The organism is Aeromonas sp. R6-1 (genome assembly GCF_040908165.1).
Classification (GTDB): Bacteria; Pseudomonadota; Gammaproteobacteria; order Enterobacterales; family Aeromonadaceae; genus Aeromonas; species Aeromonas caviae.
In genome coordinates this window covers 243847-415496 of the sequence record NZ_JBFODF010000053.1, presented here as the reverse complement: position 1 = coordinate 415496, position 171650 = coordinate 243847, and the positions used below count along the sequence as shown (strand labels likewise).

Annotated in this window: 151 protein-coding genes, 2 tRNA genes, 5 pseudogenes and 1 other annotated feature; of the genes and pseudogenes, 74 read left to right on the top strand and 84 right to left on the bottom strand. The window is 61.6% G+C overall.

The genetic code is table 11. The annotated features are described in order from the left end of the window. Positions 1-6: 6 nt before the first annotated feature. Positions 7-1353 carry an IS110 family transposase gene (locus tag AB5Y68_RS18845; protein ID WP_039041085.1) on the bottom strand — a complete coding sequence of 449 codons (1347 nt, stop codon included), beginning with the start codon at positions 1351-1353 and terminating at the stop codon, positions 7-9. 224 nt (positions 1354-1577) lie between these two features. Then, positions 1578-1838, bottom strand: a pseudogene (locus AB5Y68_RS18840) (transposase); the annotation flags it as partial. Positions 1839-1889: 51 nt separating this feature from the next. Between AB5Y68_RS18840 and AB5Y68_RS18835 the strand changes: the two are divergent. Then, positions 1890-2816, top strand: coding sequence for a DMT family transporter (locus AB5Y68_RS18835; protein ID WP_052258794.1), 927 nt, complete (start codon positions 1890-1892; stop codon positions 2814-2816). A gap of 363 nt (positions 2817-3179) precedes the next feature. Here the strand turns inward: AB5Y68_RS18835 and AB5Y68_RS18830 are convergent, their stop codons facing one another. The 9 genes from AB5Y68_RS18830 to AB5Y68_RS18790 all read right to left on the bottom strand — a co-directional run bounded on the left by AB5Y68_RS18830 (position 3180) and on the right by AB5Y68_RS18790 (position 7371). Next, on the bottom strand, positions 3180-3536 hold the full coding sequence (locus tag AB5Y68_RS18830; RefSeq protein WP_039039176.1) for a hypothetical protein: 357 nt from the start codon (positions 3534-3536) through the stop codon (positions 3180-3182). A 1-nt stretch (position 3537) separates the two neighbouring features. Beyond that, entirely contained in the window at positions 3538-4080 is a 543-nt protein-coding gene (locus tag AB5Y68_RS18825; protein WP_039039177.1) for a hypothetical protein, read from the bottom strand. A gap of 78 nt (positions 4081-4158) precedes the next feature. Then, the gene (locus AB5Y68_RS18820) at positions 4159-4521 is read right to left on the bottom strand and encodes a hypothetical protein (RefSeq protein ID WP_039039178.1); all 363 of its coding nucleotides are present in this window, start codon (positions 4519-4521) and stop codon (positions 4159-4161) included. 58 nt (positions 4522-4579) lie between these two features. Further along, the gene (gene radC, locus AB5Y68_RS18815) at positions 4580-5077 is read right to left on the bottom strand and encodes a DNA repair protein RadC (protein WP_010673722.1); all 498 of its coding nucleotides are present in this window, start codon (positions 5075-5077) and stop codon (positions 4580-4582) included. A 311-nt stretch (positions 5078-5388) separates the two neighbouring features. Next, positions 5389-5799: a hypothetical protein gene (locus tag AB5Y68_RS18810; RefSeq protein ID WP_039039180.1), complete on the bottom strand. Its 411-nt coding sequence runs from the start codon at positions 5797-5799 to the stop codon at positions 5389-5391. Positions 5800-5809: 10 nt separating this feature from the next. Further along, positions 5810-6235: a DUF2787 family protein gene (locus AB5Y68_RS18805; RefSeq protein WP_039039257.1), complete on the bottom strand. Its 426-nt coding sequence runs from the start codon at positions 6233-6235 to the stop codon at positions 5810-5812. A gap of 35 nt (positions 6236-6270) precedes the next feature. After that, positions 6271-6834, bottom strand: coding sequence for a lecithin retinol acyltransferase family protein (locus AB5Y68_RS18800; protein WP_039039181.1), 564 nt, complete (start codon positions 6832-6834; stop codon positions 6271-6273). 130 nt (positions 6835-6964) lie between these two features. Beyond that, complete coding sequence (locus AB5Y68_RS18795) at positions 6965-7156, bottom strand: hypothetical protein (protein ID WP_010673717.1); 192 nt, start codon at positions 7154-7156, stop codon at positions 6965-6967. Between the two features lie 59 nt (positions 7157-7215). Then, on the bottom strand, positions 7216-7371 hold the full coding sequence (locus AB5Y68_RS18790; protein WP_010673716.1) for a hypothetical protein: 156 nt from the start codon (positions 7369-7371) through the stop codon (positions 7216-7218). Between the two features lie 271 nt (positions 7372-7642). On the opposite strand from AB5Y68_RS18790, the gene AB5Y68_RS18785 reads away from it, so the two are divergent. Next, entirely contained in the window at positions 7643-7987 is a 345-nt protein-coding gene (locus tag AB5Y68_RS18785) for a helix-turn-helix domain-containing protein (protein ID WP_010673715.1), read from the top strand. Between the two features lie 126 nt (positions 7988-8113). Here the strand turns inward: AB5Y68_RS18785 and AB5Y68_RS18780 are convergent, their stop codons facing one another. After that, positions 8114-9091, bottom strand: a complete 978-nt coding sequence (locus AB5Y68_RS18780; protein WP_234704010.1) for an inovirus-type Gp2 protein — start codon at positions 9089-9091, stop codon at positions 8114-8116. 723 nt (positions 9092-9814) lie between these two features. Between AB5Y68_RS18780 and AB5Y68_RS18775 the strand changes: the two genes are divergently transcribed. Continuing rightward, on the top strand, positions 9815-11041 hold the full coding sequence (locus AB5Y68_RS18775; protein ID WP_160290072.1) for a hypothetical protein: 1227 nt from the start codon (positions 9815-9817) through the stop codon (positions 11039-11041). Positions 11042-11181: 140 nt separating this feature from the next. On the opposite strand, the pseudogene AB5Y68_RS18770 reads toward AB5Y68_RS18775, so the two are convergent. The 4 genes and pseudogenes from AB5Y68_RS18770 to AB5Y68_RS18755 all read right to left on the bottom strand — a co-directional run bounded on the left by AB5Y68_RS18770 (position 11182) and on the right by AB5Y68_RS18755 (position 18139). After that, positions 11182-12178: pseudogene (locus tag AB5Y68_RS18770) on the bottom strand (IS481 family transposase). A gap of 204 nt (positions 12179-12382) precedes the next feature. Continuing rightward, on the bottom strand, positions 12383-13798 hold the full coding sequence (locus AB5Y68_RS18765) for an efflux transporter outer membrane subunit (RefSeq protein ID WP_039039185.1): 1416 nt from the start codon (positions 13796-13798) through the stop codon (positions 12383-12385). Continuing rightward, positions 13791-16940, bottom strand: a complete 3150-nt coding sequence (locus AB5Y68_RS18760) for an efflux RND transporter permease subunit (protein ID WP_010673711.1) — start codon at positions 16938-16940, stop codon at positions 13791-13793. Before AB5Y68_RS18760 ends, AB5Y68_RS18765 begins: the two co-directional genes overlap by 8 nt. A 17-nt stretch (positions 16941-16957) precedes the next feature. Further along, complete coding sequence (locus AB5Y68_RS18755; protein WP_010673710.1) at positions 16958-18139, bottom strand: efflux RND transporter periplasmic adaptor subunit; 1182 nt, start codon at positions 18137-18139, stop codon at positions 16958-16960. A gap of 154 nt (positions 18140-18293) precedes the next feature. Between AB5Y68_RS18755 and AB5Y68_RS18750 the strand changes: the two genes are divergently transcribed. The 3 genes from AB5Y68_RS18750 to AB5Y68_RS18740 all read left to right on the top strand — a co-directional run bounded on the left by AB5Y68_RS18750 (position 18294) and on the right by AB5Y68_RS18740 (position 20928). Further along, positions 18294-18929, top strand: a complete 636-nt coding sequence (locus tag AB5Y68_RS18750) for a TetR family transcriptional regulator (protein WP_039039186.1) — start codon at positions 18294-18296, stop codon at positions 18927-18929. Positions 18930-19020: 91 nt separating this feature from the next. Beyond that, positions 19021-19584, top strand: coding sequence for a bifunctional 2-polyprenyl-6-hydroxyphenol methylase/3-demethylubiquinol 3-O-methyltransferase UbiG (locus AB5Y68_RS18745; protein ID WP_234704011.1), 564 nt, complete (start codon positions 19021-19023; stop codon positions 19582-19584). A 168-nt stretch (positions 19585-19752) separates the two neighbouring features. Next, positions 19753-20928 carry a dicarboxylate/amino acid:cation symporter gene (locus AB5Y68_RS18740; protein WP_039039187.1) on the top strand — a complete coding sequence of 392 codons (1176 nt, stop codon included), beginning with the start codon at positions 19753-19755 and terminating at the stop codon, positions 20926-20928. A 65-nt stretch (positions 20929-20993) separates the two neighbouring features. On the opposite strand, the gene tesB is transcribed toward AB5Y68_RS18740, so the two are convergent. The 7 genes from tesB to AB5Y68_RS18705 all read right to left on the bottom strand — a co-directional run bounded on the left by tesB (position 20994) and on the right by AB5Y68_RS18705 (position 26775). Further along, positions 20994-21857 carry an acyl-CoA thioesterase II gene (tesB, locus tag AB5Y68_RS18735; RefSeq protein ID WP_039039188.1) on the bottom strand — a complete coding sequence of 288 codons (864 nt, stop codon included), beginning with the start codon at positions 21855-21857 and terminating at the stop codon, positions 20994-20996. Between the two features lie 181 nt (positions 21858-22038). Further along, positions 22039-22410, bottom strand: a complete 372-nt coding sequence (locus AB5Y68_RS18730) for an endonuclease domain-containing protein (RefSeq protein WP_039039189.1) — start codon at positions 22408-22410, stop codon at positions 22039-22041. 213 nt (positions 22411-22623) lie between these two features. Continuing rightward, entirely contained in the window at positions 22624-23547 is a 924-nt protein-coding gene (rluB, locus tag AB5Y68_RS18725; protein ID WP_039039190.1) for a 23S rRNA pseudouridine(2605) synthase RluB, read from the bottom strand. Further along, positions 23540-24232, bottom strand: coding sequence for an SMC-Scp complex subunit ScpB (gene scpB, locus AB5Y68_RS18720; protein WP_039039191.1), 693 nt, complete (start codon positions 24230-24232; stop codon positions 23540-23542). The genes rluB and scpB overlap by 8 nt, the downstream gene beginning before the upstream one ends. Positions 24233-24273: 41 nt before the next feature. Next, a complete protein-coding gene (locus AB5Y68_RS18715) occupies positions 24274-25155 on the bottom strand; it encodes a ScpA family protein (RefSeq protein ID WP_010673703.1) in 882 nt (293 codons plus the stop codon). Further along, on the bottom strand, positions 25148-25768 hold the full coding sequence (locus AB5Y68_RS18710; RefSeq protein WP_010673702.1) for an L-threonylcarbamoyladenylate synthase: 621 nt from the start codon (positions 25766-25768) through the stop codon (positions 25148-25150). Before AB5Y68_RS18710 ends, AB5Y68_RS18715 begins: the two co-directional genes overlap by 8 nt. Before the next feature lie 125 nt (positions 25769-25893). Continuing rightward, positions 25894-26775 carry a PHP domain-containing protein gene (locus tag AB5Y68_RS18705; RefSeq protein WP_039039192.1) on the bottom strand — a complete coding sequence of 294 codons (882 nt, stop codon included), beginning with the start codon at positions 26773-26775 and terminating at the stop codon, positions 25894-25896. Positions 26776-27199: 424 nt separating this feature from the next. Between AB5Y68_RS18705 and AB5Y68_RS18700 the strand changes: the two genes are divergently transcribed. The 8 genes and pseudogenes from AB5Y68_RS18700 to AB5Y68_RS18665 all read left to right on the top strand — a co-directional run bounded on the left by AB5Y68_RS18700 (position 27200) and on the right by AB5Y68_RS18665 (position 38123). Beyond that, positions 27200-28834: an anthranilate synthase component 1 gene (locus tag AB5Y68_RS18700; protein ID WP_039039193.1), complete on the top strand. Its 1635-nt coding sequence runs from the start codon at positions 27200-27202 to the stop codon at positions 28832-28834. Further along, positions 28827-28898 (top strand): annotated as a pseudogene (locus AB5Y68_RS18695) (anthranilate synthase component II); the annotation flags it as partial. The gene AB5Y68_RS18700 and the pseudogene AB5Y68_RS18695, both read left to right, overlap by 8 nt. 16 nt (positions 28899-28914) lie before the next feature. Beyond that, positions 28915-29514, top strand: coding sequence for an aminodeoxychorismate/anthranilate synthase component II (locus AB5Y68_RS18690; protein WP_039039194.1), 600 nt, complete (start codon positions 28915-28917; stop codon positions 29512-29514). Between the two features lie 10 nt (positions 29515-29524). Then, positions 29525-30538 carry an anthranilate phosphoribosyltransferase gene (gene trpD / locus AB5Y68_RS18685; protein ID WP_010673697.1) on the top strand — a complete coding sequence of 338 codons (1014 nt, stop codon included), beginning with the start codon at positions 29525-29527 and terminating at the stop codon, positions 30536-30538. Continuing rightward, on the top strand, positions 30538-32043 hold the full coding sequence (gene trpCF / locus AB5Y68_RS18680; protein ID WP_039039195.1) for a bifunctional indole-3-glycerol-phosphate synthase TrpC/phosphoribosylanthranilate isomerase TrpF: 1506 nt from the start codon (positions 30538-30540) through the stop codon (positions 32041-32043). The genes trpD and trpCF overlap by 1 nt, the downstream gene beginning before the upstream one ends. 188 nt (positions 32044-32231) lie before the next feature. Next, positions 32232-33425 carry a tryptophan synthase subunit beta gene (gene trpB, locus AB5Y68_RS18675; RefSeq protein WP_039039196.1) on the top strand — a complete coding sequence of 398 codons (1194 nt, stop codon included), beginning with the start codon at positions 32232-32234 and terminating at the stop codon, positions 33423-33425. Beyond that, the gene (trpA, locus tag AB5Y68_RS18670) at positions 33422-34228 is read left to right on the top strand and encodes a tryptophan synthase subunit alpha (protein WP_039039197.1); all 807 of its coding nucleotides are present in this window, start codon (positions 33422-33424) and stop codon (positions 34226-34228) included. Before trpB ends, trpA begins: the two co-directional genes overlap by 4 nt. Positions 34229-35318: 1090 nt before the next feature. Further along, positions 35319-38123, top strand: coding sequence for an SIR2 family protein (locus AB5Y68_RS18665; RefSeq protein ID WP_080769909.1), 2805 nt, complete (start codon positions 35319-35321; stop codon positions 38121-38123). Between the two features lie 262 nt (positions 38124-38385). On the opposite strand, the gene AB5Y68_RS18660 is transcribed toward AB5Y68_RS18665, so the two are convergent. Next, positions 38386-38913, bottom strand: a complete 528-nt coding sequence (locus tag AB5Y68_RS18660) for a metal-dependent hydrolase (RefSeq protein ID WP_039039198.1) — start codon at positions 38911-38913, stop codon at positions 38386-38388. 280 nt (positions 38914-39193) lie between these two features. On the opposite strand from AB5Y68_RS18660, the gene AB5Y68_RS18655 reads away from it, so the two are divergent. The 3 genes from AB5Y68_RS18655 to AB5Y68_RS18645 all read left to right on the top strand — a co-directional run bounded on the left by AB5Y68_RS18655 (position 39194) and on the right by AB5Y68_RS18645 (position 41128). Beyond that, positions 39194-39487 (top strand): helix-turn-helix domain-containing protein, encoded by a 294-nt coding sequence (locus AB5Y68_RS18655; RefSeq protein WP_234704012.1) that lies wholly within the window; start codon positions 39194-39196, stop codon positions 39485-39487. Further along, positions 39471-40787, top strand: coding sequence for a HipA domain-containing protein (locus tag AB5Y68_RS18650; protein WP_080769910.1), 1317 nt, complete (start codon positions 39471-39473; stop codon positions 40785-40787). The genes AB5Y68_RS18655 and AB5Y68_RS18650 overlap by 17 nt, the downstream gene beginning before the upstream one ends. A gap of 98 nt (positions 40788-40885) precedes the next feature. Then, positions 40886-41128, top strand: coding sequence for a DUF3297 family protein (locus tag AB5Y68_RS18645; protein WP_010673692.1), 243 nt, complete (start codon positions 40886-40888; stop codon positions 41126-41128). Between the two features lie 271 nt (positions 41129-41399). Here AB5Y68_RS18645 and AB5Y68_RS18640 read toward each other — a convergent pair whose 3' ends face one another. Then, positions 41400-41834, bottom strand: coding sequence for a DMT family transporter (locus tag AB5Y68_RS18640; RefSeq protein WP_039039200.1), 435 nt, complete (start codon positions 41832-41834; stop codon positions 41400-41402). Between the two features lie 10 nt (positions 41835-41844). Further along, positions 41845-42333: a DMT family transporter gene (locus AB5Y68_RS18635; RefSeq protein ID WP_080769911.1), complete on the bottom strand. Its 489-nt coding sequence runs from the start codon at positions 42331-42333 to the stop codon at positions 41845-41847. 100 nt (positions 42334-42433) lie between these two features. Here AB5Y68_RS18635 and AB5Y68_RS18630 point away from each other — a divergent pair, with 100 nt between their 5' ends. Together AB5Y68_RS18630 and AB5Y68_RS18625 are read left to right on the top strand one after the other, a co-directional pair. Further along, entirely contained in the window at positions 42434-43327 is an 894-nt protein-coding gene (locus AB5Y68_RS18630) for a LysR family transcriptional regulator (RefSeq protein ID WP_039039201.1), read from the top strand. A 150-nt stretch (positions 43328-43477) separates the two neighbouring features. Beyond that, a complete protein-coding gene (locus tag AB5Y68_RS18625; RefSeq protein WP_039039202.1) occupies positions 43478-44581 on the top strand; it encodes an ElyC/SanA/YdcF family protein in 1104 nt (367 codons plus the stop codon). Positions 44582-44705: 124 nt separating this feature from the next. On the opposite strand, the gene AB5Y68_RS18620 is transcribed toward AB5Y68_RS18625, so the two are convergent. The 9 genes and pseudogenes from AB5Y68_RS18620 to AB5Y68_RS18580 form a co-directional block, all read right to left on the bottom strand. Next, a complete protein-coding gene (locus AB5Y68_RS18620) occupies positions 44706-45074 on the bottom strand; it encodes a DUF1428 domain-containing protein (protein WP_010673687.1) in 369 nt (122 codons plus the stop codon). Between the two features lie 82 nt (positions 45075-45156). Further along, positions 45157-46518 carry an MFS transporter gene (locus tag AB5Y68_RS18615; RefSeq protein ID WP_039039203.1) on the bottom strand — a complete coding sequence of 454 codons (1362 nt, stop codon included), beginning with the start codon at positions 46516-46518 and terminating at the stop codon, positions 45157-45159. Positions 46519-46682: 164 nt separating this feature from the next. Further along, a pseudogene (locus AB5Y68_RS18610) lies at positions 46683-46784 on the bottom strand (protoheme IX farnesyltransferase); the annotation flags it as partial. Positions 46785-46797: 13 nt separating this feature from the next. Further along, on the bottom strand, positions 46798-47691 hold the full coding sequence (gene cyoE / locus AB5Y68_RS18605; RefSeq protein ID WP_010673685.1) for a heme o synthase: 894 nt from the start codon (positions 47689-47691) through the stop codon (positions 46798-46800). Positions 47692-47699: 8 nt separating this feature from the next. Continuing rightward, positions 47700-48029: a cytochrome o ubiquinol oxidase subunit IV gene (locus AB5Y68_RS18600; protein WP_010673684.1), complete on the bottom strand. Its 330-nt coding sequence runs from the start codon at positions 48027-48029 to the stop codon at positions 47700-47702. After that, positions 48030-48725 (bottom strand): cytochrome o ubiquinol oxidase subunit III, encoded by a 696-nt coding sequence (locus AB5Y68_RS18595; protein ID WP_080560441.1) that lies wholly within the window; start codon positions 48723-48725, stop codon positions 48030-48032. Further along, complete coding sequence (cyoB, locus tag AB5Y68_RS18590) at positions 48646-50622, bottom strand: cytochrome o ubiquinol oxidase subunit I (RefSeq protein WP_039039204.1); 1977 nt, start codon at positions 50620-50622, stop codon at positions 48646-48648. Before cyoB ends, AB5Y68_RS18595 begins: the two co-directional genes overlap by 80 nt. Before the next feature lie 3 nt (positions 50623-50625). Further along, a complete protein-coding gene (cyoA, locus tag AB5Y68_RS18585) occupies positions 50626-51714 on the bottom strand; it encodes a cytochrome o ubiquinol oxidase subunit II (protein WP_080767819.1) in 1089 nt (362 codons plus the stop codon). A 506-nt stretch (positions 51715-52220) separates the two neighbouring features. Next, positions 52221-52664 carry a carboxymuconolactone decarboxylase family protein gene (locus AB5Y68_RS18580; protein ID WP_039039205.1) on the bottom strand — a complete coding sequence of 148 codons (444 nt, stop codon included), beginning with the start codon at positions 52662-52664 and terminating at the stop codon, positions 52221-52223. 119 nt (positions 52665-52783) lie between these two features. Between AB5Y68_RS18580 and AB5Y68_RS18575 the strand changes: the two genes are divergently transcribed. Continuing rightward, on the top strand, positions 52784-53692 hold the full coding sequence (locus AB5Y68_RS18575) for a LysR family transcriptional regulator (RefSeq protein ID WP_039039206.1): 909 nt from the start codon (positions 52784-52786) through the stop codon (positions 53690-53692). A 90-nt stretch (positions 53693-53782) separates the two neighbouring features. Here AB5Y68_RS18575 and AB5Y68_RS18570 read toward each other — a convergent pair whose 3' ends face one another. The 3 genes from AB5Y68_RS18570 to AB5Y68_RS18560 all read right to left on the bottom strand — a co-directional run bounded on the left by AB5Y68_RS18570 (position 53783) and on the right by AB5Y68_RS18560 (position 55611). Continuing rightward, the gene (locus tag AB5Y68_RS18570) at positions 53783-54112 is read right to left on the bottom strand and encodes a DUF3634 family protein (RefSeq protein ID WP_039039207.1); all 330 of its coding nucleotides are present in this window, start codon (positions 54110-54112) and stop codon (positions 53783-53785) included. 95 nt (positions 54113-54207) lie between these two features. Further along, positions 54208-55179 (bottom strand): nucleoside hydrolase, encoded by a 972-nt coding sequence (locus tag AB5Y68_RS18565; RefSeq protein WP_039039208.1) that lies wholly within the window; start codon positions 55177-55179, stop codon positions 54208-54210. An 87-nt stretch (positions 55180-55266) separates the two neighbouring features. Continuing rightward, on the bottom strand, positions 55267-55611 hold the full coding sequence (locus tag AB5Y68_RS18560) for a DUF3861 domain-containing protein (RefSeq protein ID WP_052258797.1): 345 nt from the start codon (positions 55609-55611) through the stop codon (positions 55267-55269). An 81-nt stretch (positions 55612-55692) separates the two neighbouring features. On the opposite strand from AB5Y68_RS18560, the gene AB5Y68_RS18555 reads away from it, so the two are divergent. Both AB5Y68_RS18555 and AB5Y68_RS18550 read left to right on the top strand, forming a co-directional pair. Continuing rightward, positions 55693-56115, top strand: coding sequence for a MarR family winged helix-turn-helix transcriptional regulator (locus AB5Y68_RS18555; protein WP_052258799.1), 423 nt, complete (start codon positions 55693-55695; stop codon positions 56113-56115). Positions 56116-56244: 129 nt separating this feature from the next. Then, positions 56245-56814 carry a HutD family protein gene (locus AB5Y68_RS18550; RefSeq protein WP_039039265.1) on the top strand — a complete coding sequence of 190 codons (570 nt, stop codon included), beginning with the start codon at positions 56245-56247 and terminating at the stop codon, positions 56812-56814. On the opposite strand, the gene AB5Y68_RS18545 is transcribed toward AB5Y68_RS18550, so the two are convergent. After that, positions 56811-57014: a hypothetical protein gene (locus AB5Y68_RS18545; protein WP_039039209.1), complete on the bottom strand. Its 204-nt coding sequence runs from the start codon at positions 57012-57014 to the stop codon at positions 56811-56813. The genes AB5Y68_RS18550 and AB5Y68_RS18545 overlap by 4 nt on opposite strands. Before the next feature lie 181 nt (positions 57015-57195). Then, on the bottom strand, positions 57196-57636 hold the full coding sequence (gene azu, locus AB5Y68_RS18540) for an azurin (protein WP_039039210.1): 441 nt from the start codon (positions 57634-57636) through the stop codon (positions 57196-57198). A gap of 301 nt (positions 57637-57937) precedes the next feature. Here azu and AB5Y68_RS18535 point away from each other — a divergent pair, with 301 nt between their 5' ends. Continuing rightward, positions 57938-58981, top strand: coding sequence for an FAD:protein FMN transferase (locus AB5Y68_RS18535; RefSeq protein ID WP_039039211.1), 1044 nt, complete (start codon positions 57938-57940; stop codon positions 58979-58981). Between the two features lie 41 nt (positions 58982-59022). On the opposite strand, the gene AB5Y68_RS18530 is transcribed toward AB5Y68_RS18535, so the two are convergent. Continuing rightward, the gene (locus AB5Y68_RS18530) at positions 59023-59448 is read right to left on the bottom strand and encodes an Hsp20/alpha crystallin family protein (protein WP_039039212.1); all 426 of its coding nucleotides are present in this window, start codon (positions 59446-59448) and stop codon (positions 59023-59025) included. A gap of 270 nt (positions 59449-59718) precedes the next feature. On the opposite strand from AB5Y68_RS18530, the gene AB5Y68_RS18525 reads away from it, so the two are divergent. The 7 genes from AB5Y68_RS18525 (at position 59719) to AB5Y68_RS18495 (ending at position 69461) form a co-directional block, all read left to right on the top strand. Then, positions 59719-61365: a response regulator gene (locus tag AB5Y68_RS18525; RefSeq protein ID WP_039039213.1), complete on the top strand. Its 1647-nt coding sequence runs from the start codon at positions 59719-59721 to the stop codon at positions 61363-61365. A 60-nt stretch (positions 61366-61425) separates the two neighbouring features. Then, complete coding sequence (locus AB5Y68_RS18520) at positions 61426-62388, top strand: ion channel (RefSeq protein ID WP_029314056.1); 963 nt, start codon at positions 61426-61428, stop codon at positions 62386-62388. A gap of 252 nt (positions 62389-62640) precedes the next feature. Continuing rightward, the gene (gene xthA, locus AB5Y68_RS18515) at positions 62641-63447 is read left to right on the top strand and encodes an exodeoxyribonuclease III (RefSeq protein WP_010673667.1); all 807 of its coding nucleotides are present in this window, start codon (positions 62641-62643) and stop codon (positions 63445-63447) included. A 183-nt stretch (positions 63448-63630) separates the two neighbouring features. Then, entirely contained in the window at positions 63631-64119 is a 489-nt protein-coding gene (locus AB5Y68_RS18510) for a hypothetical protein (protein ID WP_039039214.1), read from the top strand. A 296-nt stretch (positions 64120-64415) separates the two neighbouring features. Continuing rightward, entirely contained in the window at positions 64416-65933 is a 1518-nt protein-coding gene (locus tag AB5Y68_RS18505; RefSeq protein ID WP_039039215.1) for an efflux RND transporter periplasmic adaptor subunit, read from the top strand. Next, a complete protein-coding gene (locus AB5Y68_RS18500; RefSeq protein ID WP_039039216.1) occupies positions 65930-69052 on the top strand; it encodes an efflux RND transporter permease subunit in 3123 nt (1040 codons plus the stop codon). Before AB5Y68_RS18505 ends, AB5Y68_RS18500 begins: the two co-directional genes overlap by 4 nt. 46 nt (positions 69053-69098) lie before the next feature. Beyond that, positions 69099-69461, top strand: coding sequence for a copper-binding protein (locus AB5Y68_RS18495; RefSeq protein WP_039039217.1), 363 nt, complete (start codon positions 69099-69101; stop codon positions 69459-69461). Between the two features lie 74 nt (positions 69462-69535). Here AB5Y68_RS18495 and AB5Y68_RS18490 read toward each other — a convergent pair whose 3' ends face one another. Together AB5Y68_RS18490 and AB5Y68_RS18485 are read right to left on the bottom strand one after the other, a co-directional pair. Further along, entirely contained in the window at positions 69536-71230 is a 1695-nt protein-coding gene (locus AB5Y68_RS18490) for a pyridoxal-dependent decarboxylase (RefSeq protein ID WP_039039218.1), read from the bottom strand. A 176-nt stretch (positions 71231-71406) separates the two neighbouring features. Beyond that, positions 71407-72420, bottom strand: coding sequence for a lipoate--protein ligase (locus AB5Y68_RS18485; RefSeq protein WP_039039219.1), 1014 nt, complete (start codon positions 72418-72420; stop codon positions 71407-71409). Between the two features lie 468 nt (positions 72421-72888). On the opposite strand from AB5Y68_RS18485, the gene AB5Y68_RS18480 reads away from it, so the two are divergent. Further along, on the top strand, positions 72889-75276 hold the full coding sequence (locus AB5Y68_RS18480; protein ID WP_368207457.1) for a diguanylate cyclase: 2388 nt from the start codon (positions 72889-72891) through the stop codon (positions 75274-75276). Between the two features lie 33 nt (positions 75277-75309). On the opposite strand, the gene AB5Y68_RS18475 is transcribed toward AB5Y68_RS18480, so the two are convergent. The 5 genes from AB5Y68_RS18475 to AB5Y68_RS18455 are packed head-to-tail and all read right to left on the bottom strand — an operon-like array spanning position 75310 to position 80704. Next, positions 75310-78468 (bottom strand): efflux RND transporter permease subunit, encoded by a 3159-nt coding sequence (locus tag AB5Y68_RS18475; protein WP_039039221.1) that lies wholly within the window; start codon positions 78466-78468, stop codon positions 75310-75312. Then, on the bottom strand, positions 78461-79480 hold the full coding sequence (locus AB5Y68_RS18470) for an efflux RND transporter periplasmic adaptor subunit (protein WP_039039222.1): 1020 nt from the start codon (positions 79478-79480) through the stop codon (positions 78461-78463). Before AB5Y68_RS18470 ends, AB5Y68_RS18475 begins: the two co-directional genes overlap by 8 nt. 39 nt (positions 79481-79519) lie before the next feature. Continuing rightward, positions 79520-79966 carry a YeeE/YedE family protein gene (locus AB5Y68_RS18465; RefSeq protein ID WP_039039223.1) on the bottom strand — a complete coding sequence of 149 codons (447 nt, stop codon included), beginning with the start codon at positions 79964-79966 and terminating at the stop codon, positions 79520-79522. Positions 79967-79979: 13 nt separating this feature from the next. Continuing rightward, the gene (locus AB5Y68_RS18460) at positions 79980-80393 is read right to left on the bottom strand and encodes a YeeE/YedE family protein (RefSeq protein WP_039039224.1); all 414 of its coding nucleotides are present in this window, start codon (positions 80391-80393) and stop codon (positions 79980-79982) included. Beyond that, on the bottom strand, positions 80390-80704 hold the full coding sequence (locus AB5Y68_RS18455) for a helix-turn-helix transcriptional regulator (RefSeq protein WP_039039225.1): 315 nt from the start codon (positions 80702-80704) through the stop codon (positions 80390-80392). Before AB5Y68_RS18455 ends, AB5Y68_RS18460 begins: the two co-directional genes overlap by 4 nt. A gap of 87 nt (positions 80705-80791) precedes the next feature. Between AB5Y68_RS18455 and AB5Y68_RS18450 the strand changes: the two genes are divergently transcribed. From AB5Y68_RS18450 to AB5Y68_RS18435, 4 genes are all read left to right on the top strand, one after another. Continuing rightward, positions 80792-80977, top strand: coding sequence for a DUF2892 domain-containing protein (locus tag AB5Y68_RS18450; protein ID WP_039039226.1), 186 nt, complete (start codon positions 80792-80794; stop codon positions 80975-80977). A 52-nt stretch (positions 80978-81029) separates the two neighbouring features. Beyond that, complete coding sequence (locus tag AB5Y68_RS18445) at positions 81030-82301, top strand: NAD(P)/FAD-dependent oxidoreductase (protein WP_039039227.1); 1272 nt, start codon at positions 81030-81032, stop codon at positions 82299-82301. Between the two features lie 371 nt (positions 82302-82672). Further along, a complete protein-coding gene (locus AB5Y68_RS18440) occupies positions 82673-83050 on the top strand; it encodes a hypothetical protein (RefSeq protein WP_368207455.1) in 378 nt (125 codons plus the stop codon). Positions 83051-83232: 182 nt separating this feature from the next. Next, positions 83233-83961 carry an MgtC/SapB family protein gene (locus AB5Y68_RS18435; RefSeq protein WP_039039229.1) on the top strand — a complete coding sequence of 243 codons (729 nt, stop codon included), beginning with the start codon at positions 83233-83235 and terminating at the stop codon, positions 83959-83961. Positions 83962-84039: 78 nt separating this feature from the next. Here the strand turns inward: AB5Y68_RS18435 and AB5Y68_RS18430 are convergent, their stop codons facing one another. The 8 genes from AB5Y68_RS18430 to grpE form a co-directional block, all read right to left on the bottom strand. Further along, entirely contained in the window at positions 84040-85050 is a 1011-nt protein-coding gene (locus tag AB5Y68_RS18430) for a LacI family DNA-binding transcriptional regulator (RefSeq protein ID WP_039039230.1), read from the bottom strand. 27 nt (positions 85051-85077) lie between these two features. Beyond that, positions 85078-86493 (bottom strand): sucrose-6-phosphate hydrolase, encoded by a 1416-nt coding sequence (locus AB5Y68_RS18425; RefSeq protein ID WP_039039231.1) that lies wholly within the window; start codon positions 86491-86493, stop codon positions 85078-85080. Next, positions 86493-87857 (bottom strand): sucrose-specific PTS transporter subunit IIBC, encoded by a 1365-nt coding sequence (locus tag AB5Y68_RS18420; RefSeq protein WP_039039232.1) that lies wholly within the window; start codon positions 87855-87857, stop codon positions 86493-86495. Before AB5Y68_RS18420 ends, AB5Y68_RS18425 begins: the two co-directional genes overlap by 1 nt. Before the next feature lie 81 nt (positions 87858-87938). After that, complete coding sequence (locus AB5Y68_RS18415; RefSeq protein ID WP_080769918.1) at positions 87939-88898, bottom strand: aminoimidazole riboside kinase; 960 nt, start codon at positions 88896-88898, stop codon at positions 87939-87941. A 111-nt stretch (positions 88899-89009) separates the two neighbouring features. Continuing rightward, a complete protein-coding gene (locus tag AB5Y68_RS18410) occupies positions 89010-90500 on the bottom strand; it encodes a carbohydrate porin (RefSeq protein WP_080767822.1) in 1491 nt (496 codons plus the stop codon). 264 nt (positions 90501-90764) lie between these two features. Further along, positions 90765-91901, bottom strand: coding sequence for a molecular chaperone DnaJ (gene dnaJ, locus AB5Y68_RS18405; protein ID WP_039039235.1), 1137 nt, complete (start codon positions 91899-91901; stop codon positions 90765-90767). 269 nt (positions 91902-92170) lie between these two features. Beyond that, positions 92171-94099, bottom strand: coding sequence for a molecular chaperone DnaK (dnaK, locus tag AB5Y68_RS18400; RefSeq protein WP_039039236.1), 1929 nt, complete (start codon positions 94097-94099; stop codon positions 92171-92173). 284 nt (positions 94100-94383) lie between these two features. Continuing rightward, positions 94384-94959 (bottom strand): nucleotide exchange factor GrpE, encoded by a 576-nt coding sequence (grpE, locus tag AB5Y68_RS18395; protein WP_029314044.1) that lies wholly within the window; start codon positions 94957-94959, stop codon positions 94384-94386. Positions 94960-95222: 263 nt separating this feature from the next. Between grpE and nadK the strand changes: the two genes are divergently transcribed. Further along, entirely contained in the window at positions 95223-96107 is an 885-nt protein-coding gene (gene nadK, locus AB5Y68_RS18390) for an NAD(+) kinase (RefSeq protein WP_039039237.1), read from the top strand. A 24-nt stretch (positions 96108-96131) separates the two neighbouring features. Here nadK and AB5Y68_RS18385 read toward each other — a convergent pair whose 3' ends face one another. Next, on the bottom strand, positions 96132-97289 hold the full coding sequence (locus tag AB5Y68_RS18385; RefSeq protein WP_039039238.1) for a GGDEF domain-containing protein: 1158 nt from the start codon (positions 97287-97289) through the stop codon (positions 96132-96134). Between the two features lie 306 nt (positions 97290-97595). Here AB5Y68_RS18385 and recN point away from each other — a divergent pair, with 306 nt between their 5' ends. From recN to AB5Y68_RS18350, 7 genes are all read left to right on the top strand, one after another. After that, entirely contained in the window at positions 97596-99260 is a 1665-nt protein-coding gene (recN, locus tag AB5Y68_RS18380; RefSeq protein WP_270825481.1) for a DNA repair protein RecN, read from the top strand. A gap of 471 nt (positions 99261-99731) precedes the next feature. Further along, positions 99732-100172 carry a universal stress protein gene (locus AB5Y68_RS18375; RefSeq protein ID WP_039039240.1) on the top strand — a complete coding sequence of 147 codons (441 nt, stop codon included), beginning with the start codon at positions 99732-99734 and terminating at the stop codon, positions 100170-100172. A gap of 194 nt (positions 100173-100366) precedes the next feature. After that, positions 100367-101530, top strand: coding sequence for an efflux RND transporter periplasmic adaptor subunit (locus AB5Y68_RS18370; RefSeq protein WP_039039241.1), 1164 nt, complete (start codon positions 100367-100369; stop codon positions 101528-101530). Further along, positions 101527-103545: a MacB family efflux pump subunit gene (locus tag AB5Y68_RS18365; protein WP_039039242.1), complete on the top strand. Its 2019-nt coding sequence runs from the start codon at positions 101527-101529 to the stop codon at positions 103543-103545. The genes AB5Y68_RS18370 and AB5Y68_RS18365 overlap by 4 nt, the downstream gene beginning before the upstream one ends. After that, complete coding sequence (locus AB5Y68_RS18360; RefSeq protein ID WP_039039243.1) at positions 103542-104915, top strand: efflux transporter outer membrane subunit; 1374 nt, start codon at positions 103542-103544, stop codon at positions 104913-104915. The genes AB5Y68_RS18365 and AB5Y68_RS18360 overlap by 4 nt, the downstream gene beginning before the upstream one ends. A gap of 132 nt (positions 104916-105047) precedes the next feature. Continuing rightward, complete coding sequence (locus AB5Y68_RS18355; protein WP_039039244.1) at positions 105048-105854, top strand: siderophore-interacting protein; 807 nt, start codon at positions 105048-105050, stop codon at positions 105852-105854. Between the two features lie 251 nt (positions 105855-106105). Beyond that, positions 106106-107212, top strand: coding sequence for a 3-deoxy-7-phosphoheptulonate synthase (locus AB5Y68_RS18350; RefSeq protein WP_039039245.1), 1107 nt, complete (start codon positions 106106-106108; stop codon positions 107210-107212). 470 nt (positions 107213-107682) lie between these two features. Here AB5Y68_RS18350 and AB5Y68_RS18345 read toward each other — a convergent pair whose 3' ends face one another. Beyond that, complete coding sequence (locus AB5Y68_RS18345; RefSeq protein WP_010673634.1) at positions 107683-108090, bottom strand: H-NS family nucleoid-associated regulatory protein; 408 nt, start codon at positions 108088-108090, stop codon at positions 107683-107685. Between the two features lie 349 nt (positions 108091-108439). Continuing rightward, the gene (gene dsdC / locus AB5Y68_RS18340) at positions 108440-109384 is read right to left on the bottom strand and encodes a DNA-binding transcriptional regulator DsdC (RefSeq protein ID WP_039039246.1); all 945 of its coding nucleotides are present in this window, start codon (positions 109382-109384) and stop codon (positions 108440-108442) included. A 215-nt stretch (positions 109385-109599) separates the two neighbouring features. On the opposite strand from dsdC, the gene dsdA reads away from it, so the two are divergent. Further along, positions 109600-110931, top strand: coding sequence for a D-serine ammonia-lyase (gene dsdA / locus AB5Y68_RS18335; protein WP_039039247.1), 1332 nt, complete (start codon positions 109600-109602; stop codon positions 110929-110931). Between the two features lie 339 nt (positions 110932-111270). Continuing rightward, the gene (locus tag AB5Y68_RS18330; RefSeq protein WP_010673631.1) at positions 111271-111447 is read left to right on the top strand and encodes a hypothetical protein; all 177 of its coding nucleotides are present in this window, start codon (positions 111271-111273) and stop codon (positions 111445-111447) included. Positions 111448-111513: 66 nt separating this feature from the next. Here AB5Y68_RS18330 and icd read toward each other — a convergent pair whose 3' ends face one another. Next, positions 111514-112767 carry an NADP-dependent isocitrate dehydrogenase gene (gene icd / locus AB5Y68_RS18325; RefSeq protein WP_010673630.1) on the bottom strand — a complete coding sequence of 418 codons (1254 nt, stop codon included), beginning with the start codon at positions 112765-112767 and terminating at the stop codon, positions 111514-111516. A gap of 410 nt (positions 112768-113177) precedes the next feature. On the opposite strand from icd, the gene AB5Y68_RS18320 reads away from it, so the two are divergent. Beyond that, entirely contained in the window at positions 113178-114269 is a 1092-nt protein-coding gene (locus AB5Y68_RS18320; RefSeq protein WP_039039248.1) for an alpha/beta hydrolase, read from the top strand. Between the two features lie 84 nt (positions 114270-114353). Here AB5Y68_RS18320 and AB5Y68_RS18315 read toward each other — a convergent pair whose 3' ends face one another. Next, complete coding sequence (locus tag AB5Y68_RS18315; protein WP_010673628.1) at positions 114354-114503, bottom strand: hypothetical protein; 150 nt, start codon at positions 114501-114503, stop codon at positions 114354-114356. A gap of 558 nt (positions 114504-115061) precedes the next feature. Here AB5Y68_RS18315 and AB5Y68_RS18310 point away from each other — a divergent pair. The 15 genes from AB5Y68_RS18310 to AB5Y68_RS18240 all read left to right on the top strand — a co-directional run bounded on the left by AB5Y68_RS18310 (position 115062) and on the right by AB5Y68_RS18240 (position 133301). Beyond that, on the top strand, positions 115062-115355 hold the full coding sequence (locus AB5Y68_RS18310; protein WP_039039249.1) for a hypothetical protein: 294 nt from the start codon (positions 115062-115064) through the stop codon (positions 115353-115355). 103 nt (positions 115356-115458) lie between these two features. Continuing rightward, positions 115459-116241 (top strand): hypothetical protein, encoded by a 783-nt coding sequence (locus AB5Y68_RS18305; RefSeq protein ID WP_039039250.1) that lies wholly within the window; start codon positions 115459-115461, stop codon positions 116239-116241. A gap of 157 nt (positions 116242-116398) precedes the next feature. Next, positions 116399-118519, top strand: a complete 2121-nt coding sequence (locus tag AB5Y68_RS18300) for a hypothetical protein (protein ID WP_039039251.1) — start codon at positions 116399-116401, stop codon at positions 118517-118519. 3 nt (positions 118520-118522) lie between these two features. Next, positions 118523-119284, top strand: coding sequence for a DUF3142 domain-containing protein (locus AB5Y68_RS18295; RefSeq protein ID WP_039039252.1), 762 nt, complete (start codon positions 118523-118525; stop codon positions 119282-119284). Between the two features lie 49 nt (positions 119285-119333). Beyond that, complete coding sequence (locus AB5Y68_RS18290; protein WP_039039253.1) at positions 119334-119801, top strand: GNAT family N-acetyltransferase; 468 nt, start codon at positions 119334-119336, stop codon at positions 119799-119801. Positions 119802-119883: 82 nt separating this feature from the next. Then, positions 119884-120792 (top strand): pseudouridine synthase, encoded by a 909-nt coding sequence (locus AB5Y68_RS18285; protein ID WP_039039254.1) that lies wholly within the window; start codon positions 119884-119886, stop codon positions 120790-120792. Between the two features lie 64 nt (positions 120793-120856). After that, entirely contained in the window at positions 120857-121324 is a 468-nt protein-coding gene (locus tag AB5Y68_RS18280) for an NUDIX hydrolase (RefSeq protein ID WP_039039255.1), read from the top strand. A 158-nt stretch (positions 121325-121482) separates the two neighbouring features. Beyond that, positions 121483-122589: a tRNA 2-thiouridine(34) synthase MnmA gene (gene mnmA / locus AB5Y68_RS18275; protein ID WP_010673619.1), complete on the top strand. Its 1107-nt coding sequence runs from the start codon at positions 121483-121485 to the stop codon at positions 122587-122589. 347 nt (positions 122590-122936) lie between these two features. Then, on the top strand, positions 122937-123548 hold the full coding sequence (hflD, locus tag AB5Y68_RS18270; RefSeq protein WP_010673618.1) for a high frequency lysogenization protein HflD: 612 nt from the start codon (positions 122937-122939) through the stop codon (positions 123546-123548). A gap of 30 nt (positions 123549-123578) precedes the next feature. Beyond that, positions 123579-124949 carry an adenylosuccinate lyase gene (purB, locus tag AB5Y68_RS18265; RefSeq protein WP_010673617.1) on the top strand — a complete coding sequence of 457 codons (1371 nt, stop codon included), beginning with the start codon at positions 123579-123581 and terminating at the stop codon, positions 124947-124949. A gap of 152 nt (positions 124950-125101) precedes the next feature. Beyond that, entirely contained in the window at positions 125102-126232 is a 1131-nt protein-coding gene (locus AB5Y68_RS18260) for a cupin domain-containing protein (RefSeq protein ID WP_039039379.1), read from the top strand. Positions 126233-126636: 404 nt separating this feature from the next. Continuing rightward, positions 126637-128049, top strand: coding sequence for a pyruvate kinase PykF (pykF, locus tag AB5Y68_RS18255; protein ID WP_010673615.1), 1413 nt, complete (start codon positions 126637-126639; stop codon positions 128047-128049). Between the two features lie 149 nt (positions 128050-128198). Continuing rightward, positions 128199-131516, top strand: a complete 3318-nt coding sequence (mscK, locus tag AB5Y68_RS18250) for a mechanosensitive channel MscK (RefSeq protein WP_039039378.1) — start codon at positions 128199-128201, stop codon at positions 131514-131516. Positions 131517-131636: 120 nt separating this feature from the next. Further along, positions 131637-132245: a LysE family translocator gene (locus tag AB5Y68_RS18245; RefSeq protein WP_039039377.1), complete on the top strand. Its 609-nt coding sequence runs from the start codon at positions 131637-131639 to the stop codon at positions 132243-132245. A 57-nt stretch (positions 132246-132302) separates the two neighbouring features. Beyond that, entirely contained in the window at positions 132303-133301 is a 999-nt protein-coding gene (locus AB5Y68_RS18240) for a beta-propeller fold lactonase family protein (RefSeq protein ID WP_039039376.1), read from the top strand. 63 nt (positions 133302-133364) lie between these two features. Here AB5Y68_RS18240 and AB5Y68_RS18235 read toward each other — a convergent pair whose 3' ends face one another. Beyond that, positions 133365-134105, bottom strand: a complete 741-nt coding sequence (locus tag AB5Y68_RS18235; RefSeq protein ID WP_039039375.1) for a dienelactone hydrolase family protein — start codon at positions 134103-134105, stop codon at positions 133365-133367. A 145-nt stretch (positions 134106-134250) separates the two neighbouring features. Then, positions 134251-135489, bottom strand: coding sequence for a uracil-xanthine permease family protein (locus tag AB5Y68_RS18230; protein ID WP_010673610.1), 1239 nt, complete (start codon positions 135487-135489; stop codon positions 134251-134253). A gap of 317 nt (positions 135490-135806) precedes the next feature. Here AB5Y68_RS18230 and AB5Y68_RS18225 point away from each other — a divergent pair, with 317 nt between their 5' ends. Further along, entirely contained in the window at positions 135807-136829 is a 1023-nt protein-coding gene (locus AB5Y68_RS18225) for a Hint domain-containing protein (RefSeq protein WP_052258804.1), read from the top strand. 117 nt (positions 136830-136946) lie between these two features. On the opposite strand, the gene AB5Y68_RS18220 is transcribed toward AB5Y68_RS18225, so the two are convergent. Further along, positions 136947-138656 (bottom strand): NAD-dependent malic enzyme, encoded by a 1710-nt coding sequence (locus tag AB5Y68_RS18220; RefSeq protein ID WP_039039374.1) that lies wholly within the window; start codon positions 138654-138656, stop codon positions 136947-136949. A 221-nt stretch (positions 138657-138877) separates the two neighbouring features. Here AB5Y68_RS18220 and mobA point away from each other — a divergent pair, with 221 nt between their 5' ends. From mobA to AB5Y68_RS18205, 3 genes and pseudogenes are all read left to right on the top strand, one after another. Beyond that, positions 138878-139492 (top strand): molybdenum cofactor guanylyltransferase MobA, encoded by a 615-nt coding sequence (gene mobA / locus AB5Y68_RS18215; RefSeq protein ID WP_039039373.1) that lies wholly within the window; start codon positions 138878-138880, stop codon positions 139490-139492. Continuing rightward, a pseudogene (gene mobB / locus AB5Y68_RS18210) lies at positions 139489-139974 on the top strand (molybdopterin-guanine dinucleotide biosynthesis protein B); the annotation flags it as partial. The gene mobA and the pseudogene mobB, both read left to right, overlap by 4 nt. A gap of 345 nt (positions 139975-140319) precedes the next feature. Beyond that, positions 140320-141399, top strand: coding sequence for an FUSC family protein (locus AB5Y68_RS18205; RefSeq protein ID WP_039039371.1), 1080 nt, complete (start codon positions 140320-140322; stop codon positions 141397-141399). A gap of 69 nt (positions 141400-141468) precedes the next feature. Here AB5Y68_RS18205 and AB5Y68_RS18200 read toward each other — a convergent pair whose 3' ends face one another. The 8 genes from AB5Y68_RS18200 to AB5Y68_RS18165 all read right to left on the bottom strand — a co-directional run bounded on the left by AB5Y68_RS18200 (position 141469) and on the right by AB5Y68_RS18165 (position 148141). Continuing rightward, the gene (locus AB5Y68_RS18200) at positions 141469-142842 is read right to left on the bottom strand and encodes an HD-GYP domain-containing protein (protein ID WP_039039370.1); all 1374 of its coding nucleotides are present in this window, start codon (positions 142840-142842) and stop codon (positions 141469-141471) included. 84 nt (positions 142843-142926) lie between these two features. Then, positions 142927-143484, bottom strand: coding sequence for a DUF3332 domain-containing protein (locus tag AB5Y68_RS18195; RefSeq protein ID WP_039039369.1), 558 nt, complete (start codon positions 143482-143484; stop codon positions 142927-142929). A gap of 144 nt (positions 143485-143628) precedes the next feature. Further along, a complete protein-coding gene (locus AB5Y68_RS18190; protein ID WP_039039368.1) occupies positions 143629-144924 on the bottom strand; it encodes a methyl-accepting chemotaxis protein in 1296 nt (431 codons plus the stop codon). A gap of 202 nt (positions 144925-145126) precedes the next feature. Then, positions 145127-145591 carry a GNAT family N-acetyltransferase gene (locus AB5Y68_RS18185; RefSeq protein ID WP_039039367.1) on the bottom strand — a complete coding sequence of 155 codons (465 nt, stop codon included), beginning with the start codon at positions 145589-145591 and terminating at the stop codon, positions 145127-145129. 65 nt (positions 145592-145656) lie between these two features. Further along, positions 145657-146112: a DoxX family protein gene (locus AB5Y68_RS18180; protein ID WP_039039366.1), complete on the bottom strand. Its 456-nt coding sequence runs from the start codon at positions 146110-146112 to the stop codon at positions 145657-145659. After that, positions 146109-146861, bottom strand: a complete 753-nt coding sequence (locus tag AB5Y68_RS18175) for a DNA-binding domain-containing protein (RefSeq protein WP_039039365.1) — start codon at positions 146859-146861, stop codon at positions 146109-146111. The genes AB5Y68_RS18180 and AB5Y68_RS18175 overlap by 4 nt, the downstream gene beginning before the upstream one ends. A 114-nt stretch (positions 146862-146975) precedes the next feature. Further along, entirely contained in the window at positions 146976-147818 is an 843-nt protein-coding gene (locus AB5Y68_RS18170; protein ID WP_039039364.1) for a DUF692 domain-containing protein, read from the bottom strand. A gap of 59 nt (positions 147819-147877) precedes the next feature. After that, positions 147878-148141, bottom strand: a complete 264-nt coding sequence (locus tag AB5Y68_RS18165; RefSeq protein WP_010673595.1) for a DUF2282 domain-containing protein — start codon at positions 148139-148141, stop codon at positions 147878-147880. Positions 148142-148439: 298 nt separating this feature from the next. Here AB5Y68_RS18165 and AB5Y68_RS18160 point away from each other — a divergent pair, with 298 nt between their 5' ends. Further along, positions 148440-150464, top strand: a complete 2025-nt coding sequence (locus tag AB5Y68_RS18160) for a BCCT family transporter (protein WP_039039363.1) — start codon at positions 148440-148442, stop codon at positions 150462-150464. A 159-nt stretch (positions 150465-150623) separates the two neighbouring features. On the opposite strand, the gene AB5Y68_RS18155 is transcribed toward AB5Y68_RS18160, so the two are convergent. Next, positions 150624-151010, bottom strand: a complete 387-nt coding sequence (locus tag AB5Y68_RS18155; RefSeq protein ID WP_039039362.1) for a hypothetical protein — start codon at positions 151008-151010, stop codon at positions 150624-150626. Positions 151011-151553: 543 nt separating this feature from the next. On the opposite strand from AB5Y68_RS18155, the gene AB5Y68_RS18150 reads away from it, so the two are divergent. Continuing rightward, positions 151554-154097, top strand: coding sequence for an RNA-binding domain-containing protein (locus AB5Y68_RS18150; protein ID WP_080769926.1), 2544 nt, complete (start codon positions 151554-151556; stop codon positions 154095-154097). Positions 154098-154504: 407 nt separating this feature from the next. Here AB5Y68_RS18150 and AB5Y68_RS18145 read toward each other — a convergent pair whose 3' ends face one another. From AB5Y68_RS18145 to AB5Y68_RS18120, 6 genes are all read right to left on the bottom strand, one after another. Further along, entirely contained in the window at positions 154505-154771 is a 267-nt protein-coding gene (locus AB5Y68_RS18145) for a hypothetical protein (RefSeq protein WP_039039361.1), read from the bottom strand. A 483-nt stretch (positions 154772-155254) separates the two neighbouring features. Next, on the bottom strand, positions 155255-155677 hold the full coding sequence (locus AB5Y68_RS18140) for a DUF4440 domain-containing protein (protein ID WP_039039360.1): 423 nt from the start codon (positions 155675-155677) through the stop codon (positions 155255-155257). Positions 155678-155780: 103 nt separating this feature from the next. Beyond that, positions 155781-157055, bottom strand: coding sequence for a threonine synthase (gene thrC / locus AB5Y68_RS18135; protein WP_039039359.1), 1275 nt, complete (start codon positions 157053-157055; stop codon positions 155781-155783). Further along, positions 157052-158044: a homoserine kinase gene (thrB, locus tag AB5Y68_RS18130; protein WP_029314022.1), complete on the bottom strand. Its 993-nt coding sequence runs from the start codon at positions 158042-158044 to the stop codon at positions 157052-157054. The genes thrC and thrB overlap by 4 nt, the downstream gene beginning before the upstream one ends. Before the next feature lies 1 nt (position 158045). Beyond that, positions 158046-160505, bottom strand: a complete 2460-nt coding sequence (gene thrA, locus AB5Y68_RS18125) for a bifunctional aspartate kinase/homoserine dehydrogenase I (RefSeq protein ID WP_039039358.1) — start codon at positions 160503-160505, stop codon at positions 158046-158048. 57 nt (positions 160506-160562) lie between these two features. Then, positions 160563-160693, bottom strand: a sequence feature (Thr leader region). A 72-nt stretch (positions 160694-160765) separates the two neighbouring features. Further along, positions 160766-161473, bottom strand: a complete 708-nt coding sequence (locus AB5Y68_RS18120; protein ID WP_039039357.1) for a tRNA/rRNA methyltransferase — start codon at positions 161471-161473, stop codon at positions 160766-160768. A 195-nt stretch (positions 161474-161668) separates the two neighbouring features. On the opposite strand from AB5Y68_RS18120, the gene aceK reads away from it, so the two are divergent. Beyond that, entirely contained in the window at positions 161669-163396 is a 1728-nt protein-coding gene (gene aceK / locus AB5Y68_RS18115; protein ID WP_010673586.1) for a bifunctional isocitrate dehydrogenase kinase/phosphatase, read from the top strand. Positions 163397-163498: 102 nt separating this feature from the next. Here the strand turns inward: aceK and AB5Y68_RS18110 are convergent, their stop codons facing one another. Beyond that, on the bottom strand, positions 163499-163888 hold the full coding sequence (locus AB5Y68_RS18110; RefSeq protein ID WP_039039356.1) for an META domain-containing protein: 390 nt from the start codon (positions 163886-163888) through the stop codon (positions 163499-163501). A 166-nt stretch (positions 163889-164054) separates the two neighbouring features. Here AB5Y68_RS18110 and AB5Y68_RS18105 point away from each other — a divergent pair, with 166 nt between their 5' ends. Next, on the top strand, positions 164055-164531 hold the full coding sequence (locus tag AB5Y68_RS18105) for a hypothetical protein (protein ID WP_039039355.1): 477 nt from the start codon (positions 164055-164057) through the stop codon (positions 164529-164531). Positions 164532-164534: 3 nt separating this feature from the next. Here the strand turns inward: AB5Y68_RS18105 and AB5Y68_RS18100 are convergent, their stop codons facing one another. Both AB5Y68_RS18100 and AB5Y68_RS18095 read right to left on the bottom strand, forming a co-directional pair. Further along, a complete protein-coding gene (locus AB5Y68_RS18100; RefSeq protein ID WP_039039382.1) occupies positions 164535-165014 on the bottom strand; it encodes a putative 4-hydroxy-4-methyl-2-oxoglutarate aldolase in 480 nt (159 codons plus the stop codon). Between the two features lie 112 nt (positions 165015-165126). Further along, positions 165127-165519, bottom strand: a complete 393-nt coding sequence (locus AB5Y68_RS18095; protein WP_080769925.1) for a DUF3293 domain-containing protein — start codon at positions 165517-165519, stop codon at positions 165127-165129. A gap of 385 nt (positions 165520-165904) precedes the next feature. Here AB5Y68_RS18095 and arcA point away from each other — a divergent pair, with 385 nt between their 5' ends. After that, complete coding sequence (gene arcA / locus AB5Y68_RS18090; RefSeq protein ID WP_010673581.1) at positions 165905-166624, top strand: two-component system response regulator ArcA; 720 nt, start codon at positions 165905-165907, stop codon at positions 166622-166624. Positions 166625-166770: 146 nt separating this feature from the next. On the opposite strand, the gene AB5Y68_RS18085 is transcribed toward arcA, so the two are convergent. Both AB5Y68_RS18085 and AB5Y68_RS18080 read right to left on the bottom strand, forming a co-directional pair. After that, positions 166771-166845: transfer RNA gene (locus AB5Y68_RS18085), tRNA-Gly, on the bottom strand. 94 nt (positions 166846-166939) lie between these two features. Continuing rightward, positions 166940-167013: transfer RNA gene (locus tag AB5Y68_RS18080), tRNA-Gly, on the bottom strand. Between the two features lie 201 nt (positions 167014-167214). Between AB5Y68_RS18080 and cydD the strand changes: the two genes are divergently transcribed. The 4 genes from cydD to AB5Y68_RS18060 all read left to right on the top strand — a co-directional run bounded on the left by cydD (position 167215) and on the right by AB5Y68_RS18060 (position 171602). Then, on the top strand, positions 167215-168990 hold the full coding sequence (gene cydD / locus AB5Y68_RS18075; protein WP_039039353.1) for a cysteine/glutathione ABC transporter permease/ATP-binding protein CydD: 1776 nt from the start codon (positions 167215-167217) through the stop codon (positions 168988-168990). Then, positions 168983-170728, top strand: coding sequence for a cysteine/glutathione ABC transporter ATP-binding protein/permease CydC (gene cydC / locus AB5Y68_RS18070; protein WP_039039352.1), 1746 nt, complete (start codon positions 168983-168985; stop codon positions 170726-170728). The genes cydD and cydC overlap by 8 nt, the downstream gene beginning before the upstream one ends. A 107-nt stretch (positions 170729-170835) precedes the next feature. Next, entirely contained in the window at positions 170836-171207 is a 372-nt protein-coding gene (rcsF, locus tag AB5Y68_RS18065; protein ID WP_010673578.1) for an Rcs stress response system protein RcsF, read from the top strand. 8 nt (positions 171208-171215) lie between these two features. Then, the gene (locus AB5Y68_RS18060) at positions 171216-171602 is read left to right on the top strand and encodes a DUF488 domain-containing protein (RefSeq protein ID WP_039039351.1); all 387 of its coding nucleotides are present in this window, start codon (positions 171216-171218) and stop codon (positions 171600-171602) included. Positions 171603-171650 lie beyond the last annotated feature (48 nt).

The following is a 171650-nucleotide window of genomic DNA, read 5'->3' as shown; positions in this document are numbered from 1 at the left end:
GCCTTCCTAAGAAACATCCTCGATTGCCTGTAGGGTGAAACCAAACTCGGCGGCCCGCCGGTGCAATCCCTTGACCACCCGCTCGCGGTACTGCTGCTCATAGTGGTCGGCGCCGGGATCCTGATATTCCATACCAAAACGCATTGCGTTGTAGAACAAGACCGCAATCTTGCGCGCGGTGGCGGTGACAGCCTTCGCTTTGCCGATACGCGCCGACAACCGTCGATAGAATGCCCCCAGCGCCGTATTTGTTCTGCCAATGGTCACCGCTGCCAGTCGTAAGTGGGCGGTCACTCGATTCTTGGTCTTGCGAGTATGAGCTGACAACACCTTGCCGCCACTGATCCGGCAGCCCGGAGCCAGTGTCAGCCAGGAGGTGAAGTGTTGGGCCGTTCGCCAGCGACTCAGGTCCGTTCCACACTCGGCCACCAGACGCAGTGCCAGGTAAGGGCCAATGCCATGGATTTGAGTCAGATCGATACCGACCAGCTGATAGAGCAAGGTGCGCACATCGAAGTTGAGTGCGTTCGGTTGCCGGGTACGGTGGCGAGGCTTGGGTAGCGCTTCGCTGGGGCGGGGCTTTCCACGAGAGAGTTGTTGCAAGCTTTGGGCAATCTGTTCATCACAGAGAGAAATCTGGGCCTGGTAGGCGTCGTACATGGCCAGTGCCTGACTCAAGGCAAACACATGCTCGGGCTGGTAATTGCCAACCAGCGCACGTTGGATAGTTTCGACGCTCGACTGACAGCGCAGGTCGCGCATGGCGGCGAGCATCGTGGCATTGCGCTCTCCTGCGACAATGGCACGGATGATCCGCATACCGGTGGCGCCGGTGATGTCACTCACCACATGCTGCAATTGCAGATTCATGTGGGTGAGCACCTTTTGCATGTGCTGGATATGAGCCGCAGCGTAATCGAGGTGACGTTCACGTAGCCGCAGATAACTGCGCAGCGCGGCGATCTCCCGCTCAGGATGGAAGCTGGCGCGCAGTAGACCGCAAGCATGCAGGCGCTGGATCCATTGCGCATCGTTGACGTCGGTTTTTCGCCCTGGTACGGCCCGGGCATCCCTGGCGTTAGCTAAGATGACCTGTAAGCCATGGGTCTCCAGGATCTCATACACGGGTATCCAATACACGCCCGTTGACTCCATTGCCACGGTGGTGATCCCAAGCTCGACCAACCAAGCAGCCATACGCTCCAGGTCTGCCGTGAAAGCCTGAAAGGTTTGCACTGGTTCTTCGGCGAGCGCGGTGGGCACCGCAACCACATGGAACCGCGAACCGATATCGATGCCCGCGGCGAAGGCATGGATGATCGGTAAACCGTGTTCAGTGTTGTGCTTTTTCATGAATACCCCTCCATCACAAAATAGTGCCGGACGGGGACTCGGATTCGATCACATTCCTAAACGGGGTCACCAAGGTGCCACCACTCACGGGTCCGCAGCTTCCCCTGGGTCAGGTTTTTTGACGGGGACTCAGCCTCCAAAAAGCAGACGACCACTGTCCGGTGAGGTCAGTGTAGTGGACGTGTTTCTAATTCCATGGGCCACGGAGTGCCGGGGAGGCGGTTTTTTAGAATGGCCTTTTCGCGTTCAAGCCGGTTGATGCGGGCTTCCAACTCCTGAATTTTTTGCTGCTCAGGGGTCAGCGCCCGGTTAGCAGGTGTAGCGCCACTTCGTTCTGATTGAAGTTGCTGAACCCATCGACGCAGCACAGTTTCGCCGACATCCAGTGAACGGCTGGCTTCGGGGACTGAATAGCCTTGGTCGAGCACCAGGGATGCGGCTTCCAGCTTGAACTCGGCAGTAAATGAGCGACGTAATCTTGTCATTGAACACCTCAAATAATGGTGGCGACTGTACCACCTAAAACGGTGTCCGGGATGATTAGACCACTACAGACTAAATTGACCGCTGTTTCAAACACACCACCCAACACCGCCGAATCGCGCGAGGCGTTTGGCATCGCGCTGCGTATCGCTTCGACTTTGGCATTCGCGTTGATGGCTGTCTGCATCAAGGCCTTGGGAGATGACATTCCACTGGGCCAGGTCGTGTTTTTCCGCTCGGCGCTGGCGCTGATCCCGCTGGTCGGCTTCTTGTGGTGGTGCGGTGATCTCCGACATGGCCTCTCCACGCATCGCCCGCTGGGCCATATCATACGATGCCTGGCAGGGGCGACGGCGATGTTCACCTCCTTCGCGACCTTGCGGCTGTTGCCGCTGGCCGAAGCGAATATGCTTTCCTATCTCTCGCCCGTCCTGCTGGCTCTGATGGGGTGGGTATTTCTCCATGAGGGATTCGGCCTGCGCCGCGCGGTGGCGGTGCTGCTCGGCCTGGCAGGCGGTGTCGCACTGGTGGTACCGGCCTTTGGCGGCGACCTGCCCGAGGGATCTGAACTCGGCGTTATGACGGGGCTTGTCACCGCCCTGCTGACCGCCATTGCACTTTTGCAGGTACGCAGGCTGACGCAAGCGGGCGAAAAGGCGGGAGCGATAGCATTCTGGTTTACAGTCGTATCGGCATTGTCGGGCCTCTGCACCGCGATTTTCGGTTGGAGCTGTCCGACAGCTGGGCAATGGGGACTCCTGATCGGGGCAGGGATGTCAGGCGGAATCGCTCATATTCTCATGACGCTTTCGTTCCGCCATGCTGAAGCCTCAGCCCTTGCACCTTTCGAGTATCTGTCGGTGCTCTGGTCGGTGCTTCTGGGAGGGGTGCTGTTCTCTGAGATCCCGAGCTGGAGTTTTCTGTTCGCCTGCCCGCTCATTGTTGCCAGTGCCGTCATCGCCAGCGTGTCGAAGCGATAATTGTATCGGGCACGTTGTGGCGCCGGCGCAGCTTGGTTAGTGGTACCGGGAGCTAGGTCAGGTTTGCCAGTCACCCCCGATAGAATCGGGAGAGATTGATGTAGTCAGGGTAACTCACGGTAATGATCACCGGATGCCCCGGCTGCCAAACAGGCGTGCTTTGTTTTATCTGATGATAGAGATACCGGAGGCTGATAAGGTCTGGTGGTTGCACATATGCCGTTTGTTAAGCTCGGGGGCATAGCGATGCACCTCGAGTCCGGTGATAAGACGGGTCATGTTCGGTGACTCTAATGATGCAAAGGGCCAGCCTGTGAGGGCTGGCCCTTTATGTTGTTTGTTGATGAGCGAGACAGTCGGGCGTCAACGAGCGCAGTTAGCCGTCTCATTGATAACCGGCTTGCAATTGAGTCGGTCCAGCAGGTGCAGCGAGCCGTACTGGGCCACCAGCCGGTCTATGGCCATCTGGGCGCAGGCTGTTCTGCTGGGCTTATTCTCAGGAATTGCGTAACGAGCGGTCAGCCAGCCGCCGAGCAGGGCAATGCGGTAGCCGCTCGGAATATGGGTGAGCGAGGTGCCGATGCCCCTCCCGTGAATGAGAAAGGGCACTGCTTGGCCGCCGATGTCGATATCCATGCGTTGGCCCTTCAGCTCAAAGGTGGTGAGCTCGCCGGTTTGCGGATGTTTGCCAGGCACCTTGATGGTGTTATTTTTGGCCATTTCACACCTCCGGCTTGCGTTCAAAGTGGCGGGTTACAACGCCCGCCTCCGGGTCAATGCTGATAAACGCCAGGGCTTGCGGGTGGTACTGGTAGAGCCGCGCCAGCTCGGCACGAAACGCCTCAACGTTCGGCGCAATCACATGGCTGGTATCTCCCTCGGCATAGGTAAAAGTCTCCAGCTTCTCGGTATTAATCCAGATACCGAAGTACCAGGCGTCTTCCTCGGTATCGTATTGCTGCCAACCTTGAGCCAGTAGCGTCCGGTCGTAGTAGTAGCGGTCAGCCTGATGGCTACCCCGGTCGATGCGGCAACCTGTCACAGTGAGCTCGAACGGGATACGCCTTGCTTTGTGAGCCTTCTTGACTCTGCGCAGCAGCTTGAGGGCTTTGGCTCTACTACGGCCATTACCGAGTGGTTGCGGCTGCCTGGCCCGCAATCCCAGGTGGGTCATTATCTTCGGCGCGGAGTTGTGGTTCAGCTGACCGATGGCAGTGGTGATCTGCCGAGCGGTCAGGGTCTTGTAATCACGCAGGTCGTGCATGGTTGGGTTCCTTAAAATGCAAACAGCCCATCGGGGTGAGGAGCTGTTAGAGGTCTTGTTTGTACTGGTGGCCGTGACTCAGGTATGACTACTCCAATCCGGCGTGTCGTTACTGCCGTGGTTGACGTAGGCCCCGACAATCACCCGTTGCCACTCGCCGACCGGTTGGCCCGCTGCATTACAGGGGCAACGAAAGCGGGCAAAGCTAATCTCTCGTGGCAGGTGCTCACACATGTCACGTGGACTGACAAAGAGCATGGTCTTGTACAGCACCGGGTTGGGCGCGACCAACAGATTACCGATACGCCGCCCTTCGATATCGTGGGCATAGGCGAAACCTGGCAGCATCAACTGCTGGGCGATGAGCTTGGCCAGCCCAGGATGTACACACATAGCTTCCGCCACGGCGGCCTGACTAAAGCTGTCGATGAACTCAATCATACTGAGCTCCTTTGATGTTTGATGTAAACCCAGAAGGGATGAATCGGGGGAACATGGATTACAGCATTCCACGCTCAGCCATGGAGACGACCCCTTCGGCGCCAATCACCAGGTGGTCAAGTAGGCGGACATCCACTAGCGCAAGGGCATTGCGCAGGACGTCCGTGATTTGCTTATCCGAAAGGCTGGGCTCCGGGTAACCAGAGGGATGATTGTGGGAGCAGAGGATAGCTGCACTGTTAAGCGCCAAGGCTCTCTTGACCACTTCTCTTGGATGCACACTGGCAGCAGTCAAGGTCCCGTGAAACAACTCCTCCAGGGCAATAACGCGATGTTGATTATCAAGAAACAGCACGGCAAAGGTCTCCCGCTCTCGTCCTTGAAGCAGGGTTTGCAATCGTTGAGCTGCCATCTGGTGAGAGGTGATTGCAGAACCTTTGGCAAGTCGCTTGCGGGCAACCTGGTTGGCCATATGCAGCAGGTCTTGCTCGGTCACAGGTTCGGTAACGACATAGGTGCCAGGGAATTCCCCAGCCTTGAGTTTGTGGTAACGCATTATGGGTTTCTCCAAATAAACAAAAACCCCGACACGCAGATAGCATGTCGGGGTTAAAGAGAGGTAATTGGGGCACACCTAGGGGAGATCAGGTCGCTTTGGGAATAGCTCCGGCTCTCGACGCTGGCGTACTCTTCGCCGGCATCAGCGACTCTGGGGCCAACACGTTCAGCAGGCTAGCCAGAGCAAGGCAGCAGGCTTCCACGACCCACAGATATACGCTGTAGCACTGAATGGTTAGGCCACTATCACTTACAACCTGCGTCTCTCCCTCCCGATTGATGACCTCAGGATCAATGGCTATCGGTTTTTTAGGCATCATCGACCTCCTCTTGAGGTAAGGGGTCACTCTCCACGCAATAGCCGTGATGGATACAGGTGCGCTGCAGGTTGCTCAGAAAGTCTCCCAGTACACGGGGCTGATCAGAGAACGGGACGGGCCCTGCCTGGCTACGCCAGAAACAGCGGCGCGTGGGATCCACACATATTTCATCTATCGGCTGGCTCATGGTGCGCCAGTCCTCAGCATTGGTGAGGGAGAGAAGTTGCCACTGCATGCCAGACCAACGTAGATGCAGGGTGACGGTGCGGGCGTTCGGGCTACCAGGAGTCAGATGCAGCAACCAGCGCTCGCCCCGGCGAGTCGGCTGCAGTTTGGCTTTGGCGGCGACCAGTCCCAACCACTGGCACGAGTAGTGGGACAACGGCAGTTCGTTAGTCATCACACACCTCCTAATCCCCACTCACGATGACGGTGAAATACCCTAGCTGGCCATAGGCGATGAAACTGCTCTGCCACAGGGCAAACAGTTCCCGCGCTTCCACGCCGGGCAGTGGTCCCCAGCCCTGCAGATAGTGCTCATCACAGGAGAGGTTGAAGTCGAGCTCTTTGCCGAGCTCTGCATCCTGGCCGAGCCCCTGATAACTGAAGTCGGTGATGTAATCGAAGACCCAGCCGTGCAATCCCCGAATAAGCCGCAGCTCTACCGGATGGACGCCACCCGTCTCGGCACTGTAGCCGGGGCTGCGAAAGTTGAAGGTCAGGGTCGAGAGGTCGGTGAGGTCGAGCTGTTGTTCCCGCACGACACGGCGCAGCAAGTCAGGTAGCTCAGGCGAGATCGGCAGAGCCATCCCTGCCTGGTGAAATGGCATGGTCATCATGGTGTGTCCTTTCGTATCGAATGTGAGAGCCGTTAATCCCTGAACCAGCGCCAGGCGCGATAGAGGCCGTAGGTGGCAGCCAAGGGGGCCGCCAGCGAGGTGGCCGAGGTCCCCAGCAACGCACCGACTACAGCGGTCACAGCGGTAGTCGCTGACGGGTTCAGTGCCGTGCTGCTGGCCATGCCAGACAGGGCGGCCTGAGGGGACTTCTGGGCCACTGTGCGATGTGCCTGATGTGCGATACACCCCGTGGAAATGAGCTGGTTAATCTGCTTGCTGTAGTGAAAGCCCTCGATACACCAGAGAACGAAGTGCTCACAGTTGTTAAAGAGCGCGCTGTAGTGAGCCTCTCCAAGGCGGGAGTAAGCACGGTCGATGCTCTCCTCCCGGTTGAAGGCACGCGAACGATGGTGCTGGATGCGATAGCCCCGCCCTTGCTCAAACTCGGCAAGCGTGGTGATGGCTATCTGACCGGAATGTATACCAGCACTGACCCCCTGGTAGTGGATGACCTGATGGTCCCCCAGATAGAGGCCGTGGTGCTGGTAACCGGCACGGGGTGAAACGAGGTGGTCCCCCGGTTGTGGTAATGGCATGGTTAATCCTTGTCTTTGTAAGAAAAGCGGCATAAACAAAAAGGACACCATCATGGTGTCCTTTAGGGGAGATGTTCTGTTGATCAGGAAAGAGGGACTCTTACTAATCCATCGGTGAAAACCAGAGATGTTACAGTTTGAGCGAGCGCTTCATCCCCTCTTTGGTTGCTAACTGTTTAATGAATTCAGGGGCCCACTTTTTGCCTGTCACCACATCAGCAATCATCTTGTCGCTCATATGCGGCACGTTATAAATGAGCTTGATGATAAGGCCTCCTAGGCTGCTGCCATTAATCGTTGTTAGTGTTTTCCAAATTCCCATATCGCAAACCTTTATGATGTAAATTTGACCACCTATGAGTGCACCTCAATGGAGCGCTGTCAGCGATCTCTACAGACCAACCAGTAGAGTAATCCCGCCAAAATCGGGTCGATGATCAGCCCGAGAATGAACCACCCCCAAAATGAGCGACCGTTGCTCGAGGCAACAATGCCTAGCAGCAAGGCAAGTCCGAACCATAGCAGTGGAATGATCATGTTTATTTCTCCTGTTACAAGATGTTGGCAATAGGGGGCCATCCGACGAGATACCAAGTCGGTTGGTAGAGTGTGGCTAGCATGCTGCCAGTGGATGCACTGGTAGATGACAAAGGCCACCGTGGGAGATTAGGTATTAGATTGTGATGTGAGCTCCATTCATTTTAGGTCTAGAAATTTCAAAAATAGATCTAATTAGTTGATATTCAACCTTTTGAGTCATTAATGTCAATGAGTCCATGGTCAACCATAAGGGTTGACTGGAGGACTTATGACTGACATCAACTTTGAAGAGCTTGCCAAGAGCGTTGGTAAAGCGATTGGACGCCAACGCCACCAGGCAGGGCTGACTCAAGATCAAGTGGCTGAGCACCTAAAAATAGGTATGGAAGCCGTCTCCCGAATGGAGAGAGGTCTCGTGGTGCCGACAGTCGTGCGGCTCGCTGAGCTGGCTCAGCTGTTTGGCTGTGATCTCGCAGACTTCCTGTGTGAGACCAGCAATCGTCCCACCGAACAAGGCATGGTGATTAGCCAACAGTTAGCCAAACTCGACACAACAGACAGGGAGCTTGTCCTGGAGGTGGTTGGTAAGCTGGCGGCAAGACTGGCACGTTAATGGCTTGCTGTTCGCATAGATGACTGACGGATGCTGATAAACTCAGGAGGATACAATGGCCCTTCCATGCGGATTTACAGCAATCTGTGCTTGGTGTCCCCTGATGATATCTATCTGAGTTTCTTTTCAATCGAACCGACAAAGTACTAACCGAGGTCTGCCAAGACGAGGTTGGCGCGATGGTGTCTCCATACGCCCGAAGGTCCGACGACCGGCTGGCAATACCGCCAGTATTTGCGTATCCAGCTTGGTCAGATAACTCAGTGCATTAATCAGGTTTATACGCTTGGCTGTATCGCTGTAGTGGACCATCCCAATCCCATCAGTACCCCATTCCAGATATTCCCCCCGCCTGATCTGACAATTGAAATAGCTCCCGTTATTGTCGGTTATATCCTCCCACAGCTCCCCCAGTGTTCTACTCAGCGAGATATCTCGTTGGTGAACAGCCCCATTAAAAATAAACGTAATGTGGGTATGAAAATGTCTATCAACACCAAACTCTAGTTTCCAGATATAGCCTACCAATGCAGGATATTTGTTCTGTACTCGACGAAGGTAACATCGCAGGTAATTCGTCACGAGGTCTAACGTTAACTGATCGTAGTAGGCTTTGCGATAGCCGATATCCAATCGGATGATTAATAGCTTGGCATGCTGGTCGAATAGGCTAGTAACATACGTCTCTATACTGAGCTGATTGCGGCATTCAACGCGTTTGAGGTTCTTTAGGCGCTTACGGTGGACCTTACTCTTGAACTCTCTTAGAAAAGCATACAGCGCGTTATTGATATCCCTGGCTAATTCGTCACCCACATCACTATCGAGATATCTCTCATGGATGAGGTGCAATCCATAGACCTCTCGCATGTGCGTTAGGAATAACTCTATCGTTGGATGCGATGACGATATTTCCTCATGACAATAAAAATAATCACACACTGTATCCAACGCATTAAAGAGTTTGGTTGATAGTCTACGGTCAATGCAAGTGATGCGTGACTTATCTGGTGCTGAATAAACAGCCCTGACAATAGGAAGCGTTGTATTTTGGAGCTGGTCTGTTATAGATAGGATATCTAAAAGTCTGACTGGGTTAAACATGATAACCTCGTTTAGGCAGGAGTAACCCTACACTGTGTGATAAACACACGCGTACATAGGGCGATTAGTGGAATGGTATTGGTTATATATGAGAGGCTGTATAGATAACTAGTGTTGAACTAAATAATAAATAAACCTAATGTTCGATACATTCATTTTTCCATCTAAATATCCGAACGAAAACATAAGAGGGAAACCCCATTTTATTTAATTGACAACTATTCAACACATGCGAGTTGAGGCTGTAAGTTATGGAGCTCACTAAGTGTGATAAGTGCACTCCAGACTGACTTCGACGCTATAGCTATAGACAATGTACTCACGACAACCAATTGAGTACTGAATTGTCTCGGATGGTTTGGGGTATAAGTAGTCATAGCAAGCTAACATTTCCATACCGAACTGATTGATAAGGTCGGTGATGAGCAGATTTTTGTCTTGGCTGATCATGGTTATGTCGTGATTTTTGTCATCAGAAGGGTGTGTCAGTAAAAAAAAACATTAAGAAAATATGTTTAGAATACAGATGGATATCTTAGATAAACAGTTTATCGGTCTACCTGTCGCCTTCACGATCGCGGATAGATAGTATAGGATAGCCAGAACACAAAATCGTAAGCCATTGTTTTTTATGCACTAAAAAAGAATATTAACTTTAATGGGGGGGGGGTCGTGGAATCAATTAGGTGTAAATATTCCTACCTTTCGGCTATAAATGAAGAGATGAGGCTTGCTTTCTTAAATTTTAATGAGTGTAGCCACTCTATTTACTATCGCATAGATAAGAGTGGCTCAATTTTGATTAATGCATCATCAAAACAACCTTCTGTGATTTTTTTAGGTTCATTTTATAGCGCACTCACTAGTTTTACTTCATGCATTATTAAATTAAACTCAGTTAAAGAATCGCTCCCTCCCCCAAAGAAAACAAAAAAAATAATAAGACCTGAAGCTAAAAGCGTTAACGTTTTGGATGTTGCCTATGAGCTACGAGATGAAATTGAAAAATTAAAAACTCATAAAATAAATCCATTACTATATTTTTTTATAGAATTCTGTAAGTGCCATCGCATCAATATTTATGATATGCATCCACTTGATATACGTAAAAACTTCATGACGTTTATTTATCATAAACCGTATTACACAAGTGTAGCTAACCCTATAAAGGACATGAGTAAAGAGAGCGTTAATGACAATGAAACTCGCAAAACAAAAGTTATTAACAAGAAACAGATTAAAGAGTTCTATTTTTCTGCAGAGAAAAATATTGCTTCTTGTATAAATTACATTGATGATCTAGTTAAGATTCATGGTGGGTTACGTGTAGTTACGATGCGACTTGGGATAATACCAAATAAAGACATATTTGATGACCCTTTTAAACGTGCAACATCCTTTTTAGATTGCGAGAGTGATTTAATCAGCATGCTGCATCTGAAAGACCGTCTATTAAGGAACTTAGTTAGAGACGCAACATTAAAAAACATGGTTGGTTATATAATGAAAGTGGATCACTCACCATATATAGGGTTTCATATCCACTTCATCTCTATATTTACCTCTGACATTGAAAGTGATTTACCACTATTAATATATGAATTCTGGAACAATAGGATAACCGAGAAAACTGGGTACACATGGGGTTATCGTTTTGAGTCCCCTGCCTCAAGAAATGCATATGGTGATGAGTACACTCTTAGCATTGATGATTCCAAGGATAAGCTTGATTTAAAATCATTTATTAGGCAAATGCTGCTGCGAGACAAATTAATCAAGATCGATATTCCTAAGAGGCGTACTTTAGAACGAGGCATAATCCGCGACACCATTGAAAACAGAATACTATTAAGTAGTGAAAAAAGGGATATTTTACGTGATATATTTAGAAAAGCAAAAGATGACCATGTATCTATTAAGTCTCTAGTGGAGTTTTTCTCACAGGTTTAGCTAACACTTGTTTTTGTAAAATCACTACTATTGAAAATATCTCAAAAATCAATTTGTGATTATTTAATGCAGTGTTGTTGATTATAATAACTGTACCGCTATGGTTATCACCTGACACCGGCCTCAAACCGGTGTTTTGGTTACGCTGATTTAGAGCGCAGTTCCTTCGGTGTCAACTTTTGCCCCTTCTTGAACATACGATAGGAGGTATGTACCTCCAACATCCTACCCAGATGTGACAGCTGGGTGTTGCAGCGCTCCAGGTAGCGATGTAAATCTGTCTGAATCTGCCCCACTGACTCATTCCGGAACCTTACGGCTTGGTCGTCCGCCTCTTGATAAGGAAGTGTTCATCCAGCATGGTACGATGCAGTCGTTCGATAAAGTCATTGCTCTGTGGCCTGCGTACCGTGTTAGTCCAGAGTTCAATCCCCCAGTTGCAAGAACAGCTCGTTGGGATGATGGTCAGGGCGTCCGCAGAACGCGCGCCAGTTATCTGACAGGAGATGGGATAGACACACGGTTCATGTGCTTCAAAGAACGGCAGGACCGTTTCATTGAGCACATGAACCGAAGTCACCGGCAACTTGCCGGTATAGTGCCGTCCCCAGGCATGACGGTTTTAGCCGTCCAGCACGATTTCCAGATACACCTTGTCCTCCTTGAGTACACCGACGATGAAGGTATCGCACGCCACCAGTTCCCCAATGTAGTTAACTTCGATCTGGCGTTCGCGAAACTCAGGACTGAAGCGCTAGAGCAGGCGAACTTATTCATCATTGAGCTCCATCGTCTACTCCCGATGGGTTTTCTCGAGGCACAACAAGCGGCCGAGCTTGGAAAGCAGGTCGTGACGTTGTCATACGCCACTCAGATCGCCCGCACTGACGTTGATGCTTTGCAGACACGTCTTTGTGCAGACCACAGCGGGTACTGGGTTGGATTGGTGAGAGAGTTATCGAGGATGGCCTGTTCAATCTCGGGAGCGACCCGGTTGGGATGTGCCCTTTACAGCCGGGCAGTTTGTCGAGCAAGCCCTCGGCCGATAAGCTTGCAGGCTTTGCTTACGTTATTGAGATCTTTGGCGAGCTTTAACAAGCGGAGTTTACAGCGTGCTATTTTCTCGTTGCAGGTCAACGGTGACTCCAGATAACACGGTAGGGATACCGTTTTGTTATCCGGTTTGAAGCCATATGACCACTCCCTTGTGGACAACAGTCAGGTGAATAGCACTTTCATACCTTTGTCACCTACCTCGATTTGGCTTCTCGACATGACAGATAAAAAACGGGGCGAACCTAGTGGTGCGCCCCTGATGCTTTTTACGTCAACCCCGAGGGGTCAACCCTGTTTGTCTGATGCCGGCTCTGCGTCCTTCGGCGCCTGCCAGCCGCCACCGACGGCCTTGTAGAGGGCGACCTGGTTATTCAGCTGGGCGAGCCGGGTGCTGATGAGCCCCTGCTTGGCGCTGAACAGGGAGCGCTGGGCATCGAGGCGGGTCAGGTAGCTGTCCACCCCTTGCTCGTAACGCACCTCCGCCAGCCTGAAGTAGGTCAGGTTGGCATCCACCAGCGCCTGCTGCGCCTGCAACTGCTGCGCGTAGTCCGCCTGGGCACCGAGGGTGTCCGCAACCTCCTTGAAGGCGGTCTGGATGCTCTTCTCGTAGCTCGCCACCGCCTGCCTGGTCCCCACCTCGGCCACGTCCAGATCCGCAACGCGCTTGCCGCCATCGAAGATGGGCAGATTGATCTGGGGCATGAAGGTCCAAGTGCCAGTGCCGCCGTCAAACAGACCGCTCAGCTGGTTGCTGGCGGTGCCAGCCGTCGCGGTGAGCGAGATGGTCGGGAAGAACGCGGCGCGGGCCGCCCCTATGTTGGCGTTGGCCGCCTTCAGGTTGTGCTCCGCCGCCAGGATGTCCGGGCGTTGCTGCAACAGGCTGGAGGGAGCCCCCACCGGGATCGGCGCCAGTTTCACCTCGGCCAGGGTAGCCGGTTGTGCCGCCAGCACCGGGATATCGGTGCCAAGCAGCAGGGCCAGACCGTTTCTGTCCTGCTTCACCAGACGCTGGTATTGCGCCTGGCTGACCTTGGCGTTTTCCAGTGCCGTGCGCCCCTGGGCCAGCTCCATCTCGGAGGCGGCGCCCAGGCGGTATTTGTGCTCGGTCAGGGCATAGCTCTCCTGCTCGGTGGCGAGGGTCGCCTGGCTCAGGGCCAGCAACTCCTGATCCGCCAGCAGGGTGAAGTAGGCATTGGCCACCGAGGCCACCAGCGCAATCTGGGTGCTGCGCTGGGTCTCGATTTGCGCCAGATAGGTCTCAAGGGCCTGATCTTTCAGGCTCTGGATCCGGCCAAACAGATCCAGCTCATAGGCGGTGATGCCGATGTTGGCGCCGTACTGGCTGCTGATGGTGCCCTGCCCCGTACTACTGAGATCGTCGGATCCCTGCTGGCGGGTGCCGCTGCCACTGGCGGCCAGGGTCGGCAACTGGGCCGCCCGCTGGATACGGTATTTCGCCTCGTAGGCCTCGACGTTGAGGGCTGCCAGGCGCAGATCCCGGTTGCTCTCAAGGGCGGTGCCGATCAGCGTCTGCAGGGCCGGGTCCTGGAACTGCTGGCGCCAGGGGGCAAGTTCCCCCTTGGCGGCCAGGTCAGCTTGCCAAGAGGCGCCTTGGGGCAGCTCGGGGCGCTGGTAGTCGGGGGCCATGGAGCAGCCCCCCATCATCAGGGTCACGCCCAGGGCGATCAGGGTCTTAGTCATGGTTGATCTCCTTGGTGTGGACACTCTCTTCCCCGGCATGCTTGCGTTCGGTGAAATAGCGCATCACCAGCACGAAGAACAACGGCACGAAGAAGATGGCGAGCACGGTGGCACTGATCATCCCCCCCATCACGCCGGTCCCGATGGCGTTTCGGCTGCTGGCGCCTGCCCCGGTGCTGATCACCAGGGGCAGTACCCCCAGGATGAAGGCGAGCGAGGTCATCAGGATGGGGCGCAGGCGCTGACGCGAGGCCTCCACCACCGCATCCCCGAGCCTCATCCCCTTGTCGTGCAGCTCCTTGGCGAACTCGACGATGAGGATGGCGTTCTTGGCCGACAGCCCGATCGTGGTGAGCAGGCCCACCTGGAAGTAGACGTCATTCTCAAGCCCGCGCAGGGTCGCGGCCAAAATGGCCCCCAGCACCCCGAGCGGCACCACCAGCATGACCGAGAACGGAATGCTCCAGCTCTCGTAGAGGGCCGCCAGACAGAGGAAGACCACCAGGAGCGAGATGGCGTACAGGGCCGGCGCCTGGGAGCCTGCCTGACGCTCCTGGAAGGAGAGTCCGGTCCACTCGATGCCGATCCCTTCCGGCAACTGTTTCACCATCTCCTCGATGGCCGCCATGGCATCACCCGTACTCTTGCCCGGGGCCGCCTCACCGACGATCTCCATGGCGGAGACACCGTTGTAGCGCTCAAGACGGGGCGAGCCGAAGCTCCACTCCGTGCTGGCAAAGGCGGAGAAGGGCACCATCTGGCCCGCGCTGTTGCGCACGTACCACAGCTTCAGATCTTCCGGGTTCATCCGGAAAGGGGCATCCGCCTGCAGATAGACCTTCTTGACCCGGCCTCTGTCGACGAAGTCGTTCACATAGGAGGAGCCCCAGGCCGCCGACAGGGTGTTGTTGATGTCGGTGATGGAGAGCCCCTGGGCCAGCGCCTTCTCGTAATCGATCTTGATGTCGAGCTGGGGCGTGTCTTCCATCCCGTTCGGGCGTACCCGCACCAGGTTGGGATCCTGCGACGCCATGCCGAGCAACTGGTTGCGCGCCTGCATCAGCTTCTCGTGACCCAGACCGCCGCGGTCCTGCAGGAAGAAGTCGAAGCCGGTGGCCGTGCCGAGTTCCGGAATGGGGGGCAGGTTGAAGGCGAAGACCTGGGCTTCCTTGATGCTGAACAGGAACCCCATGGCGCGGCCGATGATGGCATTGGCGCTGCGCTCTTCTCCCTTGCGCTCGCTCCAGTCCTTGAGCTTGATGAAGGCCATGCCGCTGTTCTGACCGCTACCGGCGAAGCTGAAGCCCGCCACCGTCAGCACGGAGTCCACGTTCTCCTTCTCGTTCTCGAGGAAGTAGTCGCGCATCTCCCCGAGCACCACCTCGGTCCGCTCCTTGGTAGCCCCCACCGGGAGCTGCACCATGGACATGATGACCCCCTGATCCTCTTCCGGCAGGAAGGAGGTGGGCATGCGCATGAAGAGCACCGCCAGCACCGCCAGCATGGCCAGATAGATGATGCCGTAGCGGGTGCCCTGCTTGATCACCTTGCGCACGCCGTTCTGGTAACGGTTGGCGTTGGTGTCGAAGAAGCGGTTGAACCAGCCGAAGAAGCCGCGCTGGGCGCCGAATTCACCGTGCTTCATGGGTTTGAGCAGGGTGGCGCACAGGGCCGGGGTCAGGATCAGGGCCACCAGCACCGAGAGCACCATGGCCGAGACGATGGTGAGGGAGAACTGGCGATAGATGGCACCGGTAGAGCCACCGAAGAAGGCCATGGGCACGAACACCGCCGACAGCACCAGGGCGATGCCCACCAGGGCGCCGGTGATCTGGGTCATGGACTTGCGGGTCGCCTCGAGGGGGGAGAGATCCTCCTCGCTCATCAGACGTTCCACGTTCTCCACCACCACGATGGCGTCATCCACCAAGAGGCCGATGGCGAGCACCAGACCGAACATGGTCAGGGTGTTGATGGAGAAGCCGAAGGCCGCCATCACCCCGAAGGTGCCGAGCAGGACCACGGGCACCGCGATGGTCGGAATCAGGGTTGCCCGGAAGTTCTGCAAGAACAGATACATGACGCAGAACACCAGGAAGATCGCCTCGATCAGGGTCTGCACCACCTCCTCGATGGAGATCTTCACGAACGGCGTGGTGTCGTAGGGATAAACGATCTCCATGTTGGCCGGGAAGTACTCGGAGAGTTCACCCAGCTTGGTCCGCACGTGCTCGGCGGTGTCCAGGGCGTTGGCACCGGTCGCCAGTTTGATGGCGACGGCGGCGGTGGCCTGGCCGTTGTAGAGCGCGGTCGCGTCGTAGTTTTCACCGGCAAGTTCGACCCGGGCCACGTCCTTGAGCTGGACCTTGGAGCCGTCCTGGTTCACCCGCAGCAGGATGTTGTTGAACTCCTCCACGGTGGAGAGTCGGGTCTGGCCCATGATGGTGGCGGTAAATTGCTGATCGCTCACCGCAGGGGTCCCCCCCAGCTTGCCGAAGGCAACCTGGGCGTTCTGGGCCTTGATGGCGGCCTGAATGTCGGCCGGGGTCATCTGCACCCGGTTGAGCTTGTGGGGATCGAGCCAGACGCGCATGGAGTACTGGCTGCCGAACAAGGTGATGTCACCGACCCCGTCCAGACGGCTCAGGGGCTCCTTGATGTTGGCTACCACATAGTCCGCCAGGTCATCGTTGGTCATGGCGCCATCGGTGGAGATGAAGGCGGCCACCATCAGGAAGCTGCTGGAGGTCTTCTGGACCCGCACGCCCTGTTGCTGCACCTCTTGGGGCAGGAGCGACATGGCCTGTTGCAGCTTGTTTTGCACCTGCACCTGGGCGATGTCGGGATCCGTGCCCGGCTTGAAGGTGAGGGTCACGCTGACGTTCCCTGACGAGTCGGATTGCGCCGACATGTAGAGCAGGTGATCCAGCCCGGTCATGTTCTGCTCGATGATCTGGGTCACCGAGTCTTCCACCGTCTTGGCGGAGGCCCCCGGGTAGCTGGCGGAGATGCCAACCGCCGGCGGGGCGATGGTCGGGTACTGGGCCACCGGCAGGCCGATGATGGCCATGGCCCCGGCCAGCATGATCACCAGGGCGATCACCCAGGCGAAAATGGGTCTATCTATGAAAAAACGTGCCATGAGGCGACTACTCCATCCTACTGCTTGGTTGCCGGGGTCTGTTGTGCGCTGTTGCCGGCACGTTCAGTGGGCGCCACCACGACCCCGGGTTTGACTTTCTGCAGACCGGCGACGATCACCTTCTCGCCAGCCTTGAGACCGGACTCCACCACCCAGCTGTCGCCGGACATGCGGCCGACCTGCACTTCACGCAGTTCCACCTTGTTGTCCGCCGTCACCACCATGACGGTGGCACCGCCCTTGGGGGTGCGGGTCACGGCAGTCTGGGGCACCAGCAGGCCTTGCGGGCGCTCGCCCTCCTGCAGGGTGGCGCGCATGAACATGCCGGGCAACAGCAGTTGATCCGGGTTGGGCACGATCACCCGCAGGGTCACCATGCCGGTCGCCTCGTCCACGGTCACATCGGAGAACTGGAGGGCTCCTTTCTCGCCATACTGGCTGCCATCTTCCAGCTGGAAGCTGACACCGGCCCCGTCCTTCTCCCCCTGGGTCAGCTTGCCCTCGGCCACCAGGCGCTTGAGCCGCAGCAGGTCGGCGGTGGACTGGCGCACGTCCACGTACATGGGATCGAGCTGGGAGATGGAGGTGAGGCTGTCCGCCTGCTGGGCGGTCACCAGGGCACCCTCGGTCACCGCCGACTTGCCGATGCGGCCGCTGATGGGGGCCGTGATGCGGGTGTAGGCCAGGTTGATGTTGGCGGTCTGCAATGCGGCCTTGGCGGCCCCGATCTCGGCCAGCTGCTGTTTCCAGGCCGCGTCGGCGTCGTCATACTCCTGGCTGCTGATGGCTTTCACCTTCACCAGCTCGGCGTAGCGCTGGGCCTTGAGGCGGGCGCTGCGCTCGTTGGCCTCGGCCTTGGCGAGGTTGGCCTTGGCGGAAGCCACTTCGGCCTGATAGACGGCGGGATCAATCTGATAGAGCAGTTGACCGGCCTTGACGTCGCTCCCCTCGGTGAACAGGCGCTTGAGGATGATGCCGTTCACCTGGGGACGCACCTCGGCCACCCGCAGGGGGGCGGTGCGGCCGGTGAGCTCGGACAACAGTTGCAGGGGGGCCGTATGGAGGGTGACCACGTCCACGGCGGCGGGAGGCATCTCCCCCATGGCCTGCTGGGCCCCGTCCTTGTCACCACAGCCAGCCAGCAGGCCGCTTGCCAGCAAGGCAAGGCCGACCGAACGTGCGAGAATATGTTTATGCATCAAGTCTCTGAACCTCAGTTTCAATCAAAAAGAAGTGACAAAACCACAGGGTTTATAAGGCCCCTGTTGGTAAAACGGCGAAGATGAGGCAATATACATACATTCATGAATGTATGTAAGAAACTTTTTTCACTTTTAAACAGGACCGGAGTCAATGGCCAGACGCACCAAAGAAGAGGCGCAGCAAACCCGCTGCAACATCATGAGCACGGCCCTGGATCTCTTCTGCCAACAGGGGCTGGCGCGCACCAGCCTGACCGATATCGCCAAGGCGACGGACCTCACCCGGGGCGCCATCTACTGGCACTTCAAGAATAAAGAAGAGCTGTTCGTCACCCTGTGGGAGGAGCTGTGTGCCCCCCTCTCCCACCAGCTCGATGCCTGCGTCGACGAGGCGGAGGCCGATCCCCTGGGCAAGCTGCGCAGCTTTCTCAAGGAGGTGATGCTCAAGATCAGCACCGAGCCCGCCCACCAGCAGATGTTCACCATCATGTTCAATCTGGAATCCATGGAGGGAGAGGCCGCCGTCATGCGCGAGCACATGCACCTGCAATCCATGAATTTCTTCCGGGATCTGGAGATCACCCTGGCCAATGCCGTGCACCGCGGCCAACTGCCCGAGGGGCTGGATCTGCGCCGCGCCGCCACCCTGCTCCACTGCACTCTGGACGGCTACATCATCAATTGGCTGCACTTCCCGGATCGCATCGATCTGATTGAGGAGTCGGACTTCCTCCTCGATACCCTATTCACCCTCATCGCGAGCCCCACCCTTCGCCGCCACCCCTGAGTCAGCAAGACGCGCCGCCCCCGCCAATGCTCAACAGCCGGGGGCAAACCTGCTAGAGTAACGCCCCCCCACCACGATGAGCCCGACACCCTTGCCACACGCCCCCGCGCCGGCGCACGACGCCGCCCCTCGCCCCGCCCTCGTGGCAGGCGCCCATGCCCTCTTCCTGGCCCTGCTGGGCAGCGGCCGTCATCTGCTGGAGGCCGGTTGCGGGGCAGGAGAGGATCTGCGTCTCTTTCGCCAGCAAGGCCTCATCGTGACCGCCTTCGATGCGAGCCGGGCGCAGGCCGCTGCCGCCTCGCGCCTGTGCGGCCAGCCGGTGCGAGTCTGCCGCTTCGAGCAGATGCGAAGCGTCGTTCCCTATGACGGCATCTGGGCCAGCGGCTCCCTCCCCTGTCTGCCCGAGCAAGAGATAGCCCCGGCGCTCGGTCATCTGGCCACCCTGCTCAAGGCCGGGGGCCCCCTCTACGCCTCCTTCCCCCACGGGAAGGGCGAACCGCTGCCACGGTCGGGGGAATATCCCCTGCACACCCGGCTCGACGAGGCGGGGCTGCGACGCCTGATCGCTCCCCTCCCCTTCACCCTGCACCATGGCTGGGTGGGGGAAGATGAGGTGAACGGCCCCTGGCTGCACGCCTTGCTGGTGCGGTGCTGATCCGCGACCCCCCCCGAGGTCAGTGACACCTCACGGCATTCATCCCATTAACAATATTTAACCCTGAGTTAACCACCATAAAGCAGACAAGATGCGGTGTTTGTGTTAAAAAGCGGCATTAAAATCAAAATTAAATAACAAATCAGACACCAACACCTGGATTCCCCCATGAAACTCGTTCTCAATCTGGTTGCCGGTATCCTCGCCGGCCTGCTGCTCGGTCTCTATGCCCCCGAATGGGTCGCCCGCGTGCTGTTCACCGCCAAGACGGTGATAGGCCAGCTCATCACCTTCACCATCCCTCTCATCATCCTCTTCTTCATCATGAGCGGCATCGCCAGCCTGCCGAAGAACTCCGGCAAGCTGCTGGGCAAGACGGTGGGGCTCTCCTACTGCTCCACCATACTGGCGGGCCTGTTCGCCTTCACCGTGGCGAGCCACCTGATCCCGCACCTGACCACGGCCGCCGAGCCCACCGCCGCGGCAGCCACCAAGCTCGCTTCCTACATCAACCTCGAGATCCCGCCCCTGTTCGGGGTGATGTCGGCCCTGGCCGCCGCCTTCGTGTTCGGCATCGGCATCAGCGCCACCCAGGCCACCGACCTGCGCCGGGTCGCCGATCAGGGCCGTGACATCATCGACCGCCTGCTGGCACGCGTGATCATTCCCCTGCTCCCCTTCTACATCGCCGGCGTCTTCGTCGAGATGACGGTGGAAGGCACCGTCTTCGCCACCCTCAAGACCTTCGGGGTAGTGCTGGTGATGGCCATCGTCATGCACTGGATCTGGCTCTGCGTCCTGTTCGTCGGCACCGGCCTCGCCCAGGGGCGCTCCCCCGTCATGCTCATCAAGAACATGCTGCCCGCCTACTTCACCGCCCTTGGCACCATGTCCAGCGCCGCCACCATTCCGGTGGCCCTGCAAGCCAGCAAGCGCAACGGCGTGAGCGACGGCATCGCCAACTTCACCGTGCCCCTGTGCGCCACCATCCACCTGTGCGGCTCCACCATCACCCTGGTAACCTGCGCCACGGCGGTGATGTTCCTCTCCGAACACCTGGCCATTCCGGGCTACGGCACCATGGTGCCCTTCATCATGATGCTGGGCGTCATCATGATTGCCGCGCCGGGCGCACCGGGTGGCGGTGTCATGTCCGCGCTCGGCCTGCTCACTTCCATGCTCGGCTTCGGTGAGGCCTCCATCGCCCTGATGATCGCCCTCTACCTGGCCCAGGACAGCTTCGGCACCGCCTGCAACGTCACCGGTGATGGCGTCATCGCCCTGTGGGCCGACCGCTTCGCCCGGGGCGAGCCAGCACTCAGCACCGAGCAGGACGCAGCCTGATAGCGCAGGCACATAAAAAAACGGGAGCCATCGGCTCCCGTTTTTCGTTGGTGCAAGGGGGCGTCTCAGCCCCGGCGACGGATCACCCCTTCCTGCATGGTGCTCGCCACCAATACCCCATCCCGGGTGAAGAACTGGCCGCGCACCAGACCCCGACCGCCGCTGGCGCTCGGGCTGTCCACCACGTAGAGCAGCCAGTCGTCCAGCCGGAACTCCCGGTGGAACCACATGGAGTGATCGATGGTGGCCACCTGCATGTCCGGCTCCCAGTAGGAGACCCCGTGGGGCTGCAGGGCGGCGAACAGGAAGTGGAAGTCGGAGGCATAGGCCAGCAGGTAGTTGTGGACCCGCTGATCGTCCGGCACCGGGCCATTGGCCTTGAACCAGGTGTAGCGAAGGGGCTCGTGAACATCCGGGCGGATGGGGTCCACCAGGGTCACGGGGCGAATTTCGATGGGCTTCTCGCACAGGATCTTGTCCCGCAGGGCCGCCGGGATCATCTGCTCGTAGGGACGCACCAGCTCCAGCTCGCTCTTGAGCTGCTCGGGAGGCGTGATGCCGGCCGGCATCTTCGCCTGGTGCTCGAAGCCCTCCGCCTCCACCTGGAAGGAGGCGTTGAGGTAGAAGATGGGCTTGCCATTCTGGATGGCCTTGACCCGGCGGGTAGAGACGGTCTGGCCGTCGCGGATGTTCTCCACGTCGTAGACGATGGGCTTGTTGGCATCCCCGGGGCGCAGGAAGTAGGAGTGGAAACTGTGGACCTGGCGATCGCTTGCCACCGTCTGCTTGGCGGCTGACAAGGCCTGCCCCATCACCTGTCCGCCAAACACGGATCGCAACCCGAGATCCTGGCTCTGGCCCCGAAACAGGCCCTCCTCGATCTTTTCGAGCGCCAGCAACGCCAGCAGCTCATCCAGTACCTTGCTCATTGGTTTCTCCTGTCTTTGTGCGCGAAAGGCTAACAAGCCCGTCCCGGCAGGGCAACCATCCTGATGCACATCCCCGTCTGCAACCACCTCCCCTTCAAAAAAGGGAAGTGTATGGCGCTTTCCAGCCCGTACAGAGGGCACTCTGGCCCCCTCCCCTGGCAAGGGGAGGGCTGGGGTGGGGTCAGACGCGATCAAGCCATGCCCGAATAGAGACAACCACCCCGGGTAGATTTTCCATCACCTCCCTGTTGCTAAATCTCAGTACCGTCAGCGACAGGGCCGCCATGTAGGCATCCCGTCGCTTGTCATGACGCAGACCCCGCATGTCAAAATGGCTGTCGCCATCAACCTCAATGACCAACAACCGCCCGGGGCAGTAAAAATCCGCAATGTATGGGCCTATACCTTGCTGACGGCGAAACTTGACTCCGAGTTGCCCAGCCCGAAGCGCCTGCCACAATCGCCGTTCAGGCTCTGTTGGATTGTTTCGCTGTTCACGCCGTTTATCCAGCGTGGCCTCGCGGTTGAAAACACGAACTGGCTTCTCGTTCATGACAGTATTCCTCCGACTATGACCCCTGTCAGCATAACAACTAATCACCCCCTCCCAGCCTCCCCCTTCAAAAGGGGGAGGAGCTTGTCTGGCCCTTTCTCTCCCCTGTGCGATTCAGTCTCAAGGAGCCCGGCAGGAGCAGAAAACAAAAAAGCCCGCACCTTGGGGTGCGGGCTTGTGGCGTGTCGGGGGCGAGCGGCCCGTGGCGGCGCCTTACTTGCTGCCGGTGCCGGAATTGCGGGTGGAGGAGGTCGGCTTGCGACGGGCGGTGGTGGCACGGGCGCGCGGCTCCTTGCCCTGCATCTCCTTGTGGCGCTTCACGGCGCGACGGATCTGGGCGGCCTGCTTGTGGCGGGTGCTCTTGCCATCCTGCTGCAGATCGACCTTGGATTCGGTCTCGTTGGGCAGGTTGACCAGGCCGCGCAGGTAGTTCACCTCGGGGAGTTTCAGCTCCTGCCAGCCGCCGCGGGGGATGCCGCGATCCAGCTTGACGTCGCCGTAGCGGATACGCATCAGGCGGCTCACCTGCACTTCCTGGGACTCCCACAGGCGGCGCACTTCCCGGTTGCGGCCCTCGGTCAGGGTGACGTTGAACCACTGGTTCAGACCCTCGCCACCGGCGGGCTTGATCTTGTTGAACTTGGCCATGCCATCTTCCAGCTGCACGCCCTTGCGCAGGCGCTGCAGCATGGCTTCGGTGATCTCGCCAAAGACGCGCACCGCGTATTCCCGCTCCACTTCGTGGCTCGGGTGCATCAGGCGGTTCGCCAGCTCGCCGTCGGTGGTGAACAGCAAGAGACCGGAGGTGTTGACGTCGAGGCGGCCCACCGCAATCCAGCGGGCGCCATCCATCTTGGGCAGACGATCAAACACGGTGGGACGTCCTTCCGGATCGTGGCGGGTGCACATCTCCCCTTCGGGCTTGTGGTAGGCCAGCACGCGGCAGATCACTTCCTCTGCGGCGCGGGTCTTGACCTGGTGGCCATCCACCCGGATCACGGCGTTCACTTCGACGCGATCCCCCAGCGTGGCGACCTTGCCATCCACGCTGACCCGACCTGCGGTGATCAGGGCCTCCATCTCACGACGGGAGCCTTGACCCGCGCGGGCCAATACTTTTTGCAGTTTTTCACTCATCGGGTTTACCTGATTGTTGATCGCTGCCCGCCGACATCGCGGACAACCTTGGCTCTTGTGGGACGGCCCCGTTGGCCTCCCCACCATGTTCATGCTCAGCACGGCCTGCCAGAGGCTGACCGTCACCGCCCTCGCCCGGCATGAGCGACAAGGGGGCCTGCAGATCGGGATCCAGCTCGGGGAGCTGCTCCAGACTCTGCAGGTTGAAATAGTCCAGAAATTCACGGGTGGTGGCGAGCAGCTCGGGGCGACCCGCCACCTCCTTGTGGCCGATGCTGCGCACCCAGCCACGCTCCTTGAGGGTGTTGACGATCTGGCTCGACACCGCCACCCCGCGGATGGCTTCTATCTCCGCCCGGGTGATGGGCTGACGATAGGCAATCAGCGTCAGCGTCTCCATCACGGCGCGGGAATAACGGGGAGCCCGCTCGCTCCACAGGCGCGACAGCTCCTCGGCATACTCCTGGCGGGCCTGGAAACGCCAGCCGGAGGCCACTTCTTTGAGCTCGACCCCCCGCTCGCTGTAATCCTGTCTGAGCTCTGCCAGCAGCAGCTGGACATAGCGGCCGGTGACCGGGTAGTCCGAGAGCACGCTGCCCTTAATTTCGCTCACCGTGAGGGGACGCCCCGCCACGAAGATCGCCGCCTCGATCAGGGTCTTCAATCGTTCAGCAGGCAGCGCCACGGTGGACCTCCCGGGTCCGCGCCCCTGGCGCCGCCCCTCGCTCAGTGTAGATGCTCATGCTCCTCCCCTTTCCCCTGACTGGCCAGGGCAAAATGGATGGGGCCCAGAGGCTCCGCCTGCAAGATCCAGATCAATTGCTCCTTGCACAGCTCCAGCAGGGCCAGGAAGGTCACCAGCACCCCCATGCGCCCCTCCTCGGCCCGCAGCACCTGCTCCAGGCGCAGGGTCTGGCCCAGGGAGAGCATGGCGAGGATCTCCGCCATCCGTACCCGGGTCGGGATCTGCTCGCGGCGGATCTGGTGATGTTCAAAATGAGTCGCGCGTTTTACCACACTTTGCATGTAAAGGGCGAGTTCAACCAGAGAAACATCGGGCGCCAATGGCTTCAAGGCACCAAAATCCGGCGCCATGGCGGCGGCGACGAAGATCTCCCGCTCCACCCTCGGCAGGGCATTGACCCGCTCCGCCCCCAGCTTGTAGCGCTCGTACTCCTGCAGGCGACGAATGAGGGTGACGCGGGGATCTTCTCCCTCCTCCTCGTCTTCCAGCTCCGGGGCCTTGGGCAGCAGCAGGCGGGACTTTATCTCCGCGAGCCAGGCCGCCATCAGCAGGTATTCCGCCGCCAGCTCGAGGTTGAGGCCCTGCATCAGATCCACGTACTCCATGTACTGGGCGGTGATCTGCAGGATGGGCAGGTTGAGGATGTCGAGCTGCTGGCGCCGGATGAGGTAGAGCAAGAGATCCAGCGGCCCCTCGAAGGTGTCGAGAAACACCTCCAGCGCATCGGGGGGGATGAACAAGTCCTGAGGCAGCTCATGGTAGGGCTGCCCCAGCACGGTGGCGATGGGCGGGGGAAGGGAAGCCTCCCCCGTCGTGCCCGCGGGGGTTGTCAGCGCGGGCACGGGGTCGGCAAGATCACTCAAACGGCGTCGGATCCCCGGCACCGCGCCGACGCAACACGGGCTCGTCGTCGGAGAAGTCCACCACAGTGGTGGGCTGCTCGCCCAGATACCCGCCGTTGACCACCAGATCCAGCTGCTTGCCGAGCTTGTCGGCAATCTCCTCGGGGTCGAACTCCGCCATCTCGGAGCCCGGCAGGATCAGGGTGGTGGAGAGCAGCGGCTCACCGAGGGCCTCGAGCAAGGCCAGCGCGATGTTGTTGGCCGGGACCCGGATGCCGATGGTCTTCTTCTTCTCGTTCATGAGGCGACGCGGCACCTCCTTGGTGGCCTTGAAGATGAAGGTGTAGGGTCCGGGGGTGTTGTTCTTGACCAGCCGGAAGGCGGTGTTGTCCACCTTGGCATAGGTGGAGATCTCCGAGAGATCCCGGCACACCAGGGTGAAGTCGTGGTTCGGCTCGATGCGACGGATGCGGCAGATGCGCTCCAGGGCATCCTTGTTGCCCATCTGGCAGCCCAGGGCGTAGCCGGAGTCGGTGGGATAGACGATGACGCCGCCGTTTTGCAGGATCTGCACCGCCTGGCTGATGAGGCGAACCTGGGGATTGTCGGGATGTACGTAAAAATGCTGACTCATATGCTCTTCTCGCGATAGGGGGCACGCTCGTTGCCCGCTTCATGGTCAAGGGCCCCTTGGCCCATGACACTACCTTAACCTGTTTGACGCAGACTCGCCTGCATCAAAGATGCCGGCCCGGGGGGTCAGCGGCTGGCCAGCAGGCCCGCATGCTCCTCGGGGGTGAGCCCGAAATGACCGGGGTGACCCAGCCACAGCGGCATCCCCTCCTTGGGGAGCCAGAGGTGGCGGCCAAGCTCGGTCCAGTTGGAGGGGAAGTGAAAATCGGACCCCACCGAAATATAGAGATCGTGCTCCCTGGCCCACTGGCCGAGATTCGCCCGCTCCTGGGGGCTCTGCTGGGGCAGGGAGACCTCCATGGCATCCCCCCCGACGGCCTTGAAGGCCACCAGCAGCCGCTTGATCCACTTGGCGGTGAGATTGTAGCGGCTCGGGTGGGCCAGCACCGCCAGCCCGCCTGCGGCGTGGATGGCCTCGATGGCCTCCCCCATCCCGGGCCACTCGGCGGGCACATAGCCCTTGTTGCCCCGGCTCAGGTACTTCTTGAACACCTTCTGCATATTGTCGGCCACCCCGCGCGCCACCAGCACCCGGGCAAAGTGGGCCCGGGTCACGGCGGCGTCACCGGCGAGCTGCTTGGCCTCTTCATAGGTGCCCGGGATGAGGCACTTCTCCAGACGACGCCCGATCTCCTCGGCGCGCGCCTCCCGGCGAGCCCGCTGCCCTGCCAGAAAGGCGAGCAACTGGGGATTTTTCTCGTCCACCCCGAGGGCCACGATGTGGATCTCGTGATGCTCCCACCCGGTGGAGATCTCCACCCCGCTCACCAGGCGCAGTGGCAACTGGTCGGCCGAGATGGTCTGGCGCACTTCTTCAAGCCCGTCGAGGGTATCGTGGTCAGTGACCGCTAACACCTCCACCCCTTTTTCGGCGGCGCGGCGCACCAGGTCGGCGGGGCTCAGCACCCCGTCCGAGGCGGTGGTGTGGCAATGAAGATCGAATCTCATCGGCGTGTTTCGCTCTTGTTTGGGACCTGCCTGGAAAAGGCCGGCAAAAAAGCGACTTGACTTGGCCGCGGCTTTATCGTTTTCTGTAGGCACTTCATTGCAAACATCTTTTTACAGGACTCAATCTCATGCAAGCGACTTCCATCCTGACCATCTGGTGGTGGCACACTCCCTGACATGCGGGCGTGTGGTCGTTGCTGTACCTGTAATCTGACAGCAAGTTAAGAACCCAAAGAAAAAGCCCGCTGACCCCAGCGGGCTTTTTTATTATCCGGCAAATGGACCTGTGATGAAACCGACAATTCAGAGAAGCACACTGACATGGCGATGGCGAACTCGCTGACGTGACCCGAACCCGACCCATTTTCAAGAGAGACAGCGCCATGACCATCGGTGACACACAACACATGCAAGGGAAGGCATTATGACAGGTAACAAGACCCGTTTGCCCCTGGGCGAATTCGATACCATCCGGCTCAATGCCCCCTATGTGACAGACCCCCTGGCACTCTATACCCGACTCTGCCAGGACAGACCCAACAACCTGCTGCTCGAATCGGTGGAGATCGACTCCAAGGCCGGCACCCAGAGCCTGCTGCTGGTGGACGCCTGCCTGCGCATCGAGTGCCGCGGCCGCGCCGTGCAGGTGCGCCCCCTCGGCGACAACGGCGCCGCCCTGCTGCGCCTGCTGGAGCAGCGCCTGCCCGCCGTCATCACCCAGACCCGGGTGGCGGACGAGCTGCACCTCGACTTCCCGGCGTCCGATCGGGAGCTTGACGAAGACAGCCGCCTCAAGGGCAGCAGCGTGCTGGACGTGCTGCGTACCCTGCAGCGGGAGCTGCAATGCCCGCAGGGCAAAGAGGCCCTCTTCATGGCGGGCAGCTTCGCCTACGACCTCATCGCCTCCTTTGAAGACTTGCCCGAGGTGCCAGAGGGGAGCAACGACTGCCCTGACTACTGCTTCTATGTGGCCGAAACCCTGATCACCATCGATCACATCAAGCAGAGCACCCAGTTGGTGGCCTGCCTGTTCGGCGGCGAAGAGGATGAGCAGCTGGACGCGCGCTACGCCCGCTTGACCGCTCGCCTCGAGTCCTTCAAACAGGCCTGTCAGCAGCCGCTGCCTGCGCCGCAGGGCACGGCGCCGCTGACCGGCGCCCTGGCCGTCGACAAGGGGGACAAGCAGTTCTGCGCCGAGGTCGAGAAGCTCAAGGGCTTCATCCGCCGTGGTGACATCTTCCAGGTGGTGCCGTCCCGCAGCTTCTCCCTCCCCTGCCCGGATCCCGTCGCCGCCTATCGCCGCCTCAAGCAGACCAACCCCAGCCCCTACATGTTCTACGTGCAGGACGAGGGCTTCACCCTGTTTGGCGCCTCCCCCGAGAGCGCGGTCAAGTTCTGCGCCAACAGCCGCCAGGTGGAGATGTACCCCATCGCCGGCACCCGCCGCCGTGGGCTCAACCCGGACGGCAGCATCAACCTGGATCTGGACGGCCGCATCGAGCTGGAGCTGCGCCAGGACGAGAAAGAGGTGGCCGAGCACCTGATGCTGGTGGATCTGGGCCGCAACGACATCGCCCGCATCTCCGCCCCCGGCACCCGCTACGTCAAGGATCTGCTCAAAGTGGATCGCTACAGCCACGTCATGCACCTGGTCTCCCGGGTGGTGGGCACCCTTCGCGCCGACCTTGACGCCCTGCACGCCTACCAGGCCTGCATGAACATGGGCACCCTGACCGGTGCCCCCAAGCTGCGCGCCAGCGAGCTTATCCGCATGGTGGAAGGCAAGCGTCGCGGCAGCTACGGCGGCGCCGTGGGTTATCTGAACGGCGCTGGTGAGATGGACACCTGCATCGTCATTCGCTCCGCCTTCGTGAAAGAGGGGGTCGCCCATGTCCAGGCCGGCGCCGGGGTGGTCTATGACTCCAAACCCCAGGCCGAGGCGGACGAGACCCGCGCCAAGGCGGCGGCCGTGCTGGCCGCCATCGCTGCCAGCCATGGCACCTCCCTGCAGGCCCTCAGCGCCCAGCAGGAACAACACAAGGACGTGAGCCATGACTAACATCTTCCTGCTCGACAACTTCGACTCGTTCACTTACAACGCTTTGGCCGACCAGTTCCGCACTTCGAAGGAGCAGTCCCATGACTAATATCTTCCTGCTCGACAACTTCGATTCATTTACCTACAACCTCGTCGACCAGTTCCGCACCCTGGGCTACCCGGTGCGCATCTACCGCAACAGCCTGCCGGCGAGCCGCATCATGCAGGAGATCGACGCCTGCGAAGGGGACGCAGTCCTGGTGCTCTCCCCGGGGCCGGGCGCCCCCCATGAGGCGGGCTGCCTCATCGATCTCATCAAGCTGGCCCGGGGCCGGGTGCCCATCCTCGGCATCTGCCTCGGTCATCAGGCCCTGTGCGAAGCCTACGGCGGCACCGTCGGGGCGGCGGGGGAAATCGTCCACGGCAAGCGCTCTCTCATCGAGCACAACGGCCATGGCGCCTTCGCGGGGCTGCCGAGCCCCTTGCCGGTGGCCCGCTACCACTCCCTGGTGGCCACCTATGTGCCACAAGAGTTGCAGGTGATTGCCCACTATCAGGGCATGCCCATGGCCATCGAGCAGCGTGACGAGCGGGTGCTGGGCTTCCAGTTCCACCCGGAATCCATCATGACCAGCGAAGGGGCCCGCCTGCTCACCCAGGCCCTCGCCCATGTCACCCGTCCAGAAAGCCACGTGCGGTAAGGAAGAGACCATGCATCAACATCTCAATACCCTCTATCAGGGTCAGTCTCTCACCCGCGACGCCGCCCGCGACGCCTTCGGCCAGGTGGTTCGTGGTGAAGTGGATCCCATCGTGCTCGCGAGCCTTTTGACCGCCCTCAAGATCAAGGGGGAGACCCCGGAGGAGATCGCCGGCGCCGCCGAGGCGCTGCTGGCCGAAGCGCGCGACTTCCCGCGCCCGGACTATGCCTTCTGCGACATCGTCGGCACCGGAGGGGACGGCCTCAACACCATCAACGTCTCCACCACCTCGGCCCTGGTGGCCGCCGCCTGCGGCCTGAAAGTGGCCAAGCACGGCAACCGCTCGGTCTCGAGCAAGTCGGGGTCGAGCGATCTGCTCGATAAAATGGGCATCAAGCTCGACATGAGTCCGGCCCAGGCCCGCCGCTGCCTGGACGAGCTCGGGGTCTGCTTCCTGTTCGCCCCCCAGTACCACGCCGGGGTGCGCCATGCCATGCCGGTGCGCCAGGCCCTCAAGACCCGCACCCTGTTCAACGTGCTGGGGCCGCTCATCAATCCCGCTCGCCCCAGCTTCCAGCTGATGGGGGTCTATGCCCCCGAGCTGGTGCGCCCCATCGCCGAAACCCTGCTGGCACTCGGCCTGAAAACCGGTATGGTGGTGCACGGAGCCGGCCTCGACGAGATTGCCATCCACGGCCCGACCCAGGTGGCGGAGATCCGCGACGGCGAAATTCGCGAGTACTTGCTCACTCCGGCGGACTTTGGCCTCGATACCTATCCGGTCAGCGCCATCCAGGGCGGTGAGCCCGAGGAGAACCGCGCCATCACCGCCGCCATCCTGGAAGGGCGCGGCAGCCCGGCCCACAACGCCGCCATCGCCGCCAACGTGGCGCCGCTCCTGGTGATGGCGGGCGAGGCCCCGGACTTTCGGCAGGCCGCCGCCCGGGTGCTGGCGGTGCTGGCAAGCGGCCAGGCCGCCCTCCTCGCCCGGGATCTCGCCACCCTGAGCCATCAGGAGGCATGATGTCAGCCACCACCACAGCGTGCCCCAGGGGCACTCACCCAGAACGCCCGACGGGCAACAGCCAGCTTCGCAAGGATAACGAGATGTCAGATGTCATTGCTCCCCACGCCTTTCTGAACATGGCCTCCATCAGCCAGACCATCCTCGGCAAGATCGTGGCGGCCAAGCAGGAGTGGGTCGCCGCCCGCAAGGAGAGCCAGCCCCTGGCGAGCTTCCAGGACGCGCTGACCCCGAGCGATCGGGATTTCGAGGGGGATCTGCGCCAAGGCTCCACCCGCTTCATTCTGGAGTGCAAGAAGGCCTCCCCCTCCAAGGGCTTGATCCGCAACGACTTCAGCCCGGAGGCCATCGCCGACATCTATGGCCACTACGCCACCGCCATCTCGGTGCTGACGGACGAGAAGTTCTTCCAGGGGGATTTCGCCTTCCTGCCCCGGGTACGGGGCCGCGTCCAGCAGCCGGTGCTCTGCAAGGACTTCATGATTGACCCCTATCAGGTCTATCTGGCCCGCCACTATCAGGCGGACGCCATCCTCCTGATGCTCTCCGTGCTCACCGACGAGGGGTATCGCGCCCTGTTCAACGTGGCGAAAGAGTTGGGCCTCGGGGTGCTCACCGAGGTGAGCAACGAGGAGGAGCTGACCCGCGCCATCGACCTCGGCGCCCCGGTGATTGGCATCAACAACCGGGATCTGCGGGATTTGAGCGTCGATCTTGCCCGCACCCGGCAGCTGGCCGCCAGGATCCCGGGGGATCGGGTGGTGATCAGCGAATCCGGCATCAACCACCGCGCCCAGGTGGCGGCCCTGCGCCACCACGCCAAGGGCTTCTTGGTGGGCTCCTCCCTCATGGCGGAGCCGGATCTGGAGGCCGCGGTGCGCAAGCTCGTGCTCGGCCAGAACAAGGTGTGCGGCCTGACCCGTCCCGAGGACGCCGCCGCCGCCCATCAGGCGGGCGCCGTGTTCGGCGGCCTCATCTTTGTGGCGAAAAGCCCGCGCTACGTGGACATTCCCGCCGCCCGCGCCGTGATGGCGGGTGCGCCGCTCTCTTACGTCGGGGTGTTTCGCAATGCCCAGCCCGCCACCATCGCCAAGACGGTGGATGCACTGGGGCTCGCCGCCGTGCAACTGCACGGGGATGAAGACGCCGCCTATATCGAGACCCTGCGCCCCCTGCTGCCGGCGGGCTGCCAGATCTGGAAAGCCGTAGGAATAACGAGCGGCGAGCCCCTGCCCGCCCTCGACTACCCGGCGGATCGCCTGCTGCTGGATACGAAAGTCGGCAGCCAGAGCGGCGGCACCGGTCAGGCGTTCGACTGGACTCTGCTGGCCGGGCTCGACAAGAGCAAACTGATGCTGGCAGGGGGGCTCAACCCCGACAACGCCCTCGAGGCCGCGCAAGTGGGCTGTGTGGGCCTTGATTTCAACTCCGGGGTGGAGAGTGCCCCGGGCAGGAAGGATGCCCACAAGCTGGCGGCTGCCTTTGGCACCCTGCGCCAACTGTGAGCGCCCCCGTGACTCATTCAACGAATTAATGAACTGCGTTTGCCCATAAGCACAAGGAATAATGTATGACCCTGCTCAATCCGTTTTTTGGTGAAGTTCGTCGATGACATGTATGTGCCCCAGCCATACGCCTCAGCCCGCCAAGGCTCATACCTGATCTCAATTGCAGAATGTAAAGGAAGATAACCATGACCCTGCTCAACCCGTTTTTCGGTGAATTTGGTGGCATGTATGTGCCCCAAATCCTTATCCCGGCCCTGCTCCAGCTGGAGAAAGCCTTTGTCGATGCCAAGGATGACCCGGCCTTTATCGCCGAGTTTCAGTCCCTGCTGACCGAGTATGCCGGTCGCCCGACGCCGCTCACCCTGACCCGCAATCTGACCAAGGGCACCAAGACCCGCCTCTATCTGAAGCGTGAAGATCTGCTGCACGGCGGCGCCCACAAGACCAACCAGGTGCTGGGTCAGGCGCTGCTGGCCAAGCGCATGGGCAAGAGCGAGATCATCGCCGAGACCGGTGCTGGCCAGCATGGCGTCGCCACTGCGCTGGCCTGTGCCCTGCTCGGCCTCAAGTGCCGGGTCTATATGGGTGCCAAGGATTGCGAGCGCCAGAAGCCCAACGTCTTTCGCATGAAGCTGATGGGCGCCACCGTTATCCCGGTGCACTCCGGCTCCAGCACCCTGAAAGATGCCTGCAACGAGGCGCTGCGCGACTGGGCTGCCAACTACGAGTCGGCCCACTACCTGCTGGGTACCGCCGCCGGCCCCCACCCCTTCCCCACTATCGTGCGGGAGTTCCAGAAGATGATCGGGGAAGAGGCCAAGGCCCAGTGCTTCGAGAAAGAAGAGCGACTGCCCGACGCGGTGATCGCCTGCGTCGGCGGCGGGTCGAACGCCATCGGCATGTTTGCCGACTTTATCGATGAGCCGTCGGTGCGCCTGATCGGCGTCGAACCGGGCGGTCACGGTATCGAGAGTGGCGAGCACGGTGCACCGCTCGGTCACGGCAGCAAGGGGGTCTTCTTTGGCATGCACTCCTTCCTGATGCAGGACAACCAGGGCCAGATCCAGGAGTCCTACTCCGTCTCGGCGGGGCTGGACTTCCCCTCCGTCGGCCCCCAGCACGCCCACCTGGCCGCCATCGGCCGCGCCGAGTACCCCTCGGTGACCGACAAGGAGGCGCTGGACGCCTTCCAGGAGCTGGCCAAATCCGAAGGCATCATACCGGCGCTGGAGTCCTCCCACGCCCTGGCCCATGCCCTCAAGATGGCCCGCAGTGAACCGGAAAAAGAGCAGGTGCTCATCGTCAACCTCTCCGGCCGTGGCGACAAAGACATCTTCACCGTTGCCGACATCTTTGAAAAAGAAGGAACCTTGTCATGAACCGTTACGCACAACTCTTCTCCCGTCTGGACAAGGCCAATCAGGGCGCCTTCGTGCCCTTCGTGATGCTGGGTGACCCCACCCCCGAATTGTCCCTGGCCATCGTCGATGCCCTGGTCGAAGGAGGCGCCGACGCCCTCGAACTCGGCATTCCCTTCTCCGATCCGGTGGCGGACGGCCCCACCATTCAGGGTGCCGCCCTGCGTGCCTTTGCCAGCCACACCACCCCGGACGACTGCTTCGGCCTGCTCGCCCGCATCCGCGCCAAGTACCCACAGCTGCCCATCGGCCTCCTGGTCTACGCGAACCTGGTCTATGTGCGCCACATCGACGGCTTCTACGAGAAGTGCCAGCAGGCAGGGGTGGACTCCGTGCTGGTGGCGGACGTGCCGGTGCAGATGTGCGAACCCTACAAGGCGGCCGCCGACAAGTTCGGCATCGACAGCATCTTTATCGCCCCGCCCAACGGCGATGCCGAGACGCTCAAGGCCGTTGCCGAGCTCGGCTCCGGTTACACCTATCTGGTGAGCCGCGCCGGCGTGACCGGTGCCGAGACCAAGGCCGGCATGCCGGTGGAGGGCCTCATCAACACCCTGCGCGAGTTCAATGCCCCCCCCGCCTTGCTCGGCTTTGGCATCAGCGAACCGGCCCAGGTGCGTGACGCCATCAAGGCTGGCGCCGCCGGTGCCATCTCCGGCTCCGCCGTGGTGAAGATCATCGAGACCCACCACCAGAACCCGGAGCATATGCTCACTCGTCTGAAGGAGTTTGTGGAGGGGATGAAGGCGGCGACCAATCGATAAGGGGCGGCATTAGTCAAATGCCATTGGCCGTGAATACGGAAAGGGAGCCTGATAGGCTCCCTTTTGTTATCCGGCGTCAGCGGTTAGTTCCTCTCTAGGTCTGATTAGCGAAGCATAATCAGACGTTCGCGGAGTTGATGTGGTGGCGTGGCTTCGCCACGCAGGACGCGAGGGCTCTGCCCTCGACGGGGTTTCGCCCGCCCTTCGGGCTGGGGCGAGTGACTTTGGAAAGACCCAAAGTCACCAAAGGTCTTCTCCCCCGCCAAGCCGCCCGCCTGCGGCGTTTTCCCTCATCTCGCTCTCTGGGTCGGACGGAACGCCGCAGATGGTACATCCCTGTACCAACTGCGACTGCGCCGTCATCCCTGACGGCGCTCCTGACCCATTGAGCTCGACTCGGCAGCTTGGAGGGGGATCAAAACCGCGCCAGCCCTCAGCTCCCGTCTAACCGCAAACAAGCCCCCTCTCCCCCCGGGAGAGGGTTGGGGTGAGGGGAATTCCCTCTATTCTGCTCACCTAACAGCCAACTAGAACGACAGTTGTTCACTAATTGATTGAACCGGCTCAGATTTTTATCAACCTCTTCTTCCCATGCCCCGAACAGAGCCCTTAAGATAGCCAAACGACAATCCATCTCTCGGGAGAACGCCATGACAGCGATTGTTGCTATCTCGCAGGTTAAAAGCAGCGAACTGGGAGCTGTCACTCAGGGGCGGTAGCGTGGTTTTTGTAGGTGGATGCAACGCGTTGCGAAGCCCAACAGGCGAGCATTATTGTTCCACCCAAAGCAGGATATATATGGATATGGCAGCTCCGTAAAATCAATTTACAGATATATTCGCGGCAAACGGTGGACTTCACTTCGTTCAGCACTGACTTACGATTCTTAGCCCAACATACGAGATAGACTAAAATAGCCAGCATCATCATTTTAAATAACTTCCAGAAAAAGTGATACGGAAGATTAATTTATTAAATCAACACATCCTTTATAAAATACGCCACTAATTAATAGTCCCCACCCAATGCGTTTACTATATCTTGCTTATTCACAGCTCAATAAACAGTCCAAAATCACAGGTAATTAAGAATGTCGCTTCACAATGTTCATATTAAAAATATTAAACAAGCTAATGATGAAGACAGGTTAGCAATATTTATCGGTGCCGGTGTATCAAAAAGCTCCGACACAGATTATATAGCCCTACCTTCGTGGAGCGACCTAATAAGTGAATTGAAATCAGATTTAGCTATAACTGACGATTTGGATTATTTAAAATTAGCTCAGCTACATTATCTTGAATTTGGAGAGCAGAAATATAGCCAAACGTTGAAGAAGTATTTCCCAGAAGACATTGCCCCATCAAGCTTGCACAAAACAATTTTGAACATTAACCCACGCGTGATAATCACCACGAACTGGGACTACATCATCGAAAGTGCAATTGAACAGGAAGGTTATTTATATGACACAATATGTACAGATAAAGATCTGGTAAAATCCACCAGCCAAAATAAATTCATTAAAATCCATGGTGATTTCAAAAATCACAACATAGTCTTCAAAGAAGATGACTACTTGAATTATTCCAGAAACTTTCCATTAATAGAAAATTATATCAAGTCTGTATTCTCAACTCATACTGTTTTATTCTTGGGATATTCTTATAATGATATTAATCTTAAACACATAATGAAATGGATACAGAGCCATTCTAGTTCAGTTCCTCCGATGTATTTAGTAAATTTTAGAGCGGATAAACCTCAAGAGAGCTACTTGAGAAATCATGGGGTCACAACATTAGTATTGGACAGTAATAGCTATTCTGTTGATGATATTCCGCATTTAGATAAAAAGTCCGCATTAACTCAGTCTTTTTTAACTGCGATTATTCATAACAATAGACCTGTATACGCTAATGATGAGCAGGAAATCATCAGTTTCATATATGAACGCATAAAACACCTAAGACAACAAAGTGTTATAAACCACACCCAAATAAAACGAGCAATAACAAATTGTGGACTTCGTTACGACAGCGATGGATTAAGCATATTAGAGCTATTCAGAGTTAAAGGTGCATTGACTACGGATTACAGCGAAACGACGAGGTTAATTCATGAAAAATTTTTGGATATTCTAACTCATATAGAGTTGCTCGACGCAGAAGAAAAAGAGAGTTTTTATCGCAGAAATTCCAGATTCACAGATATTTTATCCATCTTAGCTCAAGCAAATATCAAAGGCATTATTTTATCCGATGTTGATGACATCGGGCAAACTAGATATCTAGTGAACGAAAAAATTTCTCCATGCCAAGAACTAGAGCGGCAAGATAGAGAGCATATGTCGTTTTCAGCATGTGAATACAAAAGCCATGACTTTATCAAGTCTTTGTCATCAGAATCTTATGAGCGCTATAAATGTGGGGATTATAAAGGAGCATTTAAGAAAAATGCTGACCTAATCCAAACCTGTAAAAAACATCGAATATATTCAATGTTATTAATAGCACTGTTTAACAAAAACGCAATTTTATGGGGTCTCAAATACTCATTTTCCACAGAACAGCGAAATGAATATGAAAAAGAAATAGAGGTAGAACTTCAAGATGAGTTTTTCAAATTCCCAAGAGCAGAGATAAAAAGAAACCAAGTCTTGTATGATTTTTTATCTCTGTACTCTGTATATCAGAAGGCTAATGAGTGTACAAAGAAAATTCTTGATCTAACAAAAACTGTTGAAATAATAAAATCTGGAGGATTTAGCTTTAACAATGATGCATATGAACCAACTTCCACACATATTAACATACTAACTTTTTCCTTGAAAAACCATATAATGATTGAGCAATACGCACCTTACAAAGCAATCATGAAAGACTTTGTAAAGATTGCCATACTCCGCCAATCAGTAAAAGATACTGTAATACTTAATCAATATGAAATTTACTCGGCCATTCAATTTTATTCATCAAAAGAGCTTAGATCAGATCTTCGCATATTCTTTAAGAAAGAGGATTCAACCCAACTTCGTTTGAGTGTTAGTGATGAATGTTCCGAGTGGATTGTATCTACAATTTTATCCAATCTAACAGAACGATTGATACAAGATAAAAATATATTTGATGGTAATGAAATAAAATTTGAAAACTGTGTCCAAATCCTTTCATTACTTGATTTAAGTGATGATTATATTTCAAAAATAATGAATAAATTCTCTCAGTTAATTGCTAGTAGTTCAACCACTATAGGAACTTATGAAGCAATTAACTACTTCTTAGCTCATCAACACAGCTTATTTAATAGAAACATCGAAACTGACATTCTAATAACCATATTAAACACACTGATAGATAAGTTTATTTCAAAGAAAGCTCACGGCTGGGATCAGCACGCGATACTCTATCGGTCTATAAACAACCTATATGGCTACATTCAAGTAGTCAAAGGAAAATACACTGACAAGCACAGAGTTAGACGGCTTCTATCTGAACTTCAGAAATTTAATCCTGAAGAACAGCGAAAATTCTCTAAGTCTCTACTGTATAGCATATTCAATATTTCAAATGCCGAGGTGAGAAGAATCATCAAGAAATTCATTCAGGATGTTATATCTAAACCCAAAACGAAAAATATTGATGATTGGGAGTTTGATCTTTGGTCTGTCGCTGTGGACTTTAAGGACTTTGACTTAGAAGCGGTTACAAAACTGAATGAATACTTGGAACAGTTTCGAGATGGAAAAACTTTTTCGTCACAATTTTACTCTCTTAAGGATATAATCCAATATCTGATAGACAATAAAAAAATAACATTACTAGAAGATATAAATAAAGAGTTAGGTGCTTTGATAAATGATTACAAATCACGCCCAAACTATTCATCAATCTGAATATTCTGAAAATATTGATATAGTTAAGTTGTACAGTTCTAGTTATCACCTGACACCGACCTCGTGGAGGTCGGTGGTTTTATCAACTATTAGCCGATGCATGGCTTTCGCTATCTCAACTTGCGAGCCTGTAAATCCAATGAGAACATTAGGACATCTATCTTTCCAAGCAAGCAGCTGTACAAACTGCTGACAAATTATGGGTGTCCAAGTTTTAATTTTTGCTCCGCCACGATATATCCCCACCTTTCCAATCCCACACCTACTGCTCCCTTCTCCACACCCGCCACCCCATCAACACCAGCACAACTCCCGGCAGCCAGACCCAGTAGAGCTCGGAGAGGATCACCGCCTCACCTCGGGCGGTGAGATAGGCCTCCAGCTTGAAGGGGGCAACCCGGATCACCTGCCAGGGGGCAAAGAAGCGCTCGTCACGCCACGGCCAGAGCCAGCCCACCCCCTTACCACCTGTGGTGAGGGAATCGAGCAGGCTGTGGGAGAGCAGAGAGACCAGCAGAAACGACCAGACGGTGGCGGCGCTGGCCCGAAATTGGCGGTGAAACAGCATGGCCAGAGTGGGCAGGGCAAAGGCGAACAGCAGAGAGTGGGTAAAGCCGCGGTGGCCAAAGACATGGCCGTAGGCGACCCCCAGCTTGAAGGCGAGCACACCGGCATCGGGCAGCATGGCGATGGCAACCCCTGCCAGCAGCAGGCGCGGCGGAATAATCCGGCTGCCAAGCCCGAGCCCAAGGCAGAGGGGCACGGCCGCGTGGGTGACTATGGTGGGCATCTCGTAAAGCTCCAACTGAAAACGTTGGCTTACCCTAATCCCGTTCGGTGAAGTGAACATGAAGTGCACTGCGGCTCTGCAAGCGAGCCCCTCCCGGCCCCTCGGCCATCCCCCAGACCATCCCTCACCAACTTTTCCGCTCTAAAAAGTGAATTCCTCTACACTTTTTTATCGAAACCAGCACCAGGACCATAAAAAGTGCACCATTGTACACTTTTGGTTGCTGTTTGCTCTTACCATGAGTTAACGTGTAACAACCTACACTTTTTCCGTGTTCATGATGACAGACGCACCATTGCCAACCGACCCGAAAGCACTGGATCCCGCCTCGCTGGGGCTGGCGATCCGCGAGAGACGCAAAGCCGCCAGGATGACCCAGGAGGTGACGGCCTCACTGTGCGGTATCTCCAAGAAGACCCTGATCAAGATTGAAAAGGGGGGGGATGTCTACCTCTCGACCCTGTTACAGGTGATGAAGGCGCTGGGGCTGAGGTTGCAACTGGTGCAGGAAGTGGGCTCACAGGTAACGAGCGGCAACAGCCAACCCGAGGTCGGTGATGATGAGTGGTTCTGAGCACCATCGGCTTGAACTTCGGCTGGGTAACCAGCTGATCGGCCATCTCGAGTATGACTCCAGCCAGGATGCGTTTCAGCTCGGCTATACACCTGAGTGGCAGGCGCGTGGCTTCCCGCTCTCCCCCCCACTGGCGCTGGATGGCTCGGCCAGCAGTGCCCAGATCCGGGCGTATCTCGGCAACTTGCTGCCTGAAAATCGCGGGCTGGAGCACCTGATTGAGGCGCTCTCCGTTTCGCGCAGCAATCTCTTTGCCCTGATCCACGGCATCGGCCGCGATGTCTCCGGGGCGGTCACCTTTACCCTGCCCGCAGAGCCCGACGTCCCCACCCATTTTCGCCCCATCACCCCGGAAGAGCTGTTGCTGCGCCTCGAACAGCCCGAGATCTGGCAGCTGGAAGTCTGGGATGGTCGCCCCCGCCTCTCGGTTGCGGGCGTGCAGGCCAAGCTCAACCTGCTGCGACTCGAGGGGACGCTGGGATTTGGCGAGGGCGAGCTCTGTTCCACCCACCTCCTCAAGTTCGAGCACCATCCTCATCTGGTGATCAATGAGTTTGTGACCATGCGACTTGCCGCACTGCTGGGCATGCCGGTGGCGCGGGTCGAACTGCACAGGGTCGGCCAAGGCGATAAGTCCCACCGAAGCTTGCTGGTGGAACGGTTCGATCGGCGCCTCGATGAAGATGGCGTTAGGGTGCGCCGTCGCCATATGATCGATGCCTGTCAGGGGCTGGGGTTTCCCGTCGCCCGAAAATATGAACGCAACTTCGGTGACGGGCGGGACGTGGCCCATATTCGGGAAGGGGTGAGCCTGCCACGGCTGTTCAGTCTCAGCGCCCTCTGTGTCAATCCGGCGCAGGCCAGACTGGACATGCTGCAATGGCTGATCTTCAACCTCTGCGTCAACAATCACGATGCCCACGGCAAGAACTACAGCTTCTTCGTATCAAAAGCAGGGCTGATGCCCACCCCCTGGTACGATCTGGTCAATGTGGGGCTTTACCCCGAGTTCAACCAGCATCTGGCCATGGCCATAGACGACGAGTTTGCTCCCGAGGCGGTCAACGCATGGCAGTTGCTGGAGATGGCAGAGGCGTGTGATCTGCCCAAACGCCTGTTGCAGCAGACCTTGCACAAGATGGCCAGCGACATACTGCATCAGCTTGATGCCGCCATCGCCCTGGTCGAGACAGACAATCCCGCCGAGCTGGCTTATCTGGCGCGTTACAGAGACGACGTTGAGCGCCGTTGCCACCATTTTCAGGCGCAGGCGGCGCTGTTGCCGGAACTGCAGCTGTAACCTGACCTTGTCCACCCCCATGGGACACAACCCAGCCTTGAGCCCATGGCGGGCATTGCCTACAATGACCCACTTTTTATCACTCTCAGGTCTATAAAATGAGCGACAACAAACCTGCACTGCCCGACCGTCTGGCGGCCAACCCGCGCAGCCCGCACCATGTGGCGGAGTGTTTCGAGCACGAGATCGGCATTCGCGTGAACGGCAAGGAGCGCACCAATGTCGAGGAGTACTGCATCAGCGAAGGTTGGGTGAAGATCCCCTCCCCCAAGGCCAAGGATCGCTACGGCAACCCCATGCTGATCACCGTCAAGGGCACCGTCGAGGCCTTCTACGCCTAAGCGGCCCTGACCGCGCGCCCCGCCGGGCCCGCCGCCATGCTGTTCAGAACACCGGCCTTGCGCCGGTGTTCTGCTGTTGAGGGCGGCCCAGAGCTACAGGCGCCTCTCTTTCTTTGCTCTCTGTTGCCTTCCTGTTTCTTCCTTTCCCTCCCTTTCTTTCGCCTTTTCCTTTTCATCTGGGCCCTGATCCGGCTGGCGGGTAGCCTTTTCCGTCTAGGCAAGGGCGGCGCGTTTGTCACCCGCCTCTCAGGTGTCGCCACGCCATCACTGCTCATCCTCGGGAGCGCGGCTTGCCGCCCTGCCAGCGTTGCAGCGCAGCCCCCGCCAGCACCAGCAGGATGCCGAGCAGATCGCTCGCAGCCAGCCGTCCGGCCAGGGCATCGAGCAGGGCCCCCCCCGCCAGCTGGCCCGTGACGATGAGCAGGGCGCAGGCCAGGGCGCCGATCCGGCCGATGGCCCAACTGCTGATGGCGACGAACAGCGCCCCCAGCACCCCGCCGAGCAGCAGCCAGGGATCGAGCCCGGCGAGCCGCTCCCAGGGCGCCCCCTTGAGGATGAGCAGGGCGCCGAGCAGCCCGAAGCCGAGCAGGTGGTTGGCCAGCGACGCCGTCATGGCGCCCCGGGCGCTGGCGAGGCGGCCATTGAGGGTGCGTGACAGGCTCACCGCCACGCCGTTCAGCAGTCCCAGCAGGATCAAGAGGGTCATGGTGTCTCTCCTAATGCAGCACGATAAGCAGGGCGCCGGCCATCACCAGCAAGGCGGCGAGCGCGTCTTTTCCCGAGGGGCGGCGGCGAGCCAGTCCGAGCCAGCCGAGACCATCGCACAGGGCCCCAAACAGCAGCTGGCCGAGCAGCAGCAGGGCCAGGGTGCCCGCCATGCCGAGGGGCGAGTTGAGGCAGAGGGCCGCCAGCACCACGGTGAGCGCCCCCGGCAGACCGCCGAGCCAGGCCCAGGGCGGGGCCGCCTCCGGCGTCGGGGGCCTTGGGGAGAGCCACCACAGGAGCCCGGCCACCAGGCTGCCGACCCCGTGGGCCAGCCAGCTCGCGAGCCAGGGGTCGGTGGCGCGGGACAGGGCGCCGTTCTGGGCGATCATCAGCGCCAGCAGCAGGCCGGCGGCGAAGGCGGCCAGGGCGCCCAGGGTCTGGCCAAGTGTCTGGCCGAGGGCGGGGCGGCCGGGGCCGCGGTCAACAAGCGGGGGGATCATGGGGTTGCTCCTTGGTTGAACTGACGAGCAGGGTAAATTGTTTTTGATTTGGGGATAATCTACTCTCCTGGAACAACATTGTTTCCATATCGAGAACAACATGAACCAGGAAGCCTTCGCCCTGCTCCCCGCCTTCGTCGCCGTGGTGGAGTCGGGCACCTTCTCCGGCGCCGCCCGTCAGCTCGGCCTCAGCAAGTCGGTGCTGAGCAAGAAGGTGAGCCAGCTCGAGCAGGCCCTCGGCTGCCAGCTCCTCTATCGCACCACCCGCTCCCTCACCCTCACCGAGGCGGGGGAGCGCTACTTCGAGACGGTGCGCCATGCAGTGCGCCTGGCCAGCGACGGGGAAGATGCCATCGGCGCCCTGCAATCGGCCCCCCGCGGCCTGCTGCGGGTGACGGTGCCCATGGTCTATGGCCGGCGCCACATCGCCCCCCTTGTCCCCGAGTTTCTCGCCCTTCATCCCGAGGTGCAGTTGCAGCTGGAGATGAGCGACGCCCGGCAGGATCTGGTGGCCGAGGGGTTCGACGTGGCGGTGCGCATCGGCGAGCTGGAGGATTCGAGCCTGGTCGCCCGCCGCCTCGCCCCCTGTCTCAGCACCCTGTGCGCCGCCCCCGCCTACCTGGCGCAGGCCGGCACGCCCCGCACCCCGGCGGATCTCGAGCGCCACAACTGCCTCTTCTACTCCCTGTTTCGCGGCGGCACCCAGTGGCGGCTGCACGGGCCCGAAGGAGAGGTGGCCATCACCCCCAGGGGCAATTTCGAGGTCAACAACAGCGATGCCATCCACACCGCGCTGCTGGCGGGGCTTGGCATCGGCAACATGCCGGACTTCATCGTGGCGCGGGATCTCGCCATCGGGCGCCTGGTGCCCGTCCTGCCAGACCATGCCCTGCCCGAGCACGGCATCTGGTGCGTCTATCCCAAGCGCCGCCACCTGCCCGCCAAGGTGGAGGCCTGGCTGGCCTTCCTGCAGGCGCGTCTGGGGCTGCGCTGAGGGGGGGCATCGGGATAACCGGAACGGTTCACGTTTTTTTCATCGGGAAGGGAGTAGAGTAGGCAGCAAACCAAGCATCTGTTTTTATTGGAAAAGCATTCAGGGGACGAGCCACGGCATCGCGCCCCGCACCCCAGAGGGAGCCCCATGATGAAGAAAACCGCGATTGCCCTGACCCTCACCAGCCTGCTGACGCTGCCGCTCGTTGTCTCATCCGATGCCTGGGCCGCCCCGGTGCGCTCCCTGCAAAAGGAGCAGAATTACGAGCAGTTCATCAGCAAGCGCCAGGTGGTGGATCAGCTGCTGGCAGACGCCGCCCGCATCTTCCACTCCCCCGCCCGGGTCTCCGATGCGGGCTTTACCGCCAAGATGCCGAGCAACATGGAGCAGGTGACCACCCTGCTGCTGGAGGCCCACCAGCTCGAGCCCTATCGCACCGATCTGCTCATCTCGGCGGCCAACGCCCAGATCTACAACGGCAACGTGGACAGGGCCATCGCCCTGTTCGAGCAGGCCCTCACCGCCGCCCCGGACGATCTGGACATCAACACCTATCTGGCCACCTGGCAGCGCTTCAAGGGCAACCAGGCCAAATCCGATGGCTACCTCAAGCGGGTCGGCGAGCTCAATGCCGGTCGCGCCGCCGACTTGCAGCGACTGTTCGCCACCGTGGACAGGGTGGTCGCCACCCCCCTCAAGGAGCGTCAGGGACGGGGCGAGAAGAAGGGGCGCCGCGCCATCGTCACCCTGGGCTATGCCCTCAATCCCGATGGCTCCATGCACGAGATCCTGCTGGGACGCCTCGAGACCACCCGCGCCCTGGCCCAGGCCGATCCGGCAGCCCTCGTCATCCTCACCGGCGGCGTGCCCCAGAACCGCCAGACCGAGGGCAAGCTGATGGCGGACTGGCTGGCGAAAAAGGGCATCGACCGCTCCCGTATCATCGAGGAGAACTACGCCACCAGCACGGTGGATAACGCCCTCTACAGCGGCTATGCCCTCGCCCGCCACGAGATTGAGTTCGCCACTCTGGTGAGCTCGGCGAGCCATGTGCGCCGGGGCCAGACCCTGCTGGAAATCGCCTGTTGGCAGAGCGGCCCGGCGAACATCCGCATCGACAGCGTCGCCTACCCGGACAAGCCCCTCTCGGCCCTGGCCAAGGCAAGCCCGGAGGAGCTGCTTGGCATCTACCGGGACGCCCTGCGCACCTACGGCCTGTGGAGCTACCGCTCGGCCCCGCTGGTGGAGCGCTGATCCCCCGGCATGGCGCCCAGCAAAAAGCCCGCCGGCTGGCGGGCTTTTTCATTATCTGACGGGCCTGGGTGTTGCTATCGGCCCTTGCGCTCCGGCCACCAGGGTGAAGCCCCGATGGCCGGTCTCAGCCCTTGAGCTCCAGCACGGTGGTGAAGCCCCCGAATATCATGCGGGCGCCATCAAACGGCATGGTCTGGTGCAGGGGATTGGCGGGATCCATCCTGGGGTCCTGCATCATCTTGCCCATGGCGTCGTCCCGCACCGCCTTGCTCGGCCACTCCACCCAGGAGAAGACCACGGTTTCATCCTCCCTGGCCGCCACCGCCCGATAAAAGTCAGTCTGCTTGCCGTGGGGCACGTCGTCCCCCCAGCACTCCAGCACCCGGGTGGCGCCGTATTCGAGGAAGATGGGGTCAAACTGCCCCGCATGATCGATCAGGGCCTGCTTGTTGGCCGTCGGCACGGCGAGCACGAATCCGTCCACGTATGACATCAGAGGTTCCTCCTGTGAGTGAGGATCTCAGCATAGCAGCCGCCCATCAGCCCGCGCCTGCGCCGCCCCGCGCAGCCAGCCATCACAACGAGACCAGCCGCTCCAGATCGCTGCGGGTCAAGCGCTTGCTGTCCACCTTCACGTAGAGGGAGTGCTCCTCGCGTACCAGCAGCACGTCGCTCACCCCCTCGCAGGCGCGGATCCGCTGCTCCAGGGCCGGGGTGGCCTCGACCCCTTCCGGCAGCACGATGCGCAGGCTGCTCACATAGGGGGGCTCGGCCATGGTGAGGCTCACCCCGAGCCAGGCAAGGGCCAGGGTGGCACAACCGCCAAACACCAGGGGGCCGCCCCCCAGGCTGTAGAGCAGGCCACCGAGACTGCCGCCGATGGCGACCCCGAGGAACTGACTGGTGGAGTAGACCCCCATGGCGGTGCCCTTGTAGCCCGGCGGGGACTCCTTGCTGATGAGAGACGGCAGCAGCGCCTCCATCACGTTGAAGCCGATGAAGAAGAGCTGCAACCCGGCGAGCAGACCCCACAACTGCTGGCCGCTCTGCCAGAGCACCAGCTCGGCGGCCAGCATCACCACCACGCACCCGATGAAGACCCGCTTCATCTGGCGGTGCTTCTCGGCATAGATGATGAAGGGCACCACACTCACGAAGGCGATCAGCATGGTGACCAGATAGGCCTGCCACTGGCTGTCACGGGGCAGCCCGGCACGTTCCAGCAGGGGCGGCAGGGCCACGAAGCTCGACATCAGCAGGGTGTGGACGCAGAGGATGCCGAGGTTGAGTTTGAGCAGGCGAGGGTTGGTGAGCACGGTACGAAAGCTGCCTCGCACCATGGCGGACTCGCGATTTTGCAGGTGGGCCGCCGGGGTCGGCACCACCCAGAGCACCATGGCGATGGCGGCCAGGGCCAGCAGGGCGATGAGCCAGAAGAGGCCGGACAAGCCCAGGGCATGGGTGATGAGGGGGCCGGTCACCATGGCGATGGCGAAGGTGATGCCAAAGCTCACCCCGATGAAGGCCATGGCCTTGGTGCGATTCTGCTCCCGGGTGAGATCCGACAGGAGCGCCATGACGGCGGCGGAGATGGCGCCGCTCCCTTGCAGGGCGCGCCCAACGATGACCCCCCAGATGGCGTCGCTCAGGGCGGCGATGACGCTGCCAAGGGCAAACATCAGCAAGCCGCCGACGATGAGGGGCTTGCGCCCCACTTTGTCGGAGAGCAGGCCGAAGGGGATCTGGAACAGGGCCTGGGTCATGCCGTAGATGCCGATGGCAAGCCCGATGAGCGCCTCGGAGGCGCCCGCCAGGGACATGCCGTAGGTGGTCAGCACCGGCAGCACCATAAACATGCCGAGCATGCGCAGCGAGAAGACGGAGCCGAGCGCCCAGGTCGCGCGTCGCTCGCCCCTCGTCATGGTGAAATCATTCATGAGGGCCTCGATGAGTCAAAAAGAAGAGGAAAAGAAAGGGGTGACAGGCGCCCGGCCGCCCCCGAAAATCGGCGATGCCCCTCGCAGGGCGGCGCCCATAATAGCAGAGCCGGGAAGATTCCCGGCTCTGGATTTCATGCATTTCAGGGGTGCAGTTCACACTATCAGGGCAGCATGCTCACCAGCATCGGCGTTGCGTCCGGCTGGAAGCCCACCGACATCATCACGCTCAGGCAGGTGAAGATGATGACGACGATGGAGAACATGTCAGCTCCAGCGTCAGGGCAGCATGCTCACCAGCACCGGCGCTGCGTCCGGCTGGAAGTCCACCGACATCATTACGCTGAGGCAAGTAATGGTGACGATGGAGAACATGAACAGCTTGCGCGCCCAGAGGGAGTCGTCCACCGCCGCCTTGTAGCCCGACAGCGCCATCCCCAGCCACCAGACGCTCACCGCGGTGGCCACCACCAGATACTTGTACCCGGCGTAGCCGCCGAGGAACAGCATCAGGGTCGGCACCATGAATGCCAGGATGTAGAGGGTGATGTGGAGCTTGGCCACCGGGATCCCCTTCACCACCGGCAGCACCGGGATGTTGGCGGCCTGGTAGTCCTTGAAGCGGAAGATGGCGATCGCATAGGAGTGCGGCATCTGCCACAGGCTGAAGATCGCCAGCAGGATCAGGGCCCCCGAGTCGAACTGCCCGCTCACCGCGCAGTAGCCGATGACCGGCGGCGCGGCGCCGGAGAGGCTGCCGACCAGGGTGCCATAGACCGAGTGGCGCTTCATGTAGAGGCTGTAGACCCCCACATAAACCAGGAAGCCCAGCACCGCCAGCAAGGCGGCCAACGGATTGGCCGCAAAGTAGAGCAGTGCAATGCCCGCAACGCCCAGCGCCGTCGCATACCAGAGGGAGACACCGGGGGCGATGAGCCCCCGCACCAGGGCGCGGTTCTTGGTGCGCTCCATGATGCAGTCGATGTCCCGGTCGATGTAGTTGTTGAACACGCAACCGGAGGCCACCACCAGTGACACCCCCACCATGGTCAGGATGAACAGGGGCACATCCAGGCTCCCCTTCGAGGCCAGCAGGAATCCCCCGATAACCGAGATGAGGTTGCCGAAGATGATGCCCGGCTTGGTCACTTGCAGGTATTGCTTCATCATCATCAACCCGCTCAGTGAACCATCATGTTGATGTTGAGGTTGTACATGATCCACAGGGAACCCACGACCACGATGGCGATGATGAGCACGGTAAAGACCAGTGCCACCAGGTTCCAGCGCTCCTCGGAGGAGGTGTTCATGTGCAGGAAGTAGACCAGGTGTACGAAGATCTGCACCACCGCCATGGCCACCACGGTGCCGAGCACCACAGCGTGGGAGGCGGAGCCGTCCATCACCATCCAGAACGGCACGGCGGTCAGGATGAGTGACAGCACGAAGCCGATCATGTAGGACTTGACGCTGCCGTGGCTGGCGCCGTGATTGTCAACGGAATGACTCATTTACATGACCCCCATCAGATAGACCACGGTGAAGACGCAGATCCATACCACGTCGAGGAAGTGCCAGAACAGGCTCAGGCACATCAGGCGAGTGCGGTTGCGCTCGGTCAGCCCCTTCTTGGTGATCGACACCATCATCACGATGATCCAGACCAGGCCGCTGGTCACGTGGATACCGTGGGTCCCCACCAGGGTGAAGAAGGCAGAGAGGAAGCCGCTGCGATCCGGACCCGCCTCGTGCACGATCAGGTGATGGAACTCGTAGATTTCCATCGCGATGAAGCCGGCACCCAGCAGGAAGGTGACGAACAGCCAGGTGTTGACCGCCGCGACCTTGTTCTTGTTCATGGCCAGCATGCCGAACCCGAAGGTGATGGAGCTCAGCAGCAGCAGCATGGTTTCGGCGAACACGAACGGCAGTTCGAAGATGTCCTTGCCGGTGGGGCCGCCGGCAGTGCCGTTGACCAGGACCGCATAGGTCGCGAACAGGGTCGCGAACAGGATGCAGTCACTCATCAGGTAGATCCAGAAACCGAATACCTTGGTGGCACCGGCATCGTGGTGCCCATCCTCATGGGCACCGTGAGAGTGATGTAGTACGTCAGTCGCCATGGAATTAAGCCACCTTGTTGATGTTGTCGAAATGCTGACCTTCGATGCGCTCGATCTCGTCAACCTGTACGTAGTAGTCCACATCGTCGTTGAAGCTGTGGATGATCCAGGTGGCGATCATGCCGATGAAGCCGGCGATGGCCATCCACCAGATGTGCCAGATCATGGCAAAGCCGAACACCACGCTGAAGGCGGCGATGATGACACCGGCACCGGAGTTCTTCGGCATGTGGATGGGGGCATACTGGGCAGGCTTCTTGTAAGCGCTGCCGTCAGCCTTGGCTTCCCAGAAGGCGTCCAGACCGGTGACCTTCGGCTCGATGGCGAAGTTGTAGAACGGCGGCGGAGAGGACGTCGCCCACTCCAGGGTACGGCCACCCCAGGGATCGCCGGTCAGGTCGCGGTTCTTCTCGCGGTCGCGGATGCTGACCACGATCTGGATGACCTGGCACAGCACGCCCAGGGCAATCAGACCGGCGCCGCAGGCGGCGACCACCAGCCAGCCGTGGAACTCGGGATCGATGTTCTGGCTGACACGACGGGTCATGCCCATGAAGCCCAGCACGTAGAGCGGCATGAAGGCCACGAAGAAGCCGCTGATCCAGCACCAGAAGGCACGCTTGCCCCAGACGTCATCCAGCTTGAAGCCGAATGCTTTCGGGAACCAGTAGGTGATACCGGCGAAGCAGCCGAACACCACGCCGCCGATGATGACGTTGTGGAAGTGGGCGATGAGGAACAGGCTGTTGTGCAGCACGAAGTTGGCGGCCGGCACGGAGAGCAGTACCCCGGTCATGCCACCCACGGTGAAGGTGATGATGAAGCCGACGGTCCACAGCATGGGCGAGGTGAACTCGATGCGACCGCGGTACATGGTGAACAGCCAGTTGAAGATCTTCACCCCGGTCGGGATGGAGATGATCATGGTGGTGATGCCGAAGAAGGCATTCACGTTGGCGCCGGACCCCATGGTGAAGAAGTGGTGCAGCCAGACGATGAACGACAGCACGGTGATCGCCACGGTTGCCCACACCAGGGAGGTGTAACCGAACAGCTTCTTCTTGCAGAAGGTCGCCACCACTTCGGAGAAGATCCCGAACACCGGCAGCACCAGGATGTACACCTCGGGGTGACCCCAGGCCCAGATCAGGTTGATGTACATCATCATGTTGCCACCCATGTCATTGGTAAAGAAATGGGTACCCAGGTAGCGGTCTGCGGTGAGCAGGGCGATGGTGACGGTCAGGATCGGGAAGGAGGCGATGATCAGGATGTTGGCACACAGGGCGGTCCAGGTGAAGACCGGCAGGCGCATCATGGTCATGCCAGGGGCACGCATGCGGATGATGGTGGCGAAGAAGTTCACGCCGGTCAGCAGGGTCCCCAGACCCGAAATCTGCAGACTCCATATCCAGTAATCGACCCCGACCCCGGGACTGAACTCCAGCCCCGACAAGGGCGGATAGGCCAGCCAGCCGGTCTGGGCAAATTCACCGACCCCGAGGGAGACGTTGATCAGCACCACTGCCGCGGCGGTGAACCAGAAGCTCAGGTTGTTCAGGAAGGGGAAGGCCACGTCACGGGCACCGATTTGCAGCGGCACCACGATGTTCATCAGACCGATCACCAGCGGCATGGCCACGAAGAAGATCATGATGACGCCGTGGGCGGTGAAAATCTGGTCGTAGTGGTGGGCGTTCAGGTAGCCTTCGCCACCCCCGGAGGCGATGACCTGCTGGCCACGCATCAGCACGGCGTCGGCAAAGCCACGCAGCAGCATGACCATGCCCAGAATGAGATACATGATACCGAGGCGTTTGTGGTCGACCGAGGTCAGCCACTCTTTCCACAGATATTGCCACTTGCCGTAGTAAGTGATGAGACCGGCGATGGCCAGGCCCCCCAGAATGATACCGGCTATCGTGACCATGATGATGGGTTCATGGTACGGAATAGCCTCGAGTGTCAATTTTCCAAACATCGATTATTCCTCGGATCCTGCTTTCACACTCTTGTCGGCCGACATGGCCATGTGTCCGGCATGGGCGTCATGGTTCATGGCCTGGTTCTCCATGGCGTCCTCTTGCGAGGCCTCATGGTTCATCCCTTCGTGGTCCATGGCACCCGCTTTCGGGGCGGCGTCATGGTTCATGGCCTCGTGGTTCATGCCCTCGTGATCCGCGGAGCCCGCAGCCGGGGTGGCGTGACCACCATGGGACATGCCGCCCATGAACTTGTTGATGATGTTGACGAACAGCTTGGGATCGGCGCTGGCGAAGTACTCCACCGGGTGGTTTTCGCTCTTCTTGGCCAGGGCATTGAACTCATCCATGGTGCTCAGGGCCTTGGAAGAGGCCTTCACCTTGGCTACCCAGGCGTCGAAACCGGCTTGGTCCTGGGTCGCGATGGCCTTGAACTTCATGCCGGAGAAACCGGCACCGCTGTAACCGCCGGAGATGCCCTTGTACTCGCCCGCCTCGTTGGCAATCAGGTGCAGCTTGGTCTGCATGCCGGCCATGGCGTAGATCTGGCCGCCCAGTTGCGGGATGAAGAAGGAGTTCATCACGGTGTCGGAGGTCACCCGGAAGTTGACCGGGGTGTTGACCGGGAAGGCCAGTTCGTTGACCGATGCAATGCCCAGCTCCGGATAGACGAACAACCACTTCCAGTCCAGGGAAATGACATCCACCTGAACCGGTTTGACGTCCGATTCCAGCGGCTTGTAGGGGTCGAGGGAGTGGGAAGTTTTCCAGGTGATCACCGCCAGGATGACGATGATGATGACGGGTACAGTCCAGACGACTGCCTCAATCTTGTTGGAGTGGGCCCAGTCCGGCGCATAGGTGGCACTGGTGTTGGACGCCCGGTATTTGTAGGCGAACGCCACCGCCATGACAATCACTGGCACCACCACGATCAGCATCAAGCCGAGTGCGGTGAGTATCAGTGACTTCTGCTCCATACCGACCTGCCCCTTGGGGCTCATCAGTGCCATGTCGCAGCCACTCAGCAAGCTGGCGGTCGCGAGCAGCAGCAAAGCGCCCAAGCCCCTCTTCACATCAAAGAGTCTCATGCAATGTCCTCATCTTTTGAAGGCTTATTGGTATAAAAAAATGCAGCATTTTATTGCATCAGACCGGCATGTGAACAACATGAAAAATTAATCCCAAAAATGTTCAAAAGGTGATGGAAAGCGGCATCAGATGTTAATCCCTTGACAATGACCAATTTATTCAAGTTACACCGCGGCAATTCATCTTCCGTTAATCTCTCGCGCCACCAAAAGTGACCACCAATTAACCAAAAAGATCCATATGGTCTGTTTTTAACCCGCCATTGCGATCAAAAAAGAGCCATACAGCCCCTTTTCGACCCACAGGTCATTTTTCCACACCTTGATCTGGATGGGTATTTTTCGGGGAAGATAAAAAAAATAATTAATCAAACGAATGTATGATTAACTTCCCGCCCCCCGACAACGGTCGCAACCCCTGGCACCAGAGGGCACACTTCGTAACAAAACGGGCCCTTGTGCGGGCCCGTTGACAATCGTTTTCTCTCCCTCCCTCGGAGTCGGAGTCAGGAGTGACAGTGTTCCATTTGGGTCGCCACGGCGATCCGGTTCCAGGCGTTGATGGTGACCACCTGCATCAGGCACTGGGCCAGCAGGGTTTCCCCCAGTTGGGCCAGCGCCGCCTCATAGGTCTGCGCCGTGAGCCCCTTGTCGGCGATCAGGGTCACCTCGTCGGTCAGGGCCAGCACCGCCCGCTCCCGGGCGTCGAACAGCGGCGACTCCTGCCAGGCGGCCAGCGCCAGCAGACGCTGGGCGCTCTCCCCGTGCTTCATCGCCACGTCGGCGTGCATCTCGATGCAGTAGGCGCAGCCGTTGATCATGGAGGCGCGCAACTTGATGAGCTCCTTGAGCGACAGAGGAATGTCGGTGCCCCCGAGGTAGGACTCGAGGCCCATCATGGCCGAGACGGCGGCGGGCACCTGGTTGGCGAGCTGGATACGGTGTGACATGGCAAGACTCCGGTGATGGACCCCGGATGGGGCGGTGAGCTGATTGTTCACTTTTTCATTGTTGATTAGAATATCGTCATAACCTGCAACAGTTTTGCGTTTATCGCAAAGGTGAATCCATGCTGGATCGCATCCGCATCCTGGCCCAGGTGGTGGAATCGGGCAGTTTCTCCCGTGCCGCCCGCGCCCTCAACCAGGCCCCCTCCTCCGTGACCCGTGCCATCGACGCCCTGGAGCAACAGCTCGGGATCCCGCTCTTCAAGCGCAGCACCCGCCAACTGGTGCTGACCGAGCAGGGCGCCTATTTTCTCGCCCGCTCCCTGCCCCTGCTGGAGGAGGCGGATCAGCTGGTGCAATCCCTGCAACCCCTCTCGGTGGCGCCAGAGGGGCCGCTGCGGGTCTCGGTGTTCGAGAGCTTCGGCGCGTCCTGGCTCTCTCCCCGCCTGCCCGACTTCCTCGCCCGCTACCCCGGGGTGCGCCTGGAGGTTGCGCTGGACAACCGCATGGTGGATCTCGATGCCGAGAACGTGGACGTGGCGGTGCGCATCGGCAAGCCCGCCGACAGCAGCCTGCACACTCGCCATCTGCTCACCAACCGCTCGCTGCTGGTCGCCTCCCCCGCCTATCTGGCCCGCCATGGCGAACCCGCCCATCCCGCCGAGCTGGCCCACCACAACTGCCTCATTCGCGGCCATGGGCGCCAACGCCAGCACTGGTACTTCCAGCAGGGCACGGAGCGCGAGAAGGTGGCGGTGCAGGGCAACCTTGCCTCGGTCGGGGGCACGCCCCTGCTCTGCGCCGCCCTCGCGGGATGCGGCGTGCTGCTGCTGTCGAGCTGGATGGTGCAGCAAAGCATCGACGAGGGCACCCTGCTGCCACTGCTGCCAGAGTGGCTCGCCTCCCCCTACGAGGATCGCCAGGACGAGATCCACGCGGTGTTTCGTGGCGGCCGCTTCCTCAAACCCCAGACCCGCGCCTTCATCGACTTTCTGGTCGAGGCGATCAGGCCCTTGCAGGGGCCGCGCTGACCGCAACAGGGCCTCCTGGCGATACGCTGAAAACGCAGACGCCGGGCACAGGGCCCGGCGTCTGGAAATGAGGGTCGCCACGGCGACCGCTCAGCGTGATTTTCGCCCGTCAGGGCTTGGGGAGAGCCCCCGATAATCCCCGTAGGGGAAGATGTTGCGCAGGCGCTGGGCCACGGGCTCGGGGATGGAGCGGGAGAAGACCAGCCTCACCCCGTTGCCGTCCCGCAGACCCAGGATGCGCCCGCGCACCGGCTCATGGTGCAGGATCTGGGTCGCCTGGGTCACAAAGCGCGGCGGCACCGAGCCCCGCTTCACCACCACCTTGCCCGGCGCGAGCCGGACCTCGAACAGGGCACCGCGCCCCAGCGTCATCAACCACCCGATCAGGGCTATCGCCACCAACAGAGACAACCAGGCCATTGCGTCTTCCTCCCGTCAACCCGATGTTCGCCAGTATAACCGGGAGCGCCTCACCATGACCCAGCCGCCATCACGCTTTCACTCACTGCCGGGCCTTATCGGCGCCCCTTGCCCCAGGCCACCAGGGTATCCCGATAGAGGGCGAGCAGGGCCTGATCCCGCACCGCGACCCCGACCTGCTGGGCCGGGCAGTGGGCCCACTCGTCATGGGGATGGCGGGTGTCGTCAAACTTTTGCAGGGTATGGCCGATGGCGGGCCCCTCGGTGATGACCCGCACCGGCCCCTTGCGCAGGGTGAACAGCGCAGGATCGATCACATAGGCGATGGCGGAGGGATCGTGCACATGGCACCCCGCCATGCCGATGCGCTCGGAATAGAAGCGCAGGTAGAAGCGGCTGACATCCCACAGGAAGCGGCCCGGCTCCCCCGCATCGTCCCGCAGGGCATCCAGATAGTCGGCGGTGAAGATGCTCTGCTGGGTGACGTCGAGCCCGATGATCACCAGGGGCCAGGGGGCGGTGAAGACCCGGTCCGCCGCATCGGGATCGTCGTGGATATTGGCCTCGGCATAGGGAGTCACGTTGCCGCGATGGCCGTTGACGCCAAAGGCGCCGCCCATCACGACCACTTCTTTCACCAGGGCGGCTACCTCGGGGGCCGCCTCGAGCGCCAGCGCCAGGTTGGTGAGGGGCCCGATGGTCACTAGCGTGATCTCGCCGGGGTGGGCTTTCACCGTTTCGACGATGTATTGCCAGGCCGGGCGGGGATCCGGGATGAGGGTCACCTCCCCCGCCTGGACGTCGCCAAAGCCGCTCGGGCCGTGCACCACCGTCGTCGGGCCCACGGGCTCGCGCAGCAGCGGCGCGGCGGCGCCCCGGGCCACGTCCGCCTTCATGCCATATTTTTGTTTGAGCCAGAGGGCGTTGCGGGTGCCGTTTTCGATGGTGGCATTGCCAAACACCGTGGTGATGGCGAGCAATTCGATGGCGGGGTGCGCCTCGGCAAACAGAATGGCCATGGCATCGTCGATGCCGGGATCGGTATCCAGAATGATCTTGTGGGTCATGGGGCCTCCATTGGACAGTGCAGCCAGTGTAGCGAGCCGGCGCCGCTTTAACAGCGCCGGGATCACAACCTCGGGGTTTCCTTTGCATCAGGCCTGCTGGCGGAAGCGCTCGCCCTTGGGGTCAGGGCAGGAGTCACTCGGAAGGGGCGCCACCGCCTCCTCTCCCCTGGCGGTGCGTTTCAGTTGCCCCATGAATTGCTTGAAATGGGGGAGAAACCCCTTGAACAGCTCCTCTTTGCGATGCTGCATCATGACTTCGCCAAACAGCTTCAACCCGACGATAAACGCCTGATGTTCCTGCTCCGACATGGGCAGCTTCCCCTTGCTGAGCGCCAGGATGGCAAAGATGTCGTCGTGATTCTGGCAGTCGAACTGCAACGGGGGCACATCGCGGTCCAGCGCCTGGACCTGTACACGATAGGTGTGTGGCATCTTTCATCTCCTCTCGGGCTGGGCTTTTGCCCATATGGTTGATAAAATCAATTAAACCCTTTTAAGTTGACTTTATCAACCATGAAGTTGTCAAACCGCCTCTTCCGGATCCTCGATCAGTACAAAATCGCCATGACGCAGCATTTCCGGGCACAGCAGATCGCCCTTAGCCCCCTCCATTACAAGGTGCTGCAACTGATCCATGCGCTGGATCCCGCCACGCCGCAGCTCATCGCGCAGCGGTCGGGCCGCGACAAGGCGCAGGTGACGCGCCTGCTGCAGGAGATGGAGAAACAGGGGCTCATCGAGAAGCGGCCCCATCCCACTGACAGACGCAGCATCTGTCTGGCCTTGACCCCGCTGGCCTGCGAGCGGGTCAACCAGGGGGAGCAGCAGGCCGCACGGCTCGACGAACGGCTGTGTTCCCTGCTGACGCCGGCGGAGATAGCGCAGTTGCAGCAACTGCTGGACAAGATAGAAAAAGGGCTTGAGTCGACCGATTAGGGTCAGCGTCAGGGGGGCCGCTGCCTGATTTGTGGCCAACCAGCGCGGCCTGCGCTGGCGGCGCCTTGTGAGCCACTCCCGGAGATGGTATCACTGGCCCCACTCTCCCCTTCCCGCCGAGGCGCCATCGTGATCACCCTGATTAAAGAGTCCGACCAGTTGAAAATGCCCTGGAAGAACAGGCAGGGCACCACGGCCCAGATCCTGATCTCCCCCCCTGGTTCGACCCTGGACAAGCTCGACTTTGACTATCGGCTGAGCTCGGCCCCCATCAAGGAAGCAGGGAGCTTCTCCCGCTTTCCCGGCTACCAGCGCATCCTGCTGCCCGTCAGCGGTGCCGGTTTCGTGCTCAACGGCCACCCCTACGCCACCTTCGAGGCGGCCCACTTCAGCGGGGATGACGAGACCCGCTGCGAGCTGCTGAAAAAAGAGGTGACGGATCTCGGACTCATCTACCACCCGGCGCGCATCAGCGCCAACGTGCGGGTGCTGAACCTGCCCTTCCCCCTCAGCCTCACCCTGGAGGCGGACAAGACTTACCTTTGTCATCTGCTGGAGGGCCAGCTCACCGTGCAGGGACAGCAGGTCGCACCGGGCGAGACCCTGGTGGTGCAAGGGGAGGAGAGCATCCGCTTCGAGTGCGGCAAGAAAACCACCCTCGCCTTCTTTACCCTGCAGCCCAAGCCGGCCGCCGTTTAACGCCGAGGGGCACGGCCCCCGCTGTCGAGGCAGGCCTGCATGGTGTCATAGGGGGTATAGTGCCTGGTGCGGCTGTAGTAGGTGCCGCCCTTGGGGTGACAGATGCCGCTCCGGCTCTTCTTCACCGGGGGCTCGGCGGCCAGCGCGATGGCACACAGCAGCATCAGGCAACAGCCAAGCATCCATTTCACTGCGTTCATGCTCTCTTTTCCGAAGGGGCGTAGGCAGGCCACTGGCCCATTTGCGGCCTATTGTACGCCGCTCATCCCCTTGCCACCCCAAACCAGATCATGAAAGTACCGCGACGCAGCGCAAGCGAAGACAAAAAAGCCGGGACCCTCCCGGCTTTTGTTTGTGCTGGCGGCGACACGCCCCTTGGCACTACCCCACCTTGAAGCTGCCCTTCATCAGGGCGAAGTGGCCCGGGAAGGAGCAGAAGAAGGTGAGATCCTTGCCTGCCAGCCCCTCGGTCTTGAAGGTGACGCTGGTGCTCTCGCCCCCTCCCACCAGCTTGGTGTGCGCCAGGATCCTGGGGTCATCCTTGGGAAGGTAGTCGTGATCGGCACCGGCACTCATGCCCGCGGTGGCGACGGCCTGGTAGTCGGCAGTATTGGCCAGCACCCAGTTGTGACCCATGTTGGCCACCGGCAGCTTGCCGGTGTGATTGAGGGTCACTGTCACCTCCTTGCAGGTGGCCGGCACGCTCATCTCTTTCTGGTTGAACTGCATGGCATCATTGCCTTCGATGACCAATGCGCACTCATCGGCCAGGGCGGGGGCGGCGAGGGAGCTCAGAAGCAGCAGGGCTAACACCTTTTTCATCATCTTCTCCTTTGATTGGCGATGGAAGACAGCAAACTCGCCTCGAAAGTCCGAGCGGCACCAGGCAAAGATACTGTCAGAATCGATCTTCATTGTACCCAGATGTCACCGGGGAACGACGGTTTTTGCTCAAAGATGCGGGCCGGGTCACTCCTCTCCCCCGCATCACGACAAGGGACCGGATTGGTCAACGGGCCGTCCGGCTTAATTATTTGCAGGGTTGGCGCCCTTGGCCAGCTCGCCAACCCGAACGCCCTTGGCTAAGCTGCTCACCCGTCGACGACTCCCGCGAGAATGACAGATGCACACCTCTTCCCTGCGCCAGGCACCGCGCGCCCTGCTGCTCTCCCTGATGCTGCTGTTGGCCGCCTGTCAGCCAGCCCCGACCCAGACCCGCATTCAGGGCAGCACCATGGGCACCTACTATGCGGTGACCCTGAGCGACCCCTTCCCCGGCGGACAGGGGGCACTGCATCAGGAGGTAGAGGCGCTGCTGGCACGCCTGAACAAAGAGATATCCACCTATGATCCGGGCTCCCTCATCTCCCGCTTCAATCAGGGAACGGGGCAGCCCCCCCAGATCATCCCGGCCACCATGGCGAAGATTGTGCAACAGGGGATTGACGCCGGGCACCTCACCCGGGGGGTTCTCGATGTCACCGTGGGCCCCCTGGTCAATCTGTGGGGATTCGGGCCGGACAAGCGCCCGGTCAGGCGGCCCAGCGCAGAGCAGATCGCCCAGGCCAGGGCGAGGGTCGGCATCGACAAGCTGAGCCTGACACCCCAAGGAGATCACTTCCTGCTCGGCAAGGCCATCCCAGATCTCTATCTGGATCTCTCCACTCTGGGCGAGGGGGCGGCCTCCGACGAGATAGCCGGGCTGCTGGAGCAAAAAGGGGTCCACAACTACCTCATCGAAGTGGCGGGGGCGGTGCGCAGCAAGGGGCACAACGACAAGGGCAATCCCTGGCGGGTGGCCATCGTCGAGCCCTCGGACAGACCAGGCGCCATCGAGGATGTGGTGACCCCGAACGGCATGGCGGTGAGCACCGCCGGCAGCTATCGCAACTATTACGAGCTCGACGGCAAGCGCTACTCCCACATCATCGATCCTGCCACCGGCGAGCCCGTGACCCACAAGCTGGTCTCCGCCACCGTCATCACCCCCACGGCCCTGGAGGCCGATGCCCTCGACACCGCCCTCATGGTGATGGGTCCCGAGCGGGCGATGGCCTTTGCCAGGGAGCACAAGCTGGCGGTCTATCTCATCGAGAAGACCGCCACGGGCTTTGCCGCCAGCCACACCCCCGAGTTTGCTCCCTATCTGGTGCGCAAGCAGCCCTGAATGACGAGGCCCCGCAGTGCGGGGCCTCGTTCACTGACCGCCTATTCGATGGGGATGCGGTGGGGCGCGGGGCTGGCCGCCTGCTTGGGCAGGCGCAGGGTGAGGATGCCGTTGTCAAAGCGGGCGCTTACCTGCTCTGGCGACACCTCCACCGGCAGCTCGACGCTGCGCGACACGCTGCCATAGTAGCGCTCGCTGCGCAGGGCCCGTTCATCCTTGTTCTGGCTGTCAAACTGGCGGATCTCCGCCTTCAGGGTCACCAGCTTGCCGTGCACGTCCACGTGGATGTCCTCCTTCGCCACCCCGGGCAATTCCGCCTGCAGCAGGTAGTCATCCCCGCTCTCCCGCAGATCCAGCTTGATCTGGCTGGGCAACGGGTCCCCGTGCAGGGGGCGGATGTAGAAGCCGGAGGCCATGTCGTGGAACAGGTCATCAAACAGGCTGGTACGACTCGGTAGCAAACTCATCTGATCCCTCCTTGTGAGCGGGCAAGGGAGCAGACGGGCACCCTGCCCCCTGCCGCCTCCCGCATGCTGACGCTCTTCAAGTCTAAAAACCGGGACAGCGCCTGCCAGTGCCAACTCGCCTTCCCTTGACCGGGATCAAAGGCAAGACACCCTTTTTTTCACCCAAGGTCTGCGGGAAAAACCGGGGCCCCTCCCCATGTGCAATTGCCTGCCTGCGGACTTTGGTGGCACACTTCTCCCACCAGCCCGTAGCGCCTTGATGCCAGACAGATGCAGACACCGGACTCCGTACCCGAGAAGAAACCCCAGCCCAAGCCCAAGCGCATCCTGCTGGTCAACGAACAGCGTTCCTTCCAGATGATGATGAAGGCGATGCTGATCAACATCGGCATCAACCGCATCACCTACACCAACTCCGCCGACGAGGCGCGCCGCCGCTGCCAGAAAGAGAGCTTCGACATCTATCTGCTCGACTATGAGCTGGGGGCGGGCGAGAACGGCCGCCAGTTGCTGGAAAGCCTGCGGGATCAGCAACTCATTCCGCCCCAGAGCGTGGTGATCATGGTCAGCAGCGACGGCTCCCGCGCCATGGTGCTGAGCGCGCTGGAAGCCGAGCCCGACGAATACCTGATGAAGCCCTTCTCCCAGGAGCAGTTCTCGTTTCGCCTCAAACGCGCCCTCGCCCGTCGCCAGGCACTGGAGAGCGTCTTCAGCGCCCTCACCCGGGACGATCTGCCCGCCCTGGTGGAGGCCTGTGCCAAACAGGCGGACGCGGTGCCCCGCTTTGCCAACTTCTGCCGCTGCCTGCAGGCCGACACCCAGCTCAAGCTGGGCCAGGCCAAGGAGGCCCGCAGCCTGATGCGCCAGCTGCTGGCGGGGCAGGAGAACAGCTGGGCTCGCCTCACCCTGGGCAAGGCGTGCCATACCCTGGGTCTGCACGAGGAGGCGGTAAGCCACCTGCAAGCCACCCTGAAACACACCCCCCTGATGGTGGAGGCTTACCTCTGGCTCGCGGAGTCCCTGCTGGCGCTGGGCAATGACGAGCAGGCCCAGCAGGAGCTGCGCCGGGCGGTGGACATCTCTCCCCAGTCGGTGCAGCTCTCCCGCCGTCTGGCGGAGGTGTGCCTGCAACGGCACGACTACGCCCAGGCCAAGGACGTGCTGCTCGCCCTCATCGACTTGTCGCGCAACTCGATCCACCGCACGCCGCATTATCTCGGGGCCTATATCCAGACCCTCACCTTGTACGCCCTCAACAGCAACGACGGCTACCACATCGCCAACCTGCAAAAGCAGGTGAACTCCGCCCTGTCGCGCATCCGCGACTCCCTGATGATGTCGGAGTTCAACTACCCGGTGTTCGAGCAGATCTGCCAGGCCCGGGTGCGCATCGCCCTGGGGGAGCTGCTCAAGGGCAAGAAGATGCTCTATCGCGCCAACCAGAACTGGCTGGACGAGCCCGCCACCATGCCTCCGGCTCTCCTTGGCGAGACCATACTCGCCCTCTATCAGCTCGGGGAGTTCGAGTACGCCGAAAGCCTGCAGGGACTGCTGGCGGAGGATGAGGATCGGCTGCTCACCACCTGCATCCAGGTGACCCGGGATGACAAGACGGTGCAGGAGCGGCGCCAGCGCTATCAGCAGCTCAACGATCTGGGCATCAAGGCCTATCAGGCCGGAGAGCTGGAGCAGGCCCTCGGCCACTTTCGCGAGGCCCTGCGCCGGGCGCCCGCCAATACCGGCGCCGCCCTCAACAAGATCCAGGTGCTGCTGCAACTCATGCAGAAGAACCGCAAGAGCCCGGAGTTTGGCGCCGAGTGCAAGGAGACCCTGGAGGTGCTGGAGGGCATCCCCCTCAACCCCGCCCAGCAGGAACGTTTTCGCAAGCTGCGCCAGGAATATCATCAGCACAGCTGATATCCCCCCTCCTCCCCTCACCTATGCTGATACTGACTCAGGGAAGGGAGGGGCAACACCATGGCAATGTGCCGATACCTGGTGGCCGATGGCCGCCACTGCACCGAAGAGGCAGGGGATCATGATCTCTGCCGCTGGCACGACCCCGCTGCGGCCCACAACACCCCTGATACCGCCGAGGCGCTGGAGCGCTATGTGCGCCAGGGAGGCCTGTGCCACGGCCTGCAACTGGCCCGCGCCGAGCTGGCGGATCTCAACCTGGTGAACAGGCAGGGTCCGGAGGGATTCTTGCTGGAGCAGTGCAACCTCTATCGCGCCAACCTGCGAGGTGCCCATCTCTACGGCATTCGCATCAAGGGCGGCAGCCTGATGAAGGCCGATCTGAGCGAAGCGAACCTCCACTGCGCCACCCTCGACGACGTCAACCTGCTCGGCATCCGCTGGAAGAACACCCGCCTCGACAACCTGGAGACGGGCAAGCGACTGATGCAGGACAGAAAGGGGCGCCGCGAGCGGGACCCGGCGCAGGCCCGCGTCTGGTTCAAGGAGGCGGAGGAGACCTACCGGGATCTGCGCAAGGCCTCGGAGGCCCAGGGCATCTTCACCATGTCCGGTCGCTACATCCAGCAGGAGCTCACCATGCGCCGCCTGCAGATGCCGTTCTGGTCCTACCGCCGCTTCGCCTCCTGGATAGTGGATCTCTTCTGCGGTTACGGCGAGGCCCCCATGCGGGTGGTGCTCTTCTCCCTGCTGCTCATCGTCATCTGCAGCATCTTTTACTTCTTCTGCGGCCTCAACTTCGCGGGCACCCACCTCATCTATCGCCCGGACGCTCCTCTGGAGCAGAACGCCATCTTCCTGATGGAGTGCCTCTACTACAGCGTGGTGACCTTCACCACGCTGGGGTATGGGGACTTCACCCCGGTGGGGTTGTCGCGGATCTTTGCCGCCTTCGAAGCCTTTACCGGCAGCTTCACGCTGGCACTGTTCGTGGTGGTGTTTGTCAAGAAGATGACCCGCTAGAAACCTGTCCACGATCTTGCTGGGAGGCCGCTTCCAAGGCTCATGTGCTGCTCGCTTATGTGTCGCCAGGCGCTCTCATGTATACATATGCACTCAGGTTCCTCTGCTGCGCTTTATCTTGCTGACAGCCTCTCGCGACAGATCGTGAACAGATTCCCGAGCCGCTGCGCCAGTCACAGCCCCCGAACTTGCATCCATCGCGGATTCCTAGTCCAATAAGCGACGAACAAAAACGACATGAGCACCCCGAACATGAAGATCATCTCTTTCAATATCAATGGCCTGCGCGCCCGTCTTCATCAGTTGCAAGCCCTTATCGACAAGCACCAGCCGGACGTGATCGGCCTGCAGGAGATCAAGGTGCACGACGAAGCCTTCCCGGTCGCGGATGTGGAGGCCATGGGCTACCACGTGGTCTTCCACGGCCAGAAGGGGCATTACGGGGTCGCCATCATGAGCAAGCAGGCTCCCATCGAGGTGCAAAAGGGTTTCCCCACCGATCCGGAAGATGCCCAGCGCCGCATGATCATGGCCAGCTTCAAGCGGGAAGACGGCTCCGTCATCAAGGTGATGAACGGCTACTTCCCCCAGGGGGAGAGCCAGGATCACGAGACCAAGTTCCCGGCCAAGCAGAAGTTCTATGAAGACCTGCAGCACTACCTCGAGACCCACCACACCCCGGACGACCAGATTGCGCTGATCGGGGATATGAACATCTCCCCCACGGATCTCGACATCGGCATCGGCGAGGCGAACCGCAAGCGCTGGCTGCGGGATGGCAAGTGCTCCTTCCTGCCCATCGAGCGGGAATGGATGGAGCGCCTGAAAGGCTTCGGGTTGACCGACACCTTCCGCGCCGCCAACCCCACCGAGTGCGAGCGCTTCTCCTGGTTCGACTACCGCTCCAGGGGCTTTGACGAGAACCGGGGCCTGCGCATCGACCTCATCATGGCCTCCGACGCCCTCAAGGACAAAGTGACCGAGACCGGCATCGACTACGAGCTGCGCGGCATCGACAAGCCCTCGGATCACGCCCCCATCTGGACCTGCTTCGCCTGATCCCCACGCCAGGCTCGCCCTCGCCAAAAGAACCTGCCCCCGCCCATGCGGGGGCTTTTTTTGTTCACCGCCCCGCCCTTTCTTAATCCATGTCAATTACCAGGCAGACGGCGCTTGCCAGGCCTTGACCTTCTCCTTTCGGCAAGGTTTAGATTCGGCCCATCCGTCACAGGGAAACCACCCATGCTCTCATCGAGATTGCCCACCACGTTCATCGCCCGGCTGTTGCTGGGGCTGATGCTCGTCTGCAATCTCACCCTGTGCATCGGCTGGCATGGGGCGGCCACCGCCCTGCCAAGTGACGCATCCGCATCCATCCTGACTCCGGCGCAGTCTCCCCTGTCTCATGGACTGCACCAGAGCGAGCCTGTGCAGCATTCCGCCATGCACCAGGCCGACACAGCTTCCCTCTCCTGCCACGGTGGCCCCCAGAGTGAGGCGGCCCCGCCCGGGGAGGAGTGCCAGATGCAGAGCGGCCTCTTCGGCGCCACCAGTGCGCCGCCCCTGCTCGGCCTGCTGCTGTCACTGCTGCTTCCCCTGCTGTTGCTCCCTTCGTGGCGCCTCGTCCCCCTACTGGACAACTGGTTGCGGGATCCCTTCCTGCGATCCCGCGGCACCCACCCTCCCTCCTGGCCGCGCCGACACCTGATGCTGTCGGTGCTGCGCCACTAGAAAGCGCTTCTCTCGCGGCAACAGCAAGCCTCGGCTTGCCCGTTTTCTGCCGCCTTGCCTGACCCTGTGCCCCGGCCAAGCCGGCCCGCTCGCAGGGAGCCGTGCGCACTGACACAGCTGCGCCCCGTTTGCCGCCAATCCCTTGGGTGATGCCTTGCACCTCACCCGACCGGCGGCCTGCACAAGAGAAGACGTATTATGTCACCAGCCTACTTTTCACCGTCCAAGGTTGCTGCCTTCGCGGGCACCTTATCCTCCTGCACTTTCTGCATGCAGACTCGCGCCGGAGGCTTGTCATGAACAAGACACTGTTGATGTCCGCCCTGCTGCTGGCCCTCGGCGCCGGTGGCGGCTACTGGGCCGCCAAACAGACCACTGCTGGCTCCGCTGCCAAGGAGAAGACGCCGCTCTACTGGGTCAACCCCATGGATCCCCGCGACAAGCGCGATGCCCCCGCCAAGGACAACATGGGGATGGACTTCATCCCCGTCTATGAGGAAAAACAGGGCGGCTCACCGGGCACTGTCACCATCAGCCCCGAGATCCAGCAGAACCTGGGGGTGCGGCTCGCCAAGGTGGAGAAGCTGCCCATCCACCAGCAGATCGAAACGGTGGGCTACGTCGGTTACGACGAGGACAGGCTGGAGGCGGTCAACGCCCGCATGGCGGGCTGGATCCGCACCCTCGCCATCAAGAGCGAGGGGCAGCAGGTGAGCAAGGGGAGCCTGATTTACGAGCTCTACGCCCCGGATCTGGTCAACGCCCAACACGAGTATCTGCTGGCTCTCAACACCGCCAACCCCCTGCTGCTGCGCGCCGCCGAGGGCAAGCTCAAATCTCTGCAGGTGCCGGCGGATCAGATTGCGGCCCTCAAGCGCAGCCGCCAGGTACAGGAGACGGTGCGCATCTATGCCCCCAGCAGCGGCTATGTCTCCGAGCTGAAGGTGCGCGAAGGCCAGTATGTGGAGCCTGCCGCAGCGCTCTTTAACATCAGCACCCTCCAGCAGGTGTGGGTAAGTGCCGAGGTGTTCGAACGTCAGGCCGCCCAGCTGAAAGTGGGGGATCCGGTCACCATGACCCTCGACTATGCCCCCGGTCGCAGTTGGCAAGGTAAGGTGGATTACCTCTACCCGACCCTGGATGCCACCACCCGCACCCTCAAGGTGCGGCTGCGCTTCGCCAACCCGGACGAGTTTTTGAAACCCAATATGTTCGCCAAGGTGACCATTCAGGCGGGTAAGGGAGAGCCGCAATTGGTGGTGCCGAGCGAAGCGGTGATCCGCACCGGCAGCCAGGACAGGCTGGTGCTGGCGCTGGGGGATGGCAGCTTCAAATCGGTGGCCGTCACTCTGGGCCCCCAGTTTGGCGACAAGGTTGCCATCCGGGAGGGAGTTGAAGCGGGGGACAGCATCGTCAGCTCGGCCCAGTTCCTGCTCGACTCCGAATCGGCCATCGATTCCGACTTCCAGCGCATGACGGCGGTGCGCCCCGCCCAGGTGTGGACTCAGGGCGAAGTTGAAAGCATCGATCTGGCCAACCGCACCCTGATGGTCACCCACCAGCCCATCCCCGAGTGGCAGTGGCCCGCCATGGAGATGGAGTTCACCGTGGCCGACGGGGTCGATATGAGCAAGCTCACCGAAGGGCAGACCCTGCATCTGCAAGTGATGCAGGAGGGGGATGAGTACCGCATCACCACCATCCATCAGGAGCAAGCGCCGGCCAACGGCGATGCCACCAAGCCCGCAACGGATGAGATGGGCAAGATGGAAGGCATGGACCATAGCCAGCACGATATGGGAGCCAAATCATGATCCCGTCGATTATTCGCTGGTCCATCGGCAACCGCTTTCTGGTGCTGCTATTGACCCTCATGCTCACCGCCTGGGGGCTCTGGTCGGTCAAACAGACCCCGGTAGACGCCCTGCCGGATCTCTCCGACGTGCAGGTGATCATCAAGACGGCCTATCCGGGCCAGGCACCCCAGGTGGTGGAGGATCAGGTGACCTACCCGCTCACCACCGCCATGCTGGCGGTGCCGGGGGCCACCACGGTGCGCGGCTACTCCTTCTTCGGCGACTCCTTCGTCTATGTGCTGTTTGACGACAACACCGACCTCTACTGGGCCCGCGCCCGGGTGCTGGAGTACCTGAGCCAGGTCGCGCCCAATCTGCCCGCCTCCGCCCGTCCCCAGCTCGGCCCCGATGCAACCGGGGTGGGCTGGGTCTATCAGTACGCCCTGGTGGACAGAACCGGCAAACATGATCTCAGCGAGCTCACCTCCCTGCAGAACTGGTTCCTCAAGTACGAGCTGCAGACGGTGGACGGGGTCTCCGAGGTCGCCACCGTGGGCGGCATGGTGCGCCAGTATCAGGTGCGGGTCGACCCGGACAAGCTGCGCGCCTACGGCATTCCGCTCTCCCTAATCGAGACCGCCATCAAGCAGGGCAATCAGGAAACCGGCGCCTCCGTCATCGAGATGGCGGAAGCGGAGTACATGGTGCGCTCCAATGGCTATCTGAAAAGCGTCGAGGATCTGAAGCAGATCCCGCTCGGTACCAATGTACGCGGCGCCCCACTGCTGCTGGGCGACGTGGCGGATGTGGTCACCGGCCCCCAGAGCCGGCGCGGCCTGGCCGAGCTCAACGGTGAAGGGGAAGTGGTGGGCGGCATCATCGTCATGCGTTACGGCGAGAATGCCCAGCACACCATCGACGGGGTCAAGGCGCGGCTGGCGGAGCTGAAAAGCAGCCTGCCAGAGGGGGTGGAGGTGGTCACCGTCTACGATCGATCCGACCTTATCCAGCGCGCCATCGACAACCTCTCCGGCAAGCTGGTGGAGGAGTTCGCGGTGGTGGTGCTGGTCTGTCTCGCCTTCCTGTTCCACTTGCGTTCATCCCTGGTGGTGGTCATCTCCTTGCCCATCGCCATCCTGACCGCCTTTATCGTGATGCACCTGCAGGGGATCAACGCCAACATCATGTCGCTGGGGGGCATCGCCATCGCCATCGGCGCCATGGTGGATGGCGCCATCGTGATGATCGAGAACGTCCACAAACATATGGAGCGGGAGGCGCTCACCGACAAGAACCGCTGGCGCATCATCACCGAGGCGAGCATAGAGGTGGGGCCCGCCATCTTCTTCTCCCTGCTGATCATCACCATCAGCTTCCTGCCGGTGTTCGCGCTGGAGGCGCAGGAGGGGCGGATGTTCCACCCCCTCGCCTACACCAAGACCTACGCCATGGCGGCGGCGGCCGGGCTCGCCATCACCCTGGTGCCGGTGATCATGGGTTACTTCATCCGTGGCAAGGTGCTGGCGGAGCAGGCCAACCCCCTCAACCGCTGGCTGAGCCAGGGCTATGTGCCGCTGCTGAAAGCCGTCTTGGCCCGTCCGAAAACCACTCTGGCCATCGCCGCCGTGGTGACGGTGGCGGGCTTCTGGCCTCTCAAGTACCTCGGCTCCGAGTTCATACCGCCGCTGGACGAGGGGGACATCATGTACATGCCCACCACAGCAGCAAATATCTCGGTGGGCAAGGCGCGGGAGATTTTGCAGCAGACCGACAAGCTCATTCGCACCGTGCCCGAGGTGCAGAACGTGTTCGGCAAGGCAGGCCGCGCCGAATCGGCCACCGACCCAGCCGATCTGGTGATGATGGAGACCAGCATCCAGCTCAAGCCCCGCGATCAGTGGCGCCCCGGCATGACCCCGGAGAAGCTCAAAGAAGAGCTCGACTCCCTCATCCACTTCCCCGGCCTCACCAACGCCTGGGTGCCCCCCATCAAGACCCGCATCGACATGCTGGCCACCGGCATCAAGACCCCGGTGGGCATCAAGATTGCGGGGCCCGATCTCAAGGTGATACAGCAGCTCGGCCAGCAGCTGGAACAGATCGTCGGCAAGGTGGAGGGCGCCTCATCGGTCTACGCCGAGCGGGTGGCCGGTGGCCGCTATGTGAAGGTGGACATCGACCGACTGAAAGCGGCCCGCTACGGCCTCAATATCGCCGACGTGCTGGCGGTGCTCGCCACCGCGGTGGGCGGCATGGAGGTGGGCCAGACCATCGAGGGGCGCGAGCGCTACCCCATCAACCTGCGCTATCCCCAGAGCTATCGCGACTCGGTAGCCAGCCTCGAGCTGCTGCCGGTGGTGACACCGAGCGGGGCGCGCATCGCGCTGGCGGACGTGGCACGGGTCTACATCAGCGACGAGGCCCCCATGCTGCGCAGTGAAAACGCGCGCCTCAACGGCTGGGTCTACATCGACATTCGCGGCCGCGACATCGGCTCTTTCGTGGCACAGGCCAAGGCCGAGGTGGGCAAGCAGCTGGTGCTGCCGGCGGGCTACGCCCTCACCTGGTCCGGGCAGTACGAGTACATGGAGCGGGCCAAGGCACGCCTCGCCTACGTGGTGCCATTGACCGTCGCCATCATCGTGCTGCTGCTCTATCTGGCGTTTCGCCGCTTCCAGGAGGTGCTGCTCATTCTCACCACCTTGCCGCTGGCGGTGGTGGGCGGGATCTGGACCCTCTGGCTGCTCGACTTCAACCTCTCGGTGGCGGTCGGGGTGGGCTTTATCGCCCTGGCGGGGGTGGCGGTGGAGACCGGCGTCCTGATGCTGGTCTACCTCAACCACGCCTGGGATGACCTCGTGGCCAGCGGCAAGCCGGACCAAGCGGGCCTGCACCGGGCGGTGATCCACGGCGCCGCCCTGCGCCTGCGCCCCAAGATGATGACGGTGGTGACCATCATCGCAGGCCTGTTGCCCATCATGTGGAGCCACGGCACCGGCTCCGAGGTGATGCAGCGCATCGCCGCCCCCATGATAGGCGGCATGGTGAGCGCCTTAGGTCTGACCCTCTTGGTGCTGCCCGCCGCCTATTACCTCTGGCGCAGCCGCAACCTGCCTGCTTATCAACAATCCGAATGACCCGATTTCCCAACCCTTTTCGACTGAACGATTGAAGGAAAACACCATGAACTACAAGACGCTGACCCTGACATTGCTGCTGGGCCTCGCTACCCACACCGGCCTGCAGGCCGAGGAGATGATGAACCATGCCGGCCACGACATGGGCCAGATGAGCCAGATGGAAGGCATGAACGAGATGGGCGAGATGGCAATGACCAAGGGGGTCATCACCCGCATCGACGCGGCCAACGGCAAGGTCGGCATCAAGCACGAGGTGATCGACAACCTCAAGATGCCGGCGATGACCATGGTCTTTCGGGTAGCCGATCCGGCCCTGCTCCAGGATCTGAAGGTGGGGGATGCGGTGCGCTTTCATGCCGAAAACCCGGCCGGCAAGCTCACCGTGACCGCCATCCAGAAACGGTAACCACTGCCTTGAGCCATAAAAACGGCGGGATTATCCCGCCGTTTTTATTTATGACATCACAAGATGTGGCTCTTTCAACCGCGAATATGCGCGATAAAGGCGTCGATCTGTTCGCGGCCGCAGGCCGGGTTCATAAAGACCGCCTTCTCCCCGGCGATATAGGAGTACTTGCCGCGAGAGTCATAGTCGGAGTGAGCGATGGCCTCCACCCAGTTGGTGTAGAGCCCCACCTTGCCGCGTCCCTTGAACAGGCTGCGGTGGTACTCGGTGTTGCGTGCCAGCCGCGCCTTGTAGGCCGCATCCGGGCTGCGGGCCAGCTCGAAGGCGAATTCGGCTTCCGGGTCCTGCACCCACTCGGGGTTGTAGATCTTGAAGCCGACACTGGGCCCCTGGTTCTCCTGGGCCACCAGCTTGACGTTGCCGAGCTGGCTTAACCGGAAGCGGAAGTAGTTGGCGTTTTGCAGGCAGTGGGCCAGCACGGTGCGATACCCCTCCACCCCCAGGTAGTTGAGGGCCGCATAGGCACCGAACAGGCCGCTCGCCCCACGGGAGCACTCGATGGTGGATTGCAGGTGGGTCTGACCCTGGATGTCCCGCTCGAAGTAGGAGAAGTTCTCCGGGTCATTCTCCATCGCCTTGAGATCGCTCTGCTCTTTTATCATCACCAGGCTGGAGGTGTAGGGCACATAACCCCACTTCTGGAAGTCGACGGTGAAGGAGTCGGCGTATCTGAGCTCGGCGAAGCGGCTCACGTTGCGCTCGATCCCTGCCAGGGTGGCGGCATTGATGGCCAGCGGGTTGGCGGCAAAGTCGTAGTCCAGGAAGAAGATCATCGACCAGCCGATGGCGGCGTCGACGTGGATGTGCGGCTTGACCGCCACCTCGAACCGCTCGCACAGCCTGTCCCGCAGCTCGACCACGGGTTTGACCCTATCCACCCCGAAGGTGTCCGTGGTGCCCATGGTGAGCATGATGGTGGGCACCACGTGATGAAGGGCAAAGCAGGCGGTCAGGGTACGCTCGAGGTGGTCGAGATCGATGTCGTTGTTCTCGCCGACCTGGATGCGGATGGTCTTGTTCTCGATGTCCACCCCGAGCAGGGAGAGGTTGGTGATGTTGGAGTAGTGACCGCCCTGGGAGTTGATGATGCGGTAGTCCTGATAATGGCCTAGCCCCTTGTGCTTGGCCTCGGGCAGGCTCTTGCGGATGCCGAGCAGGTAGCCGTAGAGGTTACAAAACGTCCCCCCCTGGGTGAAGATGCCGGTGGCGCGAGCTGGGTCATAACCCGCCAGCAGCGCTATCTGGCGCACCACCTTCTTCTCCAGCTCCTCCGCCACCCCGGCGTATTCGGAGTAGACCAGGTTGGGGTTGGCGAGAATGCCCATCTGGGCGCCGTAGATGGCGGGATCCGCCGACATGGTAATGACGTTCTCGACGCTGGAGGGGTTCTCCCAATCCTTTGACAAGGCGCCGGCAAACAGCAGCTCCGCCATGGGCTCCCCCGGCGTGCGCATCTGCGCGGGCACCGGCATGGTTTCGCAGAGATCCGCCAGACGGGCGCGACCATCGGGCCAGGCATTGAGCCGCGCATCCGGCGCCAGTCCACGGGCGCGAAACTCGTTGAGGGTGGCAAAGCCGGGCTCGCGAAAGACCGGCCAGAGATCGGGGTTGCGGGAGAAGAAGTGGGCTTTGACGGTGGCAAAACGGCGGGCGAATTCGGGGGAGACGGCGTTGACGCCCTCATCTTTCAGGTAGACCAAGTGATTCATTTTTATACCATTGATACTGCTGAGGTGCGGTTTTTATACTCCAGTGACACCTCTATCAACAGAGACAATAACTAATGGTCTGCCCTACTTTTTGTCATGTTGGCGCCCTGACGGGCGCCGCGCCCCCTCTCCCCTCTTTTCCCCTGTTCATCTTGTGATCCTGGTCATGGGCAAGGTCAGCGCAGGGCGGTCAGCAGCCATGCCGAGAATCCTTCCAGCTCGGGGTTGGCCGAAAACGTCGCCCGCCACTGACGCAGCAACTCGTCGATGGCGTCGGGACGATAGGCCACCCCAGGCAGGCGTGCGGCCAGGTCATCCAGGGGCGCAGGGTCCAGGGTGTCACTGAAGATCTGTGCCCTTCCTATCACCCCCTTCTCCACGTCGAAATGAAGCTCGACCCCGCCCCAGGGGAAGCGCTCCTCCAGCAGGTGGCTGAAGGCGGGAGCATGGCCGAAGTTCCACTCCCAGCTGCGTTGGCGGGCAAAGATCTCGGCAAAGCCGGGCAGGTCGGGCATCCGCTCGGGGGAGATATGCTCGGGCTGCACCACCTCACCGTGATGGGTAAAGAAGGCGTCGCACAGGGCCTGCACCACCTGCTCATGACCCAGGCCAGGCAGCAGCTCGCCAAGGTTCGCCACCCTGCTTCTCACCGAGCTGATACCCTTGGCCGCCAGCTTCTTGGGGTCGGGATTGAGGTAGTGGGCGAGGCGGCCGAGATCGGCATCCAGCAGCAGGGTACCGTGGTGAAAGCCGCGATCATGGGTCTCCCGGTAGGCCGAACCCGACACCTTGCGATCCCCGTCCGGGGTCGCCACCAGCAGGTCGTTGCGCCCGGAGGCAAAAGCACTCACGCCTAGTCTGGCGAGGGCATCGATGACGATGGTGGTGGAGACGCTCTTGTCATAACCGGGCTTGCCCGCCATGAAGGTGAAACAGCTGTTGCCAAGGTCGTGGAACACGGCGCCACCCCCGCTGCTGCGCCGGGCCAGGGTCACCCCGTCCTCTTCCATGCGGCGGGTGTTGCACTCCTTCCAGGGGTTCTGGGCCCGGCCTATCACCACCGTATTGTCGTTGCGCCACAGGAACAGCACCCGCTGGGCCGGGTCCATCTGGCGAAAGATGCACTCCTCCACCGCGAGGTTGAACAGGGGATCGTGGGAGTCGGAGAGCAGCAGGCGCAAGGAAGACATGACAGGACCTTCTCGGAAAACAGGAAACGGATGACTACCATACCACCCTGAACGGAGGAAGGCGTCCCCCGACCGCCACAGGTCGACACCCGATCGGGGCAAGAGCATCAACTTCTGATACGACAGGAGAAGACAAGAGGGAGTCGCCGAAAACACGCAGTTTGTCATTAACAGGCGAGAAGAGAGGCGGCAGCCACCCCTCTTGGAATAACACCTTATGCCCTTGTCACCGGGCCGGTGACGGGTTGACAAGGTTTCAAAATGAGCCGTGACGCCCATTGACGTGATGAATGACACAAAAATGACTTTTACTGCCTCCCGCGCCCCATCTTATTGGGGCCTGCTCCCCTTGCGAATGGCAGGAAATTGTTTGACTCTAGCCAGAAGAGCACCTCCCGAGAGAACAGCGGCATAACGGAGTCAGATGCATCTCACCAGCCTGTACGCTGGCTTCTGCCCTTCTGGGTGATGATTGCCACCCTCACCACGGCTCCCCTCAGGGCGGATGAGCGCGTCATCCTGCAACTTCCCTGGCAGCACCAGTTCCAGTTTGCCGGTTACTACGCCGCCATCGCCAAGGGGTTCTACCAGGAGGTCGGCCTGCAGGTCACCCTGCGGGAGGCGGGGCCGGGCACCGACGTCATCAATGAAGTCACCACGGGTCGCGCCCAGTTTGGCATCCGCGGCAGCGATCTGCTGCTGGCCCGGGCAGCTGGCCGCCCAGTGGTGGTGCTCGCCGCCATGTTGCAGCACTCCCCCCTGATGCTCATCACCCTGGAGCGGCCGGATATCCAGACCCCGGGCGATCTGGCCAACAAGCGGCTGATGCTCGAACCCGGCTCCAACGAGCTGCTCACCTACCTGCATCGCTACACCCGCAGCCGGCAGTGGGATACCCTGCCCTACGAGCGGGGGGTCCAGGCACTGCTGAGGGGCCAGGCGGACGCCATCAGCGCCTACAGCACAACCGAGCCCTTCACCCTGCAGCAACAGGGCATTCCCTACCGGGTGTTCAGTCCCCGCGACATCGGGTACGACTTCTACGGAGACAACCTCTTCACCTCGGAAAATGAGGTCATCAACCAGCAGGAGCGGGTCCAGCGCTTCTTGCAGGCCAGCCTCAAGGGGTGGCGCTATGCCATGGATCATCCCGAGGAGATGATCAACCTGATCCTGGAGCACTACCCCAGCGGGGCCGGGCGCGAGGCGCTCGCCTTCGAGGCCCGTGAAACCCGGGCCCTGATGCAGCCCGACATCATCGAGCCCGGTTACATGCAGCAGGATCGCTGGCAGCAGATCGCCCGCACCTACCAGGAGGCCGGGATGATCAAGGCGGTGCCCAACCTCACCCCCTTCCTCTACAACAGTACCCAGGCGAGCCTTCGCCAGCAGCGCCAACTGCTCGACAGGAGCGTGGCCATCGCCATGCTGATCTCCTTCTCCCTGCTGGCCCTGCTCGGCGTCTTCCTGCACCTCTATCTGCGTCTGCGGGAAGAGGCCAGTGACCGACAGCGGCTCACCCGGGAACTGGCCCAGCGCGAGCAGCACTACCGTTTCGTGGCGGAGAACAGCGGCGACGTGATCTGGACCATGGACACCGACAGCCTGCGTTTTCGTTACATCAGCCCCGCCATCGCGTCCCTGAGCGGCTATGAGCCCGCCGAACTCTTTGCCCTCTCCCTGCGCCAGCTGCTCCCCGATGAGTCCTGGAAACAGCTTCGCGATGGCATCACCGCCTCCCTCGAGGCCTGGCAACGGGGGGATCATGGGCAGACCCGGTGCGTCATCCACTCCCAGCTGCGCCACAAGCAGGGTCATCTGGTGGCCATCGAGACGGTCACTACCTTGCATGGCAGCGCCAGCACAAGACCGGACGCCATTTTGGGGGTGACCCGGGATGTCACCGAACGTTCGGCCCGGGAGGAGATGATGCGCCGCCTCGCCTTCTATGACCCCCTCACCGGCCTGGCCAACCGCCGCCTGCTGCAACAGCGGCTCAAGGAGACCCTGGAGCAGGCTCCCCAGCAGCCCCTGGCCCTGGTCTTCATCGATCTCGACCACTTCAAGCCCATCAATGACACCTTCGGCCACGAAACCGGCGACCTGCTGCTCAAGCTGGTGGCCGAGCGCATGGGGGAGTGCGTCAGGGAAGAAGATCTGGTGGCACGCCTTGGGGGGGACGAATTCGTCATCATGCTGCCCGATACGGATGCCTCGGCCCTCGCGGTCGCCGACAAGCTGCACCACTGCCTGCATCACCCCTTCCAGCTTGAGCAGCAGGCGCTGCGCATCTCCGGCAGCATAGGGGTCGCCCTCTATCCGGATCACGGCGCCGACCCCAAGACCCTGATGCACCACGCCGATCAGGCCATGTATCAAGCCAAGCACCATGGCCGGGGCAGGGTCTGCCTGTTTTCCACCGGGCAGGATCCCCTCCCCGGCACCCTGCAATGGCAGCCCGCCCACGCATGCGGCCACCCCCGCATCGATGCGGACCACCGCCAGCTCTACCTGCTGGCCAACCGCTTGCTCGAGCACATGCAGGATCCCGGCATCCATCCCGATGCCTTGCTGGCAGACATGGCGCAGATATTCGAGATGGCGCGCCAGCACTTCCTCCTCGAAGAGCAGGTCCTCGCGCAATATGGCTATGAGGAGCTGGCGGCCCATCGCCAGGAGCACCAGCATCTGCTGAAAAAAGCCGGTCAGCTGATGGCGGCCGCACAGGCGGGCACCCTTGGCAACGACGCCCTGCTCAACTTCATCATCCAGGAGCTGGTCGTGGGCCACATGAGCCAGGCGGATCGCCGTTATTTCCCTCTGATGAAAACCTGCGATGCCCGCGAGGCGGTGTGATGCCAGAAAACAGGGGGCACGTGCCCCCTGTGTTTACCTCTGACTTCGGCGAACGAGCAGGCTGTAGTAGAGCAGCGGGATCACCACCAGGGTGAGCAGGGTGGAGACCAGGATCCCGAAGATCAGGCTGATGGCGAGGCCATTGAAGATGGGGTCATCCAGGATGAAAAGCGCCCCTATCATGGCCGCCAGCGCCGTCAGCATGATGGGTTTGGCTCGCACCTGCGCCGCCTCGATCACCGCCTGCTCGAACGCCATGCCACTCGCCCGCTGCTGCTCGATGAAATCCACCAGCAGGATGCTGTTGCGCACGATGATCCCGGCCAGCGCAATCATCCCGATCATCGAGGTGGCGGTGAACTGGGCCCCCAGCAGGGCGTGACCCGGCATCACCCCGATGAGGGTGAGCGGAATGGGGGCCATGATGATGAGCGGCACCAGATAGGAGCGGAACTGGGCCACCACCAGCAGGTAGATGAGGATCATCCCCACCCCGTAGGCCAGCCCCATGTCGCGGAAGGTCTCGTAGGTTATCTTCCACTCCCCGTCCCACAACAGCGCCACCTCCCCCAGCTTGTCGGGCTGATGCACGTAATACTGTGGCAGCGAGATGTCGGCACCGGCGGCAAACATGCCGTAGAGCGGGCTGTCGGCATGGCCGCCCATGTCCGCCACCACCATCACCATGGGCTGCATGTTCTTGTGCATGAGGTAGCTGGGGGCGACCTCGTCACGACGGCTCACCAGCTCGGAGACCCGCACCAGCTGGCCGCTCTGGCTGCGCACCTTTAGAGCCAGGATGCCGGTCAGATCCCGCTTGTCACCGGGGGCGAGCTCGATGCGGATCGGCACCGGATACTTGGCGCCTTGCCCTTGCAGCCAGCTGGCATCCTGATAACCCACGCCCCCGTTGAGGGTCGCCACCAGATCCCCGAGATCGACCCCGAGCAGGGCCGCCTGGGCGCGATCCACCACCAGCCGCCACTTGGGCTGGGGGTCGGTCAGATAGATGTCCACGTCCACCAGATCCGCCGTGGCCACAAAGCGGGCCTGTACGGCGCGGGCAGCGGCTTCACGGGCGGCCTGCGTCGGGCCATACACTTCCGCGACAATGGGCGACCAGACAGGCGGTCCCGGGGGCACCTCCACCACCTTGAGGTTGCCCCCTGCCGCACTGGCGATGGCCTGCAAGGGCGCACGCACCGACCGGGCAATCTCGTGACTGCTGCGATCCCGTTCATGCTTGTCCACCAGATTGACCTGAATATCACCCACGTTGGCGCCGCTGCGGATGAAGTAGTGGCGCACCAGCCCGTTGAAGTTGATGGGGGCGGCGGTGCCGGCGTAGATCTGGTAATCCTTCACCTCGGGCACCCTGGCAAGCTCCCGACCCACCGCCAGCAGGGTGCGCTCGGTCTGCTCCAGGGTCGCCCCCTCCGGCATGTCGAGCACCAGCTGGAATTCCGACTTGTTGTCGAAGGGGAGCATCTTGAGCACTACCCACTGCACCATGGGCATGGCGGCCGCCCCCGCCACCAGCAGCAGGATGGCCAGCCAGAGCTTGTGTCTCGCTCTTTTGGCACCCGCCCCCATCAGAAAGGGGGTCATCAGCCGGTGAAAGAGCCCGGCCTTGGCCTCCCCGTGGGCGACATGCCCCTCGCGCTTGAGCAGGTGATTGGCCAGCCAGGGAGAGAAGATAAAAGCCACCAGCAGGGAGATGAGCATCCCCATGCTCGCATTGATGGGGATGGGGCTCATGTAGGGGCCCATCAGGCCGCTGACGAAGGCCATGGGCAGCAGGGCCGCGATGACGGTCAGGGTCGCCAGAATGGTCGGCCCCCCCACCTCGTCCACCGCGCCCGGAATGAGATCCTTGAGCGACCCCTTGCCCAGGCCGCGATGACGGTGGATGTTCTCCACCACGACGATGGCGTCATCCACCAGGATGCCGATGGAGAAGATAAGGGCAAAGAGGGACACCCGGTTGAGGGTAAAGCCCCACGCCCATGAGGCAAACAGGGTCAGTGCCAGGGTGATGACGATGGCGACTCCCACCACCAGCGCCTCGCGCCACCCCATGCTCACCAGCACCAGCAATACCACCGCCGTGGTGGCAAAAATGAGCTTGCCGATGAGGGTGTTGGATTTAGTCTCGGCGGTGACGCCGTAGTCACGGGTCACCGTCACCTCGACGCCAGCCGGGATGAGCCGATTCCTGAGGCTCTCGACCCGTGCCTCCACCCGCTTGGCCACCTCCACCGCGTTCTGCCCCGGCTGCTTGCCGATGGCCAGGGTCACCGCCGGATAACTGCGATCCCCCTGCCCCATCCAGCTGCGCTGGACCGGGGTCTCTTCCCCAAGCGCCACCCGGGCCACCTCACCGAGATAGACGGGCTTGCCGTCGTGCAACCCCACCACCAGCTCTCTAGCCTCCTGCTCGCTTTGCAGGAACTGCCCCACCTGCACCTTGATTTCCCGGTTATCCTGCACCACGGCCTGCTCGCTGCCCACCCGGTTGGCGGCAGAGAGACGCTGGCTCAGTTCGGCCCAGCTGATGCCATGGGCGCTGAGGGCCGCCGGGTCCGGCATCACCCGCAGCACGGCGCTCTGGCTGCCCAGCGTGTAGATATCGCGGGTACCGGGAATGCGCTTGAGTTCGGTCTCCAGCTCGTGGGCGACCCAGGTCAGATCGGAGGCCCCCAGCTGCTTGCTCCAGAGGGTCAGACTGACGATGGGAACATCATCGATCCCCCGGGGTTTTACCAGTGGCTGACCGACTCCGATCCCCTGTGGCAACCAGTCGCGGTTGGAGTCGAGCTGGTTGTTGAGATCCACGATGGCCTGCTCCCGGCTCACGCCTACCTTGAACACCACCACCAGCAGGGCGCCATCGGGTTGGGAGAAGGAGTAGAGGGTATCTATCCCCTTTATCTGGGAGACCACCTGCTCGGCAGGGGTGGTGACGAGGGACTCCACCTCTGCCGGGCTGGCTCCCGGGAAGGGAATGTAGACGTCGGCGAAGGTGACATCGATCTGGGGCTCCTCCTCCTTGGGGGTCACCAGCACGGCAAAAAAGCCGAGCAAGAGCCCCACCAGCGCCAGCAGCGGGGTGATGGCCGAGCCCTGAAACAGGGCCGCCAGCCGACCCGCCGGCCCCAGGTGGCCATGGTTGCCGTTCAGCTCGCTACTCATGGGACACCTCCTGTTGACGGGTCCAGGCATCGGGGGCCAGGGTGTCACCGCCCTTGAGACCCGCCAAGACCTCGCACAGCCCAGCCTCGCAGTGGCCGACCCGCACCGGGGTCAGGGCCCAGCCCTCCCCCTCTTTGAGGTAGACGCCGTTGAACTCCCCCTGCCGCAGCAGGGCGGGCTCCGGCACTTGCAACACCTGACGCTCACCCTGTTTGATCTGCACCTTGAGCCACATGCCGGGCAGCACCCCTGCCGTGTTCGGCGGCAGATCGAGGCGCAACCGGAAACTGTGGCTCTGGCTGTCGGCGTAGTTGAAGCGGGTCAGCTTGACGGGAGTCACGGCCTTGCCACCGGGCAGCAGCACCTGCACATCCGACGGCTGGCCGGCGAGAGCCAGCGCGGACTGGGGCAGCTCCAGCTCCACCCTCAGCTCGCCCAGGGAGAAACCGGATAGCAGCGGCGTACCGGGGGCCACCGTCTCCCCCAGCTCCACCAGCCGCCTGGTCACCACCCCGGCGTAGGGGGCGAGGATACGGGTATAGCCGTAGGCTTCCCGGGCCTGGATGAGGGCGGCCTCGGCGGCATTGACCTCGGCGCGGGCGGCCCGATCCGTTGCCTGGGCGTTGTCGAGCTGGGCCCGGGTGATCACCCCCTTGGCGATGAGGGCCTGATAACGGGTGAGCTGGCGCTCGGCCTCCACCTGCTGGGCCTGGGCCCTGGCCACCCGCGCCTCGGCGCCGGTCACGGCGGCAGACTGCTCCTTGCCGCTTATCTCGAGCAGGGGCTGCCCGGCCTGTACCTCGTCGTTCACATCCACCAGCATGCGGGAGACGCGGCCACTGGTCTGGGCCGCGACCGTCCCCTGATGAATGGCGCTCACGGTACCGCTCAGGGTGAGCCAGTCGGTGACGCGCTGCGGGGTCAGCGTCAGCGGCCCCTTGGCCTCCTCGGCCGCCACCAGGGTGGATGTCATGACCAGCAGGGTGGTCACCAGCAACCGGATTGTGTTCATCATGATTCTCCTTCCCTGGCTCATGGGCACCTTGAAAACTCAGGCAATACGGTGCTGGCGAGCCTTCTCCAGCACCCTGTTCCAGACCTTGTCCACCAGCAGGATCCCGGCCGCCATGGCCCCGATGAACAACAATATCATGGGCTGTCCGCTGGAAATGAGACTCAAGGCAGGCCCTGGACAGATGCCGACCAGGCCCCAACCGATCCCGAACAGTGCGGCCCCGCCAATCAGGCGGCGATCCAGCACGGGAGCGGGAACCCGGGCCATGGGTTCCCCCAGCAGGCTCAGACGACGGGGCTTCACCAGCAGGAAGTAGCCCGGCATGAAGACAGCCAGGGCCCCCCCCATCACGAAGGCCAGACTGGGATCCCAGGCACCGGCCAGATCGAGAAACCCGGTGACCCGCGCCGGATCCATCATCCCGGAGAGGGCCATTCCCAGCCCGAACAACAGACCCGCAAACACACTTGTCAGCAATTTCATGGCAATCAACCCGTCAAAACATGTGGTGAGTAAAGAACACGGTCGCCACACCCATCCCCATAAAGGTGAGCGTCGCCACCACGGAGCGCGTCGACAGCCGCCCCATGCCGCAGATGCCGTGACCGCTGGTGCAGCCATTGCCAAGACGGGTGCCGATGCCCACCAGCAGGCCGGCCAGCAGCACCACGGGCCAGCCGGGCAAGGCATCAAAGGCGGGCATGGTGGCCCAACCCAGGGTCAGCGCCAGCCAGGCCCCCAGTCCCAATCCCAGCAGAAACAGCAACCGCCAGGGGGTCTTGTACTGCATTGCACCGGCCAGAATGCCGCTGATCCCGGCCACCCGGCCGTTGAACAACATCAGGATCAGGGCCGAGAGCCCCGCCAGCATGCCGCCCCCCAACGAGAGCAGCCATTGGCTTTCCATCATCGAATTTCCTCATCTGAGTGACAAAAATGGGTTTGCAGCGCCGCCAGCACATCGGCTGCCGCCTCGCTCACCAGGGAGTAGTAGATCTGCTGGGAGACTTTGCGCGAACGGATAAGGCCCTGGCGCTTCAATACCGACAGTTGCTGGGAGAAGGCCGACTGCCCGAGCTGGCTGTGGGCCAGCAGCTCCCCGACCCCCTTCTCCCCTTCCACCAGCTGGCAGAGCACCATCAGGCGTTCGGGATGAGCCAGCGCCTTGAGCAGGCCGGCGGCGGCAGTCGCATGTCGGTTCATCTCGTCGAAGTGGCTCATAAGATTAAATTAGCAATTGCTGATATTTGTTCCATTGTATAAAACAACACTAAATTAGCAATCACTAAACAAAAGAGGAGACGAGAAATGACCGTCGATAACGGAGTCAGAGTGGTCGCGGGTGGCATGTTGCTGCTGTCGCTGCTGCTCACGGCCTGGGTCCACCCGGGCTTTGTCTGGTTGAGCGTCTTTGTCGGGGTCAACCTGATCCAGAGCGCGTTCACCGGGTTCTGTCCCGCCGCCGCCGTGCTCAGGCGAATGGGGCTCAAGTAGGCAGGCGGACATATTGGCTCACAGGAGCCGTGTAATAGAGCGGAGGCTCATTATGGCAACCATCATCATCATCGGGGCAGGGTTGGGGGGCATGTCGGCCGCCTACGAGCTCAAGGCCGAACTCGGCAAGCAGCACGACGTCATCCTGGTGAACGACAAACCCGACTTTGAATTCAACCCTTCGAACCCGTGGATTGCGGTCCGGTGGCGAGAGCGCAAGGATATCTCCCTCCCCATAGAGCCTCATGTGAAGAAGAAGGGGATCCGCTTCATCCACGCCGCCCTGACCGGGTTGCAACCCCTCGAACAGCAGATCCGCCTCTCCGATGGCCAGCACCTGCACTACGACTTTCTGGTGCTCTGCACCGGCCCCGCACTCGCCTTTGAAGAGGTGCAGGGAGCAGGCCCGACGGCGGGCGGCACCGCCAGCGTCTGCACCCTCTCCCACGCAGAGGAGTGCCTGCACAGTGTCAACGGGCTGCTCGACGAACCGGGTCCGGTGATCGTCGGTGCCATGCCCGGCGCCTCCTGCTTCGGCCCGGCCTACGAATACGCCTTCATCCTCGATCGCCACCTGCGCGACAAGAAGGTGAGAAAGGACGTGCCCATGACCTTCGTCACCAGCGAACCCTACATCGGTCACCTCGGCCTCAACGGCGTGGGGGATTCCAAGGGCATGCTGGAGAGCGAGCTGCGCATGCGCGACATGCAATGGATCTGCAATGCCCGCACCGTGGCGGCCAGGGATGGGGTGATGACGGTGGAGGAGCTGGATGAAGATGGCAACGTCAAGCGCACCCACAGCCTCCCCTATAAGCATGCCATGATGCTGCCCGCCTTCGCCGGCATCAGCCCCCTGCGGGGCCTCGAGGGGCTGGTCAATCCCCGCGGGTTCGTCATCGTCGACGAACACCAGCGCAACCCTGTCTTCCCGCAGATTTACGCCGCCGGGGTCTGCATCGCCATCCCGCCCCAGCACAAGACGCCGGTCCCGACCGGGGTGCCCAAGACCGGCTACATGATCGAGGCCATGGTGCGCACCTTAAGCCACAACATCAAGGCGGAGCTGGACGGCCAGCCCCCGGTCACCCGGGCGGTGTGGAATGCCATCTGTCTGGCGGACATGGGGGACACAGGGGCCGCCTTCGTGGCCATGCCGCAGATCCCGCCGCGCAACGTCGCCTGGTTCAAGAAAGGGAAGTGGGTCCACCTGGCCAAGATAGCGTTCGAGAAGTATTTCCTGCACAAGATGCAAGTGGGCGACACCGAACCCATCTATGAAAAACTGATGCTCAAATACCTGGGCATCGACAAGACCCGGTAACCCCCCAAGGGCCCGCCGGTGAAGGGAATAGCGCTCCCTTTACCGGCGCTTTCATCTCTTTTTTATTATGTTTCAATATGTTGCTATCAAGGGCTCGGGGTTTACCCAGGCCGCCGTATCGGCTACCATGTCGCCTCTTTATCACTAGCGGAGACCATCGGTGGGCAACTCATCAAGTGACAGACGCACGCCGACCCTCGTCGTCGGCACCCTGGTCGCGAGCTAGCCGCAGGTTTTTCTCTGCCGCGACTCGCCACCCTGCGAGAAGTGGATCCCTCTTTTCCCCGCTTTTCACACTTGACGTCAGGTGACGCGGACTCATCCCACGACACCTTGCCTGCATAGTTTCTGCTTCCCAAAAGGAGGCTGCTATGCGCTTGATTTCAAACAACCCTGTCGCTGACAAATCCCCTTCCCTGCTGAGCAGACTGGGACGGGGCCTGCGACCACTCTGGCAACGTGGCAGACGGCGTCAGCACCTCTATCGGCTGCACATCCGCTGCGAAGACAGAGCCGACATGGAGCAGGTGCTGGCGGCGGTGAGCCACACCCTGCAACCGGCCGGACTCAGTCCTCTGCAGTCCATGCAGCCCGGGCGCGGTGAAGGCCGCGTGCTGGTGCTGAGCCTCTACTGCACGCCGCCCCAGCGCTGCTACCTGGTGCAGTTCATCCACCAGGTCGGGGCTGTCCACCCGGTACGCTGGGAACTGCGCCCCCGCGCCGGGGACGACGCCACCACCAGCCATTGACCCTCGAACGAGGCGAGGTCCTTCCCGGGCAACCGTGAAGGCCCTCTTCCCTGTTCTGCGCCATCCCGCCCCGTCAGGAGGCGGGTCGCGCCCTTGCATTCACCACGATGTCGACCTTGCCCCCCGTCTCTCACGCAACCCGGGGGCGAAGGCTGGTCGGCATCCCCAGAAGGAGACCCTTCATGAGAATGTGGCAACAACTCGATTTTCTCGCCCTGCTCGACACCCTGTCCAGCCTGCTGCTCGCCTTCGTGCTGGGCAGCCTGGTCGGCCTGGAGCGCCAGTACCGCCAGCGCACCGCCGGCCTTCGCACCAACGTGCTGGTTGCCGTGGGGGCGGCCCTGTTCGTCAACCTGGCCCAACGCATCTATGACCTGCATGGTGGCAGTTACGGGGTCGTCCACGTGGTGGCCTACATCGTCTCCGGCATCGGTTTTCTCGGCGCCGGCGTCATCATGCGGGAATCCGGCAACATCCGGGGCATCAACACAGCGGCCACCCTGTGGGGCGTGGCCGCGGTCGGGGCCGCCTGCGGCGCCGGGTTCGCCCTGGAGGCCATCCTCGGCGCCCTCTTCGTGCTGGCCGCCAACACCCTGCTGCGCCCCCTGGTCAACCAGATAAACCGTGACCCGGTGGACAACATGGACACCGAAGTGACCTATCACGTGACCGCTCTCATCGGCCGCGCTCACCAGAAGGAGGTACTGCCCTGGCTCGAGCAGATGCTGGAACAGGCCCACTACCCCCTGAGCGAGCTCGACATCACCCCCTTCGGCGATCAGGATCTCGAGATCTCGGCGGCGCTGCTCGCCACCGCCATCGATGGCACCAAGCTCGATGCCCTGATGAACACGCTCGGGGAGCACCCTCACATCAAGCAGATCTTCTGGCGGGCCAGCATCACCGATTGACGCCCTCATACCAGACGCAGCAGAAAAAGCCCCGCCGGATCCGGCGGGGCTTTTTCACAGGAAAGGGAAGCCGTGTGCCTAGCGGCGGCTGCGCCAGCGCACCCTGGGGTTGATGACCTGGGCGGTCTGGGCAGGGGGATTGCCCGCGATGAGTTGCTGCATCATCTCGAAGGCGGCCCGGGCCAGGGCCGGGCAATCCTGGGCCACAGAATCGATGCGCATGGGGATGCAGTCGAGCAGATCGTGATCGTCGAACGTACACAGGCGCATGCCGGTCTCCATCAGTTCTGCCTCGTTGAGATAGCGCAGCACCCCCTCCAGCAGGGTGAAAGAGGCGGTAAAAAGCCCCTTGGGCGGCGCCCCGAGTTCGTCCACCAGCTCAGACATCAGCTGATAGCCCGAGCTCGGCTGGTAGTCACGGTGGCGGACCCGGTCTGAAGTGGCCTCCAGCCCGGCCCGGTGCAACCCGAGCTCGTAACCCGCCAGCCGGTGGCGGCTGGGGGAGAGATCCAGCAGACCGCCGAAGTAGTAGATCTCCTCCCCGCAATCCTCGGCCATATCCTGCACCAGCTCGGCGGTGGCCTTGCAGGCATCGGAGATCACCATGGGCAGGCGCGACTCACCGATGTGGCGGTCGAGCTGCACCACTGGCAAGCGGTCGTGGATGCGGGCATAGATGTCGTCACTGTGGCCGCTGGAGGCGACGATGAGGCCATCCACCTGGCGACTGATGAGGTTGTCCACCACCCGCTGCTCCAGGGTGGGGTCATCCTCGGAGCAGGCGATGAGCAGCTGGAGGCCCGCCTCCCGACAGCGGGCCTCCAGGGCACGGGCGATGCTGGCGAAGCCGAAGTTGGTGAGGTCGGGGATCACCAGCCCCCAGGTGTAGCTGCGCACCTCCCGCAGGGAGCGGGCATGGATGCTCGGCTGATAATGGCACTCGTCCGCCACCGCCTGGATCCGCTTGCGGGTATCGTCGGCGATGCGGTATTCCGCACTCTTGCCATTGAGCACCAGGCTGGCGGTGGCCTTGGAGACCCCCGCAAGCGTGGCTATCTGGGCAATCGTGATCCGTTTCTTCTTCTCCACCTGACCTCCCGGCACACTGAGACCGGGCTATTGTACTAGGCAGGTCGCCAGCGGCCAGTGATCGAGGCAAATTTTGCTGCCATCACCACCGCAACGTGCGGAAAGTACTGGGTTTTCGCCGGGGAAGTAACGGGTCGACAAGCTCTGGCGACCGCCATCCACGAAGCACTCCAGGCTGGAGCGGTCACACAAGACGGTGATCTTGCCCCCAAGCCAGGGGGCGCTTCGCTCCTCCCACTCCCCGCTCTGCCAGTTCTGGCGCCGCAGGACAAGACGCCCCGGCTGCCACACCAGCTCGACCACGGCCCCGAACCCGAGGCGCCCTTCACCGCACAGCGCCAGATCGAGCCAGGCCGAGTCGATGGCCAGGGCAGGCAGCTCACCCGGCGCCCCCTCGAAGCGGGTCTGCTCCCCTTTCAGGGCGCCCAGCTCTGCCACCGGCCGCTGGCAGAGCCACTCATCCTGCCAGAACAGCTCCCGCGGGCAGCTCATCTGGTGGATCCAGCCGTGCTCGAGAGTGGGCTGGCTCATCTCGTTCTCCTCCGGCAAGCCCAGCCAGCCGAACAGCAGGCGCCGCCCCTGGCTATCCTGGGTAGTCTGGGGGGCATAGAACTCGAATCCCCGGTCCAGCTCGTGGAAGGACCCGTGGGCGAAATGCGTCCCATCGAAGTCACCCGCCAGCCAGCCGCACTGGTAGAGGTTGCGATAATCCTCTCCCTGCGGGGCAATCCCCTGGGGGCAGCTGATCAGCACATGGCGATCTCCCAGGGGGAAGAGATCCGGACACTCCCACATGTAGCCAAACTCCCCGAGACCGCCGCGCCCGCTGCCGGCGATGGGCCCCACCAGAGTCCAGGCATCCAGAGTGTCACCGCCATAGAGCAGCACCTCACCCCGATCGTCCAGGGTACGGGCCCCCAGCACCATCAGCCACTGCCGACCGTCGTGCCACACCTTGGGGTCGCGCACATGGCCGCTGTAGCCTGCGGGCAGGTCCAGCACAGGGCCCAGCTTGGCAAAGCCCCCCTCACCGTCGACGCGGGCCAGACACTGGTAGGCGGTGCGGCTGCCGTCCGGGTATTTGACGTTGCCGGTGTAGATAAGGGTCAGACGCCCCTGCTCGTCGCTCACCGCCGAGCCCGAATAGCAGCCGTGGCTCTCATAGGCCTCGGTGGGCAGCAGCGCCACCGGCTCGTGCTGCCAGTGCAGCAGATCGGTGGAGGTGACGTGCCCCCAGCCCTTGTTGCGGTGCTCGCAACCGAGCGGGTTCCACTGGTAGAAAAGATGGTAGCGCCCGTCGTGCTCGATGAAGCCGTTGGGATCGTTGAGCAGCCCCACCGGGGCTGCCAGATGCCAGCGGGGCCGATGGGGATCGGCCGCCGCCTTGAGCTGTCCGGCCAGCAGGGACCGGACAACCTGGTTCAGGAGATGGCTTTCCTTCATCACTCCACCTTGTACTTGAGCAGGTAGGAGGCGACGAAAGCGGCGCCAAAGGCGATCACCAGACCGATGACGTAGTGGATGAGACTCATGGGCTGGACGATGGCCATGCCCGGGATGCCGGTCAGGCCCACCGCCGTCATGCCGACCTTGGCCGCCACCACGTAGGCGCCGCCGCAGGCCCCGCCGAACAGACCGGCCAGGAAGGGCTTGATGTAGCGCAGGTTGACCCCGAAGATCGCCGCCTCGGTGATGCCGAGCAGGCAGGACATGGCCGCCGGCACCGTGATGGCCTTGATCTTCACGTCCCGGGTCTTGAAGTAGACCGCGAGGCAAGCCCCGCCCTGGGCCACGTTGGCCATGGCCCAGATGGGCAGCAGGAAGTTGACGCCGATGGCAGGGTTGGCCAGCAGGCCCGCCTCGATGGCGTGGAAGCTGTGGTGGATGCCGGTGATGACGATAAGGGAATAAGTCCCGCCAAACACCAGACCCGCCAGCCAGCCCGCCTGCTCATAGAGGGCGCTCAGACCGAACGAGATGCCATCCCCCAGCACCCGCCCGGCGGGGCCGATGAAGAGCAGCGCCACGAAGCCGGTGATGATGACGGTCAAAAACGGGGTGAGGATGAGATCCAGGGCGTCAGGGATGCGCTTGCGCAGCTGCTTCTCCAGGTGGGACATGAACCAGACCGCCAGGAGCACCGGGAAGACGGTGCCCTGGTAGCCGATCATGGCGACATCCAGGCCGAAGAAGTCCATGGTCTTGAAGCCCCCGGCCACGCCCCAGGCGTTGGTCAGGGCCGGGTGGGTGAGAATGCCGCCCAGCGTCGCCCCCAGATAGGGGTTGCCGCCGAATTCGCGCGCCGCCGTAAAACCGATGAGGATCGGCAGGATGATGAAGGCTGCCGAGCTGAACATGTCGAGCATGACGAACAGGGCGCTGTCGGCGTTGACCCAGCCGTAGGTGCGCACCATGCCGAGCAGCCCCATCAGCAGGCCGGAGGCGACGATGGCCGGAATGATGGGCACGAAGATGTTGGAGAGGGTCCGCGCCAGACGCTGGGCCACGTTGAGCTTGGCCGTCGCCATGTCGGTCAGCTCCGTCTTGCTGGCGGTGCCGGTCCCGGTCAGGGTGACGAACTCCGCATAGACCTTGTTGACCAGGCCGGTGCCGAAAATGACCTGGATCTGGCCGGCGTTGCTGAAGCACCCCTTGACCCCCTCCAGCTTGTCGATGGCGGCCTTGTTCACCTTGCTGTCGTCCGCCAGCACCAACCGCAGCCGGGTGGCGCAGTGGGCGGCGCTGACGATGTTCTCCTTGCCCCCGAGCAGGGGCACCAGATCCTGGGCTATCGCACTGATATTCATATTCTTCCTCTTATGGCCCGCCGTCGGCAGGCCCATGTCACATGAGAGTAGGGTCTGTCGACCCGCGGTTCTAGCCGCGGATCAACAGCCGTCTGCGCCTGATCGCAAAAATTCATCCAGCCGGGTGCGGGTGGGCAGTGCCGTCATCGCCCCCTTGGCGGTGGTGGCGAGCGCCCCGCAGCCGTGGGCCTGGGCCAGAATGGCGGGCAGCTCGGCCTGCGTCGGCAGCGAGGTCCGTTCGGCCAAGGCCGCCAGCAGCCCGGCGACGAAGGCGTCCCCCGCCCCCGTGGTATCGAGTGGCGTCACTTTGGGCCCCACCCACTCCAGCAACTCGCCACCCAGACGGGCCACCACGCCCCCCGCCCCCCGTGTCACCAGCACCAGTGCCGGGCCTGAAAGAGTGGCAAGCCCCGCCGCCATATCGTCCAGACCGCTCAGCAGTTGCAGCTCCTCCACCGAGAGCTTGACCACGTCTGCAAGGGCCATGGCCTCGCGCACCACGGGCAGCATCTCGGCAGGGTTGCCCCACACCTCTGGCCTCAGGTTGGGGTCGAAGCAGACCCGCCCCCCGACGGCCCGGATGGTCGCCATGGCTTGCAGGCAACTGCTGCGCACCGGCTCGTTGGCGAGCGCAATGGAGCAGGTCAGCAGCCACTGCCCGGCCTGGAAGACCGGCAGATCGGCGGGGCTCAGGAACTGATCGGCGCTCGGGCGCACCATGAAGGTGAAGCTACGCTCCCCCGCCTCATCGAGATCCACCAGCACCGTGCTGGTGCGATGGGCCGGATCCAGGATCAGGTGGCGAATGTCGACCCCCTCCCTGGCCAGGGTCTTCCCCATGAAGCGGCCGAAGGGATCCGCGCCAACCCGGCCAATGAAGGCCGACTCCCCGCCGAGCCGGGCAACGCCCACCGCCACGTTGGCCGGTGCGCCACCCGGACACTTGAGGTAGTGCTGCTCCCCTTCCGGGATCAAGTCCACTACCGCATCCCCCATTACCCACACACGATTCGTCACCTTGTTGCTACTCCACTGCTGCACAGGATTTGCCGGGGTCAGCCCCGGGTTCTGGGTCCGCATTATCAGCTAAACCGTTTTAGCTAACCAACAGATCCCGGGGTCGCCTGCCATTTTTGTGATCGGGATAACGAACTAGAACCAGGTTTCCATCTGCACGCCAAAGTTCCACTCGCCCCCGGCGGTGAAGTTGCTCTGGCCCATGGCATCGGAGCTGGCGTAGTTGTCGAGCTCGGAGGACCAGTCCATCCAGGTGGCGAACACCCGAAGCTCGGGCCGCTCGAAGAAGCCGGCGGTCTGCGCCTTGAAGGTCGGCGCGAAGGTGAGCTTGGTGAAATCGCCGCTCACCGCCTGACGACCCTTGTAGCCCTTGGGATCGAGGTCCATGTACTGCCAGGTCGCCTCGTAGACCAGCTCGACGTTCTGGCTCAGCACCTGGGCCAGGCGGCCATTGAGGGTCACCCAGCGGTACTCGTCCCCTTTCACGTAACGATCCTGGCTGTGCTCGGCCAGCAGGGCCGGGGCGACACGCCAGCGGGGCGCAAGATCGGTGGCGCCAAACACGGCGACCCGCACCGCATCGGCATCCGGCAGCAGCTCGCTGTCGGAGCCCAGCCCCTTGAGCTCGGCACCCAGACCGTGGCCATAGAGCACCGCCGCCTTGGAGAAACCGGGGTTGATGCCAAAGAAGCTGTCGGCGTGGTAGGCCACCAGGGTGTGGGCACCCTTGTTCGCCGCTTCGCTGCCCGCGCCGCCGTCGTTGATGCGCGCCTCGTTGTCCTTGGCGGAGAGGCCGTTGAGCATCCACTGCCAGTTGCCAACGCGGTTGTTCATGGTGAGGATGTAGCTCTCGATGTCGGAGAGACCGCTCGCGCTGATGTCGCCGTAGTCGCGCCCGTAGAGGGAGAAGTTCGCCTTCCAGCTGTCGGCCAGCTGCACGTCGTAGACGCCGCCGCCGGTGCCGGCCAGGAAGACCACGTCCGAGTCGAGCCAGTGGATGTCGAAGTTGTCCCGGTCAAAGCGCTTGCCCGCCCAGAGCACCGAGTGCTGGAAAGGACCGCTGAAGCTCGCCAGATCGCCGATTTCGGCAAACACCTGGCGGGTGTTGAGGCTGGAATCGCTGGCGGTCCAGTCGTTGCTGGTCTCCACCCCGTCCGCCAGCATCAGCTTGTAGCGGGCCCAGCTGCCATCATCGAAGGTCTGGGTCTTCAGCAGGTTGGCCTCCATGTAGGTGTCATCCTCGTTGCCAAGGCGACCCACGGCGCCGCCCACCGAGCCGGCCGGGGTGATGTAGGGGCCGCCGCGGCCACCGTTGCCGTTGCCGTTCACCAGCAGGCCCGAGCGGGCATAGCCGTGGAACTCGAAGCCCTGGGCACCGGCAGTCTGCTTGTCCACCTTCTCGCTCTGGGCCTTGGCCACGGCGGCGGTCTCGCGGGCTTCGCTCGCCTTGCTCTGGGCCTCATCGGCCCGCGCTTCGGCAGCGGTGGCGCGCGCCTCGGCTGCCTGCACCCGCGCCTCCAGCGCCGCCAGACGAGCCTCGATACCACCATCCGCCGCCCACAGCGGGCTGCTCATTCCCAATCCCAGCGCCACGGCCAGCGCCAACTTGCTCTTGAACATCGTCATCGTCCTCACCTGTCTTCTGTCGCCCGTCCGGGCTCTGTTGTTGTTGACGAGCCGAGGATAGCTAAACCGCTTTAGCTGACTCAATATGCTAGCTAAACCGTTTCAGCAGGAGTGTGAGCGGGATAACATTTGTACAGGGGGAATTGGTGGAAGTTGTGAGGAGGATCCCTCATCGGGATCCACTCAATAAGGGGGGATCCAGGCCAGATGGCGGGCAAAAAAAAGCCGGCACATCCGTGCCGGCTTGGGTAACGCGGGTCGCGTTTATTTGGTCAGGTCGTCGAAGAAGCGTTTCACCCCTTCGAAGAAGCCTTCGGATTTCGGCTTGTGGGTCTTGGCAGCGGCGCCGCTGAAGGAGTCGTCCAGCTGGCGCAGCAGATCTTTCTGGGTCTCGGTCAGCTTGACCGGAGTCTCGATCACCACCTTGCACATCAGATCCCCCACCTGGCCGGAGCGCACGGACTTGACGCCCTTGCCCCGCAGGCGGAACAGCTTGCCGGTCTGGGTCTCCGGGGTCACCTTGAGCTTGACCCGACCATCCAGGGTCGGCACTTCAATCTCCCCGCCGAGCGCCGCCGTGGTGAAGCTGATGGGCACTTCGCAGTAGAGGTCGTTGCCGTCACGGACGAAGATCTCGTGCTCGCGCACATGAACCTGTACGTAGAGATCCCCCGCCGATGCGCCGGTTTCCCCCGCTTCCCCTTCGCCGGAGAGACGGATGCGATCCCCGGTATCGACCCCGGCCGGGATCTTGACCGACAGGGTCTTGGTCTTCTGGTAACGCCCTTCCCCATGGCACTTGCGGCACGGATCCTTGATGATCTTGCCGCGACCGTGACAGTGGGGGCAGGGCTGCTGCACCGCGAAGAAGCCCTGGCGCATCTGCACCTGGCCGGAGCCGTGGCAGGTGGGGCAGGTCTGGGCCTGGCTTCCGGTATGGGCACCGGAGCCGTTGCACACTTCGCAGTGGACCTGGGTCGGGATCTTGATCTCCTTGGAGACCCCGCGCACCGCCTCTTCCAGCGTCAGCTCCATGTTGTAGCGCAGGTCGGAGCCACGGGCCGGGCCGCGACGACCGCCCCCGCGACCACCGAAGATGTCGCCAAACACATCGCCGAAGATATCGCCGAAATCGGCACCACCGCCAAAGCCGCCGTGGCCGCCACCCTGGCTCGGATCCACCCCGGCATGACCGTACTGGTCATAACGGGCACGCAGGTTCTCGTCGGTCAGGACCTCGTAGGCTTCCTTGACCTCTTTGAACTTCTCTTCAGCCCCGGCATCACCCTGGTTGCGATCCGGGTGATACTTCATGGCCAGACGCTTGTACGCCTTCTTGATCTCGCGCTCGTCGGCACCTTTCGACACCCCGAGCACTTCGTAGAAATCGCGCTTCGACATACTCATCCTGTTGCTATATCAGCAGTTACGCAGACGGGCGTTGGTTACCCAACGCCCGTAAATTCATTGACGAATCTGCTCACACTCTTACTACGAAGCCGTGATCAAGGCTCATGTGCAGCTCGCTTGTTTGTAACCAAGAGTGCTCATGTATTCACATACACTCCGGTTCCTGCGCTGCTCTTTACCTTGCTGACGGCCTCTCGCGACAGACCGTGAACAGATTCTGAGCCGATGGGCGAAGCGGACTTCGCCCATCCGGGTCGGGCTTACTTCTTGTCGTCTTTCACTTCTTCGAACTCGGCGTCGACCACGTCGTCGTCAGCCTTGGCAGAAGAGGAGGACTGACCGGCGTCAGCACCGGCGGCGTCTTGCGCCTGAGCCTGCTGCTGGGCAATTTCCATCAGCTTCTGGGACGCTTCCAGCAGAGCCTGCTGTTTGGCTTCGATGGCAGCCTTGTCGTCACCCTTGATGGCGGATTCCAGCTCGCTCAGGGCAGTCTCAATCTTGGTCTTCTCGTCGGCAGGCAGGGCTTCACCGGCTTCGGTGACCTGCTTGCGCACGGAGTGGACCAGACCGTCAGCCTGGTTGCGGGCCTGCACCAGCTCTTCGAACTTCTTGTCCTCGGCCGCGTTGGCTTCGGCTTCGCGTACCATGCGTTCGATCTCGTCATCAGACAGACCGGAAGAGGCCTGGATGGTGATCTTCTGCTCCTTGTTGGTCTCCTTGTCTTTCGCGGAGACGTGCAGGATGCCGTTGGCGTCGATGTCGAAGGTCACTTCGATCTGCGGCAGACCGCGCGGTGCCGGGCGGATGCCTTCCAGGTTGAACTGGCCCAGGGACTTGTTGTCGCTGGCGCGCTTGCGCTCACCCTGCAGCACGTGAATGGTCACGGCAGACTGGTTGTCTTCGGCGGTGGAGAACACCTGGGACTTCTTGGTCGGAATGGTGGTGTTCTTCTCGATGAGCGCGGTCATCACGCTGCCCATGGTCTCGATCCCCAGGGAGAGCGGAGTCACGTCCAGCAGCAGTACGTCGGTCTTGTCACCGGACAGTACGGCACCCTGGATGGCAGCACCCATGGCCACGGCTTCGTCCGGGTTGACGTCTTTGCGCGGCTCTTTGCCGAAGAAGTCGGCCACGGTCTTCTGAACCAGCGGCATACGGGTCTGACCGCCCACCAGGATGACGTCGTCGATCTCGCCAACGGCCAGACCGGAGTCTTTCAGGGCGACACGAACCGGCTCCAGGGAGTCTTTCACCATGTCTTCCACCAGGGATTCCAGCTTGGCGCGGGTCACCTTGATGTTCATGTGCTTCGGACCGGTGGCATCTGCTGTGATGTACGGCAGGTTGACGTCGGTCTGCTGGGCAGAAGAGAGCTCGATCTTGGCTTTTTCGGCGGCGTCTTTCAGACGCTGCAGAGCCAGCTGGTCGTTGCGCAGGTCAATGCCCTGCTCGCGCTTGAACTCGTCAACCAGGTAGTTGATGACGCGGTTGTCGAAGTCTTCACCACCCAGGTGGGTGTTACCATTGGTCGCCAGTACTTCGAAGGTGGTTTCCCCTTCGACTTCGTCGATCTCGATGATGGAGATATCGAAGGTACCGCCACCCAGGTCATATACAGCAACCTTGCGCTCGCCCTTGACCTTGTTGACGCCATAGGCAAACGCAGCCGCAGTCGGCTCGTTGATGATGCGCTTGACGTCCAGACCGGCGATGCGACCGGCATCCTTGGTGGCCTGACGCTGAGCGTCGTTGAAGTAGGCCGGTACGGTGATGACGGCTTCGGTCACCGGCTCGCCCAGGTAGTCCTCGGCGGTCTTCTTCATCTTTTTCAGCACTTCGGCAGAGATCTGCGGCGGTGCCATCTTCTTGCCTTTCACTTCAACCCAGGCGTCACCGTTGTCGGCCTTGGCGATGGCGTACGGCATGATTTTCAGGTCACGTTGTACTTCGTCATCTTCGAAACGACGGCCGATCAGACGCTTGATGGCGAACAGCGTGTTCTTCGGGTTGGTGATGGCTTGGCGCTTGGCCGGCTGACCAACCAGGATTTCGCCGTCATCGGCATAGGCAATGATGGACGGAGTAGTACGGTCGCCTTCCGCGTTCTCGATCACGCGAGCATGGTCGCCATCCAGAATAGCGACGCAGGAGTTGGTAGTACCCAGGTCAATACCGATGATTTTACCCATTTGACGAATCTCCAAATACTTTGAATAAACTGGCGAGGGGCTCGCCTTGATACGTTAACGGCTAGGTGGGGCCTGCCACTGTGGCTTTCAAGCTCCCGGCATCAAATTTTTTGTGCCGCCGTGGCCTTGCAACCTATATGGGGTCTCAAGTCGGCGCTTCAAGTCCGGCCCTGAAAAAACCTGCATACAGGCCACCTGACAGCCAAATGACGCCAGACACGTTTTTTTGGCGCCACATCCAACAAAAAGCCCGCCAAGCGGCGGGCTTGGTGAGAACAGCGTGATCAGTCAGCGGACTTGGAGACCATCACCATGGCCGGGCGGATGACGCGGCCGTTGAGCTCGTAGCCCTTCTGCATCACGGCGATCACGGTGTTCGGCGCCACGTCGGCACTGGGCACCATGCTCATGGCCTGGTGGGCATTGGGGTCGAACGGCTGGTTGGTCGGGTCCAGCGCCACCAGGCCAAACTTGGCCACGCCGCTCTGCATGGATTTCAGGGTCAGCTCGACCCCTTCAATCATCGGCTTGAGGGTGTCGTTCTCCTTGTCCGCCAGCTCGATGGCGCGCTCCAGGTTGTCCAGCACCGGCAAGAGCTCTGCGGCGAACTTCTCTAGTGCAAACTTGTGGGCTTTCTCCACGTCCTGAGCGGCACGGCGACGCAGGTTCTCCATCTCGGCGACGGCGCGAATGGCGCGCTCGCGCTCTTCCAGGGAGGCCTGCTGGGCCGCCTCCAGCTGGGCCTCCAGCTCGGCGATGCGGGCCTGCTCGGCTGTCACTTCACTGTCTACATCGGTCGGCTCGACTGGCTGGGCTTCCACTTGCTCCATCGCTTCAACCTTTTGTTCTTCGTGGCTCATGACATCTCCAATATTCAGGGGTTGCGTGTGAGGGTGGCTGGCGTTCAGACAAGCGACACGCGCCAGCAGACCCTGTGTTGGCGCTATTATGGGGACACAGCCCCGGCTTTCAAGGGGAAAAGGGCAGATCGGGCACAATGGCGCCCATCCGCGTGCCAGGCAGCCCCTTTTCGGGGCCGATTGCACCAACCGCCACGGAGGCAGACAAATCCCCGGCAAAGCGCGGTATACTCCCCCCAAGACTCTCCCAGACCCGATAACCTATGGATTCTCCGTTCAAAACCGTTGCCCTCATCGGCAAGCCCCATCACGAGGGGGCCAACCAGACCCTGACCGGCCTGTATCAGTACCTGACCAGCCGCGGCTTTCGTGTGCTGCTGGAGAGCCGGGTGGCCCATACCCTGGGGCTGCTCGGGGAGAACGTGATGGATCTGGTGCAACTCGGCGAGCAGGCGGATCTCGCCATCGTCGTCGGCGGTGACGGCAACATGCTGGGGGCCGCCCGGGTGCTGTCACGGTTCGATGTGGCGGTGATCGGGGTGAACCGGGGCAACCTCGGCTTCCTGACCGATCTCTCGCCCCAGGATTATCTGCTGCCCCTGGAGCAGGTGCTCTCGGGTCACTTCAAGAGCGAGCAGCGCTTCCTGCTGGAGGCCGCCGTCTATCGCCACGGGGAGCGCAAGTCGAGCAACCTCGCGGTCAACGAGGCGGTGCTTCACCCGGGCAAGATCGCCCATATGATCGAATTCGAGGTCTACATCGACGGCAGCTTCATGTACAGCCAGCGCTCGGACGGCATCATAGTGGCGACACCCACCGGCTCCACCGCCTACTCCCTGTCGGCAGGGGGCGCCATTCTCACCCCCAAACTCAACGCCATCACGCTGGTGCCCATGTTCCCGCACACCCTGAGCAGCCGCCCCATCGTGCTGGATGCGGACAGCGAAGTGCGGCTGCTGGTCTCGCCGGACAACCAGGACGACGCCATGCAAGTGAGCTGCGACGGCCAGGTCACCCTGGCGGTCCACCCGGGGGACGAGATCCTTATCAAGAAGAGCAGCCACAAGCTGCATCTGGTGCATCCGCTGGATTACAGCTACTTCCACGTGCTGCGCAACAAGCTCGGTTGGGGCAGCAAGCTCTTCTAGCCAGGCAACACCGGTGGCGAGGGTCTACCCCTCGCTGCTTTCGACCAGCCGAGGCGGTGCCGGCTCGAATGCCAGATGCACCCCGTTTCTCCCCGCTTCCTTCACCCGGTACATGGCAGCATCGGCTTTGGTCAGCATCAGTGCCAGGTCAGCCTCGGCACTGGCGCACACGACCCCCATGCTCACCGTAACCCCCTCGCACGGCAGGCAGGCCCCCTGCCGGGAGCCCGTCTCTATCTGGCGGCGGATCCGGTCACAGATGTCGCGGGCCATCTGGCCGCTCACGCCCCCCATGATGATGGCGAACTCCTCGCCACCGATGCGCCCCACCAGATCATCCTTGCGTACCTCGGCCACCAGCACCCCGGCCACATAGCGAATGACCTCATCCCCGCAGCCGTGACCAAACTGGTCGTTGACCCGCTTGAAGTGATCGATGTCCAGGACCACCACGCAGCGCGTCTGGCCAGGCGTAGCCCCCTCTCCCTGCCTGAAGAGGCCGCGCCGATTAAGCACCCCGGTGAGGGGATCCCGCTCCGAGAGCGCCAGCAATGCCTCCTCCGTCTCCACATAGGCCACCAGAGGCAGCAGCAACACCGAGCCGATGGTCAGCACCATGTGCATGAAGAAGATGAGATCGAGCCAGCCTCCGTCCCCCATCCGCTCTTCGACTCCCAGCAAGAGCAGCCCCCCCTGGCTCAGCAGGATGGTGAAATGCAGCAGGTAAATAAGCACCACCGCATGGAGCACCCGCTTCTGTTGCCGGCCGAGAGAGACGATGAGGCAGGCGCACCACAGGTACAACATCGACTCCATCAGTGCCAGCACAATGCGCACGGGGGCGAGGCTGGACAATCCCAGATAGAGCAGCAGCAACACCGCCACGCCTCCCCCCACGGCACGGGGATGCCATGCGCGCTCGTAAAGCGCACAAAAACCGGCGAGCAACAGCAGGATGCTCATGAGCGAGACCAGGCCGCCGACCCGGATGCCCAGCGCCGGATACCCTCCCAATACCCCCAGACTGAGCAGCAGGATGGAGAGGGAGAAGAGAAAAGCGGAGAGGGACCAGTACAGAAAGTTGCCTCGACCCGGCTTCAGGGAGTGGATGAACAGCATGATCAGCCCCGACATCAGGTTGATTGCCAGGGAGATCAGCAGCAGGGTCGGGGTATGGATCATCTTGACGCATCCTTGCGAAGAGGTCTGTACACAGCCCAGGCTCAACCAGGACTGTTTCGAGTGTGTCTCAGCCAGCCACTCACCACAAGAGAGCCCCTCGAGGTGGCTTCTCGCATCGCCTCAGCCCATGCCAGGTACGCAGGTTGATTTTGCAGGCCATCTGATCGGCGTCACACCCATGCCGCGGCCTTGACATCCTTGCCCTCCCCCTGTTTCGCAAAAATCCTCCCTGCCCACTTTACTGTATATAAGACCAGTATATACTGGATGCATACACAGTAATGTTGACCCATACAGGATGAGACCATGCTGACCCAGCTGACCGTCAACAACTTCGCCATCGTCAAGTTTCTCGAGCTCGATCTGCAACCGGGGATGACCTGCATCACCGGGGAGACCGGGGCGGGTAAATCCATCGCCATCGATGCTCTGGGGCTGTGCCTGGGGGAGCGCGCCGAAGCCAGCATGGTGCGCCCGGGCAGCGACAAGACCGAGGTGAGTGCCCGCTTCCTGCTGGAGGGTAATCCTGCCGCCCGGGCCTGGCTCGCCACCAACGAGCTTGAAAATGACGGTGAGTGCATCGTCCGGCGGGTATTGTCCGCCGAGGGGCGCTCTCGCAGCTATATCAACGGGGTTCCCGTCCCCCTCGCCCAGCTCAGGAACCTGGGTCAACTGCTGGTCAACGTCCACGGTCAGCACGCTCACCAGATGCTGCTCAAACCCGATTACCAGCTCGCCCTGCTGGACGGCTACGCCGGTCATCATCTGCTCCTCGACGATGTGCGCCGCCACTACCAGCAGTGGCGCCAGTTGCAAAACGAGCTCAACCGGCTCAAGGCCGAGCAGCAGCAGCGGGAAGCCCGCCGTCAACTCATCGAATACCAGGTGCAGGAGCTGGACGAATTTGCCCTTCAGCCGGGAGAGTTTGAAGAGATTGAAGAGGAGCATCAGCGGCTCGCCAATGGCACCGAGCTGATGCAGGAGTGCGGGTATTGCCTCGATCTGCTCTATGACAATGAAGAGACCACCATCGCCGGTCTGCTGCAGACGGCGGTGGACAGAGCCGAGACCCTGGTCGGCATGGACAGCCGGCTTGGCAACGTGCTCGGCATGCTCAACGAAGCCCTGATCGGCGTACAGGAGAGCCACAGCGAGCTGCGCAGCTATCTCGACCGGCTGGAACTGGATCCAGAGCGCTTCAACGAGCTGGAGAGCCGCCTCTCCAAGGCCATCAACCTGGCACGCAAGCACCATGTCAAACCGGCGGAGCTGGCCCACTACCATCAGGAGCTGGCCAGCGACCTCGCACGCCTGCACTCCGACGAAGAGCGACTCGAGGGGATGGAAGACGAGCTGGCCTCGGCCCGCCAGGCCTTCGTGCAGGCCGCCGAGGCCCTGAGCCAGAGCCGCCAGCGCTATGCCGAGGAGCTGGGCGCCAAGGTAAGCGCCAGCATGCACGAACTGGCGATGCCCGATGGCCGCTTCGCCATCGAGGTGCGACCCGATGCCCAGAGCAGCCTCTCGCCCCTTGGCATCGATCGGGTGGAGTTCATGGTCACCACCAACCCGGGTCAGCCCATCCAACCCCTTGGCAAGGTGGCTTCCGGCGGCGAGCTGTCGCGTATCAGCCTCGCCATCGTGGTGATCAGTGCACGCAAGATCTCAACCCCGACCCTTATCTTCGACGAAGTGGATGTGGGGATCAGCGGCCCGACCGCCGCCGTGGTGGGCCGCCTGTTGCGCCAGCTCGGCGAATCCACCCAGGTGATGGTGGTCACCCACCTGCCCCAGGTGGCAGGCAAGGGTCACCAGCACATGGTGGTGAGCAAACACACCGACGGCAAGACAACGGAAACCCAGATGCAGGCGCTCACCCAGGGCGCCCGGCTCAACGAACTGGCCCGCCTGTTGGGGGGCGATCAGATCACCGACAACACCCTGGCCAACGCCCGTGAGTTGCTCGCAAGCTGACCACGGGGCGGACGGGATGCCCTCCCGTCCATGTCGGCCCTTTCAGATTGACCGAGTCATCATCGCGGTGGCCAGTTGAAGCCTCTTGCCGACGGCGCGGGCTTGGTTGACCGATGCCGTGAACCGCAAGCAAGAACGAGGGGCGGCCCTGGCTAATCCGCGGCACGTGTCTTGATGCTCAGTCTGAGCCTGTCAGCCTGGTCATCACCCAGTCGGGTTTCCATCGCCATGGTCAGAACGCCACTCATCTTCGTTGCACTCATTCACATATCGAACGGACCCACTCCTTCATTTTCCATTCAACTCAGTCTGTTATGATGATGTAAACGGACTCGGTACCTTCAGTTGCCATCGACAGAAGGTGACGCTTGATGCAAACACACCGGGTTCGTTTGAGCTGACATTTCGCGGGAAAGGGGGATGGGAGCGCGCTTCCGCCGTCTGACCCGCACCTGCCAAGGAGAACTGCTTATGAGCCCGACCAATATTGTGCTGTTGCTGGAAGGCAAGGATTACGAGCAGGAGACACTGGCCAAGGCGAGCCGTCTGGCACAAGGGCTGGGCGCCAACCTGACCTTGTTGCACCTGACCCACAGCAGCAAGACCCGTCGCAATAGTCTGTCCCTGTCACAAGAGGAGCGCAGCCCCCAGGGCACCCTGGATGCCAAGGCGATCATCAGTGAACTCATCACCCAGCTGTCTCATCCGGTGGATTACCAGTGCCTGGTGGTGGATGACGTGGTACCGGATCTCCAGCGCTGGCTGGCCGCCCACCCCGCCGACCTCTTGCTGGTCGGCAGCCGTCATCACTGGATGGAGGGCTCGCTGGCCCGTCTGCTCCTCTACAAACTGCCCCTCGATATCCAGATCTGCCACGAGCCTCACGCCGCCTTGCTCAAAGCCGTCGGTTGACACCACAAGACCCGCTCCCTGAGCGGGTCTTCTTGTTTCTGACGCCCCGCCGTCACCCTCCCCCAGCTTGACCTCCTCCACTGCGTCACCGCCAGAACCACACGATTTCTTACACATTGCTCGCTTCTTTTTGAGGGCCATTTGCTGCACGATATGGCCCTTGCACGCCTTCGCTCGTTTCGTTCAGGTGATAAATGAAAGCTCTTAGAAAACCCGGCAAGCTCGCCCTGCTCGCCCTTGTGCTGATCCCTCTCGTCACCTGGCTGGCCTGGCCGGGCAACACACCGGACCCGGTACTGACCGCAACGGTTACCCGACAGGATGTGGAGCAGACGGTGCTCGCAAGTGGCGTACTGCAGGCCATCGAGCAGGTGGATGTGGGGGCCCAGGTCTCGGGTCAGGTCACCTATCTCGCGGTGGAAGCGGGTCAACAGGTCAAACAAGGAGAGCTGCTGGCGGAGATCGATCCCCTGATCGCCCAGAACAACCTCAAGACCGCCGAGGCTGAGCTGGCCAGCCGCCGCGCCCAGCTCAAGATCAAGCAGGCACAGCTCAAACAGAACGAGCTTGCCTGGCGCCGCCAGCAGCAGATGTTTCGGCAGGAAGCGAGCTCTCGTGCGGATCTGGAGAGCGCCGAAGCCCAGCTTGCCGTCACCCGGGCCGAGCTGCAAAGCGCCCAGGCCGACATCGACAACGCCATCATCAAGGTGGAACGCGCCAAGACGGAGCTCGGCTACAACCGCATTCAGGCCCCCATGGATGGCACCGTCGTCTCCATCGTCACCCGGCAGGGGCAGACCCTGGCCGCCAGCCAGACGGTACCGACCCTGCTCAAGCTCGCCAATCTCGACACCATGACGGTCAAGGCCCAGATCTCCGAAGCGGACGTCACCCGTGTCAAGGCGGGCATGCCGGTCTATTTCACCCTGATAGGGGATCCGGATACTCGCTACCACGGTACCCTTCGCACGGTCGAGCTGGCCCCCACCAACATCAATGAGCAGACGGCCAGCACCACGGCCACCAGCAATGCGGCCATCTACTACTATGCCCTGTTCGATGTGCCCAACCCCGGCCATCAGTTGAGGGTCGCCATGACGACCCAGGTCACCATCGTGCTCGGCGAGCGCAAGCAGGTACTGGCCATTCCCCAGACCGCCCTCGGCAAGAAGACTGGCGACAACGAGTACGAGGTCAGCCTGCTCAAGGAGGGGGACCAGAGAGAGACCCGCCGCATCAAGACCGGCATGAAGGATGACATCAAGATTGAGGTGGTGAGCGGCCTGACCGAGCAGGATAAGGTGATCCTGGAGCAGGGCAAACCGGCCCTGCACGATGAAGGGGAGATGGAGCCGTGAGCGAGCCCCTGATCCGTCTCAAGGGTATCGAGCGGCGCTACCAGAGCGGAGAGCACGAAGTGACCGTGCTGCACCCGCTGGATCTCGCCATCGATGCCGGGGAGATGGTGGCCATCGTCGGCGCCTCCGGCTCCGGCAAATCGACCCTGATGAACCTGCTGGGCTGCCTAGATCGCCCGAGCGGCGGCCAGTATCTGTTTCGCGGCCAGGACACCGCGACCCTGGATGCCCTCTCCCTGGCACGGCTGCGCTGCCACCACTTCGGCTTCATCTTCCAGCGCTATCACCTGCTGCCCCATCTGGATGCGGCCGCCAACGTGGAGATCCCCGCCATCTATGCCGGCACCGCCCGCCTTGATCGCCAGGCCCGTGCCCGCTCCTTGCTGACCCGCCTGGGACTGCAGGATCGCAGCCACCACAGACCCGGCCAGCTCTCCGGCGGTCAGCAGCAGCGGGTCAGTATTGCCCGGGCGCTCGCCAACGGCGGCGAGGTGATCCTGGCGGACGAACCCACCGGCGCTCTCGACAGCCAGAGCGGCAAGGAGGTGATGGCCATCCTCAAGGAGCTGCACGCCCAGGGCCACACCATCATTCTGGTGACCCACGACATGGCGGTGGCAAGCCATGCGGATCGCATCATCACCCTGTGTGACGGGCGGGTAGTGGAGGACAGCGGCCATCGGGCGACCGATGACAACGCAGCCTCCCTATCCGGGACGCCGGCCCACCCGCAGCCAGGTGACGGCAGCCAGCTGGCCCCTCCCTCTGTCGGGCAAGATGCACAGGGCACAGGCGCCGCCGTCCGCACCGCAAGCCGGGGCTGGGATCGCTACCGGGAGGCGGGGCGCATGGCCCTGCACGCCATGCTGGCCCATCGCATGCGCACCTTCCTCACCATGCTCGGCATCATCATCGGCATCGCCGCCGTGGTCAGCGTGGTGGCGCTGGGTCAGGGGGCGCGCGCCAAGGTGATCGACGACATCAACGCCATGGGCACCAACACCATCGACATCTTCCCCGGCAAGGACTGGGGAGACGAGAAGGCCGCCAGCATCCAGACCCTGAACGAGCGGGATCTCGACGCGCTGCTCGGCCAGCCCTATCTGGAGGGGGCCAGCCCCCAGATAGCGACGTCCGGCCAGCTTCGCTATCGCAACAAGACCAGCAGCGGCAGCGTGATCGGGGTCGGCAACGACTTTTTCCGGGTCAAGGGGATGACGCTCACCCAGGGGCGCCTGCTCGATGAGCGGGACATTCGAAACCGGACGGCAGTCGCCGTGGTGGATGGCAAGACCATAGAGAGCCTGCTCGGCAAGGTGGACCCGGTCGGCCAGGTGGTGCTGGTCGGCACCCTGCCGGTGCGCATCGTGGGGGTGGTCACCCAGGAGACCGGCTTTGGCCGCAGCAGCCAGTCGGTCAATGTCTGGCTCCCCTACAGCGCCGTCATGAGCCGTCTCCTCTCCCAGCAGCACTTCACCCAGATCACCATCCGGGTCAAAGACGGCGTCCAGCCCGCCCTGGCCGAGCAGGCGGCAGTCGCCCTGCTGACCCAGCGCCACGGCGTGAAGGACTTCTTCACCTTCAGCAGCGACAGCATCGTCAAATCGGTGGAGAAGACCACCGCTACCCTGACACTGCTGGTCTCCGCCATCGCGGTGATCTCCCTCATCGTCGGCGGCGTCGGAGTGATGAACATCATGCTGGTCTCGGTGGTGGAGCGCACCCGGGAGATAGGGATCCGCATCGCCGTCGGCGCCCGCCAGTCCGACATACTGCAACAGTTCCTCATCGAGGCGGTGATGGTCAGCCTGCTGGGGGGGCTGCTCGGTATCGGCCTCGCCCTGCTCATCGGCGCTCTCTTCTCCCTGCTCGTGGAAAGCTTCCAGATGCGCTTCTCGCTCTTCTCCATCCTGATGGCCTTCGGGTGCTCCTCCCTCATCGGGATCCTGTTTGGTTACCTGCCCGCCCGCAATGCGGCCAGGCTCGATCCGGTGGAGGCACTGGCGAGGGAATGACGATGCACAACCTATCAAGGCTCGGGCTAAGCCTGATGCTCACCGCCAGCCTCGGTGCCTGCAGCCAGCAGAGCACCTATCACAGACCCGATCTCGACGTGGCGCCAGCATGGCAGCAGGAGAGCCGGGGTCTCACCGCGCAGCAGGCTGGCCCCTGGTGGCAGGGATTCCAGGATCCCGCACTCGATCGCCTGGTCGAGGCGGTGCTGGCCGCCAACCCGGACATGCGGGTGGCCGGGCTCAAGCTCAAGAATGCCCTGCTCGGCGCCGATCTGGCTGGCACCAACCTCACCCCCTCGGTCAGCGCCAATCTCGGGGCCAGCGGCACCAAGAACATGAAAGATGGCAGCGCCAGCAGCAACCTGGGCCCCTCCCTCAACCTCAGCTACGAAGTGGATCTCTGGGGCAGACTGGCCGCGGCAAGGGATCAGGCGAGCTGGGAGGCACAAGCCAGCGAACAGGATCTGGCCGCCACCCGGTTGCTGCTCATCGGCAAGACCCTGGAGCAATACTGGCAACTGGCCTACCTCGGCTCGGCCATGACCCTGGGCACCCAGCAACTGGCCAATCTGGAGCGCATTGAACGCCTGACCCGCGCCAAATACGAGGCGGGCGCCGTGACCCGACTCGATCTGGTACAGGCCAGCCAGCAGAAGGCAGGCAAGCAGGCGGAGCTCGCCACCCTCACCCAGCAGCGGGCACAGGCGGGCAATGCTCTTCGCCTGCTGCTGGGCCGCAGCAGCGGGCCGCTCGCTGACGCTCCCGACGCCCTGTTAATGGGCCCGATCCCGTCCCTGGCGGCCGGCATTCCCGCCGATGTGCTGGCCCGGCGGCCCGATGTGCGCGCCGCCGAACTCAGGCTGCGCAAGACTCTCGCGAGGGGAGACGAGATCCGCACCGGCTTTTATCCCACCCTGAGCCTGACCGGCGGTGCCAGCACCACCTCGGATACCCTGACCCAGGTGCTGCAAAATCCGGTCGGCACCCTGGGCGCCACGCTGGCGCTCCCTTTCCTCGAGTACAACAAGACCCGGCTCTCCATCGCCAGCGCCGACATCGACTACCAGATTGCCGAAACCGAGTTTCGCAAGCAGCTCTATACCGCGCTGCTGGAAGTGGAGGATGGCCTGGCAGCCCGTCAGCAAGGGGATCAGCGGCTGCGCTATCTGGAGCAGCAGAGGGCCTATGCCCGGGAGGCCGAGAGGCTGGCAGGCGCCCGTTTCCTGGCCGGTGCCACCGGGGTGCAACCCTGGCTGGATGAGCAGAACCGCCTGTGGGATGCCGAGCTCGCCCTGCTGGCACAGCAGCAGACCCAGCTCAACAACATGGCAGGCATCTATCGGGCGCTGGGGGGAAGCGATCGAACCTGACCCAGGCAGAGAGTGTGGTATCGCGATGGACATCCAGAGGAGGTCAATCGCGACCCATTCTGCCCACAAACCAATTGATAATAATTTTCATTTCATCAAGAATGGGCGCCATCATCAGCCAGGAGTATGCCCATGTCTCAACCCGCCCCGGCCAATCGCCCCCGCCTGCTCACCGTCAAGCATGTTCAGGATGTGAGCCCGCACCTGCGCCGAATCTGCCTGACCAGCCCCGAGCTTGTGGACTACCCCTTCAGCTGTGGCGGTGCTCATGTCAAGATCATGCTGCCCCGACCGGATCAGCGCGAGATAGTGTTGCCCACCCCCACCGACAAGGGGCCTCGCTGGCTCGATCCCGCCCAGAAACCCGTCATTCGCACCTTCACCATACGCGCGTTTCGCCGGGAGGCGCTGGAGCTCGACATCGACTTCGCCCTGCACGGCGAGGCCGGCCCCGCCAGTCGTTTCGCCCTGCACGCCAAACCGGGTGACAGGCTCGCCATCTCGGGCCCGGGCGGTCCCGACCCCATGCTGCAAATGGCCGAGCACTATTACATGGCGGGGGATCTCACCGCCCTGCCCGCCATCAGCGCCATGGTGGAGGTGATGCCGTCCCATGCCCGCGGCCATATCGCCCTGCTGGTCCCCCATCAGGACGACGTGCAGGATCTGTCGCTGCCGGCCGGCGTCGACCTGCGCTGGTTCGTGGGCAATCCGGAACAGGCCGCGACCCTGGTGGCGCATTTCACCGCCCAGCCCATGGTCGCCGAGGGGAGCTATTTCTGGTTTGGCGGGGAAGAGAGCCTGGTCGTGCCGCTGCGCCGCCACGTCAGACGCACCCTGGATGCCGAGCGCCAGCGGGTCTACGCAGTCCCCTACTGGCGCAGCGGCAAGGATGAAGACGCCTACCACCAGGACAGGCACGCCGTGATGGACAGCTGACCCCCTCTTTATCTTGTGACTGGCGGGCTTCTTCCCTCGGGGAAGCGGCCTGCTTTTGCTGCGGTTCCCCCGCCATCGTTCCCTCTCCCCCCATCTTCGCCTGGCGATTTCATTGCGCTTGCATTTGAGACAAACACCAAGATAATGACAATCATTCTCAATAACTGCGATGAGCCGTGAACCTGTCTGCTCCCAACAGGATGCCGCATAAGGGTTCCCCATCGCACACATGCACAGCAAGGTAACTCCAGATGGCAGTTTTGAATTCGGTCATGCGCGCCTTCGCCATAGAGGCGCTCCCCACCCCTGCCGAGCTGCTGGCGCAGCACCCCTGTCCGGCCGACATGGCCCGGCACATCGACAGCCAGCGCCATCAGGCACGCCGGATCCTGGCAGGTGAAGACGATCGCCTGCTGGTCGTGATTGGCCCCTGCTCCATCCATGATCCCGTCGCGGCCCTGGACTATGCCGGACGGCTGGCAGGGCTTGCCACCGCCTATCAAGACAGCCTTCAGATAGTCATGCGCGCCTATTTTGAAAAGCCGCGCACCACGGTGGGCTGGAAGGGGCTGGTCTTCGATCCGCACCTGGACGGCAGCAACGACATCAATCGGGGATTGCATCTGGCACGCCAGGTGCTGCTCGACATCAATGGGCTGGGGCTCGCCACCGCCACCGAATTCCTCGACACCACCAGCTTTCTCTATCTCGCCGATCTCGTCAGCTGGGGCGCCATCGGGGCACGCACCACGGAGTCTCAGGTCCACCGGCAATTGGCCTCCGCACTGCCCTGCCCCGTGGGATTCAAGAACGGTACGGACGGCAATATCCGGGTCGCCATCGATGCCATCCAGGCCAGTACCGCCTCCCATCTCTTCACCGCCCCCGGCAGCCAGGGCGGCATGGTGGTGATCAAGAGCGAAGGCAATCCCGACGGCCATATCATTCTGCGTGGCGGCATCCTGCCCAACTACCACCAGAGCGATGTGGCGGAGGCAGCAGACCGCCTCACCCGCCAGGGACTCCCCCCTCGCCTGATGGTGGATTGCAGCCATGGCAACAGCCAGAAGCTGCACACGAACCAGCTGAAGGTCGCCAAAGAGCTCTGTCGCCAGCTGAGCGAAGGGAGCCAAGCCATCGCCGCCGTCATGGTCGAGAGCTTCTTGCTGGGAGGAAACCAGAAACCGGCTCCTCTGGGTGAGCTGCAATACGGTCTGTCAGTGACCGATGCCTGCCTCTGCTGGAAAGAGAGTGAACACCTGCTTGCCATGCTGGCAGAGGCGGTCCAGGCCCGTCGCCGCACCCGGAGAAAATACACACACGCCGTTCAGTCTGAACTCGGACAACCCGTCATCTAGCATTCGGTTTATTTGTTTGCCACCAATCCGTGTCTGCCTCATCCACACATTGTCCGGCATCGTGCGGATATATCGCAGAAGAGCGGTGTCAAACAGACCATAAATAGAGGGGATAAATTAATAGGCGGTGGGCGTCATGCATCAGCATGAAAAAGAGACGGGCCGCTCAGGCATACAGATGAGGATCCACCGCCGCTATTTCATTCTGTCACAGCAGGTATCCATGATCGTTTCTCACAAGGGACGAAGAAACACGGGCTGTATGAGTCCTCAGTGCGTATAAGTGGCAAGGTGGCGTGGAAGATGATGCGCCAACTTTATTGGGCACATGATGGTTATGGCTATTCCAGACGAGGCTCTCCAATTAACCGGAGTAACCTGCGCAATTGGGTTTTACTGCAACATCCTCTGAACCCTGAAAATAACAATGCCGCCCTGCAGGCGGCATTATCGAGATCCGGATCCGGCGATCAGATCAGGAAATCGTTCAGATCCTTGCCCAGCGCAACTTGCTCGGCGATGGCCTTGGGCATACGACCCTGACCGGTCCAGGTCTTCTCCTGACCGTCTTCCTGGTACTTGTATTTCGCAGGACGGGGAGCACGCTTGCTCTTGGTGGTGCCCGCCGCAGCCGGAGCCGCCACGCTGCCGATCAGCTCACGGGGATCGATACCAGCCTGTTGCAGCATTTCGGTGAATTCATTCAGTTTGCGCTGACGCTCTTCCTGTTCGGCACGTTCCTGTTCAACGGACTCGGCACGCTCGTTATATACCAGGTCAAACTTTTCTTTCGCTTCTTGCAGTTGCTCAAACGGCAGTTCACGAATGGCAGCGCGCAAGCTGCGAATGTTCAGCAGAACCTTCAGAAACTCGTTCATTACTTCCTCACAGAATTATTTTTGTATGTCACAGGGATAACACGATTTGAGAATAGCATGCCCATTGGATAACAACATAATGTTTTTATACCATCCGGCAGCGCGCTGACACCATATGGACATTATTCACCGTGGTTAATTCCCTGCCTGATACTTATTGGGAATACCCTCACGGACTTTATTTTCTATTTTCCCCGGTTAATCTCTGGTTCACCTCATCCGTTGCACACGCTGTTATCTCTTACCCGCGTCGCTCTGCGCCAGGTCATTTAGCAGCAGTGCCGACACTTATTGTACAAATAGTGCGCTCATGGCCATGACCTTCGCGGACAATAAACCAGGTCCCGTTTCAGGATGCCCCTTGCGCCTGATCCTGTATCCAGCGGATGAATGCCTGGATCTTGGGACACTGGCGATGAGGGAGGGTCGCCAGGTAATAACGCGGCTCGCAGCGCACCGCCATATCCGGGAAGGGCATCACCAGCGCTCCGCTCGCCAGCGCCTGGCTTGCCAGTTGCCTGCGCCCCATGGCGACACCGGCGTGGTGGGTGGCGGCAAGGATCGCCAGATCCGCTCGATCAAATCCCATGTGTGACGAGCAAGCCTCCAGGGAGAGATGCCAGTGACTCCCCCAGGTGCGCCACTCGTCGCTGTCGGTGTCCAGACCCCAGGCTTGCCTGTCATGGAGAAGGCGGCACTGCTGCAGATTCTCCACCTCCCCCATCAGACCGTGGTCGCTGGCGTATTGCGGGCTGCACACCGGCACCATGAATTCATCCATCAGGGGGTGAATGGCCAGGCCCGTCGGGGTTCTGGCATCGAAGTTGAGGGTCAGATCGATGCCGTAGCCGTGCAGGTTGATGTGCTCGTTGCCCGTCAGCAGGTTGAGCTCGATGTGAGGATGCAGACGGGAAAAATCGGCGAGCCTTGGCACCAGCCAGCACTGGGCGATGGAGGGGCGCGAGTGCAGCGTCAGGGATCCCGACAGCGCCTGCTCCCTGATCTCCAGCACCTCCTGATTGATGAACTCCAGGGAAGAGGTGAGCGCCCAGAAAATGCGCTGCCCCTCCGTGGTCAAGGCCACCTTGCGGTGAAAGCGCTGGAACAGCAAAAACCCGAGCGCCTCTTCCAGGGCCGAGATGCGGTGGCTCACCGCGCTTGGGCTCAAGGAGAGCTCGTCGGCGGCGAGCGCAAAGGAGCCGTGGCGGGCCGCCGCCTCGAAGGTGTGGAGCCTGGCGAGCTGATGGCTGCTGAGCAGCTTGCTCCTCACCCCCGGGTGCTCATCGCGTTGCATGGTTGGGCCTCCCTCTCTTTTATCTGGCAGATGATACCAGAAGGGCGAGGTTTGCATTCACCAGGAAGACTCAACTCATCCGTATGCGAAGAGACAGCAGGGTAGATGACCATTTGCATCAACTGCGCTCATCCAAGCCACGCGTTTTATCATTTGTCATGGCAACGCTGGCGCCGTTCAATGGGATGATTCCGCCACCACCCCGCGAGGCTTTCATGACACACACCGACATTGCCGGGCTCATCGCCCGCTTCCCCCTGCTCGAACCGCTGATCGCCCTCACCCCTGTGACCTGGTTCAATCCGGGGGCCACCTCCCTCGCGGAAGGATTGCCCCATGTGGGGCTCACCCGGCACGATGTGGCCGCCGCCTCCGCCCGGCTCGCCCGCTTCGCCCCCTACCTGTGTGAGGCCTTCCCCGAAACCCGCGCCAGCCACGGCATCATCGAGTCCGGGATCGCCGCCATCCCGACCCTGCAGGGGACCCTCAATGGGCGCTACGGCGTCAAACTCACCGGCAGGTTGCTGCTCAAACAAGACAGCCATCTGCCCATCTCCGGCTCCATCAAGGCGCGCGGCGGCATCCACGAGGTGCTGGCCCATGCCGAACACCTGGCCATCCAGGCTGGGCTGCTGCGCGAGACGGATGACTATCGCACGCTGTTTTCGGACGAGTTCCGCCACTTCTTCAGCCAGTACAGCATCGCGGTGGGGTCGACCGGCAACCTCGGCCTCTCCATCGGCATCATGAGCGCCCGCCTCGGCTTTCGCGTCACCGTCCACATGTCCGCCGATGCGCGGGAGTGGAAGAAGCAAAAATTGCGCGAACATGGCGCCATCGTCGTGGAATATGCCGAGGATTACGGGGTGGCGGTGGAGCAGGGGCGCAAGGAGGCCGAGCGCGACCCCGCCTGTTTCTTCATCGATGACGAGCACTCCCGCACCCTGTTCCTCGGCTATGCGGTGGCAGGCGAGCGGGTGAAAAAGCAGTTCGACGAGATGGGCATCAGGGTGGACGCCGACCATCCGCTCTTCGTCTACCTGCCTTGCGGCGTCGGCGGTGGCCCCGGCGGAGTGGCTTTTGGCCTCAAGCTGGCGTTCGGGGACAACGTGCACTGCTTCTTCGCCGAGCCCACCCACTCCCCCTGCATGCTGCTCGGGGTCTACACCGGGTTGCACGATGCCATTGCGGTGCAAGACCTTGGCATCGACAACCTCACCGCCGCCGACGGCCTCGCGGTGGGACGCGCCTCCGGTTTTGTCGGCCGCGCCATGGAACGCCTGCTTGCGGGCTTCTACACCCTGAGCGATCAGGAGATGTACGACCTGCTGGGGCTCCTGGCCCGGGATGAAGAAATCCGGCTCGAGCCCTCGGCACTGGCGGGCATGGCAGGCCCCTGGCGAGTGGCCGCCAACCTTGAGTGGCAGAGTGGGCAGGGACTGGATGCAGCCAAGATGGCCGGGGCCACCCACCTGGTGTGGGCCACCGGCGGCGGCATGGTGCCCGCCGAGGAGATGGAAAAATACCTGGCCTGCGCCCGGATCTGATCTTTTTTTCGCCCCCGTGACCCGCCGACCTGGCGGGTTTTTCTGCTGCGAGATCAGCAAGATGGCACCTCAGCCCTCGCCACCATGACACAGACGGCCAGACTGCTGGACAGCCTGATTTGTCATCCAGCCCCACCGACTGGTTATTTTGTGATACGATAGAGACCGTTTTTTGACATCTGCGCCCCGTTGTCCCCTTTTTCCGGTGAGATAACCACCGGTTCCGGCGACCAACACCTGCCGGGCGCAGCACAACATGTGCCCAGTTCGAATCGCTCCTGCGCGACCTTGACGCCTGGAGCACTCCCCTCTGGGCACCTTAGATAAGGAGATCGGGCGATGAAACAATATCAAAGCTGGTTGGGACAATATCTGATGAGCCGCCGTGACGGAGACCACGCCATGGCATCCGAGCTCGCCAGCTCCATCTGCGAATTCTGGCAGGCCCGTGGAGATGAGGCCGAGACCAGCAAATGGCAGCAGATCTACGAGCAGCACGTGGAAAAAACCACCTGACGACCTGCTCTCCTCCATAAAAAAACCGGCGCTCATGGCGCCGGTTTTGCATTTCAACGACCCGGATCACATCTGGTCGATCATGTCCTGGGCGAACTGGGAGCAGGAACGCAGGGTGGCCCCTTCCATCAGACGCTCGAAGTCATAGGTGACGGTCTTGTTGGCGATGGCCGCTTCCATCCCCTTGACGATGAGGTCAGCCGCCTCGGTCCAGCCCAGGTGGCGCAGCATCATCTCGGCAGAGAGGATGAGGGAGCCCGGGTTGACCTTGTCCTGGCCAGCGTATTTCGGCGCGGTGCCATGGGTGGCTTCGAACAGGGCAACGCCATCGCCGATGTTGGCACCCGGTGCGATGCCGATGCCGCCAACCTGGGCCGCCAGCGCGTCGGAGATGTAGTCGCCGTTGAGGTTCATACAGGCAATGACGTCATACTCGGCCGGACGCAGCAGGATCTGTTGCAGGAAGGCATCGGCGATGACGTCCTTGACCACGATGGTCTTGCCGGTTTTCGGGTTCTTGAAGGAGCACCAGGGGCCGCCGTCGATGAGCTGGGCATCGTACTCTTTCTGGGCCAGGGCATAGCCCCAATCCTTGAAGGCACCTTCGGTGAACTTCATGATGTTGCCCTTGTGCACCAGGGTCACGGAGTCGCGATCGTTGTCGATGGCGTACTCGATGGCGGCACGGACCAGACGCTCGGTACCGGCCTTGGACATGGGCTTGATGCCGATGCCGCAGGACTCGGGGAAGCGAATTTTCTTCACGCCCATCTCGTTTTGCAGGAAAGCGATCACCTTCTTGGCTTCATCGCTGTCCGCCTTCCACTCGATGCCGGCGTAGATGTCTTCGGCGTTCTCGCGGAAGATCACCATGTCGGTCAGCTCGGGGTGCTTGACCGGGCTCGGGGTCCCTTCGTAGTAACGGACCGGGCGCAGACAGACGTAGAGATCCAGCTCCTGGCGCAGGGCCACGTTGAGGGAGCGAATACCGCCGCCGACCGGGGTGGTCAGCGGGCCTTTGATGGCCACGCAGTATTCACGAATGAAATCCAGGGTTTCGGCCGGCAGCCAGGCACCTTCGCCATAGACATGAGTCGATTTCTCGCCGGTATAGATCTCCATCCAGGCGATCTTGCGCTCGCCTTTGTAGGCTTTCTCGACCGCAGCATTCACCACATTCAACATGGCCGGGGTCACGTCCACACCGATACCATCCCCTTCGATAAACGGAATGATGGGATTGTGGGGAACCTGCAGCTTGCCGCTGGCATCGACTGTGATTTTCTGGCCCTGGGTCGGGATAACTACTTTGCTTTCCATCGGCATCTCCTAACTTCCGTTTGTTATCAATCTGATCGTTGCGCGCGGCCATCTTAAGCCCATCCATTTGCATAATCAAATAGCGGGCGTGCATGTCAGACCATAGTCGGGGAGTGGATCACAGTGCGCCTGAGGATCCCCTCCTCCCTCGCTGCCCTCTGCTCCTGACGAGGCGCAGGCCCCGTCCATCCGGGCCTCTTCCTCTCTTGATGACAGCGTCTTCCTGCCCTCGCCGCCCCGAAGGCGCCACTCCCCCAAATCCCGTTCGCCTTTACATCGTCGTAACCCCTTTGGCGAGGCAAGGCGCGCCGGGGGACAGGCAGCCGGATCCGGACTAGGCTCTTTGCCAGTGATCGGGGCGCCCGGGGCGGGGCCGATCATGAAGAGAGCACGACAACAAGGAGAACACCATGTTTATCGTCACCAACCGGATGGTCAACGAGCAGGGCAAGACCCCCAGCGAGATCTTTGGCGAAAAACCCGCAGAGGGCCCCAACGAACTGCGCCTCGCCGAGGCCCGGCGTCAGGGCAAACAGTGGCAGCTGGACCTGCTGCCGGATCAGATCACCGCCGAGATGGCCGCCAGCGTCGGCCTTGACCCCGACCTCCCCCACCCGGCCAGCGCCTATGTGGCGCGCAAGCTGCTGGAGCGCTGCGCCGGGACCGGCAGCACGGCCAAGCAGAAGCTCAAGACCGGCAAACACCTGCTGCTGTTCGTACACGGCTTCAACAACGATCTTGACGATGTGCTGGAGCGAGCCGCGGGGCTCGAGGCCCGGTACGGCGTCGAGGTGCTCTGCTTCAGCTGGCCCGCCAATGGCGGCGGCGCCCGGGGCGTGCTGAGCTACAAGAGCGACAAGCGCGATGCCCTGGCCTCGGCCGGTGCCCTTGACCGGGTGCTGGAGAAGATGAAGGGGCTGCTCGACGAGTTCAACGGCCAGTATGTGACGCAGCTGGAAGAGAAGGCCCAGAAGAAGTTCGCCGACAACGGCGAGGCCTGGGATCGTTACTTCGCCAAGGAGGTAAACAAGCGCTGCCCCTTCACCATCAACCTGCTGCTGCACAGCATGGGCAACTACCTGTTCAAGCACCTGCTGGGCAGCACCACCTACCACGCCAACCAGCTGCTGTTCGACAACATCATCATGGCCGCCGCCGACACCAACAACGAGCTTCACGCCCAGTGGGTCGATCGCATCCAGTGTCGCAACCGCCTCTACATCACCATCAATGAGCGCGATGGTGCCCTGATGGCATCGCGCATGAAGATGGGGGAGCAGCAAAAGGCGAGGCTCGGCCACTACACCCGGCGGCTGGATGCCAGAACGGCCACCTACGTGGACGTGACCAATCAGCCCCATGTGGGGGACTCTCACGCCTACTTCGAAGGGGATGCCCTCGCCAACGAGAAGGTGCTGCGCTTCTTCCACACCGTCTTCAACGGCGGCACCGGCGAGAGCGCGGAGCTGTTCGATGCGGCCCAGAACCTCTATCGCCTCTAGCCACTGCGCAAAAAAACCACCGCCCCGAACAGGGCGGTGGTTTTTCATTATGCGCTCACTTGGTGGCCACAAGGCCGCCAGGGGCTAGTGTTCTGCCGCTTCCGGCTGGGGCGCTTCGCTGCGCTCCCGTTGCAGTTCATCGACCCTGGCCTGCCATCTGTCCTGGGCCTGTTTTTGCCCCTGGGACTCGAATTCCTGGCGCATGGTGTCGATTTTTTGGTCAAGTTTTTCCATCAGGATGTCTCCTTACATCTCGGGTTACACACTGGCTGACGGCACTGTTTGGCCAACCTGCTCACCCGATTGGACACCAGGTTTTCCCCAATTGTCCAACAAAATAAACGATTGATTATGCAAAAACCAATCTAGAAAATGGGTTGAAGCTCCTTATGAAACCCCATCGACCACCCTGAAAACGCCTGATAAAAACACTTCTTTTACCATTTATATCAATATCTTGATATTTATCACTCGCTCAATGACACCCTTGAGATCGGCATGACGAGGATATGCACATTTTTTTTCACAAAAACGCCCCGCTCTCCGGGCTTTGCGACCGGAAAGGCCCCCTTGTCCATCCAAAAATGCGATGGGTTATGACACAACCCATCTCTTTAATGGATAGATAATCCCCAACCCCGACCCTGCGGCTTGCCAACCCGACCACCAGCAGGTTCGCTTGTTACCCATCCGGGCATATCCCGCCCCACTCCCGCCCCGATAAAATGGGGCCGCACCGCGCCTGCTGAGCGGGTTGTTGCCGCCCTCATCCCCTCTCGTCGGAGTCATGACATGGATCTCTTCTGGTGGTTTGCCCTGCCCGTCGCCGCAGGCACCTTCTATGGGTGCTATTTCTGGAACCAGCGCCATGCCCAGCCCGACTGGCTGCGCCTGCCCACCCGCGCCGACTACCTGCACCAGCATCCCGAATGCGCCATCGACGATGAACATGGGGCGCGCTGCTGCGCCTGCGGCTCCGACAAGGTGCTGGGCCACCCCCAGACCGGCTGGCCTGATCATCGCTTTCGCCACACCTGCCTCGCCTGCGGCAAGGCGCTCTTTCGCACCGAAGAGCCCCCGATATAAGCATCCACATTCGCCCTTTTTGTATGGCGATGTATGGCGATGGCAGATACTGACACCCGCAAAGCTGCAAAGAGCACGCACTCGGGACAGGGAGACATCTCAGATGGAAAAGGATTTAACCGCACTGAAGCGCAAGTGGCTCAAGAAGCATCTGCAAGCGCTACGGGCAGCAAAAGACGAGGAAGAAGAAAAAGTAGGCATGCCAGGGTTTGTCGGCATCCTGTGCGCCCTGCTCCCCTTGCTGACAGCGGCTATCTATTTGGTCGGGATGCGATATTACCACGGCTACCTTGACCGCTTCGGTCTTGAATACACCGAGTTCTCCCAACCCGCGGATGTCACTCTTTTTCACGGATTCCTGCTGCTGCTACAGCTGCTCTTGCCTTACGTGTTCCCTCTCGTCATAACAGTTGGAGTGCTCTTTGCCACGCTCTCATGCCTGTTTTTCAAGGTGAGGTGGCGCTTGACTCTCTCATGGTGGGTGGTCCGCTTTTTTGTTCTGCTTCCCATCGTGATGAAGGGTGGGAAAATTGCCCGCACCTATCCCGCTCCATTTACATTTAGTTGTCTGATTTGGTTAAAGAATACCTATTTGAAATTTGCACTTTTCATGCTTCCTATCCTGTTGGTCATCTGGGCATCTGAATACACCAGACCCATGGGGGAGAAAGAGGCTAACAAGCAGATCACCCTCCTCGAACAAGGCAACTGGCCAGAGAGTAAGGCCCATAGCCAGTCACCTCTGCTGGGGGATGAACCCCATATCCGCATCGGCTGCAACACCTCCCACTGCGCCTATCGCCTCAAGGGGGGTGACACCCTGATCCTGCGCCTCGACCAGATAACCGAGACCCGCTACCGGCCTGACAAGGCCGCCCCGAAATAGACGGCATGGCGCAGGCGTCCTGACAGGGAGAGCGCCGACCAGGTCAGAATGGGTTGTCGTTTGTGACCCTCTTTCGTACTATTGCCCGCCACTGCGAACCCCCTTTTCCGGCCCGGGCGTCACGCACGGCGCGGGCCCACAAACGGATAGCGATCCCATGACATCTCTGACCCACTGCTCGGTGCTGGCGATGACGCTGGTTGCACTGCCCGCCCTCGCCTCCGGCGACGGTGACGGGTGCGGCTTCTGGCTCACCGACTGCCCTCTCCCCACCTATCCGCTCTATCTCAACGAGAACGACACCCGGGGCAACCTGCTGATGCTGCTGGGGGATGCCCAGCATCACCCCCTCCCCTTCACCCTGCCGGCGGATCCGCTGAACGAGCGCAGCCAGCCGCTGTTCTACCTCACCCGCCTCCCCCAGCCGGAGGAGGTGGAGGACCCGGCGCTGCGCGAGCAGCTCGGCAGCCGGCTGGCCGCCTACGACCCGTCCCTCCCACCGCTGCTCGAGCACTACGCGGGCCACGACTCCCTCTACGGCCACGCCATCTCCAACTCCCTCTCCTCGGTCAGCGCGTTTCTCGACGCCCTCGAGCAGAGCGAGGTGCCCGCCCCGGAGCGCACGTCGCTGCTGCGAAGCCGTCTGCTGATCCTGGGTCAACAGGAGAGCCCGGCCCCCGCGACCGAAATGAGCGATGCTGCCCTGGAGTGGCAGGGGTATCTGCAGGCCGCCCGGCACTTCTACGAGAGCCGCTTCGAGGAGGCCCGCGCAGGCTTTGCCGCCTTGCAGCAGGCCAAGGCCCCCTGGGTGGCCGAGAGCGCGACCTACATGGTGATGCGCACGGAGATCAACCTCGCGATGAAGGAGGCGAAGGACGAATACGGCGATCAGGACGTGACCAGGAGTGACAAGGAGGCCCTTCGCCGCGCCATGGCCCAGGGCCAGGCCTATCTGGTGGCCTACCCGCAAGGGCGCTACGCCAGCTCGACCAGAGGACTGTTCAGACGCATCCAGTGGATGTCCGGTGATCTCGGCGCCCTGCGGGATGCCTATGACGAGGCCATGGCAACCCGCCAGCCCTTGCCGGCGCTGGAGGCCCTGGTCAACGAGATCGATCTTACCCTGCTCAGTGGCGATGCCTATCGCCATCAGGCGGCCTATCAGGACTCGGCTCAACCGGCGCTGCTGTTCGTCAATGCCCTGCGGGGTCTCAGACCGACCTATGAGCGGCCGCGGGACTGGCAAGATGCCCAGCTGGACGACGCCATCGCGCACCTGCAAAAAACCGGTCACCAGGCGCAGGCGGCCTATCTCAAGGCCTACGCCCTCTTTTTGGACAAGCAGTTCGAGCAGGTGCTGGCCCTGCCCTCCCCGGGGCAGGAGGACGCCACCCTGGCATTCAGCCACCAGATGCTGCGCATCTGGGCCTGGCAGGGCATGAAGGCCTTCGACAAGGCCGAGCAGGCCCTGATGGCACTGGTGGCCTCCCCCCTGGGTCAGGCCCAGCAGGCGTTCGTGGAGAACGTGCTGGCGGATCACTGGGTGCGCACCGGCAACACGGCCACCATCTTCCAGCCGGGCAGCCCCATCACCCAGCTGCGCATCCGCGCGGCCGTGCTCAAGCAGGAGGCCGACCCCGCCCTGTTGCGCCAGCAAGCCAGTCAGGGCCCGAGCGCGGCGGAGCGGCAGATTGCGCTCCATACCCTGCTGGTGCGGGATCTCATCGCCAGCGACCCGGCCACCTTCTTGCAGGATGTGGCCCTCATCCCCGCCGATTACAAGGAGGCGACCCCTCCCGCCGACGCCCCCTGGGAGCCCGTGCCCAACGGGGATGTGCGCCTCTCGGCGTTCCAGTGGCGTGGAGAGGGGACGCCCCAGGGCTACCACTGCCGGGATCTGGCCCAGACCCTTGGCACCCTGGTGCAGCGCCCCGACGATGGTCATGCCCTCAACTGCTTCGGGGAGTACCTGCGCAGCCGGGATCCCCATATCGACCTGTGGCAGGATCGCGAGATGATCTGGGGGCTGGCGCAAGACGAGCGCCCCACGTTCCCGAGTCGCCTCGCCCTCTATCAGGCCGTGATGGCCAACCCCAAGGCGGAGCCCGAAGACAAGAGCTATGCCCTCTATCGCGCCATCCAGTGCTATGCCCCCTCCGGCTACAACAGTTGCGACAGCCAGGAGATCCCAAAACGCACACGGCAGGCCTGGTTCAACACCCTCAAGCAGCGCTATGGCAACTCGGTGTGGGCCAGATCCCTCAAATACTACTGGTGAGCCATGAGCAGACGCTCTGAACGCGCCCTGCTGGCGCTGCTGCTGACGGCCCTGGCCACCCCCCTTGAGGCCAGTGTCGATGCCAGCGCCTATGACGCCTTCTGGCTCTGGTCCGCCACCCGCCACCAGCCGGTACTGGAACAGGCCAGCACCCTCTATCTGCATCAGGGGGAGATCCTGGACAGGCCCGGCGGCCCCCGCTTCGTCAAGCTGGGGCGGGTTCCCTCCCCTCTCAAGGCCGGGCAGGTCTGGCTGGTGGTGCGTGTCAACGCCCTCCCCCTCTCCCCCGCCCACGAGCAGGTGCTGGTGCGCCTCTACGAGGGGTGGCGCGCGGCCGGGGCCAGGGTGGCGGGCATCCAGATCGACTTCGATGCGGCGACCCGCCAGCTCGATCGCTATGGCAACGCCCTGCAACAACTGCGGCGCGCCCTGCCTCCCGGGTGCAAGCTCAGCGTGACGGGGCTGCTCGACTGGGCGAAAACGGGGGACGTGGCAGAGCTCAATCGCCTGCCCGTGGACGAGCTGGTGATCCAGACCTATCAGGGCACGCGCACGGTGCCGGGCTATCAGGCCTATCTGCCCGCCATGGCGCACCTGACCATCCCGTTCAAGGTAGGGCTGGTGCAGGATGGGGAGTGGGATCCCGCCTGGCAGACAACACTGGCCGCCTCCCCCCACTACCGGGGCGAGGTGGTCTTCCTGCTCAACCGCCCGGCGCCGATCCCGGGGACCAGCCCCCCTGTTCCCCGGCATGACGCCCACTGAGACGCGGGTGAACCCTATCGGGGCGCCACAAACAGGGAGAGAAACAAGGATGACGTTTGTCGAGATGAACCCCGCTCACCTGCCGCTGGCCCTGCTGCTGGAGGCCGATCCCGCCGCGTCGCGCATCGCCGCCTACCTGCCCGGGGCCTGGGGCTTTGCCGCCCTGGCGGACAACGAGGTCGTGGGGGCCTGCGTGGCGGGCCTGGTGGGGGAGCAAACCGCCGAGATCTTCAACATCGCCGTTGCCCCCAACCGCCAGCAGCAGGGCATCGGCTCCGGCCTGCTGCGCTTCGTGCTGGAGAACCTGGCCGGGAAGGGGATAGGCCGCGTCGAACTCGGTACCGGCAGCTTCGGCCACCAGCTCACCTATTACCAGCGCCACGGCTTTCGCGTCCATGCCGTCGTGAAGGATCACTTCCTCATCCACTATCCCGAGCCCCTGATGGAGCAAGGCATCCAGCACAAGGACATGCTGCGCCTCTCCCTTGCACTGGCGCCGGACACCGCCTCCCCCTGACCCGAGAGGGAAGCCCCGCTCTCCCCCTGATGGCCGCCCCCTGTGGTACACTCCGCCATCCCCTGTTTTTGGTAGGCATGCGATGAAATCAGCCCGTCCCCGTCTCTCCCTCTCCGCCCGCCCTGACGCAGGCAGCACGGCCAGCGGGCCCACCACGGTGCGCCCATCCCAACGCCGGGAGGCCCGGCACCCAGGGAGGGTCAACGAGCGCAAACCGGCCCCCGCCCCGGTGGATCGCAAGCTGCTGCTCCTGAACAAGCCCTACATGGTGCTCTGCCAGTTCACCGACGAGGCGGGCCGCGAGACCCTCAAGGATTACATCAAAGAGCCCGGCATCTATGCCGCGGGCAGGCTGGATCGAGACAGCGAAGGGCTCTTGCTGCTCACCAACGACGGCAAGTTGCAGGCTCGCCTCACCCAGCCGGGAGAGAAGACCCCCAAGACCTACTGGGTGCAGGTGGAAGGCATCCCGAGCGAGGAGCAACTGGCCGCCCTGCGCGCCGGTGTGGAGCTCAACGACGGCATGACCCTGCCCGCCGGGGCGCGCATCATGGATGAACCGGCCGTGTGGCCACGCAACCCGCCCATACGCGAGCGCAGGGAGATCCCCACCTGCTGGCTCGAGATAACAATCGTGGAGGGGCGCAACCGCCAGGTGCGGCGCATGACCGCCCACATCGGCCACCCCACCTTGCGCCTCATCCGCTACGCCATCGGGGAGTGGACCCTCGATGGTCTGGCGCCGGGAGAGAGCCGCGCCCTGCCCGCCCCCGAGCTGGCAACCGCACCACGACCAGTCGCCACGCAAGGCAAACCACGGGCATCCGCCGCAGCCGGGGGCACTGGCCGCAGTGCCCCCCGCACCGCCCGGCCAACAGATCAGGATCCACCTCAGGGGCGGGACCGCCGCGGGGCAGACCCGCGCCAGGCCAATCGCAGCGGCGGGCGCACCACCGCCCGCCGTCCGGCTCGCACCAAGCCCTCTGAATGAAGGCGACAGCGGATCTGCATCGAGCGCCCCTGCCGGGGCACAGCCAACAAGACAAGGAGTCCTTATGAGCGATCACCCACCGCTGCCCACCCGCCTCACCGTGGCCGCTCTGGTGCACTGGCAGGGGCGTTTCTTGCTGGTGGAAGAGGAGATTGCGGGCCAGCGCCGCTTCAACCAGCCCGCCGGCCACGTGGAGCCGGGAGAAGATCTCATCCAGGCAGCCTGCCGCGAGCTGAAGGAGGAGACCGGACTCACCGCCGCGCCCACCGGCTGGCTTGGGGTCTACCTCTTCAAACCGGCGGACAGCGAGGCCACCTTTGTGCGCACCGCCGTCATCTTCGACCTTGAAAAGTCGCCCGGTCAGCACCATCCAGAGGATCCCGACGGTGACGTACTGGCCTGTCACTGGCTCAGCCTGGAGGAGATTGCCGAGTGCAAGCCCGCCCTGCGAAGCCCCCTGGTGTGGCAGTGTATCCAGGACTATCTGGCAGGCACCCGCCTGCCGCTGTCGGCCCTCAAGGCCTTTATCTAAGCGCCATTGGACGCTCTTTTTGACGCTATGGGGCCGAGACAAGAAAAACGATTTCCCGCCGCCGGGCTTCCGAGGGGAACGGCGGCAGGGAGATGTGACCGGGGGCGCAAAACTCTGGTAGAATACGCCCCGTTTAAACGAACTGGTAACTTCGACTAATGACAGACAACAGCCAAATCAAGGTGATCGTCGGCATGTCCGGCGGCGTGGATTCTTCCGTCTCGGCCTACCTGCTCCAGCAGCAGGGCTATCAGGTCGAAGGCTTGTTCATGAAGAACTGGGAAGAAGACGACACGGACGAGTACTGCTCTGCCGCCCAGGATTTGGCTGATGCCAAGGCCGTCTGCGACAAGCTGGGGATGAAACTCCACACCATCAACTTCGCCGCCGAATACTGGGACAACGTCTTCGAGCACTTCCTGGAAGAGTACAAGGCGGGTCGCACCCCGAACCCGGACATCCTGTGCAACAAGGAGATCAAGTTCAAGGCGTTCCTGGAATTCGCCGCCGAAGAGCTGGGGGCCACCTACATCGCCACCGGCCACTATGTGCGCCGTGACGACAGCACCGGCCGCCCGCGCCTGCTGCGCGGTCTGGATACCAACAAGGATCAGAGCTACTTCCTCTATACCCTGAGCGAAGCCCAGGTGGGTCAGAGCCTGTTCCCGGTCGGGGATCTGGAAAAACCCGAGGTGCGCCGCATCGCCGAGCAGCTGGATCTCATCACCGCCAAGAAGAAAGACTCCACCGGCATCTGCTTCATCGGTGAGCGCAAGTTCAAGGACTTCCTGGCCAAGTTCCTGCCCGCCCAGCCCGGTCCCATCGAAACCGTGGACGGCAAGATCATCGGCGAGCATCAGGGGCTGATGTACCACACCCTGGGCCAGCGCAAGGGGCTTGGCATCGGCGGTCGCAAAGATGCCACCGAAGAGGCCTGGTACGTGGTGGACAAAGAGGTGGAGCGCAACACGCTCGTGGTGGCGCAAGGGGAACACCCCCGCCTCTACTCCGACGGCCTGGTCGCGAGCCAGCTGCACTGGGTTGATCGCACCCCCATTCGCGCGCCGCGCCGCTGCACCGTCAAGACCCGTTACCGTCAGGAAGACATCCCCTGCCTGATCCAGCCCATCGACGATGAGACCATCCGGGTCATCTTCGACGAGAAACAGGCTGCAGTGACCCCGGGCCAGTCCGCTGTCTTCTACGACGGGGAAGTGTGTCTGGGCGGCGGCATCATCGAACAACGTTTCAGCCATCCGGTCTAAGGGCTGGGCGCTCATGAGCGTCCGCGCTGTACTCCCTTCTCCCCTCGCGGGAGAAGGGTTGGGGATGAGGGGGTAACCACCCTCACCCTGACCCTCTCCCTGAGGGAGAGAGGACAAAGAAAAACAGTACCAGGCAGCGATACATGATTGGCAACGTCCAGGCCGGATCATGGCATCGGCCGGTGAATGAACAGAACAGGGCTGTGAAGACATGGCCGACACATTCCAGGCCGGATAATGGCATCGGCCGGTGAAAGAACAGAACAGGGCTGTGAAGACATGGCCGACACATTCCAGGCCGGATAATGGCATCGGCCGGTGAAAGAACAGAACAGGGCTGTGAAGATATGAGCGACAAATTCCAAGACAGAACCATGGCCTTCGCAGGCATCTGCCAGGCCGCCTATCTGGTGCAGAAAGTGGCCCGTGACGGCTCCTGCGACGAAGCCTCCCTGCGCGAGAGCCTGCAAAGCATTCTGGTCACCAACCCCACGCAGCCGCTGGAAGTGTTCGGCAGCCACCTGGCCATTCGCGACGGCTATCGCGCCCTGGTGGAACAGCTGGGGGCCGACGGCAGCCAGAAGAATGCCGAGCTGACCCGCTACGTGGTGAGCCTGATCGCGCTGGAGCGCAAGCTCGCCAAGCGCAAGGACATCCTCAACATGCTGGGGGAGCGGATCAGCCAGATCGGCCGCCAGCAACAGCATTTCGATCTGCTCGACGAGCAGATCCTGGCCAACATGGCGAGCATCTACAGCGACCTTATCAGCCCCATCGGGCCGCGCATCCAGGTGGCGGGCACCCCGCTCTTCCTGCAGCAGCCCCTGGTGCAGCACAAGGTGCGCGCCCTGCTGCTCGCAGGCATCCGCGCCGTGGTGCTGTGGCGCCAGCTCGGCGGCAGCCGTACCCAGATCATCTTCGCCCGCAAGAAGATGGTGGAACTGGCCAAACGATTTTAACCCCCACACCAATCATCAGGAGTTCACCCCATGGAGCTGTCCGCGCTGACTGCCGTTTCCCCGATTGACGGTCGTTATGGCGACAAGGCCGATGCCCTGCGCCCTATCTTCTCCGAATTCGGTCTGCTGCGTTTTCGCGTCGAAGTCGAGGTGCGCTGGTTGCAAAAACTGGCCAGCCACGCCGGGATCCCGGAAGTCCCTGCCCTGAGCGAGGCAGCCAATGCCGTGCTTGACGGCATCGTCAGCAACTTCAACGAGCAGGATGCCGCCCGCATCAAACAGATCGAGCGCACCACCAACCATGATGTGAAAGCGGTGGAGTACTTCCTGAAAGAGAAGGTGGAAGTGAACCCGGAGCTGGCCGCCGTCAGCGAATTCATTCACTTCGCCTGCACCTCGGAAGACATCAACAACAACTCCCACGGCCTGATGCTGAAGACCGCCCGGGAAGAGGTGATCAAGCCTTATTGCGAAAAGCTCATCAGCGAGATCAAGCGCCTGGCCGTCGAGTACCGCGACATGCCACTGCTCTCCCGTACCCACGGTCAGCCGGCGACCCCGAGCACCATGGGCAAGGAGATGGCCAACGTCGCCTACCGTCTGGAGCGCCAGCTCAAGCAGATCATGGCGGTGGAGCTGCTGGGCAAGATCAACGGTGCCGTGGGCAACTACAACGCCCACATCAGCGCCTACCCGGATGTGGACTGGCACCAGTTCTCCGAGGAGTTCGTCACTTCTCTCGGCCTGACCTGGAACCCCTACACCACCCAGATCGAGCCCCACGACTACATCGCCGAGCTGTTCGACGCCCTGGCCCGCTTCAACACCATCCTGATCGACTTTGACCGTGACGTCTGGGGTTACATCTCCCTGGGCCACTTCAAGCAGCGCACCATCGCCGGCGAAATCGGCTCCTCCACCATGCCCCACAAGGTCAACCCCATCGACTTCGAGAACTCCGAAGGCAATCTGGGTCTGGCAAACGCCGTGTTCCAGCACCTGGCGAGCAAACTGCCCATCTCCCGCTGGCAGCGTGATCTCACCGACTCGACTGTGCTGCGCAACCTGGGTGTGGCGGTGGGTTACTCCCTGATTGCCTATCAGGCGACCCTCAAGGGCATCTCCAAGCTGGAAGCCAACGCGGACGCCATGGCCGCCGATCTGGATGCCAACTGGGAAGTGCTGGCGGAGCCCATCCAGACCGTGATGCGCCGCTACGGCATCGAGAAGCCCTACGAGAAGCTCAAAGAGCTGACCCGTGGTCGCCGCGTCGACGCCGAAGGGATGCGCACCTTCATCGACACCCTGGAGTTGCCGGAAGCGGTCAAGGTCGAGCTGAAGAAGCTGACCCCGGCCAACTACATCGGCGACGCCCAGCGTCTGGTTGATCTGCTGAAATAAGTGATGTAACCGAACCGGCGGGGGCTCTGTCATGACGGCAGGGCCCCCGTTGATTTTGGCCCATTTGATATGATCACCCTCTATCGGGCCATTTCAGAGCCCTTGCCCAAGCCCGCCTTGGGCAAGCCCTCTCACAAGATACGAGAAGCACCATGTACCAACTCAATCTGGATATCGCTCACTTCCTCGAGCACTACTGGCAGAAGCGCCCGCTCCTCATCAAGGGCGGTTTCACCGACTTTCAGGATCCCATCAGCCCGGACGAGCTGGCGGGTCTGGCCATGGAAGAGGTGATCGAATCGCGCCTGGTCACCCGCTTCAACAACAAGTGGGAGGCGGCCCACGGCCCCTTCGAATCCTACGATCACCTGGGGGAAGAGAACTGGACCGTGCTGGTGCAGGCGTGCAACCACTGGGTACCCGAGGTGCACGAGCTGGCGGTGCCCTTCCAGTTCATCCCGGGCTGGCGCTTTGACGATGTGATGGTGAGCTTCTCCACCCCTCACGGCGGTGTCGGCCCCCACATCGACAACTACGACGTCTTCATCACCCAGGGTCAGGGCAAGCGTCACTGGCGGGTCGGCGATGCCAAGCCCTTGAACGAGTTTGCCGCCCACGCGGCCCTGCTGCACTGCGAGCCGTTCGAGGCGATCATCGACATCATCATGGAGCCGGGCGACATCCTCTACATCCCGCCCGGATTCCCCCACGAGGGCTACGCCATCGAGCCCTCCCTGAACTTCTCGGTGGGTTTCCGCGCACCGGACGCCAAGGCCCTTGTCTCCTCCTTTGCCGATCACCTGATCGACAACGAGATCCGCACCGACCGTTACGGTGACCCGGACCTCCAGCCCCGCGCCCGCCACGGGGAGATCCAGCCCCATGAGCTGCACCGCCTGCGGGAGCTGATGCAACAGGCCCTCGACGACGAGACCCTGTTCAAGGAGTGGTTCGGCACCATGATCTCCGAGGCCAAGCACGATCTGGACGTCAATCCGGTGGAGCCGGACTACAGCGCCGACGAGGTGGCCGACCTGCTGAGTCAGGGGGAGCCCGCCATCAAGGTGCCGGGGTTGCGCAGCGTCTGGTTCAGCGGCGAGAGCCGCACCTGCTACATCGACGGCGAAGCCTGGACCCTGCCAAGCGAGGATCCGGCCGCCATCGCACTCCTGTGCGACAAGGACATCATCACCCAGGACGCGCTGGTGGAACTGGCCGATCAGGCGGGCTTCCTGCAACTGCTGACCCGGCTGGTCAACCGCGGCTACTGGTTCTTCGGCTGATCCAGAGGGCTGCCGCCCCTCCCGGCGTGCCGGGAGGGGCGGCGTTTTTTTCCGCTGTAGGCCAACCGGCTCCAGCCTTGCGTTGCTTCGCCCTGACGCCGCGGGAGGGAGTGACTACACTGGATGACGGCCAACGGCATCGGGCCGGATCGCCCCCGCAATGGGGCCCTGTTGTTTGTCATTTAACAACATGGGATCAGGCAGGATGCGGGGCCAGAAATGGGAACCAAATGGCCTCAGTTGCGGAAAATCAATTATTTTAGCCCCTAAAATGAGCTGTGAGCGAAAACGTTATCTTTCAAATTGAGGCCGTTTTCGCTCAAAACGTTGTTTCTGGATCATAAAAAGTATCCAAAAACTGGTGTATATTGCACGGCGGAAATTCCTTAACCATGAAGACTGACATGAAAAAGACCAAAATCGTCTGCACCATCGGTCCCAAGACCGAATCCAAAGAAATGCTGGGCAAGATGCTGGATGCCGGCATGAACGTCATGCGCCTGAACTTCTCCCACGGCGACTACGCCGAACACGGTGGTCGCATCAGCAACCTGCGCGCTGTCATGGCCGAAACCGGCAAGCACGCAGCCATCCTGCTGGACACCAAGGGTCCGGAAATCCGCACCATCAAGCTCGAAGGCGGCAACGACGTCTCCCTGGTCGCCGGCCAGACCTTCACCTTCACCACCGACCAGACCGTGGTGGGCAACAAAGACAAAGTCGCCGTCACCTATGCCGGCTTTGCCAGCGACCTGCGCGTCGGCAACCGCATCCTGGTTGACGACGGCCTGATTGGCCTGGACGTCATCGAAATCACCGAGCGCGAAGTGATCTGTAAAGTGCTCAACAACGGTGACCTGGGCGAGAACAAGGGCATCAACCTGCCGGGCGTCTCCATCAAGCTGCCGGCCCTGGCCGAGAAAGACAAGCGCGACCTCATCTTCGGTTGCGAGCAAGGCGTTGATTTCGTTGCCGCTTCCTTCATTCGCAAGAAAGAAGACGTGCTGGAAATCCGTGAGCACCTGAAAGCCCACGGCGGCGAGAACATCCAGATCATCTCCAAGATCGAAAACCAGGAAGGCCTGGACAACTTCGACGAGATCCTGGCTGTCTCCGACGGCATCATGGTTGCCCGTGGCGACATGGGTGTCGAGATCCCGGTAGAAGAAGTGATCTTCGCCCAGAAGATGATCATCGAGAAGTGCAACAAAGCCCGCAAAGTGGTCATCACCGCCACCCAGATGCTGGACTCCATGATCAAGAACCCGCGTCCGACCCGCGCCGAAGCCGGCGACGTGGCCAACGCCATCCTGGACGGTACCGACGCAGTCATGCTGTCCGGTGAGTCCGCCAAGGGCAAGTACCCGCTGGAAGCCGTGACCATCATGGCCACCATCTGCGAGCGTACCGATGCCGTGATGCCGTCCAACCTGTCTGCTGCCAACGACAGCAACAAGCTGCGCATCACCGAAGCGGTCTGCAAAGGCGCGGTAGAGACCTCCGAGAAGCTGGACGCCCCGCTGATCGTGGTTGCCACCGAAGGCGGCAAGTCTGCCAAGGCCATCCGCAAGTACTTCCCGAAAGCCTGGATCCTGGCCATCACCACCAACAAGAAGACCGCTGCCCAGCTGGTGCTGACCAAGGGTGTGGTTGCTCACGTGGTTGACTCCATCGCCTCCACCGACGACTTCTATCGCATCGGCAAAGAAGCCGCGCTGGAAATCGGCATGGGCGTGAAGGGTGACGTGGTTGTCATGGTCTCCGGTGCCCTGGTACCGAGCGGTACCACCAACACCGCTTCCGTTCACGTACTGTAATCAGTCCTGAACCGATGAAAGCGGCGCCTGCGGGCGCCGTTTTTTTTTATCTCTCCCCCTGCTGCCCCTCTTGCGCCGGTGCTAGAATCCACGCGGATTTTACCCTGGTGGAAAATCCCCCGAACATCGCATAATCACCCGGACGCTTTATGCTCTCAACACGCTTCAAAAGAGCCTCGGCCACCCTGCTGCCGCTGCTCTGTTTACTCATCACCTTCTGGACCCCGAGCACCCTGGCGCAGGATCTGCCCCAGCGCGCCACCGTGCAGCGGGCGCTCGACGCCCTCGGCAAATCGGACACCCCCACGGCCAGCCAGCAGGCGGACCAGAAGTTCCTGACTGATACCCTCTCCCTCCTCGACAGCATCGACAAGGAGAAGAGCAAGGCCAAAACCCAGAGCGAACGCCTGCGCACCCTGCCGACAGAGCTCAAGGAGATCGGCGCCAAGCTCGACGCCCTGACCCAGGGCAAGAGCCCGGAGCAGCTCAAGAGCGAATACGCCACCATGAGCCTGGCGGAGCTCGATGCCCGCCAACCCGAGATCATGGCCAACATGCAGGCGGCCCAGGAGGCCCTTGGCACCATCGGCAGCCAGATCACCAACCTGCAGACCCTGCCGGAGCGGGCCCAGGCCAGCATGAGCCGCGCCTATCAGCGCAGCCAGGAGATCCGCACCCGCCTCAACGCCGGGGACGGGGTGAGCAGCGCCGAGAAAATGAAGCTTAATGCCGAACTGGCCCTGCTGGATCTGCAACTGGCCAACCTGCAAAAGGAGCTGGACAACCGCACCAGCATGCAGGATCTGGTGGTCAAGCAACGGGACTACCAGAGTGCCCGTCTCGCCAGTGAAGAGCAGAAACTGCAGGCATTGCAGGAGCAGAGCAGCGCCAAGCGCCTGGGGGATACCGAGAAGACCGCCGAAGAGACCGGCGAACTGGTGGCCGCCGAAGACAACCCCCTGGTGCAAAAAGAGCAGGAGCTCAACTACCAGCTCAGCCAGCAACTCATCAGCTCCACCAACAGCCTCAACACCCTGGCCCAGAAGAACCTGCAGGCGAAGAGCATGCTGGAGCGCGGCACCCAGACCGAGCGCAACCTCAACGAACAGGTGCAGATGCTCAAGGGCAACCTGCTGCTCTCGCGCATCCTCTATCAGCTCTACCAGCAACTGGAAGCGGCCCCCTCCACCCTGGTGAAGAACCTGGAGGAGCAGATCGCCGACCTGCACCTGGCCCAGTTCGAACTGAGCCAGCAGCGTGACCAGCTGTTCCAGAAGAACCAGTATCTGGACAACCTCATCGCCAGCAGCGGCGAGACGGTGAGCGACGAAGACAGGGCCAGCCTTGCCAAGCTCATCGACACCCGCATCGGCCTGCTGGATCAGCTCAACCGCCAGATGGATGCCCAGCTCACCAACGCCATCAGCCTGCAACTGACCCAGCAGCAGCTGACCCGGGTCTATGCCTCCATCGAGTTCACCCTGCAACAGCACATCTTCTGGGTGAGCAGCAACAAGCCCATCGACGCCAAGTGGTTCATCACCTGGCCGGCCCAGGCCTTCAAGCAGGCCTCCGACTGGGTGCTGAAACCGGACTGGAGCGGTTGGAGCGACATGCTGCTGGCAGTCTCTCTGCTGGCTCTGCCCCTGCTGCTGGTGGGGGGCCTGCTGCTGTGGAAGCGCGGCACCCTGCTCGAGCGCCAGAAGAAGATCGTCAAGGATCTGGGACGTTTTCGTCAGGACAGCCAGTGGCACACCCCCCGTGCCCTGCTGTTCACCGTGCTGCAACGCCTGCCGGGTACCCTCTTCATCCTGGCCGCCGGCCTGCTGCTCGCCTATTGCGGTCTGCTGAGTCCGAAACTCATCTTCCAGATCACCCTGAACCTGGCCCTCGGCTACCTGGTGTTCAGCGTCTACCTGTCGGTGATGCGACCGGGGGGCATCGGCGAGACCCACTTCCGCATGCCGCGGGACGAGCTGCAGGCCAAGCGCAACAGCATGCGCTACCTCTGGCTGCCCCTGCTGCCCCTCATCATGCTGTCGACCAAGGCGGTGGTGGAACCCTCCTCCCTTGGCAACGACGTCATCGGCCAGGGCATGACCATGCTGCTGCTGGGGCTGACCGCCTACCTGGTGCTGCCCATCTCCCGCGCCCGCATCAAGGGCGAGGCGAGCATGTTGCAGACCCTGACCGCCGTCGCCCTGGCACTGGCGCCGGTGGCCCTGATGGTGCTGGCAGCCCTTGGCTACTACTACACGGCCCTGAAACTCACCGGCAGGCTCATCGAGTCCTTCTACCTCATCATCATCTGGGGTCTGGTCTATCGCACCGCCCTGCGTGGTCTTGAGCTGGCGGCCCGTCGTCTGGCCTATCGCCGCGCGGTCGCCAAGCGGGAACACAAGACCCAGGAGGATGCGGAAGGGGGCGAAGCCATCGAAGAGCAGCCCATGGATCTGGAAGAGGTCAGCCAGCAGTCCCTGCGTCTGACCCGCATCATGCTGCTGCTGGTGTTCGGCGTCGCCTTCTACTGGCTCTGGTCTGATCTGGTGGCGGTCTTCACCTACCTCGACAGCGTGGTGCTGTGGCACAAGAGCGAGGGGACCGGGGCCAACGCCGTGCTCTATCCCATCAGCCTGAGCGACGTGCTGACCGGCCTCTTCGTGTTTGGTGCGGCTCTGTCGCTGGCCCGCAACCTGCCGGGCCTGCTGGAGGTGCTGGTGCTCTCCAAGCTGCGCCTTGCCCAGGGCACGGCCTATGCCTTCACCACCATGCTCAACTACGCCCTGATCGGGGTGGGCAGCCTGACGGCGCTGGCCATGCTCGGGGTCCAGTGGGAGAAGCTGCAGTGGCTGGCCGCCGGTCTCTCGGTCGGTATCGGTTTCGGCATGCAGCAGATCGTCTCCAACTTCATCTCCGGCATCATCATCCTGTTCGAGCGCCCGGTGCGGATCGGCGACACCGTCACCATCGGCACCATCTCGGGCACGGTCAACAAGATCAGGATCCGCTCCACCACCCTCACCGACTTCGACCGCAAGGAGGTGATCATCCCGAACCAGCAGCTGATGATAGAGCGGCTCATCAACTGGTCCCTGTCCGACACCGTCACCCGGGTCATCGCCCGGGTCGGGGTGGCCTATGGCTCGGATCTGGATCTGACCCGCAAGCTGTTGATGCAGGCCGCCATGGAGAACAGCCGGGTGCTGAAAGACCCGGCCCCCATCGTCTACTTCCTCACCTTCGGACCCAGCACCCTGGATCACGAGCTGCGCTTCTTCGTGAGCGAGCTGGGGGATCGCAACCCGGCCATCGACGAGCTGAACCGCCGCATCGACGTGCTGTTCCGCGAGCATGGCATCGAGATCGCGTTCAACCAGATGGACGTCTACATCAAGAACATGCAGGGAGACGAACAGAAGGTGGAATCCCGCCCGGCGCTGCCGCCGGCGGGGAACCAGCCCGTCTGATCCCGCCCGCTTCACAGGCCCCGTCACGGGGCCTGTTTTTTTCTGCCCGCCCCCCGCCTTGGAAAGCGCAGATCGCCCCCAATATAGGGAAGACAACGGACTGTCTGCACGAGGAACCCAATGGACTCTCTCTACGCCGTGGTGCTCTTTGCCATCTCGGCATCGGTCACCCCCGGCCCCAACAACATCATGGTGATGAGCGCCGGCGCCAGCGTCGGGATACGCAAGAGCCTGCCCCTGCTCATGGGGATCTGCGTCGGCTTCACCCTGATGCTGTTGCTGGTGGGGCTGGGCTTTGGCCAGCTCTTTACCCGCTTCCCCGAACTCCACATGTTCATCAAGTGCGCGGGCACCCTCTATCTGCTCTATCTTGCCTGGCTCATCGCCCGCCCGACGGACGGGATGGCTGACAGCAACGGGACCCGCCCGTTCGGCTTTTTCAAGGGTGCCCTGTTCCAGTGGGTCAATGCCAAGGCCTGGGTGGTCGCCACCGGCGCCATCGCCGCCTTCACCAGCGCGGGGAGCGACCCCTTTGAGCAGCACCTCGTCATCGCCCTGACCTTCTTCATCGTCTCTTTCCCCTGTGTCGGACTCTGGCTCCTGTGCGGTTCCCTGCTCAAGCGCTGGCTGGCAAACGATCTTGCCCATCGCCGCTTCAACCAGGTGATGGCAGCCCTGCTGGTACTGTCAGTGGTGCCCGTCATTCGCGAGATCCTGATCCCCGCCTGAGACGCCGGGACTCCCCTTTCCCTTGACCCGACGGACGGCCGTCGCAAAGGAGATGCAATGCAACAAGTGGTCTATGTGGCCAACCCGGTGAGCGGGTTGATCCATGTGTTTCGCCTCGAGGCAGGCACCCTCGCCCCGCTGCAGGAAGTGCAGACCGGCGGCGAGGTGCAGCCCCTGGTCATCAGCCCGGACCGGCGCTGGCTCCATGCGGGGGTGCGCCCCGATTTTCGGGTGCTGAGCTTCCCCATCTCCGCCGATGGGCGGCTCGGGGCCCCGACCTCGGCGCCGCTGCTCGGCAGCGCCTCCCATACCTGCACCGATGGGAGCGGCCGCCTCTTCTTTGCCGCCTCCTACGCCTTCAACCACGTCACCGTCTCCCGCCAGGATCAGGCGGGCCGGATGCAGCCCCCTTACCAGCGTCTCGACCACCTGATGGCGGCCCACTCGGCCACCTGGCTTGCGGGGCAAAACGGGGAGCAGGAGCTGCTGGTGGCCTGCCTGAAGGAGGACAGGGTGCGCCGCTTTGCCCTGGTGGACGAGAAGCTGGTTCCCCATCCCTTGGGGGACATTCACACCGCCCCCGGCGCCGGGCCCCGCCATCTGGCCCTGCACCCGGACAACGGCGATCTCTATTGCCTCAACGAACTCGATGCCACCCTCAATCGCTACCACAGGGAGGCGGACGGACAGATAGTGGCGCGCGAGAGCCTGGACATGCTGCCCCCAGGCTATGAGGGGGAGCGCTGGGGCGCCGACCTGCACCTGACCCCGGATGGACGTTTTCTCTACACCAGCGAACGGGCCAGCAGCCTGCTCACCCTGTTCGGCGTCTCCCCCCAAGATGGCGCCCTAACCCCCCTCGGCCACTTCCCGACCGAGGCCTGTCCCCGGGGCTTTGCCATCGACCACAGCGGCCACTGGCTCATCGCGACCGGGCAGCAATCCCACGAGGTGGCGCTGCATGCCATCGACCCCGAAAGCGGTCTGCTCACCCCGGGCCCACGGAGCGAGGTGGGCAAGGGGGCCATGTGGGTGAGGGTGCTCGCCCTCCCCTGAGATGGCGAAAAACGGGCATAAAAAAAGCCATGGCACTGCCATGGCCTGCGTGAACCGGCCCCCTCAGGAGCCGGTCACCTCCTTCAGGAAACCGGTGAAACGCTGCCAGGACTTGGCATCGGCATCGGCGCGGTAGTTGTCCGAGCCAAAGACGCTGAACGCGTGGGGAGCGCCGCTGTAGCTGGTCGCCTCGTGCTTCATCCCGGCGCTCTCCAGCTCGGCCACCAGCGCCGCAAACTGACCCAGAGAGACCGCCTCGTCGGCGCTGCCGTGCTGGACAAGCAACTCTCCCTTCACCTCTTTGTAGTCCTGCCCGGCCGGGGTCTCCAGCCCGCCGTGTACGCTCACTACCCCCTTGAGATCCGCCCCGCTGCGGGCCAGCTCCAGCACGGCGGCGCCGCCGAAGCAGTAACCGAGGGCCACCGCATTGTCGAGCCGCCCCCCCTGCCTGCCCGCCTCCGCCAATCCTCCTTGCAGCAGGGAGCGCATCCTGGTCCGGTCCTGATAAAGGGCCCCGGTGAGGCGCTTCTTGTCTTCCACCGTGCTCGGCCTGACCCCGGCACCGAACAAATCGACGGCAAAGACACTGTAGCCCAGGGCCACCAGCATCTCGGCCCGCTTGATCTCGTAACCGTTGAGCCCGTCCCAGTCGTGCACCAGCACCACCAGGGGGGCATCCTTGTCGGCAGCCGCCAGGTAATAGCCCTCGAACGGCTTGCCTTCGACCTCGTAGCGCACCGCACCGGCCTCGGCCGCGCCGCTTCCCATCAGCCCCAGCAGAGCCAGGATCCATGCCCTCTTCATCCTTTCGTCCTCTCCCGTCAATGGTGCCCCTGAGTGTAGCCGCTTGACATAGGGAGCCCGGGTTCAGTGGTACGCAGGCAAAAAAAGAGAGGCCACCCGAAGGTGGCCTCTTTTTCATCATCTCAACGTACAGCAAGCCAGGCGCTTAATCCTTGGCGCTCTCCATGGCACCCTCTTCGGAGTGCTGGGGCAGGATGAGGTTCAGCAGGATGGCGGCCACCGAGGCCAGCCCCACGCCCGCCAGGGCGAAGTCGCCGATCTTCATCTCCAGGGCGCCGACACCCACGGTCAGGGTCACCGCCACGATGGCGATGTTGCGGGACAGCCCCAGATCCACCTTGGACTCCACCAGGGTCTTGAGACCGATGGCGGCGATGGATCCGAACAGCAGCAGCATGATGCCGCCCATCACCGGCATGGGGATGGAGGTGAGCAGGGCGTTGAACTTGCCGAAGAAGGCCAGAATGATGGCAAACACCGCGGCCCAGGTCATGGTGACCGGGTTGAAGTTGCGGGTGATCATCACGGCGCCGGTCACTTCCGCATAGGTGGTGACGGGGGGGCCACCGATGAAACCGGCGAAGCAGACGCCGATGCCGTCACCGGCCAGGGTACGGTGCAGGCCCGGATCCTTGGTGTAGTCCTTGCCGGTCACCCCGCCGATGGCCAGCACGCCGCCGATGTGCTCGATGCAGGGGGCGATGGCCACCGGCAGCATGAAGAGGGCCGCGGCCCAGTTGATCTCCGGGGTCTCGAAGTGGGGCAGCGCCAGCCAGGGGGCGTTGACCATGCCGTCGAAACTCACCTGGCCCATCAGCACGGCAGAGACATAACCGGCGATGACACCGCACAGGATGGGGATGAGCTTGATCCAGCCCTTGCAGAACACGGCGGCAATCAGGGTGACCGCCAGCGAGATCCCCGCCAGGGTCAGCGCCGTGGTGGCAGGCACCACCTGCTCACCGCCGGCACGGCCCATGGCCATGTTGCAGGCTACCTGGGCCACCGACAGGCCGATCACCATGATGACGGGACCGATGACCACGGGGGGCAGCAGCTTGTGCACGAAGCCCATGCCACGAGCGCGGATGATGGCCGCCAGGATGAAATACATGAAGCCCGCGGCAAACAGACCGAACATGGTGGAGGGCAGGCCCCAGGTCTGGGTGGCATAGATGATGGGGGCGATGAAGGCGAAGCTGGAGCCGAGGAAGATCGGCACCTGACGACGGGTGCAGAGCTGGAACAGCAGGGTGCCTACACCGGCGCCAAGCAGGGCCATGGAGGGGTTCAGACCGGTGAGCAGGGGCACCAGCACCATGGCACCGAAGGCGACAAACAGAATTTGCAGCCCGGCGACGCTTTGCTTGACCAAGGAAAACATGGGTATCCTTAATTTTTTGATAACTGACAGGGATATTTGACACTTTTCAGTCATCACAAGACGTTTTCAAGGCAGCCAACGGACCAAACGGCGTCATTTGTTGCCTTTTACTGCTTGGGGAGGGCATGAAACTGGCTTTTTAGGCGGGATTCGCTGCTACAAGCATCGAGGAAGCGATTTTACGCACTTTTATGGCCAACGCCAATCGTTTTTCCGGCGAGTTGACATGACAAGGCTTTCAACTGGTCGACGCAGATATCGCCCCAACCCCCTCTCTATACTCGAAGGCGTGACCCCACACCGACAAGGAGTTCCCCATGTCACTGCCCTCATTCAAACCCAGCCAGCGCCGGCTGCTGCTGGGTTCGGCCATCGCCCTGGCCCTGTTCGCCACCCCGCTGAGCTATGACTTCGACCACCACCAGTGGCAGGCAAACCAGGCCCATGCCAAGTCCTGCTTCATTGCCGGTACCCGCATCCTGATGGCCGATGGCTGCGAACGCCCCATCGAGACCCTGCGGGTCGGCGATCGGGTGCGGGACAGGCACGGGCAGAGCAACCGCATCCAGGCCATCGAGCGGGTGGCGCTGGGGGCGCGCAGGCTCTACGGGCTCAATCATCTGCCCCCCTTCTTTACCGCCGAGCACCCCTTCCTCACCACCCGGGGCTGGGCAGCCATCGCACCGGCCATGACCCGCACCGAAAACCCGGCCCTCGCCGTGCTGCCGCTCTTTACCGGCATGCACCTGCTGGGTTGGTCAGAGGGGGGCAGCGCGGGCAACCTGGCGCTGGCGCCGCACCCTGTCGAACTGCCGGTGGCCTCCCTCTTCTGGGTTGATGCCCCGCCCGCCACGGCGCTGTTCAACCTGATCCTCGATGGCAGCCACAGCTATGTGGCCAATGGGCTGATCGTGCACAACAAAGGGGGGGATGGCGGCGGCAACAGTGGTAGCGGAGGCGGCAACAGCGGCGGTGGGGGCAATAGTAGCCACAGTGGAAACAATAGCGGAAATGGAGGCGATAGTAGCCATAACGGAAACAATGGCGGGGACGACAGCGGCCACGGCGGCGATGACCGTGGTCAGGGCGAACATGCCGGTGGCGACCAGCACGCTGGCGGCGATCGCCACGGCGGTGGCGACAAGCATGCAGGCGGGGAGCGTCATGCCGGTGGCCGGGTGGACGACAACGGTGTGGACGCCGTCGACGCCAATGGCAACAAGCTTCGAGGCGATGGCAGCGTGGACGACAACGGTGTGGACGCCGTCGATGCCAATGGCAACAAGCTTCGGGGCGATGGCAGCGTCGATGACCGCCTGGTGCCCCCGCCCGCTCAATAGGTGTCAGCGTCCTGCCCCGCACACACAACAGGGCAGAAAACAGAGAGGGTGGCCTGGGCCACCCTCTCTTTTTCTATGGCATCGTCATGCCCGCGACACGTGCGGGCAGGTCGCACCTCAGACCCGGCGGTACGGCAGGTAGACCGGCTCCCACATATGGCTCAGGATGTGCTCTTGCAGATCCTGACCGATGAGCGGGTGGGAGGGGTCGCGGCGCACGATATCCTTGAGCACCGCGGTCGCCACGTGCACCGAGATGTTGCGCAGCTCGCTGATCCTCGGGTAGACGGTGCCCCGGGCGAGATCCGCCTCGCTCACGCACTCCGCGAGCGCAAAGGCGGCGGTGGTGAAGATGTCCGGGCTTAACTCGCGGATCTGGCTGACGATGGCCGCCAGCCCCACCCCGGGGAAGATGAAGACGTTGTTGCCCTGACCGATGCGATAATCCTGCCCCTCATGGTGCACGTCCTTGAACGGGCTGCCGGTGGCGACGATGGCGCGCCCCTGGCTCCAGCGGAAGATGTCTTCCGGCAGGGCCTCGCAGTTGGCGGTGGGGTTGGAGAGGGGGAACACCATGGGGCGCTCGCAGTGGGTCAGCATCAGCTGGATGTGCTCCTCCTGGAAGGCGCCACCGGCGCCGCTGGTGCCGAGCAGCACTGTGATGGGCACGTGGCGCAGCACCTCGGTCAGCCCCGCCTTGCCCAGCAGATCCCACTGGGCCAGCAAGAGGCCCGGCTTGGCGTAGCGGCGCTTGTACTCATCCAGCCCCTCGCGGTTGTCACACACCAGCCCCTGGGTATCCAGGATGTAGATGCGATCCCGCGCCGCCTGCGGGTCAAGCCCCTCGCGGATCATCCCCGCGCAGATCTGATCCGCCACCCCGACCCCGCCAGCCCCGGCCCCGTAGACCAGGTAGTGCTGCTGGCCCAGGGTTTCCCCCTTGGATTTGACGGCCCCTATGATGCCCGCCAGCACCACGGCCCCGGTGCCCTGGATGTCGTCATTGAACGACGGCAGCGCCTGCTGGTAGCGGGCCAGGTTGTTGAAGGCGTTGGACTTGCTGAAGTCCTCCCACTGCAACACGGCGTTGGGGAAGTGGCGCTTGACCCCGGCCACGAACTTGTCGATGAAGTCGTCGTACTCCTTGCCGCGAATGCGCCTGTGGGGCTGACCCAGGTACATGGGGTCATCCAGCAGCGCCTGGTTGTCGGTGCCCACATCCAGCGCGATGGGCAGGCAGCACGCGGGGTGGATGCCCGCCCCCAGGGTATAGAGGGCGAGCTTGCCGATGGGAATGCCCATGCCCCCCACCCCCTGATCGCCGATGCCGAGGATCCCCTGGCTGTCGGTCACGACGATGATGCGCACCGCCTTGGCATCCATGTGGCGGGCGAGGGAGCCCATGTCATCGACGTTCTTCGGGGTGATGTAGAGGCCGCGCGGCTTCTGGAAGCGGTGGCTGAACTCCTGGCACGCCTTGCCCACGGTCGGGGTGTAGATGTAGGGAGTCATCTCCTCCACGTGGCGGGACAGGAGGGCGTAGAACAGGGTTTCGTTGCGATCCTGCAAGGCTCGCAGGTTCTGGTACTTCTCGATGTCGCTGCAGGCGCTCAGGAAGGCCTCATAGACCCGCTCCAGCTGGGCTTCGAAAGTCTGCACCTGAGGCGGCAGCAGGCCATCGAGCTCAAAATCGGCCCGCTCCTGTTCGGTGAAGGCGGTGCCCTTGTTGAGGTTGCGATCGTTGAGCAGATTGGTGCCCGTCAGTGCAACGGGGCGAAAATCGTGACCCTGTGCATCTTTCCACAGCAGATATTGTCCGGTAGCCATAGTCATTCTCTTTGATTTACATGAAGTTGCCATCAGGCAGGAGAGCAAGACTCAGAATGCTGGGGATCATATGACGTTTGCCGATCCGGTTTTGTGAGCTTGGACAAACCCTGCGGCCAAAGGCGCCTTTGCCGGGGCAGCCGAAGGTTGCTCACGCGCCCGCCTTGGCGCAAGATCCCGACACGCCCCTGTGGGCATCCCTTTGCGAGTAACGGAGCACCATGACCCCTTCCTCTTCCCCCGCTTTTCTCGTCAGCGGCGTCATCCTCGCGGGCGGTCGCGCCACCCGCATGGGGGGCGATGACAAGGGCTGGGTGCCCCTCGCGGGCACTCCCCTGATCCAGCACGTGCTGACCCGCCTGCGTCCCCAGGTGGACGAGGTGCTGATCAACGCCAACCGCAGCCAGGCTCGCTACCGGCAACTTGCTCCCGTCATCGGAGACGCGCAAACCGACTTCCAGGGGCCGCTGGCCGGCATGCTGGCGGGGCTGACGGCGGCCCGTCACGACTGGGTGCTGTTCGTCCCCTGTGACGGCCCCGCCCTGCCCCTTGATCTGATGACCCGCTTTCGCGCCGCCATCACCCCGGACACCGATCTGGTGGTGGCCCACGACGGGGAGCACCTCCAGCCCGTGGTCGCCCTGCTGCGCCGCGCCCTGTGCCCCTCCCTGCAACAGGCGCTGGCGGACGGGGAGCGCAAGACCGGGGCCTGGTTTGCCCGCCACCGGATGGCGGTGGTGCCCTTTGCCGATCTGCCCGACGCCTTCGTCAACCTCAACAGCCCGGCCGAACTCGCCGCCTGGGAGGCGAGGCTGCGGGAAGGGGGCGCGCCATGAGCCCCCTGCCCCTGCTCGGCTTCGTCGCCTGGAGCGGCACCGGCAAGACCACCCTGCTGGAGCGCCTCATCCCGCGCCTGGTGGCGCGCGGTCTGCGCCTCGGGGTGCTCAAGCACACCCACCACGCCTTTGACATGGACCAGCCCGGCAAGGACAGCCACCGCCTGCGCCAGGCGGGCGCCACCCAGGTGATGGCGGCCTCCGACCGGCGCCACGCCCTGATCCGGGAGACCCCGGAGGGGGAGCCCCCCTTCGAGGCGCTGCTGGCCCGCTTCGATGCGAGCGCCCTGGATCTGCTGTTGGTCGAGGGGTTCAAGCACAGGCGCTTTCCCAAGGTGGAGCTGTATCGCGCCGCCATCGGCCGGCCCCTGCTCTTCCCCGATGATCCTGACATCGTCGCCCTCGTGAGCGACGCTCCCCAGGCCACGACCCTGCCCCGGTTCCCCTTCGAGGATCTGGAGGCCATCGCCGACTTCATCTGCGCCCGGTTGCCCCCGCACGCCCCCCGTCAGGCCCCGCCGCCCCTTCGCCTCTGCGCCCGGCTGCTGGCGGCCCTGCCCCCATCGGCAGAGCAGGGCGTTGTGCCCGGCTTGCTCAGTCAGGACGAGGCGGGCACCCTGCTGGTGCGCCCGGTGGATGGGGGCCACGACAGTGCCAACTGCCGCATCGAACGGGCGCCGGGTAGCGCGGCCCTTCCCCCCGGCGAGCGGGTCATGGTGCGCCTGCCGACAGGTGCGCCCGTATGAACCGGGGAAACGACGCAGGTCAAGGCGAATGCCGTCCCCCTTGCTATCCTCACAACCCTGACCCGAGATAAGAGAACGCCCTTGCGCCTCAATGCCCCGCTCTCCCGCTTCGATCTGCTCATCTATGGCCGCTACCGCCTGGTCCACGGCCTGCGCATCGCCCTGGCCTTCACCCTCACCTTCCTGCTGACCCGGGAGCTCAAGCTGCCGGAGAGCACCTGGCCCCTCATCACCCTGGTGGTGGTGATGGGCCCCATCTCGTTCTGGGGCAACGTGCTGTCGCGCGCCCTGCAACGGGTGGTGGGCACCGTCTTTGGCGCCGCCTGCGGGGTGGTGGCCCTCTATCTGGAGCTCTACTCCCTGCCCCTGATGCTGGCCTGGTGCTGCGCCATCATGTTCCTGTGCGGCTACCTGGCGCTCGGCAAGCGCCCCTATGTGGGGCTGCTCATCGGCATCACCCTGGGGGTCATCGTCGGCGGGGTGCCAGGGGACATCGAGACCGCGCTCTGGCGCAGTGGCGACGTCATCCTGGGATCGGTGCTGGCCCTGCTGTTTTGCAGCATCTACCCCCAGCGGGCCTATACCCACTGGCGTCTGCAGATGCACGACACCCTGCAGCAGGCCGGGCGGCTCTACCACACCCACCTCTCCCCCAACGTGCTGGAGCGCCCCAGGCTCACCCGAAGCCATGCCCGCCTGCTCGCCAAAATAGTCAGCCTGCGCCCCCTGCTGGCCCCGGCGGTCAAGGAGACCCGCCTTGGCAGCCCGCTGTTCGAGGCGACCCAGACCACCCTTCGCAACAGCGTCTGCACCCTGGAGATGCTGGCCAACACTTATTGGCGGGATCGCCAGAGCCACTTCCTGATGCAGAGCCACCCGGGGCTTCGCGCCTGCCAGCAGGCGACGGAGTCGGTGCTCACCGAACTCGCCCTCATGCTCAAGAGCGGCGATACCACGGCGGCCGACCAGGCCATCGGCCGCCTGCAAGCCGCCGCCGCCCGGCTCGATGGGGACGCAAGCCAGGCACCAGGCCAGGGACACGACCCCACTCTTGGCGGCTACCTCTGGCTCAATCTCCATCTCATCGAGCAGCTCGCCCACCTCCATCGCCTGCTGGGGCTGGTGCTGCAACCCTATGCCAAGCCCTCGGCCCGCCCCTGACCGCGCCGCCTGCAACCGCCCACAAAAAAGCCCCGCCGATGCGGGGCTTGCTTGTCTCGGGCTCGCGCCTTAGCTTGCACGAGCCAGGGGCTGCTCCGGAGTGAGGTAGAGGGAGAAGTCCTCTATCCCCGCCTTCAGGGCGGCAAAGCAGTCGGGGTCGATGGCCGTGCCCAGGTTTTCCGCCATCATCTCCAGGGCCCGCGGCACCGGGATGGCATCCCGATAGGGGCGCTTGGCGGTGATGGCATCGAAGATGTCGGCGGTGGTGATGATGCGCGTCTCCAGGGTGATCGCCTCCCCCTTGAGCCCCTTGGGGTAGCCCTTGCCGTCGAGTCGCTCATGGTGGGCGCCAGCCACCTGGGCCAGCTCCTCGAAGGCGCCGATGCGGCTCAGGATCTCCTCGGTGTAGGCGGCATGCATCTGCACCGCCGCCCACTCCTGCTCGTCAAGCTTGCCCGGCTTGTCGAGGATGGCGTTGCTCACCCCGAGCTTGCCCACATCGTGAAGCAGGGCACCCCGCTTGAGCCAGCGCCGCCGCGCCTCGGACAGCCCCATCTGGGCGGCGAGGATGTCGGCATAGAGCGCCACCCTGCCGCTGTGCCCCGCGGTATAGGGGCTCTTGGAGTCCACCACCTGGCCGAAGGCCGCCGCTATCTCGTCCAGATAATCCTCATCCAGCGCCACCTCCCCCTGCCCCGCCGGGTGGGCGAAGACCCGCTCCGCCAACGCGGGATCCGCCAGCCCTTGCCAGAAGGCGTCATCGGCCAGCGCCTCGAAGGCCCTGACCAGGGCGGGATCAAACCAGTTGCCGCTGCGCTCGCGCAGCTCCCTCATCGCCGCGTCCGGCCCGGCGGCGGCGTGAAACACGTCCACCACCTGACAGAGCAGGGCGATGCGGGAGAAGAGCGGAATGGCCTCCCCCGCCAGTTGTTGCGGCCGCCCTTTGCCGCTCCAGTGCTCATCCAGGGAGAGGATCCCCTGGGCCACCTCGTCGCTGAAACGCAACTGGCGGGCGATGTCCGCCCCCCGGTGGCAGCGGGTCAGGATCAGCTCGTTGGCTATCTGATCCCCGTTGCGAAAGATGTGGAACAGGCTGCGAAAACGGCCCAGCAGATCCGCCTGCAAGCCGGTGTGGCCCAGCACGAAGTTGACCACCTCGGAGAGGGAGCCATCCACCAGCTTGAAGTCGCGCTTGAAGTGAAGATCGTCGGTGAGATAGAGCTCGCAGATGCGGGCGGCATTGCTGCTGCACCCCAGATCCTTGAGCAACAGGGTGTAGTAGAGGTCGTGGCGCTGCCGGGCATCCAGTCCCAGTTGCTCCCCCAGACGAGAGCCTATCCAGCAGCAGCGGATGCAGTGGCCTCTCGGCTGCCCTTCCGTCATGTCCAGGGCATGACTGAGAGAACCAATCAGCTCTGCCAAACGCAACCCGTTTACCGTCATAGCCCACTCCCTCTACATCGGGGCGTACTTGCCCGCAGGCATGTATAGCATTTGTCGGGAGTAAAGGATCAGGGGCGCGACAAATTATGCCTGCCCCGCTCCCCGACTTGCCGCCGCATCGCGCTGCTCGCGGCTCAGGGTCGAGACCAGTTTGTCGTCCAGGTAGAGATCCAGTCGCTCCCCGCGCATCTCTCCCCGCATCAGGCTGCGCTGACCGTCGATATAGTGGATCTCCATCTGGGCGGTGCGCTCGTCCGGGTAGCTCACCTGTACCTCGCGCACCCCTTGGGGCAGCAGGGCCAGCGGCACCTGGTTGAGGGCAGGATCCAGGTGCGGGTTCACCTTGATGATCGCATCGCTCTTCTGATCCACCAGGGCGGGCGACTTGCCGGTAATGGGGTTCTTGCCGGACCAGAATTCGATGGTGTTGAACACGAAGAGATCCGCCGTGGCCGCCAAGCCATAGACGGGGGAAAGGAGCACGAAGACGCCGGCACGGCCGTAGCGATTGTCCACCACGCTGAGGTTGCCCTTGGTCACCATGGAAGAGAGGCCCATCTGGCCCATGCAACCACCGAGCCCCAGGCTCGCCCCCATTCCCAGCAGCAGGGCCAGTGCCCTGCCTCTCTGTCGTACTGCCATTGTTGTCTACCTGCTCAATAAAAAGGAGGCGGCAGCCTAAACAAGGGGGCCGGGCGGCACAATGACGAAGGGGGGCCTCATACAGCCAGGGTTCAGCCTGGCCGTCCGATCGCTCACTCTGTTGGCAATCTTGCGGTCAGCCCCTCAGATGGAGAGGGCCGACACCGTCTGGGAGACCCTGTCCGCCTCCTGGTGGATCTCGCTCATCAGCTTGTCGACGCCGGCGATCTGCTGCTTGCCGAGTTCGGCGCTGCCCGCCACCCCGGCCATGTCGTCGGTCACCCTGGCGGTCAGCTCGCGGTTCTTCTGCACCACCCTGGCGATCTCGTCGGTAGAGAGCGACGTGCGGGCGGCCAGCTGGCGCACCTCGTCCGCCACCACCGCAAACCCGCGCCCCTGCTCCCCTGCCCGCGCCGCCTCGATGGCGGCGTTCAGGGCCAGCAGATTGGTCTGATCGGCGATGGCGCTGATGGTCGAGACGATGGCCTCGATGCTTCTGGACTGCTCGTTGAGCTGGCCGATGAGGGCGATGGCCTCATCCACCTGGGAGGCGATGAGGGAAGAGGTCTGCACCACGGCGCGCAGCAAGCCCGCTCCCTCCTCTGCGCTGTGCAGGGTCTCCTGGGCGGTGCTGTGGGCCAGGCGGGCCGCCTCCCGGGTGGCGTGGTTCTGCTCGATGCGCGCGGTGATGTCGCTGGCGAACTTCACCACCCGCACCACCTTGCCGCTGCCATCCCGGATGGGATTGTAGGTCGCCTCCAGCCAGACGGCCTGCCCCCGGCTGTTGTGGCGCATGAAGAGGCCGGATTTGAACTGGCCCCGGGCCAGCTCCTCCCAGAAGCGGGGCTGCTCGCGCAGAAAGGCCTCGTCACAGAAGATCCTGTGGTGCCTGCCCGCGATCTCCCCCAGGGTGTAACCCATGACGCTCAGGAAGTTGGCATTGGCATGGAGGATGTCGCCGTTCGGGGTGAACTCGATCATGGCCCGGGAGCGGTCCAGCGCCTCGGTCAGCGCCTCGAGCCGCTCCAGCCGCAGGTGCTGTTCGGTGACGTCGCTGGCAATTTTGAGTACCTGGGTCACCCGGCCCTGGTGCTTCACCGGGAAATAGGTCGCCTCCAGCCAGCGCGTCTCCCCCTGCCGGTTCACGCGCTCGAAGGTGCCAGACTGCACCTCCCCCTGGGCGAGGCGGCGCCAGAACTGGCGATAGTCACCGGACTCCCCCCAGGCCCTCGGACAGAGCTGGCTGTGGGGCTGCCCAATCAGTTCGGCGGCACCATATCCCATCAGGGCCAGGAAAGGGGTGCTCGCCTCCTGGATGATCCCCTCCGGGCTGAAGATGACGGTGGCGGCACCCGCCTTGATCGCCTCTATGATGCCCTGCTCCTCGTCGAGCCGGGTCTGACATGCCTGCAACTGCGCTTTGAGCTTCTGATTGAACATGACACTTCTTCCTCGTTGACCATCCCCATGAGCACCACGGCCTCACCCACAGAGGGTATCGGCACCGCCAGCGCCGACATAAGTGGTCGGACGACTGAAACGAATGGGGCGCGCAGTGTATAGAAAAGCGGCGATGCCGCCAAGGGCTCCCAGTACGCAGCCCTTGTGAAAGAGGATCAACCCGGTGCAGAAAAAGAGGAGGCTAACGGCCAGGTACGCACTCGAGGCAGGCGGGATTGCCGGCAAAGCCGAACCGTTCGTAGATAGCGCGCCCATCACTGCTGGCATGGAGCCACAGCTTGCCCAGTTGCTGCTCGCGGGCATACGCCACCATGGCCACCAGCAGGGCATTCGCCATTCCCCGTCTGCGCCAGGCCGGCCGGGTGTAGATGTTGAGCAGGTACCCTTCCCGCCCCGCCAGATTGCCCGGGTAGGGCGGGCGCACGAAGAGTGCCAGGGTGGCGCACGCCACCACCTCGCCCTCCTCTTCCACCACCCAGCTACGGGCGCTGCCCTCTTCCTGCGCCTGCATGAAGTAGGCCTGCGTCGCGTCCCTGAGGACCGGATCCTCATCGGGCCGGGCAAGTTCCCCCACCTCACAAAAGAGCGCCATGCGCAGTGTCGTCAGGGCGGGAATATCGGCCGCCAGGGCCTCGCGAACCTTCATCTCTTCTCCTTTGCATTCCTTTCCCCCCCCCCCCCTCAGTCAGGCAGGGCTCGTGTGCGGCCACCTTACGCCGGAGGCGAGCGACGGGCAAGGCGCCAACTGTCGAGCCCCAGGGGGCCCGCCCCCCACACGGCCAAGGTCAGCAGCATCCAGCCCCACAACTGGTGATCGTGAAAGCCCCCCGCCCAGAGGGCCGGGTAGGAGATGACCGCCATGACGTTGAAGCCAAACAGCAGCAAGGCGACCGGACGGGTGAAGAGGCCCGCCAGCAGGAAGAGGGGCAGCAACAGCTCGGTCGCCGTGCCCGCATAGGCCGCCCACTGCCAGGGCAGCAGGGGCACCTGATATTCGAACTCGAACAGATAGAGGGTGCTGTCCCAGGCCGTGAACTTGAGCCAGCCGGATCGCAGAAAAATGGTGGCGACCCAGAGCCTGGCAAGCAGCAACAGGCCACCGCTGCACCAGGGCAAGATGCGTTCAACTAGGGGGCCAAGGGGCCTGGCAAGGGTTTGCGTTGTCATGGGGCAAGCTCCAGATCGACCAGCAGGTCGAGGGTGATGAGGGGGGCCAGGTGTTCGGCCATGGCGGGATCCTGAGCCAGCAGGCTGGCCAGCGGCCTGCCCTGCAGGCAGCCTTGCAGCAGACACCAGGCGGCGGCATCCAGGGGAATGGGGTCGACCCGGTGTCCGGGGCGTTTCTTGAGTGCCAGGGAGCAGACAGCATCCAGCTCCCTGACCGTCTCACCGCCGTGCAGGGCCATCTGCCAGAGCGCCAGCACCGGATGGGGGCTCTCCAGGAGCAGCAGATCGCAGGCAGGATGCAGCACCAGCCGCTCCCAGTGCTCAGGGGTCATGGCGGCAAGCCGCTCGGCGGGCCAGTGCCGCGTCTCTGGCGCAAGCAGCGAGACCCGCTCCAGCCCCCACTCGAAGCGGGCCAGATCCCCGAGCCAGGGCAGCGCGGCCGTGGTGGGCAAGCGTGCCAGCCAGTCGCCAAAGCCCTCCCCGTAGTCCATGACGCTCCCCTCCTCCAGAGGTGCCGCCAGCACGAACCCTCGTGCCGCCGCCTCAAAGAAGGTCTCGCCAACCATGGCGCGTACCGCGGGGTAGCTGCTGGCGAGCACCTCGGTGAGGCCGAGGATGAAGTTATTGCGATAGATCTGCAACAGGGCGTCGGGGGCAAAGCGTCCCGGCTGGATGTGCCCGAGGATGGCATCATCCTGGCCGAGCAGACCGCTCGCAAAAGCGCGTTGCAGGGAAGCAAGCTCAGACATGGGCGGCCTCCCCGAGCAGCCCGCTCGCAAAAGTACCTTGCGGGAAAACAAGCTCAGACATGGGCGGCCTCCCCGAGCAGACCGCTCGCAAAAGTACCTTGCGGGAAAACAAGCTCAGACATGGGCGGCCTCCCTGGATGTTTGCTGTGCCGCGCTCAGGATCTCGCTGGCACGCTGCGCCTCTTCCAGCAGCACCGGCAGCGGGGGGATCGCCAGATCCCATTCAATCAGGGTGGGGATGGCGCGCTGCTGGCAGACCTGCTCGTAGAGCACCCAGACGGGCTCGGCCACGGGGGTGCTGTGGGTGTCGATATAGAGGTGCCCCTGGGGCAGGTGCTTCTCGGTAAAACCGGCCAGGTGAATTTCGCCGACCGTGTCGAGGTCGATAGTCGCCAGATAGTCGTCAACCTCCAGGCCATGATTGACCGCGCTCACATGGAGGTTGTTGAGATCGAGCAGGACGCCGCAACCGCTGCGCTCAACCAGCTCGACCAGAAACTCGGCCTCCCCCATCTCCCCCGCCAGTTGCAGGTAGGAGGAGGGATTCTCGATGAGCAGTTGTCTGCCCAGTGTCTGCTGCACCCGATCTATCTTGTCGCTCATGTGCAAAAGAGCGGCCCGGGTGTAGGGCATGGGCAGCAGATCGTTGAAATAGCGCCCGCCGATGCTGCCCCAGCTCAGGTGCTCCGACACCCGCACCGGCGAGATGGCCGCCACCAGGGCTGCCAGCTGGCGCAGGTGCCCGGCATCGAGCGGATCGGCGGAGCCCAGCGACATGCCGACTCCGTGAAGGCTCACGGGGTAGTGCCTCGCAAGCTCCCCCAGCACCTCGAAGCCCTGGCTGTGGCGCTCGAAGTAGTTTTCGCTGTGTACCTCAAGCCAGCCCACTCCGGGCAGGGTGTGGCGGATCTCGTCGTAGTGCGGGGGGCGTAAACCGATACCGATCAAGGGGTTCATGGCTGGGCTCTCAATAGATAGGGCCATGATGTGGCGGGCGCCACACCATGGCATGCCGCTTACTTGGGTTGCAGGGACCCGCCAGCGAGCTTCTCGCACAGCCCCTTGGGCACCACCACGAAGGCATCCCCCTGGGCATCCATCTTGGCGGTGCCGGCGCAGGATCCGCCCTTGGTGGCGCAGTCGTTCTTGCCCGCCTTGACCACGCCGTAGCATTTCTCCTTGTCATCCGCAGCCATGGCCGGCGCGGCGATGAACTGGGCACCCAGGGCCAGCAGACCCGTCATGGCAGAGGCGATGGCAGTACTCTTTTTCACGTTCATGTCTCTATTCCTTGTTGTCGAGAGTGATGTCTCCGGCGCATCTCATCCGGCTACGTTCAATAGAACCGGACGAGGGGGAAAAAGATTTCCCAAAAAACGGCATCAACTTGCTATTAACAAACAAGAAAGCGGTAACCATCTGATTTAATGGAATAAGTTACGATAAAAAAAACAGGACGACGAGTGCCTCCCCCACGGTGCTCATGGCCGCTGACCCCGTCACTCGCCGTCCACCCCTTGTCTGCTTTGCACCCGAGGGGCCTATAGTGTCTTGAGTCCTTCCACCCAAAGGTGTCCCATGAACGCTCCTCGCCCTCCCAGATGCACCCTGTCGCTGCCCATCTTCATCCCGGGTCTGCTCTTCATCCTGGCGCTGCTGGCCATCTGCTCCCTGGCCCCGGAGGCCGCCGCCCGCTTCTTCGGCAGCGGCCAGAGCTGGATAGCCCAGCACTTCAGCTGGTTCTATGTGCTGGTGGTCGGCATGTTCCTGATCCTGCTGCTGGTGATCGCCTTCAGCCACTTTGGCAACATTCGCCTCGGGCCGGACGATGCCCGCCCGGAGTTCAGCTTCACCTCCTGGCTCGCCATGCTGTTTGCCGCCGGCATGGGGATAGGGCTCATGTATTTCGGGGTGGGCGAGCCCATGAGCCACTTCGTCTCCCCGCCCCAGGCGACGCCCCTGACCCAGTTGGCCGCCCGCGAGGCCATGGTCACCACCTTCTTCCACTGGGGCTTTCACGCCTGGGCCATCTACGCCATCGTCGGCCTGGTGCTGGCCTACTTCGGTTTTCGCTACAACCTGCCCCTGACCATCCGCTCCGGCCTCTATCCCATCTTCAAGGAGAAGATCCACGGGCCGCTCGGCCACGCGGTGGACGTCTTCGCCCTGGTGGGCACCATCTTCGGCATCGCCACCACCCTGGGCTATGGCGTGATGCAACTCTCGGCGGGGATCACCCGCCTCACCGGCATGGACACCTCGGGGGAGCTGTTTCGCTTCGGCCTCATCGGGGTCGTTATCACCCTCGCTGGCATCTCGGCGGTCACCGGTCTCGACAAGGGGGTGAAGCGCCTCTCCGAGCTCAACCTCTTTCTCGCCATCGTGCTCCTGCTGTTCGTGCTGGTGGCCGGCCCCACCCAGTACCTGCTGGGAGCCCTCTCGGAGAACATTGGCAACTATGTCTCCTCTTTGAGCCAGCTCACCTTCCGCACCTTCACCTACAGCGAGACCCGCCAGGCGGGCTGGTTCGGCAACTGGACCCTGCTCTACTGGGCCTGGTGGATCTCCTGGTCCCCCTTCGTCGGCCTCTTCATCGCCCGCATCTCCCGCGGACGCACCCTGCGCGAATTCATCCTCGGCGTCCTGTTCGTGCCCACCGCCTTCAACCTGCTCTGGATGACGGTGTTCGGCAATGCCGCCATCTGGGCCAGCCAGCATGAGGGGGGCACAAGCCTCATCGACTCGGTCGGCAACATCGACACCCTGCTGTTCAACTTCTTTGACCTCTTGCCGGGAGCGGACATCACCTCGGCCCTCGCGGTGATCCTCATCAGCGTCTTCTTCGTCACCTCCGCCGACTCGGGAGCCTTCGTCATCGACAACATCGCTACCCAGGGCAAGGAGGGCTCACCGGTCTGGCAGCGCCTGTTCTGGGCTCTGCTGCTCGGGGTCACCGCGGGTACCCTGATGAGCACAGGGGGGCTGGCGGCACTCCAGTCCATGACCCTCATCGCCGCCCTGCCGTTTGCCTTCATCATGGTGCTGCTCTGCCTCGGACTCTGCCGCGGCCTTGTCGCGGACAAGGAGCACTCGGCCAGGCGCCTCTCCCCCGCCACTGACTTCTGGAACGGCAAGCAGTGGCGCACCCGGATGGATCACCTGCTGCGCCCCTCCACCGAGCAGGAAGCCCGCGCCTTTGTAGACAAGATCGCCCTGCCCGCCCTGACGGCCCTGAGTCAGGAGTTCGCTGCCCGGGGCATCACCAGCCGGGTCGAAGAGGATGGGCCGGATCAGTGCCATCTGCTGGTGCCCCAGCAGGGTCGCCGGGACTTCTGCTACGGGGTGCGCATCGAGGCCCGCCCCGCCCCCGCCTTCAACCCCCTGGAGGCGGCCCACAACCACGATCCCGAGGCCCGCATCTTCGAGCCCATCACCTATTTTGCCGATGGCCGCGCCGGTTACGACATCCAGTACCTGACCCGGGACGAGCTGAGTGCCGACGTCTTGCGCCAGTACGAGCGCTATCTGGTGCTGAGCCAGGACGAGGGGCAGGATCTGCTAAGCAGCGCCCCCGAACATACCCAGCCAACCCAGGGAGAGTGATGACCAGGCAGGGATCAAGTCAGCTCCCCGCCCAGAGCTTATGGCCGGGCACACTGGCGGCGAGGGCAGCCCCCACCCCCCATCACAACAGAGAAAGGGGCCCCAGGGCCCCTTTCTCGTCACTGCCTCAACCAGCGTTGGTGTCAGAGCCTCACCGGCTCAGGCGGTTTTCACGCACTTCTGGATAAAGCTGTTCTTGGCCGCCCCGGCGAGCTTTTTATCCGCTGCCGCCTTCTCGCACTGGGTCGCCTTGTCGGCGGCCCCGTCCGTCTTCAGGCACTTCTGGATAAAGCTGTTCTTGGCAGCACCGGCCAGCTTCTTATCGGCGGCCGCTTTCTCGCACTGGCTTGCCTTGGCACTGGCGGAGGCATCCTTGACACACTTGCCCACAAAGCTGGTCTTGGCGGCGCCCGCCAGCTTCTTCACCGCCGCCTGGGCCTCGCACTCTTGCTGCGCGCCAGAGGTCGCGCTCTGGGCTACCCCCATTCCCATGCCCATGCCCATGACCGTCACACACAGACTCAACACCATCAGGATCCGCTTCATATGTCACACTCCCATCATTCTATCCATTGTGGTTAGCCCCCACTCACGCGGGCCAAACGAGGCACCCTTGCCTCGCTGCACTATAGTCCCCCTGCCCCGTGACAACAAAATGCCCTTCCTTGCCGACAACCCCATCCTTGCCCCCGCTCCGGCCACCCGGCGCCTTCACTTCAATTGTTGAGCTGGCGCAAAAATCCAGCGCTTCCTTGCGGTTGCGTCAACTTTTGACTGGTTTGCGTATGAGACTTGAGGATATGCTGGCCATTCGGCGCCTACTGCACCATTCGGGCCCCGCCCGCTGGTTAATGGAGCACATTGGAAGCTGTAATCCAGGGGCGGTAGCGTGGTGTATGGTGACATATCCTTCTTAATTAATTATCTAATATTCTTATAGGAAAATTCAATTCAGCAGCATCCCTCAAAACTGTGAACGCAGTGTACTTTTAGTGCATTACTAGAAAAAATCACCCCCCTGTAATTGCTAGCAATCAAATATATATACAAATTTATTCTATCAAAATAAACTGCTACAGGATATATAATATGGAAATTACTAAAATAAAAGATGCGGTTTACGATTTTATTATAAATGGAGTCGTATCAATTGATGTCTTAAATACGATAACCAATTCACAAGGCGATATAGTGCCCAAAGAATGTGAGCTATGGGATTTCAAAAAGACCTTTACCAAAGACTCTGATGCCTATTTGGATTTGCTTAAATCAATTATTAGCTTCCATAATACATATGGTGGATATTTATTCTTTGGTATCGAAGAGGAAGTCAAAGATACTAAATTCATTATCTCTGGAGTTGAAAAAGGATTAATAGATCAACAATATTTAAGAGGGCGCTTTGATAGTTTTTTTTCACAACGACTGGACCTTACATATATAGAATTAGAGGCAGTTGAAGGGAAAATGATTGGTATACTTCATATTCCTAAGAGGAAATATACGGCACACACTGTGTCCCCAACGTCCATGGGGAACAGTAGCAAGAATAAAATCATCCTTTCAAAAGATGCTGTTTATTTTAGAAAAATGGATGAATGTAAACAAGTCATATCACAGTCTGATTTTGAGTTTATTGTAAGCCCTAGGGATTTTATTTCAGAAAAGAGTCAAAATAAAGTAATCCGCAAAAATATAATAGTTCATAACTTACCTGACAAAAATTTTATTTGTCCATTTTTTATCGGACGCACGAACATTTTACAAGAGTTATGGGGATGGCTTGCAGATGAGTTCCAATATACAAAAATACTGGCTGCTGATGGGGGGAAAGGAAAAACATCGATTGCCTACGAGTTTAGTCAAAGGATCGTGAACTCTGGCACGACAATATTTGACCAAGTCATATGGTTGACAGCCAAAAAGAAACAATTTAAAGCTAGCTACAATAGCTACTTAGATATACCAGAAACTCATTACCAAGATCTCAATTCCCTTCTAAAAGAAATATGTCTTAGAACAGGTTCTCTACCAGAAGAAATAGAACAAATGACACTTCATCAACTACAAAGAACGGCGAAACAGAGCTTGGAATTGATACCATCACTTATAGTAATCGATGATATAGACTCCAATGCACTAGAAGAACAAAAAAGAATCATGGATGCAGCTAGAATAATTGCTTGCAGCAGATCAAGAATACTTATGACGACTAGGGCAAATAATATATTTTCTAGTGATGCTTCTATTATCGTTCCAGGATTACAGGGTGATGAATATACCGACCTTGTTGTATCTATGTGCAAAATGCTAGATCTACAGCCATATAACACCAACAATATCAATAAACTTCATAAAGCATCTGAAGGCTCTCCACTTTTTACAGAGTCAGTTCTTAGATTATGCAAATTGGGCATGTCTATAGATAATGCCATTAATGACTGGAATGGTAAGTCTGGTGATGCGGTGAGAGAGGCAGCACTAAAAAAAGAAATTAGTGAGCTATCACCAGAGGCAGTCAAGGTTTTATTAACCATCGCCTTTGTTGGTTCTTTATCAAGAATTGAATTGCATCAATATACTGACCTTGAAAATATAGAGATAACTGATGCCATAGAAAGGCTTGACAGTTTATTCCTCATTAAAGGACAGCAGTTTATCGAGAAAGAGCCTAGATTTGAAACAACATCATCAATTAGCAAGTTAATGTTATCTATATCCGAAGAAATAATGCCTAACGCAAAAGGATACCTTGCAAGAATAGCTGAAATAGCTAAAGGGCTTGAGGAAAATGCCAAAAATTATGTACCTGAAATTGCGTCAGCAATTAGACAATGTAACGCATTGATTAGAGAGGAACGATATGATGATGCTAAGCAAACAGTAAATAACCTTCTTAAAAAGCCTAGATACAAAGAAAATTCTGATTTATATTTCATGCTAGCAAAAACATTTTTTAATGACTCGTCAACCTCCCCAGAACTCATACGAAAATCATGTCGAGATGCATTTTTAAAAGGGCAGAAAAAAACTAGTTTTTTTGAGATGTGGTTCTTAGTAGAAACTCAGCTTGGAACCAAAAATTCAATTGTTGAAGTATGTGAGCACGCTCTTGAAAGTATTACAGATAGTGCCTCTCAAAAGCTATGGTCTGAGCGATACGCGTACGCAGGATTTGATTTGGCATTGACGGCCATTGACTATAACGTCAAGATAAAAAACTTGATCAAGTCTTATAGCTATGCAGCAAGAACTATGCGAAATGCAAAGAAACCTAAATGGGATGAACTTAAAGCACTCAGCATTAAAATTGTAGATAGAATTTGGAATGATGCCGATTCTCATGGAGATGTTGTTATTGCTGCTAAAACCATAATTAATGCTGTGAATGAGGGTGACAAACGAGGAGTTAATTTTTCTCGCTTGATACAATCATCAGACCATTACATTGAAAGTAAACTTGTTCATAAAAATGACTATGAGGAGTTACTTAACTGTCTCTTATGGTCACAAAAAATCCTATCAGCCAGTGACAACAATAGAGAGGAATGGTTAATAAAGATCATCAATTCGCATAAAAGGATGCAAGATGCCATGTCAGAAAAATATTCTATTTCAGAAACGTCAGGGTAAGTAAGTCATGGTGATTTAGGTAAATCTCAATATTTCTAGCGTCAGGAAAATGAATATCTGGGTGTACTGCCGAAATCTAGGACCCCCACCTTTCTGAGCCAGCCATTGCTTAGCTAGCTATCTCTCTCATCACACACTGATCTTCCTAGAACACGATAAATACCTTGTACACCAGCGACATTTACCCAGCGGGGTTGCGTGTTCAGACATGGCCATGCCTGACACCAAACAAATGCCAAGGGAGTAAAACGGGATCTATCGGATTAACACGGTGGCTGATGGCATCGTCGCTGACCACAGTGCCGGGCGAATTGCTGGCAAAAAGGTGGGAGTCCCAATTTGGAAGTCCAAAAACCATCCCGCCCGGGATGGTTTTTTATTGGATGGCGTGAAAGGCAAGGACCTTCTTACCACCGTCCCTGGGGTGGCTGCTGGTTGCGCGACTCCACCATGGCAATGAGGATGGCCATCAGGCTCGATATCAGCATCAGCCCAATGGCGATGGGAAACGTCACCAGGATGTAAGAGAAACGCCCGATCTCTGCCGCCGGAGAGTCCGATAGCATGATCATTGGCAGGGGGAAGACCAATAACAGGGCCAGGTAAAACATGATCCTGGCGATCATCAGGGGGGTATTGAGGGACTGGGTCACTATTTTTCGGTACGGCCACATGATGGTTTGCTCCCTGCACTGTGGTGTTGTTGTTGTCGATATGCCGCGCCGTCGAGGCATCTGCGGTTCTGCTCGTCCATGAAGGGTGTCAAGCAGTCCCCTGATTAGCAGCCACGGCAGACCGGGTCAACGGGCTCCGAGGAGCCGGAAATGACCCACAGACAGGGTTGTGCTGCCAGGGGCGAGCATAACAACGAAAGTGCAAACCAGATGCGTAAAAACGTCGCAGCAATCACTGTCAGCGCACTTTCTGACAGCAGGTTGTGAGGCACAACCAAAACGGGGAGTTGCACCGTGGGCAGCGCTGTGATGCCCCCTCCCAGGCAGAGCGGTGCCCTGCGTGCGGCTCGGGTTCTCCGGCCTGCATGGCTTGGCTCTTGCTACTCAATCTGGCAAGCCGATCTGGCTGCACGGCCTTGATGGTGAGCCTTGATTACGCACGCTATACACGCACTCTGGCTGCGCCGAGCCAGTGTGACTGCGCTAGTCGGTTGCAGGCCGATCGCCGGGCTGCTGCGCCCCCAGCAGCATGGTGCCGTAGGAGTTGTCCACCGTGCAGCGCCACTGCCCGCCGGGCTCTTTGCGAAACACATAGGTGGCGCGCCGGGTTTCATCGATCCACCCCTCGCCGCCCGGGTAGCGCAGCCGGGTCTCCATGATCACCAGGGCATTGTCGGCCCCCTCGATCACCTCCATGGCCCCCTGGGTCACCTCAAGCTGACCGTCAAAGTAATCGGAGATGGCAGTGAAGGCGCGGCGGATGGCGGGAATGCCACGCACCACCATGCCGGGTTTGACCACCAGGGCGGCGTCTTCGGCGTAGAAGGTCATCAGGGCGTCGAAGTCGCGCCGGGAGATGGCGGCGTCACAGGTCTCGATCAGGGTGCGAAGGGAATGCGGGCTCATGCCGTGCTCCTTGTTTCAGGGGTATACCGGACATCAATACCGGACATAAAAAAATCCCCCGCTCTCGTGAAAAAGCGGGGGATCGTCAGCGTCTCATGACGGCTTAACCGAGCAGGAAGGCCTTGAGGCGGCCAAAGTCAGCGGGCAGATCGTGGGACAGGAGCGGCAGCGCGGCGTGCTTGGCGAGCGGGCCCGGCAGCGGCACATCCAGATTCAGGATCTCGTCCACCGACTCTTTGAACTTGGCCGGATGGGCGGTGCAGAGGAACACACCGACCTCGTCTTGCCCAAGCTGCTCGTTCAGCAGATCCCAGGCAATCGCCCCGTGGGGCTCGCACAGGTAATCCAGCTGATGCAGGCGCTGCAACGCATCCCGGGTCTGGGCATCATCACGCATCCCTGAGCCCAAGGTTTCCAGCGCCCAGCCCTTGCGACGGCACAGCTCTTCCACCCGCGGCCAGTTGTTGGGGCGGCTCACGTCCATGGCGTTCGACAGGGTCGCGACTGTCTGGTGCGGCTCCCACTGGCCGGTTTTCAGGTAGCGCGGCACGGTGTCGTTGGCGTTGGTGGCGGCGATAAAGCGCTTCACCGGCAACCCCAGCGCCTTGGCGATGAGACCCGCAGTGAGGTTGCCGAAGTTGCCGGACGGCACGCTGATGACCGCCTTGGCGCGTTGGGCTTTCGGCAGCTGGGCCACGGCTTCGAAGTAGTAGCAGACCTGGGCCAGCAGGCGGCTGATGTTGATGGAGTTGGCGGAGTTGAGGCCGATGGCGGTCTTGAGTCCTTCATCGTCGAAGGCATCTTTGACCAGCGCCTGGCAGGCATCGAAGTCACCGTCGATGGCGAGGGTGCGGATGTTGCCCCCTAAGGTGCAGAAAAGCGCCTCCTGCAAGGGGCTTATCTTGCCCTTGGGGTAGAGGATCACCACTTCAATCCCCTCCAGGCCGTAGAAGGCGTGGGCCACGGCGGCGCCGGTGTCGCCGGAGGTAGCGGTGAGGATGGTGATCTTGTCATTGGTTCTGAACGCAGCCAGACACTGGGCCATGAAGCGGCCGCCGAAATCCTTGAATGCCAGGGTCGGGCCGTGGAACAGCTCCAGGGCATAGGTGCCATCTTTGAGCTTCACCAGGGGCGCCGGGAAGGTGAAAGCAGCGTCGATAAGCTCGCTCACCTTGGCAGCCGGTACTTCGTCACCCAGCAGGTGGCTCAGGATGCGGGCCGAGCGCTCGGCCAGCGGCAGATCCAGCAGGGCATCCACGTCGGCCAGCGGCTCCAGAGTCTCTGGGAAGAAGAGCCCCTGTTCGCGGCCCAGACCCTGACGCACCGCCTGCGCGAAGCTCACCTGTTCACTCTTGTCCTTGATGTTGTAAAGATTCATAGCTCGCTTCCTGTTACCCGTGCCCCGGCCATGTCCAGTTTGCAGACCCGGGCAAATCCATCTTCATTGCGCACGAAGTGCGCTTCCATCCACTCTTTCATGCGTTCGGCCTGGGCCAGATCCTTCATCACCACGAACACGGTGGGACCGGACCCCGAGATGCCGGTGGCCAGCGCCCCGTTCTGGGCCCCCTGGGCCCGCACCTCGTTGAAACCTTCAATCAGGGCCGCGCGATAAGGCTCGGCGATGACGTCTTTCAGGACGCTGGCGGCCAGCCCTTCCTGGCGGCTGTAGCTGGCATGCACGAAGGCGGCCAGCCGGCGGCCATAGGTGAGGCAGTCCTGGCGGCGATACTGGGCCGGCAGGATGGCGCGGGCGGCGGCGGTGGAGACCACGGTGCCCGGGTAGCAGACCACCCAGTACCACTCGTCAAACACCGGGATGCCCTGGCTGATGACGCCCCCCTCCTCCAGCACCAGCTGCATACCGCCCAGATAACAGGGCGCCACGTTGTCGTAATGGACGGAGCCGGAGATCTTCCCTTCCATCTCCCCCATCAACAGCAGCAGGTCGTGTTCATTCAGGGGCGCACCGTGGAAGGCGTTGAGTCCTTCCAGCGCCGCCACCACGCTGCAGGCGCTCGATCCCAGGCCCGAGCCCACCGGCAGGTTCTTCTCCAGCACCATTTCCAGCGGCTTGAGACCAAGGCCGCGCTTCTCAAGCGCCTCGCCATAGGCGACCCAGCAGTCGTGGAGGATGTTCTTTTTCGGGTCGTCCGGCAACTTGTGGGCGTAACGGCCCACGGAAGAGAGAGCGAAAGGCACCTCTGCCGATTTGACCTGGACGCGGTCCCCCAGCAGGGAGCCATCCACGGGGGCGAGCGCCGCCCCCAGGACGTCAAAGCCCACGCTCAGGTTGGCGCTGGAGGCCGGGGCATAGGCCACCACGCTGCCGCCGATTTCTACATTCGGGTTCATCTCTGAACTCATGTTACAGCTCCTGCTTCCAGTTCTGGGTGCGCAGCACATCGGCGAAGACACCGGCGGCGGTCACTTCGGTCCCTGCGCCATAGCCGCGCAGTACCAGGGGGATGGGCTGGTAATAGGTGGAGAAGAAGGCGAGCGCGTTCTCCCCGTCTTTTACCTTGAACAGGGGCTCGTCACCACCCACCGCCTTGATGGCCACCTTGCACTTGCCACCCTCGATGGAGCCGACGTAACGCAGCACCTTGCCTTCACGCTGGGCCGCCGCGAACTGGTCGCGGAACCAGCCGTCGGCCTCGGGCAGGCGGGCCATGAAGGCCTCCACGTCGCCGCTCACGTCAAAGCCCGGCGGCAGTGCCTGCTCCACCTCCACATCGGAGAGCTCCAGCGCCATGCCGGCCTCGCGGGCCAGAATGAGCAGCTTGCGAGCCACGTCCATGCCGTTCAGGTCATCGCGGGGATCCGGCTCGGTGAAGCCGTTGCAGCGGGCGATCTGGGTAGCCTCAGAGAAGGCCATCCCCTCGTCCAGCTTGCCGAAGATGAAGGAGAGCGACCCAGACAGGATGCCGTCGAAGGCGCGCAGCTTGTCACCGGCCTTGATGAGGTTTTGCAGGTTCTCGATGACCGGCAGGCCCGCGCCCACGTTGGTCTCGTACAGGAACTTGCGACGGGTCTGGCGGGCGGTGCGGCGCAGCGCCTTGTAGTAATCCAGCGACCCGGTGTTGGCCTTCTTGTTCGGGGTGACCACGTGGAAGCCGGCCCCGAGGAAATCGGCGTACTGGACGGCCACGGCTTCGCTCGAGGTGCAATCGACGATCACCGGGTTGATGAGGTGGCTCTCTTCCACCAGCTTCTTCACCGCCTCCAGGCTGAAACTGCCTTGTGCTTCCACCAGCTGTTCACGCCAGTTGGCGAGGACCAGGCCATCCTTGTTGACCGCCATCTGACGGCTGTTGGCGATGCCGACCACCCGCAGGCCGGTGCCCTGCTCGGCCAGTACCGGCTGCTGGCGGGCAATCTGATCCACCAAGGCAGCACCGACGCCGCCCACCCCGACCACGAAGAGATCGATGAACTGCTGGCTGCCAAAGAAGTTCTGGTGGCACGCCTTGATGGCTTCCGCCACCTTGCCGGAGCGCACGACCGCGGAGATGGAGCGCTCGCTCGACCCTTGCGCGATGGCGACGATGTTGATGGAGGCCTGGGCCAGGGAGGTGAAGAAGCGCGCCGCCATCCCCTTGGAGGTGCGCATGCCGTCACCGATGAGGGAGATGATGGCCAGATCGGTCATGATCTCGAGCGGGTCCAGCAACTGGTTCTTGAACTCCAGCTCGAACTCGCGCTCCAGCACCTTGCGGGTCTTGTCGCTGTCGTAGCTGTGGATACAGAAGCTGACGCTGTACTCGGAGGACGACTGGGTGATCAGCACGATGCTGACCCCGGCGCGGGAGACGGCGGAGAAGATGCGACCGGCCATGCCCACCATGCCCTTCATGCCGGGACCGGAGACGTTGAACATGCACATGCCGGAGAGATCCGAGATGGCCTTAACCTTCAGATCGTCATCCCCCTGATCGACTCCGATGAGGGTACCCGGACCCTGGGGGTTGAAGCTGTTCTTGATGAGGCAGGGAATGTGGAACTGGGCCACGGGGGCGATGGTCTTCGGGTGCAGCACCTTGGCACCGAAGTAGGAGAGCTCCATCGCCTCTTTATAGGAGAGGGTTTTGAGCAGGTAGGCATCCGGTACCAGGCGCGGGTCGCAGTTGTAGCAGCCCTCCACGTCGGTCCAGATCTCGCAGCACTCGGCATCGACGCAGGCGGCCAAGACGGCGGCGGAATAGTCGGAGCCGTTGCGGCCCAGCAGCACGGTCTCGCCCTTGTCGCTGCCACCGGTGAAGCCCGGCATCAGGTAGAGACAATCAGAGCGCAGGCCCTTGGCGGCGAAGCGCACCCGGGAGGCTTCGATGTCCACATGGGCTTCGAGGTAGCCGCCATCGGTGACCAGCAACTGCTCGGGCACGATGAGATCCAGCTCGATGCCGCGCACCCGCAAGAGCTCGTGCATGAAGGCGATGGAGAGGTTCTCGCCACGGCTCAGGATGCGGGCCTGGACGTTGTCCGGGCACAGCCCCAGCAGACGGATACCCTGCATCAGCCGCTCGACCTGATCCAGTTCGCTGGTCAAACGAGCCTGCAGCGCCTTGTCATCCAGCGCGGGATAGGCGGCTTTGAGCCCCGCCAGCAGGCGGGAGAAGATACCGTTGATCTCGAACAGGGTACTGCTTGCATCCATGCCGCGACTGGTCTGTTCCACCAGGGCGACCAGGTGATTGGTCACCTTGGCCGGTGCCGACAGCACCAGGGCCACCTGGGATTGGCCGTGGGTATTCACCGCGATATCGGCAACCCGCAAGAAACGCTCTGCGTCGGCCAGTGACGACCCGCCAAATTTCAACACTCTCATCGCTATCTCCCTGTATTCCCTGCAAATTGATCTGCTAATAGGTCTAAAAACAATCCAACAAAAAAGGCCCGTACTGGGTGGGTACGGGCCTTTTTCTGATTTCTGTGCTTGTTCGTCAGCGCATCAACCGGCCCCAGTGCCACCTGTGGTGGTACCGGTAATAATGGTGGTGGTGATGATGTTGGTGAATAGCTGCATGACGAACACTCTTGAACGAATCTGGTTGTTAGCAATACCGCGCCCGGCGAGGGGCTGTCAACCTAAACCTCCTTGCCAAACTTGCGGGCAAGGTCTTTGCAGAGCAGATGGAGCATATTGAGATCCCGCTGCGGCAGCATGGGCACTCGGTCCATCACCCATTGATGCAGTTTTTCATCCTGCGAAACTCCGAGTTCACCAAGCAATTCTGCTGTTTTTGATTTCAGCACGCGAACCTGCCCGGCACTCTCGAAATTTTCTGCTACGTCCTGCTCGTCGCTCACTTTCTGGTCATCGAGCAGCGGACTCAGCTCATAGGCATACAGCATGATCGCCTGACCCAGGTTCAGGGACGGGTATGAGACCTTGAGAGGCAGGTAGCTGATGAGATCCACCTGAGCAAGCTGTTCGTTGGAGAGTCCGGACTCCTCGCAGCCAAACACGATGGCCACCTTCTCGAGGGAGGGCTTGGCCCGGATCTGGTCGCGAATGTCCGCCGGGGTGAGGTAGTGCTGGTAGCGGCCGCGCTGCCGGGCGGTGGTGGCGACCACCAGATCCATGTCCGCCAGGGCCTCTTCCAGGGTGTCGAAGGCTTGCGCATCCGTCAGGATCTCCTGCGCCCCGTGGGCAACCCAGCTCGCCTCCTCCTCTTCGTGCACCCGGCTCCCCACCAGTCGCATGGCATCGAAGCCCATGGTCTTCATGGCGCGGGCAGCAGCCCCCACGTTGGCGGCACGGGCGGGCGACACCAGCACAAAATAGAGTTTCATCGGGTTCTCTCCAAGATGGGGCCGACGCCGCGAACTGCGGCGAACCGTCGGCAAAACAGGGGCGCAATCTACCGTTTATCCCGAAATATTGCCACTTGAACAGATGTTTGGATGTTGCCATAGTGGCCTTGGACGCGAGTCCGCCGCCTCAGGGCACTGACGCCATGGGCCCGACAGATCACAAGGAAGAGAGAGATGCAGCAGCCATTGGAGCAGGCGGTCGCCGAGACGATCCTGCAACGTTTTGAGTCGTTTTACAGCCGCTTTCTCGAGATAACCCAGGGCAGCAAGAGCCGTTTCGAGAACAGCGACTGGCTGGGGGTGCAGCTCGCCGGTCGAGAACGCATCCGCCTCTATGATCACCATGTCGGCGCCACCACTGCGCAGATCAAACAGATGATGGGGGAGCAGCTGCCGACCCAGGCCCTGCTCAAGCAGGTGAAAGGCGCCTTCAGCGATCTCCTGCCCCGCTGCGAGAACTTCGAGGTGGCTGAGTCCTTCTTCAATTCCGTCTATCGCCGCATCTTCCGCCATCGCAACATCCGCGACGAGAACCTTTATATCCACCCCTTCGTGAGCCGGGGTGACAAGCCTGACCTGGGATCCTTGCTGCGTATCTATCGCACCGATCTCTCCCACCTGCCCCAGACCCTGAGCCAGCTGCTCGGGGATTACAGCTTCACCCTCCCTTTCGAAGACAAGCAGCGGGACATCATGGACATCCACCGCCATCTGGCAGAGAGCGGCCCGGCCATCCTGCACGAGGAGCCCTTCGCCATCGAGCTGCTCAGGGAGGTGTTCTATCGCAACAAGGGAGCCTATCTGGTGGGGCTCATCCGGGTGAAGGGAGAAGTCTATCCCTTCATCCTGCCCCTGCTCAGCACCGGTCAGAGCATCTATGTGGACACCGTCATCTTCGAGCCGGAGCTGGCTTCCATCGTGTTCGGCTTCGCCCGCGCCTACTTCATGGTCTATGCCCCGGTGCCGGCGCTCTTTGTGGCCTTCCTTCGCCAGATCATGCCCCGCAAGCCGGACTATGAAATCTACAACGCCATCGGCTGCCAGAAGCACGGCAAGACCGAGCTCTATCGCCACTATCAGCAGCACCTGGCCCAGAGCCGGGAGCAGTTCGTCATTGCGCCCGGCATCAAGGGGATGGTGATGAGCGTGTTCACCCTCCCCTCCTACGATGTGGTGTTCAAGGTGATAAAAGACGAGTTCACCCCGCCCAAGGAGGTGAGCCACGAGCAGGTGAAGGAGAAATACCGGCTGGTAAAACAGCACGATAGAGTGGGCCGCATGGCAGATACCCAGGAGTTCACCAACTTCGAGTTTCCCCTCGATCGCATCTCGCCGGAGCTGTTGACCGAGCTCAAGGCGGTGGCGCCTTCTGCGCTGACCCTCACCGCCGACAAGCTGGTGATCAAACACCTCTACACCGAGCGCAAGATGATCCCCCTGAACCTCTATCTGGATCAGGCGGACGAACAGCAGACCCGCCTCGCCCTGGAGGAGTACGGCAACGCCATCCGCCAGCTCGCGGCGGCCAACATCTTCCCAGGCGACATGCTGTTCAAGAACTTCGGGGTGACTCGCCACGGCCGGGTGGTCTTCTACGACTACGACGAGATCTGCTATATGACGGAGTGCAACTTCCGCCAGATCCCGCCGCCCCGCTACCCGGAGGACGAGTGGAGCGCCGAACCCTGGTATTCGGTGGCCCCCAACGACATCTTCCCGGAGGAGTTCGCCACCTTCCTGCTGCAAAAACCCCAGGTGCGGGAGATCATGATGCAGTTGCACAAGGAGCTCTTCGATGCCAACTACTGGAAGATGCTGCAGAGCAACATCAAGGAGGGGATGTTCGAGGATGTCTATCCCTACCGGCGCAAGAAGCGGTTTCGCTTCCAGCGAGGGGGATGACCCGGCATCAGGCACAAAAAGGGACGCCATCGCGTCCCTTTTCACATTCTTATGCACGCTGGCGCAGGGGTCGCCTGCGACAGCCTTTGACGATATCCCGGCTTATTTCACGGCGTCAAAGGTCAGCAAGGTGGCCTTGTCGGCATCCTTGAGTACCAGCTGTTTGCCGCTGATCTGGAAGCTCGCCACCTTCTCCAGGGTCTGCAGGTAGTTCATCTCCTTGCCGGCCAGATCCCCCGCACACATCATGCGCGTCGAACCCATGGCGCCCAGCGTCAACACGCCGTCACCCTGCTCTGTGATGCCGCCAAAGTAGCGGTTGCAGCCGCCCTTGCCCGCCACCTTGTCACCGGCGACCTGCAGGGTGAAGGTATCACCGCTCGCCCCTTGCAGTTGCCAGGTCGATGCCTGCAATTGTGCCAGCGTGGAACCCGTAGTCATGGCGCAGCCTCCCAGGGCCAGAGCGGCCAGCAGGATCAGTTTGTTGTTCATCAGTTCACCTCGTGATGGAGCGTGTCGTAACGACACGGAGTGAGGGGCCTGTGTACCATGACTGCGGCGTCAATCAAAACTCTTTTATTGTGATCGGGGTTCCCTTTACTCCCCGCTGGCATGTGCCATGCTTGTAGTCCTGTTCGGACCCAGGGAGGGGAAACGAATGGTCAAGTCTCTCGTCATCGCCATGGCATCCAGCCTCGTCTTTTCGGCTCAGGCCGCCGACTGGAGTTTTCTCCAGACCGAATCGGACAACCCGCTCTACGTCAAAAGCTATTCCGGCGTACTGCTCGGCAACCAGAGCCATCTTGGCGACAACTTCGACCTCTGGCTCATCAATACCGGCTACCAATACCCGCTTCAGGATGACATCAGCCTCTACATGGAGGCCGGCCCCGCCATCGGCCCCCAAAGCGGGCAGGCCGGGTTCAATATCAGCTCTGGGGTGCGCTATCGCCTCTCCCCGTCACTCAACATCGGCAGCCAGCTCAAGCAACTGGAGGTGAGCAAGGCCAGCACCCTGGTTGAGCTCAACAGCAGCCTGCTGGTGACACCCTCCCTGGCCATCACCGCCAATTACGGACTCAGTGCCTTCAGCACGGAACACTTTCTCACTCTGGGAGTGGGCTTCAACTTCTGAGGTTCAGAGGAGCCTGGCGCCGCTCACCAGCACACCGTTGAGATCGGCGTAGACATAGTCGCCGGGCGCTATGGTCACTCCGGCAAAAGAGACCACGGTATCCAGCGTGCCCAGGCCCCGTTTTTCGGTCTTGACCGGGCACGGGGCCAAGGCCTTGACCCCCAGCGCCAGGGTCGCCAGCGTCCCCACATCCCGCACGGCACCATTGATGAGGATCCCCTCCCACCCCTGCTCCACCGCCTTGATGGCCAGCTGATCCCCGAGCAGCGCCCGACGCAGGGAGCCGCCCCCGTCGATCACCATCACCTTGCCATGGCCGGGACGATTGACCAGCTCACGCACCAGGCTGTTGTCTTCAAAGCAGGAGAGGGTCACGGCCTCGCCGTAAAACAGCGCCTTGCCGCCATAGTCGTGAAACAGGGGGTCAGCGATCCTAAGGGCATCGCCATGTTCATCGCAAAGGTCGGGCAGCAGGTCCAGCATGATCATCATCCTTCCATGGAGTGAAATGTGTCCGCTCATTCTTTCATCATGTCGGGGCGCTGACAATCCACCGGCCGGGTGCCCTGTCCGGATGGCGGGGGCCATGTCAGCCCTAAGGCCTGAACCGCCAGCGGGACGCAAGCGCCCCCAGATGACAGGGCGTCCCTTCCAGCAACACGGGCACCAGCCAGAGCTCTCCTTCACGCACCCAATAGAGGGCATTCTGGCCAAATCGGGCGGCCAGCCGGATCGCCTCTGACTGCGAAAGCGGCAACAACAGCGACGCCTCCTGCCAGCGCTCATCCTCATCGCTCCCCCAGACCTCTCCCATGACGGGACACTCGCCCACTTGCCGGACAAGGGCTCGCTGGCGACGGGCATTGCGGCGCAGCCCCACCCACCGGCTGGCCGGGTTCCAGGCCGTGACAATGGCATAGGCTGGGCAGCTGGGAGGCGCAAAGGGGGCGATGAAGCACACTTTTCTGTAGTTTTCCCACAAAGTCATGTCAACCACATGTTACATCCCATTACATTTATTAAGGGCGAAAAAGCGGGTCAGCCCAAGTATGATGCTGCGAACTCGGGGATTGACTTATATCAAAGCTGAGTTAAAAAGTTGCTATCTGACGGCAAAGAGTGTTGTTATGCGCCTGTTAACTGATAAAATGCAGCAACTTTTGTAATGGACTACCTCTCCGGGCTTCTCTTGTTCAGACTTGTTGAGAGCCCATGTACGGCACAGGGATGCTTGCCGACATAGTTACCAAATTCGCGATGATTCGACCTGATATTCATACCCAGGATGACGTAATAAATTTTCAGGACCGGTCGGATAACGCCAAAGAGTGTTAAAATTTCGATAATTAACTGATAAGAATCTGGGAATACTCATGCAAACACCACATATTCTGATCGTCGAAGACGAGCTGGTCACCCGCAACACCCTCAAGAGCATCTTCGAAGCCGAAGGCTACATCGTGCTGGAAGCCAACAACGGTGACGAGATGCACCAGGCCCTGACCAGCCACACCATCAACCTGGTGATCATGGACATCAACCTGCCGGGCAAGAACGGCCTGCTGCTGGCGCGCGAGCTGCGTGAAGATGACAACATCGCCCTGATGTTCCTGACCGGTCGCGACAACGAAGTGGACAAGATCCTGGGGCTGGAGATCGGCGCAGATGACTACATCACCAAGCCGTTCAATCCCCGTGAACTGACCATCCGTGCCCGCAACCTGCTGAGCCGCACCATGAACGTGGCCGCCGGTGGCGAAGAGAAGAAGCTGGTAGAGCGTTATCTGTTCAATGGCTGGGCTCTGGACATCAACAGCCGCGCCCTGGTCAGCCCGGCAGGGGACATGTTCAAGCTGCCCCGCTCCGAGTTCCGTGCCATGCTGCATTTCTGCGAGAACCCGGGCCAGATCCAGACCCGTGCCGAGCTGCTCAAGAAGATGACGGGCCGCGAACTCAAGCCCCACGACCGCACCGTGGACGTGACCATCCGCCGTATTCGCAAGCACTTCGAGAGCGTGGGCGACACCCCTGAGATCATCGCCACCATCCATGGCGAAGGCTATCGCTTCTGCGGCGAGCTGGAGCAGGAGTAATTCTCCCACTCCCGAGTTGAAAAGGCGCCCTGTGGCGCCTTTTCCATGTCTGCGCCTTTCAGCTTGGGCGCTTTGGCACTCTCGCCGGCATCAAAAAACAGACAACAAAAAGCCCACTCACAGGAGTGGGCTTTTTGTGTGAAGACTGGAGCGGGCAGCGGGAATCGAACCCGCATCATCAGCTTGGAAGGCTGAGGTAATAGCCATTATACGATGCCCGCTAGGCATCAAAACGTGCTCGGTGTGATGGGGAATCCCCACGACAGACAGCCATCTGGCTGATATGGACAACGGCGCGTGCCGCTATCTGGAATGTGGAGCGGGTGATGGGAATCGAACCCACGTATGCAGCTTGGGAAGCTACCGTTCTACCATTGAACTACACCCGCGTCAGTGGCCTCTACTATATGCATTTTGCCGCCGAGCGCAATCACCGACCTCGCATTTTTTGCCATAAATCAAGCTGTTCGGCCAACTAATGAGCATGAAGCCGATTTTTCACACAATGATGTTCCTCCGCCCGGTTCTGCAAGGTTGCCAAGCCGTGGGGGCGACGATAGTCTTGCGCCACTCGTTTGAGGAGGGTGGTAATGGACAAGAACAGACAGAAACATCTCTATGGCTGGTTGCGCAAACAATCGGGCCATGGTCGGCGCTGGATCGGCATCTCCATCGCCTTCGGGCTGGGTCAGGGCGTCCTGATGGTGATGCAGGCCTGGTTGCTGGCGAGCCTGCTGCACGGTTTCATCATCGAAGGCTCCACGCCGGAGCACTCCGCCCCCCTCTTCATCAGTCTGTTGCTGGTGACCCTGACCAAGGCGGCCCTGGCCTATGGCCGCGAGGTGGCGAGTTTCAAGGCGGGCAGTGCGGTGCGCCAGGCCATCCGCGAGCTGGTACTCACCCGCCTCGCCAGGCTCGGCCCTGCCTATATCCAGCGTCGCCCCGCCGGTAGCTGGGCCAGCCTGCTGCTCGAGCAGATCGAAGAGATGCAGGACTTCTTCTCCCGTTATCTGCCCCAGATGGCCATCGCCGTCTTTATTCCCCTGGTGATCCTGGTCTCCGTGTTCCCGGTCAACTGGGCGGCGGGCCTCATTCTGCTCGGCACGGCCCCCCTCATTCCTCTCTTCATGATCCTGGTGGGGGTGGGCGCCGCCGATGCCAACCGCCGCAACTTCCAGTCGCTGGCGCGCCTCTCAGGCCACTTCCTCGATCGCCTCAAGGGGCTGCGCACCCTGCAGCTTTTCATGCGCACCCGGGCGGAAGGGGAGGCCATCCGCGATGCATCGGAAGATTTTCGCGAGCGCACCATGGAGGTACTGCGCCTCGCCTTCCTGAGCACGGCCGTGCTGGAGTTCTTCGCCGCCATCGCGGTGGCCCTGGTGGCCGTCTACTTCGGTTTCTCCTACATCGATCACCTCAACTTTGGCAGCTATGGCGTCAAGGTCACCCTCTTTACCGGCCTGTTCGTGCTCTTCCTCGCCCCCGAGTTCTACGCGCCGCTGCGGGAACTCGGTGCCCACTATCACGCCAAGGCACAGGCCATTGGCGCCGCCGAACAACTGCTGGAATTTCTCGAGGCCGACGTGAGCGAACCCGCCTCCGGGACGCTCCCCTTCCATGCGGAGGGCCCCGTCAAGGTAGAAGCCCGCAGCCTGGAAGTGCTGAGCGCCGAGGGCAAGGTGCTGGTCGGTCCCCTCGATTTCACGCTGGAAGCCGGCACGCGCACCGCCCTGGTCGGCATCAGCGGCGCGGGCAAGAGCTCCCTGGTCAATGCCCTGCTCGGTTTTGCCCCCTATCGCGGTTCCCTGTGCGTCAACGGAGTGGAGCTTCGTACCCTGGACATCAGCCAGTGGCGCCAGCAGCTAGGCTGGCTCTCCCAGAATCCCCAACTCTTCCACAGCTCCCTGCGGGACAACCTGCTGCTGGCCAGACCATCCGCCAGCGACGCCGAGCTGGAAGCCGCGCTCAAGCGCGCCCAGGCCTGGGAGTTCGTCAATGAGAAAGGGCTGGACTATCGGGTCGGGGATCAGGCGGGCGGCCTCTCCGTCGGCCAGGCCCAGCGCATCGCCCTTGCCCGCACCCTGCTCAAGACGACCCAGATGATGGTGCTGGATGAACCCACTGCCAGCCTGGATCGCCATTCTGAGCGGGCCGTCATGAGCGCCCTCGAACAGGCCGCACAAGGTCAGACCCTGCTGATGATCACCCACCGCCTCGATCAGCTCAGCCAGATGGACAACATCCTGGTGCTGGCGCACGGCAAGCTGGTGGAGCAGGGACGTTTTGCCGCACTCGGCGAGGCCCAGGGCCCCTTCGCCCGCCTCCTGTCGCAATCCCAAGGTTTCGGAGACTCTCTCGATGACTGATCTATTGCCGTTCCTGCGCCTTTATCGCCAGCACTGGCTTAGCCTCTCCATCGGCCTGCTGCTGGCCCTGGTCACCCTGGTGGCCGGCATGGGCCTGCTCTCCCTCTCCGGCTGGTTCCTCTCCGCCGCAGCCGTCGCCGGGCTGGCGGTCGCCACCCGAGACACCTTCAACTACATGACCCCTGCGGGGGGCGTGCGTTTCTTCTCCATCGTGCGCACCGCCAGTCGCTGGAGCGAGCGGGTCGTGAGCCACGACGCCACCTTCCGGGTGCTGACCCGGCTGCGGGTCTGGTTCTGGCAAAAGCTCTCCCCTCTCTCCCCCGGCTCCCTTGCCGGTTTTCGCCAGGCTGACCTGCTCAACCGTCTGGTGGCCGACATCGATGCCATGGATCACGTCTATCTGCGCCTCATCACCCCCATTGGGGCGGCGCTGCTGAGCTGCGCCGGGCTGGTCTTCTTCCTCTCCTTCTTCGATGGTCGCCTGGCGCTGACGCTGGGAGCCATTCTGCTCTTTGGCATGCTGGCCTTGCCCCTGGTCTTCTATTTTGCCGGGCGCGCGCCGGGCCGCCAGCTCATCGCCGAGAAGTCCAACCTGCGTACCCGCATGGTGGACTATCTGGACGGCCAGGCCGAACTGCAGATGTTCGCCGCCGCTCCCGAGGCGCTCACCGGATTGCAGCAGGCGGAGCAGGCCCTGATCCGGGCCCAGGCCCGCATGGCCCGCGTCAGCGGCCTGGCCGCCTTCTCGGTGCAGTTGCTGAGCGGCTGGACTCTGACCCTGATGCTCTGGCTGGCCGGTCACGGCGTCGGTGGCAGTGCCCCTGATCCCATCACCGCACTCATGGTGTTCGCTACCCTGGCGAGCTTCGAGGCGCTGCTGCCGCTGGCCGGTGCCTTCCAGCACCTCTCCACCAGCCTCACCTCCGCCCGCCGTCTCAACGAGATCCTGCAAGAGGCCAAGGCGCTGGAGTGGGGCGCACAGCAAGCCCCCGCTGCCCGGGGTGCCGTGCAGATAAGCGACCTGCATTTCACCTATCCAGGCCAGGATGCTCCCGTGCTGCAAGGGTGCACCCTGCAACTGCATGCCGGGGAGAAGCTGGCGCTGCTGGGGCAGACCGGCTGTGGCAAGTCCACCCTGATGGGGTTGCTGACCCGGGAATGGACGGCCCTATCGGGGGAGATCCTGCTCGATGGCAAGCCCCTCACCGATTACAGCGAAGAGGCGCTGCGCGCCTCCTGCTCCGTGGTGAGCCAGCGGGTCCACCTGTTTGCCGATACCCTGCGTGGCAACCTCACCCTGGCCGCCCCCGGAGCCAGCGACGAACGGCTCATCGAGGTGCTCACCCAGGTGGGGCTCGGGACTCTGCTCCACGATGAGGGTGAGCAGGCCGAACAGGGGCTGGATGCCTGGCTCGGGGATGGCGGGCGTCCGCTCTCCGGCGGGGAGCGCCGCCGCATCGGCATCGCCCGCGCCCTGCTCCACGATGCACCGCTCTGGCTGCTGGACGAGCCCACCGAAGGGCTCGATACCCAGACCGAACGGGAGATCATGGATCTGCTGCTGACCCTGGGGGCGGATCGCACCCTGCTGCTCATCTCCCACCGCCTGCTGGGGCTGGAACGGATGGACAGGGTAGCCCTGATGGAAGAGGGTCGCATCCGTCTGTGTGCCCCCCACCAGGAGCTGCTGGAAGATGATCACTACCGCAGCCTGCACCGGCGACTGGCCCCCGCCTGATCCGGGGTCGTCTCGCTACAATCCATTGATATGGCTAAAAATGGGGCTGGTCGCCATCGGCGACTGCCCCCTATAATGGCCCACTCGCCACCCAACAAGATGCCGATATGAAACGCCTGATCCTGATGATGCCCCTGATTGCCTCCGGTTGCGCCGACTTCGCCTTCAACAGCAATCTGGACAAGGAAAACTTCGACGAGTACTTCAAGCCGGGGAGCGTGCGGATCTACGAGCAGAGCGAGCTCGCCGACCTCAACTACCTCTACCTCGGCACCGTCGAGGGGGAATCCTGCCAGAGCGATGCCAACCAGGCGGTGCCCAATGCCGGTGAAGCCCGCACCCTGGCCCGCCGCCGCGTGGCGGACATGGGGGGCAACGGCGTCAGCTTCGACAAGTGCGCCGAGTTCAGCGACGTGCCCGGCTGCCTGAAGCAGGTGATCTGCTACGGTCAGGCGCTGAAAGTGGCCGAAGAGAAGTAAGTCCTGCCATGGCGATCGCCATCGTGCGACTCGGCAGCCCCCGCCTCGAGGATGAGGGGCTTCGCATCGGCACCGTGCGTCGCCCCCCTCGCGGCGTGCCCAAAGCGGCGTTCGCCAGCCAGGATTGGTACGACGTCTGGTTCCCCAATCTGGCCCCCAGCGCCGAGACCATGAAACTCGGTCAGACTGCCGACACCCCGGCCCGGTGGACCGCCTTCTGCAAGCAGTACAAGGCCGAGATGGCCGCCCCGGCCGCGAAGCACGATCTGGCCCTGCTGGCCGCCCTCTCCCACACCACCCATTTCTCGGTGGGATGCTACTGCGAACAGGAGTCCCGCTGCCATCGCAGTGTGCTGAGGACCCTGCTGGCCGACGCGGGTGCATTGCTGCGCTGAGCGCCCGTCATGGATGAACACCCCACATGAGAAGAGGGCACCCCGGGG

Excerpts from the sequence above, each read along its gene's own strand:
- AB5Y68_RS18235 (WP_039039375.1), bottom strand. The coding sequence starts at position 134,105 with ATGAAGAGGGCATGGATCCTGGCTCTGCTGGGGCTGATGGGAAGCGGC.
- AB5Y68_RS18375 (WP_039039240.1), top strand. The coding sequence starts at position 99,732 with ATGAGCCCGACCAATATTGTGCTGTTGCTGGAAGGCAAGGATTACGAG.
- AB5Y68_RS18480 (WP_368207457.1), top strand. The coding sequence starts at position 72,889 with ATGATTGCCACCCTCACCACGGCTCCCCTCAGGGCGGATGAGCGCGTC.
- AB5Y68_RS18145 (WP_039039361.1), bottom strand. The coding sequence starts at position 154,771 with ATGTGGCCGTACCGAAAAATAGTGACCCAGTCCCTCAATACCCCCCTG.
- dnaJ (WP_039039235.1), bottom strand. The coding sequence starts at position 91,901 with ATGTCGAAGCGCGATTTCTACGAAGTGCTCGGGGTGTCGAAAGGTGCC.
- AB5Y68_RS18190 (WP_039039368.1), bottom strand. The coding sequence starts at position 144,924 with ATGTTCAATCAGAAGCTCAAAGCGCAGTTGCAGGCATGTCAGACCCGG.
- AB5Y68_RS18485 (WP_039039219.1), bottom strand. The coding sequence starts at position 72,420 with ATGTCTTCCTTGCGCCTGCTGCTCTCCGACTCCCACGATCCCCTGTTC.
- AB5Y68_RS18655 (WP_234704012.1), top strand. The coding sequence starts at position 39,194 with ATGACAGACGCACCATTGCCAACCGACCCGAAAGCACTGGATCCCGCC.
- AB5Y68_RS18410 (WP_080767822.1), bottom strand. The coding sequence starts at position 90,500 with ATGACGATGTTCAAGAGCAAGTTGGCGCTGGCCGTGGCGCTGGGATTG.
- dnaK (WP_039039236.1), bottom strand. The coding sequence starts at position 94,099 with ATGGGTAAAATCATCGGTATTGACCTGGGTACTACCAACTCCTGCGTC.
- AB5Y68_RS18345 (WP_010673634.1), bottom strand. The coding sequence starts at position 108,090 with ATGAACGAGTTTCTGAAGGTTCTGCTGAACATTCGCAGCTTGCGCGCT.
- AB5Y68_RS18810 (WP_039039180.1), bottom strand. The coding sequence starts at position 5,799 with ATGACTAACGAACTGCCGTTGTCCCACTACTCGTGCCAGTGGTTGGGA.
- xthA (WP_010673667.1), top strand. The coding sequence starts at position 62,641 with ATGAAGATCATCTCTTTCAATATCAATGGCCTGCGCGCCCGTCTTCAT.
- mobA (WP_039039373.1), top strand. The coding sequence starts at position 138,878 with ATGACCCCTTCCTCTTCCCCCGCTTTTCTCGTCAGCGGCGTCATCCTC.
- AB5Y68_RS18155 (WP_039039362.1), bottom strand. The coding sequence starts at position 151,010 with ATGAAGCGGATCCTGATGGTGTTGAGTCTGTGTGTGACGGTCATGGGC.
- AB5Y68_RS18230 (WP_010673610.1), bottom strand. The coding sequence starts at position 135,489 with ATGTTTTCCTTGGTCAAGCAAAGCGTCGCCGGGCTGCAAATTCTGTTT.
- AB5Y68_RS18560 (WP_052258797.1), bottom strand. The coding sequence starts at position 55,611 with ATGCCACACACCTATCGTGTACAGGTCCAGGCGCTGGACCGCGATGTG.
- AB5Y68_RS18780 (WP_234704010.1), bottom strand. The coding sequence starts at position 9,091 with ATGTTTAACCCAGTCAGACTTTTAGATATCCTATCTATAACAGACCAG.
- cyoE (WP_010673685.1), bottom strand. The coding sequence starts at position 47,691 with ATGATGATGAAGCAATACCTGCAAGTGACCAAGCCGGGCATCATCTTC.
- mnmA (WP_010673619.1), top strand. The coding sequence starts at position 121,483 with ATGACAGACAACAGCCAAATCAAGGTGATCGTCGGCATGTCCGGCGGC.
- rcsF (WP_010673578.1), top strand. The coding sequence starts at position 170,836 with ATGAAACGCCTGATCCTGATGATGCCCCTGATTGCCTCCGGTTGCGCC.
- AB5Y68_RS18465 (WP_039039223.1), bottom strand. The coding sequence starts at position 79,966 with ATGAAATTGCTGACAAGTGTGTTTGCGGGTCTGTTGTTCGGGCTGGGA.
- AB5Y68_RS18160 (WP_039039363.1), top strand. The coding sequence starts at position 148,440 with ATGAACGCTCCTCGCCCTCCCAGATGCACCCTGTCGCTGCCCATCTTC.
- grpE (WP_029314044.1), bottom strand. The coding sequence starts at position 94,959 with ATGAGCCACGAAGAACAAAAGGTTGAAGCGATGGAGCAAGTGGAAGCC.
- AB5Y68_RS18385 (WP_039039238.1), bottom strand. The coding sequence starts at position 97,289 with ATGATCCATACCCCGACCCTGCTGCTGATCTCCCTGGCAATCAACCTG.
- AB5Y68_RS18295 (WP_039039252.1), top strand. The coding sequence starts at position 118,523 with ATGAGCAGACGCTCTGAACGCGCCCTGCTGGCGCTGCTGCTGACGGCC.
- AB5Y68_RS18350 (WP_039039245.1), top strand. The coding sequence starts at position 106,106 with ATGGCAGTTTTGAATTCGGTCATGCGCGCCTTCGCCATAGAGGCGCTC.
- AB5Y68_RS18330 (WP_010673631.1), top strand. The coding sequence starts at position 111,271 with ATGAAACAATATCAAAGCTGGTTGGGACAATATCTGATGAGCCGCCGT.
- AB5Y68_RS18785 (WP_010673715.1), top strand. The coding sequence starts at position 7,643 with ATGACTGACATCAACTTTGAAGAGCTTGCCAAGAGCGTTGGTAAAGCG.
- rluB (WP_039039190.1), bottom strand. The coding sequence starts at position 23,547 with ATGAGTGAAAAACTGCAAAAAGTATTGGCCCGCGCGGGTCAAGGCTCC.
- AB5Y68_RS18740 (WP_039039187.1), top strand. The coding sequence starts at position 19,753 with ATGAAACTCGTTCTCAATCTGGTTGCCGGTATCCTCGCCGGCCTGCTG.
- AB5Y68_RS18565 (WP_039039208.1), bottom strand. The coding sequence starts at position 55,179 with ATGACCCACAAGATCATTCTGGATACCGATCCCGGCATCGACGATGCC.
- AB5Y68_RS18545 (WP_039039209.1), bottom strand. The coding sequence starts at position 57,014 with ATGAACGCAGTGAAATGGATGCTTGGCTGTTGCCTGATGCTGCTGTGT.
- AB5Y68_RS18450 (WP_039039226.1), top strand. The coding sequence starts at position 80,792 with ATGACCGTCGATAACGGAGTCAGAGTGGTCGCGGGTGGCATGTTGCTG.
- AB5Y68_RS18170 (WP_039039364.1), bottom strand. The coding sequence starts at position 147,818 with ATGAACCCCTTGATCGGTATCGGTTTACGCCCCCCGCACTACGACGAG.
- AB5Y68_RS18775 (WP_160290072.1), top strand. The coding sequence starts at position 9,815 with ATGAGGCTTGCTTTCTTAAATTTTAATGAGTGTAGCCACTCTATTTAC.
- AB5Y68_RS18360 (WP_039039243.1), top strand. The coding sequence starts at position 103,542 with ATGACGATGCACAACCTATCAAGGCTCGGGCTAAGCCTGATGCTCACC.
- dsdA (WP_039039247.1), top strand. The coding sequence starts at position 109,600 with ATGACACACACCGACATTGCCGGGCTCATCGCCCGCTTCCCCCTGCTC.
- AB5Y68_RS18665 (WP_080769909.1), top strand. The coding sequence starts at position 35,319 with ATGTCGCTTCACAATGTTCATATTAAAAATATTAAACAAGCTAATGAT.
- AB5Y68_RS18455 (WP_039039225.1), bottom strand. The coding sequence starts at position 80,704 with ATGAGCCACTTCGACGAGATGAACCGACATGCGACTGCCGCCGCCGGC.
- AB5Y68_RS18600 (WP_010673684.1), bottom strand. The coding sequence starts at position 48,029 with ATGAGTCATTCCGTTGACAATCACGGCGCCAGCCACGGCAGCGTCAAG.
- AB5Y68_RS18185 (WP_039039367.1), bottom strand. The coding sequence starts at position 145,591 with ATGAAGGTTCGCGAGGCCCTGGCGGCCGATATTCCCGCCCTGACGACA.
- AB5Y68_RS18800 (WP_039039181.1), bottom strand. The coding sequence starts at position 6,834 with ATGCCATTACCACAACCGGGGGACCACCTCGTTTCACCCCGTGCCGGT.
- AB5Y68_RS18765 (WP_039039185.1), bottom strand. The coding sequence starts at position 13,798 with ATGACTAAGACCCTGATCGCCCTGGGCGTGACCCTGATGATGGGGGGC.
- AB5Y68_RS18180 (WP_039039366.1), bottom strand. The coding sequence starts at position 146,112 with ATGACAACGCAAACCCTTGCCAGGCCCCTTGGCCCCCTAGTTGAACGC.
- AB5Y68_RS18290 (WP_039039253.1), top strand. The coding sequence starts at position 119,334 with ATGACGTTTGTCGAGATGAACCCCGCTCACCTGCCGCTGGCCCTGCTG.
- AB5Y68_RS18285 (WP_039039254.1), top strand. The coding sequence starts at position 119,884 with ATGAAATCAGCCCGTCCCCGTCTCTCCCTCTCCGCCCGCCCTGACGCA.
- AB5Y68_RS18750 (WP_039039186.1), top strand. The coding sequence starts at position 18,294 with ATGGCCAGACGCACCAAAGAAGAGGCGCAGCAAACCCGCTGCAACATC.
- AB5Y68_RS18660 (WP_039039198.1), bottom strand. The coding sequence starts at position 38,913 with ATGCCCACCATAGTCACCCACGCGGCCGTGCCCCTCTGCCTTGGGCTC.
- AB5Y68_RS18825 (WP_039039177.1), bottom strand. The coding sequence starts at position 4,080 with ATGCACGACCTGCGTGATTACAAGACCCTGACCGCTCGGCAGATCACC.
- AB5Y68_RS18105 (WP_039039355.1), top strand. The coding sequence starts at position 164,055 with ATGGTCAAGTCTCTCGTCATCGCCATGGCATCCAGCCTCGTCTTTTCG.
- aceK (WP_010673586.1), top strand. The coding sequence starts at position 161,669 with ATGCAGCAGCCATTGGAGCAGGCGGTCGCCGAGACGATCCTGCAACGT.
- thrB (WP_029314022.1), bottom strand. The coding sequence starts at position 158,044 with ATGAGTTCAGAGATGAACCCGAATGTAGAAATCGGCGGCAGCGTGGTG.
- AB5Y68_RS18260 (WP_039039379.1), top strand. The coding sequence starts at position 125,102 with ATGTACCAACTCAATCTGGATATCGCTCACTTCCTCGAGCACTACTGG.
- AB5Y68_RS18200 (WP_039039370.1), bottom strand. The coding sequence starts at position 142,842 with ATGACGGTAAACGGGTTGCGTTTGGCAGAGCTGATTGGTTCTCTCAGT.
- AB5Y68_RS18165 (WP_010673595.1), bottom strand. The coding sequence starts at position 148,141 with ATGAACGTGAAAAAGAGTACTGCCATCGCCTCTGCCATGACGGGTCTG.
- nadK (WP_039039237.1), top strand. The coding sequence starts at position 95,223 with ATGGATTCTCCGTTCAAAACCGTTGCCCTCATCGGCAAGCCCCATCAC.
- AB5Y68_RS18700 (WP_039039193.1), top strand. The coding sequence starts at position 27,200 with ATGACAGGTAACAAGACCCGTTTGCCCCTGGGCGAATTCGATACCATC.
- purB (WP_010673617.1), top strand. The coding sequence starts at position 123,579 with ATGGAGCTGTCCGCGCTGACTGCCGTTTCCCCGATTGACGGTCGTTAT.
- AB5Y68_RS18100 (WP_039039382.1), bottom strand. The coding sequence starts at position 165,014 with ATGCTGGACCTGCTGCCCGACCTTTGCGATGAACATGGCGATGCCCTT.
- AB5Y68_RS18530 (WP_039039212.1), bottom strand. The coding sequence starts at position 59,448 with ATGAGTTTGCTACCGAGTCGTACCAGCCTGTTTGATGACCTGTTCCAC.
- AB5Y68_RS18420 (WP_039039232.1), bottom strand. The coding sequence starts at position 87,857 with ATGAATATCAGTGCGATAGCCCAGGATCTGGTGCCCCTGCTCGGGGGC.
- AB5Y68_RS18120 (WP_039039357.1), bottom strand. The coding sequence starts at position 161,473 with ATGAAACTCTATTTTGTGCTGGTGTCGCCCGCCCGTGCCGCCAACGTG.
- icd (WP_010673630.1), bottom strand. The coding sequence starts at position 112,767 with ATGGAAAGCAAAGTAGTTATCCCGACCCAGGGCCAGAAAATCACAGTC.
- AB5Y68_RS18150 (WP_080769926.1), top strand. The coding sequence starts at position 151,554 with ATGGAAATTACTAAAATAAAAGATGCGGTTTACGATTTTATTATAAAT.
- AB5Y68_RS18635 (WP_080769911.1), bottom strand. The coding sequence starts at position 42,333 with ATGATCCCCCCGCTTGTTGACCGCGGCCCCGGCCGCCCCGCCCTCGGC.
- AB5Y68_RS18280 (WP_039039255.1), top strand. The coding sequence starts at position 120,857 with ATGAGCGATCACCCACCGCTGCCCACCCGCCTCACCGTGGCCGCTCTG.
- AB5Y68_RS18760 (WP_010673711.1), bottom strand. The coding sequence starts at position 16,940 with ATGGCACGTTTTTTCATAGATAGACCCATTTTCGCCTGGGTGATCGCC.
- AB5Y68_RS18490 (WP_039039218.1), bottom strand. The coding sequence starts at position 71,230 with ATGAATCACTTGGTCTACCTGAAAGATGAGGGCGTCAACGCCGTCTCC.
- trpB (WP_039039196.1), top strand. The coding sequence starts at position 32,232 with ATGACCCTGCTCAACCCGTTTTTCGGTGAATTTGGTGGCATGTATGTG.
- AB5Y68_RS18435 (WP_039039229.1), top strand. The coding sequence starts at position 83,233 with ATGAGAATGTGGCAACAACTCGATTTTCTCGCCCTGCTCGACACCCTG.
- pykF (WP_010673615.1), top strand. The coding sequence starts at position 126,637 with ATGAAAAAGACCAAAATCGTCTGCACCATCGGTCCCAAGACCGAATCC.
- AB5Y68_RS18795 (WP_010673717.1), bottom strand. The coding sequence starts at position 7,156 with ATGGGAATTTGGAAAACACTAACAACGATTAATGGCAGCAGCCTAGGA.
- AB5Y68_RS18575 (WP_039039206.1), top strand. The coding sequence starts at position 52,784 with ATGCTGGATCGCATCCGCATCCTGGCCCAGGTGGTGGAATCGGGCAGT.
- AB5Y68_RS18690 (WP_039039194.1), top strand. The coding sequence starts at position 28,915 with ATGACTAATATCTTCCTGCTCGACAACTTCGATTCATTTACCTACAAC.
- azu (WP_039039210.1), bottom strand. The coding sequence starts at position 57,636 with ATGAAAAAGGTGTTAGCCCTGCTGCTTCTGAGCTCCCTCGCCGCCCCC.
- AB5Y68_RS18830 (WP_039039176.1), bottom strand. The coding sequence starts at position 3,536 with ATGGCCAAAAATAACACCATCAAGGTGCCTGGCAAACATCCGCAAACC.
- AB5Y68_RS18820 (WP_039039178.1), bottom strand. The coding sequence starts at position 4,521 with ATGATTGAGTTCATCGACAGCTTTAGTCAGGCCGCCGTGGCGGAAGCT.
- AB5Y68_RS18705 (WP_039039192.1), bottom strand. The coding sequence starts at position 26,775 with ATGAGATTCGATCTTCATTGCCACACCACCGCCTCGGACGGGGTGCTG.
- AB5Y68_RS18060 (WP_039039351.1), top strand. The coding sequence starts at position 171,216 with ATGGCGATCGCCATCGTGCGACTCGGCAGCCCCCGCCTCGAGGATGAG.
- thrC (WP_039039359.1), bottom strand. The coding sequence starts at position 157,055 with ATGAATCTTTACAACATCAAGGACAAGAGTGAACAGGTGAGCTTCGCG.
- AB5Y68_RS18755 (WP_010673710.1), bottom strand. The coding sequence starts at position 18,139 with ATGCATAAACATATTCTCGCACGTTCGGTCGGCCTTGCCTTGCTGGCA.
- AB5Y68_RS18245 (WP_039039377.1), top strand. The coding sequence starts at position 131,637 with ATGGACTCTCTCTACGCCGTGGTGCTCTTTGCCATCTCGGCATCGGTC.
- AB5Y68_RS18645 (WP_010673692.1), top strand. The coding sequence starts at position 40,886 with ATGAGCGACAACAAACCTGCACTGCCCGACCGTCTGGCGGCCAACCCG.
- AB5Y68_RS18220 (WP_039039374.1), bottom strand. The coding sequence starts at position 138,656 with ATGGCTACCGGACAATATCTGCTGTGGAAAGATGCACAGGGTCACGAT.
- AB5Y68_RS18445 (WP_039039227.1), top strand. The coding sequence starts at position 81,030 with ATGGCAACCATCATCATCATCGGGGCAGGGTTGGGGGGCATGTCGGCC.
- AB5Y68_RS18595 (WP_080560441.1), bottom strand. The coding sequence starts at position 48,725 with ATGTGGACTACTACGTACAGGTTGACGAGATCGAGCGCATCGAAGGTC.
- AB5Y68_RS18460 (WP_039039224.1), bottom strand. The coding sequence starts at position 80,393 with ATGATGGAAAGCCAATGGCTGCTCTCGTTGGGGGGCGGCATGCTGGCG.
- AB5Y68_RS18580 (WP_039039205.1), bottom strand. The coding sequence starts at position 52,664 with ATGTCACACCGTATCCAGCTCGCCAACCAGGTGCCCGCCGCCGTCTCG.
- trpD (WP_010673697.1), top strand. The coding sequence starts at position 29,525 with ATGCATCAACATCTCAATACCCTCTATCAGGGTCAGTCTCTCACCCGC.
- AB5Y68_RS18470 (WP_039039222.1), bottom strand. The coding sequence starts at position 79,480 with ATGAACACAATCCGGTTGCTGGTGACCACCCTGCTGGTCATGACATCC.
- AB5Y68_RS18110 (WP_039039356.1), bottom strand. The coding sequence starts at position 163,888 with ATGAACAACAAACTGATCCTGCTGGCCGCTCTGGCCCTGGGAGGCTGC.
- mscK (WP_039039378.1), top strand. The coding sequence starts at position 128,199 with ATGCTCTCAACACGCTTCAAAAGAGCCTCGGCCACCCTGCTGCCGCTG.
- AB5Y68_RS18640 (WP_039039200.1), bottom strand. The coding sequence starts at position 41,834 with ATGACCCTCTTGATCCTGCTGGGACTGCTGAACGGCGTGGCGGTGAGC.
- AB5Y68_RS18370 (WP_039039241.1), top strand. The coding sequence starts at position 100,367 with ATGAAAGCTCTTAGAAAACCCGGCAAGCTCGCCCTGCTCGCCCTTGTG.
- AB5Y68_RS18500 (WP_039039216.1), top strand. The coding sequence starts at position 65,930 with ATGATCCCGTCGATTATTCGCTGGTCCATCGGCAACCGCTTTCTGGTG.
- AB5Y68_RS18535 (WP_039039211.1), top strand. The coding sequence starts at position 57,938 with ATGCACACCTCTTCCCTGCGCCAGGCACCGCGCGCCCTGCTGCTCTCC.
- radC (WP_010673722.1), bottom strand. The coding sequence starts at position 5,077 with ATGCGTTACCACAAACTCAAGGCTGGGGAATTCCCTGGCACCTATGTC.
- AB5Y68_RS18555 (WP_052258799.1), top strand. The coding sequence starts at position 55,693 with ATGAAGTTGTCAAACCGCCTCTTCCGGATCCTCGATCAGTACAAAATC.
- AB5Y68_RS18095 (WP_080769925.1), bottom strand. The coding sequence starts at position 165,519 with ATGACTTTGTGGGAAAACTACAGAAAAGTGTGCTTCATCGCCCCCTTT.
- AB5Y68_RS18620 (WP_010673687.1), bottom strand. The coding sequence starts at position 45,074 with ATGTCATACGTGGACGGATTCGTGCTCGCCGTGCCGACGGCCAACAAG.
- AB5Y68_RS18710 (WP_010673702.1), bottom strand. The coding sequence starts at position 25,768 with ATGAGTCAGCATTTTTACGTACATCCCGACAATCCCCAGGTTCGCCTC.
- thrA (WP_039039358.1), bottom strand. The coding sequence starts at position 160,505 with ATGAGAGTGTTGAAATTTGGCGGGTCGTCACTGGCCGACGCAGAGCGT.
- AB5Y68_RS18195 (WP_039039369.1), bottom strand. The coding sequence starts at position 143,484 with ATGGCAGTACGACAGAGAGGCAGGGCACTGGCCCTGCTGCTGGGAATG.
- AB5Y68_RS18140 (WP_039039360.1), bottom strand. The coding sequence starts at position 155,677 with ATGAGCCCGCATTCCCTTCGCACCCTGATCGAGACCTGTGACGCCGCC.
- dsdC (WP_039039246.1), bottom strand. The coding sequence starts at position 109,384 with ATGCAACGCGATGAGCACCCGGGGGTGAGGAGCAAGCTGCTCAGCAGC.
- AB5Y68_RS18175 (WP_039039365.1), bottom strand. The coding sequence starts at position 146,861 with ATGTCTGAGCTTGCTTCCCTGCAACGCGCTTTTGCGAGCGGTCTGCTC.
- AB5Y68_RS18625 (WP_039039202.1), top strand. The coding sequence starts at position 43,478 with ATGAAGAAAACCGCGATTGCCCTGACCCTCACCAGCCTGCTGACGCTG.
- arcA (WP_010673581.1), top strand. The coding sequence starts at position 165,905 with ATGCAAACACCACATATTCTGATCGTCGAAGACGAGCTGGTCACCCGC.
- AB5Y68_RS18320 (WP_039039248.1), top strand. The coding sequence starts at position 113,178 with ATGTTTATCGTCACCAACCGGATGGTCAACGAGCAGGGCAAGACCCCC.
- AB5Y68_RS18495 (WP_039039217.1), top strand. The coding sequence starts at position 69,099 with ATGAACTACAAGACGCTGACCCTGACATTGCTGCTGGGCCTCGCTACC.
- AB5Y68_RS18315 (WP_010673628.1), bottom strand. The coding sequence starts at position 114,503 with ATGGAAAAACTTGACCAAAAAATCGACACCATGCGCCAGGAATTCGAG.
- hflD (WP_010673618.1), top strand. The coding sequence starts at position 122,937 with ATGAGCGACAAATTCCAAGACAGAACCATGGCCTTCGCAGGCATCTGC.
- cyoB (WP_039039204.1), bottom strand. The coding sequence starts at position 50,622 with ATGTTTGGAAAATTGACACTCGAGGCTATTCCGTACCATGAACCCATC.
- AB5Y68_RS18525 (WP_039039213.1), top strand. The coding sequence starts at position 59,719 with ATGCAGACACCGGACTCCGTACCCGAGAAGAAACCCCAGCCCAAGCCC.
- AB5Y68_RS18425 (WP_039039231.1), bottom strand. The coding sequence starts at position 86,493 with ATGAAGGAAAGCCATCTCCTGAACCAGGTTGTCCGGTCCCTGCTGGCC.
- AB5Y68_RS18650 (WP_080769910.1), top strand. The coding sequence starts at position 39,471 with ATGATGAGTGGTTCTGAGCACCATCGGCTTGAACTTCGGCTGGGTAAC.
- trpA (WP_039039197.1), top strand. The coding sequence starts at position 33,422 with ATGAACCGTTACGCACAACTCTTCTCCCGTCTGGACAAGGCCAATCAG.
- AB5Y68_RS18835 (WP_052258794.1), top strand. The coding sequence starts at position 1,890 with ATGATTAGACCACTACAGACTAAATTGACCGCTGTTTCAAACACACCA.
- AB5Y68_RS18310 (WP_039039249.1), top strand. The coding sequence starts at position 115,062 with ATGGATCTCTTCTGGTGGTTTGCCCTGCCCGTCGCCGCAGGCACCTTC.
- AB5Y68_RS18240 (WP_039039376.1), top strand. The coding sequence starts at position 132,303 with ATGCAACAAGTGGTCTATGTGGCCAACCCGGTGAGCGGGTTGATCCAT.
- cydD (WP_039039353.1), top strand. The coding sequence starts at position 167,215 with ATGGACAAGAACAGACAGAAACATCTCTATGGCTGGTTGCGCAAACAA.
- AB5Y68_RS18570 (WP_039039207.1), bottom strand. The coding sequence starts at position 54,112 with ATGGCCTGGTTGTCTCTGTTGGTGGCGATAGCCCTGATCGGGTGGTTG.
- AB5Y68_RS18225 (WP_052258804.1), top strand. The coding sequence starts at position 135,807 with ATGTCACTGCCCTCATTCAAACCCAGCCAGCGCCGGCTGCTGCTGGGT.
- trpCF (WP_039039195.1), top strand. The coding sequence starts at position 30,538 with ATGTCAGCCACCACCACAGCGTGCCCCAGGGGCACTCACCCAGAACGC.
- AB5Y68_RS18300 (WP_039039251.1), top strand. The coding sequence starts at position 116,399 with ATGACATCTCTGACCCACTGCTCGGTGCTGGCGATGACGCTGGTTGCA.
- cydC (WP_039039352.1), top strand. The coding sequence starts at position 168,983 with ATGACTGATCTATTGCCGTTCCTGCGCCTTTATCGCCAGCACTGGCTT.
- AB5Y68_RS18440 (WP_368207455.1), top strand. The coding sequence starts at position 82,673 with ATGCGCTTGATTTCAAACAACCCTGTCGCTGACAAATCCCCTTCCCTG.
- AB5Y68_RS18805 (WP_039039257.1), bottom strand. The coding sequence starts at position 6,235 with ATGACCATGCCATTTCACCAGGCAGGGATGGCTCTGCCGATCTCGCCT.
- AB5Y68_RS18510 (WP_039039214.1), top strand. The coding sequence starts at position 63,631 with ATGCTCTCATCGAGATTGCCCACCACGTTCATCGCCCGGCTGTTGCTG.
- AB5Y68_RS18475 (WP_039039221.1), bottom strand. The coding sequence starts at position 78,468 with ATGAGTAGCGAGCTGAACGGCAACCATGGCCACCTGGGGCCGGCGGGT.
- AB5Y68_RS18790 (WP_010673716.1), bottom strand. The coding sequence starts at position 7,371 with ATGATCATTCCACTGCTATGGTTCGGACTTGCCTTGCTGCTAGGCATT.
- AB5Y68_RS18630 (WP_039039201.1), top strand. The coding sequence starts at position 42,434 with ATGAACCAGGAAGCCTTCGCCCTGCTCCCCGCCTTCGTCGCCGTGGTG.
- AB5Y68_RS18505 (WP_039039215.1), top strand. The coding sequence starts at position 64,416 with ATGAACAAGACACTGTTGATGTCCGCCCTGCTGCTGGCCCTCGGCGCC.
- recN (WP_270825481.1), top strand. The coding sequence starts at position 97,596 with ATGCTGACCCAGCTGACCGTCAACAACTTCGCCATCGTCAAGTTTCTC.
- AB5Y68_RS18845 (WP_039041085.1), bottom strand. The coding sequence starts at position 1,353 with ATGAAAAAGCACAACACTGAACACGGTTTACCGATCATCCATGCCTTC.
- tesB (WP_039039188.1), bottom strand. The coding sequence starts at position 21,857 with ATGAGCAAGGTACTGGATGAGCTGCTGGCGTTGCTGGCGCTCGAAAAG.
- cyoA (WP_080767819.1), bottom strand. The coding sequence starts at position 51,714 with ATGAGACTCTTTGATGTGAAGAGGGGCTTGGGCGCTTTGCTGCTGCTC.
- AB5Y68_RS18615 (WP_039039203.1), bottom strand. The coding sequence starts at position 46,518 with ATGAATGATTTCACCATGACGAGGGGCGAGCGACGCGCGACCTGGGCG.
- AB5Y68_RS18355 (WP_039039244.1), top strand. The coding sequence starts at position 105,048 with ATGTCTCAACCCGCCCCGGCCAATCGCCCCCGCCTGCTCACCGTCAAG.
- AB5Y68_RS18305 (WP_039039250.1), top strand. The coding sequence starts at position 115,459 with ATGGAAAAGGATTTAACCGCACTGAAGCGCAAGTGGCTCAAGAAGCAT.
- AB5Y68_RS18520 (WP_029314056.1), top strand. The coding sequence starts at position 61,426 with ATGGCAATGTGCCGATACCTGGTGGCCGATGGCCGCCACTGCACCGAA.
- AB5Y68_RS18730 (WP_039039189.1), bottom strand. The coding sequence starts at position 22,410 with ATGAACGAGAAGCCAGTTCGTGTTTTCAACCGCGAGGCCACGCTGGAT.